This is a genomic window from Arthrobacter sp. SLBN-53, from assembly GCF_006715585.1.
GTDB lineage: Bacteria > Actinomycetota > Actinomycetes > Mycobacteriales > Mycobacteriaceae > Mycobacterium > Mycobacterium neoaurum_A.
Window position 1 is genome coordinate 4,466,205 of sequence record NZ_VFNN01000001.1, and the last position, 228,661, is coordinate 4,694,865.

Sequence of the window (228,661 nt, forward strand, 5' to 3'; positions counted from 1 at the left end):
CGCCCAAGCCGCTGGAGCGCGCGAAACTGCTCAACGTGCCGCCGCCCGTCCAAGCGCCGCCGCCTGCGCCCGTCCCGGCGCCTGCTCCACGGATCCGGGACAACCCGGTGCTCGACCGCGTCCCGTTCATCGACCGCATCCGCTAGCGCGGACGCCTCCGCGCACATGCCGCTACGTTGTAACGCGTGAGTGTCACGCCCACCGATCTGACCGGGACCGAACGTGCCGTGCTGCTCGTCCTGATGGCCCAGGCACGCCCGGTGCCCAACGCCGACCTGCTGGCTTACGGTCCCAAGCTGGACAAACGCAGCCGGGACAAGCTCAACGAGCTGGGCCTCATCGAGTCCGAGCGTAGCGACGGCCGCTACGTCCACGAGCTCACCGACCGCGGCTGGCGGCTTTGCCGCGACATCATCACCGCGGGCGCCCCACCTCGCTCCACCGGGCCCGCCAAGACCCTCTACACCGTGCTGGCCGGGCTCGACCGCTACCTGGACGCCGCCGACCTGAGCCTGGCCGAGCTGTTCTGGCCCAAGCAGGCCCCGAGCGCCGCCGACCGCATCACGCAGGCCTACACCGAGCTGGCCGACAGAACCGGCGCCTGGGTCGCCCTGAGAACCCTGCGCAAACAACTCACCGACGTTGCCGACCTGGACGACACCCTGAGCGAGCTGTACCGCACCGGCGCCATCAGCCTGATCCCGGAAGAAAACCAGAAGGTCCTCACCGACGAGGACCGTGCCGCCGCCATCACCATCGGTGGACAGGCCAAACACCTGATCGCAATTGAGGTTTGATGCAGGACGCACACCGCGAAGCACTCGCCGCCCTCCGGCTCACCTGGGCGCCCACCAGCGATGACCTGTGGCGCCCGCAGGCACCCACCCACGTCAGCGGACTCAACGAACGCGCCGTCGACGATGTCATGGGGGCCTTCGCCGACGCCCAGCGCGACCCCGAATCCGCGCCGCTCGGTGTCACCATCCGCGGCCAGGCCGGCTCCGGCAAAACCCACCTGCTCGGCCAGATCCGCGAACGCGTCCAGGCCGGTGGCGGTTACTTCTTCGTCGTCGAACTGCTCGACGCCGCCAGCTTCTGGGAATCGGTGCGCGCCGGGGTGCTGGAAAGTTTCGGTCGCCGGGGCGCTAATCGCGAGACCCAGCTCAAAGACCTGCTGTGGGAACTGTCCTCCATCGCGCACGTCTCGCGCGCCGACCGGCGCGCCATCATCGGCGACGAGGACCTGGACCGCGAAACCCTGGACGCCTTCGTCAACGATCTGGCCAAGGCCCGCCGCGACGTCCGCGACTGCCACCAGACCCTGCGCGCACTGGTTCTGTTGTCCGCCAACGATCTTGTCGCCCGCGATATCGGCGACTCCTACCTGCAGGGCAGCGATGAGGTCGGCTCCGACGACCGGTTGCACTGGCGACTGCGCGGCACCGCGCCCTCGGCCCAGCACTGCGTGCGCGATATCGCCCGGCTGACCGCCCTGGCCGGACCGTCGGTGCTGGCGCTGGACCAGATCGACACCCTGCTCGCACAGTCCTCCACGCGCACCGATGAGGCCAGGGGAGCGGGCGACGGTGTGCTGGAACAGGTTGCGCACGGCCTGATGTCGGTGCGCCAGACCATGCGGCGCACCGTGCCCGTGGTGGCCTGCCTGCCCTCGGCGTGGGAGAGCATCCGTGACCGCGCGACCGCCAGCGTGTCCGACCGGTTCCGCGTCACCGCACCGCTGTCCCCGCTGCCGAGCGCCGATATCGGCCGCGCCATCCTGGAACGGCGCTTCGAGGCCGCCTACCTGACCGTCGGCTTCACCCCGCCCTACCCGAGCTGGCCCATCAAACCCTCGGCCTTCGACGACGCCGCCGGCTACACGCCGCGCCAGCTGCTGATCCGCGCCGACGCGCACGTGCGGGACTGCCTGCGCCGCAAAGAAGTCATCGAGCTGGCCCACCTGTCCGACGAGCTGGCCCCAGAAGAGCAGCCCGCCAACGACACTGCCGACACCTCGCCCATCGACCGGCTGTTCGCCCAATACCGGTCCCGGGCCGTCCCGGCTGCCGCGCTCGACGCCGACGGGGAGGACACCGCCGTGCCGGCGCTGCTCGGTGCGGCGCTGACCGCGTGGATCGTCGAACACGGCGACGACCGGGCCTATGTCTGCGACCCGCCGCCCGGTTCGCACGTCGTGCTGCACGCGCGGCTGCGCCAGACCCTGGACGCGGCCACCGATGACGAACGGCACTGGGCTTTCCGCGCGATCGGCGCCACCAACGCCGTCGCCGCCCAGAACCGCATCAAGAAGACGCTCAGCGCAACGGGTTTGAACGCACACACCGACCGGCGCAACCTGTTCTTCCTGCGCAACACGCCGTGGCCGTCCGGGCCGAAGACCGAGGCCCTGATCAAGGACTTCGAAAAGCAGGGCGGCCGCACCCTGACGCTGTCCGACGACGATATCCGCACCATGACCGCGCTACGCGACCTCATCGATGACGACGTCGCCGGTCTGACCACCTGGCTACGCGCCCGCCGTCCCGCACACGGCATCACCGTGCTGCGCGAGGCGCTCGGTTTCGACGGCGACGCCCCTGCCCCTGTCGCCGTCATCGAAGAACCGGCCGAAACCACCGACGAGGGGCCGGAATTCGTCGCCGCCGAGTCGAAGATGCCGCTGGGTATCGACGTGCGCACCGATACCACCGTCGTCATCGACCTGGCCGCACTGCGCAAACACGTCGCCATCTTCGCCGGCTCCGGATCGGGCAAGACCGTGCTGATCCGGCGCCTCGTCGAAGAGGCCGCGCTGCGCGGGGTGTCCTCGATCGTGTTGGACCCCAACAACGATCTGTCGCGCCTGGGCACGGCCTGGCCGCAGACACCGAGCGGCTGGCAGCGTGCCGACGACGCCCGCGCCACGGACTACCTGGCCAACACCGAGGTCGTCATCTGGACCCCGCGCCGCAGCAGCGGCCGTCCGCTGGCCTTCCAGCCGCTACCCGATTTCGCCAGCGTGCTCGACGACCACGACGAATTCACCGAGGCCGTCGAATCCGCTGTTGCCGCGTTGGAACCGCGCGCCCAGATCAGCGGACAGACCGCCAAGGCCGCCCGCTCACGCGCCGTGCTGCGAGAAGCGTTGCAGCACTATGGCCGTCAACCCGACCCGACGCTGCCCGGATTCATCGGCATGCTGGCCGACCTGCCCGAGGATGTCAGCGAACTCGCCGACGCCCCCAAGATGGCCGCCGAGATGGCGCAGAACCTGCGCGCCGCCACCGTCAACGACCCGCTGTTCGGCGGCGCCGGAACGGCTTTGGACCCCGGTGAGCTGCTGACCCCCACCGAGGGTAAACGGGCCAGGGTCTCGGTGATCAGCATGATCGGCCTGCCCAGCGATGAACAGCGCCAGAGCTTCGTCAGTCAGCTGCAGATGGCGTTGTTCGCCTGGATCAAGCGCAACCCGGCCGCCGACAAGCCGCTGAGCGGCCTGCTGGTGATGGACGAGGCACAGACCCTGGCGCCGGCCCGCGGTCTGACCGCCAGCACCCGCAGCACGTTGGCACTTGCGTCACAGGCCCGCAAGTACGGACTCGGGCTGATCTTCGCCACCCAGGCGCCCAAGGGCCTGCACAACCACATCCCCGGCAACGCGGCCACCCAGTTCTACGGCCTGCTCAACTCGCCGGTGCAGATCGCCACCGCCGAGGAGATGGCTCGCGCCAAGGGCGGTTTGATCACCGATATCAGCCGACTGCGGGCGGGCAACTTCTACGTCGCCACCGAGGGCAAGTCCTTTCACCGCGTCACCGCGCCCTGGTGCCTGTCCTACCACCCGGCCAGCCCACCATCGGCCGACGAGGTGCTGGCCCTGTCACAGGCATAGTCACGGGCATAGTGGTCCCATGCCGACCATCACCGCCGTGCACGGAGATATCACCCAGCAGAGCGTGGACGCCATCGTCAACGCCGCCAACAACGCCATGCGCGGCGGCGGGGGTGTCGACGGTGCCATCCACCGGGCCGGCGGCCCCGAGGTACTCCAGGACTGCATCAATCGTTTTCCGGATGGTCTGGCCACCGGTGACGCCGGTTGGACCACCGCGGGCCGGTTGCCGGCCCGCTGGGTGATCCACACCGTCGGACCCAACCACACCGCAGGTCAGCGCGACCGTTCACTACTGGTGTCCTGTTACGCGCGCTCCCTGCAGGTCGCCGACGAACTCGACGCCCGCACAATCGCTTTCCCGCTGATCAGCGCCGGAATCTCCGGCTGGCCCAAGGGGGATGCCATCAAGGCGGCCATCGAAACCATCGCCGGCGCCGAGACGAATGTCACCGAAGCGCGCATCGTCGCCTTTGACGAGCGGACATTCGACGCCGTGACCGCAGAACTTGATTGACCCCCAGCCCCTCTGGGTACGGTCGAAACCATGGATGTGGTCAACCTTGCCTTCGAATGGACGGATACCAACAAGCACTGGCTGATCGAAGTTCCCATCCGCGTCGTGGTGTACATGCTGGTCGCGTTGATCGCACGTTTTGTGTTGCATCGCATGATCGACCGCGCCACCACCGGCCGTAACCCCAAGATCATCGACGATGCCGAACCCAAGCGGGCCGGACGCCTGCGCGGTCTGCGTGAGCGCGGCAACACGGCCAGCGCCGTCAAGGCCGCCGCCCGCCGTCAGCAGCGCGCCCAGACCATCGGTTCGGTGTTGAAGTCGACGGTGTCGATCGTGCTGCTCGTCTGGGTGGTACTCAGCGTGCTCAACGTATTCGGGGTCAACATCGCACCGTTCATCGCCTCGGCCGGTGTGGTCGGCCTGGCCATCGGTTTCGGCGCGCAGAACCTGGTTCGCGATTTCGTGACCGGGGTCTTCATGCTCCTGGAAGACCAGTACGGCGTCGGAGACACCGTCGACCTGGGTGAGGCCAGCGGCGAGGTCGAAAGCGTGGGCCTGCGCATCACCACCGTCCGCGATATCGACGGCACCCTCTGGTACGTGCGCAACGGCGAGATTGCCCGGGTGGGGAACATGAGTCAGGATTACGCCGTCGCACGCATCGAGGTGCCGGTGGCGCTCAACGCCGACCTGCAGCTCGCCGAGCGGGTGGCACTCGATGCCGCCCGCGAGGCCGTCAAGGACGACGCCATCGCGGCGAAGGTGCTCGGCGAACCGGAAATGCTGGGCGTGCAGACGATGTCATCGGACCAGGTGACCCTGCGACTCACCATCAAGACGAAGCCCAACGCGCAGTGGTCTGTTCAGCGCCGGCTTCGCCGTGAGATCCTGCGCGCCTACGACGAGAACGGGATCGACCTGCCCTACCCGCATCTGCGGACGCCGGTTTCGGTCAACGGCGAGGCCGAATAGTCAAGCGCACCCGGCGGCGTCGACGGGCCGAAACTCACCCGTCGGCCGCGGCCACCAGCGAGCGCAGCGTGATCGTCGGGTTGTCCCGCAGAAAGCCCTCGAGGCGCCACGGTGTGGAGAACAGGACCAGCATGACGCCGTCGGAACGGGTCAGCACCTCGGCGGAGACCTGCTTGTTCATGAACTCGGCATCCTCGGGATCCACGATGCGTGCCACCTGGTAGGGCAGCGACTCCAAGGTGATGGCGGCGCCGATCTCGGTTTCCATGCGGTGCGCGGCCACCTCGAACTGCATGGGGCCGACGGCGGCGAACACCGGCGCCTGCTCACCGCGGCGGTCCGAGCGCAGCACCTGCACCACGCCCTCTTGATCGAGCTGCTCGATACCCTTGCGGAACTGCTTGTGCTTGCTGGGATCCTTGCCGCGCACCACCGAGAAGTACTCGGGGGAGAAGCTCGGGATCGGCGGGAAGGCCACCGGCAGATCGCGATACAGCGTGTCGCCCGGCCGGAGTGCCGCCGCATTGGCCAGCCCGATCACATCGCCGGGCCAGGCGTCATCCAGCGTGGAACGCTCCCGGCCGAACACCGACTGCGCGTACTTGGTGACGAACGGTTTGCCGGTACCGGCGTGGGTCAGCACATCACCGCGCTCGAAGGTGCCCGAGCACACCCGGGCGTAGGCGATGCGGTCACGGTGGGAGGAATCCATCCCGGCCTGCACCTTGAACACGAACGCGCTGAACGGTGCGTCCACCGGCCGCGGGTTCCCCTCGACATCGACGATCGGGCCCGGCGGTGGCGCGAGGTCGACCAGCACGTCCAGCAGCTGGTTGACACCGAAGTTCAGCGCGGCCGAGGTGAACAGCACCGGGGAGGACTCGCCGGACAGGAACGTGTCACGGTCGTAATCCGAGCCGTCCATCGACAGCAGCTCGGATTCCTCGACCGCGGTGTCCCAGTCGCCCTCGGCCGCGGCATACGCCTGATCGGCAGGGATGTGCTCCTCCGGTGCGGCGGTCGCGCCACCGGCGGTACGGGTGAAGCGGATGTAGTGGCCCTTGCGGCGGTCCATCACACCCTTGAAGTCACCGGCGATACCCACCGGCCAGGTCAGTGGGGTGGTGCGCAGCCCGATGCGTTCGTGGATCTCGTCCATCAGCTCCAGCGCGTGCCGGCCCGGGCGGTCCCACTTGTTGATCACCGTGATGATCGGGATACCGCGGTGCTTACACACCTGGAATAGTTTCAGGGTCTGCGGCTCAAGGCCTTTAGCGGCGTCGATCAGCATGACCGCGGCGTCGACGGCGGTGAGCACCCGGTAGGTGTCCTCGGAGAAATCGGCGTGCCCGGGGGTGTCGAGCAGGTTGATGACGCAGTCGCGGTAGGGGAACTGCAGCGCGGTCGAGGTGATCGAGATACCGCGGGCCTTCTCCATCTCCATCCAGTCGGAGACGGTGGACTTGCGACCGGCCTTGCCGTGGATGGCGCCCGCCTCGTTGATCACCCTGGCGTGCAGGGCCAGCGCCTCGGTCAGCGTCGACTTACCGGCGTCGGGGTGGCTGATCACCGCGAAGGTGCGCCGACGGGCGGCCTCCTGGCTGATCCGGGCGGCGGATTTGGTGTCGGCGGTGGTCACGGCGTTCTCGGTCATCTCGGTCTCGATGATATTTGCCCAGGTCGATAAACCGATAATCGTAAGCATGCACATCTGCGTGTTCCTGTCGGCTGCCGACCTCGACGCCCGCTACACCACCCCGGCCCGCGAGTTCGCCACCGCGCTCGGGACGGCCGGGCACACCCTGGTGTGGGGTGGTTCGAACACCGGGCTGATGAAGGTGATCGCCGACGGCGTCCAGCAGGCAGGCGGCCGGCTGTGTGGCATCTCGGTGGAGTTCCTGCGGGCCAAGGCCCGCGCCGACGCCGATGAGATGGTGTTCGCCCGCGACCTCGCCGACCGCAAGGCCCAGCTGCTGGCCCGCGCCGACGCCCTGGTGATCCTGGCCGGCGGTCTGGGCACGCTCGACGAGGCCACCGAGATCCTGGAACTGCGCAAGCACGGGCACCACACCAAACCGGTGGTGTTGCTGAACACCGCCGGGTTCTACGACGGGCTGGTGATGCAGCTGCGCCGGATGGAGAGCGACGGCTTCCTGCCGCTGCCGCTCGACGAGTTGGTCTACGTCACCGCCGACGGCGCCGACGTCCTCGACTACTTGAGACGGTGTGAATTAGATCAAGATCGCCCCGCGGGCTCGCCGCCTTTGTCACCATGACCCGGTGAAGAAAAGGGTCGCGGCGGTCGTCGCGGGAGTGCTGGTGGTCTTGCTTGTCGCGGTGGTCGCAGCCACGCCGTGGGCCTACAAGAACTACGTCCAGGGCCCGCCCGAGCCGGAGTTGGCCTTCGCCGCTGCGGCCCAGCCCGGTGGCGGCGCGCTGGACGGCACATGGACCGTGCAGCCCGGATCCCAGGTCGGCTACCGGGTGCAGCAGCAATTGCTCTGGGAGACAATTGATGTCGCCGGACGTGGCGACACAGTCACCGGTAGCGCCGAGATCGAGGACTCGCACGTGCGATCGTTGAAGTTCACCGTCGACGTGGCAGGCCTGGAAACGGGAAGCTCGGGGCGCGATGAGAAGTTCCGCAGTGCCGACGCGCTGGAGACCGACACATTCCCGACCGCCGAGCTGGTAGGCAACGTCCCCACCGATGTGTCCGCGATACCGGCCGATGGCAGCTCGACCCGAGTGGAGGTTCCGGTTCAGCTGACCATCAAGGGGGTCACCCGCCCGGAGACCGCGCAGGTCGATGTGCGGCGCAACGGCGACCGGGTGGAGGCGGTGGGCACGGTCCCGGTGCGGCTGCCCGACTTCAACGTCACGCCGCCGAAACCGTTCGCCTCGCTGCTGGAGGTGCAGCCGGCGGCCGTCATCGAGTTCCTGGTGTACCTGGCCAAAGCGTAGGTGTACCGACCACGTAGGTCAGCCGAGCAGCCGCGCCCACCAGCGTTTCGGCTCCTGCGTGCCGCGCCGCCGGACATAGGGCCACGGATTGTTGCGTTCGGGCACCGCTTCGGCGCGCACCTGCTTGAGCCGGGTGCGCAGTGCCGCGCGCACCCCGTCGAGCGACGGGTCGTCCCAGCGATTGACGGCCTCACCCGGGTCGCCGGTCAGGTCGTAGAGCTCCCACTGATCGTCGAGGACGTCACTGCGGTAGCGCTGTGCTCCCCGTCCGGTGTACGCGAGCTGACGGACACCGGGCTCGGTCCAGGTTCCCGGGTCGTCGAAGGTGCGCACCAGCTTCCACAACCGGCCGTCGACCCGGGCCACCAGGCCTTCGAAGTTGCCTGCCACGTCGACGGGCACCCGGATGCGCAGCGGTGCAGGCGGATTGACATCGCGACCCAACTGGCGGGCAAGGCCCGACGCGCCCGAATCACCTTCCAGCACATTGTCGCGGGTCAGCAGGTACACCGCGCGGTCCTCGTCGGCGGGCGCCCCGTCCACGACCGGCATCAGATCCCGGCCGGGCAGCGGATGCACCTCGCTGAAGGTCCGGGCGAGCTCGGCGGCCACCGATGCGACGTCCACCCCGGCGGCGCCGAGCAGCGTGGGCACCAGATCCACGTGTGAGGTGGGCGCCGCGACGGTGCGCGCCGCGGTGGCACCGGCACCGGTGCGGGCGATCACGAACGGCACCCGGGTCGCCTCGTCGTAGAGGTTGAACCACTTCTGATGCAATCCGCCATGCGCGCCCAGCAACTCGCCATGATCGGAGGTGCGCACCAGCACGGCCTCGGCCGAGCCCTCGGTGACGGCTCGGCGAACCCGGTCCAGCGGACCGTCCACCTCGGCGTGCAGCCGGTAGTACAGGTCGCGGTACTGCTGGGCCTTGGTGCGGTAGGTGCGCCGGACGGCACGTGACGGTCCGTACCCGGAGAAGTAGGCGTCGCGGAACGCGGCCTGGGCGGCGGGTTTGGCCGACAGGTCCTCCGAAGCGGTGGGGGCCGCCGGTACATGCGGCGGGTCCGTCTGCGACGCGGCCAGCGGGTTGCGCCGTGACCAGGCCGGAAACAGCACGATGTCATGCGGATTGACGAAGCTGGCCACCAACAGGAAGGGTGTCAACGCCGCGGGATCACCGGCCCGCCGACGGGCGTAGCGATCTTCGAGCCACGCGACGATCCGGTCGGCGACCAGCGGATCGCGCCGAAAACCGCTGTTGGCCATGGCCGCTCCGTGCGGTTCGGGACCCACCCAGCCCGAGAAACCGTACGGGTTCAGCGGGTCGGCGTCCAGGTAGGCCCGCACCGCGGTCTCGTCGACCGCACCGTCGTCATCGTTGGTCGCCAGGATCCTCCCGGTGGCCGGGTCGGTCAGATCGGCATGGGAGATATGCCATTTGCCGACGTAGTGGGTGTCATAGCCGGCCGCCCGAAACCAGTTGCCCAGCGTCGGGACCTCGCCACGGCGCAGCCAGCGCAACCGTGAGTCGTCGTAACGCTTGCCCAACCCGTCGGTCTGGGTGACACCGTGCAGGTCGGGGTAGTGCCCGGTGAACAGCGTCGGACGACTCGGCACGCAGGCCAGCGAACCGGTGTAGTGCCTGGTGAAGCTGACGCCGTTCTCGTCGAACCAGCGCCGACCGGTCAGCACCCGCTGCCGCCAGTCCCGGACGTCGTCCGCCTCATACGGCGGGATCGCGCGTTCCTCGTCGGTCATCAGGATGACGATGTCGGGCCGGTTCATGACGATATCCAACACCCGAATTCTTGGGATCGGTAGCGAAAACGCATCGATGTACTTGTGCCACGACGACGCCGGACGAGGCGGCGCCCCACGAAAGGACGAACCGATGAACGTGATCCCCGCCCAGCTCCAGGACCTCACCAAGCGCGTCGAGCGCACCCCCGCCCTGGTCATTGCCGTCTTTTCCGGCCTGAGCGTGCTGTGGTCGGTGTACCGGTTGCTGTGGCTGGTGTACGCCGGGTTCGCGCTGTCCAGCTTCGGGCTGTCCCCGATCTCACTGATCATCTCGGCCGTGGTGTGGATCGCGGTGGGGGTGGCCTCGGCGCTGGTGGCCTTCGCCTTCTGGACCAGGTACACCACCGCAGAGCAGAACCCGGCCGAGTAGGCCGTCGGCCAACGCCGGCGGGGAACCCAGGTTTCCCGCTGGCGGTGTTTTGGCAGAGTGTCCTGGCAGAATCGTCAGATGCCGCCAGGACAGCTGCCGCCCGACCAGCCGCGCGACCCGGTGACGCGGCGTATCCCCAGGCCGGTGCGCCCGGGTGACCCGCACAGCCCCACTCAGCGCATCCCCAGGCCGGAGCCGCCCACGCAGCGGATACCGAGGCCCGAGCCGCCCACGCAGCAGCACCGGATACCCGAACCCGCGACACGCAAGATCCCAGTCCCGCCACCGCCGCCGATCCCGCCACCACCCATCCAGAAGCTGCCGCCGGGACCGCAGCCACCCGAGCCGAAGCCGGCCCGTAACCGTCAGACCATCGTGCTCACCGCGGTGATCGTGATCGCCGCCTTGGTGGCCGTCCTGGCCGGTGCGGAGCTCTTCGCCAGGTACCGCGCGGGCACCGTGCTGTCCGGTATCACCGACTGCCTGGTCGAGGACACCGCCGACGTCTCCTACTCGGTGACACCGCCCTTCCTGTGGCAGTACCTGACCGATCACTACACCGACATCTCGGTGGTCACCACCGGTGACCGCGTCCAGGCCGCCAAGGGCATGACCGCCGACGTGACGCTCAGCGATATCGAGCTTGCGGATTCGGCCAACTCCAAGGGCACCATCGGCAAGGTGACTGCTCAGCTCTCCTGGACCGCCGAGGGCATCAAGCAGACCGTGCAGGAGAGCCTGCCGGTGGTCGGCAATCTGGTGACCGCGGTGCGGACCGACGCCAACGCGGGCACCCTGATCATGGAGGCCGCCGGGGGAACGACGATCACCGCCAAACCCGAAGTGCGCGAAGGTAATCTGGAACTCACCGTGCAGGATGTCGCCGGCGCGTTCGACAAGGCCACGGTGCAGACCGCGCTGAGCGAGCTGACCACCAAGCTCAACGAGAACTATCCGCTGGGTATCAAGGCCGATTCGGTGAAGGTCACCAAGACCGGTGTCGACGGCACCTTCTCCAGTACCGACGCGACCATCCCGTCTGGCGAAAGCGACGCCTGCTTCGCCGACCTCTGACCTCAGCGCCAGACCGGCAGGTGCCGTCTCCTGGCCCGCATCGCCCGGCGGACCCGGGAGCTCACCGAGGTGTGGTTCTCGCCGGGTGCGATCGTCAGGTAGATCCAGCCCAGGCTCTGCAGGAAGTCGGACCTGTCGCGGGGGTCGGCTCGTTCGCAGTCGATGCCGATCCGCAGTGTGCGCCATCCCAGGTCCAGCACGGCATCATCGCAACCATCGGTGACGTGAATCCTGCTGTGCGGCGGCCGAAGCCCCACATCCGAGAGCATCAGCCGGACCCGTGTCTCTTCCGGTGTCAGGGCGCCGGGATCGATCTCGGCGGCGGTCAAAAGTGCGGTTCTGATACCGCGCGCGCCTCGGTAGCGGTCCGCCAGCTGTGAGATGTCCTCCGAGCTGGTGTCGGATGCCGCGCAGAACCGATCCAACAGCATGACCGCGGCATCCCGGGGATGGTGGCGTGCCACATCCAGCGCCGTGCGCGCCGGATTGGTGCACGGGAGTCCGTTCCAGATCCCGATCTCGTCGATCGCGATGCGCTCATTGCGGATGATCAGCCCGTCGGGATGCTCGGTGCGACGGGCGATGAGGTCGATGGGGTCGGTCGTGACCGCCCACGGCGTGCTGTACATGACGGCGGCGGTGCGGCCGGCGATGATGCCGGTTCGGCCGCTCCACAACCAGGCCGCCCGTGCGCGGACCTCCAGCGTCAGCTCGGTGCCTTTGGCGACATAGATGTTGGGCAGGATTGCGGTGTAGCGGGCCCGCAGGACGCCGCGCGTCATCACCCCACCGGCCAACGCCTCGCTGCCAACAAACGGTTCCATGACGGGATGGTGCGCGCCGCCACCGACAAGCCGACGCACTCGCGCTTCACGGTGTGGATAACCATGGGCCCGGGCGGGGACCGTATGAAACTGCTCGGGCGAGATCGGCGTGAGGGTTGCGGTTTTGCGGTCGCCTCGGCGCATCCACGACCCTCCAGCCGATCTCGCCCGAGCAGCGTGACGCATACCTGTCCCGACACCGGGGAGTGAACACTTTCTCAAATCTGCCTGGTCCGCGCGACGAGCGGTGCTACACACGACGCAGAGGACCGAAGGAGTGAGCTGTGTTCGATCTGTTGATCACCGGCGGAACAGTTGTCGACGGCACCGGCGCGGACCGGTTCACCGCCGACGTGGCAGTCAAGGACGGACGCATCGTCGAGGTGCGCCGCCGTGGCCCGGGCGACCCGCCACTGGCCGCCGAAGCCGCCGAGACCATCGAGGCGACCGGCAAGATCGTCGCGCCCGGCTTCGTCGACATCCACACCCACTATGACGGACAGGTCAGCTGGGACGATGTGCTCGAACCGTCCAGCAGCCACGGTGTGACGACCGTCGTCGCGGGCAACTGCGGGGTGGGTTTCGCCCCGGTGCGGCCCGGTCAGGAACAGTGGCTGATCGAGCTCATGGAGGGCGTCGAGGACATTCCCGGCACCGCGCTCACCGAGGGCATCACCTGGGGCTGGGAGACCTACGCCGAGTATCTCGATGTCATCGGACGACGTGAGCTCGCCGTGGACATGGGCAGCCAGATCGCGCACGGGACGGTGCGGGCCTACGCGATGGGCGAGCGCGGAGCCCGCAACGAACCGGCCACAGCCGAGGACATCGCCGCGATGAGCCGCATCGTCCGGGAGGCCATCGAGGCCGGGGCGCTGGGCTTTTCGTCGTCGCGGACGCTGGCGCACCGGGCCATGGACGGTGAACCGGTGCCGGGAACCTTCGCCGCCGAGGACGAACTGTTCGCCCTCGGCCGGGCCACCGCGGCCGGCGGCGGTGCGGTCTTCGAACTGGCCCCGCAGGGGGCCGCCGGTGAGGACATCGTCGCCCCGCGCAGGGAGCTGGAGTGGATGCGCAGGCTGGGCGAGGAGATCGACTGTGCGCTGAGCTTCGCGCTCATCCAGGTCGACGCCGACCCCCAGCTGTGGCGCGAGCAGCTCGACCTGTCGGCCGCCGCGCATCAGGCGGGCAGCCGGTTGTATCCGCAGGTGGCGGCCCGCCCGTTCGGCATGCTGCTGGGCTTTCCCGGTCACCACGCCTTCACCCACCGCCCCACCTACCGCGCGTTGAAGGCATCGTGCAGCCGCGAGGAACTGGCGGCCCGGCTGGCCGAACCGGCTGTGCGGCAGGCCATCCTGTCCGAAGAGGATCTGCCGATCGACCCGAACGTGCTGTTCGACGGGATGTTCGCGCTGGCGCAGTACTCCGGGGACCGGTTGTATTCGCTGGGTGAACCGCCCGACTACGAGCCCACCCGCGACAAGACGGTGGCCGCCATCGCCGCCGACCGCGGCCAAGATGTGCTGGCGGCCATGTACGACCTGATGCTGGAGGCCGATGCGTCCAACATGCTGATGCTGCCGATGTTCAACTACGCCGACGGTAATCACGATGCCATCCGGGAGATGATGACCCATCCCGCCGGGGTGCTGGGACTCTCCGACGGTGGCGCGCACTGCAGCATGATCTGCGATGCGTCCTATCCGACCTTCCTGCTGACGCATTGGGCGCGCGATCGACACCGCGGCGAGAAGCTGCCGCTGGAGTACGTTGTTCGCAAACAGTCCCATGACACCGCGCAGCTGTTCGGGCTCACCGACCGCGGCGTGATCCAGACCGGAAAGAAGGCCGATATCAACGTGATCGACCTCGACGCACTGACGCTGCACGCACCGCGGATGGCCTTCGACCTGCCCGCCGGCGGGCATCGGCTGGTCCAGGGCGCGTCGGGCTACACCGCGACGATCGTCAACGGGGTGGTCACCCGACGCGACGGGGTGGACACCGGCAAGCGGCCCGGCCGGCTGCTGCGCGGGACCCGCTGATGCGCACGCCGCTGATCGTCGCCGCGCTGGCGTTCGCGACGGTCGTCCCGGCCGCCGGTGCCGATGTGCCGAGCCCGCTGCTACCGCTGGTGGACGCCGCCGCGCAGCGGCTGCAGACCGCCGACCCCGTCGCTGCGTCCAAATACCTGACCGGCGGTGCAATCTCGGACCCACCGCGCGAACAGCAGGTCCTCGACGGTGTCGCCGCCGCCGCGCAGGGGCAGGGGATCGATCCCGGCTATGTGCGCGAGGTCTTCCGCGACCAGATCGACGCCTCGGTCTCGTTGCAGCACAGCCTGTTCGCATACTGGAAGATCGACCCAGCGGCCGCGCCCGTCACCGCCCCCGACCTCGCGGACACCCGCGCGACGATCGACACGCTGAACCAGACCATGGTCGCCGAGATCGGGCACCGGTGGCAGGAACTGCACACCCCGTCGTGTCCGGTCGAAGTGGCGGCCGCGGTCGACGAGGCCGCACGCAACCGCGGGCTGGACCCGGTGTTCCGGCGCGCATTGGAGTACGCGACACATGACTACTGCCGCTGAATTCAGCGTGCGCTGTTGATGTCGTTCTTCAGCGCCTCGGCCTCGGTCCCGAACACGGCCTGCACGTTGTTGCCGACCTCGATGACACCGGCCGCGCCGAGACTCTTCAACCGAGCCTGATCCACCTTCGAAGGATCGGCGACCTCCATCCGCAGGCGCGTGATGCAGGCGTCGACGTTGACCAGGTTGTCCCGGCCGCCGAATGCGGCGATGACCTGCTCGGTACGCGATGCCGCAGCGCCGGGAGCGGAATCCGAACCGGTGCCGGCGACCACCGCGGTGGAAGACCCGGTGCCCGCACCGACATTGGCGGCCTCCTCGGCCACGAACTCCTCCTCGGGCTCGCGACCCGGCGTGCGCAGATTCCACCGGGTGATGGCGAACCGGAACAACAGGTAGTACACGACGAAAAACACCAGGCCCATACCCACCAACAGCGGGATGTTCTTGGCCGCCGGGGCACCGCCGTAGAGCAGCAGATCGATCAGGCCCGCCGAGAACGAGAAGCCGAGATGGATGTCCAGGGCGTAGGCGATCGCCAGCGACAGACCGGTCAGCACCGCGTGGATGACGTACAGCGGGAACGCGACGAACATGAACGCGAACTCGAGCGGTTCGGTGACGCCGGTGAGAAACGCCGTCAGCGCCGCCGCGGACAGGATGCCGACGGCGACCTTGCGCTGCTTCTTGTCGGCGACATGGATCATCGCCAGTGCCGCGGCGGGCAGACCGAACATCAGGATCGGGTAGAAACCTGCCGTCAGGTGCCCGCCGGTGGGATCGCCCGCGGCGAAGCGGGTGAGTTCGCCGGTGACGACACCGTTGGGGGTGTCGTAATCGCCGTAGAGGAACCAGATGTAGGAGTTCGGGATGTGGTGCAGGCCCACCGGAATGAGCATCCGGTTGGCGAACCCGTACACGAACGCACCGATCGCACCGGAGCCGCCGATGAACTGGCCCAGACTGGTCAGCCCGGAGTCGAAGAGCGGATAGAAGTAGCTCATCGCGAACGCCACGAAGAGGCTGGCCAGCGACACCACGATCGGGACGAAGCGGCGGCCGCCGAAGAAGCCGAGATACGAGGGCAATTCGATGGTGTGGTACTTGTCGAACAGCCAGGCGGTCAACAGGCCGATGACGATGCCGCCGAACACGCTGTAGTTGATCTGGGCCTGTTCGCCGGCCTTGTCGAGCACACCGGCGAGGACGAACGGCGACATGGTCTCGAAGACTTTGTCCATCACCAGATAGCCCACCACGGCGGCCAACGCCGTCGATCCGTCGGCCTTCTTGGCGAAACCGATCGCGACACCGACGGCGAACAACAACGCCAGATTGTCGAACAATGCGCCGCCGGCCGCACTCATGGCCTGGAAGAACGGCCCGATGACCGGCGCGTCGATGCGGCCCAGCAGATCCGGCTGGCCCAGCCGCAACAGGATGCCCGCCGCGGGGAGCACGGCGATCGGCAGCATCAGGCTCTTGCCGAGCCGCTGAAGTTGTGCGAACCCCGGGACGCGGGGACTGTTCTGCGGTTTGGTCGACCCACCCATTCGCGGCAGCTTAGCCCCAGAGACCGCAATCCACGGCCGTGTTCGGCAACGCCCGAGGTGTGCCGCTCGTAGTGTTGCAGCCATGACGACAAACGTGCTGGCGCCGGTGACGGGACGCGCCGTCGCCCTGGCCGATGTGCCCGATCCGGTGTTCTCCCAAGGCATGGTCGGTGTCGGTGCCGCGATCGACCCGCCGCACGAGGTCGTCGACGCCGTCGCGCCGGTGTCGGGCAAGCTGCTCAAGCTCATGCCGCACGCCTTCATCGTGTTGACCCCGGACAACGTCGGCGTGCTGGTGCATCTGGGCCTGGACACCGTGGCGCTCAACGGCGAGGGTTTCACCGCCGTGCTGCAGGAGGGTGTGCAGGTCACCGCCGGTGAGGTCGTCATCACATACGACATCCCGGCGGTGGTGGCCAAGGGGCTCAACCCGATCGTGCCCGTGGTGATCATGGACGAGCGCGAACCGGGCAATATCGCGGTGACCCCGCCGCTGGGGGCCCACCTGACAGCCGGGGCCGGACTGTTCGTGGCGAACAGCTGATGGAGGTCGTCATCCTGCCCGACGCCGCCGCGATAGGCAGCGTCGCCGCCGACGCCATCGGTGCGCTGCTGGATCGCAAGCCTGATGCCGTGCTCGGGTTGGCCACCGGGTCCTCACCGCTGTCCATCTATGACGAACTGGTCACCCGCCATGCCGCGGGTGGGCTGTCGTTCGGGCAGGTCCGCGGGTTCACCCTCGACGAATACGTCGGTCTGCCCGTCGACCACCCCGAGCGCTACCGCAACGTCATCGACACCGTCTTCGTCGACCGGGTGGACTTCGCCGACGGTGCCGTGCAGGGACCCGACGGACTGGCCGAGAACATCCCGGCGGCCTGCGCGGCATACGAGGCGGCCATTGCCGGCGCGGGGGGAGTGGACCTGCAGATCCTCGGGATCGGCACCGACGGGCACATCGGGTTCAACGAACCCGGTTCCTCGCTGGCCTCGCGCACCCGGATCAAGACGCTGACCGAACAGACCCGCCGTGACAACGCCCGCTTCTTCGGCGACGATATCGATGCCGTGCCCACCCACTGCCTGACCCAGGGGCTGGGCACCATTCTCGAGGCGCGGCACATCGTGCTGGTGGCCATCGGGCGGAGCAAGGCAGAGGCCGTGCACCACCTGGTGGAGGGTGCGGTCAGCGCTATGTGGCCGGCCACCGTCCTGCAGCATCATCCGCACGTGACGGTGCTGCTCGACGATGGTGCCGCCCGCCGGCTGCAGCTCGCCGAGTATTACCGCGAGACCTACCGGTCCAAGCCCGACTGGCAGGGCATCTGAGTGCTGCTGGTCGCCGACACCCTGCTGACCGGTGCGCAACTTCTGCGCCCGGGGTGGATCGACATCGCCGGGGAGACGGTGCGCGCCACCGGTTCCGGCGAACCGCCCGGCCATCCCGACCGGGTGTTGGGCGCGGTCACCGTGGTGCCCGGGTTTGTCGACACCCACGTCCATGGCGGGGCCGGCGCCAACTTCACCGCAGGCAGTACCGAGCAGACGGCCGCGGCGGTCGGCCTGCACCGCAGGCACGGAAGCACCACGATCGTCGCCTCGCTGGTCACCGCGGCGCCCGATGAACTGCTGCGCCAGGTCGGCGCGCTGGCCGCCGATGTGCGGGCCGGACTGCTCGACGGTATCCACCTGGAAGGGCCGTGGCTTTCCGAGTTGCGTTGCGGTGCACACGAACCCTTATTGATGCGCGATCCGGACGCCAACGAGGTGGCGCGCGTGCTCGACGCCGGGGCGGGCTGCATCCGGATGGTGACGCTGGCCCCGGAACGCCACGGCGCGCTCGCCGCGATCACCCAACTCCGGTCGGCGGGTGTCGTGGTGGCCGTCGGGCACACCGAGGCGACCTATGCGCAGACCCGCGCGGCCATCGACGCAGGCGCGGGAGTCGGAACCCATCTGTTCAACGCGATGCGGCCCATCGACCGCCGCGAGCCCGGCCCGATCATCGCACTGCTGGAGGATGACCGGGTCACCGTCGAGGTCATCACCGACGGGGTGCACGTCGACCCGGCGATTTACCGGCACATCACCAAAAGCGCAGGTCTGCAACGGGTATCGCTGATCACCGATGCGATGGCGGCCACCGGGATGGCCGACGGTTGGTACGAACTGGGTCCGCTGGGGGTGCAGGTGCGCGATGGTGTGGCCCGGGTCGCGGGCACCGAGACCATCGCGGGCAGCACCGCCACGATGGACCGGGTGTTCCGGTTCGCGGTGGCCCACAGCGGGTTGGCGCGCGATGCGGCATTGTGCGCGGCGGTGGCCCAGGCATCGGTGAATCCGGCGTGCGCGTTGGGGCTGCCCGACGCGCGGCTGGTGGCCGGGGCGGCCGCCGATCTGGTGGTGCTCGACGCCGACCTCGCGGTGACCGGTGTGCTGCGGCGCGGCGGTTGGGTACTCGACCCGGCGGGCGGGGATGCATGATGGGGGCATGCCCGAACACCCCGAACTGAATGTGCTGGGCGGCCCGCTGGAACCGTGCGGCAGCGATCCGGTGACCGGTTTCTACCGCGACGGCTGCTGTTCCTCCGGTCCGGAAGACGCAGGGATGCACACCATCTGCGCCGTGGTGACCGCCGAATTCCTGGAACATCAGCGGTCCATCGGCAACGATCTGAGCACCCCCATGCCGCAGTACCGGTTTCCCGGTCTGGTGCCAGGGGATCGCTGGTGCGTGACGGCGGTCAACTGGTTGCGCGCCTACCAGGACGGATTCGCCGCACCGGTGGTGATGGCGTGCACCCATGAGCGCACACTCAGCATCGTGCCGATCGAGGTGCTCGCCGAGCATGCCGTCGATGTGCCCGACGACGCCAGCGATCTCTAGGTGAGGTAGCGGTCGCGCCAACGTTCGAGCCGGTTGCGCGGACGCTGGGCCTCCGACAGCACGGTGCTCATCGGCGTCGCGGTGTCCTTGGCGGCGCGTGAGCCCTCCGGCGCGGGCACGTTCTCCCACCAGATCGGCTGCAGCAGTGCCGAAGTGATGGGGATGGCCTTGTCCACCCGCTTGTGTCCCCACCCGCACGCCCGGTCGATCGAGGCGGTCGACGGCGCCAGGTTCAGCGGCGACAGGGTCGGGGCGAATCGGACGATGTGATCGGAGTAGGGCAGGTTGCGCACCATCTGCAGCTGGATCGCCTGCGCGATCGGGGCGAGCCACAGATGCCGCGGATCCCACTGCGGATGGAAACTGTCGAAGGCCAGATAACAGGCATTGCGGGTGCCGAGGCGGCCGTCGCGGATGCGCTTCCATGCCAGTTCCACCGGCACATTGCTCGCGGTGCCGCCGTCGACGATCGCGCCAACGTCATGGGCGGCCAGCATCTCGTCGAGGATCGGCACCATCGTCGGGTCGCGCGTTTCATGATGCAGCACACCGGGGATGGCCGAGGAGAACGATGCGGCATCGACGACGTTGAGCTCACGGGTCAACGTGTCACCGCCGACGACGATCGCCTTGACCACCCGGGAGTCGATGAACGCGGCCGCCTGCCACATCCGGGCCGCGACCTCCGGGCCCATGCCGATGGGCAGGAACGGCAGTGTGCGCATCCGCAGCACCGCCAGCTCCTGGTGACGGAACTTGGCGGGCAGCGCCGCGAACGGCTGCCTGCGCACGCCGGCCACCACCGCCTCATAGGGGATGCCGAGATCGGACATCCGCATCTGCTCGCCGTCCTCGCGGGTGAACAACCCATGCGCGAACTCGTCGAACCGCAGGGCGAACATGCCGGTGAGTCCGTGCCGTCTGCGCAGCTCCTCGGAGCCGAGGATGGCGCGGTAGGACACCGTCTTGGCCCAGGCCACGTACTCCTCGATGGGCACGGGCAGCGACCGCGACATCACCGCACCGATGATCGACCCGATCGACGAACCGATCATGTAGTCGGGGACCTGGCCGGCCTCCAACAGCCGCTGCATCCCGCCGATGTAGACGAAACCCGCGCCGCCACCGCCGCCGAGGACCGTCACGAACTTCTTGTGTCCGATCTCGGCGTCGAGTTCGCGCTGGGAGAACCGGGCGCCGTGGCGTTCGGTGAGCTCGCTGCGCTGCTCGTCCTGGTCGTCGGACAGGGCGTCGAGGATGTGGCGGGCATCGGTCAGCGCGCGGGTGGCATCGCGGTCCTCGCGCAGCGGGCCGTGCAGGGTGTTGGCCACCCTGGCGCGCCAGTTCGCCAGTTCGGCGCCCACCGAGACGTCGCCCCGGCCCCGCGTGCCGCCGGGGCCTGCGGCACCGGGCTCGAAATCGGACAACTTCGCGAAGTTCAGCAGATAGCGCAACCGGCGCAGCTGCTCGTCGTTGAGAACTCCGGGCGTGGCCAGGTGCAGCCGCACCAGCCGGTTCTCCATCTTCTGCAACACCAGTGACGGGTCATCGGTGGGCAGATCCGCGTCCTGGGCCTCGACGTTCTCCCGCTCCTCGGCCGAGTCGGCGATGGCCTCGGCAACGGGCGCCGGTTCGGGGCCACGCCGGTCGAGGAACGGTATCTGCACGACGTGACTCTAGGCCGAACTGTCGCGTGAACCGACGTAGGCGAACAGTGCCGCGTCGGCGGAGGTGAACCGGTCGGCCTCCTCGCCGCCGTCACAGCGCAGCAGGGCGATGGTCAACCGGTCGCCGGAGCGGGCCACCACCTGCCAGTGCGCGCCGGAATCCTCCCACCTGCGCAGCTCTTCGACATGGTCACGGAACATGTCTCCACCATCGCACCACGGGCGCGGGGATCCGCGTCCAGGTATGTAGCCGACCCCGGATCGGCGCTGTTGGGTAGGCTCGTGCGTCAAATGATCGAGACTGACGAGCCGCTGCCGATCCTGCCGCGCGAGCTGACCGACATCCCCGAAGACGTGCGCGTGGTCGGGCCGCCGCTGACGCCCACCGTCGCGCCGCCATACGGCGTGCGTCTTGTCGATCCCGACGCCGACGCCGAGCTGATCTCGCAGTGGATGAACCTGCCGCACCTTGCCGAGGCCTGGGAGTATGCGTGGCCGCCGGAGCGCTGGCGGGGGTACCTGAAGGCCCAGTTGGCCGGCACGTTCTCCCGTCCGTTTCTGGCCAGCCGCAAGGGCGAGGACATCGGTTACGTCGAGATATACCGGGCAGCAAAGGATTCCATCGCGACGCGATATGCCGCCGACCCGTATGACCTCGGGGTGCACGCGGCGATCGCCGACACCCGACTGGTCAACCGCGGTATCGCGCCGCTGATCTTGCCCAAGCTGATGGCCGATATCTTCGCCCAGGAACCGCAATGCCGGCGGGTGATGTTCGACCCCGACCACCGCAATGCCGGGGCCCGCCGACTGGTGGAGTACGTGGGCTCCACGTTCCTCGGCGAGCACCAGATGTCGAACCGCAGAATGGCCCTGTACGCGTTTCCCCGCACGCCGGAAGATATCCCGGATCTGCGCTGACAGCTCTGCCTTTCGGCTAGTCGGAGGCGGCCATCATCTCGGCGTAGCCGTCGTGGTCGGGTTTCATCGCGGCGGCCACCAGTTCCCAGAGCACCTCATCGGTCCCGCCGCCGACACGGGCGAGCTTCATATCGCGCCACCACCGACCCAACGGTGTCTCGTCGACCAGGTATCCGGTACCCCCGAAGATGTGCATGCACTCGGAGACCACCTCTTCGCCGAGGCGGGCCGCACACACCTTCATCGCGGCGGCGGTGCGCAGATCCAGCTTGCCGCCGGCGGCGATCCCGTTCAACGCGTGCCGCAGCATGTCGACCCGGGCCTGCAGGTCGGCGACCCGCATCCGCAGCGCCTGGTGCTCGTATAGGGTGTGCCCGAACTGGCGGCGACTCATCATGCGTGCCAATGTGATTCCCAGCAGGCGTTGACAGCTACCGGCGATCTGTCCGGCCACCGACATCCGTTCATGTGCCAGACCCCAGGAGATGGCGGCGAGTCCGGTGCCCGCGCGCGCGATCAGCGCATCGGCGGGCACCCAGGTGTCGATGTGCACGGCGGCGGTGTCCAGCGGTCCGGCGCCGACCTTCTTGTACGGCCGTTGAATCTGCACCCCGGGATCGCGCAGTGGGACCGCGACCACCACGACATTGCCGTGCCTGCTGTCGGGATCGCCGTCGATGTTGCGGGCGACCGTCATGACGTAATCAGCGATGGGGGACAGCGAGACGAACTTCTTGATACCGGTCACCTGGAAGCCGTCGCCCACCGACCGTACGGTCGTGCCGACGATCTGAAGGTCGGAGCCGCCCGATTCCTCGGAGGCGCCGACACACAGCACCACCTCACCGCGAATCGCCCGCTCGCAGATGGACTTCAGGTGCGGTGTGCGGCCGAACCGCCGCAGCAATGCGATGGCCGAATCGTGCAGGCTCACCCCGACCGCGATGCCTGCGGACCCCAGCCTGCCGAGTTGCAGTGCCAGCGCGATCACCTTGGCCACATCGGGTTGCGGGTTGTTTCCCCACTTGGCCTCGAAAACACCTTCGCGCCCGAGGTATTCGATGAGCTCTCGGGGGAACGCGTCGGTGCGTTCGGCCTCGGCAGTCCAACGTCGCACCCGGTCGTCGAAGACCCTGTCCAACAGGTGTTCGAACTCGTCGAGTGTCGCGGCCGGTGATTCGTCGATCACGGTCACTGTCCGGCACCTTCCAGATTGCGTTTGACTTCCAGTCGCCGTAGCTTGCCCGAGGACGTTCGCGGCAACGATCCGGGCGCCAGGAAGACGATATCGGCGGGAACCACACCGCATTCGGACGCGATCAGCGACACCATGGCGGTGCGGGCCGCCGGTTCGTCGGCACCCTTGAACTCCGCGGCGATCACCAGACCCGATCTGCTTGCCGGGCCGTCGGTGCCGACGGCGACCACCGCGCCGGCCCGCACACCGTCAACCCGCGCGGCGACATTCTCGATCTCGGTGGGGAAGATGTTGCGTCCGGCGACGGTGATGATCTCCTTGGCGCGTCCGCAGATCACCAGGTCGTCGTCGAGCAGATAGCCGATATCACCTGTCGGGAACCAGCTTTGATCATCCAGAGGCGATTCGCCGAGGTAGCCGTGCATCATCGAGGTGCCACGGATCTGCACCTCGCCGACCTCGCGGTCCGCGACTCCGCCGGAGTACTGCTCGCCGGCCACGATCCGAATTTCCATGCCAGGGATGGCGGGTCCCAGCACGGCGTGGGTGCGCCGGTATCCGCCGTCGTCGGTGACGACCTGGATCTCGTCGACCCGCAGCCCGCGACCAGGGGCGGGAACGGCCACCGCACAGTTGGATTCGGCAAGACCATAGGACGGTGCCAGCACACCGGGGCCGAGTCCGAACCGGGCCATCTCCTCGGCGAAACGCCGGCTGCCCGCACAGTCGACGGCCTCACCGCCGTTGAGCGCGAACCGCAACGCCGAGAAGTCTGCGTCGCTGACCAGGCCGGAGTACTTGCCGATGATGTTGTAGGCCATGTTCGGCGCGGCGGTCAGGGTGGCACCGGATTCGGTGAGCCATTTCAGCCAGCCGAACGGTTGGGCGGAGAACGCCGTGGTGGGGGCCTGCCACAGCTCGGCACCCGCCAGCGCCGTGGTCAGAACGAAGGACAGCCCCATATCGTGATAGAGCGGCAACCAGGAGTGGCCACAGTCGGTTTCGGTGACCCCGACCCTGGCGACCAGCGCCCGCAGGTTGGCCAGCACCGCGGCGGGGGACAGCGCGGCGGTCCGCGGTGTCCCGGTCGAACCGGCCGTGCCCTGCAGCACCGCGATACGGGCATCGCCGACGGCGCCGTGATGGGTGTGGGAGCGCTGCGCGTGCGCGACGGCGCCAATGTCATGCACGGCGATGTGGCTGTCGGCCGCGCTCAGCTCGCGCAGCGGGGCGCCGTGGCTGAAGACGGTGCGCACTCCGATACCGGCGAATCGGTCCAAAGTGGCTCGCGCCCAACGTTTCGGGTCGGCGCCGCGGACCGGGCCCGGCAGGATCGACACCGCGGCCCCGGCCAGGAATGCTCCCGGGATGGCCGAGATGAACTCGACGGTGGGATCGCCGACCAGTCCGACCGCGGGTACCTCGTCGTCACAGATCCGGGCGGCCACGTTCTCGGCGCGCGCGTGGATCTCACCCCAGGGGTGGCGGTTCCAGGTGCCTGCGGCGGTGTCCAGGACGGCAAGCGCGCGGTCGGTCGAGGTCATCGACTCGCGTAACGCCTGCGCCAGGACCGATGGCACTGCGCTCACGGGTTGGCCTGCGCCGAAGGGATTTTCGTCAGGACGACCTTCTCCAGGTCGCCGAGGGTCTCGCAGTTGAGCAGGTCCTCTTCGTCGAGTACCGCGCCGAGACGGTCCTCGATCGCGACCATGCCGACGGCGAACGCGACCGAGTCCATGCCCGCGTCGTCGACCAGCCGCGAGTCCCGGCTGAGCCGGCTGACGTCGATGTTGAGGTCTTCCCGCAGGATTGCCAGGAGCTGGGGATTCACTGCGTCGGACTGTGAGATTTCCATGTCGGGCGACCCTACACCTGAGATTTTACTCAGGGTAGGCTTACCTGATGTGCTGTCCGTCGCGGTGTCATCGTCATCTCGTCACAGCGCGGCCACGGCCATTCCTGCCGCTGCCGCGGCGACGGTGATCAGTAGCGTGCCGAGGGCGTTGAGGGCACCCGCCCAGTATTTGCCGCGCTGCATGAGGCGGATCGTCTCGACGCTGGCGGTGCTGAAGGTGGTGTAGCCGCCGCAGAATCCCACGCCGACAATCAGCTGGAGTTCCCGGGGAACCCCGTGGAACAACACCATGCCGACGATGAACCCGAGCAAGAGCGATCCCGTGACATTGATGAGCACCGTGGCCCAAGGGAATTCCGTGCTGCGCCGATGCCGGACGGCTCCGTCGACGACGAACCGCGACACCGCCCCGAGGCTGCCCGCACACGCCACCCAGAACACCATCATCGGCCCGCCCCCTCGGTCCGGCGGGGCACTCGCGCGCCCACCGCAATCCCGATCACCGTGACCAGTGCACCGACGAGCACGGTGCCCACCGCATAAGACCCGGCAGCCCACCAATCGTTGTGACGCAGCAGCTCATCGGTGTCCACGGCCAGGGTGCTGTACGTGGTGAACGATCCCAGCACACCGGTGCCCACGCACAGCCGCAGCTGTTGGCGCCAACCGGTGTCCGGACCCAGCCGTGTGAGACCTTCCAGCAACACACCGAGCAGGAACGCCCCCGTCACGTTGATGGCGAATGTCGTGACCGGCCATTGGCCGCCAACCTGGGGAAACGCCACCCCGAGGCCGTAGCGTGCCGGGGCACCCAGCAAGCCGCCCAGGGCCACCGCGGCGATCGCCGACGGACGCACGTGCAAGGGACTCTGGGAGGGCTCGACGGCATCGGGGTCGACCGATGAAGCGGCAGTCGGATCGTTGTGATCGGCCATGGGTGTACTCCTTCCTAGGGGAAAGGAGCCATCAGCCTCCAGACGAGGCGGTTCAGACACCTGTCACCGGGCGCCTCGGCGGAGATCCATCGCCGTCGACGAGAATATCGGAGTCGTCCCCGGACTGCGAGTGGCGACGAGCACCGGTCAGTGCCCGTCGATCGGTGAGCGCCACCGACAGAGTATGAAGCCTTATCGCCCGCCCGATAAAGTCGGCACACCATGACAGCGCAGGTTCCTTATCCGGTGCGGGTCTGTGTCATGGGGCCATTGCGGGCATGGGTCGACGGCGCACCGGTGGATCTGGGCGGCCCGAAACAACGGTCGGTACTGCTGCGGCTGGTGCTCGCCCACGGTGAGGTGGTCTCGGTCGACCGGCTCATCGAGGATCTCTGGGCGGGAGAGCCACCGCCGAAGGCGTTGGCCGCGCTGCAGGCCTACATCTCTCATCTGCGCCGGGTGCTCGAACCCGGCCGTGAACGCCGGGCGCCCGCGCAGGTGATCGTCAGTGCCGCGCCCGGCTATTGCCTGCGGCTGCCCGACGGCGCGGTGGATGTGTGGGCGGCCGAGGCCGGTTACGGGGCCGCTGAACGGTCGCCTGCGCTGCCCCACGAGCAGGCCGAGCGTCTACAGGATCTGGTGCTGGCCTGGACCGGCGATCCCTACGCCGAAGTGCGCGATGCCCTGTGGGCCGCTCCCGAGGTGGCCCGACTGGCCGAGCTGCGGTTGGCGATGCTTGAGGCGCACGCCGCCGCCCAAGCCGCACTGGACAATCACGCCGCCGTGGTGCGCGCGCTCGAACCCGTCGTGCGCGAGCACCCGGCCCGGGAGGCGGCGGCCTGCCTGCTGGCCTCGGCGCACTATCGCAGCGGCCGTCAGGTGGCCGCCCTGGATGTCTTGCGCCGCACCACCGGCTACCTCGTCGACGAACTCGGCCTGGAGCCGGGCCGGGCGGTGCGGGATCTGGAACGCGACATCCTGCGTCAGGCCGACCATCTAGACCCGATCGAGCTGGAACCGGTCGCGGTGGCGCCGCAGCACGAGGTGCCGACGACCATCGCACTGCGGGGTCGCTCCGCGGAACTGGCCGAGCTCGCCGGCGCCGCGGCCGCCGCGGCCCGTGGTCTGAAGGTGGTGTGGATCGGCGGGGAAGCCGGGGCGGGCAAGACGACGTTGGTCGACGCGGCCGCGAACCGGCTCCGCGAGGCCGGGTGGGTGGTGGCGGCCGGGCGCAGCCCCGAAGTCGACGGTGCCCCGCCGGGCTGGGCGTGGACCGAGGTGCTGCGGGTGTTCGCGGCGTCATTGTCCACCGAGCAGGCCGACGCGCTGGCGCCATTGCTGCACACCGGTGGGCCGGTGGGGGAGATCGGCGCATTCTGGACCGCGCACGCGCTGGCCGATGTGCTGGAGCAGGCGGCCGGACGAGCGCCGCTGCTGGTCGTGCTCGACGACTTGCACCGCACCGACGGCCTGACCCTGGAATTACTGCGGCTGACCGCCGACCGGCTGGCCACCCAGCCGGTACTGGTCATCGGCACCTACCGACCATCCGAGGCCGGTGCCGAGCTGGGGCAGGCCAGGGCGGCCCTGGCCAACCACACCGCGGCGCACATGCTGCTCGACGGTCTCGATGACGCGGCGCTGACCCAGCTGGCCACCGACTCCGGCCTGGTGGCGGTGACACCCGAGACGCTGCGGCTGCTGCGCGAACGCACCGGCGGTAACCCGTTGTTCGCACGGGAACTCGTCCGGCTGATGGTCGCCGAGGGTATCGACGCCGCGCACGGCGGGGTGCCTGCCGGCGTCGGTGATGTGGTGCGCCGCAGGCTGGCCCGGCTGCCACCGCAGACCGCCACCGCGTTGCGTCAGGCCGCGGTGTTGGGACGTGAGGTCGACATCACCCTGCTCGGCGAACTCGCACGTAGCGATGACGATGCCCTGCTCGATGCGCTGGAACCCGCCGTCCTCGCCGGCCTGGTGGAGGAACCGGCTCCGGACCGTATCCGGTTTGCGCACAACCTCATTCGCGACACCCTGTACGACGATATGTCGGTGCTGCGACGGTCCCGGCTGCACGCGGCGGCCCTGCAGATGTTGCGCGGGCGCAGCGCCGATACCGCGTCGCTGGCATATCATGCCGTCGCCGCGGCCACCGCCGAAACCGCGATGGAGGCTGCGAATTTCGCGATGAGCGCGGCGGCCGAGGCCGATGCCGTCGGCGCCCCTGGCGAGGCCGCCAGGCAATGGCGCAGCGCGGTGCAGATGTTCGAACTCGCCGGTGCCGAGGAGGCGACCGCGATAACGGCGCGCTGCGGACTGATCGCCGCACTGGCCCAGGCCGGTGATGCGCTCGGCTCCCGCGAGGAACTGCACCGCACGATGGCGGCTATCGGGCACGATGACGCGCTGGCGGTGCGGGCGCTGACCGCATCGACCAGCCCACTGGTCTGGCGGGTGCGGGTCGGGGACAAGATCGACCCGGCCATCGTCGATCCGCTGCGCCGGGTGCTCGGACGCGAGCGGCACACCCACACCCGAATCCGCTTGCTGCTGACCATGTTCACCGAACTTGAGGGTGTCGAGCACGACGCGGCGCTGGCCGCTGCCACCGAGGCGCTACAGCTGGCGCGTGGCCTTGATGACCGGCGGTTGCTGTTGGCGGTACTCAACGTCCGGGCCTTCGCCTGCCTGGGACCCGACCTCGCCCATGAACGGGAAAGTGTTCTCGCCGAGATGCTCTCGGTCGCCGAGGAGCTCGACGCCGTGGACTACCAGGCGGTCGCACACTGGTTCGCCTTCCTGGACGCCTCCGGGCGATCGGATTTGGCGCGCGCCGCCGCGCACGTCGACCAGGCCGTCGCGCGGGCAGGTACCGGGCAACTCGGCTTCTTGCTCGGCGTCCTCGACGCCTTCGGCGCCCAGCTGGCGGTGCTGGCCGGCCACCCCGATGAGGGGGAACGCGGTTATGTCGCGGTCTCGGCGAAGCTGGCCGAGTACGGCGTCGCCAACGGGGCCCATATCGGGATCGTCGGGCGGGTCAGCGCGAACCTGGTCCGGGGCAGCCTCGCGCCGACGGCCGACGAACTGGTCGCGGTGCATCGCCACGTGTCCAGGATGATCGCCGACGGCGCCGTGATCGCGCTGCACCAGGCCGGCCGACCGGAGGAGGCCGCACAGATCTGGGCCGAGCGCATCCCCATCGAGCGATCGTTCTACTTCGTGGCGATGGCCACCCTGCGTGCGCACGCCGCGGTCGCGGTCGGTGACCTCGAGGTGGCGGTGCGCACCGCCGAGGAACTGCGGCCCTACTCGGGCCGGTTCGCCGGGCTGGACAACGGCACGCTGCTGACCGGCCCGGTCGACGATGCGCTGGCCGCCGTAGCCGAGGCCATCGGTGACCACCGGCGCGCAGCGGAGCACCGGCGGGCTGCCGCCGAACTGACCGGCCGGCTCCGGTCGGCGGCCCAGGCCCTGCGCGACTGACGCCCTTGTCCCCGCCGAGAGTGACGTAAAGGCACAGAACCGTCTGAGTGGAGCCGCCATTGCGTCACTCTCGGCGTGCGGATCAGCCGAAGACGGTGCGCTCGAAGCGGTTGTGCCGCCAGGTCAGAAAACGCAGGAGCAGCATCAGCGGGGCGGGCAACCCGTCGGCGATGGCGGCGCGTTCGGTATCGGTGGCGACCGCCAACACCCGCGGCCCCTCGAAGGACAGCCGGCCGGTCTTGCGGGCCGCGGTCTCCACTGCCTGCCAGTCCGCCACCGAGACGTGCCTGCGGATCACCGGGAACAGCTCGCGTTCCTCGTCGGCGATATGGGCGTGCAGCAACCGGTGCAGATCGGCCAGCCCGGCGGCCAGCGGACGGGCCAGCTCGGCATCCCCGGAGCGGGCGAAGGCCGTCGCGACCGTACGCAGCCGGTCCAGTCGGGGATCGAGGGTGGCGTGATCATCGGTGAGCTCGGTCAGGTCGACCAGACCGGCAGCCGAGGACTCGATGATCGGCCACAGCACATCGTCTTCCATCGTGTGGTGGTGATGGATCGACTCGCACATCAACGCGACATAGCGGGTGATGGCGCGGGCCCGGGTGACACTGCACGGGGTGCGGCGCTGGGCGATGGCGGTGGTCAGCTCGGCGAGCCGGCCGATATCGGTGACCATGGCGCGATGGGCGAGCAGGATCCCGCTGAGGTCGGGCTCGACGGTGCTGAGTTGGGCTTTTTGTTCTGAGCTGTTCATGGCGATCACCTTGTCGGTGTCCACTTGCGGAGAACTTGCGACGGGCTTGCGAGTACGGGGAGACACACGCCCCGTGGGTAGGCAAGGATGGACCCATGGTGGCCAATCCGCGAGCCGGGCAGCCGGCACAGCCAGAAGATCTCGTCGACCTGCCGCATCTGGTCACCGCGTATTACACCGTGGCACCCGATCCCGATGATGTCGCCCAGCAGGTGGTGTTCGGCACCTCGGGGCATCGCGGTTCGGCGCTCGACGGTGCGTTCAACGAGCCGCATATCCTGGCGACCACACAGGCCATCGTCGAGTATCGCGCCGCGCAGGGCACCACCGGACCGTTGTTCATCGGCCGTGACACCCACGCGCTCAGCGAGCCGGCCTGGGTGTCGGCGCTGGAGGTGCTGGCCGGCAACGAGGTGGTCGCCATGATCGACGCCGCCGATCGCTACACCCCGACCCCGGCGGTCAGCCACGCCATCCTGACGTTCAACCGTGGCCGCGATGCCGATCTGGCCGACGGGATCGTCGTCACCCCGTCACACAACCCGCCCCGCGACGGCGGTTTCAAGTACAACCCGCCCAACGGCGGGCCCGCCGACAGCGATGCCACCTCGGTGATCGCCAAGCGCGCCAACGAGATCCTGCGCGGCGGCCTCAAGGATGTACGGCGTGTACCGCTGGCGCGGGCCCTGCAGACAGCACAGCGCCACGACTACCTGAACGCCTACGTCGCGGATCTGCCCAATGTGGTGAACCTGCATGCGATCCGCGCCGAGGGTGTGCGCATCGGGGCCGACCCGCTGGGCGGGGCCAGCGTCGACTATTGGGCGGCGATCGCCGAGACCCACAAGCTGGACCTGACGGTGGTCAACCCGCTTGTCGACGCGACGTGGCGGTTCATGACGCTGGACACCGACGGCAAGATCCGGATGGACTGCAGCTCGCCGAACGCCATGGCCTCGCTGATAGCCAACCGGGACAGCTATCAGATCGCCACGGGTAACGATGCCGACTCCGACCGGCACGGCATCGTCACCCCCGACGGTGGTCTGCTCAACCCCAACCACTATCTGGCCGTGGCCATCGACTACCTCTACACCCACCGGACCGGTTGGTCGCCGGACACCGCTGTCGGCAAAACCGCGGTGAGCAGTTCGATCATCGACCGGGTGGTCGGCGGGCTGGGCCGCACGCTGGTGGAGGTGCCGGTGGGCTTCAAATGGTTCGTCGACGGATTGGTCACCGGCACAATCGGTTTCGGTGGCGAGGAGAGCGCCGGAGCGTCCTTCCTGCGCACCGATGGGTCGACCTGGACCACCGACAAGGACGGCATCATCCTGGCGTTGCTGGCCTCGGAGATCCTGGCGGTCACCGGGTCGACGCCGTCGCAGCGCTACGCCGAACTCGCCGAGCGTTACGGTGCGCCGACCTACGCCCGCATCGACGCCCCCGCCGACCGGGAGCAGAAGGCACGGCTGGCCAAACTGTCGGCCGACCAGGTCACCGCGACCGAGCTCGCCGGTGAGCCGATCACCGCCAAACTCACCGCGGCGCCGGGCAACGGGTCGGCCCTGGGCGGGTTGAAGGTGACCACCGAGAACGCGTGGTTCGCCGCGCGGCCGTCGGGCACCGAGGACGTCTACAAGATCTACGCCGAGTCGTTCAAAGGCCCCGAGCACCTGGCGGAGGTGCAGGAGGCGGCCAAGTCGGTGGTCAATACAGTCATCGGGTGAGCTCTCGAACGGAGGACGACTGTCAGGCCGGACCCAAGCCGCGGTTGCCGCGGGAGGTCTGGGTACTGGCCGCCGCGAACTTCGTGGTCGCCCTCGGCTACGGGGTGGTGGCCCCGGTCCTGCCGCAGTACGCCCGGCACTTCGGTGTCAGCATCGCCGCGGCCACCTTCGTCATCACCGCGTTCGCGATCATGCGGCTGGCCGGCGCGCCGCCCGCGGGATTCCTGGTGCAGCGGCTGGGGGAGCGGCGCGTCTACATCGGCGGGCTGATCATCGTCGCGCTGTCGACCGGTGCCTGCGCGCTGGCCGACACCTACTGGCAGTTGCTGCTGTTCCGGTCCCTGGGCGGGGTCGGGTCGGCGATGTTCACGGTGTCCTCGCTGGGGCTGATGATCAGGATCTCACCCCCCGACGCCCGCGGACGGGTCTCCGGGCTCTTCTCATCGGGGTTCATGATCGGTTCGGTGGGCGGCCCGATCCTCGGCGCGCTGACCGCCGGCCTGGGCCTGTCGGCGCCGTTCTTGATCTACGGTGCCGCCCTGCTGGTGGCCGCCGCCGTGGTGTTCGTCAGCCTGCGCAATTCGGCGGTGATCGCCTCTTCCGATGGCGACGACGGCCCGCCGGTGCCGTTCCGCACGGTGTTCGCCCATCGGGCCTACAAGGCGGCGCTGCTGTCCAATTTCGCGACCGGCTGGGCCTCGTTCGGATTGCGGGTGGCCCTGGTCCCGCTGTTCGTCGTGGAGGTGTTGGGCGGCAGCCCGGGGGTGGCCGGGCTGGCACTCACCGCGTTCGCGGTCGGCAACATCTCCGTCGTCATCCCCAGCGGGTATCTGTCCGACCGGCTGGGCCGGCGCACGCTGCTGATCGTCGGGCTGACACTGGCGGCGTTGTCCACCGGGGCGGTCGGGTTCACCACCTCGCTGCCGGTATTCCTGGTGGCCGCCTATATCGCGGGTGCGGCGACGGGCATCTTCGTCTCACCACAGCAGGCCGCCGTCGCCGACGTGGTGGGCAGCCGGTCGCGGGGCGGGACCGCGGTGGCGACGTTCCAGATGATGGCCGATGTCGGGTCGATCGGTGGCTCGCTGCTGGTCGGGTTGATCGCCCAGTACCTGTCGTTTTCCTGGGCTTTCGTCATCAGCGGGGCGATCATGCTGCTGGCCGCGCTGGCCTGGGTTTTCGCCCCCGAAACCCACCGACGGCCGCCCGCCGGGCACACGCCGGCCCGTCCATTGGGCCCAGAAGCCGGCGGAGAGGTGCCCTGACCAGGCGTTTTGAACCTCTGCGGGGCTGTGGTGTACGTTTCTACAGCACAACAAACGGGGCTATGGCGCAGTTGGTAGCGCACCACACTGGCAGTGTGGGGGTCAGGGGTTCGAATCCCCTTAGCTCCACTCGGAGGAAACCCGCTTCGACCATCGGTCGGGGCGGGTTTCATGTTTTCCGGTGGTCTGATCCATCCGCGTCGGGTTGGCGTCGCGACATCCGCGCGCCGCGCGACATCCGCGAGATCGAGCCGTGCTTTCCTATCTGGCATGGCGATCGTGGAGGTCCGTCCCGTCAGCCCCGAGCGTTACGTCGATGCCACGCATGCACTCACTGGTGGAGGAGAGGGCGGGAGCTGCCGATGCCAATGGTGGATGCTCACGAGTACGCAGTGGAGGGGAACCACTGCTGCCGACCGAGAACAGCTGCTCCATGACGAGATCGAGCAAGGTCCGCCCCCGGCATTGATCGCCTATGTGGATGACGAACCCGCGGGTTGGGTGCGTGTGGGGCGGCGAGTCGGCCAGTCGCGCATTGTGCGGACTCGGGCCTATGCGGCGTTGTCCGGCGAAGCCATGGACGATCCATCTGTGTGGTCGATCTCGTGCTTTGTCGTGCGTCGCGAGTACCGGGGGATGGGGCTGGCGGCTCAGTTGCTGGACGCGGCAGTGGCGCATGCCCGAGAGAATGGAGCGCGCGTCATCGAGGCATACCCCATGGATCCGGCCGCCAAGAAGCTCTACGCCAACAACCTCTTCACGGGCACGCTCTCGATGTTCGTCAACGCGGGATTCTCCGAGGTTGCTCGCCCCAGGCCGTACCAGGCGATCGTGGTGCTGCCGACCGAATGAGCGCGGCCGACGCCAGGTTCGGCGATCGTCTGATCAGCGATCAGCTCGCCGGATCCCATCCGTGCATCGCCTCGTGCATCTGTTCCTCGTTGAGCGGGTCGACGCCGAGCGGTTTGATATCGGGCCGGTTGCGCATGCCCTCGAGCAGCAGGGCCAGATAGCGCCGCCACAGTTCGGGATCGACATCGCCCGCCCACTCGCTCACGGTGCCGGCCAGCAGGCCCATGATCGGCATGTCTGGGTGCTGGATATCGGGTCGCAGGTAGCCGTCTCGGCGGGCCCGTTCCACGAGCTGGTAGACCCGCGGCACCAGTTCCTCGCGGGCACAGTCGACCCGGTCACCGCCGTAGGCGCGGCTGTAGATCATCTGCCGCAGGCCGCGGTCAGTGGCGGCGAGCTCACATTGCCGTTCGATGAACCAGACGAACCCCTCCCACGAATTCTCGTGCTGCAGAGCCTTTTCGGCCAACTCGACGACCTCGGCGATACCGTCCTCGAAGATCGCCTCGACCAGATCCTCTTTGGTCGGGAAGCGGCGGTAGACCGTGCCGACACCGACGCCCGCGTGGTGGGCGACATCGTTGAGGGTGGCCTCCATGCCCTTGATGGCGAACAGTTCGCGCGCGGCCGTCAGCACCCGCTGTCTGTTGCGCTCGGCGTCCTTGCGCAGGCCGCGGCATGGTTTGTCAATCACGGGGCCCACTTTAGTGATGAGCCTTACCGTTGGCTAGAAGCGGATTGACTCTATCCACTTTAGAAGCTTAGATTCTCTCAGGATCGCTCGCCGCCCATCGTTGCGCGGTGTCACCCGATGGAAAGGCTTGATCAGTCGTGGGGAATTCAGGATGTGTGAACGCGTTGCGTAGCAGCCGTTCCGGCGCGCATCGAGTCGAGCGGTGAACGTCGTCAAACGGGTCTGGCTACCCGTCCTGGTCATCGGCGCCATCGTGGTCGGTGGTCTGACCGTCTCCCAGCTGCGTTCGGTGTTCGGTTCCGACGGCGCCATCGTCACCCCGATCGACGCCGACACCGCCGAGAACTTCAACCCGAAGGTCGTGAAATACGAGATCTTCGGCACCGGCTCCTACGCCAAGATCAACTACGCCGATCTGGAGGGAAAGCCCCAGCGCACAGGCGAAGTCAGCCTGCCGTGGACCTTGACCCTTGAGACGACGCTGCCGTCGGTGATGCCCAACATCATGGCCCAGGGTGACGGTTCCTCCATCAGCTGCCGCGTCACCGTCGACGACGAGGTCAAAGACGAAAGGACGGCTGAAGGTATGAACGCCGCCACCTACTGCCTGGTGAAGGCAGCATGACGACTTTCACCGAGGATGCGCCGACCGGCCCCATCCCGCCGGCCCGCCACGCCGCCGCCGGCCGGCCCAAGCTGCCGCGCTTCATCCGCGCCTTCGCCGTGCCGATCGTGCTCATCTGGATCGCCATCGTCGCGATCCTGAACACCGTCGTCCCGCAGCTCGAAGAGGTCGGCAAGCTCCGCGCGGTCTCGATGAGCCCGAACGACGCGCCGGCGCTGATCGCCACCAAGCATGTCGGCGAGAAGTTCCAGGAGTACGACACCTCCAGCTCGGTGATGATCGTGCTCGAAGGCGACCAACCCCTCGGCGCCGATGCGCACACGTTCTACGACGAAATCGTCCGAAAGCTCAACGCCGACACCAAGCACGTCCAGCACGTTCAGGACTTCTGGGGGGACAGCCTGACCGCGGCCGGTGCGCAGAGCATCGACGGCAAGGCCGCCTACGTGCAGGTGTACATCGCCGGTGACCAGGGCGAGGCGCTGGCCAACGAGTCGGTGCAGACGGTGCGTGACCTCGTAGAAAGTACGCCAGCACCTTCCGGTGTCGCGGCCTATGTCACCGGTCCCGCCGCGCTGACCACCGATCAGAACATCGTCGGTGACGCCAGCATGAAGACCATCGAGGGCGTGACGATCGGCATCATCATCGTGATGCTGTTGATCATCTACCGGTCCGTCGTCACGACGGCGGTGGTCATGTCGATGGTGTTCGTCGGTCTGCTGTCCGCGCGCGGAATCGTCTCATTCCTCGGCTTTTACGAGGTGTTCGGCCTGACGACGTTCGCCACCAGCATGGTGGTGACGCTGGCCATCGCCGCGGCCACCGACTACGCGATCTTCCTGATAGGTCGATATCAGGAGGCACGCCGGTCGGGACTGGACCGCGAAGACGCCTACTACGACATGTTCCACGGCACGGCACACGTGGTGCTCGCCTCGGGTATGACGATCGCCGGCGCCACCCTGTGCCTGCACTTCACCCGGCTGCCCTACTTCCAGAGCATGGGCTTCCCGCTGGCCGTCGGTATGACGATCGTGGTGGCCGCCGCGCTGACGATGGGGCCGGCGCTGATCTCGATCGTGACGCGGTTCGGCAAGGTGCTGGAGCCCAAGGGCACTGCGCGGGCGCGTGGTTGGCGCAAGCTCGGCACCGCCACGGTGCGCTGGCCCGGCGCCATCCTGGTCGGTGCGATGGTCCTGTGCCTGGTAGGCCTGCTGACCCTGCCCGGCTACCACACCACCTACAACGACCGGATCTATCTGCCCGACACCGTGCCCGCCAACGTCGGCTACGCCGCCGCGGACCGGCACTTCTCGGACGCCAAGATGAATCCCGATCTGGTGATGGTCGAGGCCGACCACGATCTGCGTAATCCGGCGGACTTCCTGGTGATCGACAAGATCGCCAAGGCGTTGATCAAGGTGCACGGTATCGCCTCGGTCACCACCATCACCCGGCCCGACGGCAAGCCGATCAAGCATTCGACGCTGGCCTACACCGTGTCCCAGAGCGGCAACGGCCAGATCATGAACAACGATTTCCAGCAGACGGTGCTGGACAACACGTTGCAGCAGGCCAACGACCTACAGGTGAGCATCGACTCGATGGAAACCATGTACAGCGTCACGCTGCAACTCGCCGAGGTGACCCGGCGGATGGCGGACAAGATGTCCGACACCTCGGACAATCTCAACGAGGTGCGTGATCACCTGGCCGACTTCGATGATCAGTTCCGGCCGCTGCGCAACTACTTCTACTGGGAACCGCACTGCTTCGACATCCCGCTGTGCTGGTCGATGCGGTCGGTGTTCGACAGCCTGGACGGCATCAGCACCATGAGTGACGATTTCACCGAAATCGTCCCCGATCTGCAGGAGATGGCTCGGCTCACGCCACAGATGGCTGCGGTACTGCCGGCACAGATCCAGACGATGAAGAACCAGAAGCAGATCATGCTGAACCAGTACCAGGCGCAGCGCATGCAGCAGGACCAGAACATGGCCAACCTGGACGACAACACCGCGATGGGGGAGGCCTTCGACGCCGCCCGCAACGACGACACGTTCTACCTGCCGCCCGAGGCCTTCCAGACCGCGGACTTCCAGCGCGGCATGAAGCTGATGATGTCGCCGGACGGAAAGGCCGTGCGGTTCACGGTCTTCCATCAGGGTGATCCGCTGACCGAGGACGGTACCGAGCGCATCGATCCGATGCGGGTAGCGGTGGCCGACGCCATCAAGGGAACCCCGCTGGAAGGGTCCACGGTCTACGTCGGTGGCAGCGCCGCGATGTACAAGGACATGCAGCAGGGTGCCGACTACGACCTGCTGATCGCCGCGGTCGCCTCGCTGATCCTGATCTTCCTGATCATGGTGATCCTGACCCGGGCCGTGGCGGCGGCCGCCGTCATCGTCGGCACCGTCGTGCTCAGTCTCGGTTCGGCGTTCGGACTCTCGGTCCTGGTGTGGCAGCACATCGTCGGTATCCCGTTGGGCTGGATGGTGCTACCGATGTCGGTGATCGTGCTGCTGGCCGTCGGTGCTGACTACAACCTGCTGTTGGTCTCGCGCATGAAGGAAGAGGTGCACGCCGGTATCCACACCGGGATCATCCGGTCCATGGCCGGTACGGGCTCGGTGGTCACCGCTGCTGGCTTCGTGTTCGCCTTCACCATGATCGGCATGCTGGTGTCCGACATGATCGTGATCGGTCAGGTGGGCAGCACCATCGGGTTGGGCCTGCTCTTCGACACCCTGATCGTGCGGTCGCTGATGACACCGTCGATCGCGGCGCTGATGGGCCGGTGGTTCTGGTGGCCACTGCAGGTGCGGCCACGCCCGAAGCCGCAGCCGTGGCCGAAACCGTTGCAGCGCAGTCCGGAAGAGGTGCTCTCATGAGACGATTTGTGATCGCGGCGGCCGCGGCGTTGACGATGGTGTTGCCGATCGGAACCGCCACCGCGGTCGCCGATCGGGACACCGACTTCGCCAACGAACTGCACGGCTTCGGGATCTACGGCCAGCGAGACTTCAACGCGTGGATGGCCAAGATCACCTGTAAGCGAATCGACACCGGAGTCGACGCCACCGCAACGGATTCCGCGCATTTCCTGGCGCAGAACCTGGCGCGGACCAACAGCACCGCGCAGGTCTATCAGTTCCTCGGGACCGCACTGCGCATGTACTGCCCGGTGCACCTGGACAAGTTGACGGCCAATCAGGAGCAGCCATGAACGCCCACACCCACAACCGGTCCGTCCGGGCCACACTCATGCTGGCCGTCGCCGCGTTGTCGGCGGCGCTGCTCGGCTCGCCGTCGGCGCAGGCCGATGCCACCGACGAGTACCCCATCCCCAGCAAGCAGATCGAAACCCAGTGCGACGCAGAGCAGTATCTGGCTGCGGCACGCGACACCAGCCCGATCTACTTCGAGCGGTACATGCTGGACAAGAGCAACCGGCCCCTCGATGTGCAGCAGATGGCCGTCGACCGCATCCATTGGTTCTATTCGCTCGATGCCGCGGGACGCCGCCAGTACTCCGAGGACACGGCCACCAACATCTACTACGAGCAGGTGGCCACCCGCTGGGGCAACTGGGCCAAGGTGTTCTTCAACAACAAGGGTGTGGTGGCCAAGGCCGCCGCGGTGTGCATGAACTACCCGCGCGGTGACATGTCCGTGTGGGCCTGGCCCGTCGCCCGCTGACCCGACGATTTCGGCGCGCTCGCGCTCGCGCAGCGATCGTCAGCGCGCCGAAATCACTGGGTAGGGGAGTGCGCGAGCCCGCGAAACAACGCCACACACATCTCGGCGGCCACGGCGGCCAGCTCAGCCGGGGCCAATTGCGGATCGGACAACCAGTCCTCGATGAGTTGGTTGACCCCGCCCACGATGAACAGCGCGCCGCGGCGCAATTCGGCCGGTCCCGGCACCTCGCCGTCGAGGACGTCGGGGGCGCGGAGGGTCACCTCGTCGGTGATGAGATCCAGGATCTTGCCGCGGTGTTCGGTCAGGCCGGGCACAGTGCTGACGTCCCCGGTGGAGATCCGATGCACGTGCGGGTCGGCGGCGATGATCTCCAGGAACGCCGTCAGGGCCGAGCGCAGTTTGTCGGCCAGCGTGCCGGGATCGCCCACGCCGGCCGCAACCATCGCGGCCAACAGCTGATCGCGCACATCATCGGCCACCGCAAAGATCAGTGCCTCGCGGTTGTCGAACTGCTCATAGAAGTACCGGGTGATCAGCCCGGCCTGGGCGCAGACGCCGCGAACGGTGACTTCCGCCACGCCGGATTCGCCCCAGAGCCGGCGGCCCGCTGCGAGCAGGCGGTGTCGGCGGTCGGCGCGGCGGTCGGCTGCGCTGATCCCGCCGTAATCCCGCTCCACCTTCGCGCGGTTCATTGACAGCACCCTACCCGCGCCCTAAATTCGGACGACGCATGTAATCCAAAGTGGGGTGAAGGGGAACGAGATGAGCGTGCCGACGCGTCACCCGCAACGTCCGGGTCCGGTGCCCGGCGCCATCCGGCTACTTGCCGCCCTACTCGGCGTCGGTGAACCCGATCACGACCAGTGGTGCAGGTTGGGCGAGCGGCTGACCGTCGGTGACGATGCCGCCGACCGGCTGGTGGAGTGGATGTTGCAGGCCGGCATGGCGGAAACCCGTCGGCTGTTCGAGCGTGCGCTGACCCAGGGGATCGCCGGGGTCCCGGATGCGCCGGCGCCGCTGCGCGAGTTTTTCGACATCGTGGAGGCGGTACCCGACTGGGTCGACTGGGAGCTGATCCGGCGCGGTGAACGGGCCATGCGCCGCAGCGGTGCCGACGGGATGTACATCGCGCGTGACGTGTCTCTGCTCGGTGGATACCAGTTCTCCGGGTTCAACAAAACTCTGGTGCGCACGGGTGCACTCGAGAAAGGCTCGAACAAGCGATTCGCCGAGACGATGCAGTGGGCGATGGACGTCATCTCCGAGAACGGCATGGATCCCTGCGGTGTCGGCTACCGATCGACCCTACGGGTTCGTCTGATCCACGCGATGGTGCGTCGCCACGTGGCGGCGCTGCCGGACTGGCGCGGCGCGGAATGGGGTCTGCCGATCAATCAGACCGATATGGCGGCCACGTTGGTCGGCGCCCTGATCGCGCCGTCCGCGGGTGGTATCGGCATGGGTCTTCTGTTGTCTCCCGGTGACTATGCGGGCATTGCGCACCTGACCCGCTACGTCGGGTGGCTCATCGGGGTCGACGACGAATGGTTGCCGCGCGATTACCGCGACGGCGTCCGGGTGCTGTTCCATACGTTGACGGCGCTGGCGCAACCCGACGAGTCCACCAGGGCGCTGGCGGTGCCGATGGCCCAGGATCCGATGGGGTGGCACTTCGAGAATCTCAGCGGCATCCGCCGCAGGGTGGCCCGGGCGCAGCACCTGTCGGTGACGAGCGCCTTCCTGGGGCCGCGGGCCATGCGCGCACTGGGCCTGCCGGCGCATGTCCTGCCGTGGTATCCGGTGTTGCGTCTACCGGTCAATATGCTGCGCAGCCTGCGGGTGCTGGTGCGGCCCGAACTGGCCGATGCCGATGCCGCCCGCGGTGATCGAGAGCAGAAGGCGTTGCTTCACACGATGATCGGAGATGCTCCAGCTCGGATCGGCGATTCCGCCGCGCACGTGGTGCAGGTCGCCTGAGTTCGAGCCGTTACTGACGCGGGCGAATATTCGCCGAAGCGCTGGTGAGGGCGCATGAGCAGGTGGTACCGAAAGGTACCGGTGGCCGGCGGTGGCGAGGCCGTCGGTATGCCAGGTGGGATGTAGCGTTGTGGCCGATATAAGGGTAGGTTAACCTACGCTTGAACGCGGATCCCCAGGTCTGCGGGGAGTCGAACTCAATAAGTGATGGAGGGACTTGTGTTCCGAACCATGTTGGGGGGCAAGGTGCATCGCGCCACTGTTACCCAAGCTGACCTGCACTACGTCGGTTCGATCACCATCGACCAGGATCTCATGCGGGCGGCGGACATCCTGGACGGCGAGCAGGTCGACGTCGTAGATATCACCAACGGAGCACGCCTGACCACCTATGCGATAACCGGCGCAGCCGGCTCGGGTGTCATCGGAATCAACGGTGCGGCAGCGCATCTGGTACACCCGGGGGACCTCGTGATCATCCTCACCTATCGCACCGTTGAGGAAAGCGAGCTCGGCGAACACATTCCGCGGGTTGTCCACGTCGACGGCGACAACCGGATCGTCGCACTGGGCAGCGATCCGTCCGAGCCGGTGCCCGGGGCTGTCGACCAGCTCACGGGAGCCTGATGTCCAGCACCTCCGTGAACGGCGCCCGCGCCAACGGTGGCCGGCGGGTCCTCGATGTCGTCGGCGTAGGCTTCGGTCCGTCCAACCTGGGCCTGGCCATCGCGATCGAGGAGTTCAACGAACAGCAGCCCGCAGCCGGCCGGATCACCGCCGAGTTCGTCGAGGCGAAGCCCCGATTCGGTTGGCACACCGGGATGCTCATCCCCGGCACGACCATGCAGATCTCCTTCCTCAAGGATCTCGCCAGTCAACGCAACGTGCAGAGCCGGTACACGTTCCTGAGCTATGTGACCGATCGTGGTCGTCTCAACGACTTCATCAACCACCAGACCTTCTTCCCGACGAGGCTGGAGTTCCACGACTACCTGGAGTGGGCCGCCGAACGGGTGGCGGCCACGGTGCGCTATGGCACCAGGGCGGTTACCGTGCGCGATGAGGGACACTGTCTGGCAATCGATGTCGAGCACGTCGAGACGTCGCGTCGGGAGACCCTGCTGGCCAGGACGGTTGTTTTGGCGGGCGGCCTGAACCCGCATTTGCCGCGCGGTGTCACCGAAACCGCGCGCCAGTTCCACAACCACGAATTGCTCACCAAGATCAAGGACGTCCCGTCGACCGTGCACCGTCGATTCATCGTGGTGGGTGCGGGTCAGAGCGCCGCGGAAGTCACCGACTACCTGCACTCCACATATCCCGACGCGGAGGTTCACGGGGTCTTCGCCAAGTACGGATACAGTCCGGCCGACGACAGTCCCTACGCCAACCGGATCTTCGATCCGGCCGCCGTCGACGATTTCTACTCTGCGGAAACATCTGTGCGGCAACGCCTGATCGACTACCACCGGTCGACCAACTACTCCTGCGTCGATCTGCCGCTGATCGAGGACCTGTACACCAAGGAGTACGCCGAGCGCGTCGCCGGTCGACGACGACTGTTCTTCCGCGGCGCGTCTGAGGTGCGACAGGCCGCCGAAAGTGACACCGGTGTGCAGGTGACGATCGAACATCTGCCGACCCGCACGGTCGATGTGTTGGACTGCGATGCCGTGGTCTACGCCACCGGCTTCATTCCGATGCCGCTTCCCGATATGCTCGGTGAGCTATACGATCTCGCGCGATTCGGGCCTGATCGACCCGAGCTGACCCGTGATTACCGGCTCGAGGTCGGTAGGCAGATATCCGGCGCCATCTACCTACAGGGCGGTACCGAACATACGCACGGGCTCAGTTCGTCGCTGCTGTCCAACATCGCGGTACGCAGCGGTGAGATCGTGAACTCCATCGCCGAACACGTCGGATTGTCCGAGCGGACCCCCGAACTGGCGGTTGGCCACTGAGGTGAACTGCGCCGATCGGTCGGATATGTGGGTTGCGTTGCTGCTGTGCAGCTTTGCTAGTGTCGGGACGTTCGACCGGGCCCGCGGCAGGCGCTCCGGAAACCATGCAGGCGCATAGGAGTTTCATTGTCGGGCAATCCTTCGGACGACTCGAGCTCCGATGTCACCCCCGAAGACGGTGACGGACGGACCCGGATCGGGGCCGCCATCCTGTGGCGCACCGTCACCCGTAACGCGCGCCGGCTGACCAGCGGGTCGTTGCTGATATGCGGCCACCAGCTCTGCGAGGCAATGGTTCCGGTGCTCATCGGTGTGCTCGTCGATCGCGCCGTCAAACCCGGCGACGCCACGCAATTGGTTATCTGGATCGGTGTCCTGGCGGCGCTGTTCGCCGCGCTGACCTCGTGCTACCGCTTCGGTGCTCGACATCTGATGCGCGCGATCGCCACCGAGGGGCACCAGCTGCGCATCGACCTGGCGGCCAGGATCCTGGACCCACGGCGCCTGCGGACCTCGCAGCGCTCCGGTGAACTTCTGTCGATCGCCAGTACCGATGCCGACAACGTGTCCTACCTGCTGGACTACATCCCGCGGATCGCTGGTGCCGTCACCGCCATCGTGGTGTGCGCCGCGGTGCTGCTGACCATCGACGTGCCGCTCGGTCTCGCGGTGTTGATCGGTACACCGGTGATCCTGTTCGCGTTGCAGTTCGGCGGACCGGTGATCACCCGGCGGGTCGCCGAACAACAGGAGGCCGCCGGTGAGGCCACCGCGATGTCGGCCGATCTGGTTGCCGGACTGCGGCCGTTGCGCGGTATCGGCGCCGAACATGCCGCTGCCGCGCGCTACCGCACCGTCAGTCGGGATGCCCTGCGTGCCAGCATCAGAGCGGCGCGCGCCCAGGGTGTGTATCTGGGCTTCTCCAGTGTGCTGAGTTCAGTGTTGGCGGTCGGGATCGCGGTGCTGGCCGGCTGGTTGGCGCTGCGCGGGAGCATCACCGTCGGACAGCTCATCACCGTGATCGGCCTTGCCCAATTCCTGCTCGAGCCGTTCGGCACGTTGGCCGAGGCCCCGAGCTGGATTGCCGAGGCCCGCGCCTCTGCCGAACGTGTCGGCTGGATCGAGGACGCCACGTTCGCGCTGACACCCGGTGCGGCGACCCTCGATGGGGCTGCACCGCACGGCATCGCGCTCGATCGGGTCGGGTACGGCGGACTCGGTGATATCAGTTTGACGGTGGCACCGGGACAGTTCGTCGGGGTGGTCACGACCAGATCGAGTGACGCGGAGGCTCTGGTCGGCGTGCTGTCCGGCCGTGTCGCACGCGAGGAGTACACCGGTGAGATCCGGCTCTCTGGTGTGCCACTGGAAGATCTCGACCTCGACGAGGCGCGCCGCGCCCTGCTGGTCGAACCACACCGGGCCGACCTGTTCACCGGTTCGGTGCGCAGTAATCTCGGTGGTGAGCGAGATCCGGAAGCCCTGGCCGGTGCGTTACATGCGTCGAATGCCGTCGATGTCATCGACGCCCACCCCGACGGCCTCGACCACATCGTGACCGAACGCGGCTCCAGTCTTTCCGGTGGTCAGCGCCAGCGGTTGACACTGGCGCGCGCGTTGTTGCGGGCAGCGCCGGTGCTCGTGCTGCATGAACCCACGACGGCGGTCGACGCGGTCACCGAAGATGCGGTGGCACAAGGGATCGCGAGCCTGCGCCACGGACCGGACGCGGAAGGCTTCGCCACCGTCATCGTGACCTGCAGTCCGGCCCTGTTGGCGGTGTCCGACCGCGTCGTGCTCATCGATGACGGCCGGGTGATGCTCGAGGGCCCCCACGAGGATCTGATGCTTCGCCCGGAGTATCGATCGGCGGTGTTGCGATGAACGCCGACATCCTGCCCGTCGCAAGCGGTCGCGAGACATGGCGATGGCTACGCCATGAACTCCGCGGTCGCCCAGGGGCACTCGTGGGCACGGTGCTGGTCGGTATCCTCGCCGCCGGCGCCGCGGTCGTGCCGGTGTACGTGCTCGGCGCTCTCGTCGACCGGATCATCGACGGATCGCCGTCCTCGGTCATCGTGACCATCGCGGCCGTGCTGGTCGCCGCGGCGCTGGTGGGCGGCGCGGCCACGGGTGCGTCGAATTATCTGATCGCCCGGCTCGGTTCGGTGATGCTGGCCGATCTGCGTGAGGCGGGTGTGGACCGCGCCCTCGCCCTGCCGACGACCACGGTGGAGCGGGTAGGACGCGGAGATCTGCTGTCCAGGGTCAGCACCGACGTCGCGACCATCGCCAAAGCTGTCAACGAGGTCATCCCGACGATGTTCTCGGCGCTGATGCTGACCGCGTTGACGCTGGCGTCGATGCTCGGCGTGGATTGGCGACTGGCTATCGCCGGAGCCGTCTCGATTCCGTTCTACCTGTTGGCATTGCGGTGGTACCTGCCGCGGTCGGCGCCGCGGTACGCCGAGGAACGGCGCGTCATCGCCGAGCGGTCGCAGGTGCTGATGGAAAGCATGCTGGGCGCGCCCACCGTGCACGCCTACCATGCGCATGCGTCGCACCAGCGCGATATCGAGGATGCCTCGGCGCGGGTGCGAGATATCTCCATCGGAGTGTTCACGTTCTTCACCCGGTTCGTCGGGCGGGTCAACGGCTCCGAATTCATCGGGCTGTCGGTCATTTTGGTGACCGGCTTCTGGTTGGTTGCCGACGGCGCCGTCACCGTCGGCCAGACAACCGCCGCGGCGCTGTTGTTCCATCGACTCTTCAACCCGATCAGCATGCTGCTGTTCACCGCCGACGAGGCGCAGTCCGCCGGTGCCAGCCTGGCCAGGTTGGTCGGCCTGGTGAGCATTCCGCAACCGCCGGCCGTCAGCGGTACCGAGGTGCCACCACACGACACCTCGCTGGAGCTGACCAACCTCGAATTCAGCTATGACGGAGATCATCCCGTCCTACGCGATGTCAGCATCCGGCTGGACCCCGGGCAACGGGTGGCACTTGTCGGTTCGACCGGGGCCGGCAAATCGACCGTGGCCGGTATCGCGGCCGGGGTGCTGCACCCGCAGCGCGGCGAGGTCCGGATCGGCGGTGTGTCGCTGGACGACATGACCGCCGAGCAGCGTCGTCGGCACGTCGCCATCATCAGCCAGGACGTCCACGTGTTCGCCGGTGCGCTCGCCGACGATCTGCGGCTCGCGAAACCGGATGCCTCCGATGACGAGATCGCGGCGGCGCTGCGCACCGTCGGAGCCGGACAATGGGTCGCTACGCTCACAGACGGTGTACACACCATCGTCGGTGAGGGCGGGCACGAACTCACCGCCGCCCAGGCCCAGCAGGTTGCCCTGGCGCGGCTGCTGTTGCTCGATCCGGCCGTGGCGGTCCTCGACGAGGCGACCGCCGAGGCGGGCAGCCTCGGCGCACGCGATCTGGAACGGGCCGCGGCCGCCGTCACTGCCGAGCGCACCACCCTCATCGTGGCGCACCGGTTGACCCAGGCGGCCACCGCCGACCGGATCGTGGTGATGGCGCACGGAGCGATCATCGAGGAGGGCACGCACGACGAACTCGTGGCGGCTCAGGGCAGTTACGCTGCGCTGTGGCGGGCCTGGACCGCCCACCACACGGCATCCGACGGAACCTGAGTCGAACACGCCGGTGCTGACCGGCGTGTTGACGCCATAGGCGTCCTCGTACGCTGGGGGTACGAGGATGCGCGCCGAGATGGCGGGCCGGCGCCGGGAGGATGCGATGCGGATCGATTTCGCGCTGCGGTCGTGCGGTCTGCACGGGCACGCGACCTTCGCCCCCGACGAGCCCGAGTTGCGCGACCGGCTGCGGGTGGATACCCCGGTCGGGGAGGCGTGGCGCTGCCTGCGGTGCGAAACGTTCGTCGTGGGTCCGCCGCGCGGGAGCGGTCCTGCCGATACCGCGCCCGAGGTACCGCGTGGCCGGTTGCTGCGCGACCGCACCCTGATGCGGGTACTGGCCGTCGAACGGGTCGTCCGGGCGCTGATCGTCCTGTTGTGTGCGGTGGCGGTGTTCAAGCTGCGCGGCGCGCGCGCCGAGTACCAGCAGAAGTTCGAGGCCGAGTTGCCGTTGATCAAGCCGCTCAGCGATCAGATCGGTTGGAACATCGATGACTCGAAGATCGTGCAGCACATCGGGGAGGCATTCACGCTGTCGGAGACCACCCTGCTGTGGGTCGGCGTCGGCCTGATCGGCTATGCCCTCATCGAATTGATCGAGGCCGTCGGGCTGTGGTCGATGAAACGGTGGGGCGAGTATTTCGCCGTCATCGCCACCAGTGCCTTTCTACCGCTGGAGATCTACGAGCTGACCGAGAAGGTCACCGCACTCCGGGTGCTTGCGGTGGTGATCAACATCGTGGCGGTGGTGTGGTTGTTGTGGAGCAAGCGGCTGTTCGGACTCAACGGCGGCGGCGCGGCCTACCGCGGTGAGCATCACACCGAGAGTCTGCTCAGCGTCGAGCGCGCCGGCCTGAACCGCGCCTGATCACACCGCCGCGCGGGCCTGATGGCGCACCGCCTCCTTGGCCACCTTGCCGTTACTGGTCAATGGCAGCCGGTCGACGAAGAGCACATGCCTCGGGCGTTTGAACGCAGCGAGCCGGGCGCGCACATGGGTGATCAGCTCGTCGGCGCGTACCGGTGCCACCGCCACGACGACGGCGCAGATCGCCTCGCCCCAGTAGGGATCCGGGACGCCGACGACCGCGACCTGTCCCACGCATGGATGCAGTGACAGCACATCCTCGACCTCTCGGGAGGAGACGTTCTCACCACCGGTGATGATGACGTCCTTGAGCCGGTCGGTGACCACCAGCCTGCCGTGCTCGTCGAGGACGCCGATATCACCGGTGTGCAACCAGCCGTCGACGGTCACCGGGCTGTCCGGCCAGTACCGGGCGGCGACCTGTGCCCCACGGACCAGGATTTCACCGTTCACCGCGATCCGGACCTCGACCTCGGCGTGTGGCCGGCCGGCACTGCGCAGGATTGCCGGGTCTGCGCTGCGATGGTCGTCCGGTCCCAGAAAGGTGACGTTGCCGCCGGTTTCGGTCATGCCGTAGCCCTGGTGGAATCCCACTCCCAACATGTCCACGGCGCGGCGCAGCAGATCGGCCGGGATGGCCGCCGAGCCATAGCCGATATCGCGCAGGGTCGGCAGAGTCTGTCCGGTCTCCTCGAGATGGGCCAACAGGCTGTGCAACATGGTCGGGGCCAACGAACACGACGTGACACCGTGCGCGTGCACCGTGGAGACGAAGGTATCGGGCCGAAAAGCCGCCACCGGCAGCACCGTCGAGGCGCGGGAATGGTGGACCAGCATGTTGTAGCCGGCGATGTGACACATCGGGAACGGCAGCAGATAGACCCCACCGGAGGGCACCGCCCGGCCCGCCACCGTGCCGCGCACCGCTGTGGTGATCGACCGGTGGGTGTGCAGCACCCCCTTGGGAGTGCCGGTCGAACCGCTGGTGAACAGCAGCCAGGCCGGATCGTCGGGCGCTGGGATGTCGGCGGACTCATCGGCGGGAAACCGTTCCCAGTCGACATCGTCGAACCGCACCGAGGAATGGGGGAGCGTATCCAGGTAACCGCGGTCGCCGAGCACCAGCGTGGGCTCGGCCGAACCGAGTGCGGTGAGCTGCTCTGTGGCGCTGAGGCGTTGGTTGATCAAGGTGAGGACGCGGCCGCTGCGCGGGACGGCGTAGTAGAGCCGGGCATAGTCGGGACTGTTGTCAGCGACCACCGCGATGCGATCCCCGGGCGCGCTGTGTGCAGCCACCCAGGATGCGAGCCGACGAACCTGAGAGTCGAACCGCGCGAAGCTGATCGATTCACCGTCGGCTCCGATGACGGCGGCGCGGTCCGGAGCTTCCGCGGCCGCGGCCGACACCAGCTCATGGATCAGATCGATGCTCATCGCCGGTGACGTTACGCGGTGCTCAATCGATATCTGGCAAGACCAGTGCGAGCATGGTGTCCAGCCGGTCGGCCATGTCGCGGTAGCTCATGACCCCGGCGCGTACCTGCAATAGGGCACCCCAGAACAGCGTCTCCACGGTTTCGAGAACTTCCGGCCATGCTCCCTCCCCGAGCGCGGCAGCGCTGCGGCGGTGCACCTCGGCGGCCACCCGTGCGCGCACCCCGGCGACCGAATCGTCGTCCTCGCACAGCAGCGCCCTGGCGCACGCCGCCGCGAGCAACGGCTCATCGGCCATCACCAGTGTGATCGCGCGCAGTTGGTCGCCGACCCTGGCGCGCATCGGCGCGGTCGGATCGATGACCAGGGCCAGATCGTGCAGGCGGGTCAGGTACAGCTCGGCGAAGACGGTGTCGACGGTCGGGAAGTGGGCCGAGACGGCGGCCGGCGTGATCCGTGCCCGTGCGGCGAGTTCGGCCAGCGACAGTTCGGCACGGGCGTCCAGGATCGCCGTCGCGGCGCCGAACACCTGACGGTGGGTGCGCTTGCGCCGGGACGCCTGGTCCCACAGGTAGGTGACATCAGCCGCCGCTGCGCTGGACATGTGTCCAAGATAGAGCTGCGCCGGTCGAATCGCAATGCGCGGCTTCGACAAGGGATTATCGGTGCTGAACACGTCCGGTGCGCACAGTCGGGTCCGACATTGCGGGCATGACCAGACAACTGTCCAGCAGTGGTGGGATCAGCCGTGCGTAGCCGCGGATACCTCGCAGGGCCGCCGGCCGGGCCGCCCGAGCGCGAACCGATAGAGCGTCACTCCGGGCATCATGAGCGGCCAGAGTCCGCCGAACACCGCGCTCACCAAGACCAACGCGAGGTTGACCCGGTGTCCGCTGAGTCGGATGACGCGCCAGAACCAGGCGCCACTCACCACGCCGACCACCAGGTAGGCAGCAACGGTGAGCGCTGAGATCTCCATGACAAGATCAGCGTACCCATCGTCAAGCGGCGATGGCAGCAAAGATTTGAGGAGAAGGTCTCAGGGGCGCGTGAGCTCCGCGTATCGCATGGTGTGGCTGTCGGTGGAACCGAACTCGTATTGCATGGCCGTCAACCGCTTGAAGTAATGGCCGATGGCCAACTCCTCGGTCATCCCCATCCCACCGTGCAGTTGCACCGCGTTCTGGCCGACAAACCGGGCTGCCCGGCCGACGGTCGCCTTCGCCGCCGATACCGCTCTTGCCCGCTGGTCGGCGTCGGCGTCGAGGTTGAGTACGGCGAGGTACACCGCGGCCACCGACTGCTCCACCTCCATGTGCATGTCCACCATCCGGTGCTGCAACACCTGGAAGCTGCCGATCGGCGTGCCGAACTGGTGACGTTGTTTGCAGTACTCGACGGTGTCGGCCAACACCTTCCGCATGCAACCCACGGTCTCTGCGGCCACCGCCGCGGCGCCTTCTTCGCGCGCGCGTGCCAGCGAGTCCCAGGCCTGACCGTCGGTGCCGAGCATGATCGCCGGGACGCCGACGAGTTCGATATCAGCCGCGCGGCGGTCGTCGATGGTGCGATAACCGTGCATGCTCAGGCCGGCGGGCTGGCCGGCCAGGTCGACGAGGAACAGTGACAGCCCCGCTGACGTGGTGGCAGTCACCAGCAGGTGTGTGGCCAGCGGAGCGTTGGGCACCGCGATCTTGGCGCCGTCGAGCACCCAGCCCGCATCGTCGGCGACGGCGGTGGTGGAGGCGTCCTGCCAGCGATCCCCGGATGACGTTTCGGCGGCGGCCAGCGACACGATGGCCTCGCCGCCCGCGATCCGCTCCAGTAGCGCATCGGCGATATCGCCTCCGGCACGCTGCAGCAGGCCGGAGGCGACCACCACGGTGTCGACGTAGGGCTCGATGACCAGCGCCCGGCCCAGCTCTTCGGCGATCACCATCACCTCGACCGGCCCGCCTCCGATCCCGCCGACCCGCTCGGGCAGCGCCGCCCCGAGGATGCCCAGTTCGTCGGCGAACGCCCGCCAGATGGCGGGCTGCCAACCCGGCCCGAGTTTTGCTGCCGCGCGGCTGGATTCGAGACTGTAACGCGATGAGAGAAACTTGTTCAGCCCGTTGCGCAGCAGGTCCTGTTCGTCGGTCAGGGTGAAGTCCATCTAGAGTCCCAACTCTGCTTTGGCGAGGATGTTTCGCTGAATCTCGTTGCTGCCCGCGTAGATCGAGCCGGCTCGGTCGTTGAAGTAACGAAGCGGTGCAACGGCCTGCCACGGTTCACCTGACACATAGCCGTCGGCCGGAGGTTCGAAATCGGCGATCGGCCCGCCCGGGCACGTCGCGTGCGGTTGGTAGACCCGCCCGCGCGGTCCGGCCGCCTCCAATGCGAGTTCGGTCAGCGTTTGGCTCAGTTCGGTGGAGATCACCTTCAGCATCGAGGAGGCCGCACCGGGATTCCCTCCGCCGGCAAGTGCTGCCAGGACGCGGTATTCGAGAATCTCCAGCACCTCGGTGCGGATGCGCGCGTCGGCGAGTTTCCTGGCAAAGGCGGGGTCGTCGATGAGGACACCGCCGCCGGGGCCTGGTTGCCTCGCCGCGACCTGTGCGATGTCCTCGGCCATCACCTGGAGCGCCGGCGCCGTGGCGCCGCCGCCGCGCTCGAATTCGAGCAGGTACTTGGCCACGGTCCAACCCTCGTCGATGTTGCCGAGGATGTTGGCCTTCGGAATGCGGACCGCGTCGAAGAAAACCTGGCTCTGGACTTCTTCGCCGGAGGTCATGACCAGCGGGCGCACCTGGATACCAGGGGTGGTCATATCGACAAGGACGAAGGTGATGCCGTGCTGTTTCTTGCCCGTGCGAGAGGTTCTCACCAGCGCGAACATCCAATTCGCCTCGGTGGCGTGGGTGGTCCAGATCTTGCTGCCGGTGCAGACCAGGTGATCGCCATCATCGGTGGCGGCCATGCTCAAAGAGGCGAGGTCGGAACCGGACTCGGGCTCGGAGTAGCCCTGACAGAAGAAGACCTCGGCGGTGAGGATGCGCGGTAGGAAGAACTCTTTCTGTTCGGGTGTGCCGAATTTCACGATCGCGTGGGCGACCATCCGGATGCCCATCGGTGAGAGCGAGGGCGCTCCGGCGAGTTGGGATTCGCGGCTGAAGATGTAGTGCTGGGTCAGGCTCCAGTCACAGCCGCCGTACTCCAGCGGCCATGCCGGCGCCGCCCAGCCACGTTCGTGCAGGATGGCCTGCCACGCCAGGCTGGCCTCGTGATCGCTGTAGACGCTGGTCATCAGCCGGCCGGCCCGGGAGATCTCCGGCGTCATCTTCTCCGCCATGAACTGGCGGACCTCATCGCGGAACGCGGCGTCCGCCTCTGACCAGCTCAGGTCCACGGGCTCTCCTTGTCTTCGGCTATCTAACCTAGCTATATAACTAGCAGCCCGACATGGTGTTGGGAAACCCCGGCCATGGTTGTTCTGCGGCCACGGCGACATAGGGTGGCTCGTGCGAATGATCTGTCTGCAGCCCCCGATGACGACGGAGGCAACCGGCCGGCGACGGGGCCGAGGTGTCGAATTCTATCGTCAGGACGTTGCCGCAGCCCATGCTGGCAAAGGCGACCGTCCCCCCGCGCGGAACGCGGCGCAGCCGTTTCCACGTCATATGGCGGGGCGTAGCGGCCACGTAGCTGTGGTTGGAGAGGCATGACCGGCCGCGAGTCGCACGGCAATGGTGCCGACTCCCATGACGAGTTCAGCTATGGCAACGGTGACAGCCATGATTGGGATTACGAGGCTGACGTCGTCGCTGTCGGTGCCGGACCGGCAGGTCTGGCATGCGCCATCGCCGCGGCCGCCGGCGACCTCGAGATCGTGGTGGCCAGACCCGCCTCGGCGGTCCACGGTGGCCATGACGACGGTATCCACGGCTGGCTGCCTCGACTCGACGACCCGGCGACCGCGGATTACTTCGACGCGCTGAGCGCCGAACTGCCGACCGCCGATGCACCCGACTTGGCGACGAGCGAGGTGTACCGCGTCGAGCGTGCCGAGCCGAACCGTCGTCGCCCGCTCGACACGTTCGTGGGTTCCCGGTTGTGGGATTGGGCGGCAACCTGTCTGGGGTCGCCCTTCGGCGTGCTGTTCACCAGAGTGGACTACTGGCCGACCGTGCCGATGTGCAGTACCGACGGAACGGCCGTCGATGTCGCCGTACTGGGTGAGGTGGCCACGCCGGGGCGGACTCTCGGCGATTTTCTCGACGAGATGGCCGACGACCGGGGGATCGAGATCTCCGAGGAGTGCACGCTGCAACGCCTGGTGTTCGGTGAGGATGGTTGGGTCGACGGTGTCGTTCTCGATACCCCGGAGGGCCCCTGGGCAGTGCGTGCCCGGATCGGCGTGGCGATCACGGGCACCCAGGTCGTGCCGGTCGAGCAGCGCCTCGACGCCGGCGACCGGATCGGTCTCGTCGGTAGGCGAGCGGGCCGCTTCGGCCGGCTGGAGGTGCTGCGCGAGGTCGAGCCACCGCCCGCGACATGAGCGGGTGGCGGCCCGTCAGGGTCGAAGTCCCGGTGTGAAATCCACCGGGACGTGGCCCCTGCGCAGCAGCGACTCCATGTCCTCACCGGAGATGGGGCGAGAGAGCAGAAAGCCTTGAGCGCGATGGCAACCATGGCGTAACAGCGTCACGGCGGCGGCCTCGGTTTCCACACCCTCGGCGACCAGTTGCAGTCCGAACGCCTCGGCCAGCGCAACGATCGCGCGCACGATGGCGAGATCCCCCGGGCTGGATCCCAGGTCACGAACGAAGCTCTTGTCGATCTTCAATGCCTCCACCGGAAGGGATTTCAGCAGCGACAGCACGCTGTATCCGGTGCCGAAATCATCGATGGCGACCTGCACGCCCACCTTGTGGAGACCGGCGAGGGTGATGCGTGTGGTGTCGATGTCCTGGACCACGACGCTCTCGGTGATCTCCAGGCAGATCGATGCGGGGTCGATGGTGTACTCGTCGAGTATCGCCGCGACCGACTCGACGAAACCGTCGGCCACCAGTTGCACCGGTGACACGTTGACCCGCAGGACGATATCGTGTCCGACGCCGGCAGCCTGCCAGCGGGCGAACTCCGCACAAGCGGTGCGCATGACCCACCGTCCCAGTTCGCCGGCCAGATTGATGGACTCGGCAACCCCGATGAAGGCGTCGGGCGACAGCAGGCCACGGGTGGGATGCTGCCAGCGGACCAGGGCCTCGGTGGCGAGCACTTTGCCGGTGCGCATGTCGATCTCGGGTAGGAAGCGCAGGAACAGGGCGCCGGTCTCGATGACGTTCTGCAGGTGCAATTCGATATCGTTGCGTAACTCGCTCTCCGCTGCGATCGCATCCGAGTACACCGTTACCTCGTTGCCGCCGGCCTTCTTTGCGGTCAGCATCGCCTGATCTGCCCGGCGCATCAGGTCGGAGGTTGAGTGTCGGCCCGGAACACCCACTGCGACACCGATACTCACCGACCGGGTCACCATCTCGCCGTCGATGGGTACCCGCTGGGAAAGCAGGTCCTGGATCTGGTGGGCCAGGGCTTCGCCCTTGTCGATGGTGGTGGGGGAGTCCGGCACCACCACGAACTCGTCACCGCCCAGGCGGGCGATCATGCCGATGCCCACGGCTTCGGTGAGACGATCGGCGATCACGCGGAGGAAGGAATCGCCAGCGGTGTGGCCGAGGTAGTCGTTGATCGCCTTGAGCCGGTCGATGTCGACGTAGAGGGCCGCGACGGGTCCCGGCTCGCCTTCGGTGAGCCGGGAATCCAACTGGGCCACCAGTGCGCGTCGGTTGTGCAGTCCGGTGAGGTCGTCGTGCTCGGCCAGGAACCGCAGGCGGTCCTCGGCTTCCACCCGTGCCTGCACATGGGCGAACAGGGTGGCGATCGCCACCAGGGCGTTGAGTTCCTCCGAGCTCCACTCCCTGACGCCGACCTTGACGAAGCCCAGCACCCCGGTGGTCACGTCGCCGGACAACAGCGGCACGCAGGCCATCGAGGTGGTCGGTATCTGCCGTCCCGCCTCGATGGTGTGCTGATAGTCGTCGGTGGCCTCGGGCCGGAACACTGTCGGTTCCTTGAGGTGCTCGGCCATGGCGAACACCGGGTCGGCATCGGCGAAATAGATCAGTTCGAGTGGATCGGGATCGAGATCTGCCGGACGCGGCGGCCAGTCGGCGATCAAGCGGGTTGCATGGATCGCATGGTCGTTGTGGCGCAGGAAGCTGAAATCGACATTGAAGTAGGTGACCAGTTCGGCAAGTACCTGCTGGCTCACGCTCGCTGCGGTCGCGGCGTCGACGGCGCTGAGTCGCGTCGCGGCCGCCGTGACGACAAGTTCGAGGCTGCGGGGCACCTAGACCTCTCGATGTGGTGTCGCGGGGCGCGACGTTGTGTGGAGCAGTGGGCTCCGGCGACTCCGCAGGGACGGGCGCGGTGCACTGGTGATCTTCATGACCAATGCCTGCGCTTCCTCCGGCGGTGTTCCGGTGAGCCTGCGGAGAGTGTATTGCAGGCGCCCGAGTTGTTCGGGATATGCCGGGGCCAACTCTGCCAATTCGTGATCTGTGTGGGCGTAGAGGAAGGCGGGCGACACCGGCTGCGTGGCCAAACCCGCTGTCTGGGCAGTGATCCACACCGCTTCGACCGCAGCCCCCGCCCGCGCGTAGTCGGCGAGGTCATGGCCGTCGGTGGTGATGACGGCCACGGCCGAGGCTCCGCCAACCCGGTCACGTGTATTGTTGCCCAGCGCCGAACCCGCGTCCCACCGGGCCAATTCGCCCATCACGTCCGAACGGCGCAAGACGTCGAGTACCGCCAGATCGGATGGCGCCAACTCCAGCGTGCGCACGTCGATGCCGTACTCGGGCGCCGGATCGCCGGGTGACCAGATCTCAGCAAACATCTCCGAATGGAGTCGATTGGTCAGATAGCGAATTCGATCGGCGGCGGCGAGAACCTCGGCACATTCCCGAATTTCGTCGCGCTCGGTGATCAGCCGCAACCGGCCACCGTGGGCGAGCGCCGCCGCGTGCAGTGCCTCCCGCAGCTCGGCGCTGAAGGCCACCGGTACCCCGAGGTGGCGGTTCGTGCTGCGTTCGAGCATCGGCTCGTACATCTCGGCGAGTGCGGGATCCGCTGCTCCCGCCAGTTCCACCGAAATCGTCAGCGGTGTGTGCTCCCCGTCTCCGGTGTGCAGTCGCGTTCCGTGCCCGTGCGCCGCCGCCGCGATTCGGGCGTTCAGCGCCGCAGCGCCGAGTGCGACTGCGCTACCGCGGAACTCGACATCCATCTGGCTGGTGCGCCGCGGGTCGATGTGTAGATCGAGGCTGTCCTCGCGGACCGCGATCGACCACGGCTGGGAGTTGCCGCCCGACGGTGCCCGATGCGCGGCGTAGGCCATGGCGTCCAGAACAGAATCGAATTCGGTTTGTTCGCCGTCGAGTTCGACTCCGGCGTCGTGCGGGGACCGCGGTGTGTGGAGCGGATCGGTCACACTGTCAAGGGCGGCTGCGACATCCAACCGGGTCCGTCCGGATGCCAACGGCTCGCCGAGGCCGATCCGGCGAACGGACTCGGCGATGAGTGCGGCACCGAGAACCACCTCACCGGCCAATTGCGGCCAGGTCGATAGTGTTTCGCCGACTTCGCACAATGAAGCCGCCATGCGCGGGGACAGCGACTTGGCGTCCAGCAGGCCGAGCACGTAGGGCACCTTGTCGGTGCTGCTCAGCCCGGCCAGATCCGTGGTGTTCACCGTGCCCAGCATTCCGTGCAAGATCGGGCGATCGGGCTCGATGTCGAAACGCTCGACGTCGACCAGTCCGCGGTCGCTGGTGGTCATCAACACCGGGATCCGCCTGTGCCTGGCCGCTTCGCGGACCAGTGCCTTGGTGTCCAGCGAGTCACATTCCTCGACGATGATGTCCAGTCCGTCGAGGAAGGCATCGATGGTGTCGGCGGTGACAGCCTCGGGGTGTACCTGTACCCGCACGTACGGATCCAGTTCGGCGATGCGACGGCCCGCGATGATGGCCTTGTTGACCCCTTCGTCGAAGACGGTGGCAGGCACCCGATTGAGGTTTGCGGCCTCGAGCTCGTCGAAGTCCGCGAGGTGTAGCTCACCGCAGATCCCCTGTGCGGCAAGGGTATGGGCGATCACGTGTCCGACACTGAGACCGATCACGCCGATCCGCAGCGCTGCCAGGGTGTGCTGCTCGGAGTCGGTGATCAGGTTTCGGTTGCGATCCAGCCGCAACCGTCGGTAGGCGCGCGGACCCAACATGCCCACCACGGACCGTCGCCATGGGTAGTAGACCCATCGATGCGGTTCGGCGAGCATGTCGGCGTCGACCGGCGGTGTCAGGGATGCCAGCGCGTTGTGTTGCCTGCCGATGTTGTCGACGAATTCGATATCGGCCCGGGCGCGCAACTGCCATAACAGTTTTGCGTCTTCGGGATGATCTTCGGTGAGAACGACGGCGGCGTGTGTATCGGTCACAGGCCGGTCAACATCGCCGGGACTGCGTCGGCGCCCTCGAGCATCGGGGCGAGTGCCCGCGCCTCGGCGCGGATCGCGAGGATCTGGTCCGGGTCGGCGGTGCGGGTGAATTCCGCGTAGTCCCACCACATCATCTTCGTCTCATATCTCTCGTCGGGGTACGGCGTGGCTGGGATGCGGGTGGCAACGACACCTCCCGAGGATTCCCAGCGCGCCAGGACATGCGCCGCCGCGGTGGCCATCGCGAACTTAGCGCCAAGCACCAGCGTCGAGTGCAGCGGCATGCGTGCCAGCGCCGGGGTGAGCAGGCGAGTGCGCTCGCGGTCACCCCGACGGTCGTCGGCCGTCCATGCGGTCTTGATCTCGACGACGCCGAACGGGATGCGGTCGGCGATCATCTTGCGGACTCTCGGCAAAGCGTTCTGGCCGGCCCATTCCACGAGGGCATGCGATTCGTCGGCCTGACGGTAGGGCCCTTGGGCGCGCACGCCGCCGATCACCCGACCCGCATCGTCGATCGCGGTCAGGAACAGCGAGGTGGTGGCGGGGTCGGCCACCGCACTCGGCTCGATTGCCTTTTCGACCCCGTGTTTGCGATAACTGCGCAGGGCGCCGTCGAGGAAGTCGTCCCATAGTTCGGGTTCGGCCGCCGGCGTCGCGAGCACCAGGGTGCACTCGGTGTCGCGATCCCACCACTGAACCGACGCATTGTCCGGGAGTGCGCTAACGCTGGCCTCGGCGATTGACACGCTCATAAACTTGACCCACCGATCAGTACAGGGAGGTTGCCACGCGGGCGTATGGTCCCTGGATAATTTCAAATAGTCGGGTTAAGTATCGCTATATCCTGCGCAAATGCCAGATTTAAATAAGTGTCATGGACTGACAGTAGTTGCCAGAATCGCTATTCAAGGATCGCAGCAATTCACCGACCGATAATTGAAATGCGTCTGACTCTGGCAAAATTATCGCCAGCGTCAGTTGCGGCAAATTCTGTCATCGTCCCGCCGAGTTTTCTACGACGCGGGTGAAAGTTGGGGCGTTCGGTCAATTCGCTGCTCTTGCACGTGAACGTCAGGTGTCGCGTGGGCCCACCCGGTGCCGATGCGGCGCGAACGGGAGGCTATGCATGACGGGGCAACCGTTGTCGACTGGAGGAGTGCGCATGAAGGTTTTCGAGAGTCTGGACGAACTGGTGGGCGCGGCAGGCACCGAGCTCGGGCCGACCGACTGGCTGGAGATCGACCAGGCGCGCGTGAACCAATTTGCCGAAGCCACCGAGGATCGGCAGTGGATCCACGTCGAACCCGAACGTGCGGCGAGCGGACCATTCGGTGGAACCATCGCCCACGGGCTGCTGACGTTGTCACTGCTGCCCTACTTCTCGCACCACCTCTACGGTGTGAAGGGCATCTCGCTGGCGGTGAACTACGGCTACAACAAGGTGCGGTTCATCACCCCGGTCAAGGTCGGTGCGCGCATCCGGGCGCGCGCGGTCATCACCGATGTGGCCGAGCTGGCGGGTGCCGCTCAGTCGACGGTCACCATCACCGTGGAGATCGAAGGATCCGAGAAGCCGGCCGCCGTCGCAGAGTCCATCATCCGCTATATCGCCTAGCGGACGGCTCAGCTCGTCATCTGGCGCTGGGCATTCTTGACCAGCCCACCGCCGATGATGAGCCGCTGGATCTCGCTGGTGCCCTCGTAGAGGCGCAGTAACCGAACCTCGCGGTAGATGCGCTCCACGGGAACCTCGCGCATGTAGCCGCTACCGCCGTGGATCTGGACGGCGAGATCGGCGACCTTGCCTGCCATCTCGGTGCAGAAGAGCTTCGCCGACGACGGTGCGATGCGGCGGTCCTCGCCGGTGACCCAGAGGCGAGCGGCCTCACGGACCATTGCCCGGCCGGCCATGACCCCGGTCTGCTGGTCGGCGAGCATCGCCTGTACCAGTTGGAAGCTGCCGATCGGCGTCCCGCCCTGGGTGGCGGTCGCGGCGTAGGAGACCGACTCGTCGAGTGCGCGCTGCGCACTGCCGACGGCCAGCGCGGCGATGTGTACCCGCCCCCGTGCCAGCGACGTCATCGCCGCCCGGTAGCCGATGTCTTCGCTTCCCCGATGAGGGTGTCGTTGCCGACGCGCACCTCGTCGAAGTTCACATCGGCGGTCCAGGCGCCCTCCTGGCCCATCTTGGCGTCCTTGGCGCCGACGGTGACGCCCGCTGCGTCCGCGGGCACCAGGAAGACCGCGATACCGGGACCATCGGCATCCGCGGGTCGGGTGCGGGCGAAGACGATGAACAGATCGGCGTCCGGAGCGTTGGTGATGTACTGTTTCTGGCCGGTGATCACCCATCCGTCACCATCGCGAACGGCCTTGGTGCGCAACCCGGCCGGGTTCGAACCGGCCCCTGGCTCGGTGAGCGCGAAGGACGCGACCACCGCGCCCGAGGCTATTCCCTCCAACCATCGGGTCTTCTGCTCGTCGGTGCCGAAGCCGACCAGGACCTGACCGGCGATGCCGTTGTTGGTGCCGAACATGGAACGTAGCGCCAGGCTGGTGTAGCCGAACTCGAAAGCCAGCTCGACGTCCTGGACGAGGTTCAGTCCCAGCCCGCCCCATTCCTGGGGAATGGCATACCCGAACAGGCCCATCTTCTTGGCTTGGTCCCGCAGGTCGTCGGGCACCCGGTCGGTGGACATGATCTCGTGTTCCCTCGGCACCACCTGGGTGCGGATGAACTGCTTGGTGGCCGCGAGGATATCGGCAAAGTCGGCATCCGAGACGGTCTCTGGTGACGGTGGTGCGGTGACGCTCTCGGCCATCTGGGGCCCTCCTGTACGTCCGGATGTGGTTTGATCCACAAATATCATATTTTATGTTTTTGAAGGCTCGTGCCTGAGGAGGGTGGATTCATGGCTTTGTTGGACGGCCGGACAGCGGTGATCACCGGTGGTGCCCAGGGAATCGGATTCGCCATCGCCGAGCGGTTCGTGTCCGAAGGCGCCCGGGTGGTGCTCGGCGACCTGAACCCGGAGGCCACCGAGGCAGCGGTGCAGCGTCTTGGTGGTAGCTCGGTGGCCAAGGCGGTGCGGTGCGATGTCACCGACGCCGGCGAGGTCGGCGCACTCGTCGGCGCGGCCGTCGACACCTTCGGCAGCCTGGACGTCATGGTCAACAACGCAGGTATCACCCGCGACGCCACCATGCGCAAGATGACCGAGGAGCAGTTCGATCAGGTCATCTCGGTACATCTGAAGGGGTCGTGGAACGGCACCCGGTTGGCCGCAAACATCATGCGGGAAGCGAAAAGCGGTGCCATCGTCAATATCTCGTCGATCTCCGGCAAGGTCGGGCTGGTGGGGCAGACCAACTACTCGGCGGCAAAGGCCGGCATCGTCGGTTTGACCAAGGCGGCCGCCAAGGAAGTGGCCCATCTCGGTGTGCGGGTCAACGCCATCCAGCCCGGACTCATCCGGTCGGCGATGACCGAGGCCATGCCGCAACGGATCTGGGACCAGAAGCTTGCCGAGATCCCGATGGGCCGCGCCGCCGAACCCAGTGAGGTCGCCTCGGTGGCACTGTTCCTGGCCTCGGATCTGTCGTCCTATATGACCGGCACGGTGCTCGAAGTGACCGGCGGGCGGCACATCTAGTGCGCGACACCGTCATCTGCGAACCGGTGCGCACACCGATCGGCCGCTACGGCGGGATGTTCGCGGCGCTGACCGCGGTTGATCTCGGTGTCGCCGCACTGCAGGGTCTGCTGGAGCGCACCGGGATCGATCCCGGCGATATCGACGATGTCGTGTTGGGACACTGCTATCCGTCCAGCGAGGCACCGGCAATCGGCCGCGTGGTGGCCCTCGATGCCGGTCTGCCCACCACCGTGCCGGGTATGCAGATCGACCGTCGTTGCGGATCGGGGCTGCAGGCAGTCATCCAGGCGGCACTGCAAGTCGGCAGTGGCGGAAGCGATCTGGTGATCGCCGGCGGCGCCGAGTCGATGAGCAACGTGGCCTTCTATTCCACCGATATGCGCTGGGGCGGGTCCCGGGGCGGTATCGCCGTTCACGACGGCCTGGCTCGCGGCCGGACCACCGCAGGCGGCAGGTTTCATCCCGTGCCCGGCGGCATGCTCGAGACCGCCGAGAATCTGCGCCGCCGCTACGGCATCTCGCGGACCGAGCAGGACGAACTGGCGGTCCGCTCGCACCAGAACGCGGTCGCGGCCCAGAACGACGGGGTCTTGGCCGACGAGATCATCCCGGTGACGGTTACCGACCGGTCCGGCGAAAAAGTGATCTCCGTCGACGAACACCCCCGCGCCGATACCTCACTGGAGAAACTGAGCAGGCTGCGCCCCGTGCTCGGCAAGAACGACCCGGATGCCACCGTCACCGCGGGCAACTCCAGCGGACAGAACGACGCAGCGTCCATGTGCATCGTCACCACACCCGAACGCGCCGCCGACCTCGGACTCAAACCCCTTGTGCGATTGGTGTCCTGGGCGGTGGCAGGCGTCGGGCCGGACATCATGGGGATAGGGCCCGTACCGGCGACGGCCCGCGCCCTTGCCGGCGCAGGCCTGTCGCTTGCCCAGATTGACGTCATCGAACTCAACGAGGCATTCGCTGCGCAGGCCCTGGCCTGCACCCGAGAGTGGGGGTTCGGCCTTGCCGACTTCGAGCGCACCAACGTTCGCGGGTCCGGGATCTCGCTGGGACATCCGGTGGGGGCGACCGGCGGCCGGATGCTGGCAACGCTGGCTCGCGAACTCGAGCGACGAGACGCCCGCTATGGGCTGGAGACCATGTGTATCGGTGGCGGTCAGGGCCTGGCCGCCGTATTCGAACGGACTCCTCTGATGACCAGCGAGAAGCGAAGCGAGATCGCCCATGACTAAGCTCGCTCAGACCGCCGGACTGACCGACGTCCAGGCCGAGATCATCGCCACCGTACGCCAATTCGTGGACAGGGAGATCATCCCGAACGCGCAGGAACTCGAGCACGCGGACGCCTATCCGCAGCACATCGTCGACCAGATGCGGGAGATGGGTCTGTTCGGCCTGATGATCCCCGAAGAGTACGGCGGGCTGGGGGAGTCGCTGCTGACCTACGCGCTGTGCGTGGAAGAACTGGCCCGCGGCTGGATGAGTGTGTCCGGAGTCATCAACACACACTTCATCGTCGCCTACATGATCCGCCAGCACGGTACCGAAGCCCAGAAACAGCGGTATCTCCCGCGGATGGCGACCGGGGAGGTCCGCGGGGCATTCTCGATGTCCGAGCCCGAGTTGGGTTCGGATGTGGCCGCCATCCGCACCAGGGGTGTGCGCGACGGGAACGACTACGTGATCACCGGGCAGAAGATGTGGTTGACCAACGGCGGGAGCTCGACGCTGGTGGCCGCATTGGTGAAAACCGATGAGGGAGCCGATAAGCCGCACCGCAACCTGACGGCCTTCCTCATCGAGAAGCCGGCCGGCTTCGGGGAGGTGGTCCCCGGACTGACCATCCCTGGCAAGATCGACAAACTCGGCTACAAGGGCATCGACACCACCGAACTGATCTTCGACGGCTACCGGGCTTCGGCCGATGATGTGTTGGGTGCGGCGCCGGGTCGGGGTTTCATCCAGATGATGGATGGTATCGAAGTCGGCCGAGTGAACGTGTCGGCGCGGGCCTGCGGTGTCGGGATCCGGGCCTTCGAGCTGGCGATACGCTATGCCCAGCAACGAGAGACGTTCGGTACGCCGATCGCGGGGCACCAAGCCATCGCCTTCCAGCTCGCCGAGATGGCGACGAAGGTCGAGGCGGCGCATCTGATGATGGTCAACGCCGCCCGGCTCAAGGACTCGGGCGAGCGAAACGATGTGGCCGCCGGGATGGCCAAGTATCTGGCCAGCGAGTTCTGCGCCGAAGTGACCCAGCAGAGCTTCCGGATCCACGGCGGCTACGGCTATTCCAAGGAGTACGAGATCGAACGGCTGATGCGCGACGCTCCGTTCCTGCTGATCGGCGAGGGCACCAGCGAAATCCAGAAGACCATCATCAGTAAGAACCTGCTCGATGAGTATCGGCTCTGAAACCCCCGGGCGAGCGAAGCGACGGGACCTGGGGTTCGTCGCCCGGCCGCAGCTGTCCGACGACGTTGCGCGGGTGGTACGGCGACGGATCTTCGAGGGCATCTACCCGGCCGGTGAGTACCTGCGTCTGGACCAGCTGGCCGTCGACCTCGGCATCAGCGTCACCCCGGTGCGGGAGGCGCTGCTGAACCTGCGGGCCGAGGGGCTGCTGGTCCAGCATCCGCGACGCGGGTTCATGGTGGTGGAGTTCACTGCCCGTGATCTCGCCGATGTCGCCGATGTGCAGGCCTACGTCGGGGGTGAGTTGGCGGCACGGGCGGCCGAAAACATCAGCGCCGAACAGCTTTCGGAACTGAAGGCCATTCAGGATGACCTGGAGCGTGCTTACCAGGACGCCGACCCGGACCGCGCTGTGCGCCTCAATCACGAGTATCACCGCCTGATCAACATTGCCGCCGACTCGTCGAAGCTGACCCAGTTCATGTCCGGGATCACCCGGTATCAGCCCGAATCGGTGTTCCCGACCTTGGAGGGTTGGCCGGCCCAGTCGATCAGGGACCACCGCCGGCTGATCGACGCGCTGGAGCGTCGTGACCCGGATGCCGCGCGGCGGGCGATCGTGGAGCACTTCACCGTGGGTGTGGCGCCCTTGACCGAGCACCTGATCGCACGTGGTGTCATCGCCAAGGAGGCAGCGGGCGACTGAGTGTCTTCGGCGTTGTCGGCCGACCGATCACCGAGGTGTGGGATTGTGCTTACCAACAAGGAGGTTGGGTGTGACGCGGTTGGAAGTGACGTGGTTGGGTGTGGCTGAATATGCCTAGGTCATTGGACGAGCTCGGCTACTACCTACTGGCCGGTGCCGGCGGCGAAGGCCCTGCCACCCTGGTCGACGAGGCCCGGCGCGGTGAGGAACTGGGGTTCGGTACCGGCTTCATATCCGAGCGCTGGAACGTCAAGGAAGCGTCGTCGCTGACCGGCGCGGCATTGGCGGTGACGAGCCGGATGCAGATCGCGACCGCCGCCACCAATCACAACACCAGGCATCCGCTGATCACCGGATCGTGGGCCACGACCATGCACCGGTTGTCCGGCGGCCGGTTCACCCTGGGCCTGGGCAGAGGAATCGCCGCGCTGTACGGCGCGTTCGGGGTGCCGGCGGTGACCACCGCGCAGATGGAAGACTTCGCCGAGGTGATGCGCCGACTCTGGCGCGGCGAGCTGATCTTCGACCATGACGGGCCGATCGGACGGTATCCGTTGCTGTTCCTCGACTCGGACTTCCGCGAAGACATCAGGCTGGCCATCGTCGCCTTCGGGCCGCAGACCCTTGCGCTGGGCGGGCGCGCCTTCGACGACGTCATCCTGCACACGTACTTCACGCCGGAGACGCTGCAGCGCGCCGTCAAGACGGTCAAGGATGCCGCCGAGCGGGCGGGTCGAGACCCGGCGAGCGTACGGGTGTGGTCGTGTTTCGCGACCGTCAGCGATCACCTGCCCGAAGAGCTTCGGCTCAAGAAGACCGTGGCGCGATTGGCCACCTATCTGCAGGGCTACGGAGACCTGCTGGTCAGCACCAACGGCTGGGATCCCGCTGTGCTGCGACGCTTTCGCGAGGACACCGTGGTGCAATCCATCGGGGGCGGCATCGATCACAAGGCGACGGCCGAGCAGATCGAACACATCGCCACCTTGATTCCGGACGAGTGGCTGGAGCCCTCGGCGACCGGAACGGCCCGACAGTGCGTCGATCGGGTCCGCAAGGAGTTCGACTACGGTGCCGATGCGGTGATCATGCACGGCGCGACACCCGATGAGCTGGCCCCGATCGTGCAGGCCTACCGAGCCGCCTCGTCGTGATCTGAGGAGTCTGCGCCGCACTCATCGCGGCCGGGACTCCTCAGATCGCAGAGCTCAGCAGCAGCGCGACTGCGGATTGGACTCGGTGGCCGCATGCCGCATCCGCCAGTACTGCCGCTCGGTCGGCACCGGTGCTCCCGGATGCCGACGGGCGAGGTGCTCGACGTAGCGGCGGTAGTGATTATCGCCCATCAATGACGCCCAGTACCAACCGATCTGGCGTGCGACGGTCCGAGCTCGTCCCATTCTTTCTGCACCTCCTTCTCGGCATCGGTGGTGAGGAGTCCGGATGGCGCGAAGATGTGCGAGGGCACCGGGTCGTCCTCGGCCAGCGGACGACCCGTGCCGCGGATCGACCTGAGCGCCATGACGACGCCTGCGGCGACCACGATGATCACCAGGACCGCGAACACGATCGAGAGCGTGCCCTGGATGAACGTGTTGCGGATGACGGCATCGATCTGACCGGTGTCCTTCGCGGCACCGAACGCCGTCTTACCGGCGTCCTTGGCGTCGCGGTACTGCAGATGCTGGGTCCAGTAGCCGACCTTCGGGTCGCCGGAGAAGATCTTCTGCCAGGACGCCGTCATGGTCACCACGAGATCCCAGGCCAGCGGAATACCGGGTATCCACGCCCATTTGAGCAGTCCGCGCTTGATGATCACCACCGTGACGACGGTCAGCGCGATGGCTGCCAACAACTGGTTGGCGATGCCGAACAGTGGGAAGAGCGTGTTGATGCCGCCGAGTGGGTCGGTGACACCCATCAGCAGGATGCTGCCCCAGGCGAGCACCACGACCAGACTGCAGATCCAGGCGCCCACCCGCCAACTCGGGTTCTGCAGCTTCTTGAGCGGCCCGCCGAGATTGCCCAGCGCATCCGACAGCATGAAGCGGGCCACCCGGGTCCCGGCGTCGACGGTGGTGAGGATGAACAGTGCCTCGAACATGATCGCGAAGTGGTACCAGAACGCCTTGAGGCTCGCGCCGCCGAAGACCTGGTGCAGTACCTCGGACATACCGAAGGCCAGCGTCGGGGCACCACCGGTGCGCGACACGATCGACTCCTCGCCGACGCTCTGGGCGGCGCCGGTGATCTCCTCGGCGGTGATATCGGCCCCGGACAAGCCGAGTCCGTTGACGTAATCGGCCGCAGTCTGGGCGGTGGCACCGGTGGACGCGGCCGGTGCGTTCATCACGAAGTACAGGTGCTGATTGAGGATTGCAGCGGTGATCAGCGCCATGATCGCGACGAAAGACTCGGTGAGCATGCCGCCGTAGCCGATCAGGCGCATCTGGCTTTCCTTCTCCAGCAGCTTCGGCGTGGTACCCGAGGAGATCAGCGCGTGGAAGCCCGACAGTGCACCGCAGGCGATGGTGATGAACAGGAATGGGAACAGGGAACCGGCGAACACGGGTCCGGTACCGCTGGTGGCGAAGGACGATATCGCCGGTGCCTCCATGATCGGGCGGGCTACCAGGATGCCCACTGCGAGCAGGGCGATGGTGCCGACCTTCATGAATGTCGACAGGTAGTCGCGCGGGGCCAACAGCAACCACACCGGGAGCACCGAGGCGGCCAGGCCGTAGATGATGATGCACCACGACAGCGTCACCTTGGACAGCGTGAACCAGTCTGTGCCCCATTGAGTTTCGGCCACCCAACCGCCGGACACGACGGCGAGCAGCAGCAGCGCCACACCGATCAGCGATACCTCGGACACCCGGCCGGGCCGCAGGAAGCGCAGGTACAGGCCCATGAAGATCGCAATCGGGATGGTCATGGCGATGGAGAAGACGCCCCACGGACTCTCGGCGAGCGCGTTCACCACGACCAGCGCCAGGACCGCCAGCAGGATCACCATGATGACCAGCACGCCGACGATCGCCGCGGCGCCGCCCACCACGCCGAGTTCGTCCTTGGCCATCTGTCCGAGTGACCTGCCCCGCCTGCGCACCGAGATCGACAGCACCAGGTAGTCCTGCACGCACCCGGCGACCAACGCGCCGATGATGATCCAGATGGTGCCCGGCAGATAACCCATCTGCATGGCCAGCACCGGACCGACCAGCGGACCGGCGCCCGCAATGGCGGCGAAGTGGTGACCGAACAGCACCCGCCGGTCGGTGGGCATGTAGTCGGTGCCGTTCTCGAACACCTCGGCGGGGGTGGCGTGATCGTCGCGCGGTATGACGATCTTCATCTCGATGAGACGGGCGTAGAAGCGGTAACCGATGACATAGGTGCACACCGCTGCGATGACGAACCAGACCGCGTTCACCGTTTCGCCGCGGAAGAAGGCGATGATCGCCCACGCGAGCGCGCCCAGCACCGCCACCGCCGCGAAGATGATCTTGTGCTTGGTGGTGATCGGGGAGCGATCGACGATCGCCACCGGCGGCAGGTTCGTGTCGGTTCGGACGTAGGTGATGTCGCCGCGGGTGTCCTCGGTCAGATCGGGGGCAGTCGGTGATCCCATGGCGTCGATCCTCGCATCGCGTCAGGACGACGTTGGGACTTTGCCTCAACCACTGCGTTCGAACAGCTCACGCACGGTGTGGACCGTGTCGGCCTGCGTGGCGGGCTTGTCATCTCGGTAGCGCACGACGCGCGCGAAACGCAGGGCCATCCCTGCCGGATAGCGCGACGACGCCTGGACACCGTCGATCGCGATCTCGACGACCTGTTCGGGCCGCACCCGCACCACGCCGCCGGCGGAGCCGGCAATCGGACCGCCGCCGGCGGAGCCGGCAATCGCACCGGAGCCGGCGGTGCCATCGACCGCCAGCTCGGTGAAGCGCTTCGTCTGCCACGCCAACATCTCGTCGGTCATCCCCTTGAAGGTCTTGCCCAACATCACGAACTCGCCGGTGTCCGGGTCGCGGGCACCGAGATGAATATTGGACAACGTGCCGGTGCGCCGCCCGGACCCCCATTCGACCGCCAGCACCACCAGATCCAGGGTGTGCACCGGCTTGACCTTCAACCAGCCGGACCCGCGGCGGCCCGCCTCATACGGTGCGCGCGGCGCCTTGGCCATCACACCCTCATGGCCCGCGGCCAGCGTCGTCTCCAGGAACGCGCGCGCGGCGGCCGGGTCGGTGGTGACCAGCCGCTGCATCCGTTGGGCCGCCGGCACCACCTCATCCAGCACGGCCATCCGGTCGGTCAGTGGCAAATCCAACAGGTCGACACCATCGCGGTGCAACAGATCGAAGAAGAACACCGACAGCGGCTCGGAACGCGCAGCGGCCGAGCGGCTGCCGAAGCGGGAGGCGGTCACCTGGAAGCGGTGCGGACGCCCGTCTGGCCGAAGCGCGATCGCCTCGGCGTCGGCGATCAGGTCGGTGACCGGCAGCGCGAGCGCGGCGTCGACCACCTCGGGCAACCGCGCGGTGACATCGTCGAGCGTCCGGGTGTAGATCGTGACCCGGTCCCCGGCGCGGTGGATCTGCACCCGCGCACCGTCCAGCTTCGACTCCAAGGCGGCCTCGCCGCCAAGTTTGTCCAGGGCCTCGGCGACACCTGTCGCCGTTTGGGCCAGCATGGGGGAGACCGGCCGTCCGACGCGCAGGGTGAAGCGGCCGATATCGCCATCGGCGATCGCCGAGACCGCGACCGCGGAAAGATCCCCGGCCAGCATGGCGGCGCGGCGGACCGCAGCGGCGGGTAGGCCGGCGGCCTTGGCGACCGCATCGGTCATCACCCCGGCGAGCGCACCCTGGCGCAGCTCCCCGGACAACAACCGCCGCAGGAACTGCTGTTCGTCCTCGGTGGCGGCGGCGAACAGGTCCAGCACCCGCTGGGCCCGCCGCCCCGTGGACCCCTTGCCTGCGATGTCCTTGATCTCGGTCAGCATGGCGTGCACCGTGGCGACGGTCAGCGTGGCACCGCCGGCCGGTGGGGGCAGATCGCGCAGCCCCGCCCACCCGACGCCGATCTGGCGCTGGGGCAGTTCGCCGGACAACCAGGCCACCACGACGGCAATCTCATCTCGGTCCGCGAGGCCCAGTACGGCCGCGATCCGCTCCACCTTTGCCAATCGTGACGATGTCGCGCCGATATCGGCCGACGCGGCGACGATCTCTGCCAGCTGCACGACTCCAGGCTGCCATCAGGGACCGACATCTCACCGAGCCGATCGTCATCGGTGTTCGAACCGATGACATAAGGCCCTGTTCGCGGGCAGTGCCGTCGCGCAACAATGATCCGGCAGCCGGGTGGCTGCCACGAGGAGGTGGCCACGATGTCGCACAGTCAGTCTCACGCCCAGCAACTCGACGTTCTCAACCGCAGGCAGTGCCTGGACCGGTTACAACAGGTCCGCGTCGGCCGGTTGGTGTTCACCGAAGACGGCCTTCCGGCGATCCACCCGGTCAACTTCCGGCTGTGGCAGGAGGATGTCGTCTTCCGGGTCGCCGGCGGGGCGAAGCTGGCTGCCGCCGCCACCCATCAGGCGGTGGCATTCGAGGCTGATGAACTCGATCCGGATCTGCGCAGCGGGTGGAGCGTCACCGTGGTCGGCACCGCGGATCCGATCACCGCGATCGACGACCTGGTAGAGGTCGCGGGCACATTCGTCGAACCATGGGTGCAGGGCCGGCGCGATCATTTCATCCGGATCAGGACCGAGCGGATCACCGGCAGACAGATCCTCGACGACGCCGGCCCGCATTACCGGCCATGATGGGGTCATGCCCGTGGTGAAGGTATTTCTGGTCGACGACCATGAGGTCGTCCGGCGTGGACTGATCGACCTGCTCAGCTCCGATCCCGACCTCGATGTAGTGGGGGAGGCGGGCACGGTCGCCGAGGCGCTCGCCAGGATTCCTGTGGTGCGGCCCGAGGTCGCCGTGCTCGATGTCCGGTTGCCCGATGGCAACGGCATCGAGCTGTGCCGCGATCTGCTCTCCGAGCTTCCCGATCTGCGCTGTCTGATGCTCACCTCGTTCACCTCCGACGAAGCCATGCTCGATGCCATCCTGGCCGGCGCCAGTGGATACGTCGTCAAGGACATCAAGGGCCTGGAACTGGCCAACGCCATCAAGGAGGTCGGGGCAGGGCGCTCGCTGCTCGACAACCGGGCCGCCGCGGCGCTGATGGCCAATCTGCGCGGTGCTGCCGAGCGGGATGACCCGCTGACCGGGCTGACCGAGCAGGAGCGCACCCTGCTGCACCTGTTGTCCGAGGGCCTGACCAACCGCCAGATCGCGGCCAGGATGTTCCTCGCCGAGAAGACGGTGAAGAACTACGTGTCCAGGTTGCTTGCCAAGCTCGGGATGGAACGCCGCACGCAGGCAGCGGTTTTCGCGTCAAAGTTGGAATGGGGAGAGAGCGGGCGCAGCCGTTCAGCACTGCCACTCGACGACCGTTGACGTCGGCATCCGCCCAGTGGCGGGCAAGGGGTCGGCGTTGACCGGTGCCCAGCCGATGCGCAACAGCATCTGCGGATGGCCGTGGTCGCCGAAGACATCATCGCGCACCGCACTCCTGGTGGCGTCGATCTCGAGCGGCTCGGTCACCGGGCAGCTGGCCAGCCCGAGCGTGGTCGCGGTCAACAGGACGAGGCTGGTGGCCTCCCCGGCCCGCAACCGTGACAGCGGGTTGTCTGCCTTGGTGCCCAGGGCGAGGATGGCGGCGCCGTCCTCGCCCGGCCCGGTGTCGGGCTGCGCGAGCATCGGCCCGGCGAATATCCGCCCGGGAAGTGTCGCCCGTGGATCCGAGCGTGGGGTGTTGCGGGCGGGCACGCCCGCCAATGATGCGTAACGCCCGCTCCAGGTGGACAATTCGGTCAGGTATGCATGGTCGGTGGCGTGCCGTCGGACGGCGCGCGCGACGATCTCCTGAAGCTCGGGCAGGCGCTGCACCTGACGGAGCATCACCCCGGCCCGTGCGGCCCTGGCGCCCATCACGGCGATATCGGCGTCCGGCACGGTCCAGGGGCTGAACATGCGCCTATCGGTGCGTCGGCACGGGATGGCCGCGGCCAGTGGCACATCCGATCCGGCGGCGATGCCGGGCCTCATCTGCACGGCCGCCAGCAGATCGGGCCGATCGGGTTCGGGAAAGCGGTGTACCTCGGCCCGCCACCCCAGTGAGGCCAGCCCGACGACCGCGTGGTGCAGCGCCGCTCCGCAGCTGAGCAAGAGGTCGCGGGAGTCCGGATCAGCCTGGGGTAGCGCGCGATCGGTATCGGCGAACAGCAACAACCGGTCCGGCTGGACCCGCCAGCGCCACGGCTGCGAATTGTGGATCGACGGAGCCCTCGTTGCCAGGGACAACACCGTTTCGACGGTTCGGCGGTCCGGAGTGTTCGGGTCCATGTACAGAGACTGCGCGCGTGAAGCGGGTGGTAGTAGTGCCGAAAGTCCTCATCGACCGGTCGTCAGGTCACCGCGAATTCGACGCTGGGCCAACCGGTCGCGCCGTCGGGTACGACGCCGGCGATGTCCTCGGTCTGCACCGCCCCGGTGTTGTCGGTGGCGCGTACGGTGATGCGGTGCAGGCCGGGCTTTTCGGCCTTCCATTCGAAGCTCCACAGCCGCCAGGTGTCGTTCGAGTACGCCGCACCGAGGGTTGCCTGCTGCCAGGGCCCGTCGTCGACCCGGACCTCGACGCCGCGCACACCGCGGTGCTGGGCCCACGCCACGCCGCCGAAGCGGACCGGCCCCGGTGCGACATCCTGGCCGATGCGGGGAACGTCGATCCGCGACTGTGTCTTGATCGGACCCCGCTCGGACCATCCCAGCGGTGTCCAATAGCCCTGCGCCCGATCGAATCTTGTCAACTCCAGATCGACGACCCATTTGGTGGCCGAGACGTACCCGTAGAGGCCGGGGACGACGAGGCGGGCCGGGTAGCCGTGTTCGATGGGCAGCGGTTGGCCGTTCATCGTGATGGCCAGCAGGGAATCGCGATCATCGGTCATCGCCTCGGTGGGCGTGCCCGCGGTGAAACCGTCGCTAGAGGTCGACAGCACCATATCGGCGTCGGGATGTACTCCCGCCGCCGCCAGCAGGTCACGCACTCGGTAACCGGTCCAGACCGCGTTGCCGATCAGGTCACCGCCCACCGGGTTCGACACGCAGGCCAGGGTGACGACCTTTTCGATGAGCTCGAACTTCTCCAGGTCGGCGAAGGTGTAGGTCACCTCGCGGTCGACCATGCCGTGGATGCGCAACGCCCAGGCATCGCGGTTGAGCTGGGGGACCGACAGCGCGGTGTCGATTCGATAGAAGTCGTCGTTGTCGGTGACGAATGTGGTGACGTCGACGCCGGCCGGCTGCACCTCCGGCGGGATGGGTGGCGCCGGTTCGGCCACCGGCGGGGGTGTGTAGGCCTGTCGGTCGCCGGCGGCCGAGTGCACCCGCCGAGCCCACGCCGATCCGACGGCACTGCCCAGCACCCCGAGGCCCAGCAGTCCGAGCGCGGCCAGCGAGAGTCGGCGTCCGGGATCGGCGGCGGCCGATTCGTGTGCCGACCCGTCTTGCAGTCTGCCGGAGGTCAGGAACCGCAGCGCGATGATGCCGGCGAGCCCGCCGACCACCGTCGGCACCATGTCCAGCGGCCGGGCGCCCGCCCGCGACAGGATGGCGACACAGCCGGCAACCGTGGCCGCGGTGAACATGATGCTGCCGATCGGTATCCGCCGGCGCTCCAGCACACCGGCCAGGGCCGCCAATATGGCGATCGCCACGAGCACCGCGACCGTCAGGAACAGCTTGTCAGCGGTCCCGAATGTCTGGATCGCCCATTCCTTCACCGCGCCCGGGGTGCGGTCGATGATCGTCGATCCGACCGCAGCGCGGGGATCGGCGGACGCCCCGAGCGGTACCGCGACGAGGGCGCTGACGCCAAGGGTCACCGCGGCCGCGGCGACACCACACAGGACACGCGTTCCGACTGGGATGGATGCCACCAGACCACGCTAGCCGAGCCGGCGTACTACGCGGCTCCGGCGAAGATCGGCACCGCTCCGAGTTTCACCGGTAGGTGTCGTAGCCCAGTTTGACGGCCAATGCGATACCGGCGATCGCGATGCCCAGTCGCAGGGGGGTCGCCGGTGCCCGCCGCACCACCACGGGTCCCAGCCGCGCGCCGATCAGGCAGCCGAGGCCCATGGCGCCCACTGCGGGCCAGTACACCGGTGCGAAGATCACGAACCCCACGGCGGCAACGGCATTGGCGACCCCCAGCACGACGTTCTTGATGGCGTTGGCCTCGGCAAGGCTCTCCGCGCCGGTCCGCAGGAACAGCGCCAGCAGCAGCACCCCTGCTGCGGCGCCGAAGAACCCGCCGTAGACGCAGATCAAGGCGACGGCCACCGCCTGGGCCGCGCCGCGTGCTCGGGTCGGTTCGGCCACCGGTCCCTTGCCGCGGGGCAGCGCGATCGCGACCGAGGCGACCATCAGCAGCAGCGGAACGGCGTTCTCGAAACCCTCCGCGGGTATCGAGAGCAGCAGCCATGCGCCGGCCGCCCCGCCGAGCACCGCCATCGGCATGAGCCGCAGCAGGCGGCTGCGCTGCCCGGCGAGTTCGGGCAACGAGCCGGCCACCGAACCGACCCCGTTGAAGACCAGGCTCACGGTGTTGGTGACATTGGCCGCGACCGGTGGCAGGCCGATCAGCAACAGGGCGGGGTAGGTGGACAGGGACGCCAGCCCGGCGATACTGCCGATCAATCCGCCGCCGATGCCGGCGACGAACAGCAGCACCATCTCCCACCACGTCACCGGGCCATCGTCGACCAGAGCGGGTGGGTTGCCCAAACCGGGTTGCGCCCACCCGGTCGGCGGGTCTAACCTCGCTGTCGTGCATCGCATTCTCGTAGTAGCCAGTACCCGCAGCGGGGTCTGATCCAGACCGACCCCCCGCTGTGGGTCGGACGCTACTACCCGTCGGTCGCTCCCTAACGAGTGCGAAGGCCGACACACATGAACTCCACCACCCTCATCGCGAGCCCCCGTTTCGCCGACTTCTTCGACGCCCCGTTGCCGCGCGGACTTCGCGACCTGGCGGCCGAGATGAGCTGGGATGACGTGGCGGCGACCTTCGGGTCCAGCGCCGGACCGGTCCGGTTGTTGACCTGGGACCGGGCTGAGCGGGCATACGGCAGGCACACCCACACCTATGCGGCCACCATCGCCGTCGGCGAGCGGATCACCGCGTGCACGGCCACCGCCGCAGGCCCCCTCGGTGCGCTGACCGCGATGCTGCACGACTGCGGGATCAGGATCGAGATGCTGAACTTCCACCAGATGCAGGCCGGCGGTCAGACCGCCACCTTCATCCGCAGCACCGCCGGGTTGGATGCGCAGTGGGCGATCGCCTGGTCGGAATGTCCGCACCAGTCGGCGCTGCGGGCGGTGGTCGCATCGGCCAACCGGCTTGCCGCCTGACGCGAACGGCCACCTGTCGCACGCGAATTGGCTTGTTGCGTGCGACAAGTGGCCGCTGGGACGACTACTCGATCAGAGCGGACGCAGGATGACGGGCATACCGTCCATCGGCACGGGCATGCCCGCATAGTCCAGCTTGGACTTGTACCCCTGGTAGGGCGGCTCCAGGCGGTACTTGCGCAGCAGTCGATGCATGACGGTCTTGATCTCCAGCTGTCCGAAGACCATGCCGATGCACTTGTGCGCACCGCCGCCGAACGGGGCGAACGCGTAACGGTGCCGCTTGTGTTCGTTGCGCGGCTCGGCGAACCGGCTCGGGTCGAACTTCTCCGGATCGGTCCACAGTTCGGGCAGGTGGTGGTTGATCGACGGCCAGGTCACGATGCTCGTGCCTGCCGGGATGAAGTGGCCGAGCAGATCCGTGTCGCGCACCGCGGAGCGCACGTTGAACGGCAGCGGGGTCACCAGCCGCAGTGATTCGTTGATCACCAGGTCGTAGGTCTCGAGCTTGTCCAGCGCCTCGATGTCCAGCGGACCGTCACCGATCCGCTCCGACTCCTCGCGGCAGCGTTCCTGCCACTCGGGGTTGGCGGCCAGGTAGTAGGCCATCGTCGTCAGCGTCGATGTCGAGGTGTCGTGGGCGGCCATCATCAGGAAGATCATGTGGTTGACGATGTCCTGGTCGCTGAAGGTGTTGCCGTCTTCGTCGGCGGTGTGACACAACACGGTCAGCATGTCGGTGCCCTGCGAGTCGCGCTTCTCTTTGACCCGGGCCTCGAAGTAGTCGTCGAGCACCTTGCGGGCCTGCAGGCCGCGCCACCACTTGAACGGCGGCACACCGGTGCGGATGATGGCGCCACCCGCACGCGTGGTCATGGTGAACGCGTCGTTGACCTTGGTGACCAGTTCCTTGTCCGAGCCCGGCTCGTGACCCATGAACACCACCGATGCGATGTCCAGGGTCAGTTCCTTGACCGCGGGATAGAACAGGAAGCGCGGGTCGTTCTCGACCCAGTCGTTGGCGATGACGGCCGAGGCGACCTTGTCGATGTGCTCCACATAACCGGTCAGCCGGGACCGGGTGAAGGCCTCCTGCATGATGCGGCGGTGGAACATGTGCTCCTCGAAATCGAGCATCATGAGCCCGCGGTTGAAGAACGGGCCGATGACCGGATCCCAGCCCTTCTGCGAGAAGTCCTTGTTGCGGTTGGAGAACACCGCCTGGGTCGCGTCCGGACCCAGTGCCGCGACGCTGGAGAGTGCGGGGGAGTAGGCGTAGTGGACCGGCCCGTACTTCTTGTAGACCTCGAGCAGGTATTCGGGGCCGGAGCGGAACGTCTCGATCATGTGGCCGAGGATCGGCACGCCCGAGTCGCCGAGGACCGGCTTGAGCCCGCTACCGGCCGGTGGCTCGGCGAGCACGAACTGCTTGAAATCGTGCTTGCGCAGCCGCTGCTCCACCGTGCCGAGACCGGGCATGTTGTTCAGCGTGGGGGTGAACCGGCGCTTGGCCTGGTCCAGCAGATAAGCCGGCGTGCTGATGGTTGTCGCCATGGACGGAACTCCTTCGTGCGGACAGACCTGTGGTCGACGTCACTTCGTCGACCATCTTCATGTTCGACTTGACGGCTGTCAAGTTTGTGTCCGGCGCGGTCGCCGGACGACTCGACCGGTCCACCGCCACACTTCGGCGTGGCGGATACCACGCCGCAGGTCGGGGGGTGTGTCAAACTTGACGGATGTCAAGTTTTGTTCTGGCGTGGCACGGTGCAAAGGTTTAAGGCCATGAGCGCCACCCCTGAAGCGCAACCCGAGACCCGGCGCAGCCGCGGAGACCGCCAACGCGACGCGATCGTCGCCGCGGTGCGCGAGTTGCTGGGCGTCAAACCCTTCGCCGATCTGTCGGTGAGCATGATCAGCGAACGCGCGGGTGTGGCGCGATCGGGCTTCTATTTCTACTTCGACTCCAAGTACGACGTGCTGGCCCTGATCGTCCGGGAGGCCCTCGCCGAGCTCGATGTGCTGACCCACAACTTCGCCCCGCGCGACCCCGGCGAGTCGCCCGCGGCATTCGCCAAGCGGATGGTCGGCAGTGCCGCGGCGGTGTTCGCGACCAACGATCCGATCATGGCGGCCTGCACGTCGGCCCAAACCACCGACAAGCAGATCGCCGCCATCATGAACGACTTCGAGGACATGGTGATCGACAAGATCGTCGGGGTCGTCGAGGACGAGGTCCGAAAGGGCACCCGGCCGATCTCCGACGACATCCCGGCGCTGGTCCGGATGCTCACCGCCACCACCGCGATGACGCTGTCCAACGACGCCGCCTTCGTCGGCCGCGGCACCGATCCGGCCCGGGCGGTCGACGTGCTGGAACGCCTCTGGCTCAACGCACTATGGGGAACCGCGGCGTCCTGGGACGAGTGAGTCATCCGCGCTGGGTAGTGTCGGACAGATGGGTCAGCCTGAGGGTTTTGCCGGGAAACGGATTCTGTTGACCGGTGCGGCCAGCGGTATCGGCCGCGCGACCGCGCTCAAGCTCGCCGAACTCGGCGCCGAGCTGTACCTGACCGACCGCGATGCCGACGGGCTGGCCACGGTCGTCGCCGACGCCGAATCCCGCGGCGCCGCCGTGGCGGCCCACCGGGCACTGGACGTCTCCGATTTCGAGGCAGTCAGCGCCTTCGCCGACGATGTGCATGCCGCCCACGGTGCGCTCGACATCGTCATGAACATCGCAGGTATCTCCGCATGGGGCACGGTGTCGACGCTCTCCCATCAGCACTGGAAGTCCATGGTCGACGTCAACCTGATGGGCCCGATCCACGTGATCGAGACGTTCGTGCCGCCGATGGTGGCCGCGGGCCGGGGTGGTCATCTGGTGAACGTGTCCTCGGCGGCAGGCATCGTGGCGTTGCCGTGGCATGCCGCCTACAGCGCCAGCAAGTACGGCCTGCGCGGGCTGTCCGAGGTGTTGCGCTTCGACCTGGCCCGGCACCGCATCGGGGTGTCGGTCGTCGTGCCCGGCGCGGTGAAGACCGGACTGGTCCAGACGGTGCAGATCGCCGGGGTCGATCGCGAGGACCCGCGGGTGGCCAAGTGGGTCGACCGATTCGCCGGGCATGCCGTGTCCCCCGAGCGCGCGGCCGACAAGATCCTGGCCGGAGTGCGGCGCAATCGGTTCCTGATCTACACCTCCGCCGATATCCGGGCCCTTTATGCCTTCAAGCGGGTGGCGTGGTGGCCCTACAGCGTGGCGATGCGACAGGTCAACGTTCTGTTCACCCGAGCGCTGCGGCCCAAACCGCGCGAATGACGGTTTCTGCCGTTGGAAATATCACACCCCTTGAAACGGCGCTACCTGGGGTTTTAGGTTAGGCTAAGTCATTTGCGCGCGCCGGAGCCTGCGGTAATCGAAGGCCTCGTGCGGGACGGCTCAACGTCGAGAGGCCCACGCGGTGCGCTGGGTCGTTTGCGTCGCCAGAGGAGATCGCCGGTTGTCGGGACTTTTTGATCCGAATCAGGAAAAGAGCAGTTGTGGCGTCGGGTTCCTGACGCGCAAGGATGGCCGTCAGACCCATGAGGTCATCCAGAAGCTGCACGAGGCGCTGTGCGCGGTCCCGCACCGCGGCGGCATGTCCTCAGAAGGCGTGGGCGACGGCGCGGGGGTCAATCTGGACCTCTCCCTGCGGTTCTTCCGCGAGGTCACCGGCCGGCCGGATCTGGAACCGGGTCAGTTCGGGGTCGGAAACTTCTTCCTGCCCAACGACACGGCATCCCACGGCGACGCCGAAGCGGTCATCGAGCGCACGCTGCGCGAACACGGGTTCGACATCATCGCCAAACGGGATGTGCCGGTGGACAACACGGCCATTCGGCCGGCAGCGGTCACGTATCAGCTGCCGATACGGCAGTGGGTGTTCACCGCCGACACGAGCGCACGCTTCGACCGCAGAATCCACGACGCCCTGATGGATATCGAGGCCGTCGCCTACACCGAACCCGCGCTGCTCGGGCTGTACCCGCTCTCGATCAGTGCCCGCACCCAGGTGCTCAAGGGCCGACTGAACTCCAATGAGGTCGTCCCGTACTTCAGCGACCTTTCGGACCCGCGGATGGAAGTGCATTCGATGTTCTTCCACACCCGTTTCTCCACCAACACGGTCCCCAACGCCACGATGGCCCAACCGTTCCGGCTGATGGCCCACAACGGCGAGCTCAACACCGACAAGAAGAACCGGCTCTCCGACAACGCCGTCGCACGCGCCCGCAACCGCGCGATCGTGCGGCCGGTCGGGCAGTCCGACAGCTGCCGGCTGGACCAGACCCTGCAGAACCGGGTTCTCGAAGACGAGCTGGACCTGATCACCGCGGTGGTGGCGATGATGCCGCCGGCCTGGGAAAACGACGAGACGCTGTCCCCGCAGGTGCGGGCGATGCTGGAGTTCTTCAGCCTCTACGAAGAGAAGAACGACGGGCCGGCCGCCCTCATCTTCGGCGATGGCACCTACATCGGTGCGCGCCTGGACCGGCTGGGCCTGCGCCCGTTGCGCTCGGTGGAGACCGCCGAGTACCTCGGGGTCATGTCCGAGGCCGGTCAGGTCTACTTCCCGCCCGAGGAGGTGACCAAGCGCGGGCGCATCGAGGCCGGCGGCATGCTGTACTACGACCACCGTGAACAACGGTCCTACGGCACCGTCGAAGCACTGGAAAAGCTTGCCCAGCAGCATGATTACCAAAGCATGCTGGACGAGGCGCGAGTGAATCTGGCCGATCTTCCAGCGGTTGCGCCGGAGGGGCAACTCTCCCCGGCCCGGTACAACGGTGATCTGTCCAGACATCAGCGCTATGTGGCGTACTCGTTGAATCAGGAGAGCTTCAAATTCCTGATGGATCCCATGCTGGCCACCGGCCAGGAGAAGATCTCGGCAATGGGGTACGGCGCAGCCATCAACGCGCTGTCCAATCACGAGGGTGGTATCGCCCGCTACTTCACCCAGCGGTTCGCCCAGGTGACCAACCCGCCGCTGGACAGCATTCGCGAAGCCGACGGCATGACGTTGCGGGTGGCACTCGGCGCCAAGCCCAACAGCGGGGGGAAGGCCGCGCCACAGATCGTGGTGCCGACGCCGATCCTGACGCATCTGGAGATGCTCAAGATCCGGGACCAGAAGCACACGCCCGTCGAGCGATTCGGCATGTTCTACCGGATCGACCTGGAGGATTCGGAAGCCAACGCCCAGGCTCTGGTCCGCGGTATCGACAAGCTGTGTGACGAGGTCGAGGAGTTCGCACGGGAGACCGGCGGTATCGCCGTCATCTCCGACCGGCACGTCGAAAGCGGTATGGCCGCAATACCGTTGATCATCGCGGTGTCGGCGATCAACCAGCGGCTCATCGAAGAAGGTGTGCGACTGCGGGTTTCGGTGATCGCCGAGAGCGGGCAGATCTGCTCATCGCATCACGTCGCCACCGCGCTGGGCTTCGGTGCCTCCGCGGTGTATCCACTGGGTGTGCAGATGCGCGCCGAGGAGAAGTTCGGGCCTGACGAGACCCAGGTTGCCGCGGCGTTCAAGCGGTTCGCCAAGGCCGCCGAGAAGTCACTGATGAAGACCATGGGCCGGGTCGGCCTGTGTACCGCCGAAAGTTATATCGGCGGCGAGTTCTTCGAGCCCAGCTATCTGGATACCGGCGAGCCGGTGCTGCGCAAGTACTTCCCCAATGTGGTGTCCCCGGTCGGCGGTGTCGGGTTCTCCACGCTGGCCGAGACCTCGGCCGAATGGCATGCCCGCGCGCTGGCCGTCACGGGGGAGAAGGACGTCCCGCTGCTCGGATTGTTCAAGGAACGTGCCGAGGGTGCGGGACATTCCTATGGGACGACCGCGGTGCGCGGGTTCGTGGACATGACCGAGGAGGAGATCTCCTTCAGCGACGACGCCCGCCCCGAGAACCCGGACATGGCCGATCCGCTGTACCTGCGTCGACTGCCACTGCATCAGCTCGAGGGTGCCTTCGGCCTTGACGACGAGGCATACCGCAACAACAGCTTTGAGGAGATGTCGCCGCGCGCGATCAACAACTTCGACATCACGCCGGGTTACCGGAACTTCGTGATGGCGATGAACACCGAACGTGCCCGGCGCCCGGCGGCGCTGCGCGATGTGCTGGCCTTCCCCGCCGATGTCAACTTCCTGCACACCGCCGACGAATTCCGATCCGAGATGGGACAATTCGCGCTGTGGGGTAACAACGGTTACCTGGTGCGGGGTCTGATCATCTCGGGAACCGGCGACGAGTTCACCCTGAAACTGGCCCATTCCGCGGGCCGGCTCACCGAGCTGGCGCAATCGTTGCGGCAACGGTTCGGCACGCAGATCGTCGACTACGACATCGTCGGCGACCGGTTGTGGCTGCGGGCATCCGGTGATGCCCTGCACTACCTGTCCCACGTGCGCACCGCACCGGACTCGATCCCGCTGTCCGCGGTGCAGCCCGCCGATGAGATCGCGGCCACGCTGGCCTCCGGGGCGATGAGCCACGGCGCGCTGGTGGCCGCCGCGCACGAAGCGGTCGCGCACGGCACCAACATGGTCGGTGGTCTGTCCAACTGCGGTGAGGGTGGTGAGCACATCACCCGCTACGGCACCATTCGCGGATCGCGGATCAAGCAGTTCGCCTCCGGCCGGTTCGGTGTGTGGGCCGGCTATCTCGCCGACCCGATGCTGCGTGAGTTGGAGATCAAGATCGGCCAGGGGGCCAAACCCGGTGAGGGTGGCCAGCTTCCTGCGCCGAAGGTGACCGTCCAGATTGCCGCGGCACGCGGCGGAACACCGGGGGTCGAGCTGGTCTCCCCGCCGCCGCACCACGACACCTACTCCATCGAGGATCTCGCGCAGCTGATCCACGATTGCAAGGCCGCGCGCGTCCGGGTGATCGTGAAGCTGGTCAGCTCCGAGGGAATCGGCATCATCGCCGCCGGTGTCGCCAAGGCCGGTGCCGACGTCATCAACGTCGCGGGTAACACCGGGGGCACCGGTGCCGCGGCCGTCACCAGCCTGAAGTACGCCGGGCGATCGGCCGAGATCGGCGTTGCCGAAGTCCATCAGGCCCTGGTGGCCAACGGTATTCGGCAGAAGGTCGTGTTGCGTGCGTCCGGCGCTCACCAGACCGCCAGCGACGTGGTCAAATCAGCACTGCTGGGCGCCGACAGCTACGAGTTCGGCACCACCGCCCTGATGATGCTCAAGTGTGTGATGGCCAAGAATTGCAATATCAAGTGTCCTGCTGGCCTGACCACCAATTCCGAAGCGTTCGAGGGCGATCCACGCGCCTTGGCGCAATACCTGCTCAACATCTCCCACGAGGTGCGCGAGATACTGGCGATGCTCGGCCTGCAGTCGCTGCGCCACGCGCGGGGGCGAAGTGATCTTCTGCACCTGCTGGATCATCCCTCCAGCATCGGCAAGCTGGATCTGCGGGCCATGCTGTCCGTCGCCGAGGGGTTCGTGCCCGATGACCCGATCTACATGGAGAAGGACTACGCCGTCGACGATGCGTTTTTGGCGCAGCTCGACCTCGACGGTGTGGCGATGGCACCGGTGACGCTGACCAACGGCAACAAGAGTGTGGGCGGTCAGCTCGCCATCGACATCGAGCGGATGCTGAATCACCCAGGACCAACCGGGCCGCTGGAGGGTCGGGCGGTGGCGGTCGATGCACGCGGGCGCAGGTTCCTCACCCCCGACAGCGTGCTGATCACCACTGACGGTTCGGCGGGTCAGAGTTACGGTGCCTTCTGCAATGACGGTATGACGATGTCGCACACCGGAACCTGCAATGACGGGGTCGGCAAGAGCCAGTGCGGCGGCACGATCACCGTCCATTCGCCCGGTGGTGGATCGGAACTGCCGGGCGGCAATGTGTTGATCGGCAACTTCGCACTGTTCGGCGCCTCCGGTGGACGGCTTTTCGTCGCAGGCGAGGCCGGTGACCGATTCGCCGTCCGCAACTCCGGCGCCACCGCTGTCGTCGAGGGTGTCGGTGAGTTCCTGTGTGAGTACATGACCAACGGCGCGGTGTTCAACATCGGGGGCTTCGGTAAGGGCGTTGCCAACGGCATGAGTGGCGGATTCCTCTATCAGTACGATCCGAGCGGTGTGCTGGCGGCCAAGGTGAGTGCCGATTCGGTCCTGATCGCCCCGCTGACCGAGGCGCCCTTCCACGAAGTCGCCGCCAAGACGATGCTGCAGTGGCACGTCGAGGCGACGGGATCGACAAAGGCCGCTGCGCTTCTCGACGATTGGGTCACCACCCGGAAACACGTGAAGTATGCGATGCCGCGGGCGCTGCTGCAGTACCAGGATGCCGACGCGATACTTGCGGCCAAGACGCGCAAGGAACTGCTCGACGAACTGGCCTCGGCGCTCGCCGGTCATCAGGTCGCCAAGTTCAAGCGGTCCTATCGGGACGGTGAGATGGTGCTCGGCGGTGCGGTACCCGGCTACGGGGACACCGACACCGAAGAAATGTATGCGCTGTTGAACACCTACACCGTGCTCAATCTCGCTCAGCAGCTGGCGCTGACCCGGCTGCCAGGGGTGACCGACGTTACCGACCCTGCGGTCGGCCGTACCGTGCGCAATCTGGTGCTGACGGAGGATTTCTTCCTGATCCAGAAGTTGCAGCGGTATGCGCGTGAGGCCATCGACGGATTCAGTGACGAGGACCTGGCCGTGTTGATCGCCAACAAGCGGATCACCGACTACAAGGACGCGCTGTCGCAGCGCAACGTGCTGTCGATGGACAGCCCCGGCACGTACGGCTGGATCCTGTTCCAGAGCGCCAAGAACGTCGAGCGCATCGGACGGCTGCCCTCCTTCGAGGAATTGTTTGCCGCCCAATCGGTTCCGGACGTCGTGGCCTCACTGACCACCTTGGAGAGCGCTTCGTGAAGATTGCCTACATTCCCCAGGATGCCCCGTTCAACGAGGACCAGCGGGCATGGCTGTCGGGATTCCTGGCAGGCCTGCACTCGCGGTTGGCCATGAACATGGTCCCGCCGCCGGCCGCGGTGGCCGACGCGCCTGCCGCGCGTCCGGCGCTGCGGATCCTCTACGGCACGCAGACCGGTAACGCCGAGGGCGTGGCCAATGATGCTGCCGCCGCGGCCAAGCTGCAGGGTTTCGACGTCAAGGTCAGTGGTCTCGACGAGATCGAGCTCGACGAGTTCGCCGGGCTGAAGTACGTACTGATCGTGACGTCGACCTACGGCGAGGGCGAGATGCCCGACAACGCCGAACTCTTCTGGGACGCGCTGTCGGCCACGACCGCCCCCCGCCTTGAGGGTGTGTCCTACGGCGTGCTCGCGCTCGGCGACACCAGCTATGACGAGTTCTGCCAGGCGGGCAAGCTCTTCGACATCCGGTTGGAACAGCTCGGTGCCACTCGCGTGGTGACCCGCACCGATTGCGATGTCGAGTACGAGGCGCACGCCGCCGAATGGATCCAGGGCGCCCTCACCGCGCTGGTGCCGACATCCGGGGCCAGTGGAACGCCGAGCACTCCGCCGCCGAGCGCGGTGGCCCGTTCGGGGTGGACGCGCAAGAACCCGTTCATGGCCGACATCGCGGTCAACCGGTTGCTGTCCGGACCGGGGTCGGACAAGGAGATCCGGCATATCGAGTTCGCGCTTGCCGACAGCGGTATCGAGTACGAGGCCGGCGATGCGTTGGCGGTCATCCCGGAGAACGACCCGGCACTGGTGGAGGCGATCGCCGAGCACTTCCGGGTGTCCCCGGACACCTTGGTCGACGACCGCCCGCTCGGTGAACTGCTCGGGCGTCGTTACGAGATCAGTGCACCATCGAAGGATCTGCTCGGTGAGGTCGAGAAGCGCGCCGACAACGAGGAGCTGTCCCATGTGCTGCGCGGTGGGGTCAAGGAGACCCTGGAGCGCTGGCTGTACGGCAAGGACATCTTGGACGTCCTGCGGATCGCCGGTGACGACCTGAGCCTGGAGGAGTTCATCGGGTTACTCAAACCCCTTGCGCATCGTGCTTATTCGATATCGTCGAGCGCGCTGGCGCATCCCGATCGGATTCATCTGACCGTCGCCGCGGTGCGCTATCAGGGCAACGGGCGCGCCCGTGGCGGCGTGTGCTCGACGTATCTTGCCGACCGGGCCGGTACGGCGAAGATCTTCCTGCAGCCCAACAAGTCCTTCCGGGTCCCCGGCGATGGTGACGTGCCGATGATCATGGTCGGACCGGGCACCGGGGTGGCGCCGTTCCGGGCCTTCCTGCAGGAGCGCGAACACAGCGGAGCGGCCGGACGAAACTGGCTGTTCTTTGGCGATCAGCACCGCGCCCACGATTTCGCCTACGAGAGCGAACTGCTCGGCTGGCAGTCCAGCGGCCTGCTGACCCGCCTGGATCTCGCCTTCTCGCGCGATCAATCCGAGAAGATCTACGTGCAGAACCGGATGGTCGAGCACGGTGCCGAGGTCTACGCCTGGCTCGAAGAGGGCGGCCATTTCTACGTCTGCGGTGACGCCACCCGGATGGCCAAGGATGTCGACAAGGCGCTGCACGACATCGTCGCCACCCACGGTGCGATGAGCGCCGACGCCGCCACCGATTACGTGAATTCGCTCAAGCGCGAGAAGCGCTACGTCCGCGACGTGTACTGACCCCGAGGCGATGGGTCCCACCCACCCGGTAGCAGGTCAGGGCGGGGACAGTTCGCCGCCGGGCGGCGGCGCGAAATCGGTCACGGTCTGCGTTTCGGTCCGGGTTTCGGTGACCGTGCTCGGCGGGACCGTCGTCGTGGTGGTGGTCGTGCTCGGCGTGGTCGTCGTGGTGGTGGTCGTCGTCGTCGTGGTCGTGGTGGTGGTCGTCGTCGGGTCGGTCGTCGAGGTGGTGGTGGCCGTCGTGGGCGGCACCGTCTCGGTGATCGTGCCGGGCGCGACCGGAGCGCCGGCCGTGGTCGTGGTCGTGCTGGTGGTGGTGGTCGCCGGGCCGGAATCGGAGTCTTCGGAGGACATTGCACTGAAGATCCCGTAGCCGGCCAGCGCCAGGATCGCGGCGGTGACCGCTCCGAGGCCGACAAGGGCCGCCGGCTTCTGGTACCAGGGCTGTGCCGGTTCGGCGGCGGCATACGGGTCGGCCAGCTCGCTGTAGTCGGCGTACAGGGTGGGGTCGTCGTGCGGGTAGTCGTTCGGGTCGCCCGGGCGCTCGTTCATGAGTGTCGATGGTAGGTGGTCGATGGTGGACGGTGGTGTCGATGGCAGCTCAGCGTTTACCCCAGTCCCATGGCGGAGCGGTCAGCATGGTCTGGCCCTCGATGAGGGTTTCACCCCACTCCTTGACCAGTTCCACGGTCAGCGCACCGGCCGCATCGAGCCGGTCACGCATGACGGTCGAATGGGTGACGACGATGACCTGGGTTGCCGCCGCGGCGTTTCCGATCATGCCGGCCAGAGCGGGGATCAGGTCCGGGTGCAGCGAGGTTTCGGGCTCGTTGAGCACCATCAGCGACGGCGGTCGGGGACTGAGCAGCGCGGCGGCCCACAACAGGAAACGCAATGTGCCGTCCGAGAGCTCCGCGGCCCGTAGTGGGCGCAGCATTCCGCGCTGGCTCAGCTGCAACTCGAAAAGTCCGTCGTTGGCGACCACCGATACGCCTGCGCCGTCGAAGGCATCGGCTATGGCGCCCTGCAGCTCGCCGTCGCCGAGCTCGATGATGGTCTGTAGCGCGGCGGCCAGGTCGGCGCCGTCGTCGGCGAGGACCGGCGTGCGGGTGCCCACCCTGGGCTGGCGGGCCGGCGCACCGGCGTCGGAGCGGAATCCGTCGTAGAAGCGCCAGTCGCGCAGACGGTTGCGGACGGCGTTGATCTCGGGGAGCGCCCCCGCGTACTCGGCGAGGACGCTGCGGTACAACGGTAATGCGCGGGACAGATCGGTGAACCCGCGCCCGGTCTCGTCGGCAACGTCGGCGTGCGGGCCGTTGCGGCGGACCAGCGCCGAGGACGGCCGCAGTCGCGGTCCGGCGAAGATGGCCTCGCGTTTGATCTCCGGATCGCGGCCGAACAGCGAGGCCGGCCCGGCGTGCTGGGGCATCCCGAGATCGACCAGATAGCCGAATTCATCCGAGGCGAAGCCGAGTTCCAGTGATACCGGGCGGGTGCGCACGGTGCCCTGGGTGCTTCCGGTCCGACGGGCTCCCGAGGTCTGCTCGGGTCCGGCCCACAGTGCCGATTGCAGGCCTCCTTCGCGGGCCAACGAGGCGATGACCTCCCCGCGGCCGCAATCAGCGAGCAGCATGAGGGCGCGGTACAGCGAGGACTTGCCGGTGCCGTTGGCGCCGGTGATGACGGTCAGCTGTTCCAGCGGCAACAGGACTTCGCGCAGCGATCGGTAGCCCCGGACCGCGATCGTGTTCAGCATGGCATCTCCAGTTCCAATCGGACACCGAGCAGTCGGATGGGACGGTCCAATTCGAATTCGTCGAGCAGCGCCAACGCCACACGCTGGATCTCCGCAGTGTCGTTGCCCGGTGCGGGCAGCTTGCGGACTTTGGTGCGGGTGAAAAAGGTGGCGGTGCGTACGGTGACCGCGACCCGGGTGACGGTGCGGCCGTCCGCGCTGACCTCCGTCAGCGTCGTGGACGCCAGATCGACGACGGCCGAGTCCATATAGGCTCGATCGGTCAGATCGTGGGCGAACGTGACGACGTGGCTGCGGGATCGTGGCACCCATGCCTGGGCGCTGATGTCGGTATCACCACCGCCCTTGGCCAGCAGGAGAAGTTGCAGGCCGGTGCTGGGGCCGAACGCCGAGGTGAGGGTCGTGGCGTCGGTTTCAGCGAGATCCGCGACGGTCGATATCCCCATGGCGGCAAGCTTTTTGGTGGTCTTGGGTCCGACGCCCCACAGCGCGTTGACGGGTCGGTCACCCATCTGTGCCGTCCAGTTCGACGCGGTGAGTGCAAATACGCCATCGGGTTTGGCGAAACCGGTGGCGACTTTCGCCCGCTGTTTGTTGTCGCTGATCCCCACCGAACACCTCAGCCCGGTCTCGGCGGCGATGACGGTCCGGATGCGTTCGGCGAGCTCGAACGGATCGGCCACATCGGCGCCGAGGTAGGCCTCGTCCCAACCCCAGACCTCTAATGGATGGCCGAGATCGCGCAGCAAGCCCATCACCTGCTCGGAGGCGGCATCGTAGGTCTGCGGATCCGAGGGCAGGAACGTCGCGTCGGGGCACTTGCGGGCCGCCGCGCGCAACGGCATGCCGGCGTGTACGCCGAACTCCCGCGCCTCATAGGAGGCGCAGGTCACCACCTTGCGGGGTTCATGCGGGTCACCGCTTCCACCGACGATCACCGGTGTCCCGACGAGTTCGGGGTGGCGACGCAATTCCACCGAGGCCAGGAACTGGTCGAGGTCTATATGGAGGATCCAGCGCAGGTCCGTCGTCACGTGCCGCAGAGTTTGCGGGCCACGTCGTCCCAGCCGGCCGCGAGTTGTTCGAGTGTCTTGCCGCGGTCTGTCATCTCGTGGCCCACTCGGTCGGCATCGAGCAAATCGAACAGTGCATCGGTCTGGGCGTCGAGATCGCCTGTCGTCCCTGCGGATTCAAGCAGCATCCGGATGTGGCTGCGGTGCAGGGTTGCCGGCGAGCTGTATCGGGTATGCGGGTCGCGGGCGGCATCGGAAAGCAGCGCCCGGTGGGTGTGGACGAACTGCAGCCGGCTGCGTCCGTACGCCTGGAGTCGTTCCAGCGGCGCGGCACCTGGCCCGAGCGGGGGAGGGCCGAACATGAAAGCCTGCTGCTCGGCGATCTCGTCCTCGTCGAGCAGCACGATCATCAGACCGGACCTGCTGCCGAATCGGCGGAACAGGGTGCCTTTGCCGACACCGGCGGCGGCGGCGACATCGTCCATCGAGACGGCGTCGGCCCCGCGTTCGGCGATCAGGCGGCGCGCGGCGTCCAGGAGCAGGGCGCGATTGCGCGCCGCATCGCCGCGCTCGGCCGGCGCGGCGGACGAGAGCGGCAACACGCTGAGAGGTTCGGGTGCGCCCACACCTGCACTTTAACTCAGCCGGAATTATTCGGACCGTGGTCCGGTTATCCTGTGCAAGCATCACCCGACGACGGAAGGAATCTCGAACATGACCAATGTGCTGGTACTCATCGGAAGCCTGCGGAAGGCGTCGATCAATCGGCAGCTCGCCGAGCTGGCTGTCGAATCCGCGCCGGACGGAGTGACGCTCCAGGTGTTCGATCGCCTCGGCGAACTGCCCTTCTACGACGAGGACATCGACAACGACGAGGTGGCCGAGCCGGTGCGGGCGCTCCGCGAAGCCGCCGCTGCCTCCGATGCCGCGCTGGTGGTCACCCCGGAGTACAACGGATCGATCCCCGGTGTGCTCAAGAACGCCATCGACTGGTTGTCGCGTCCCTATGGCAGTGGCGCTCTGCAGGGCAAGCCGTTCGCCGTGATCGGCACCGCACTGGGTCAGTACGGCGGCGTCTGGGCCCACGACGAGACCCGCAAGTCTTTGGCGATCGCCGGGCCCCGGGCGGTCGAGGACCTCAAGCTGTCGATCCCGTCGGCAACCCTCGACGGTAAGCATCCGCGCGAGCATGCCGAGGTCGCCGGTCAGGTGCGCGAGGTGGTCGGCAAACTGGTCGCCGAGGTCGGCTGAACCGATTTGACAAGAACCGCCCGGGAGCGTTGCTCCCGGGCGGTTCTGTCGTTCCGGCGACCGGGCGGCGGGGGCGTGGTTGTCGGACCCCGCCGATAGAGTGCGACACACCCCCGGATGTGATCTGCGACACGCCGGTCGGTGACACGCCATGGGGCTTACTACCTGGGAATTTCATGAATGTGGTTCAGAACATCTTGTATCTCTTCGGTTTGTCGGACACTAGGTGTAGTGTTTGACGGACCGCGAGGCCCCAACGCCACAGGGGCCCGGCGGAGCGAGATCCACCCGGTACCGGTCACGCCGGACACCGCGGATCCAACTCCGGGGGAACCGGAATTTACGGGCCCTCCGGACCGCTGAATTGAAGTGAATTACATAACCAGAGCAGTTGCCCGTCCCATGTCATGCACGAGCGTAGGAGCCGCTAGATGAACGTCACCGTGTACACCAAGCCCGCTTGCGTGCAGTGCAATGCCACCTACAAGGCGTTGGACAAAGCGGGCGTCGCGTATGACGTCATCGACATCACCCTCGACGACGAGGCCCGCGACTACGTGATGGCGCTGGGCTACCTGCAGGCCCCCGTCGTCGTCGCGGGCGACGAGCACTGGTCCGGATTCCGTCCCGACCGCATCAAGGCGCTGGTCGGAGCATCCGCCGTCACCGCCTAGACCACCCAGTCGACCGAGAGGAGTGCAGACGTGAGCAACCTCGTCTACTTCTCCAGCGTCTCGGAGAACACCCATCGTTTCGTGCAGAAGCTCGAACTGCCTGCCATCCGGATTCCACTCAAGGAACGGATCCAGGTCGACGAGCCCTACGTACTGGTCCTGCCCACCTACGGCGGCGGACACGCCAACGGCCCGGATCCTGACCGCGGGGGCTATGTCCCCAAGCAGGTGATCGCCTTCCTCAACAATGAACACAACCGATCGTTGATCCGCGGCGTCATCGCCGCGGGCAACACCAACTTCGGCGCCGAATTCGGCTACGCGGGGGTCGTCGTGTCTCGTAAGTGCGGCGTTCCATTTCTCTATCGCTTCGAACTCATGGGCACGACGGACGACGTCTTCGCCGTCCGCGCCGGCCTCACAGATTTTTGGGCTCAAACCCGGAAGGACCAGACGTGCCACCAACCGTCACAGCTGCAGAACCTGTAACCACCGGCGCTCACGCGCTCCCGGGGGAGACGGACTACCACGCGCTCAACGCGATGCTGAATCTGTACGACGCCGACGGCAAGATTCAGTTCGACAAGGATGTCCAGGCCGCGCGGGAGTATTTCCTGCAGCACGTCAACCAGAACACGGTGTTCTTCCACAGCCAGGACGAGAAGCTCGATTACCTGATCGAGAAGGAGTACTACGAGCGCGAGGTGCTCGACCAGTACAGCCGCAATTTCGTCAAGAGTCTGCTGGATCGGGCATACGCCAAGAAGTTCCGCTTCCCGACGTTCCTGGGCGCGTTCAAGTACTACACCTCCTACACCCTGAAGACGTTCGACGGTAAGCGTTACCTGGAGCGCTTCGAGGACCGCGTGGTGATGGTGGCGCTGACGCTGGCCGCCGGTGACACCACGCTGGCCGAGAAACTGGTCGACGAGATCATCGACGGCCGCTTCCAGCCGGCCACCCCGACATTTCTGAACTCGGGCAAGAAGCAGCGCGGCGAGCCGGTCTCCTGCTTCCTGCTGCGCATCGAGGACAACATGGAGTCCATCGGGCGCTCGATCAACTCGGCGTTGCAGTTGTCCAAGCGTGGCGGCGGAGTCGCGCTGCTGCTGAGCAACATTCGCGAGCACGGTGCGCCGATCAAGAACATCGAAAACCAGTCCTCGGGCGTCATCCCGATCATGAAGCTGCTGGAGGACTCGTTCTCCTACGCCAATCAGCTCGGCGCGCGGCAGGGTGCCGGCGCGGTGTACCTGCACGCGCACCACCCCGACATCTACCGGTTCCTCGACACGAAACGAGAGAACGCCGACGAGAAGATCCGGATCAAGACGCTGTCGCTGGGCGTGGTGATCCCGGACATCACCTTCGAGTTGGCGAAGAAGAACGAGGACATGTACCTGTTCTCGCCGTACGACGTCGAGAAGGTGTATGGCGTTGCCTTCGCCGACATCTCGGTGACCGAGAAGTACCACGAAATGGTCAATGACGGTCGGATCCGCAAGACCAAGATCAAGGCGCGCGAGTTCTTCCAGACACTGGCCGAACTGCAATTCGAATCCGGCTACCCGTACATCATGTACGAGGACACGGTCAATCGTGCCAACCCGGTGGAAGGCAAGATCACCCACTCCAACCTGTGCTCGGAAATCCTGCAGGTTTCGACGCCGTCGCTGTTCAACGAGGACCTGTCCTACGCCAAGGTGGGCAAGGACATCTCGTGCAACCTCGGTTCGCTCAACATCGCCAAGGCGATGGACTCACCGGATTTCGCCCAGACCATCGAGGTGTCCATCCGGGCGCTGACCGCGGTGAGCGACCAGACCCACATCTGGTCGGTGCCCTCGATCGAGCAGGGCAACAACGAGTCGCATGCCATCGGCCTCGGCCAGATGAACCTGCACGGATACCTGGCGCGCGAGCGGATCATGTACGGCTCCGAAGAAGGTGTGGATTTCACCAACATCTACTTCTACACCGTGCTCTACCACGCGATTCGTGCCTCCAACCGGCTCGCGATCGAACGCGGCCGGGCATTCGGTGGATTCGAGAAATCCAAGTACAAGTCGGGGGAGTTCTTCGACAAGTACACCGATCAGGTTTGGGAGCCCGCCACCGACAAGGTGCGCACGCTCTTCGCCGATGCCGGTATCCGCATCCCGACCCAGGACGACTGGAAGCGGCTGAAGGAGTCGGTGCAGACCCACGGCATCTACAACCAGAATCTGCAGGCGGTCCCGCCGACGGGTTCGATCAGCTACATCAACCATTCGACATCGTCGATCCACCCGGTCGCGTCGAAGATCGAGATCCGCAAGGAAGGCAAGATCGGTCGCGTCTACTACCCGGCGCCATACCTGACCAATGACAACCTGGAGTACTACCAGGATGCCTACGAGATCGGGTACGAGAAGATCATCGACACCTACGCCGCAGCGACTCAGCATGTGGATCAAGGGCTTTCGCTGACGCTGTTCTTCAAGGACACCGCGACCACCCGCGATGTCAACAAGGCGCAGATCTACGCATGGCGCAAGGGGATCAAGACGCTGTACTACATCCGACTTCGCCAGATGGCACTGGAGGGCACCGAGGTGGAGGGCTGCGTGTCCTGCATGCTGTGAGTTGAGTCGACTGATCGGCGGGCCGGGGAGCTATCCCCCGGCCCGCCTTTCGTTTTCGGGCAACTCGTCGGCGGCCGCGAAAAATTGCCGACATCGGCGGTGTGATGCGGCGGTTAGGCTGACACCACGTGCGGCGCCACATCAGCCGCGCCGGTGAGGGGGACACCGTGACTACCGACTTGGTGATGGTGCTGGCAGATGATTCCGATCCTGCACGTGTGATCGGCCTGGTCATCGGCAGGTTGCTGATCCTGGGCCTGATCATCTGGGGCATCGTGCATTTGATCCGCAAGCGTCGCCGCCGTGGGCAGCTCGCTCGATCCCCGCAGCCGTACTGGGATGGGAGCGCATGGAGTCATCCCCAGCAGGGCCAGCAGCCGCAACCGTACTGGGACGGAACGGCCTGGCGGTATCCGCAGGAGCAGTACCCGCCGCCGCCCGGTCCGCAGTGGCCGCCGGCCCAGCCGTCGTATCCGCCGGCCCAGCCACCGTATCCGCCCGCCGGTCCGGGATCGGCGCACTAGGTATCGCTGAGTCGGTCCAGTCGCAGGTCACGGGGGTCAGCTCCGGCTCCGGCGCGACCCTGACGTTAAACGATTGACAGGTCAGTCACCTATATGTCAGGCTGATCTTGTAGGCGGTGCAGACGGTCGAAGGTCGGATGCGCCGGGGTTGGGGTTCGTGTCAGGGGGGCGCGATGGTCGAGATGTGTGCAGGCTGGTCATCGCGGTGGCGGCCGTGCTGCGGTGCGACCACATGATGACCGTGGGCGTTGTTGTGCTGTGCGCCTGCGTCGTCGTCGTGGTCGGCACCTTGGGGGGTGTGGCACGGCCGTCACGCACGCGTACGGATGCGGTCTCTCACGACTGCGCGTGCCGTGAACAACGCCCGGAACACTGCCTGAACCGCCACGCCCTCTGAGTCATTCGACGGTGGCGGCGAACCGGTCCCGTGTGCAGCTCCGGGATTGCCGCCAGGGATCTCTTCGTTCGCTTCGCCTGGAAAGGACGGCCACGTGCCCTCATCGACACTCACGCAACACGACATCATCTGTCCTGTAACGCCTGTAGGTGAATCATGGTAACGCCGGGTCGGAAAGAAGATCGTGCGCCACGTTCGGTGATCTCGTTGCCGGTGCGTCGGGTTGCCGACCCCGCTGTGGCACCGGCCGGGGAGCGGCATCACGCCTCGGTCGCGCGACTCGACTCCTTTCACTGGGTGTCTTCATGCACCTGCGGATGGAACGGGCGACCGGTGATGTTGCCTTCGGTGGCCGTGGTCCACGCACTCGAACACTGCGCGCGGGGGACCTGTCTGCCCGCTCAGCCGCTCCGTGCGCGGCGCAAGGTGTGCTCGGTTGTCCCGCTGCCTCTTTCGTCCGGCGGCGGGCGTCAAGCCGACGCGATCGAACGATGGCGACGGCAGCAGTCAAGGTCGATCGTCAAGGGAACGGGAATCTGGTGAGTGCGCGCAACGGGAACGTCATTCGTTCGTCGAAATGGAAAAGGCCGACACCCGAGGGAGCGGCCGGCCCGCGCGATGACTTCGCCGACCGGCTGAACCGCCTATTCGAGGTTGTGTACCCGCTTTGGCGAGGGCCATACACGAGCCGAGAAATGCTGCAGGAGTTGTCAATACGGGGCCATTTGCTCTCGGCGCCGTACCTGTCACAGCTTCGGCTGGGCCGCCGGATCAATCCGTCGCGCGCGACCATCGATGCCATCGCCGAATTCTTCGGCGTACGTGCCGACTACTTTCTGGCGCCCGGCGGCGGGTATCAACGGCAGGTGGACGAGGATCTCTACTGGCTCAGCGTGGCGCGCGACCCACTCGTGCGCCGCGTCGTATCCGGGCTGCTCGATCTGCCTGCGGAGTTGAGCGACGAGCTTCTGGCCGCGGCCGAGGCCCGCTCGGCGATAGTTCTCGGCGAGGGTACTGCGGATCGGGCTGAAGCGGGATAGTCGACCGGCCGCAGTATGTGCAGTCGTCCTCAGCCTCGGTACCCGAGCGTGTACTCTTTGCCGGTGCGTCGGTCAAGCGGATCCGCGGGAGAGGGGCGGCGCGTCCGCGGTCGCCCGCCGAATCCGCAGCTCCAGGAGGAGCGACGCAACGCCATCATCGAGTCCGCGTATGCGGTGCTGACCGAAAAAGGTTACGAGCGCACGTTGATGTCCGACGTGGCTCGGCACGCGCAGGTGTCCAACGGAACTCTCTACCGGTACTTCGACAGCAAGCGTGAACTGGTCGACCGCATCTTCGACTACGCGGTGACCAAGGCGATCGCAGCGCTCAACGTCGACTCCGTTGTCGACGAGATTGAAGCCACGGACCGCGAGCCGTTGGAGCTGATCACCGCTTTTGGCTCGCGGTTGTTCGCGCTGGTGGATGAAGATCCGGCCATCATTCGTGTGCTGACCGTCGAAAGCAGCGCGATCGACGCCGAATTGCGCTGGCGGGTAATCGGTCTACTCGGCCTGATCGATTCCGGCGTAGCGCAATTGTTCGAGCGGTTCGCGCCGGAGAGCAGCGCAGACCGCGACGTGTGGAAGATGTTGAGCCGGATGATCGTGGGAATGGCCGGACCGGGTCTGGCGATGTCGCTGGCCGGTGACGGCACCGCGACCATGCGGGCCGAGTTCCTCTCGATGATGAAATCGGTTGCCACGGACGGGCTCCTCGGGCGGGTCGACGAGGACACCGGGGGAAACGACAATGCCTGATCGCGCGCGGCAACTGTACGAGGCGGCGGTGGCACTGTTCTTGGAGCGTGGTTACCGCGATGTCGACGTCGACGATATCGTCGCCGAGTGCGGGGTGAGTCGAGGCACGTTCTACGGGTCCTTCCGAAACAAGCGTGACCTGCTGGATGCGATCATGATTCGTTCCCTGGATGACCTTGGGGCCGCTGTCTTCGTCGATCGCGACTGGTCGGCGGTGGCCGATCGGGACGCCTTCGTCGACGAATTTCACGCGCTGGTACGCAGAGCGTTACAGCATGCCGTCGACCATGCCGAGTTGTTGTCCTTCGTCATTCTCGCCGCACCCGGCGTCGATGCCGACGCGCTCAAGGCCATGCTCGGCGGCTATCGTCAGCTCAGTGCTCAGGTGACCGATATCCTCTCGATCGCTGCCGAGCGGGAGTGGCTACGGTCTGATGTACCGATCAACATGGTGTGGGCCGGTCAGCTCGTGGTATCGACGCTCACCCAGGCCGCTTCGCCGGTTCTGCTGGGTTCCGGCGAGCCGTTCGATGTCGACGAGATCAGCACTTTCGTCGCGAACTATCTGCTGGGCGGACTCCCCGCAGTCTTGCCCGCAGGCTAAGGCCGGCCTCGACGCGCTGCGTCCTCGTACTCGGCTATCGCCCGGCCCATCTCGGTAGCCGGCGGATGGCCGAATGCCCACTCGGAGGCGATGTCATGCCAGTTGTTGGCCGATTGAAGTGTTCCCAACAGCGCGCAGACACTCATCTCCGTGCGCCGGGCGAACGCATGCGGTCCGAGCATCCGTTGGGAGAAGATGCCGTCCCGGAAATCGGACCGTGGCAGCATTGCCTGCGACAGGGCCTTGTACGCCACCTTCTCGGTGATCTGGGCGACGCCGGGTAACAGGTACCACCCGGCGACCGCATGCATGTAATCCATCGTCATCTCGGGCGGCATCGCCTCGGCGTCGGCGAGGAACCCCGCCAGGCGCGTCAGGTCATGCACGGTGGCGGCGTCACCCTTCATTGCGGCGGCCAGGATCGAGCGCTGGCAGTCCAGATCGCCGGGGGACATGCGAACGTAGAGGCCGAAGTCGAGAAAGGCCAGACGGCCGTCCTCGAGGACCAAGATGTTGCCCGGATGCGGGTCTGCGCAGAACCGACCGGTGGTGTAGATGTTGCCTGCGTAGAAGCGATAGATCGCCTCACCGAGACGATCGCGATCGGCCTGGTCGGTCGGTGAGAACGTGTGCAGCGCCCGCCCTTCGACGTATTCGGTCACCAGAATGCGCGCCGAACACAGCTCGTCTATCGGCTCCGGTATGGCGAACACCGGATGCTCGCGGTTGCTCTCGTAGACCGAGCGATGATTGTCCAGTTCCAACCGGTAGTCGAGCTCGGATTCGATCTGTTGGCGTACCTCCTGCATCACCTCATCGAGACCGGGTACCGGATAGAAGGGTCGGCGCAACCGAACAAGCATGGCCATGTTCTTCAGATCGGCCCGCACCGCGTCCCGCGCGAACGGGTACTGAATCTTGACCGCCACAGCGCGTCCGTCGCTCAGGGTGCCTCGGTAGACCTGTCCGAGCGATGCGGTGGCCACCGGCACCTCGTCGATGTGCGCGAGCAACCGCCGGCTGGACGGGCTGATCTCCTTGTCGATGAGCTTGAACATGGTGGCGTTGGGGACCGGAGGTGCGGCGTTGAACAGCGGCTCCAGGCGGCGGCTGAATTCGGCGCGCGATTCTTGGGAACTGAGTCCGAAGTTGAGTACCGAAATGATCTGCCCCAGCTTCATCGCCGCCCCGCGCATACTGCCCAAGGTCTCCACCAAATCGTCGGCGAGCCGCAGCATCTGCTCGTCACGCGCGCGAGCTTGCTCCTCCTCGGATTGAAATGGTCGACGCGCGGCATCGACGGCATGGCGGGCCGCCTGCCGGGCGGCGACCTTGCCCAACTGTGTTGTGCGGCTCACCCGGGACGCGCTCTTCGGGGAGCCCTTCACGCGGGTGCCCCGTGCAATCGGCGAATCTCAGTTAACGACCTCGTCGACCCGGCGGAGACGCAGAGATTGTTGCTGAACGTGCCGGCCGCTTCGTTCTTCGGACGGCCCGTCTCGGTCCTTCTGGGCTCCACGTGCACAACAATCACCATCTGCGCAATACCCCCCAACGGTGCACTGTTGCCACGAAGTCCCGTTGCCGTACGTTCTCCGCGTGGTCGGCAACCGTTGGCGCAATGCTACCCGCACTTGATCAGTGCGCCCGCAGGCTTTTCCGCCTCGCGCCGGGCGGTGCGCCGCCAATAGCCTCGTGGGGCAGCGGCGACTGCCGCCACGCAATTCGTGTCGGCGGGGAGAGACCGGTGGGTGTGGAAGAAGACGGGGCGGTGGCGCGGGGTGACTGGGAACCCTGGACTCCTGCCGAGGTGGCTCAACGGCTCGTATTCGTCGATGCGCCATGGGCGGTGGCAGCAGGCTGGGCACTGGACCTTTTTGTCGGTGAGGTCACCCGCACGCATGAAGACCTTGAGATCGCCGTTCCGGCAGCCCGCTTCGACGAGATCGTGGCTGCCCTTCCGGGATTTCAGTGGAAGGTGGCCGGGGACGGGCGGATCTGGCCGTACCCGCGTCATCTCGACCGGCACTTCCAGACGTGGCTGTGGGACGTCGAGCAAGACTGCTTCCGGCTCGATGTCTTTCGCGAGCCGCATACCGAGGGTCGTTGGGTGTGCCGACGCGATCCGAACATCACCCTCGACTACGTGGAGCTCATTCTGCGAACCCCCGCCGGGGTGCCCTATCTCATTCCCGAGGTCGCGCTGCTGTTCAAGGCCAAGCATGTACGCGACAAGGACGAAGCCGACTTCGCGCGGGTGCTTCCGGAATTGAGTTCATCGCGACGAGACCGGTTGCGCGGCTGGCTGACTCAGGTACATCCCGGTCACCACTGGATCGATGCGCTCTGAGGGCTGCCACATCCACCATTGGTAGGTTGGTAGTCGAGTCGGTGAAGGAAAGGTGGAGTCAGCGTGGCGGGCAAGTTGTGGAAGGACCTGCATCCGGCGGGCAAGGCGCTGATCGTTGTTCTGGCGGTGCTCGATGCGGGGCTGCGGGCCGCGGCGCTGCGCGATCTCTCTGCCCGTGACGCTCAACAGGTCAACGGGCCGCGCTGGCTCTGGCGTGCCGCGCTCGGGTTGGTGACATCCTCGGGCGTTCTGCCGCTGGCGTACTTCGTGAAGGGACGCAAGCGGGCTGTCGTCACACCGATCAGGTAGGCCGTCGGCCCGCTAGCGTTGGGTGGCGCGCTGCGCTTTGATTCGACGCTCCTCGGTCAACACATTCTGGAAACTCTCGCGCTCGGCGATCAACCAGTCCGGCTTGTCCTCCAGGAGTGCGTTGATCTGCTCGGTGGTCAAGGCTTCGGTGACACCGCCGCGCGCCAAGCCCGCGATGGATACACCCAACTTGGCGGCGACCAGATTCTTCGGGTGCGGCCCGTTCTTGCGAAGGTCCTTCAGCCACTGCGGCGGGTCCTCCTGCAGAGCGGCGAGCTCGGCACGGGTGATGGTGTTCTCCTGGAACTCCGCCGGGGTGGCAGGCAGGTAGACATCCAACTTCTTGGCCGCGGTGGCGGACTTCATGGACTGCGTGTTCTGCCTACTCATGAATCCAGCGTATCGGTAGCCTGACCAGGTGACCCAGCCCAGCCTTGCCGTCGGGTACATCCCCGGCGCGACCCCGGCGAAGTGGGCACGGGTGTGGACCGAGCGTCATCCCGATATCGCCTTGCGGCTGAGCGCCGTGGAGGCGGCGGATGCGGCCGACGCCGTGCGAACGCGGGCCGTCGACGTCGCATTGTTGCGACCGCCCGCCGACCCCGGTGGGTTGGCGGTCATCCCGCTCTATGCCGAGACCACGGTGGTGGTGCTACCGGCCGACCACCTGCTGACAGCCCTCGACGAGGTCTCTGCCGCCGATCTGGCCGATGAACCCGTCGTCATACCGCTCGACGATGTCGTCGGCTGGTCGGCCGGCCTTCCCGTGGAGCACCGGCCGGAAACCACCAAGGACGCAACGGAACTCGTCGCCGCCGGGATGGGGTTGTTGGTTGTGCCGCAATCGCTGGCGCGGCTGCACCACCGCAAGGACCTCAGCTATCGGCCGATATCGGACGCGCCCGCCTGCCCGGTGGCGCTCGCTTTTCCCGACGGTGAACAGACCCCGCTGGTCGAGGAATTCATCGGCATCGTGCGTGGGCGTAAATCGAGCTCGTCGAGAGGTCGCGCCGAACCGGCACCCAAGCGCACCGCGCGTGAGAAGACACTGGCCAAGCAAGCCGCGCGCGCGGCGGCAGGCAAAACCGCGCGTAAACCCGTCAAGCGTGGGCGCCGGTGAGCACCGAACCGCTGGGCACGGGTCAGGCCGAGTAGTAGTCGTTGCCTCGGGAGAATTCGACGAAGACACAATCGTGCTCGCCGACGGTCCACGCGTCGTGGCCGGGCGGTAACAGCATCACATCCCCGGCGGAGAAGATGTCCTCCGTGCCGTCGGTCATGCGGACCGCAAGCTTGCCGGCCAGCACCAAGGCGACGTGCGGTAGTTCGCACAATTCGGTGCCCGCATAATCCTTCAGGTCATTCGACCACCGCGCGCCCCGCGCGAAGGTCACTTCGGTGACCGAGACGCCGTCCAGCTCGGCGGTGCGCTTGGAGATCAAACCGTGGACATCGCTCGGGATGTCGGCAAGGCGAGCCTTCTGCATCCTCGGGTTGGCACGCACCACTGCATTTCTCCATTCACCGCGGAAATGGTCCTGAGACCAGCTGATCTACTGCGTCGATGAGTGTACGTGGCGGCACTGTCGCAACACGTGCCCGGCGAATCTCGCGACCCTGGGGTAGGGACAGCTCAAATCGTCAGCGTGCCATCGTCATTGATGGTCCAGTCCGGGTTGAGCGCGACCTCCCAGACGTGGCCGTCCAGATCGGCGAAGTAGCCGGAGTAACCACCCCAGAACACCTTTTCGGCAGGTTTGAGGATGGTGCCGCCGGCGGCGGCAGCCTGCTCCAGCACGGCATCGACATCGGCCTCGGAGCGCTGATTGATGGCGATGGTGATGCCGGAGAACCGGCCGTCGACCTGATGCTGGGCGTCCGCGGCCAGTTCCGCGCGCCCGAACAGCCCCAGCGCGATGCCGGGAAGCTGGTAGAAGACCACCCCGCCGGGCGCGGAGGCGGGCTTCCAACCAAGCCCCTGCTCGTAGAACCCGCGGGCCCTGTCCAGATCGTCTACACCGAGGGTGATCAGGCTGATGCGCTGTTCCATCTGCCGAAGGCTACGCACGTACGCCGACACATCCGGTGTCACGGTTCGTCCGATCGCCCGTGGCCTCGGTCCACCCGAGGCCACCGACGTCTACTTGATCGAGTGCTGCGGACCCTGGGCCTTCTTGTACAGCGCCTTGAGCATCCGATCCCGGAACGCGGCATTGTCGATGAGCTTGATGCCGGCATCGGCGAGCTTCGGGTAGCCGATCAGCTTGTGCATGTACCGGCCACGGCGATACTCCTTGCCCCACGCCGCTTCCATGCGCTGGGCGTAGTTGGTGAAATCGTCGGGCCCGCCGTTGTTCAGCGCGGCGAGCGCACACTCTCCGGCGGCCAGCCCCGATTCCAGGGCCTTGGAGATGCCCGCACCCGAAGCGGGCTTGCCCGCGCCCAGTGAATCGCCGGTGAACAGCACACCGGGACGCCACGGCGGCCAGGCGGTGAAGCCCATCGGCAGGCGCCACGCGCGCACGCTCTTGTTCTTCTTGAGCTCTTCGATGGGCGGCGCTTCCCACTCCGCAGGCAGGCTGCGCAGGAACTCGCCGAGGAACTGGGTGGCGTTGATGGCCTGCCAGTTCTTGTAGCTGTTCACATATCCCAAACCGATGTTGAAGACGTTGTTGCCCATCGGGAACACCCACCCGTACCCGGGCAGCTGGTCGCCCTGGAACAACAGCTTGAGATAGATGTCGAGGCTGTCGTTGTCGGGCCGGTTGAGGTGCATCTCGGACCGGATCGCGATCGCGGAGTAGCCGTTGTAGTCCGAATCGATCTTCAGCGCACGCTTGATGGGGGAGTAGGCACCGTCAGCGGCGATCACCGCGTCGCCGAGCACCTTCTCGCCGCTTTTCAGAACGACGCCGACGACCCGGCCACTGGCGTCCATCTCGGGTCCGGCCACCTCGGCGCCCTGGCGGATCTCGGCACCGGCGGACTCGGCGTGCTTGAGCAGCACGGTGTCCAGGTGCTCGCGAGCCACGGTGTGTCCGTGGTCGGGCATCCCCGGTCGGCGGGGGAACGACAGTTCCCAGGCGCTCGGGCTGTAGACGGTGACCTTGTTGACCCGGTGATAGGTCGCGACCTCGTCTGCCAGGCCCATCTTCTGCAGGTAACTGACGGCGCGGGCCGTCAACCCGTCACCGCAGGGTTTGGACCGCGGGAACTCGGCCTTGTCCAGCACCACCACGCGGGCACCGGTCTGGGCGGCCTGCCACGCGGCGGCCGAGCCGGAAGGGCCGCCACCTGCGATCACTACGTCATATCGGGCTGTCATTCGCTCGTCTCGGTGAGTGTGGGCATGACATGGCGATGCTACTCGCAAGGTTCGCCGACTGTCGCGCGAGCAAAGCCTCGGTGGGTACTGTCGGCCGGGCGATGCGGGGCTGTCCGAGCAGGTCAGCGAACCCTCCCGGTACAGTGGACGGGTGCGTAGACCATCCATTCCGCTCACCGGGCAGCCTGGGGTGAAGGTTGACGCGCGCAGCGAGCGATGGCGCGAGCACCGCAAGAAGGTCCGCGCGGAGATCGTCGAGGCGGCATTCCGCGCCATCGACCGGCTCGGGCCCAACGTCAGCGTGCGGGAGATCGCCGAAGAGGCGGGGACCGCGAAGCCGAAGATCTACCGGCACTTCACCGACAAGTCCGATATGTTCGCCCAGATCGGCGAGCGTATGCGCGACATGTTGTACGCGGCCGTCATCCCCTCGATCGATATCGAATCCGACTCCGCACGTCAGGTGATCGGTCGTGCCGTCGAGCACTACGTCGAGCTGGTCGACCAGCATCCGAACGTGGTCCGTTTCCTGCTGCAGGGCCGGTTCGCCGACCATTCGGCGGCCGCCATGTCCACCGTCAACCGCGGTCGGGACATCACGCTGGCGATCGCCGAGATGGTCAGCGGTGAACTCAAGGACATGAACCTCAAGCCCGAGGTGTTCGAACTGGCGGCGTTCGCGCTGTTCGGCACCGCGGCCTCGGCCACCGACTGGTGGCTTGCGGGCAACGATGACAACAGCCGCCGGATGCCCGCCGAGGACTTCGTGGCGCATATGACGACGATCATGATGGGCGCGGTCAACGGGACCGCCGAGCTGATGGGCGTCGAGATCGACCCTGACCAGCCGATCCACGATGCGGTGCGGCGCCAGGACGTCAGTCAACCCGGCAGCCAGCCCGTCGCGTGAGTTGAAGTTTCTGGATGGATCAGATTTTCGCCGGCGGCGCGGCTGCACCGGTACTCGTTGTGGGCGCCAAGAGGATTCGGTCGGGGTGTTCCCGATCAGCACAGTTGCGCTGACGGGACTGCCCGACGGTGGCTTGGTCTTTTAGAGGAGCATCCCGCACGTCGCGACACGCAATCACTAGATGTGCGGATTGACTGCGAACCCGGCTACCAGGGGTAGTGTTTAGATCGCTATAGCGGCCCTATAGTGCAGTCATATACGACCAGGTAAAAGGGGTTTCCGGTGTCCGATGGAATCAAGCTGATCGACCGTGTCTCGGCCATCAACTGGAACCGCCTGCAAGACGACAAGGACGCCGAGGTCTGGGAGCGACTCACCGGAAATTTCTGGCTTCCCGAGAAGGTGCCGGTGTCCAACGACATCCCGTCCTGGGGCACGCTCAACGACCACGAGAAGCAGCTCACCATGCGGGTATTCACCGGGCTGACGCTGCTGGACACCATCCAGGGCACCGTCGGCGCGGTCAGCCTGATTCCCGATGCGCTCACGCCGCACGAAGAGGCCGTCTACACCAACATCGCGTTCATGGAGTCGGTGCACGCGAAGAGCTACAGCAACATCTTCTCGACGCTGTGCTCGACGGCCGAGATCGACGAGGCGTTCCGATGGTCGGAGGAGAATCCGAACCTGCAGCGCAAGGCGCAGATCGTGATGGACTTCTACAAGGGTGACGACCCGCTCAAGCGCAAGGTCGCCTCCACGCTGCTGGAGAGCTTCCTGTTCTACTCCGGCTTCTACCTGCCGATGTACTGGTCCAGCCGGGCCAAGCTGACCAACACCGCCGACATGATCCGGCTGATCATCCGCGACGAGGCCGTGCACGGCTACTACATCGGCTACAAGTACCAGAAGGGTCTGGCGGCCGAGACCGAGACGCGTAAGCAGGAACTCAAGGATTACACCTACGAGTTGCTCTTCGAGCTCTACGACAACGAGACCGAATACACCCAGGATCTCTACGACGGTGTCGGGCTCACCGAGGACGTCAAGAAGTTCCTGCGCTACAACGCCAACAAGGCGCTGATGAATCTCGGCTACGAGGCGCTGTTCCCCAAGGACGAGACCGACGTCAACCCGGCCATCCTTTCGGCGTTGAGCCCCAATGCCGACGAGAACCACGACTTCTTCTCCGGCTCGGGTTCGAGCTACGTGATCGGCAAGGCCGTCGTCACCGAGGACGAGGACTGGGACTTCTGATCTTGTTGCCACAGCAAAGACTGTGGCAAACCTGGGCATCGCGGTCTTTCGCCCGGTGAAGTGGACTTCTGTGTGCTAGACACGCAAGCAGTGTCAGCAGTCCGCTAACGGATTCGAGGATCGGGGGATCGGCGATGACCGATATCGAGGACGCGTCGCCCGCCGAGGAGTCCGAGACCTCGCCTTCAGGCTGGCGCAATCTGGTGAAGGCTCTGAGCCCGAGAACCGTGTGGCAGATGGCCGACGGTCAACCGGTGGTGCTCAAGCAGTTCGTCCAGTTCTGCCTGATCATCGTCTATCCAGGGTGGGTGGCCGGGATCCTGCTGTGCTTGGCGGTCTACGGATTGTTCTACGTCACCGTGTATCCCGTCCTGTGGGTGGTGTTCTGGCCGGTGCGGGCGTGGATGAAGAAGAACCGCCCCGATGAGTACGCGGAGAGCCAACGCAAGAAATAAGCGTTTGTGCGTCTTCTCACGTGGGCATTCTCACGAAGTTCACGGCTTTCGTTGAGGTCCCTCATCGGTTCGCAGCGGAATGTGGACGGTGACGGTCGGACACCGGCGCAAGGAGAACATCATGGCTGCGTCCAGCATCAGCGATAGCAACGTCGTCGAGCTTTCCCCCCGGCGCGCCCAGCGCAACCTGCGGGCATTGCGCGAAGCCCAACGTCGTCATCCGTCCTACCTGGGACAACTCGCCCGGGAGCGGACTGCCACGCCGCCCTGTCGGGTACTGCCGTTCAGCCGCTGACCGGCGCGGGGACCACCGCAGTCACGGTGGTGCCGCCGCCAGGTGGGCTGTCGATGTCCAACTGACCCGACAGCGCCTCCACGCGGTCGCGCAACCCACCGAGCCCCGAGCCCGCGCCGGCGACAGCACCCCCGACACCGTCGTCACTGACCGAGAGCGTCAGTACTCCCTCGGCGGCGGCAACACGAACGGTGACGACCTCTGCCTCGGCGTACTTGGCGGCGTTGGTCAGCGACTCGGCGACCACGTAATACGCCGCGACCTCCACGGATTCCGGTAACCGGGTGTCGACGTCGATATCCAGCTCGACAGGAATGGTGCACCGGCGCGCCAGGGCCCGCAGCGCCGGGCGCAACCCCCCGCGCGACAACACCGCCGGATGCATACCGCGAGAAAGCTCCTGCAGATCGGTGTGCAGTTCGGCGAGCCCGTCGACAACTCGTGCCAACTCGGCACGCAGGGATGCGTCCGTGGTCGCCGCCTCGATGGCGCGCAGTTCCAGACTCAACGACACGATCCGCTGCTGGGCGCCGTCGTGCAGATCGCGCTCGAAACCGCGCCTGGCCTCGTCGGCGGCCGCGACCAACCGGGCCCGGGAGGCGGTCAAGGCGGCGCGCGTCTCGGTGTTGGCGATCGCGGTGGACACCAGGTCGGCGAAATCTCCGAGATGATCCTCGCAACTGCGGGAGATCGATGCGGGTCGACGAGCCCCGACCAGCAGCGCGCCGCGCACCGCGCCCCCGACCATCAGCGGCGCACCGGCACCGCACCGGACTCCCAGCTCGTGCAATCGCTGGGCGATGGGCCCGGCGGCACCGGCATAGTCGTCGATGCGTGTCGGCGTTCCCGTTGCGTAGATCTGACCACTCATATTGTCACCGGACAACGAAAACTCTTCACCCACACCGAATCCCGGCATCTCGGGAAGATCGTGCGCGGCCATGACCAAGCAGTGGCCGTCCGGGCGGAAACGCACCAGGGTGACATGATCGACGGCGAGACTGTGCGCCAGTTCGCGCACCGCGACCTGGTAGATCTCGGACAGGTCTGCCGCCCGGGCCACCAAGGTCGCCAGCCGACGCAACGCGGCCTGTTGGCGAGCCAGACCCAGGGCCTCCTTCCGACGCTCTTCGGCCTCGGCCGCACGCAGCCGGGCCTGTCCCACCAACACGTTGGTCAGCAGCGCCAACGTCAGGAACACCGCCAGCGCCGGAGCCAGCGAATCGCGCCCCTCCAGATGCAGGTATGCGTACACCGCCGCACTGGCCAGTGATGTCGCGATGGCCAGCGGGAAATCCCAGCCGGCCGAGACCACGAGCACACCCAGCAACAACAGTGCCCCGAAGGCATTCTCCGGGGCGACGATCCGAAGTGCCGCAACCAGGCCGACCTCGGCCGCCAGGAATCCCAGCGCGACGAGGATGCCGACCCACAACGGTCGCGCGGTCGGGCGCACGACCTGCGCCAACGCCCGGCTGGAAAGGGTTCGCCAGTTCACGCCGATGATCGTAGGAGTTGGCAACCGTACTGGGGGTGGCGGAACCAGAAGATTCCCGTTAACAGGAATGCCGGCGCGGCGACGGCCTGCCACCCTGGAGTCATGGATGCCGCACGCTGTTTGATCGTCGACGATAGTGCCGCATTCTGTGCTGCCGCGCGCAGCATGTTGGAACGCGGGGGCTTCGAGGTCGTCGGGACCGCCGGGGACGCGGACGAGGCAGTCCGCATGACCGCCCAGTTGCGTCCCGATATCGCGTTGGTGGATGTCGACCTGGGAACCGACAGCGGGTTCGACGTCGCCAGACAACTCGACGGGGTGACGGTGATCCTCACCTCGACCCACGACGAACAAGACTTCGCGGACCTGATCGTGGCCAGTCCCGCGCTCGGGTTCCTGCCCAAGTTGACCTTGTCACCGGACCGCATCCGGGAACTGATCGGTCGCTAACGCGATTCCAGGAACATGATCACGGCCCGCACGCGGCGATGGTCGTCACCGGTTTCGGGCAGATCGAGCTTGGTGAGGATGCTGCGGACGTGCTTCTCGACGGTTCCCTCGGTGACCCACAGCCGGCGGCCGATGCCCGCATTGGACAACCCTTCGGCCATCAGTGTCAGCACCTCGCGCTCGCGGGCACTCAGCGCGGCCAGCGGATCATCGCGGCGGCGCGCGGACACCAGTTCGGCGACCAGCGCCGGGTCGACAACGGATGCGCCATTGGCGATGCGGCGCACGGTGTCCACGAAATCGGACACGTCGGTCACCCGGCTCTTCAACAGGTATCCGATGCTGCGACCACCGGCGAGTAGTTCCATCGCATGGTCGACGTCGACATGAGCGGACAACACCAGGATCGCGGTGTCGGGTGAGCGTTCCCGGATGGTGCGGGCCGCGTCCAGGCCCTCGGCGTCGTGGTTCGGCGGCATCCGGATGTCCACCAGGACGAGATGCGGTTGTTCCTTGTCGACCAGCGTCAGCAGCTCGGTGGCGTCCCCGGCCTGGCCGGCGACCTCGAAACCCTCGCGTTGCAGCAGGCTGGCAAGCCCCTCCCGCAGTAGTACATCGTCGTCGGCGATGACTACTCGCAATGTGCTCATGCCGTCCTCTCAGCCTCGCCCGTTTCGGCGCGGCGATATTGTCGCACCCGGCGGCCCGCTGCACCGGCCGGACGACCGAACATGGGGGCTAGCCGGTATGTCCGTGTCGGGAAATCCGTTGCCGCCAATGCAGGTCAACTTCGTCGACCGGGCGGCCGGCGAGGAGCATGCTGACATTCATGACCACCGCACCGTGCCGCAACACACACCGCATCTCGCTGGTCGACAGCGATGACGTCGAACGCAGTGAGCTCGGATCGATCCAGCGCGTGACCGCCGACAGCTTTCCGATCCTGAAGAATCTGTCCATCAAGCGGCTGGTGCTCAACCCCGGCGTCATGCGCACACCGCACTGGCACGCCAACGCCAACGAACTGACCTACTGTGTTGCCGGTACCGCGCTGGTCTCCGTGCTGGACAATGGCAGCCGATTCGCCAGCTTTGTCGTCACGGCCGGGCAGATGTTCCACATCGATTCCGGCGCACTGCATCACATCGAGAACATCGGCACCGAGCCGTGCGAGTTCATCATCGCCTTCCGCAACGAGCGACCGGAGGATTTCGGGTTCGGGGCCACCATGGGTGCCTTCAGCGATGCCGTGTTGGGCAACACCTACGATCTGCCGGCCGCCGATATCGCCAAGATCCATCGCGACACCCGGGACCGCACCCTCGCCGCAGTGGCAGGGGAGCCCGATGTTCCGCCGAGTGCCTATTTCAAGGATCCGCACCGATTCGACATCGAGGCTCAGCCACCCGGGCTCACCTACGCCTACGGCAACGCGCGGTTCGCCAGAGACCAGTTCTGGCCCGCGCTCAAGGACATCTCGATGTATTCGCTCCGCGTCGGCGAGGATGGCATGCGTGAGCCGCACTGGCATCCAGTGACCGCCGAGATGGGCTATGTGCAGAGTGGCGAGGCCCGGATGACCGTCATGAATCCCGATGGGACACTGGATACCTGGAACCTGGCGGCCGGTGACGTGTACTTCATCCCGCGTGCGTACCCGCACCACATCGAGAACATCGGTGCCGACGAGTGGCACTTCCTGATCTTCTTCGATCAGCCGTTCCCCGCCGATATCGGGTACAAGGCGTCGGTGAGCGCGTATTCGCGTTCGGTGCTGGCCGCCGCGTTCGACACCCACATCGACGACCTGCCGGACTTTCCACCGACGACCGCCGACCCGCTGATCGTGCCGCGCAGCAATCCGCTGGACCGGTGACCGCGCAGATCGGCCGCCCCGTCGACCGGGTCGAGGGGCGCGAAAAGGTCACCGGGGCAGCGCGTTACACCGCAGATCACCCGGTTTCCGATCTGGCGTACGCGGTACTGATGCAATCGGAGGTGGCGCACGCGACCGTGACGGCCGAATCGGTGGCGGCCGCGACGGCCCGCGCGGCTGCGGCGCCTGGCGTGTTGCACGTCCTGACACCGCTGAACTGTCCGCCACTGCACGTGCTGCCCGAGGACCTCACCTGGGATCTGCCGCTGGAGCGGCGTCCGCCGCTGTCGGATCTCACCGTTCAACACGTGGGTCAGCATCTTGCGGTCGTGGTGGCCGAGACCATGCAAGACGCCGTCGCGGCCGCCGAGCTGATGGAGTTCACCTATCGCGAGACCCCGGCCCAGCTCAGCGCCGCCGCGGTGATGGCGCAGCCGGTGCCCCCCGACCAGAAGGACGGCCAGATCCGGCACGGCACATATCGTCCCGACCACTTCGTCAAACTCGACGAGGAGAAGCTGCAGGATCACCGCGGGCCGGCCGTGGAACCTTCCGGCGTGCGGGTGGCGGGAAGGTTCACCACGCCGGTCAACACCCACTATCCGATAGAGCTCGCCGCCACCATCGCGTCGTGGGACGGCGAGGATCTGACCGTGTACGACGCCACCCGGTGGATCACCGGTGAGCGGCGGGCGCTGGCGGCCTATCTGGGCATCGACGAAGACCGGGTCCGCATCCTCTCACCGCTGGTCGGCGGAGCGTTCGGTTCGAAGAGCTTTCTGTGGATGCATGTCGTGTTGTGCGCCGTGGCCGCCAAGGAGGTGGGCCGCCCGGTGAAGCTGGTTCTGACCCGCGGCCAGATGTTCACCTCCACCGGTCATCGCCCGCGCACCGAACAGCACGTGGCGCTGGTGGCCGATGATGACGGCACGCTGCTGAGCACCGAACAGCACACGGTCACCGAGACATCCACGGTGGCCCACTTCTGTGAGCCCGTCGGTCTGTCGGCGCGTTTCCTCTACCATTCACCGCGTATGGCGGTCTCCCATACCGTGGCCAGGATCAACGCTCCGACACCGTGTTTCATGCGCGGACCGGGGGAGGCGCCCGGCCTGTTCGCGCTGGAAGTCGCAATGGACGAACTGGCTGACACGCTCGGCGTCGATCCGGTGGCGTTGCGGATGTCCAACGACCCGGACACCGATCAGCCGACCGGTCGCCAGTGGTCGGGCAAGCATCTCCGCGACTGCTATCTGCAGGGCGCGGAACGTTTCGGCTGGGCGGACAGACCACCGGTCCCAAGGGCGATGCGGCGCAACGGTGTTCAGGTCGGCTGGGGAATGGCTACGGCAAGCTATCCGGGACGGCGGATGCCTGCCGGTTGCCGGGTCACGACCACCGACGATGGTCGGGTCCGGTTCGCGGTCGCCACTCATGAGATCGGTACCGGGGTGCGTACGGTGATGACGCAGATTGCTGCCGATGCGACCGGGTTGCCGCTGGATGCGCTGAGTTTCGAGTCAGGGGATTCGGCCTTCGCCGATGCCCCCTACAGCGGAGCATCGCAGACGACCGCGACCGTCGGCTCCGCGGTCGATCTCGCCGGGCGGCAGTGGCGGCAGCGACTCGGGTGTCCGGTCACGTCCGCCGCCGAGTTACGTGATGTTCTCGCGGCCACGCCGGGACTGGTCGACCGACTGAGCTTCACGGCCGTCAGCGATGGACCGGCCGACACTGGCCCGCTATCCCAGTCGTTCGGTGCGCATTTCTGCGAGGTCGAGGTCGACGAGGAGATCGGGCGAGCGAGCGTCACCCGATGGACCGCCGTGATGGACTGTGGGCGGGTGCTCAATCCGAAGCTGGCGACCAATCAGGTGATGGGCGGCATCATCTTCGGCCTGGGCATGGCACTGCTGGAGCAGGTGCCCTTCGATGAGAATTCGGGTGTCCCGCTCGGTGAGTACTACGTGCCGACCCACGCCGACATCCCGGACTTCGACATCACCTTCATCGACACCCCGGACTACGGCCTCGATCCGGTCGGGGTGCGTGGGATCGGCGAGATCGGGACCTGCGGGGTGCCCGCCGCGATTGCCAACGCCATCCATCACGCCACCGGTAAACGGATACACGACTTGCCGATCACGGTGGAATCGCTCCTGGAGGGACAGCCATGACCGAGCTCGAACTGACGATCAACGGCACGCCGCTACAGCTGTGTGTCGATGTCCGCAGCACACTGTTGGATCTGTTGCGGGAGCAGTTGGGTTTGACCGGGACCAAGAAGGGGTGTGACCACGGACTGTGCGGTGCCTGCACGGTGACCGTCGAGGGCGAGCGGGTGTTGAGCTGCCTGACCCTGGCGGTGTCCATCGACGGATCAACCGTCGAGACCATCGAATCCGGCGATGAACTGGATGGTGTGCAGCGGGCTTTCATCGCACATGACGGCTTCCAGTGCGGCTACTGCACGCCGGGCCAGATCACCTCGGCGCGGGCGTTGCTCCGTGAGTATGTGCGCGGGGATCTGTCCGCGGCCAGTTTCGCCGGCGCCCGATGCCACCTCCCCGAGGGGCCGAAAGAACTGTCCGACGAGGAGATCCGGGAACGGATGGCAGGCAACATCTGTCGCTGTGGCGCCTACGCCAACATTCTCGCCGCCATCAAGGAGGCTGCCCGGTGAAGACCTTCGATTTTGCCCACGCCGACACCGTCGATGACGCGGTGCGCCGGGGTGCCGACGGTGGCCGGTACTACGCCGGTGGCACCAACCTGCTCGATCTGATGAAACTCGGTGTGGAGTCACCGCCGCTGCTGATCGACATCGGCCGGCTGGATCTGCGTTCGATCACCTCCACGGCGGCCGGTGGCGTGCTGATCGGTGCCGGGGCGACCAACAGTGCGGTGGCCAACCATCAGCTCATCCGGCGTGCGTATCCGATGCTCGCGCAGGCCATCCTCTCCGGCGCCACCACCCAGATCCGCAATATGGCCACCGTCGGTGGCAATCTGATGCAACGCACGCGCTGCCCCTACTTCATGGACGCGACATTCACCCAGTGCAACAAGCGGATTGCCGGCAGCGGGTGCGCGGCGCGGGCGGGTTTCAACCGCGAGCATGCACTCTTCGGGGCCAGCGCGTCGTGCGTGGCCGTGCACCCCTCCGATATGGCGGTCGCGCTCGCGGCGCTCGATGCGCAGGTGCACGTGCAGGGAGCCGGCGGTCGGCGAACCATCGCGATCGGCGACTTCTTCCTGCTGCCAGGCGAAACCCCCGAACGCGACAATGCCGTGCGCGCAGGCGAATTGATCACCGGTGTGGAGCTCCCGCCGTCGGGGTATGCCGGGCACAGTTGGTATCTGAAGGTGCGCGACCGGCACAGCTACGCGTTTGCCCTGGTGTCGGTGGCCACCGGAGTGCACCTCGTCGACGGGAAGATCGCCGCGGCCGCCGTGGCACTCGGCGGGGTGGCCGCGACGCCGTGGCGTGTGGCCGGCGCGGAGCAACAGCTGATCGGCGCATCGCCGTCGGATACCGTTTTCGGTGCGGCGGCCGATGCGCTGATTGCCGGTGCTGAGCCGCTGGCGCAGAACGGATTCAAGATCAGACTTGCCCGCAACAGCGTGGTGCGGGCGTTGCGGCAGGCCACCGATACACTCGGTCGATGAGCGTCTCATCGTTGATGGCCTCGGTGCTGAACTGGTTGCGCGCCGGTTATCCCGACGGCGTTCCCGGCCCCGATCGGGTGCCGCTACTCGCATTGCTGCGCAGCACACCACTGACCGATGACGAGATCAAAGAGGTGGTATGCGACATCGCCGAGGTTGCCGCGCCCGCCGATAACGACGACCCGATCACCCGTGAGGAGATCGAGACGTTCATCGCCGAGAAGACCCATCACGACCCCGGGCCGGAGAACGTCGCGCGGGTCGCGGCGCGGCTGGCAGCGGCCGGCTGGCCGCTGGCGGATTTCAGCCAGGCAGCTTCGACGCCCTGACATACTCCGGAACGCCGTGGCGTGGCCGGCTGTTCTCGCCGTAGTCAAATCTGCACTGCACCTTCGCAACAGGAGCCTTGGGAGTGGGGGTGTCACGGTAGCTCGTCGGCCTCTACGCGCTGCTGTTCCTCGGTCTGTTCCGCGGTCCAGAAGTCCTCGAACTTCCTGCCGGGCTCCTCCAACTGTCGCAACGGCCAGGTGCGCAGCTGGGTCGGATCCACCAGGAACCCACCGTCATGAAGGCGAACACGGACAGGCAGCCGAGGCCGACGCTGACCAAAGGGCGGCTCGGCGGGACTGGCCATCGGCGCGGAGAGAGAGCTGTCGACCGCGGGCGAACAGTTTCGGCGAAGTGTCTACACATGTGTCAAAAAGGGCTAGCTTGACGGGTGTCCATCTAGTCATTCTTGGAGGCAATATGTCGCACATCTCGGCGTGGATGGGTGCTGGTGTGGTCGCAGCGGGGGTATCTGCCGCAATGATCGCCGGAGCAGACGTGGCCGGCGCAGACACCGGAAGCGACGCCTCGTCGGGCTCGTCTGCGAGTTCCTCCGATGGTGACCGGACACCTGCAGGTGGTACGCGAGAGGCATCCGGCAACGACGTGTCCGGGAAGGCGTCAGATGGCGACGCCGATCCCGATCGCGGCGCCGACGCCGATCCCGATCACGGCGCCGACGGCGATGTCGACCTCGACGCGGGGCTGGAAAACGATGATGAGCCGGAGAACGACGCAGACCTGGAAGACGATGGCGAGCTGGACAACGGCGCAGCCGTCGACGCCGAGGACGAGGCAGTGGTGGATGACGGCGTCGTCGTGAACGACAACGTGAACGACAACATGAACAACAAGGAGAGCGGGTACGAGCCGTCAGGGGCGGACAGCGCAGTCATCGATTCCCCGGAGCCCGCGGACGTCGACCTGAATGCGGAAAGCCCGGCCGCTTCCGAGGTCGGGCAGGACTCGTCCGCGGTCACCGAAGTCTCCGGTACCGGAGAATCGGTGGCGGTGGAATCCGCGGTCGTGAGAACCGATGGTGGCGACACCGACCCCGCAGCGAAGGTGTGGACCCCGAACGTGATGCCGGCGGCGGCATCGATGGCGGCTGCCATCACCTCCGCGACGGTCAGTTCGACAGCGGCGCTACCGCAGCGGTCCCTACTCGACATCATCGCGTCGTTCGTCTTCGACTTCGTCGGAGTGGCCGTGACATTCATCGCCGGACCGCCGGTCGTACCGCGCGGCAGCACGGTCACGGTGAAGACGTCGACGTTGGCGATCGACGGCCAGCACACCGTGCCCGCCCACTGGTACTACCCCGCCGGTGACGTGCCGCCGGAACGGATCATCTACCTGCAGCATGGCTTTCTCGGTGTCGGCGCGATGTACAGCTACACGGCGGCGAACTTGGCCGAGAGCACCAACAGCATCGTCGTGGTGCCGACGTTGACCTCGAACCGCTACGTCGAGGACGGATTCTGGTTGGGCAGCGACGAGGCGCTGCGGGCCACGGCGGCACTGTTTCTCGGTGACTGGGAAGCCTTGACCGCCAGCGCAATTGCGGCCGGGTTTACCGAGCGATATGGCGCCGGGGCGGAGCTGCCGGACCGGTTCGCCTTGGTGGGGCACTCGCTCGGCGGCAATCTGGTGGCGGGCGCCGCGGGCTACTACGCCGACGCCGTCACTGCCGGCGGCCACACCAGTAACCTGGCCGGGGTTATCCTGCTCGACGCGGCACCGCAGGGCAGTGTGCTCTCCGATGCGCTGGTCAAACTGGACGGGATCGGCAGCTATGTCCCCGTCTTGGAACTCGGTGCCCCCAAGGAGCCCCGCCGGGTGGACGAGGCCCTGAACGCGAACCGGCCCGGAAAGTTCAACGGCATCGTGCTGGAGAACGGCAAGCACCTGGATTCGATGGATGGCGGCACCTGGCTGATCCAGTTCATCTCGCATCTCTATCAGGGCTTCCCGACGGCCCAGAACCAGGCGGCGGCGCAGGTGATCATCGACGGCTGGGCGAAGGACATCCTCGACGGCCGGATCGACCCGCTCACCGGCCGATGCAGCGGTGCGGAGTGTGCCGGTATCTACGGCGACCCGGGCCAGATCCTGGATCTGGCGACCCCGGCCGGGCCGACACGCGGGTCGGTGATCGGATCCGCCGTGCCGGTGCGGACGGCGGAGTTCCAGCCGGTCCCCGTGACGGCGACCGTCGCGACACGCTGGCCGGCGGGCCGGAACCTGATGTTGAGTATGTGATTTCGCGCGGCCGGACCGAGCTGTAGACAGCGAGCGCCCCGCCGATGACGACATCGGCGGGGCGGCTCGGGGGAGTGCTAGATCGTGGCGGTGTCGATCACGAACCGGTACCGCACATCGCTGGAGAGCACGCGGTCCCAGGCCTCGTTGACGTAGGACGCCTCGATGACCTCGATCTCCGGGGTGACGCCGTGTTCGGCGCAGAAATCGAGCATCTCCTGAGTCTCCGGGATACCGCCGATCATCGAGCCGGAGATGCTGCGTCGGCCACCGGCCAGCGGGAAGAAGGGCACCTCGAGCGGACGCTCGGGCGCTCCCAGCTCGACCAGCGTGCCATCGATCTTGAGCAGCGAGAGGTACTGACCGAGGTCGAGATTGGCCGATACGGTGTTCAGGATCAGATCGAACTTGCCGGCCAGCTTGCTGAAGGTGTCGGGATCGCTGGTCGCGTAGTACTCGTCGGCGCCGAGTCGCAGGCCGTCTTCCATCTTCTTGAGCGACTGGCTGAGAACGGTCACCTTGGCGCCCATCGCGTGGGCCAGCTTGACGCCCATGTGGCCGAGGCCGCCGAGTCCGACGATTGCGACCTCCTTGCCGGGGCCGGCGTTCCAGTGCTTCAGCGGGGAGAACAGTGTGATGCCCGCGCACAGCAGGGGAGCGGCCTTGTCCAGCGGAATGCTGTCCGGGATGCGCAGGACGAACTTTTCGTCGACGACGATGGCCTGGCTGTACCCACCCTGGGTGATGGTGCCGTCCCGGTCGGTGGCGCCGTAGGTGCCGATCATGCCGGTGCCCAGGCAGTACTGCTCCAGGCCCGCCGCGCAGTTCTCGCAGTTCTGGCAGGAGTTCACCATGCAACCCACGCCGACGTGGTCGCCGACCTTGTAATTGGTGACCTCCGAGCCGACCTCGGTGACGACGCCGGCGATCTCGTGACCGACGACGAGCGGGTAGCTTGGGGTGCCCCACTCGGCCTTGGCGGTGTGGATGTCGCTGTGACAGATGCCGGCGAACTTGATGTCGAACGCCACATCGTGCGGGCCGACCTCGCGGCGCTCGATGGTGGTCTTGGTCAGCGGGTCTGTCGCGGAGGTGGCGGCGTAGGCGGAAACAGTTGTGGTCATCGAATCATCCTCTTCACATGCGTCTTTTCGTATGGTCACGTGCGAATTCGTGCATCTTCACCCGACAGTAGTGAACTCAGCACAAGCGGGCACCGAGAAGCGCCCTCGCAGGATGACAACGAATCAGGTGCCGGGTCTAGTCCCGCCGCCGGCTGTGAATTCGGTCAAAGAATCCGGTCAGAGACCGGGTGCCCGGAATCCGGCGTTGAAACTGACCCGGTCGTAGCGGGCCACGCCGGCCAGGGTGTAGGGGTCGGCGGCGGCGATGGCATCGGCGTCTGCGGCCGACATGTCCGCGGCGATGAGCACCGCGCCGTCCTGCGATTCCAGCCTGCCGGCCAGCAGGATCCGGCCGGCCTCGACCTCACCTTTCAACCACTCCAGATGTGCCGGGCGGCTCTGATCGATGACGTCGAGGGGTTGCAGATAGGTGATGTTGAGGACATGGAACACGCCGCACAGACTAGTTGATGGGGGCTTCAGTTGATCGGGGCATCTTCAGTTGATCGGAGCATTGAGCCAGCGCAGGTCGTCGATGATGCCGCGCGCGGCGACGACACCCTGTCCGCTCTGCCACACCTCGTTGTTGACCGCGAACACCCGGTCGTCCCGGTTGGCGGACAACTTGCGCCACGCGGCGCTGTCGAGCACCCGCGGCGCCGCGTCCTTGGCGGCCGTGGAGTCGAAGGACAGGTAGACGATATCGCCGTCCGCGGCGGACAGATCGGTGTCGTCGGAGAGGTCGGTGATGTCGATCTCGACGTACGGGCGGTCGGTGAATCGTTGTGCGGCGGGGCGGTCAACACCCACGGCGGCCAGCACCGAGGCGGGGAAGTTGGCTGCGCCGTAGACGCGCACGGTGTTCTCGGTGAACTGCACGATCGAGGCCTGGAAGTGGCCGGCGTCGATGCGTTGGCCCGCCTCCTCTGCCATGCGCTGGAATTCGCCGAGGATCGCATCGGCGGCCCCGGAACGTCCGGATGCTGCGGCAACCGTCCGCAAGGTTTCCTGCCAGTCCGGTGCGGCGCCGGTGAACACCGTCGGCGCGATCGTGCTGAGCGCACCGAACCCTTCCAGGCTGTGGCCGGCAGAGGCGAGAATCAGATCCGGATTGGCGCCGCGGGCGGCCTGCATGTCGGAGATGACCGGTGCGTTGTGCAGGACGGTGCCCAGATACGACGGCTGGGGCGCCGCGGTGCCGACCACGCGGGCCTGCAGCCCGAGCGCGCACAACGCGTCGAGCTGACCCGGGGCGAGCGCGATGAGTCGTTGGGGGTCCCCGCGTACCTCGGTGGCCGCAGGTACGGCAGGGGCCGTCGCGTCCTGCGCCGGAACGTTGCGCACCGGGCGGACCGCCTCGATGGCGCCCGGTCCGGGCGCGGCAGGCTCCGGGGCGCACGATTCGTCCGGCTTGCGCTGGTTACCCAGTACACCGGCACTGGCGATGCGAGTCGTGCTCGTGATGGGGGCGTCCGGGCCGGGGGCGGGGGCGGACTCGGAGCCTCCGCAGCCGGTCAGCAAGACCAATGTGGCGGCGACACCCGCGGCGAGCAGGCCTGTGCGCGCAGAGGGGAACAGCACGCCGCCGACGTTATCAATGTCGACGGCGGGCCCGGCGCAACCCGCGCTCGGAGGGTCTCGACGAGCGAATACGACACTTTGTAGGACACCCATGTCGCAGCCGACCGGGATGGGGATAAGATCACGGACATACCAGTGCCGGGATATGACCCGTCGACTTTTTTGGAGGATCTGTTGGTAGCCGAAGCGCCCCCAATCGGAGAACTCGAGGCACGGCGTCCGTTCCCGGAGCGCATGGGGCCCAAGGGCAACCTGATCTACAAGCTGATCACGACGACCGATCACAAGCTGATCGGCATGATGTACTGCGTCGTCTGCTTCATGTTCTTCTTCGTCGGCGGCCTGATGGCGCTGCTGATGCGTACCGAACTGGCCATGCCGGGACTGCAGTTCCTGTCGAATGAGCAGTTCAACCAGCTGTTCACCATGCATGGCACGGTGATGCTGCTGTTCTACGCAACCCCGATCGTGTTCGGCTTCGCGAACCTGGTGCTCCCGCTGCAGATCGGCGCGCCCGACGTTGCCTTCCCGCGTCTGAACGCCTTCTCGTTCTGGTTGTTCCTGTTCGGTGCGCTGATCGCGATGGGTGGTTTCATCACCCCCGGAGGCGCCGCGGACTTCGGGTGGACCGCATACTCCCCGCTGACCGATGCCATCCACTCTCCGGGCGCCGGCGGCGACCTGTGGATCATGGGCCTCGCGGTCGGTGGTCTGGGCACCATTCTCGGTGGCGTCAACATGATCACCACCGTGGTCTGCATGCGTGCCCCCGGTATGACCATGTTCCGGATGCCGATCTTCACCTGGAACATCCTGGTGACCTCGGTCCTGGTGCTGCTGGCCTTCCCGCTGCTGACCGCGGCCCTGTTCGGCCTGGCCGCCGACCGGCATCTCGGCGCGCACATCTACGACCCGGCCAACGGCGGTGTGCTGCTGTGGCAGCACCTGTTCTGGTTCTTCGGCCACCCCGAGGTGTACATCATCGCGCTGCCGTTCTTCGGCATCGTCTCGGAGATCTTCCCGGTCTTCAGCCGCAAGCCGATCTTCGGTTACACCACCCTGATCTACGCCACGCTGGGTATCGCGGCGCTGTCGATCGCGGTGTGGGCGCACCACATGTACGCCACGGGCGCGGTGCTGCTTCCCTTCTTCTCCTTCATGACGTTCCTGATCGCCGTCCCGACGGGCATCAAGTTCTTCAACTGGATCGGCACGATGTGGAAGGGGCAGCTGACCTTCGAGACGCCGATGCTGTTCTCGGTGGGCTTCCTGATCACCTTCCTGCTCGGTGGTCTGTCGGGTGTGCTGCTGGCCAGCCCGCCGCTGGACTTCCACGTGACCGACAGCTATTTCGTCATCGCGCACTTCCATTACGTGCTCTTCGGCACCATCGTGTTCGCCACCTACGCGGGCATCTACTTCTGGTTCCCGAAGATGACGGGCCGGCTGCTCGACGAGCGACTCGGCAAGTTGCACTTCTGGCTGACCTTCATCGGCTTCCACCTGACCTTCCTGGTGCAGCACTGGGTCGGTGACGAGGGCATGCCGCGTCGCTACGCGGACTACCTGCCCAGCGACGGCTTCACGACGCTGAACGTCATCTCCACCATCGGCGCCTTCGTGCTCGGCATCTCGACGCTCCCGTTCGTCTGGAACGTCTTCAAGAGCTGGCGCTACGGCGAGCCCGTCGTGGTCGATGACCCGTGGGGTTACGGCAACTCGCTGGAGTGGGCCACCTCGTGCCCGCCGCCGCGGCACAACTTCACCGAGCTGCCGCGCATCCGGTCGGAGCGTCCCGCTTTCGAGCTGCACTACCCGCACATGGTCGAGCGGATGCGCGCCGAGGCGCACATCGGCCGGGCGCACGGACCCGAGGACGGCGATGTCACCCGGATCGACGACGTAGAAGTTCGCAGCTGACCCGATAGCCGATCCGAGGCATTTCAACGGAGGTAACTGTGCCGACGGCCTCGCAGTCAGTCGATGCTGCGCGCGGACGTTCCTCGCTGCTGATCACCGTCACCGGTGTCGATCAGCCGGGTGTGACGTCAGCATTGTTCGAGGTGCTCTCCCGGCACCGGGTCGAGCTGCTGAATGTCGAGCAGGTCGTCATCCGTAACCGGCTCACGCTGGGCGTCCTGGTCTCGGTGGACACCCCGGTAGCCGACGAGGTGCGGTTCTCCGACGAGATCCGCGCCGCGATCCACGGCGTGGGACTCGATGTCACCATCGAGCGCAGTGACGACAAGCCGGTGATGGTGGAGCCCTCCACGCACACCATCGTGGTGCTCGGTCGGCCGATCACCGCCGAGGCGTTCGGGGTGGTGGCCCGGGAGGTCGCCGACCTCGGGGTCAACATCGATTTCATCCGCGGCGTCTCGGACTATCCGGTGACCGGTCTGGAACTGCGTGTCTCGGTCCCACCGGGCGCGGTGTATTCCGAACTGCAGAATGCGATGGCGCGCACCGCTGTCGACCTGGGTGTGGACATCGCGTTGGAGGACTACAGCCTGTCCCGGCGCACCAAGCGCCTCATCGTTTTCGATGTGGATTCCACCCTGATCCAGGGCGAGGTCATCGAGATGCTGGCCTCGCATGCGGGCGCGGAGGCGGCGGTGGCCGAGGTGACCGAGGCGGCCATGCGCGGCGAGTTGGATTTCGCCGAGTCGTTGCACAAGCGGGTGGCGACGCTGGCCGGGTTGCCGGCCGAGGTGCTCGACGATGTCGCCGAACAGATCGAGCTGACGCCGGGGGCGCGCACCACCATCCGCACCCTGCGCAGGCTCGGGTATCACTGCGGCATCGTCTCCGGCGGCTTCCGGCAGGTCATCGATCCGCTGGCGCACGAGCTCAAACTGGATTTCGTGGCCGCCAACGAGCTCGAGATCGTCGACGGCAAGCTCACCGGCCGCGTCGTCGGCACCGTGATCGACCGGCCTGGCAAGGCCAAGGCACTGCGTGACTTCGCCGAGCAGGCCGGCGTCCCGATGGCCCAGACGGTGGCCGTCGGCGATGGCGCCAATGACATCGACATGCTGTCCGCGGCCGGACTCGGTGTGGCGTTCAACGCCAAACCAGCATTGCGCGAGGTCGCCGACGCGTCGCTGAGCCATCCCTACCTGGACACCGTGCTGTTCCTGCTGGGCGTCACCCGTGGTGAGATCGAGGCCGCCGACGCCGTCGACGGGACGGTCCGGCGCGTGGACATCCCCGGATAGCTCAGACCACCACCGCGTGGGTTTCCGGGGTCACCGAGGCGCCCGTGATAGAACGCCACGCTCGAGCCATCAGGTCGACGGCCGCTTCCAACTGAGGTTCGGGCAGCGCATAGGGCACCCTGATGAAGCGTTCCAGGGTGCCGTCGACGCCGAAGCGCGGGCCCGCGGGCAGATCGAGACCGAGCCGGGATGCCGATGCCGAGAGTGCGGTGCTCATCGGCGACGGCAGCTGCACCCATAGCGACATTCCGCCGCGGCCCGGGCCGGGACGCCAATCAGGAAGCTCGCGTGCCAACAGGTCGATCAAGAACCGTCTTCTGTTGCAGAGTATTTCGCGTCGCTCCGGCAGGATTTGCTCGCGGATCCGCAGCAGCCGCGCCGCCGCCAGTTGCTCGAGGATGGGAGTGCCCAGGTCGACTGCCGCGCGGGTGGCCGCGACGGCGGCCAGGGTGGCCGGTTCGGCACGGATCCAGCCCACTCGTAGGCCGCCCCAGAAGGATTTCGACATCGACCCGATGGTCAGCACCAACTCGCGGCGCTGGGTCATCGCGGCGGCCAGGGGAGCCGGCGGTGCGGCGTCGAGCCACATGTCCATGATGGACTCGTCGATGATGGTCCGGGTACGAGTCTCGGAAATGATGTGGCCCAGTCGTTTTCGTTGGTCCTCGGGCATGGTGAAGCCGGTCGGGTTGTGGCTGTCGGGGACGAAGTAGGCCAGTACCGGAGCCAGTTGGCGGATCGCGGCGTGCACTGCGTCCAGTTCCCAGCCGCCGTCGTTGAGTGCCACCGGCACTGCTCGTGATCCGGCAGCCGAGATGGCGGCAAGTGCGCCGTGGTAGGTGGGCTGCTCGACCAGCACCCGGTCACCGGGCTGAGTGAACGCGGCCAGTATCAGTCCGATGGCATGTTGGGCGCCGGTGGTGATCATGATCTGCGTCGGATCGGTGGGAAGTCCACGGGCGGTGTAACTTTCGGCCACCGCTTCGCGCAGTGCGCACACCCCGGACAGTTCGTGACCGACCTCGGCCAGGTAGGGGGTGATATCGCGGGCGGCCTCGGAGAAGGCCTCGCGCACCGCTGTGGTGGGCGCCGAGAGTGCCGCGGCGGCCAGGCTCACCGTCGGTGTGCCCGGATCGGTGGGCAGTGCGGGGCGGGGCGGCAGAACGGCCGTGCTGCGCGCGCCGCGCCGCGCCTGCAGATACCCGTCCTCGCGGAGCGCGGCGAAGGCGGCGGTGACGGTGGTGCGCGACACCCGTAGCGCGTCGGCGAGCGCGCGTTCGCTCGGTAGCCGGGACCCGACAGGCAGGCGCCCGTCGACGATGAGCAACCGGACCGCATCGGCCAGGCCGAGGTAGGCGGGACCGGTCGAACTGGATGTGCGCCAGTTGCCGAGTTCGCGGGACAAAAGGTCCACATCGAGCACTCTGGACCCCATATCTATGGACACAGGAGCCAGTATCCGCCAACTGGCTATTGATCGGCAAGCCATTGGCGCCGGAGGATCGAACCATGAGAGAGAACTGGATGTCTCGGATGGCGGGGAAGTACCTGCGCTCGGGCGTTCGCAACCCGCGGCGGTTCGGCGACGCGGACAACGCGGATGCCCGGCGGGTGAACAGCGAACTCGACGCAATCCGCGCACGATTCCCCGACCACGGATGAGCACCCGCGTCGGAAAAGCTCCTCGGAAAGCGGCGCTCCTCCCCGCCGGTCTGCTGCTGCTGGGCCTTATCGGTTACGGCTTCTCGATGGCCGTCATGGTGCAGGCCGGATTGGGACTCGACCCGTGGGACGTCTTCCACCAGGGTCTCAGCCGACGCACCGGGATGAGCATCGGAACGGTCACGGCGCTGGTCGGCATCGTCGTGCTGCTCGCCTGGATCCCGCTGCGCAACCGCCCAGGTGTGGGCACCGTCGCCAACGTCATCGTCATCGCCGTGACCGTCGACGTCGGCATCGCGCTGCTGCCGGCGCCCACCGATCTTCGGGTGCGCGTGGCCATGATGCTCGCGGCGGTGGTGCTCAACGCGGTGAGCACGGTGCTCTACATCGGCGCCGGACTCGGACCGGGCCCGCGCGACGGGCTGATGACCGGCTTGGTGGCGCGTACCGGACGGTCGGTGCGGCTGGTCCGCACGGCCATCGAGTTGACGGTGTTGACTCTCGGCTTCCTGCTGGGTGGCACCGTCGGTGTCGGCACGGTGATCTATGCCTTCGGTATCGGCCCGCTGGTCCAGCTGATGCTGAGATTCATGCCGAGGCGTCTGCTGTTCCATGATTTCGGCGCACCAGCCGTCGAGCGAATCGATGCGAAAACAACTCTCGGTGGCGCGGGGCGTACCCCGGCGGTCGATCCCGGCGACACTACGATGAGCGGGTGCCAGCAGACGAGCCCACCGCAGCCGATGTCCCCGGGGAAGACCTGCTGATCGAATTCGCCAAGGTCACCCTCCGCCGCGGCGGTAAGACCCTCGTCGGGCCCATCGACTGGGCCGTCGAACTCGACGAGCGGTGGGTGGTGATCGGGCCCAACGGCGCGGGTAAGACTTCGCTGTTGCGCATCGCCGCGGCCATCGACCATCCCTCCTCTGGGGCGGCGTTCGTGCTCGGTGAGCGGCTGGGTCGCACCGACATGGCGGAGCTGCGGTCCCGGGTGGGATTGAGCAGTTCGGCTCTGAGCCAACGGATTCCCGATGACGAGACCGTGCGGGATCTGGTGGTCTCGGCAGGTTACGCGGTGCTGGGGCGCTGGCGGGAGAAGTACGACGACGTGGACTACGAGCAGGCCGTCGACATGTTGGAGAGCCTGGGCGCCGAGCATCTGGCCGACCGCACCTACGGCACCCTGAGCGAGGGGGAGCGCAAGCGGGTGCTGATCGCCCGCTCGCTGATGACCGACCCGGAATTGCTGCTGCTCGACGAGCCCGCCGCGGGTCTGGACCTCGGTGGCCGTGAGGAACTGGTGGCCCGGCTGGCCGACCTGGCCGCCGACCCCGACGCCCCGGCCATCGTGCTGGTAACCCACCATGTCGAGGAGATCCCGCCCGGTTTCTCGCACTGTCTGCTGCTCTCGGAGGGCAGCGTGGTGGGGTCCGGTCTGCTCTCCGATGTGCTGACATCGGAGAATCTGTCCGCGGCGTTCGGGCAGTCCATCACCTTGGACTACATCGACGGCCGGTACTTCGCGCGGCGCACCCGCAGCCGCGCCGCACACAGGAGGCGCGCCACATGAGCGATAAGTCGGACCCGCTGGTTCCCCGGCCCGCGTCCACGGTGATGCTGCTGCGCGATCAAGGGTCGGCCGAATCGCTGGAGGTCTTCCTGATGCGCCGGCATTCGGCGATGGATTTCGTCGCCGGGGTGATGGTCTTTCCCGGCGGGGGTGTCGACGAACGTGATCGCGGGACGGGTATCGCCTGGTACGGACCCGAGCCGTCCTGGTGGGCCGAGCGGATGAACGTCGATGTCGACCTGGCCGAAGCGCTGGTCTGCGCGGCGGCGCGCGAGACGTTCGAGGAGTCCGGGGTGCTGTTCGCCGGAGCGGCCGACGATTCCGATGTACTCGTCGACGATGCGTCGATCTACCGCGAGCAGCGCGCCGCACTGGCCAACAACTCACTGTCGTTCGCCGACTTCCTGCGCGATGAGCAGCTGGTGCTGCGGGCCGATCTGTTGCGGCCGTGGGCCAACTGGGTCACGCCGGTGGAGGAGCGCACCCGCCGCTATGACACCTATTTCTTCGCGGGCGCGCTCCCTGCGGGCCAGCGGGCCGACGGGGAGAACACCGAGAGTGACCGCGCGTTCTGGTCCAGCCCGCAGGCCGCCCTCGACGAGTTCGCCGAGGGCCAGTCGTTCCTGCTGCCGCCGACGTGGTCGCAGCTCGACTCGCTCAACGGGCGCACGGTGGCCGAGGTCCTGGCCACCGAACGCACGATCACGCCGATGATGCCGACCCTGTCCGCCGATGCGGCAGGCGGTGATTGGAACATCGACTTCTTCGACGGTGTGCGCTACAACGAGGCGCGCAACCGGCGTGCCCCGGGCGGCCAGCAGGGCGCGCCGAGTACATGAGCGAGTTTGTTTCCGCGGCGGGCCGCGAGTTTGTGTCCGCGGCGGTCAGTGACGGCGTCGGCACGCTGGTGATGTCTCGGCCGCCGACCAATGCGCTGACCCGTCAGATGTACCGCGAGCTCGCCGACGTCGCCGCTGAGCTCGGCCGTCATCCGCAGGTGCGCGCGGTCATCCTCTTCGGTGGTCATGAGGTGTTCAGCGCCGGTGACGATGTTTCGGAACTGCGCCGCCTGGCACCCGCCGATGCGCGCAGCGTGACCACGGCCTGTCGGACGGCATTGGACGCGGTGTCCGCCATCCCGCAGCCGACGGTCGCCGCGGTCACCGGCTACGCGCTGGGATCAGGGCTGTCGTTGGCGTTGGCCGCGGACCGGCGGGTGGCCGGCGACAACGTGAAGGTCGGCGTCACCGAGGTCCTGGCCGAGCTGCTTCCCGCCGCGGGGACCGATCGGCTGGTCGCGGCGATCGGTTCGGCGCGGGCCAAGGACCTGGTGTTCAGCGGCCGGTTCGTGGGTGCCGAGGAGAGCCTGGCGCTCGGGCTGGTCGATGAGCTGGTCGCTCCCGACGGTGTCTACGACGCCGCGCTGAGCTGGGCCCGCCGCTACCTGGAGGCGCCGGCGCATGTGCTGGCAGGCGCCAAGGCGATGATCGATGGCGCCGGTGATGGCGTCGAGCGCTACGTCGAGGTCTTCGGGGCGGGCACCGGCAGTTAGGCTGCCCATATGACGAGCACGGACCACACTCCCGCTGAGGCACCTGCCGCTGCCGACGGAGAACTCACGCCCGATGTCGCCGCCGGAGCGGCTCCGCAGCCCAACCCGCACGCCACCGCCGCGCAGGTCGAGGCGGCCCTCAAGGACACCAAGCTGGCCCAGATCCTGTACCACGACTGGGAGGCCGAGACCTACGACGACAAGTGGTCGATCTCCTATGACCAGCGCTGCATCGACTATGCGCGCGGTCGCTTCGACGCCATCGTGCCCGAGCACGTTCAGCGGGAGCTGCCCTATGACCGCGCCCTCGAGCTGGGCTGCGGCACCGGATTCTTTCTGCTCAACCTCATTCAGGCCGGGGTGGCACGCCGCGGTTCGGTGACCGACCTTTCGCCGGGCATGGTCAAGGTCGCCACCCGCAACGGGCAGGGACTCGGCCTGGACATCGATGGTCGCGTCGCCGATGCCGAGGGCATCCCGTACGAGGACAACACCTTCGACCTCGTGGTCGGGCACGCCGTGCTGCACCACATCCCGGACGTGGAGAAGTCACTGCGCGAGGTGGTCCGCATCCTCAAGCCCGGCGGGCGGTTCGTCTTCGCCGGTGAGCCGACCAGCGCGGGCAACGTCTACGCGCGCAACCTCTCGACACTGACCTGGCACCTGTCGACGAGCATCACCAAACTGCCCGGGTTGGAGAACTGGCGCCGTCCGCAGGAGGAACTGGACGAGTCGTCACGGGCCGCTGCGCTGGAGGCCGTGGTGGATCTGCACACCTTCGATCCGCAGGATCTGGAACGGATGGCCACCAATGCCGGTGCCGTCGAGGTGGCCACCGCCAGCGAGGAGTTCACCGCGGCGATGCTGGGCTGGCCCATCAGAACCTTCGAGGCGTCGGTGCCGCCGGGCCGGCTGGGTTGGGGATGGGCGAAGTTCGCTTTCAACAGTTGGACGACGCTGAGCTGGGTGGACGCCAACGTCTGGCGAAAGGTCGTGCCCAAGGGCTGGTTCTACAACGTGATGGTCACGGGCACCAAGCCGCTGTGATGTGGCGGTAGTTTTCACTCTCGACGACGTCGCCTACCTCGTCGGTGACGACGGGCGTCGAGCACTTGCCCAGATCGCCGAACTGTCGTTGGACGATGCCGCCCGGGTGGCCGATATCGCCTCGGTGCGTGCACGTTTCGGTGATCGCACCGCGGTGCTGGTGGAGACCACGCTGCTGCGGCGGCGGGCACAGACCAAATTCGCCGACGCGTCGTCGTGGTTGTTCACCGATGACGCCATGCAGCAGGCGACCGCCGAGCCGGTGGCGCTGCACCGGGCCGAGCGGCTGGCAGGCATGCGTGTCCACGATGTGACCTGCTCGATAGGTGCGGAGCTGGCCGCGCTCCTACCGCGAGTCGAATCCGTCCTCGGCAGCGATCTGGATCGGGTGCGGCTTGCCATGGCGCACAACAACGTTCCCGATGCGGCTTTGGTACTCGCCGATGCGCTCGTTCCGGTGAGTCGCGACACCGTGGTGCTCGCCGATCCCGGCAGACGTGCCGGCGGGCGCCGACGGTTCGATCCGCGGGCCTACACACCGCCATTGGACGCCTTGCTGGAGGTGTACCGCGATCGGCACATCGTCGTGAAGTGCGCTCCGGGAATCGATTTCGGCCAGCTCGATGAACTGGGGTTCACCGGTGAGATTGTGGTGACGTCATGGGGTGGCAGTGTGCGGGAGGCCTGCCTGTGGTCCGCGGGTCTGGCCGCGAGCGGGGTGCATCGGCGGGCGGTCGTCCTGGATCGGTCCGAGGAGTTGACCGATGCCGATCCCGACGATTGCGCAGCCGGACCGGCCGGCCGGTGGATCATCGATCCGGACGGGGCGGTGGTGCGCGCCGGTCTGGTGCGCCAGTACGCCACGCGGCACGGGTTGTGGCAACTCGATCCAGATATCGCCTATCTGTCCGGGGATGCGCTGCCGGCGGGGGTTCGCGGATTCGAGGTGCTCGCCGAGATCGGATTCGACGAGAAGCGGCTGCGCCGCGAACTGGTGTCACGTGACTGCGGTGCGGTGGAGATCCTGGTCCGCGGCGTCGATATCGACCCGGACGTCCTGCGGCGGCGGCTGAAACTGCGGGGCGGGGCTGCGCTGTCGGTGGTGCTCACCCGCATCGGTAGCGGGGCCGCCAGTCGCGCGGTGGCATTCATTTGTCGTCCGTCGCGATAGTGCCACAGGTAATCTTGGTGTCGGCGGCGACTGTGCCGCTCCAGTTCCCCGGAGGATCTCCCAGATGCGTGTACCCCCGCTGGCCGTCACCGTGTTGGCAGCAACCACCACGGCCCTGCTGGGCATCGCGGGTGCGCCGGTCGCCGCGGCTGCGCCGCCGGGATGCAGCGACGTCGACGGCGTCCTGGGACCCGACTCGATCTGCACCATCGCCCAGACCGATCCGGCCTACACGCTCAACATCTCATTTCCCGCGAACTTTCCCGATCCCAAACCGGTGATCGAGTACGTCAAGCAGACCCGTGACGGCTTCCTCAACGTCGCGAAGTCCCCGGACTTCCGCGGGATGCCCTACGAACTGGACACCACCACCGTCCAGTACAGCTCCGCGGTCCCGCCGCGGGGAACCCAGTCGGTGGTGTTCACCACCTACCAGAACGTCGGTGGTGCCCATCCGCAGACGTTCTACAAGTCGTTCAGCTGGGATCAGGCGTATCGCAAGCCGATCACCTTCGAGAAGCTGTTCCGTGAGGGCGTCGACCCCCTGCCGGTGATCTTCCCGGTGGTGCAGGCCGATCTGGCGCGGCAGTCCGGCATGCCCGATCCGGTGTTACCGGATGCGGGTCTGGACCCGGCCAACTACCAGAACTTCGCCATCACCGACGATGCGGTGATCTTCTTCTTCAGCCAGGGCGAGTTGCTACCCGAATCGGCGGGCGCCGTTCAGGTTTCGGTGCCGCGCGCGACGGTGGCCCCGCTGCTGGCCTGAGCGCGAGCCTAGGCCGGAGCGAAGCCGTAGACCTGGCCTGCGCTGGTGGTGACGACCACCCGGCCGTCGTGGCCCACCGACACGCCCAGCGGCGCACCGTTGGCCTCCGGCAGCGGGTACTGGTTGAGCGTGCGTCCGTCGGCGGTATCGAACACCAGCAGCGCCTGCCCGGCGTCACCGTCGCGGACCACCGTGTAGCCGGTACCGCCGCCGCTCTGCGTCGATGTCGTCAGCGGTTCGACATCGGCACGGCTCCAGGCGATCTCGCCGCTGTCGGTGACCGACACCAGACGCGAACCGGGTCCTCCGCCGGCGATGATGTGTCCGTCGGGGGTCACCGACGGCGGAGTCCGCGGGGTGGAGTCCAGTGCCACCGACCATTTCGCGCTGCCGTCGGCCGTGTCGATCGCCCACAGCCGGTGGTCGCGGCCGGTCACATAGGCGACGGTGCCGTCCGCCGAGAGCACCGGACTGGCGATCGGCCCGCCACCGACGGCGGTGCTGGTCCACGCGGGGCTGACCGTCGCGGTGGCATCCGGGCGATATTTCAGCCCGGTGAGGACCGGGGCGGGGGCCCCGGGTTGCCAGAGCCCGGCGACCAGGATGCCGGTGTCGGCGCTGAACGCCGGCGCCGCCGCCACCGGGCACCCGCTGCGCGCGGTGACACAGTCGTCGAGTCCGCGTTGCGAATCGGTGGGATTGACACCGGCGACCAGATCCAGCGGCGTGCCGATGACGGTTCCTCGGTGAGCGTCGAACACCAGCACCTGGCCCAGATGGGTGAACACCAGCAGATGTCCGGGATCGAGGAACCGCGGTGTCATCGGCATGCCGATCACCGGCTGCCGCCAGCGGATCCACTGGGTCGGGGGGAACGACATGATCGCCCCGGGCTGGCCGATGTAGAGATTGTCGAACCCGTCGAACAGAGGGCTGGACAAGCCGCCGCCCTGCCACAGCCGGGTGCACCACCGCTGCCGGCCGTTGTTGTCGTTCTCCCACACCATCAACGAGCAGCCGTCCGAGGTCTGGCCGTTCACCGCGAGATAGGCACCCGAACCCAGGGCGGCCTGCGCGCCCAGCTCACCCTTGACCGAGCGCTCCCAATCCAGGCTCAGGTCCCTGGCGCCGTCGACGGGGCTGTAGCTGCTGTTGGCGGCGTCGGCGTACTGCGCCGACCATCCGGTCGCGGGATGGGCCTCGACCCAGGAGTCGGTATTCGCGCACGCCGTGACCAGCAGCGTGGTCATCGACAGGACGGCAGCAAGCCGGCGCGCAGATTTTCGGAGTGCAGGCATCGAGTCCCGAGACTAGCCCGTGGCGGCCTCGCGTAGGCTGACCGGCCATGACGACGATGTGGGGCGCGCCGTTGCACAAGAGGTGGCGAGGTTCGCGGCTGAGCGATCCGCGCCAGGCTCGGTTCCTGACCCGCGATTCACTGCGCTGGGTGCTTGCCAACAAGGCGTACACGCCGTGGTACCTCGTGCGGTACTGGCGCCTGCTCAAGTTCAAGCTGCGCAACCCCCACATCATCACCCGCGGCATGGTCTTCCTCGGCAAAGGCGTGGAGATCGAAGCCACGCCGGAGCTGTCCACCATGGAGATCGGCCGCTGGGTACACATCGGCGACAAGAACACCATCCGCTGTCACGAAGGCTCACTGCGCATCGGCGACAAGGTGGTCCTCGGCCGCGACAACGTCATCAACACCTACCTCGACATCGAACTGGGCGATTCCGTGCTGATGGCCGACTGGTGCTATGTGTGCGATTTCGACCACAAGATGGACAGCCTCGAACTGCCGATCAAGGACCAGGGCATCATCAAGAGCCCGGTGCGCATCGGCCCGGACACCTGGGTGGCGGCCAAGGTGAGTGTGCTGCGCGGGACGTCGGTGGGCCGCGGTTGCGTGCTCGGCGCGCACGCGGTGGTCAAGGGGGAGATCCCGGACTACTCGATCGCTGTCGGGTCGCCCGCCAAGGTGGTCAAGAACCGCAAGGTCGCCTGGGACGCGTCGGCCGCCGAGCGTGCCGAGCTGGCCGCCAATCTGGCAGATATCGAACGCAAGAAGGCCGCCCGCTGACGGCACGGCCCGATCAGCCGAAGACGGATTCCAACAGCCGCTGCCATGCGGTCCGGGTGACCTCGGCATCGTGGTGCGCGTCCTCGCCGTAGAAGAAAGCGTCGAGGCTCGCCACCGCTTTCCCGTCCGGTGTGTACATGCCGAACAGCACGAGGCCGGGGAGCGGTTCGGCCAGACGCACCAGCACATGGCGGTGCTGATCGTCCTGCTGAACCCATTCCACCTGCCCGTTGATGTTGTCGATCGTGATGCCGACCGTGCGCAGATCGCCGACGTCGACACCGTGCAGGTGCATGGCCTCGGTGAACCGCTTCCAGGTCTCGTACGGGAAGTCCCGGGATGTCGAGGAGAGGTGATAGCCCACCGCGCGACGGCCGGCGAAATGCCGCAGGTAGTTCCGCAGCACCGCGAAATGCCCGGCCCAGCCCGCCTCGAAGCCCTCGAGTTCGGCGTCCCAGTCGGGACGGTCGGTCACCAGCGAGTGCACCATCGCGACGTCGCAGCGTCCGTCCAGCCGGTCGTTCACGGTGATCTGTGTGGTCAGCGGCGGAGCGTCACCGGACCAATCGCGTTCGATGTAGCCGAAGTGGCGCGGCGGATCCCACCGGGTGACCTCACCCGCCGAATCACCGGCGGGCCCGAAGTCGAATCGGATCACCCCACCGACCTTTTCTTCGATCTCGGAGCGGGTGAACCAGGCCGAGTTTCCCGCGCCGGTGGCCAGTGCGTGCCACACCTGCTCGGGACCGGCATCGACGGTCAACCCCAGCTCGATCCAGCGCTTCTCGTCGTCGTGGCGCACCGGCATACCACCAAGCCTACGACCGGAACGGGACATCGCGCCGTGTCTTTCACCCCTGGGATCGAGGTGCCCGCTGGTGCGATCGCCGATGCGAACTAGCCGTAGTCGGGCAGCGGACGCTCGACGATCAGCCGGCGTGGCTGCGGCTGGCGTTCGCCGCGCTTGGCGGCCAGGTACACCTGCGCAGTGTGGTCGGCGACGGTCGGCCAGGAGAAGTCGCCGAGTCGGTCCCTGGCCGCCAACGCGCGCTGCTGTGCGGCGGTGGGATCGTCGAGCACCCGGCGCACCGCATCGGCGAGTGCGGCGACGTCGCGCGGCGGGCACGACACCCCGGTGACACCGTCGATGACAGCCTCGCCGAGACCGCCGATATTCGAGGTGACCAGTGGTGTGCCGGTGGCCGCGGCCTCCAGGGCGACGATGCCGAATGGCTCGTAATGCGATGGCAGCACGGCGACATCGGCCTTGTGCAGCAACCGAACCAAGCCCTCGTGGTCGACGCGTCCGATGAACTTGGTCGCCTTGAGCACCTTGTGCTTGCGGGCCTGGGCGCTCAGGAAGTCCAGCTGGGTGCCGTCGCCGGCAATGGTCAGCGTGGTGCCCGGGTGGGTTCGGCGGATGCGGGGTAGTGCCGCGATGGCGTCGTGAACGCCCTTCTCGTATTCCAGCCGGCCGAAGAACAGCAGCTCGGGCGCTCCGTCGTGCGGCCGCCGCGCGGCGAACGGCCAACCGTCGGTGTCGATTCCGTTGGGGATGACCGTCGTCTCGGCCAGGCCCGGTCCGAACAGTTCGGTGATCTCCTCGCGCATGGACGCCGAACAGGTGATCAGCGAATCGGATTCGTGCACGAGCCACGATTCCAGGGCGTGCACCTGTCGGCTGACCGCGCCGGAGACCCACCCCGAGTGTCTACCGGCCTCGGTGGCATGGATCGTGGAAACCAAAGGCACGTCGAAGAATTCGGCCAGCGCGATCGCCGGGTGCGCGACCAGCCAGTCGTGGGCATGCACCAGATCAGGCTGCCAGTCACGCAGGGTCAGCCCCGACCGGATCATCGAATGTCCCATGGCCAGCGTCCAGGCCATCATGTCGGTGCCGAAGGCGAATTCGTGTGGATCCTGGGCGGCGGCGATGACGCGCACGCCCTCGGACATCTCGTCGGTGGACGGGTGGGTGCTGGGGTCGGTACCGGTCGGCCGGCGCGACAGCACCACGACCTCGTGGCCGGCGTCGACGAGTTCGGTGGCCAGGTGGTGTACATGCCGGCCGAGCCCGCCGATGATCACCGGCGGGTACTCCCAGGAGACCATCAAGATCTTCATCGGTGGGCACCTCTGACGGCATGCGAGCGTGCCTCGACTCTGGGCCGAACATGGCGTGTCGGGCTGCCGACACGCACGCTCGCCGGGAACGGGGCGGTCATCGCGGCAGCCTCCGGGCGTCCAGTGCCCCGAACAGTCCGTCGGCTCGATTCCAGTCCTCGGCCAGCCGCTGGGCCTGGGGACGGCGCCCGGAGGCCAGCGCGGCGCTGATCTCGCGAGTGGCGTGGGCATGCAGATGCGCCCGATAGCGGGCGTATTCGGCGGCCGAATCCTTGCTGACCATGAACGGCCAGTCACTGGAGACCGTGAGCAGCGTTTCCCGCAGGATCTGGTCGGCGACCATATCGCGCCCGCCCGCGTCGGGGTGCATCATCGCCTTGTCGACCGCGGCCAGTGCGGTGTCGACGACCTCGGCGTTGAGCTGGACCAGATCGGTGACCTTGGGGCCGTTCCAGACCTGCCAGTCCTTACCGGAACCCCATGAGCTGGGCGGCAATTCGACCGGCCCGCCGACGAAGCCGTCGGCGATGGCATCGGCGAGGGTGCCGACGCGGATACCTGCGGCGGGCAGCGCCCGCAGCAGCCGCTCCAGCCATTGCGGGCCCTCGTACCACCAATGCCCGAACAGCTCGGTGTCGAACGCGGCCACCACGTGTGCCGGACGACCGATCCGGTCGGACTCGTCGATCAGCCTGCGCCGCACCACTTCGACGAAATCGGCGACGTGCACGTCGATGGCGCGGTCGGCGCGCTCGGGGTCATACGGCGCCTTGTCCTCCGATGCCACGTTGCGCCCGGTCACCCTGGCCGGCTTGAGGCCGGTGAGGTGGTCGTAGGTGTGGAAGTCGCGGTAGGCGGCGTGACCGGGATAGCCGGATTTGGGGGACCAGACCCGATAGCTGACCTGGAGGTCGCGGCCGAAGGCCACCACGTCGCTGTCGCCGACGGTGCGGCCCAGCGCGGTGTCACCGTGCAGCGACGGGCCGTCGACCATGAAATGGCCGACACCGGCTGCGGCATAACCGATTTCCATTCCCGGTGCGTAGGCGCACTCGGGGGCCCAGATGCCGGTCGGGGTGTGGCCGATGCGGTGCCGGGCATCGGCGAGACCCTCGCGCAGCGCGAACTCGCGCAGCCGCGGGTTGAGCAACGGCTGGAACGGGTGGGCCAGCGGACCGCCGAGCAACTCGATGGTGCCGGCCTCGACGAGTGGGCGCAGCAGGGGGCTGCCGCCGTGCCGCCACAGCGTGGTGAAGTCGGCCATCGCCGCTGTGGCGGCGTCGTACTCGCGGATCCCGAACTGCCGCATCGCTTCCGGCGATGCGTAGCCGGTGTCGGGTCCGCTGCTGACCGTGGTTGCCTCCTGGGCGCGCAGCTGCCAGTTGGCCAGCCAGTGGTGCATGCCGGTCAGGCAGTAGGGGTCGTCGAGTTGGGCGGTGACCACCGGTGTCATGCCGAGCGACAGCAGGTTGCCGCGGCCCTCGTCGGCCAGGGTGCGCAGAACCCGCACCAGCGGCAGATAGCAGGCGGCCCAGGACTGGTAGAGCCACTCTTCGCCCACCGGCCAGCGGCCGTGATGGGCCAGCCACGGCAGGTGCGTGTGCAGCACCAGCGTGAACATCCCCGGGGTGGGGTTGTGCTCAGTCACCGCGCACCGCGATCGCCACCAGGTCCAGGCTGTCATCGATGGCACGGTTGTCCTGGCCGTCCTCGACCAGGTCGAAGTCCTCGGTACGCACCGCGGCGACATCGGCGAGCAGCTCCGCCGACCACGGGGCATCGGCCACCGCACGCTGGATCTGCGCCTCGATGATCGAACCGCCGTGGCGCGCGTCGAGCTCGGCAAGACCGGGGCCATGGAACACCCCGAGCATGGACTCGACGCGGAAGCCGCCCTCGACGAGGAGTTCGGTGAGTTCGGCGGCATTGAGCTCACGGGTGTGGAAGGGGTTCAGCGGGGTGTCGCGGCCCGGGGAGAAGGTGATGCGGTTCGGCGTCGACATCAGCAACAGCCCGCCGGGCCGCAACACGCGTGCGCATTCGCCGACGAACTGCCCCTGATCCCAGAGGTGCTCGATGACCTGGAAGTTGACCACCACGTCCACCGACCCGTCCGCCAGCGGCAACTCGGCGAGGTTGCCGAGGGTCATCTGTACCCGCGGGTACTTGGCCCGGATGTGTGCGACGGCCTGTTCGTCGTAGTCGACGCCCACCACGGAGCGGGCCACCTGCGCGATCAGGTCGGCGCCGTAACCCTCGCCGGGTCCGGCTTCCAACACGTCACGGCCGGCGCAGCGGTCGGCCAGACGCTGGTAGACGACCTCGTGGCGGCGGAACCAGTAGTTCTCCTCGGCAAGGCCCGGAATGGTCCGTTCACCGGTCAGGGGCAGACAAGGGTCGACGTCGGTGCCCGCCTTGGCGGGACCACCGGAGTTCTCGACCGAACCGAATGTGCTCATTGGAAGGCAGGCTAACCCGTGACGGCCGGTTCGCGAACGGACGCCCGACCGACCGTGCGGTCGGTAGATGGCGATTGACCAGTTATGGTGTCCGTACGTGCCGCTCAAGTTACCGGCGAGTAACCTGGAGGCCGTTGCGTGAAACGTGATATTGCCAGGCCGGCAGACGGCCTCATCGAGGAGGACGAACCACACTCATGACGAACATCGTGGTCCTGATCAAGCAGGTCCCTGATACCTGGTCGGAACGCAAGCTCTCCGACGGTGACTACACGCTCGATCGCGAGGCGGCTGATGCCGTGCTCGACGAGATCAACGAGCGCGCCGTCGAAGAAGCGCTGCTCATCAAGGAACGTGAAGGTGGCGACAGCACGGTGACCGTGCTGACCGCAGGCCCCGAGCGCGCCACCGAGGCCATCCGCAAGGCACTGTCCATGGGCGCCGACAAGGCCGTCCACCTCAAGGACGACGGCCTGCACGGCTCGGACCTCATCCAGACGGGTTGGGCGCTGGCCCGCGCGCTGGGCACCATCGAGGGCACCGAACTGGTGATCGCCGGTAACGAGGCCACCGACGGTGTTGGCGGCGCCGTGCCTGCCGTCATCGCCGAGTACCTCGGTCTGCCGCAGCTCACCCACGTGCGCAAGCTCAATGTCGAGGGCGGCAAGGTCACCGCCGAGCGCGAGACCGACGACGGTGTCTTCGGCCTGGAGGCCACCCTGCCCGCCGTGGTCAGCGTCAACGAGAAGATCAACGAGCCGCGCTTCCCGTCCTTCAAGGGCATCATGGCCGCGAAGAAGAAGGAAGTCACCGTCCTGACCTTGGCCGAGATCGGTGTCGAGCCCGACGAGGTCGGCGTGGCCAACGCAGGCACCAAGGTGCTCTCGTCCACCCCGAAGCCCCCGAAGACCGCCGGCGAGAAGATCACCGACGAGGGCGAAGGCGGCACCAAGGTCGCCGAGTACCTGGTCGCCCAGAAGTTGATCTAGTAGCTGACCCTCAGACACACACTCAAAGGACAGATTCATGGCTGAAGTACTCGTGCTCGTCGAGCACGCCGAAGGTGCACTGAAGAAGGTCAGCACCGAACTCATCACCGCTGCCCGCGTGCTGGGTGAGCCGTCCGCCGTCGTGGTGGGCGCTCCCGGCACCGCCGCCGGCCTGACCGACGGTCTCAAGGCCGCCGGCGCGGCCAAGATCTACGTCGCCGAGTCCGCCGACGTGGACAACTTCCTGGTCACCCCGAAGGTCGACGTGCTGGCCTCGCTCGTCGAGTCCGCATCGCCTGCCGGTGTGGTCATCGCCGCCAGCGCCGAGGGCAAAGAGGTTGCCGGCCGGCTGGCCGCGCGGCTGGGCTCCGGCCTGCTGGTCGACGTCGTCGGCCTGAAGGACGGCGGCATCGGGGTCTACAGCATCTTCGGTGGCGCGTTCACCGTCGAGGCGCAGGCCACCGGCGAACTGCCCGTCATCACCATCCGCCCGGGTGCCGTCGACGCCGAGCCCGCCGACGGTGCCGGTGAGGTCGTCGAGGTCGAGGTTCCGGCCCAGGCCGAGAATGCGACGAAGATCACGTCGCGCGAGCCGGTCGTCGCCGGTGACCGTCCCGAGCTCACCGAGGCCAGCGTCGTGGTCGCCGGTGGTCGTGGTGTCGGCAGCGAGGAGAACTTCAAGGTCGTCGAGGAGCTCGCCGATTCGCTCGGCGGCGCCGTCGGCGCCTCGCGCGCCGCGGTGGACTCCGGTTACTACGCCGGTCAGTTCCAGGTCGGCCAGACCGGTAAGACCGTGTCGCCGCAGCTGTACATCGCGCTCGGCATCTCCGGTGCGATCCAGCACCGCGCCGGCATGCAGACGTCCAAGACGATCATCGCGGTCAACAAGGACGAAGAGGCGCCGATCTTCGAGATCGCCGACCTCGGCATCGTGGGCGACCTGTTCAAGGTCACCCCGCAGCTGACCGAGGCGGTCAAGGCCCGCAAGGGTTAAGCAGCTCGACAACCAACAGAGGCGCCCCGGGACACCAGTTCCCGGGGCGCTTTTGTGTGTGTGGTCACTTCGAGATCGACGTTTCTGCGCTCATACAGGCCTGCAGACCGCAGAAACGTTCATCTCGGCGCGCTGTGGCCGCGGTGTTCATGTTTCGTGCACGGACACGTCACGCTGGCGATGCCGTCTGGAGATCCGCAGGCGCGACCGTGCTGCATATGAGCGACGCTTGCGGAGCGAACCAACAGGTGGCATGCGGGACCCGAGCCTGCGAGGGAATCGCATGAGCGACGCTTGCGGAGCGAACCAACAGGTGGCATGCGGGACCCGAGCCTGCGAGGGGACCGCATGAGCACCGCATCAGTACTCATACCGGCCGATGACACCGAGCAGGTGATCTCGGGCGTCCCGGCGCCGCGCTACACCCTGCTGTTGTCCGCCGAGCCCGAGCACATCGAGGCGGCCCAGCGGCTGCGTCACGAGGTGTTCACCTCCGAGCCCGGTTTCGCCTTGACCGTGAGCCCCGACGGCCTGGACGCCGACCGCTTCGACCAGTACTGCGATCACCTGCTGGTCCGCGAGGATGGTTCCGGAGAGTTGGTCGGCTGCTACCGGATGCTGCCGCCGCCGGGTGCCATCGCAGCCGGAAGTCTCTACACCGCAACCGAATTCGACGTCCGCTCGCTGGACGCCCTGCGGCCGTCACTGGTCGAGATGGGGCGTGCCGTGGTGCGCTCGGACCACCGCAACGGCGGTGTGGTGCTGCTGATGTGGGCGGGCATCCTGGCCTACCTGGACCGCTGTGGCTACGACTACGTCACCGGGTGTGTGTCGGTGCCGACGCATCCCGCCGGTGAGGTACCCGGCAGCGAGCTGCGCGGGGTGCGCGATTTCGTGATGCGTCGCCACCGCGCGCCCGCCGCGTACACGGTGCGGCCCTACCGCCCGGTGATCATCGACGGCCGCGGGCTTGACGACATCGCGCCACCGGCCCGGGTCAGCGTGCCCGCGCTGATGCGCGGCTACCTGCGCCTCGGCGCCCAGGTGTGCGGCGAACCGGCCCACGATCCCGAGTTCGGCGTCGGTGACTTCCCGGCCCTGCTGGGCAAGCGCAACGCCGACATCCGCTATCTGAAACGCCTGCGCTCGGTGTCGCAGGCCACCGAGGGGGAGGCACGCTCGTGACCGTCACCGGAAATCCCTGGTTGCCCAAGGCAACCTGCGACGAAGGCTGCATGCACGCCGGTGCCGCGGCGCTGGGCTCACGACCGGCCGTCTGGACCCGTACCACGCTGCGGGTGACCGGTGCGGTGCTGCTCTTCCTCGCCGTGCCGCTGCTGGCCGTGCCGTTGCCAGGCCGCTCACACCTGCAACGCGCCTACTGCCGGCTGATGCTGCGCTGCGTCGGCGTGCGGATCACCGTGTCCGGCGGCCCGATCCGCAACCTGCGCGGTGTCCTGGTGGTCAGCGGGCATGTGTCCTGGCTGGACATCTTCAGCATCGGTGCGGTGCTGCCGGGATCGTTCGTCGCCCGCGCCGATCTGATCGACTGGCCGGCCCTGGGCGTCGTCGCCAGGATCATGAAGGTGATCCCGATCGAGCGGGAGAACCTGCGCCGGCTGCCCGCGGTCGTCGGTGCGGTCGCGGCCCGGTTACGCGGCGGGCACACCGTGGTCGCCTTTCCCGAGGGAACCACCTGGTGTGGCCTCGGCTACGGCCCGTTCCGCCCGGCGATGTTCCAGGCCGCCGTCGACGCGGGGCGCCCCGTGCAACCGCTGCGGCTGACCTACCACCACCGCGACGGCAGCCCGTCGACGGTGCCCGCCTATATCGGTGAGGACACCCTGCTGGCCTCCATCCGCCGCCTGGTCACCGCCCGGCGCACCGTCGTGCACGTGCAGGTGCAGTCCCTGGAGCTGCCGGGTGCCGATCGCCGGGATCTGGCCGCTCGTTGCGAGGCCGCCGTGCGTGGTCCCGGGGCTGTCGCGGGCCACCGGCGCGCGGCCAGGACCGCCGATACGGGCGCCGCGGCCGGTGAGGTATTGGTGGCCTGACCGCGCTGGATCGGGCGAGCGCTCGCGGCGGCTATCCTGGATGGGCCATGAGCGCCGCTTACCTGGACCACGCCGCCACCACCCCGATGCACCCCGCTGCCATCGAGGCGATGACGTCGGTGCTGAGCACGGTGGGCAATGCCTCCTCGCTGCACACCTCCGGTCGGGCCGCCCGGCGCCGCATGGAGGAGGCCCGCGAGACGCTGGCGCAGCTGCTGGGCGCGCGCCCGTCGGAAGTGATCTTCACCGCGGGCGGCACCGAATCGGACAACTTGGCCATCAAGGGCATCTTCTGGGCGCGCCGCGACGCCGATCCGCGCCGCCGCCGCATCGTCAGCGCGCCGGTGGAACACCACGCCGTGCTCGATGCCGTCGAGTGGCTCGTCGAGCACGAGGGTGCCGACGTCACCTGGTTGCCGGTGGACGCCGAGGGTGCGGTGTCGGCGGAGGATCTGCGCACGGTGCTCGCCGCCCACGACGATGTGGCGTTGGTGTCGTTGATGTGGGCCAACAACGAGGTGGGCACCATCTCGCCGATCGCCGAGCTGGCTGCCGTCGCCGCCGAGTTCGATGTGCCCATCCACAGCGATGCCATCCAGGCGGTCGGGCACATCCCCGTCGACTTCGCCGCCAGCGGCCTGTCGGCGATGAGCCTGGCCGCTCACAAGTTCGGCGGCCCGGCCGGTGTCGGCGCGTTGCTGCTGCGCCGCGACACGGCGTGCGTACCCGTGCTGCACGGCGGTGGTCAGGAACGCGATGTGCGCTCCGGGACACCGGATGTCGCCGGCGCGGTCGGCATGGCCGCCGCGGCGAGGGCCGCTGTCGACGAGCTGGCCGACAACGGCGCCCGCGTCGCGGCGCTGCGCGACCGGCTGATCGCCGGTGTGCATGCCGGCATCGAGGACGTCGACGTCAACGGTGCCGGTCGCGATCGCAGGCTACCGGGCAACGCGCACTTCACCTTTCGCGGTTGCGAGGGCGATGCCCTGCTGATGCTGCTGGACGCCAAGGGTATCGAGTGCTCGACCGGTTCGGCATGTACCGCCGGGGTCGCCCAGCCCTCCCACGTCTTGATCGCGATGGGCGCCGATCCGGCGGCCGCGCGGGGATCGTTGCGATTGTCGCTGGGTCACACCAGCACCGAAGCCGATGTGGATGCCGCGCTGGCCGTGCTGCCCGCGGCGGTGCAGCGCGCCAGGGAGGCCGCGCTGGCCAGTGCGGGGACCCGCGCATGAGGGTATTGGTCGCGATGAGCGGCGGGGTCGATTCCTCGGTGGCCGCCGCGCGCATGGTCGACGCCGGACACGATGTCGTCGGCGTGCACCTCGCGTTGTCGTCCGCGCCGGGCACGCTGCGCACCGGGTCGCGGGGGTGTTGCTCCAAGGAGGATGCCGGCGACGCGCGGCGCGTCGCCGATGTTCTCGACATCCCTTTCTATGTGTGGGATTTCGCGGATCGCTTCAAGGAAGAGGTGATCGACGATTTCGTCGACTCCTACGCCCGCGGCGAGACGCCCAACCCGTGCGTGAAATGCAATGAGACGATCAAGTTCTCCGCGCTGTCCGCGCGGGCCCTGGCGCTCGGATTCGACGCGGTGGCCACCGGCCACTACGCCCGGCTGTCCGAAGGCCGGCTGCGCCGCGCCGTCGATGCCGACAAGGACCAGTCCTACGTGCTCGCGGTGCTGACCGCAGACCAGTTGCGCCACGCCGTCTTCCCGATCGGCGATACTCCGAAGTCGGAGATCCGTGCCGAGGCGGCCCGCCGTGGGCTCGCGGTCGCCGAGAAACCGGACAGCCACGACATCTGCTTCATCCCCTCCGGTGACACCCGCGCCTTCCTCGGCGCCAAGATCGGCATCCGCCCCGGCGCGGTGATCGACGCCGGGGGGACCGTGCTGGCCGAACACGAGGGTGTGCACGGCTTCACCATCGGCCAGCGCAAGGGCCTGGGCATCGCCGGTCCCGGCCCCGACGGTCAGCCGCGCTATGTCACGGGCATCGATGCCGCCACCGGCACGGTGCGCGTCGGCCCCGCCGAAGATCTCGACGTCCGTGAACTCGTCGGCGACAAGCCGGTTTTCACCGCAGGCGTCGCGCCCGAGGGGCCGGTCGAGGGTGTCATCCAGGTGCGCGCGCACGGCGGACTGGCCGCGTCCGTCGTCGACGTCGCGGACGGCCGATTGATGGCCGACCTGCGTGAACCGCTGCGCGGGGTGGCACCGGGCCAGACGATGGTGCTCTACCGGCCGGACCCCGACGGTGACGAGGTCATCGCCAGCGCAACCGTCGCGCGCGCGTGAACACTTTCGCCGCCGCCACCGGCATCGGCTCCTGGCCGGGTGTCTCGGCGCATCAGGCCGCCGAGATCGTCGTCGGGGAGTTGCACTCGCTGGCGCATGTGGTGGAACTTCCGGGCCGCGGTGTCGGTGCCGACATGATCGGTCGCACCGGCGCGTTGCTCGTCGACATCGGCATCGATACCGCGCCGCGGGCCTACCGCATCGCCGGTGGCCGCAGCGCGGTGCTCCGGCGCGCGATCAGCCTGCTCAACGAGGACCTCGATGCGCTCGAGGAGGCATGGGAGAAGGCCGGGCTGCGTGGGCAGGGCCGCACCGTCAAGGTGCAGGCCGCGGGGCCCGTCACCTTGGCCGCCGAACTCGAGCTACCCAACGGCCACCGCGCGATCACCGACGCCGGAGCGTTGCGTGATCTGGCCGGATCGCTGTCCGAGGGCCTGGCTGCCCACCGCGCCGAGGTCGCCCGGCGACTGGACGCCGACGTCGTCGTGCAGCTCGACGAGCCAACCCTGCCCGCCGCGCTGGCCGGCCGGTTGACCGGTGTCACCAGTCTGTCGCCGGTGCACCCGGTCGACGAGCAGCTGGCCGCGGCGCTGCTCGACGAGGTGATCGGCGCCGTCGGCGGACCGGTCGCCCTGCACAGCTGCGCCGCCGATCTGCCGTGGATGTTGTTGCAGCGCAGTGCATTGGCCGCGATCTCGGTTGATGCCTCGACACTGGGGGCAGGCGATCTGGACGGGGTGGGGGAGTTCATCGAGTCGGGCCGCACCGTGTTGCTCGGGGTGGTTCCCGGCACCGCCCCCGCGCAGCGGTGGGTGCCCGAACACGCCGCCGCTGCGGCCGCGGCGGTGACCGACCGGCTCGGATTCGCCCGCACGATCCTGCGGGATCGCGTCGGAATCACCCCGGCCTGTGGTCTGGGTGGCGCGACCGAGGGCTGGGCACGTGCCGCCCTGTCACTGGCGCAGAAGGCGGCCGACGGACTGGCGGCCGATCCCGATGCGATCTGACCGCCGGCCCACCTCAGCTGCCGCGTAGGTCCTTGCGCAGGATCTTCCCGGACGCCGATTTCGGGATGGCGTCGATGAACGCGACCTGCCGCACCTTCTTGTACGCCGCGACCTCGCCGGCGACGTAATCCATCACGGCGTCGGCGGTGAGCTCGGTATCGGGCTGGCGCACCACGAACGCCTTGGGCACTTCCTCGCCGGACTCGGTGTCGACGACACCGATGACCGCGGCGTCCGCGATCGAAGGATGGCCGAGCAGGACGGCTTCCAGCTCGGCGGGGGGCACCTGGTAGCCCTTGTACTTGATCAGCTCCTTGAGTCGATCGACGATGAACACGCAGCCGGTGGCGTCGACCCGGGCCAGATCGCCGGTGTGCAGGAAGCCGTCGGCGTCGATGGTCTGCCGGGTGGCCTCCTCGTTGTTCAGATAACCGGCCATCACATTGGGCCCCTTGAACCACAGTTCGCCGGTGTCGGACAAGCCCGACTCCGGGAGCCCGATCTCGGCGCCGGTCTCCGGGTCGATCAGCTTGCTCGACGAGTTGGGCACCGTCCAACCGCACGAACTCATCGGTGCGCTCGTGCCGAGCGACTCCTGGCCGCCGTCGAACGGGGTCAGGTGGCTCACCGGGCTGAGCTCGCTCATGCCGTACCCCTGCACCAGCGGTGTGCCCAGCCGGGCGGTGACGGCCTTGCCCAGTTCCTCGTCCAGCGGTGCGGCGCCGGACATGATGCCGTGCAGCGAGGACAGGTCGTACTCGTCGACCAGCGGATGCTTGGCCAATGCCACCGCGACCGGCGGGGCGATGAAGGCGTGCGTGCACTTCTGCTCGGCGATGTTGGACAGGAACTCGGTCAGATCGAAGCTGGGCATGATGACCAGTTGCGCCCGTGCGTGCAGGGCGGCGTTGAGCAGCACCGTCATGCCGTAGATGTGGAAGAACGGCAGCACCGCCAGCACCCGGTCACCGGCGGTCATCTTCTGCAGCGGGCGGATCTGGGCGACATTGGCCACCAGGTTGCGATGGGTCAGCATCACGCCCTTGGGATTTCCGGTGGTTCCCGAGCTGTAGGGGAGCACCGCCAGATGTGTGGCCGGATCGAATTCGACGGTCGGTGCGGCGTGGCCGGCACCGAGCAGGTCCGCGGCGTTGGGATGCCCGTCGGCATCGGCCCCGGGACCGTCGAGCACGACGACCGCCGATGGGTCGAGACCAGCGCCCTGTGCGCCCTGCACGGCCTGTGGCTTGAGAGCCGAGATCGTCACCAGCAGTGCGGCTTTGGAGTCCTTGAGCTGCTTGGTGATGTCATTGGCGGTGAACAGTGCATTGATGGTGGTCGCGGTGGCGCCCGCCCGCAGGATCCCGTGGAACGCGACGGCGAAGGCCGCGCTGTTGGGGGCGAGCAGGCCGATGACATCCCCCGGCCCGAGACCGCGGTGGGCCAGCGCGCCGGCGAAGGCGTCGATGCGCCCGATCATCTCGCGGTAGGTGGTCGGAGTGTTCGATTTGGTGTCCAACAACGCGACCTCGTCGAGCACCGCCGGATCGATATCGGCGAAGAGGTAGTCGTAGACGCTTGACGTGGGAATCTGCACCTGGGGGAAGGGGCTGTCGATACTCATGGTGTCGCCTATCTCATCATGACTCGCCCGCTCGTGTGGGCGGCTCGCGCGGATGGTCGCCAATCGCTGTGATACCGGCGGTACCGGATAACGTACAGTGTCGTGATGCCCGTCGTCACAGACAGCCCGCCCGATCTTCCCGGCGTCGAACACCGCTATGTCGACCTCGGTTCGGGCGTGCGGATCCATGTCGCCGATGCCGGTCCCGCCGACGGTCAGCCGGTGATGTTCATCCACGGGTTCCCGCAGAACTGGTGGGAGTGGCGCGAACTCATCGCTCCACTGGCGGCCGACGGCTATCGAGTGCTGTGTCCGGACCTTCGCGGGGCGGGGTGGAGTTCGGCACCGCGAGATCGCTATCTGAAGAACGATATGGCAGATGATCTTGCCGCGGTCTGCGATCGTCTCGGCGTGGGCCCGGTGAAGCTCGTCGCCCACGACTGGGGCGGACCGGTGGCCACCATCTTCATGTTGCGCCACCCGGCGAAGGTGGCGGCGTTCATGGGGATGAACACCGCCGTGCCGTGGCTCAAGCACGACCGGGAGGCGATCCTGAACTTCTGGCGCATGTGGTACCAGGTCCCGATGATGTTGCCGGTGATCGGGCCACGGGTCATCGCCGATCGCAAGGCGCGCTATTTCAACCTGCTCGGACCGTGGGTGGGTGGGCAGTTCCAGACACCGCCCGCCGATATCGCGTTCTACGTCGACTGCATGCGTCGTCCCGGCTACGCCGAGGCGGGCTCGCGCTGGTATCGCACGTTTCAGCGGCGGGAGGCAATCCGTTGGCTGCGCGGCGAATTCGACCACCACAAGGTGAACGTTCCGGTGCGATGGCTGCACGGCACCGACGACAAGGTGCTGACACCGGAACTGCTGCGGGTATTGCCCGAACACTGTTCGGACTTCGAGCTCGAGCTGGTGCCCGGTGTGGGGCACTGGATCGTCGAACAGTGTCCCGAGCTCGTCCTCGACCGGCTACGGACGTTTCTGAAGACCACTTAGGATCGGGCGGATGAAGTTGTCCGCGCTGGATTTGGCGACGCGCAAGTTCTGGCGCGCGACCGGCCGGGAGGTCGACCCGCACGGCGACGAGTCCTGGCTGGCCGCCCCGATGGGCGTCGAGGGCTGGATGCCGGCCGAAGCGGCCCGGCGCGGTGGAACACTTGTCGACGACGACCCCGACGCCGGCCTGCAGCCGTCGCTGTCGGTGCTGGCGGGGCCCGGCTTCGATCCCGCCGTGGTGCACCCGGTGATCCACGATTTCTACACCCGCACGGCCCGATGGCGGATGGAGGTGTGGAGCAGTTGGTCCCCGCTGTTCTGGCCGGCCGGGGAAGCGGTGTCACGGCTTTTCGGCAGGCGGGTGCAGCAACTGGCGTTGCCGATGCGTCCGCTGGACGTGGCTTACGGCATGGACGGCAGGGTGTCGGTGATCAGCGATGCCGCCGGTGACCAGGCCGCCGCGGCGTGGGTGCGCACCCTGCGCCGCAGCGGTGACACGGTGTTCAGTGGGTGTTATTCGCGCGCAACGCTTCCCGGTGCCCAACGGCCGAGTGTGCACGTCGCCTTCCCGCTGGAGGACGGCAATCTGCAGGTCTTCCTGCAGCCGCAACACCGGCCCGGTGGAGGTCTGCGCCTGGTCTCACCGAACGGATCGTGGGGCACCGACGGCGCCTACATCCTGGTCCGTGACCGCGGCAGGCATTTCGCCCGCCGGGTGCCCTTGCACGAGACGTTCGATCTCTATCTCGACGACGAGGCGGTGTTGCGCACCGATCATGTGCTGCGGATCTGGAACATGCCCGCGGTCCGGTTGCACTACAAGTTGGAACGCCACGGGACGTAACCGGTCCGACCGTTCCAGTACCCGTGCTCGGACAGCGGGCGGAACCGGTAGGTTGCGAACTCCCGGTGGAAGTCGCGGCGGCGACGTTCGGTCATCGCGTCGGCATGGCGGCTCGGATGGTCGATCCCGGCCGATGCCCGCCCGTGGACCATATCGGTCATCGACTGCACCGACCGCCAGATCGAGAAGGTCGATACCGATCGCGGCGGGCGCATCGCGGCCAGCGCCAGCGTGGCATCGGGATGATCGCGCACCAGCCGCTCCACCGGGCGGCCCCACGACAGGAAGCGCGGCAGTTCCGGCAACCGCATCCGGGCCAGCGTGACGGCGACGACGGGCTCGTCATCCTCCCAGCGGGTGGTCTGCGGGGGCAGATCGGACAGCTCGCTCACCGTGGACCAGCGGCGCAGGAAGGTCATCCGGACATGCCATCCCGCGGCGAACCAGCCACCCTGAGTGCCGTTCAGGAAGGTCTCGAGGGCGGCCTCGTCGTCCCATCGGGCGAACATCGCCATCCGGCGCAGCTGCATCCGCTCGGGGGACAATGCCGGCGCGCCCAACCGCATCAGGGCCAGGCACTCGGCGTGCCGCAGACCGTCCGCCGCGGGCGGCCGCCGCAGCAGCGGCATGCTCACGTGCGCGGGCATCTGGGCGAGGTGAAACGTGAAGATGCCGGTCATCGCGTGTCGAGCTCGCGGATCAGTCTCTTGGCCGCCACCAGCCGGAACGATGCGTCGACCAACTCCCGCACCTCGTCCCAATCCACCTCTGCCGCGGTGAGATCCATGCCCAGCCAGCCGAACGGGCCCATATAGGCGGGGAAGAAGAATCGGTCGTCTTGTTCCAGCGAGCGCCGGTCGGACTCGTCGACCTTGACCAGCAGGGAGTAGGGGTAGGAGATCATCGCGCCATCGGATTTCGCGGTGCCGCCGTACATGGCGAACATCTTCGGTGCGCAGAACACCGGTCGGCCCCAGGACACCTTCTCGAACGTCTCCGGGAAGCCGAGGGTCACGATGCGCAGTTCGGCCAACCCGAAATCATCGTCGGAGAACATCACCGGATGTGGCACAGATGATGAGTTTAATCGCTCGCCGCCCCGCCTTCGGCGCCCTTTTTGCTGGTGGGCCGGATAACGTCGAGGCGTCGGTGCCCTGGACTAACCTGACCAGAGTGAGCTCACCGGATGCAGAGGCGCGTGGTCGCTGGCAGGAACTTGCCGAGGAGGTGCGGGGGCACCAGTTCCGGTACTACGTCAGGGACGCCCCGGTCATCTCCGACGCGGATTTCGACGTACTGCTGCGCCGGCTGGAGGCGCTCGAGGAGCAATACCCCGAACTGCGCACCCCGGATTCGCCCACGCAGCTGGTCGGGGGTGCCGGCTTCGCCACCGATTTCGCCGCGGCCGATCACCTGGAGCGGATGCTCTCGCTGGACAACGCCTTCGACACCGACGAACTGTCGGCGTGGGCGGCGCGGTTGGGTGCCGAGATAGGTACCGAGATCGACTACCTGTGCGAGCTCAAGATCGACGGTGTCGCGTTGGCGCTGGTGTACCGCGACGGTGTGTTGGTGCGCGCGGCCACCCGCGGCGACGGCCGCAGCGGTGAAGATGTCACCTTGAATGCCCGCACCATCGAGGATATCCCCGAACGGCTCACCGGCACAGACGAATTCCCCGTTCCTGCGGTGCTCGAGGTGCGCGGCGAGGTGTTCTTCCGGGTCGCCGATTTCGAGGAACTCAACGCCGGTCTGGTGGCCGAGGGAAAGCCGCCGTTCGCCAATCCGCGCAACAGCGCCGCCGGATCGTTGCGCCAGAAGAATCCTGCGGTGACCGCGCGGCGGCGGCTGCGGATGATCTGTCACGGTCTCGGCAAGGCCGAGGGGTTCAGTCCGACCTCGTTGCACGATGCCTACCGGGCGCTGGGTGCCTGGGGGCTGTCGGTGTCCACCCACACCACCCGGGTCCGCGGCATCGCGGCGGTCGCCGAACGCATCGCCTACTGGGGTGAGCACCGTCACGACGTCGAACACGAGATCGACGGCCTGGTGGTCAAGGTCGACGACGTGTCCCTGCAACGTCGCCTCGGCGCCACCTCGCGCGCACCGCGCTGGGCGATCGCCTACAAGTACCCGCCCGAGGAGGTCACCACCAAACTCCTCGATATCCGGGTCAACGTCGGACGCACCGGACGGGTCACCCCGTTCGCCTACATGGAGCCGGTCAAGGTCGCCGGGTCGACAGTCGGGCTGGCCACCCTGCACAACGCGTCCGAAGTCAAGCGCAAGGGTGTGCTGATCGGTGACACGGTGGTCATCCGCAAGGCCGGCGATGTCATCCCCGAGGTGCTCGCGCCCGTGGTGGATCTGCGCGATGGCAGTGAACGCGAATTCGTCATGCCGACCCACTGCCCGGAATGCGGGACAACGCTGGCGCCTGCCAAGGAGGGCGATGCCGACATCCGTTGCCCGAACACCCGAACGTGCCCGGCACAGTTGCGCGAGCGCGTTTTTCACGTCGCGGGTCGGGGTGCGTTCGATATCGAGGGACTCGGCTACGAGGCGGCCAGTGCGCTGCTGCAGGCGGGGGCCATCACCGACGAGGGCGATCTCTTCACGCTGACCGCAGAGCAACTACTGCAGACCGACCTGTTCACCACCAAGGCCGGTGCACTCTCGGCCAACGGTAAACGGTTGCTGGCCAACCTGGACAAAGCGAAGTCCCAACCGCTGTGGCGGGTGCTGGTCGCGCTGTCCATCCGGCATGTCGGCCCCACCGCGGCCCGTGCACTGGCCGGCGAGTTCGGCAGCCTCGATGCCATCCGGGCGGCCTCGGAGGCGGAGTTGGCCGCCGTCGAGGGTGTCGGGCCGACCATCGCCGCCGCCGTCATCGAATGGTTCGACGTCGACTGGCATCGCACGATCGTCGACAAATGGCAGGACGCCGGCGTGCGCATGGTCGACGAGCGGGACGCCGGTATCGAGCGCACGCTGGAGGGCTTGTCCATCGTCGTCACCGGCTCGCTGACCGGCTTCTCACGCGACGAGGCCAAGGAGGCGATTCTGGCCCGCGGCGGCAAGGCTGCCGGATCGGTGTCGAAGAAGACCTCCTACGTCGTCGCCGGTGATGCGCCGGGTTCCAAGTACGACAAGGCGATAGAGCTGGGTGTGCCTGTGCTCGACGAGGACGGGTTCGTGAAGCTGCTGAGCGACGGGCCGGAGCCGACGGATCAGTCCTAGCGGTACCCCTGTCGCATGTCCTCGACGATGCGCGGGTTCTCCAACGTCGAGGGCGGCAGCACCCGCGGCGCGTTGTCCGGCGGGAAGACCGTCGCCGCGCGCAACACATCCGATGTCATGAAGCGCAATACCGGTGCATCGGCGGGCAGCGTGGGCTGCGGTGCCGATGCGCCGTACCGCGCCAGCGCGAAACCCCAGTCGCCGAAGGTCGGGACGTGAACGTGATAGGGCGTCACCGCGAAGCCGGCCGCACCCAGTGTGGACACCGTCCGCCAGAATGCGTTCGGCGTCGAGAACGGGCTGCCCGACTGCACCACGACAAGCGCATCGGGCGCGAGCACCCTGGTGAGCATCGCGTAGAACTCGACCGAATACAGCCGGCCCAGGACCGGATTGTCGGGATCGGGCAGATCGATGATGACCGAGTCGAAGCCACCCGCCGGCCGCACGGTGGGATCGCGTAGCCAGGTCATCGCGTCGTCGATGATCACCTGCACGCGAGGATCATCAAGCGCACCGCCGTTGGTATCGCGCAGCGGGCCGCGGGCCAGCTCGATGACCGCCGGGTCCAGTTCCACCTGCACGATGGTCTCGACGCGGGGCATCCGCAGCAGTTCGCGAGCGGCCAGGCCGTCGCCGCCGCCGAGGATCAGTACCGCCCGCGCGCCCTCGCCCACGGCGGGATAGACCAGGCTTTCGGTGTAGCGGTATTCGTCACGCGTCGAGAACTGCAGCCCGCCATCGAGATACAGCCGGGTGTCGGTGCCGCGGCGGGTGACGACGATCTCCTGATAGGCCGATTGTCGGTAGGCGATGATGGGGTCGGCGTAGAGCCGCTGCCTGGTGGTGGTCTGGATACCGTCGGACGCGACGATCAGCGCGGTCAACGTCACCGCGGCGGTGATCAGCACGGCCAGCGCCGCGCCGAGCTGGCGACGACCGATGATGCTGCGCAGCAGGAACACCGAGACCACCGCGGCGGCAGCCAGATTGATCATCCCGGTGACCGCGGCGCCACGGATCATCCCGAGCTGCGGCAGCACCAAGAAGGGCCAGGCGAGTCCGCCGATCAGCGCGCCCAGATAATCCGCGGCGTTCAGGTTGGCCAGCACCCGACCGGTGTCGGCGGCACCCGCGGTTCGGCCGCGCTGTAACAGCGTCATCAACAGCGGGACCTCGGCGCCCACAAGGGTGCCGATCAATGCCGTGCCCAGCACCAGGATCCACAATCCGTCCCCGATGAACGAGAAGGCCACATACATTGCGGCAGCCGATAATCCGCCGATGAGGCCGAGTAGGGTCTCCACCGCGATGAAGGTGATGGCGGCGTGGCCGAGGAGTGGTTTGACCGCCAGCGCGCCGGCGCCGAGGGCGGCCACGAAGCCCGCCACGATCAGCGAGGTCGCGACGATACCGCCGCCGTGCAGGCTGGTGGACAGCGTGAGCAGGGCCAGCTCGTAGATCAGCCCGCAGGCCGCGCAGGCTGCCACCGCGGCCAGCAGCAACGCCCGCCATCGGGTGGTGCTCATGACAGCGCGGCGGCGTTCACCCCTCCCACCGCCAGCAGGATCACCGCGGTGGCGATGGCACCGGGGTGCAGCTTCTCGTCGGTGATCAGGTCGCGGAACCGCCCGGGCACCAACGCCTCCAGGACGAGCAGCGCGGCGGCCTGCAGCACCACGGCGACAAGCCCGTAGACAAGGGCGTCGATCAGGCCCTGCCCGAGCTGGGCCGAACTGCTCATGATGGCCACGGCTGTCACCAGTGACAACGCCCCGTACATTCCGCATGCGACGGCGACCGCGTTGGGGCGGTGTTGGACGAAGATGTGCTCGCGCAGGCTTCCCGGCGTCAGCAGATCGGTCAGCAGGAACCCCGCAGCGAACACGATGATGCCGACGACGAAGTACAGCACCGCAGCCACCACGTTCTGCGTCAGGCTGGTCGCGTCGACAGAGCCGAACTCCACGGCGAGGATCGACGGCGCCGCCGTCGAAAGGTCGGTCGTACCCATCGGTCCCATCGGTTCTCCTACTTCGTTCCGCCGGGTCCGCCGGAGCTACCGCCCGCGCCGCCCGCTGGTGAGCCGGGGGTGAATCCCGGGCCAAGGAAAATGAATCCGCCGCCGCTGTATCGGGCGTTGGTGTCTTCGACCCGGATGCTGCACGGGTACCGGCCCTCGGGGCCGACGGTGACGATGTCGTCGTTGTAGCGCAGATACTCGGTGCCGCGATCCGACGCCCGCGCCTCGGGTGGGTGGTAGTCGGCGATATCGTCGGCCACGGTCTTGGGTGACCCGCTGCATTCGTAGCGTCCGTTGCCGCCGTCGGCGGAATACTGTCGGTATGTTTCCCGAATGTGGTTGCGAACATCCTTGTTCTGCAACGCGATTCCGCTGATGAGCAGCAGCACTCCGAGTGTGCCCAGTAGTGCGGAGAAGCCGAACAGGGCGTTGCGCGTCATGGCCGCCAACGGCTTTCGGTGTGCACGATCATGCCGCCGGCGCCACCATCGGGATAGAGATGCCAGGTCTGCCACCGCCACCCGGGACCGTCGGGTTCGGCGCAGAGCGCCGTCAGGGCGGCGTCGTCGCCGGGGAAGCTGCCGCCCAGCCAACCGTTCTCGAACTCACAGCGGGAACGCAGATCGGCGGCGATGCGTCGGAAGGACTCCTCATCGTGGACGACCGTGTCAGACATCATCCGGTAGCCCGGGCGCTCCGCGGCGGCAGGCAGCTGCGTGCTGTCGTCGAAATGGTGGCAGGAGACCTGCTCGCAGAACGGTCCGACCGTGACGACATGGGATGCGCCGAGCACTCCCAGCACCAGATCGGCGCCCGCGGGGTGGGCCAGCGTGGCGCTTGCCAGGACACCCGGCGCCGGCCTGTTCAGCGCCAGCCGCAGGTTCGCGCCGCTGACATCGGCGGGGGGCACGTGGAGTCGGTGCAACGGCAATGCAGTGCCTACGTTCCGGCCGCGGGAGCCGGGTAGACGGTCAGTTCGCCGGCGCGCACCCTGGTGCCGTAGGACACTTCCCACGGCATCTCCGGGGCCCATCGCTCATAGCCGAGCTTGGCGCCATCGGCTCCGGTGTAATCGACGTAATCCATGTCCCCGCCGGCGGGCAGCCCGGTGGTGCCCTCGGTGGTGTATGAGGCTCGGCCGTTCTCGTCGACGGTGAACGTCACGCCGTCGACGGTCACGGTGCTGCCTGGCTCGGCGGGCAGCCCCACCCGCTTGTGCCACCACATCAGTTCCAGCCGGCCCTCGTCCTCTTCGACGCTGAACCAGACCGGCGGTTCATCGGCCTTGCCCTCCAACAGATGTTCCCACCAGACGAACGGGCCTTCGCGCAGCGTCACCGAACCGCGCACCACGTAGTCGGTGCCGCCGTGGCTGATGATGGCTCCGGGGCCGAGCTGGCGCGGGCCGAACGTCTCGGTCTGTGAGGCGAAGCGCATCGGATCCTCGCGTGCGACCGGCTTCTTCGGCGTCTTGGGTCGGCTGCGCGCGACGAGGAAGACGATGACGGCAGCGAGGATGAGGACGATGGCCAGGACGATCAGCAGTTCTCCCACGCAAGACCTTTCGTCGGCTCACCGGCAGTCGGGACGTTTTCCACCGTAACAGCCAGGCGCACAGCCGACTCTCAGCTTTGTGTCGGTCCGGGTCAGCGCAGGATGGTCGCGACGATGCCGGCCAGATAGCCCAGCCGAGCCACCTCCGACGGACGGAAATCAGGGCCACCGGCGCGACCGAGCAGCACCGCGGTGTTCGGGTCACCCAGGGGCGCGGCCGCCAGCGCCATGTCGATATCACGCCAGACCTGCGGCACCCAGTCCGCGGTCCCATCGAGTGCCTCGGCGTGCTGCAGCGGCAACCACGGCGCACTGGCGGCCTGCGTCTCGGGCGCACCGGAGCTTCCGACGACGCGCTCCACACCCTCTTCCGAGCCGTCGGAGCGGACCACGGTGCACCAACCGACGCGTAGCACCTTGGGGGCCTCGTCGGCGAGAACCTGCAGTCTCTCGTGACGGCTGGCCGCGGCGGCAATGTGGTCGACGAGTTCGAGTTCGCGGTGTGCTTCCAGCAGCCCGGTGTGTGGGCGCACGCTGTCGACGTACACGCCCTTGATGTGCTCGGCGGCGGTGATCAGAGCGTCGGGCATGGCGCCGGGCGGCAGCTCGACGACCAGATCGTCGATCGCGTAACCGGCCCCGCGCTCGACCACGTCGAGGGACAGGATGTCGGCGCCGACCGAACCGAGGGCCACGGCGAGAGACCCGAGGCTGCCCGGTCGGTCCTCCAGCTGGACCCGCAGCAGATAAGACGGCACGGCGAACACCCTGTCACAGGCATCGGGCCGCGGCGATTCGGCCCGAGGGCCACGACTAGGCTTGAGCGCCGTGTCCCAGATTTCCCGAGACGAGGTCGCCCACCTGGCGCGCCTGGCCCGGCTCGCCCTGACCGACGGTGAACTCGACAGTTTCGCCGGCCAACTCGATGCGATCCTGGCCCATGTCGGCCAGATCCAATCCGTCGACGTCACCGGAGTCCAGGCCACGGACAACCCGCTGACGAGCGTCAACGTGACCCGCCCGGACGCCGTGGTGGCCGGTCTGAGTCAGGACGAGGCGCTGGCTGCGGCGCCGCGGACCGAGGACGGCCGGTTCGCCGTGCCGCGGATTTTGGGAGAGGCCGAATAATGGGTACCGACTCAGTTCGCGAAGACCTCATTCGCCAAGACGCCGCCACCCTGGCCACCCGGATCGCCGCCAAGGAAGTGTCCTCGACCGAGGTGACCCAGGCGCATCTGGACCAGATCGCCGCCACCGACGAGCGCTACCACGCATTCCTGCACGTCGGCGCCGAGCAGGCCCTGGCCGCGGCCGCCGAGGTGGACGCCAAGGTGGCCGCCGGCGAGCAACTGCCGTCCGCACTGGCCGGGGTCCCGCTGGCGCTCAAGGACGTGTTCACCACGACCGATATGCCGACCACCTGCGGCTCGAAGATCTTGGAGGGTTGGAACTCGCCCTACGACGCGACGGTCACCGCGCGGTTGCGCGCGGCGGGCATCCCGATCCTGGGCAAGACCAACATGGACGAGTTCGCGATGGGCAGCTCGACGGAGAATTCCGCCTTCGGCCCGACCCGCAACCCGTGGGACACCGATCGGGTGCCCGGTGGGTCCGGGGGCGGCAGTGCGGCCGCGCTCGCCGCGTTCCAGGCACCGCTGGCCATCGGGACCGACACCGGTGGCTCAATCCGGCAGCCGGCCGCACTCACCTCGACCGTCGGGGTCAAGCCGACCTACGGCACGGTGAGCCGCTTCGGCCTGATCGCATGCGCGTCATCGCTGGATCAGGGCGGGCCGTGTGCGCGCACCGTCCTGGACACCGCGCTGCTGCACCAGGTGATCGCCGGGCACGACCCGCGCGACTCCACCTCGGTGGACGTCCCGGTGCCCGATGTGGTGGCCGCCGCCCGTGCCGGCGCGTCCGGTGACCTCACCGGTGTGCGCGTCGGCGTGGTCAAACAACTGCGCGGGGACGGCTATCAGCCCGGCGTGCTGGAGTCGTTCAACACCGCCGTCGACCAGCTGAGGTCGCTGGGCGCCGAGGTGATCGAGGTGGACTGCCCGCACTTCGACCACGCGATGGCCGCCTACTACCTGATCCTGCCCTCGGAGGTGTCCTCCAACCTGGCCCGCTTCGATGCCATGCGGTTCGGTTTGCGGGTCGGTGATGACGGCACGCACAGCGCCGAGGAGGTCATGGCGCTGACCCGGGCCGCCGGATTCGGCCCAGAAGTCAAGCGGCGCATCATGATCGGCACCTACGCACTGTCGGCGGGTTATTACGACGCCTATTACAACCAGGCCCAGAAGGTCCGCACGCTGATCGCCCGTGACCTGGAGCAGGCCTACGAGAAGGTCGATGTGCTGGCCACCCCGACGACCCCGTCGACGGCCTTCCGGTTGGGGGAGAAGGTCGACGACCCGCTGGCCATGTACCTGTTCGACCTGTGCACGCTGCCGCTGAACCTGGCCGGGCACTGCGGTATGTCGGTGCCCTCGGGGCTGGCGGCCGAGGACGATCTGCCGGTCGGCCTGCAGATCATGGCACCTGCGCACGCCGATGATCGGCTCTATCGCGTCGGCGCGGCCTACGAGCAGGCGCGCGGGGTGCTGCCCACCGCCCTCTAGCGGATCAGTCCAGGATCCGGCGCGCCACATTCGTGCTGACGAGGTCGAGCAACTCGTCGGAGCGGCCGGCCATGATGGTGCGGATCGCGTAGAGCGAAAAGCCCTTGGCCTGCTCGACGGTGATCGCAGGCGGGATGGACAGTTCCTGGCGTGCGGTCACCACATCGATGAGTGCGGGCCCGTCGTGGGCGAAGGCATCGGCGAGTGCGGACTCCAGGTCGCCGGGCTGCTCGACACGGCGACCGAACAGCCCGAGCGATCGGGCGACGGCGGCGAAGCCGGGGTTGTGCAGGTCGGTGCCGAAGGTGACGATCCCGGCCGCTTTCATCTCCAACTCCACGAAGTTCAACGAGGAGTTGTTGAAGACGATGACCTTGACCGGAAGCCGGTTCTGCGACAACGTGATGAGCTCGCCGAAGAGCATGGTCAGGCCACCGTCGCCGGCGAAGGCCACCACCTGCCGGTGGCGATCCACGGTCTGGGCGCCGATGGCCAGTGGCAGCGCGCACGCCATGGTGCCGTGGTTGAACGATCCCAGCAGCCGCCGACGCCCGTTCATGGTGAGATAGCGCGCCGCCCAGACCACCGGTGACCCCACGTCCACGGTGAACACCGCGTCCTCGGCGGCGAGCCGGTTGGCAACCGCGGCAAGGTGTTCGGGGCGGATCGGGGTGCGATCACGATCGTTGGCCGCCAGCTCGTCGAGCCGGCGCCTGGTCTTGGCGTAATGGCGCAGCGAACGGTCCAGATGGGTGCGGTCGGTCTTGACCGTCAGCAGGGGCGCCAACGCGGGCAGGGTGTCGGCGACGGAACCGACAAGGGGCAGGTCGACGTGCGTGCGCCGACCGATGTTGCGGCCGCGGATGTCCAGCTGGATCACCACCGCGTTCTCGGGATAGAACTGCCGGTATGGGAAGTCGGTGCCCAGCATCAGCAGGACCTCGGCCTCCTTGATGGCCTTGTAGCCGGATGCGAAGCCGAGCAGGCCCGTCATGCCGACGTCGTAGGGGTTGTCGTACTCGACGAATTCCTTGCCGCGCAAGGCGTGCACGACGGGAGCCTGCAGGGTGGCGGCCAATCGGACGAGATCGTCGTGGGCCCCTTCGGCGCCCGCACCCGCCAACACGGTGATCTTGTCGGATCCGTTGAGAATTGTTGCCGCGCGCTGCAATTCGTCATCTGTCGGACGGGTGATCGAATGGGTCGCCAGCACCGGGGCGACCCGGGCGTCGGCCTTGTGCAGGAACACCTCTCCGGGGACCACGACAACGGCGACCCCGTTTTCGGCGATCGCCGCACGCATCGCCATCGCAAGCACCCTGGGCGCCGATTCGGCCGTGGTGACCAGTTCGCAGTACACACTGCACTCGCGGAACAGCTCCTGGGGGTGGGTTTCCTGGAAGTACTCCGAACCGATCTCGGATTGCGGGATGTGCGCGGCGATGGCCAGCACCGGAACCCGGGAGCGCTGGGCGTCGAACAACCCGTTGATCAAGTGCAGGTTGCCCGGTCCGCAACTGCCGGCGCACACCGCGAGCCGGCCCGTCAGCGCCGCGTCGGCGGCCGCGGCGAATCCGGCTGTCTCTTCGTGGCGTACGTGTTCCCAGCTGAATCCCTCGGCGCGCCGGATGGCGTCGGTGAGTCCGTTCAGGCTGTCTCCGGGAAGGCCGTAGATCCGCGAGACACCGCTGGCGTACAGGGTGGAGATGACGTGGTCCGCGACAGTCGTCATGACGTCACCCTATGGCGCGATTCGGCTTGCCGCCGAGAAGTCATCGGTTCGACATGTCGATCAGCAGGAAGACCGCAGGTGCCGGAATCTCACACGTTGCCCGGTGGCCGCGCCGCCGTGCGCCGAAGCTGGCAAGATCATGTGCATGCGGATCGGAGTGCTGACCGGAGGCGGCGACTGCCCAGGCTTGAACGCGGTGATCAGGGCGGTGGTGCGGACCAGTGATGCGCGCTACGGCTCGTCGGTCGTCGGGTTTCTCGACGGCTGGCGTGGCCTGTTGGAGGATCGCCGCGTCCAACTCAAGAACGATGACCGCAACGATCGCCTGCTGGCCAAGGGCGGCACCATGCTCGGCACCGCGCGCACCAATCCGGACACGCTGCGCGCCGGATTGCCGCAGATCAAGCAGACCTTGGAAGACAACGGCATCGATGTGTTGATCCCGATCGGTGGCGAGGGCACGCTCACCGCGGCGAGTTGGCTGTCCGAGGAAGGGGTGCCCGTCGTCGGCGTGCCCAAGACGATCGACAACGATATCGATTGCACCGACGTGACTTTCGGGCATGACACGGCGCTCACCATTGCCACCGAGGCCATCGACCGGCTGCACAGCACCGCCGAATCACACCAGCGGGTGATGCTGGTGGAGGTGATGGGCCGCCATGCGGGTTGGATCGCCCTGAACGCGGGGCTGGCCTCCGGTGCGCACATGACCTTGATCCCCGAGCAGCCATTCGACATCGAAGAGGTGTGCAGGCTGGTCAAACAGCGCTTCCAGCGCGGGGATTCGCATTTCATCTGCGTCGTGGCCGAAGGTGCCAAGCCCGCCGAGGGCACGATGCAGCTCCGCCAGGGCGGGATGGACGAATTCGGGCACGAGAAGTTCACCGGGGTCGCCCAGCAGCTCGCCCTTGAGGTGGAGAAGCGCATCAAGAAGGATGTCCGCGTCACGGTGCTCGGCCACGTCCAGCGTGGCGGCACCCCGACCGCCTACGACCGGGTGCTGGCCACCCGCTTCGGGGTCAACGCCGCCGACGCCGCGCACGCGGGGGAGTACGGGATGATGGTGTCCCTGCGTGGTCAGGACATCGGTCGGGTGTCGCTGGCCGATGCCACCCGCCAGCTCAAGTTGGTGCCGCAGAGTCGCTACGACGACGCGGCCGAATTCTTCGGCTAGGTCCCGGGCCTGGCCTCGCGGCAGGCCGATGCCGGGCTGACACTAAAATCAGCTGTCATGACCACTTCTGTTGCCGAACTCGCCGACTACGACGACGTCATCGCCGAGTTCGACCCCGTGATGGGCATGGAAGTGCACGTCGAACTGTCCACGGCGACCAAGATGTTCTGCCCCTGCGCCAACAGGTTCGGTGCCGACCCCAACACCCAGGTCTGCCCGGTGTGCCTCGGCCTGCCCGGCGCGCTGCCGGTGCTCAACCAGGCCGCCGTCGAATCGGCCATCCGGATCGGGCTGGCGCTCAACTGTGACATCGCGCCGTGGGGCCGGTTCGCCAGGAAGAACTACTTCTACCCCGACCAGCCCAAGAACTACCAGATCAGCCAGTACGACGAGCCGATCGCCGTCGACGGCTACCTCGACGTCCCGTTGGAGGACGGCAGCACCTGGCGCATCGAGATCGAGCGGGCGCACATGGAGGAGGACACCGGCAAGCTGACCCACCTGGGCAGTGACACCGGCCGCATCGCGGGCGCGACCACCTCGCTGGCCGATTTCAACCGGGCGGGCGTACCGCTGATCGAGATCGTCACCAGGCCCATCGAGGGCACCGGGGAACGTGCCCCGGAGATCGCCCGTGCCTATGTCACCGCATTGCGCGACCTGCTGCGCGGGCTCGACGTATCCGATGTGCGGATGGACCAGGGCTCGATGCGCTGCGATTCGAATGTGTCGCTGAAACCCAAGGGCAGCAGCGAATTCGGCACGCGCACCGAGACCAAGAATGTCAACTCGCTCAAGAGCGTCGAGGTTGCCGTCCGTTACGAGATGCGCAGGCAGGCCGCGGTACTGAAATCCGGCGGGACGGTCACCCAGGAGACCCGTCACTTCCACGAGGACGGGTACACCACCGCGGGCCGCAGCAAGGAGACCGCGCAGGACTACCGGTACTTCCCCGAGCCCGATCTGGAGCCGGTGGCCCCGCCCGCCGATCTGGTGGAGCGGCTGCGCGGCACCATTCCCGAACTGCCGTGGTTGTCGCGCAAGCGTGTTCAGCAGGAGTGGGGCATCTCCGACGAGGTGATGCGCGACCTGGTGAACAACGGCGCGATCGATCTGGTGGCGGCCACGGTGGCCAAGGGCGCGTCCAGTGAGGCCGCGCGCGCCTGGTGGGGCAACTTCCTGGTGCAGAAGGCCAATGAAAGATCAGTGGCCGTGTCCGATTTGCCGATCACCCCGGCTCAGGTCGCCGCGGTGGTGAAGCTCGTCGACGACGGAAAGCTCTCCAACAAGCTGGCCCGCCAGGTCGTCGAGGGTGTGCTGGCCGGTGAGGGCGAGCCCGAGCAGGTGATGAACGATCGCGGACTGGTCGTGGTCCGCGACGACTCACTGATCCAGTCGGCCATCGACGACGCGCTCGCCGCCCAACCCGATATCGCCGAGAAGATCCGCGGCGGCAAGGTGGCTGCCGCCGGCGCGATCGTGGGCGCGGTCATGAAGGCCACCAAGGGTCAGGCCGACGCCGCCCGGGTGCGCGAACTGGTGCTCGCCGCCTGCTCCTAGCGAGATTTCGGTGAGGTTGCGTGCGGCCGCCGCACGCAACCTCACCGAAATCGCTAGGTCTTGTCCGCGTTCTGGCGCGGGAATCCGCCGCCGGACGGGAACAACGGGAAGACGACATCGTCGAGTTTCTCGGCGTCGCCGGATGTCTTGTTGACCGTCGCGCCCCAGATGTTGCCGTCGGGGGAGACCGCCAGCGCCCAGGCGTGACCGTGCTGGTCCTGCCGGACCACCTCCGGCTCGCCGGTGACCGCGCCGGTTTCGGGCGCCAGCCGCAGGGCCACGGTCTGCTTGGTGTTGACCAGATTGACCAGCACCGTGCCGTCCAGCGCGGCGCACCCGGCGACGCCCGGCCGGTCCGGCCAGGTCCAGACCGTCGACACCACCGAATCCTTGGTGATCTTCTGCATACGGTCCGCCGACGGGGTGCGATCGGTGATGTAGAGCGCACCGTCGGACGGGTCGACACACATGCCGCCGCCGGAACCCATCCCCGACAGCGCGGTCGTCGTCGGGGCCTGGTTGACCGTCGTCGGCTGCTCGATGCGCAGGACCTTGCCGGCCAGCGATGCCGGATCTGCAGCTTGGGCGGGGTTGCCGGCGTCACCGGTGAGCACCAGCAGCGTGGTCGGGCTGGTGAACTTGAGTGCACCGGCATTGCCGACCGCGCCCTTGGGGATGCCGGTCAGGATCGGTTTGGGGATGTCGCCGTCGGCGATGCGGATCACCCGGTTGTCGGTCGGGGTGCTGACATAGGCGTACATCAGGCGATCCTGGGCATAGGTGGGCGACTTGATGATGTCGAGCAGCCCGCCGTCACCCGACGGATCGACCGGGATGGTCATCTTGACCACCGGTTCGGCCTTCGTCGAGACCTCCTTGACCACCCCGGTGGTGCGCTCGGCGACCAGTGCCGACTGGCTGTCGCCGCCCATGATCAGGCCGCTGGTGCTCTCCAGGCAGCCCTGCATCACACCCGGTGCCGGGCAGGCCTTCGGGAACGGTGTGCCCGGCAGCGGCGGCGGTGGCTCCGGCTTGGTCTGGGGCGGCGGCGCCATCTGAGGTTCGGTGGTGAACGGCTGGGACTGTGCGTTGTCGAACCGCGCGCATCCAGAACCCGCCAGCAGCACCGCGCACAGCACCGCGGCAATCCGCGTCGGTCCGCCCAATGTCATGCTGGCCAGGTTACGGATCGCCGCGCGGTGCGCGCCACGAAGGTCGGTCCAAGGCCTGGCGTGTCCGTCCTCCGCCGCGCAGGCGCGACGCGAGTGTCACAACTCGGCAACAGTGCAGATAAGGTACGCGACGGACCGCGCCAATCCGTGGTTCTGCAGCAACTTGCCCCTACGCTTGTTTTCGTGACCGCTGAACCGCAGAACATGACCGACTGGCAACGGCCCGCGTCGGCGCAGTTGGTCGACCCCGAAGACGATCTTCCCTCGTCGACGTACGGGGGCGATTTCGAGACCACCGCCATTCCGCGGTATGACACCGATGGCGGGGCCAAGGCGGATCAGTCCGGCTTTGCGCTGCTCAACGATCCCGAGCCGCTTCCCTATGTGTCGCCGGCCGCTCCGAACCCGTATGCCTCCGCCGCGCCCGCGGTTCCGACCGAGATCGGGCCGCACGACGCCGAACAGCAGATCCGCATCGCGGGCCGCCGCGGCACCCTCGACCTTGGGCTGCTGGTGCTGCGGTTGGGGCTCGGCGTCCTGATGATCGTGCACGGCCTGCAGAAGGCTTTCGGGTGGTGGGGCGGTTCGGGCCTCGGTGGTTTCGAGGGATCCCTGTCGGAGCTCGGCTACCAGCATGCCGGGGTACTCACCTATGTCGGCGCCGGCGCGCAGATCGGTGCCGGCCTGCTGCTGGTGCTGGGACTGTTCACTCCGCTGGCCGCCGCGGCTGCGCTGGCCTACCTGGTCAACGCCCTACTGGCATCGATCGCCGCGCAGCAGAACATCGGCTTCGCCGACTTCGTGACCGCCACCGGTCTCGAACATCAGGTGGTGCTGGTGCTGCTCGCGGCGGCACTGACGCTGACCGGCCCGGGCCGCTACGGTTTCGACGCCGGCCGAGGCTGGGCCCGACGCCCGTTCGTCGGCTCGTTCCTGGCGCTGTTGCTGGGCGTGGGGCTCGGCATCGGCATGTGGGTGCTGCTCAACGGCGCCAACCCGCTGGCCTGATCAACCTTGCCGCGAACAGACGCGTGTACCCCCGAAAGTTCATCTTTTCGGGGGTACACGCGTCTGTTCGCGAGGAAGCAGAGTCTTACTGGTAGGGGTTGGGCACCCGGCCGCCGCTGGCCGCGGTCAGCAGCGGCAGCGTCGCGAATGTGACAGCGGGCAAGGTGATTTCGTTGCCATCGGTCAGTCGCGCCTTGGCCCAGGACGAGCGGGTGAACCGCAGACCGTCTATATCGGTCCACGGCACGGTGGTGCTGCTCAGCATGGTCCTGGCGGTCACCTGCTCGCGATCGGCCACCGTGCGGTAGCGCGCGATCACCGCCGAGGCCAGCACCGGAACCGCGATCAGCACCCAGCTCCAGCTGGGCAGGGCGTAGATCAGCGCGAAGATCCCCAGGGTCATGAAACCGACGGCGATATGGGCCATCGGAGAGATACGGACGACGAGCGGGGCGGGCTGACTCACGCCGCACATTCTCGCATCGACCGCGGCGCCCCCCGCGGGGCGCGGGGGCAATTTGACCTTTGAGCAGTGCGGGGACTACCGTCGCAGCTTATGTACAACCCGGACGAGCTCGTAGTAATTGGTTGGCGCGTTGATGCCGCGCTAGCTCTCTGCCGGGCTTAGCCAACAGCATCGACGCGCCAACCCTCGTACAGCGGACTCCGCTGACGGGGGTTTTTTGCTGTCACAGGACAAAACAATTTCCCACCACCAGCAGTATCAACCAGAACCACAGAGGAAAAAGTGAGCGCACCCACCACGCGACCGCCGGAGCAGACGCAGCGCACCAATGGCGTCAAGGCCTCGACCAAGGCGGAGCAGAATGCCAATGTTGTTGCCCCCGAGCAGATGACCGGTGCGCAGTCGGTCGTGCGGTCGCTCGAGGAGATCGGCGTCGAGGTGATCTTCGGTATCCCCGGTGGGGCGGTGCTCCCGGTCTACGACCCGCTCTACGACTCGGTGAAGCTGCGCCATGTGCTGGTGCGCCACGAACAGGGCGCCGGGCATGCCGCCAGCGGCTACGCCCACGCCACCGGCAAGGTCGGCGTCATGATGGCCACCTCGGGCCCCGGCGCGACCAACCTGGTCACCCCGCTGGCCGACGCGCAGATGGACTCCATCCCGGTGGTGGCGATCACCGGTCAGGTCGGTCGCAGCCTGATCGGTACCGACGCCTTCCAGGAAGCCGATATCACCGGCATGACCATGCCGATCACCAAGCACAACTTCCTGGTTCGTGACGGTGACGAGATCCCGCGCGTCATCGCCGAGGCCTTCCACATCGCGCAGTCCGGCCGTCCCGGCGCGGTGCTGGTGGACGTGCCCAAGGACATCCTGCAGGGGCAGTGCACCTTTGCCTGGCCGCCGGTGATGGATCTGCCCGGGTACAAGCCGAACACCAAGCCGCACAGCCGCCAGGTGCGCGAGGCCGCCAAACTGATCGCCGAGGCCCGCAAGCCGGTGCTCTATGTCGGCGGCGGCGTGATCCGCGGCGAGGCGACCGACGAACTGCTGGAACTGGCCGAGTTGACCGGAATACCGGTGGTCACCACGCTGATGGCGCGCGGGGCGTTCCCGGACAGCCATCCGCAGCACATGGGCATGCCCGGCATGCACGGCTCGGTGTCCGCGGTGGCGGCGCTGCAGAAGAGCGATCTGCTCATCGCGCTGGGGACCCGCTTCGATGACCGGGTGACCGGCAAGCTGGACTCGTTCGCGCCCGACGCCAAGGTGATCCACGCCGATATCGACCCGGCCGAGATCGGCAAGAACCGGCATGCCGATGTGCCGATCGTCGGCGATGTGCGTCACGTGATCAACGATCTGCTCGACGTGCTGCGCCGCGAGGGCACCAACGCCGCATCGCTGAAGCTGGACAACTGGTGGGAGTACCTGTCGAGCATCAAGTCGACCTACCCGCTGAGTTACGGTCCGCAGAGCGACGGCAGCCTGAGCCCGGAGTACGTCATCGAGAAGCTGGGCCAGCTGGCCGGGCCCGAGGCCGTCTACGTTGCCGGCGTCGGCCAGCACCAGATGTGGGCGGCGCAGTTCGTCAAGTACGAGAACCCGAAGACGTGGCTGAACTCCGGCGGGCTGGGCACCATGGGCTACTCGGTGCCCGCGGCGATGGGCGCCAAGTTCGGCCGTCCCGAGGCCGAGGTGTGGGCCATCGACGGCGACGGCTGCTTCCAGATGACCAACCAGGAGCTGGCGACGTGTGCCATCGAGGGCGCACCCATCAAGGTGGCGCTGATCAACAACGGCAACCTGGGCATGGTGCGGCAGTGGCAGACGCTGTTCTACGAAGAGCGGTACAGCCAGACCGATCTGGCGACGCACTCGCGCCGCATCCCGGATTTCGTCAAGCTCGCCGAGGCGCTCGGATGCGTCGGATTGCGTTGTGAGCGAGCTGAAGACGTCGAATCGGTGATCCAGCAGGCTCGTGAGATCAACGACCGGCCGGTGGTCATCGATTTCGTCGTCGGTGCCGACGCCCAGGTGTGGCCGATGGTCGCCGCGGGCACCAGCAATGACGAGATCCAGGCCGCGCGCGGCATCCGTCCGCTGTTCGATTCCGAGGAAGGGCACGCCTGATGAGCGCTTGCGCGAAGAGGAGACAAGACTGATGACGACCTCCACCCACACCCTGTCGGTGCTCGTCGAGGACAAGCCCGGTGTGCTGGCTCGCGTCGCCTCGCTGTTCTCCCGGCGTGGCTTCAACATCCAGAGCCTGGCCGTCGGCGCGACCGAGCAGAAGCACCTGTCCCGGATGACGATCGTCGTGCAGGTCGAGGACTTTCCGCTCGAGCAGGTGACCAAGCAGCTCAACAAGCTGATCAACGTGATCAAGATCGTCGAGCAGGACGAGGAGCAGTCCGTCTCTCGCGAGCTGGCCCTGATCAAGGTGCGCACCGACGCGGCCACCCGCAGCCAGGTTATCGAAGCGGTTAATCTATTCCGGGCCAAAGTGGTGGACGTGTCCACCGAGTCACTGACCATCGAGGCCACCGGTACCCCGGAGAAGCTCGAAGCGTTCCTGCGAGTGCTCGAACCGTACGGGATCCGGGAGATCGTGCAGTCCGGGATCGTGTCGCTGGCGCGTGGGCCGCGCGGCATCGGTACTGCCAAATAGCTTTCATACGAGAAACAAACAGAAGGAAAATCCAACGTGGCAATCGAACTGTTCTACGACGACGACGCGGATCTGTCGATCATCCAGGGCCGCAAGGTCGCGGTGATCGGCTACGGCAGCCAGGGCCATGCCCACTCGCTGTCGCTGCGCGACTCGGGCGTGCAGGTCAAGGTCGGCCTGAAGGAGGGGTCGAAGTCCCGCGCCAAGGTCGAAGAGCAGGGCCTGGAGGTCGACACTCCGGCCGAGGTCGCCAAGTGGGCCGACGTGATCATGGTGCTCGCGCCCGACACCGCGCAGGCCGAGATCTTCACCAATGACATCGAGCCCAACCTCGAAGACGGCAACGCGCTGTTCTTCGGGCACGGCCTGAACATCCACTTCGGGCTGATCAAGCCCGCCGAGAACATCACCGTCGGCATGGTCGCCCCCAAGGGCCCCGGCCACCTGGTGCGTCGGCAGTTCGTGGACGGCAAGGGTGTGCCCGCGCTGATCGCCATCGCCCAGGATCCCAAGGGTGAGGGTCAGGCGCTGGCGCTGTCGTATGCCGCCGCCATCGGTGGCGCGCGCGCCGGTGTCATCAAGACCACGTTCAAGGAAGAGACCGAGACCGACCTGTTCGGTGAGCAGGCCGTGCTGTGCGGTGGCACCGAAGAACTGATCAAGGCCGGGTTCGAGGTCATGGTCGAGGCCGGCTACGCCCCGGAGATGGCCTACTTCGAGGTGCTGCACGAGCTCAAGCTGATCGTCGACCTGATCTACGAGGGTGGCATCGCCCGGATGAACTACTCGGTGTCCGACACCGCCGAGTTCGGTGGCTACATCTCCGGCCCGCGCGTCATCGACGCCGACACCAAGGACCGGATGCGCGCCATCCTCAAGGACATCCAGGACGGTTCGTTCGTCAAGCGTCTGGTGGCCAATGTCGAGAACGGCAACACCGAGCTCGAGGGCCTGCGCAAGGCGAACGCCGAGCACCCCATCGAGGTCACCGGCAAGAAGCTGCGCGACCTGATGAGCTGGGTCGACCGGCCGATCACCGAAACCGCCTGACCCCTCTTCGCGATTTGTGGAGTCTCACCCGTGACCATCACGGGTGAGACTCCACAAGTCTTTTCAGGGGGTTGCCTCGTGGCCGTCGCGTCCCTTGGTCCGCCGGTCCTGTTTCATCTCCGCCTCGAAGACGTGTCGGCGGCCTTCCATCAGTTCGTCGCGGACCCGCTTCTCGTGCGAGCGCAGCGGCGACCAGTAGTCGTCGTCGAACTCCTCGATGATCTGGAAGGTCCAACGCCCCTGCAGGACGTTGCGGCCGACCATGTCCTCGGTGAGGCGGTCGGCGATCTCGGTGTGCCCGGCATCGCGCAGGGCGTCGGCGGCCTCGCCGAGCAACAGATCGGCATGGCCCATCAGTTGGTGGAACGAGTAGAGGTGCCCGCGCGCCCGCTCCACGTATTCCAGTGCCTCGGAAACCTTGCCGACGGCCTCGACGGTGTCATCGGAGGCGCCGTCGGGGCGGGAGTGCGCCGCATCGACCGATTTCACGACGACCGCTTCTTCAGCGATTCCGGTTTGTGCACGGCGTCCTTACCGGTCTTGTCGCTGCGCACCTTGTATTGCGGTTCGTCCTTGCTGGCACGCACCGTGCGACCAGCGGTCTCGGTGTCCGAGGTGATCTTCTTCTCTACGGTGCCCGGCACGGTGTTGCCGTGGCTCTGCCAGGACACCTTCTCGCCCTTTTTCAACTCTTTGCTCATGCAGGGCGGTGTACCCGGGCGCGTCACCTCTCACTCACGGCGACAGCGGCGGCAGCTCCCGGATCCCGAACTCGCGCTTGAGCACCGTGCGCGCCGCGTAGTACCCGGCCATACCGTGCACGCCGCCGCCAGGTGGAGCGGCCGACGAACACAGGTATGCCTTCGGAATCGGGGTGGACCACGGATTCCAGCGCGGGGTGGGGCCGGCGATCGCGCTGCGCATGTTGTTGCCGCCGACACCGATGTCACCGCCGACGAGGTTCGCGTTGTGATCGGCCAGGCGGGAAGCCGGCACGCTGCGTACTGCCACGACGATGTCGCGGAATCCCGGGGCGAATCGCTCGAAGATGTCGGTGACGGCCTCGGCCATGTCGACCGTCGAACCCGACGGCACATGCGCATAGGCCCACAGCGGTCGGCGTCCCTGTGCGTCGATGCGGCCCGGATCGGCCAGGTGTGGCAGGGCGGCGAGGACCATCGGCCACTGGGCATGCCGCCCGGCGGCGATATCCCGCTCGGCCAGCGCCATCTGGGCGCGGCCACCGCCCAGGTGCAGCGTGGGTGCCTGCGCCAGTCGCGGATCGCGCCATGGGATCTCGCCGGAGAGGACGAAGTCCACCTTGGCCACACCGGGGCCATAGGTGTAGTGCCGTAACGCCTTTGCATAGCGCGGCGGCATAGACGTGCCGTAGATCGACAACAATGCCGTCGGCGCGGTGTCGTAGAGGACCACGCCGCCCGGGGGCGTGGTGACCTTCTCGCCGAGGATCAATTCCCCGCCGTGATCCAGCAGATCGGCGATCAGCGCGTCGGGGATGGCCTGCGATCCGCCGACCGGGATCGGCCAGCCCACCGAGTGCCCGAGGGTGGCCAGCATCAGCCCGGCGCCCGCGGCGACCAGTGAGGGCATCTGCGAAATCGTGTGCGCCGCAACGCCGGTGAACAATGCCCTGGCGTCTTCGCCCCGCAGGGTGTTCCACAGCGGGCCGCCCTGCAGTAGCAGTCGCGGCGCCACCTTCAGCGCGGCGGGAATCGAGGGCGGAAGGGAACGCTTGTCGCCGAGGATAAGCCCGACGACATCACCGCTGTCGGCGGCCAGCGGACCGAGCAGCCGTTTCCACGAAGCACCGTCGGACAGTTCGGCGGCGGTGCGGTCGATGTCGTGGTAGCCGATTGCGGCGGGTCCGTCCGGGAGCGGATTGGCATACGCGATCTCGGGTACCGCCAACCGCACTCCGCGCGCCGGCAGGTCGTAGGCGGCGAAGAACGGCGAGGCCAGCGCCAGCGGATGCACGGCCGAGCAGATGTCGTGTGTGACGCCGGAATACTCGGGGTCGGGCAGGGTGCGGGCGCCGCCGCCCGCGGTCGGCTGCGCCTCGATGACCCGCACGGACAGGCCCGCCCGGGCCAGGATGACAGCTGCGCTCAGCCCGTTGGGGCCGCTTCCGACGACGGTGACGTCCACACCACCAGTAGACAACATCGCCCGGTGTGTCTGCTCGTTTCGGTGCCGGCCATCCGGGACTGTGTCAGCGCCGGGCCACCGTGGCGTCTTCGGCGCAGAGGGCACGCACTAGGCTGTAGCGCCGTGAGTCTTCCCGTTGTACTGATCGCCGACAAGCTTGCCGAGTCGACCGTCGCCGCCCTGGGTGACCAGGTCGAGGTTCGATGGGTGGACGGTCCGGACCGGCCGAAGCTGCTGGCCGCCATCGCCGATGCCGACGCACTGCTGGTGCGCTCGGCCACCACCGTCGACGCCGAGGTCATCGCCGCCGCCCCCAAGCTCAAGATCGTCGCCCGGGCCGGCGTCGGCCTGGACAACGTCGACGTCGAGGCCGCCACCGCCCGCGGTGTGCTGGTGGTCAACGCCCCGACCTCCAATATCCACAGCGCCGCCGAGCACGCGCTGGCGCTGCTGCTCTCGGCGGCCCGCCAGATCCCGGCCGCCGACGCCACCCTGCGCGAGCACACCTGGAAGCGCTCCTCGTTCTCGGGGACCGAGATCTTCGGCAAGACCGTCGGCGTGGTGGGGCTCGGCCGCATCGGCCAGCTCGTCGCTGCCCGGCTGGCTGCCTTCGGCACCCACGTCATCGCCTATGACCCCTACGTCTCGACCGCTCGCGCCGCCCAGATCGGTATCGAACTGGTCGGACTCGACGAGCTGCTGGGCCGCGCCGACTTCATCTCGGTGCACCTGCCCAAGACCAAGGAGACCGCGGGCCTGCTCGGCAAGGAGAACCTGGCCAAGACCAAGCCCGGCGTCATCATCGTCAACGCCGCCCGCGGTGGCCTGATCGACGAGCAGGCGCTGGCCGACGCCATCACCAGTGGGCATGTGCGCGCTGCCGGCCTGGACGTGTTCGCCACCGAGCCGTGCACCGACAGCCCGCTGTTCGAGCTGCCGCAGGTCGTGGTCACCCCGCACCTGGGTGCCTCCACCGCCGAGGCCCAGGACCGTGCCGGTACCGACGTCGCCGCCAGCGTGAAGTTGGCGCTGGCCGGTGAGTTCGTGCCGGATGCCGTCAACGTCGGTGGGGGAGCCGTCGGTGAAGAGGTCGCGCCCTGGCTGGACCTGGTGCGCAAGCTCGGCCTCCTGGTGGGGTCGCTGTCCGACGCAGCGCCGGTGTCGCTGTCAGTGCAGGTGCGCGGCGAACTGGCCGCGGGAGGCACGGAGGATGTCGCGATCCTGCGGCTGTCGGCGCTGCGCGGACTGTTCTCCGCCGTCGTCGACGAGCAGGTCACCTTCGTCAACGCGCCCGCACTGGCCAAGGACCGTGGCGTCACCGCCGAGATCAGTACGGCCAGCGAGAGTCCCAACCACCGCAGCGTGGTCGACGTGCGCGCGGTCTACGCCGACGGCGCATCGCTCAACGTGGCGGGCACCCTGTCGGGCCCGCAGCTGGTCGAGAAGATCGTCCAGATCAACGGTCGCAACCTCGATCTGCGTGCCGAGGGTTACAACCTGATCGTCAACTACACCGATCAGCCCGGCGCACTCGGCAAGATCGGCACCCTGCTCGGCGGCGCCGAGGTCAACATCCTCGCCGCGCAGATGAGCCAGGATGCCGGCGGCGACAGCGCCACCGTCATGCTGCGCGTGGACACCGATGTGCCCGAAGATGTGCGCGCCGCGATCGCTTCGGCGGTCGGCGCCACCACACTGGAAGTGGTCGACCTGACATGAGTTCGCTGAAGAATCTTGCGGTCATCGCCGGTGACGGCATCGGTCCCGAGGTCATCGACCAGGCGCTGCGGGTCATGGACGCGGTGCTGCCCGGGGTGCAGCGCACCGAGTACGACCTCGGCGCGCGCCGTTACCACGCGACCGGTGAACTGCTCACCGAGGCGACCATCGAGGAGCTGCGCGGGTACGACGCGATCCTGCTCGGGGCGATCGGCGATCCGTCGGTGCCCAGCGGTGTCCTGGAACGCGGTCTGCTGCTGAAGCTGCGCTTCGCCCTCGACCACCACGTGAACCTGCGTCCGGGTCGGCTCTATCCCGGTGTGTCCAGCCCACTCTCGGGTGTCACCGGCATCGACTTCGTGGTGGTCCGTGAGGGCACCGAGGGTCCTTACACCGGTAACGGTGGCGCACTGCGTGTCGGCACCCCGCACGAGGTGGCCACCGAGGTCAGCGTCAACACCGCGTTCGGGGTTGAGCGGGTGGTGCGCGATGCGTTCGCCCGTGCGCAGACCCGTCGCAAACATCTGACCCTGGTGCACAAGACCAATGTGCTGACCTTCGCGGGCAGCCTGTGGTCGCGGGTGGTCGCCGAGGTGGGCGCCGAGTACCCCGATGTCGAGGTGGCCTACCAGCACATCGACGCCGCGACCATCCACATGGTCACCGATCCGGGTCGCTTCGACGTCATCGTCACCGACAATCTCTTCGGCGACATCATCACCGACCTGTCGGCGGCGGTGTGCGGTGGTATCGGCCTGGCCGCCAGCGGCAACATCGATGCGACGCGCACCAATCCGTCCATGTTCGAACCGGTGCACGGCAGCGCCCCCGATATCGCCGGGCAGGGCATCGCCGATCCGACGGCCGCCGTGATGAGCGTGGCGCTGCTGCTGGCCCATGTCGGTGAGGACGACGCCGCGGCGCGCGTCGACAAGGCCGTCGCCGAGCATCTGGCCACCCGCGGTGCGGCGACATTGTCGACCGCCGAGGTGGGCGACCGCATCCTTTCGCTGCTGTAACCGCGCCGAAAGGCAGTTCGGGTGGCCGGTTTTGTGACACTGAGCCGACAGTGCCGGCTGTTCGCGATCGGTTCGACGTTCTTCGCCGTCGCCACCGTGCCCGGTTTCGCGACGATGGCGGGTGCCGGCGCATCGAATGTGCTGTGTTTCGTCGGATCCTGGTTCTTCACGACGGCGGCCTGGATGCAGCTGCGCCTGTCCGACCGCAGCATCGGGTGGTGGTCGGCGGCCATCCAGTTCATCGGGACCGTGCTGTTCAACCTCAGCACCGGCGCTGCGGTCTCGGTACACACCATCCACGCCGAACGACACGATGTCTGGGTTCCGGATGCCGCCGGGTCGGCGGCCTTCCTGATCAGTGGGATCCTGGCGGTCCTCACGGTCGGCTGGTGGGCCCCGAAATCCGTGGACTGGCAGGTGGGTTGGATCAATCTGGTCGGCTGCGTCGCGTTCGGTGTATCGGCCGCGGGGGCATTCGTGACGACGGCCGGGGTGACCGCCGACGCCTGGCTTGCCAACCTGGGCACCTTCGTCGGCGCGCTGTGCTTCCTCACCGCGGCGTTGTTGCCGCCCCAAGCCCGGCGTGCCGGGGGTGCCTCCCGCTCGCGGGGGAGCGCAAACTCCCCCTTCTCTGGCTGAAAAGGGGGAGTTGGCGTCTGTTGGGAAAAACTGCTTACGAAACGCCGGCCAGTGTGTCGACCGTCGAGAGTGCCTGGGCGACACCGGAGACGATCGAGGCCAACCGGATGGCTTCGAAGATGGCGGTGCGCTCGACACCTGCGTCGCGCAGCACGGTCTCATGCGCCGACAGGCAGTGGCCACAACCGTTGATCGCCGATACCGCCAGCGACCACAGCTCGAAATCTTCCTTGGCCACACCGGGGTTGGCGATGATGTTCATCCGCAGGCCGGCGCGGAGATCATCGTAGCGACCGTCGAGTTGGCCCTTGGTGCGGTAGAAGACGTTGTTCATCCCCATCACCGCGGCCGCACCGAGCGCGGCGTTGTAGGCCTCACCGGACAGGATGTCGAGGGCGTCCTCGGCTATCTCGCGGAGCAGACGCTGCGACTTGGTTGCCGCCGCGGTGGCAACGAACGCACCCCAGAGCTGCTGCTCGGTGAGCTCGGTGGTGCGGGCGATACTGCCCAGGTTGAGCTTGAGATCCTTGGCGTATTCGGGGAGTGCTTCCTTGATGTTCTCCAGGCTCATGCTCAGACCGCCTCTGCCAGCAGTTCGCCGGCATCGATCGTCGGGTCACCCTTGCGCCAGTTGCATGCGCACAGCTCGTCGGACTGCAGGGCATCGAGCACCCGCAGTACCTCGTCGACGTTGCGCCCCACCGAACCCGCGGTCACCGACACGAACTGGATCTCGTTGTTGGGATCGACGATGAACGTGGCACGGTCGGCAACCCCGTCGGCGTTGAGCACGCCGGTGGCCGTGGCCAGTTCACGCTTGAGGTCCGAAACCATCGGGAACGGAAGCTTCTTGAGCTCGTCGTGCTGAGCGCGCCACTGGAAATGCACGAACTCGTTGTCGACCGAGACGCCGAGCACCTTGGCATCGCGGTCCTCGAACTCGTCGTTGAGCTTGCCGAAGGCGGCAATCTCGGTCGGGCAGACGAAGGTGAAGTCCTTGGGCCAGAAGAACACGATTCGCCACTTACCCTCGTGGTCGGCGCTGGTGACACGGGTGAAGTAGTCGTCGGGCTGCTTGGCATCCACCTTGCTCAGGTCGCCGCCGATGACCGCGGTCAGGTCGTATGCGGGGAATTGGTCGCCGATTGTCAGCAAGGGCATCGAACACTCCTTTATCTGGAATAATTCCAATGTGCATGACCATTGTGTCCCGCGGCGACGCGGCACGACAAGTCCGGCGCGGGTGATGGTCGACACAGCCCATCGGGCCGAGGCAGCGCCCAAAGTTCTTTGAATTTGTGCTATTTCGCAGCGGCGGGATCGTCGGTGGCGGTGGGCACCAGTGGGTAGGCGGCCACGGGGAACAACGCGCAGACGGCGAACGCCAGCGGAAACCCCGCCACCGAGATCAACGCGCCGAACAGTGGGGATGCCACTGCAGTGGCCAGGTGCTGGCTGGTGTTCTGGGTGCCCAGGGCGCGTCCACTCCAGAACGGGCCGGCGATCTCGGCGATCGCCGTGAACGCCAGGCCGTTGTCGGAGACCGTCACCAGTGAGGCGAACACCATCAGCGCAACACTCAGTGGCGAACCCAGCGCGTCGGTGAGCGCCAGCAGTGCCATGGTGGCCGACGCGGCGGCGGCGATGTAGCGGATCGGCCGGAGCCGGGACCCGATGACGTCCGACCACCTGCCCGCAGCGATGCGCCCGCCTGCGCCGAGCACCTGGGCCACGGTCACCAGGGCGCCCGCCGACCCGGCCGACCAGTCGCGGTCGGTCATCAGCCAGACGAGCATGAACGTCCACACGAAACCCTGTGGAATGACCAGCAATACCGATACCGCGTGGATCCGCACCAGCACCGACGACTTTCGGTAGGGATTGGCCAGATGCTCCGGCGGGGCATCCGACCGGGGCGGTCGGGGTGGGTCGAGTACGCCGACCGCGCAGATCAGCGCGGACACGACGCACACCACGGCGGGGAACAACAGTGCCGTCGACACCCCGTGGCTCTCGGCGACGCGCGGAATGACCAGCGCCCCCAGGCCGACGCCCAATGGTGTGGCCGTCTGCCGGATACCCATCGCCAACCCGCGTTGTTCGGGCGGGAACCACCCGACCACCACACGGCCGCTTGCGGAATTGCTGCTCGCGGCGGCCATTCCGCCGAGCAGGAGGAAAGCCCCCACGGCCCACAGGGAATCTGCCGTGGCCGCGCAGAAGGCGAAAACCGCCGTCAGTGCCGACCCGATCGTCAGCACTATTCGCTCGCCGATCCTGTCCACCAACCAGCCCCAGGCGATCAGGGTCAGCATCAGGCCGAAGCTGGGCATCGCAGACAGCAGGCCGGCGGAGGCTAGATCCAGGCCGCGTTGGTCGTGCAGGGTGGGAATCAGGAAGGCCACGCCGTTGATGAACACATTGGCGAAGGTGGTGGCCAGCAGCGCGATCACCAGCATCGACCATCGGCGGGCGGTGCTGATCGTCGTGGCCATGGCGCCCATGCTGCCACGCAAATCCCATTATATTGAACTTTCTTCTCATTATTTGAGACGTGGGATATGGGCCGTCCCCACTGGATGGGCATCGTGGCCGCTCATTAGGCTGGACGTATGCGTCTAGGTCGAATTGCCAGTCCGGATGGGGTCGCCTTCGTGGTCATCGAGGGCGACTCGACACACAGTGCGGTGTGCCGAGAGGTCGCCGAGCAGTACCTATCCCGCAATCCGACCTTCACCGGGCGCAGCTGGCCATTGGCCGATGTCCGCCTGCTGGCGCCGATCCTGGCCTCGAAGGTGGTCTGCATGGGCAAGAACTACGCGGCCCATGCCCGCGAGATGGGTGGCGAGGCCCCCGAGGACCCGGTGATCTTCCTCAAGCCCAACACGGCCATCATCGGCCCCAACGTCGCGATCCAGCTGCCCGCCGACGCGCATCCGGTCCACCATGAGGGAGAACTGGTCATCGTCATCGAACGGCCGTGCAAGGACGTCCCGGCCGCGAAGGCTGCCGATTACATCCTCGGCTACACCATCGCCAACGATGTGTCCGCGCGTGATCAGCAGAAGAAGGACGGCCAGTGGATGCGGGCCAAGGGGCACGACACCTTCTGTCCGGTCGGGCCGTGGATCGAAACCGATGTCGACCCCTCTGGCCTGGACATCCGCACCGAGGTCAACGGCACTGTGCGGCAGGACAGCAACACCGCGCTGCTGCTGCATGATGTCGGCGCCATCGTCGAGTGGGTCTCCGCGGTGATGACGCTGCTGCCCGGTGACCTGATCCTGACCGGCACACCCGAGGGGGTCGGGCCGATCGAAGACGGTGACACCGTCAGCATCACCGTCGAGGGCATCGGCACCTTGACCAATCCCGTTGTGCGAAAAGGAAAGTAGCTAATGAACCATCCCGTCCGGGTGCGTTTCTGTCCGTCACCGACCGGTACCCCGCACGTCGGGTTGGTCCGGACCGCGCTGTTCAACTGGGCCTACGCCCGTCACACCGGCGGCACATTCGTCTTCCGCATCGAGGACACCGACGCCGCGCGCGACAGCCAGGAAAGCTACGAGGCCATCCTGGATGCGCTGCGCTGGCTCGGCATGGACTGGGACGAAGGTCCCGAGGTGGGCGGACCGTACGGGCCGTATCGCCAGTCGGAGCGGTCGGAGATCTACCGCGAGGTGATCACCAAACTGCTCGACGCCGGCGAGGTGTACCCGGCCTACTCGACTCCCGAGGAGGTGGAGGCCCGCCATCTGGCTGCCGGCCGTAATCCCAAGCTCGGCTACGACAATCATGATCGCGACCTCACCGACGCCCAGCGAGCCGAGTTCGAGGCGCAGGGCCGCAAGCCGGTGCTTCGCCTGCGGATGCCCGACGCCGATCTGTCCTGGACCGACCTGGTGCGCGGCGAGACCACCTTCGCAGCCGGCGTGATTCCCGATTTCGCGATCACGCGCGCCAGTGGGGATCCGTTGTACACGTTGGTCAACCCGGTCGACGACGCCCTGATGAAGGTCACCCATGTGCTGCGGGGGGAGGACCTGCTGCCGTCCACGCCTCGCCAGTTGGCGCTCTACCAGGCGCTGATCCGGATCGGGGTGACCGATTTCATACCTGAGTTCGCGCACCTGCCAAGCGTTCTGGGCGAGGGCAACAAGAAGCTGTCCAAGCGCGACCCGCAGTCCAACCTGTTCCTGCACCGCGATCGCGGGTTCATCCCCGAGGGGCTGCTGAACTATCTTGCGCTGTTGGGTTGGGGCATTGCCGACGACCACGATCTGTTCAGTCTCGACGAGATGGTCGCCGCGTTCGACGTGGCGAACGTCAACTCCAATCCGGCGAGGTTCGACCAGAAGAAGGCCGATGCGATCAACGCCGAGCACATCCGGCTGTTGGCGCCGGAGGATTTCACCGCTCGGCTGCGGGCGTATCTCGGTGCCCACGGCCACGACACCGGTCTGGCCGACGCCGCCTTCGCCGAGGCCGCAGCGTTGGTGCAAACCCGGATCGTGGTGCTCGGCGATGCCTGGGAGCTGTTGAAGTTCTTCGATGACGCGAGCTACGGCATCGACGAGAAGGCGGCGGCCAAGGAGCTCAAGCCCGAGGCGGCCGCTGTGCTGGACGCTGCGCTGGCGGCTCTGGAGCCGCTGCCCGAATGGACGACTGCGGCCATCGAGCAGGCGCTCAAGGCATCGCTGCTGGAGGAATTGGAGCTCAAACCGCGGAAGGCCTTCGGTCCGCTGCGGGTGGCGATCACCGGAGCCACCATCAGCCCGCCGCTGTTCGAGTCCATGGAACTGCTGGGTCGCGAGCGCAGCCTGGCGCGGTTGACTGCCGCGCGGGGTGGGGTGTGAAAGCGCTCCGAAATGTTTGGTAGTCTTCTCGTCGGTCCGATAACCGCTCTGGAGTGATCCTCACGAGTGGGAAACGGTCCGAAAGATGCCTTGACCTGCAGGGATGGGCATCAAATGGGGTATGGTGTAATTGGCAACACTAGGGATTCTGATTCCCTCATTCTAGGTTCGAGTCCTGGTACCCCAGCTGTCCGGGCGATTAGGTTGGTACAAGCTCCTGAGCTATGCTGACCGTCCGGAAGTTGTTCTAGCCCCCGTCGTCTAGCGGCCTAGGACGCCGCCCTCTCACGGCGGTAGCGTGGGTTCGAATCCCATCGGGGGTACAGATGAAGTCCCAGGAGAAATCCTGGGACTTCGTTGTTTCTCGGGTTTGTGGGCCCGCCGTGCGTGACAGCGGTCGTGCCCTCAGAGGAAGCCGATGCCCTTACGCCCCGGACCCACGGAGGGTTCGGGATCCGCGCCCAGCGTCTTGTCGAGCAGTTCGTGATACACATCTCGAAAATCGGTGGTGGTCTTGAGGTCGCCGTCCTGGAGATCGGTCAGACTCGGCGCGTCACCGTAGAACCCACCCCGCACCGGCTCACCGACGATCAGAACCGGTCCCGAGGTGCCGTGGTCGGTGCCCTGGGTGGCGTTCGCGGCGACGCGGCGGCCGAACTCCGAATAGATCATCGTCACCACCCGCCGGCCGTAGGCGCTGTTGCGCATCTGTTTGAGAAACGGCACCAGGGCATCGTTGAGGGCGGCCAGGAGGCGCTGCTGGTCGTTTCTCTCGTTGGCGTGCGTGTCGAATCCGCTGAGAGACACCATGTAGACCTTGGTGGGCACACCGGCGCGCACGCACTGGGCAACCAGCTCGAGATCGTCGGCGAGCTGCTTGCCGAGATCGGTGGTGGCCGTGGCGGGCAGCGGACTGTCGGTGAAGCCGCGGAACGTCTCATCGGTGATCTGATAGGCCCGGTAGTCGGCGCGCACCGCGGCCATGGCCGCGGTGTCTTCGGCATCGGACGCGCTCATCGCCTGCAGGACGCCGGATATGTCGGTCGGCATCTTCGGGATGGTGGGGGAAAGCCCTGCGGCAGTTCGGTTCTGTCCGATCGCCATGGGTGGTAACACGGTGCCGATGTTGACCGCGCGCAGCGGATCGTCACCGGTGGTGTCCAGCCATCGCCCGATCCAGCCGGTTGCGGTCGGGTCATCCGGCGACGCGGTCTGCCAGATGTCCATCGAACGGAAGTGGCTGCGGTCCTGTTTCGGGTATCCGACGCCCCGGACGATGGCGAGGTTGTTGGCGTTCCATGACTCCGCGAGGCCGCCGAGCGCGGGGTTGAGCCCGACCGCACCGTCGAGATCGATCGCGGTGCTCGGTGCGAACGCCAGATCCGGTCGCGCGTCGTAGTACGCGCCGTCGGTGTAGGGGATCACCGTGTTCAGTCCGTCGTTACCGCCGTAGAGGGTCAGGATCACCAAGATCCCGGTGTCGGCGGGCAACGGCGCAACCTGTGCGCGCTCGAACATCTGCGGAAGCGTGACAGCCGCACCCGCGGCCGCGGCCAGTCCTGCCGCGCCGGCACTGGCCAGGAGGAACTTACGCCTGTTGATATCGCCCACGGGTGATCCTTCCCAACTCCGCTAGACCGTCAGGTATTCGGGCGAGTTGACGGCCGCGACCACCAGTCGTTGCGGGTTGCCGGCCAGTGGCCTCAGCGCAGCGGCGGTGGTGTCGGACCACGCGCCGATGCCGAGCAGGTACCCGACGGCGTCGATGCGGTCGCCGGTGGGGGCATCCTGCACGGGGGAGTAGTCGCCCAGCGGGACGAAACGATCGGCCGCCCAGACCCGTGCGGCCGCACTCGTATTCGACAACCACACCCGGCCCTGCGGCCACCCATCGACATCCGGTGGTGCGAACGGTCGTTGGCCCATCACCTTCAGAACGACATCGCAGGCGGTCAAGGTTTGCGGGCCGTCCAGCGGTACCGACAGCGAGCGCAGCATCCCGATCAACCATTCGACGGGGGTGACCACGGCGGTGCCTGCCGCAGCGTAGAACTCGGGGTCCGAGAAGATGGCCTTGGTCAGCGCCTTGAGATTCCGGCCGGGGCCGTAGGCGGCCATCAGTCGGTCGGATGCCGCGCGGCTCGGGTTGTCATCGGAGGCCAGCAGGCGCCACAGCTTCGATGTGACGAACCTGGCCGAGGCGGGATGGCGCAGCACGATATCGCAGAATTCGGTGTCACCGAGGGCCCCGGTGGTTCCCAGGACGGTCTTGGCTCCGAAGTCGTGGTGTTCGCTGACGAGCACCGTGCCGTTCCCCGGCGTGTCGAAGCGACCCGTGAGCGCCCGGGATCCCTCGCGCACATCGCGTTCGGTGTAGCCGCTGTCGTGGCCGAGGGTGAACAGCTCCATGAATTCGCGGGACAGGTTCTCGTTCGGGGCCTCTTTGGTGTTCCCCAGACCGTCCAGCCACCGCAACATTGCCGAGTCGGTCAGCATGGAGTAGGCGAGATCGCGGAAGTCACCGAGCGCATGGGTGCGCAGCGTCTGGTTCTGGGCAGCCATGAACTCGGCGGCGACCACCTTCTCCGCCGATGTCGCGAAGTGGTTGTGCCAGACGAAGGTCAGTTTTTCGTGCACCGGCTCGCGCACAGCGACCATCCGGCGGATCCACCAGCCGGACAGGTCCTGCATCTGGGCCAGCATGTTGCTGGCAAAGGCGGCGGTTGCGGCTTCGCTGGCCGGTAGCGGCGGTGTGGAGTAGGAACCCATCGGCGTCGCCATCGCTCCCGGGTCGGCGGCCGGATCCAAGCCGAGTATCTCGTCGAGATGCCGTGCCCGATCCTTGCCGACCACGGCGTCGACCGCGCGCCCGGTGGTGCCGAAACCCGACCGCCGCAGCATCCGCGCGGCAGCCTGCCATTGCACTGATTGTGAACCCGTGGTCCAGACCTCCCCCGGCGCGGACTGCGCCAATGGATAAACGATAAACGGACGGCGATGAGTTTGCTAGAGCCGGCGGGTGAGTGCCTCGGAGGCGGCAAGCAGGTCGGCCGCCCAGCGGGCGCCCGGTCGGCGGCCCATCCGGTCGATCGGCCCCGAGACGGAGATGGCGGCAATGACGGCGCCGCGGCCGTCGCGCACCGGAGCAGACACGCTGGCGACGCCGGATTCGCGCTCGGCCGCGCTCTGCGCCCAACCGCGTTTGCGGACCTCGGCCAGGGTTCGCTCACTGAACTTGGCGGTGGGCAGGATCGCCTGTTGTGACGCCGGATCGCTGTAGGCCAGCAAGACTTTGGCGCCGGAGCCGGCGGTCATCGGTAGCCGGGTTCCGACGGGGACCGTGTCGCGTAAGCCGACCGGCGGCTCAAGGGAAGCGACGCAGACCCGCGAATTACCTTCTCTGCGGTACAGCTGCACGCTCTCTCCGGTCAGTTCGCGCAGCCGGGGTAGCACCGCGGCGCCGGCCGCCAGCAGTGGATCATTGACCTGCCCGGCCAGTTCGGTCAGCGCCGGACCCAGCCGCCAGCGTCCCTCGTTGTCCCGGGCCAGCAGCCGGTGCACTTCCAGGCCTGCGGCCAGTCGGTGTGCGGTGGCTCGCGGCAGTCCGGTCCGTTCACACAGTTCGGCCAGCCCGCAGGGGGACTCGGCCACGGTATGCAGCACTCCCACCGCTTTGTCGAGCACGCCGATACCGCTATCCTGTCTCACAGGGAGATACTAGCGTTCCGCATCGTGAGATTGCCAGCCCGTCACGGCGGTACGCCCGAGCCGAATAGAGATACCCATGGAGCAGACGCAGTCGAATTCGCGGCCTCGTACCCTGGCCGAGAAAGTGTGGGAGGACCACATCGTGGTCCGCGGTGCCGGTGAGGGTGCGGCGCAAGAGCCGGACCTGATCTATATCGACCTGCACCTCGTGCACGAGGTGACCAGTCCGCAGGCCTTCGACGGTCTGCGGCTGGCCGGTCGGCCGGTGCGCAGGCCCGATCTGACCATTGCCACCGAGGACCACAACGTCCCGACGATGGATATCGACAAGCCGATCGCCGATCCGATTTCGCGGACCCAGGTGGAAACCCTGCGCCGCAACTGTGCGGAGTTCGGAATACGGTTGCACCCGATGGGCGATGCCGAGCAGGGCATCGTGCACATCATCGGCCCGCAGTTGGGCCTCACTCAGCCGGGCATGACGATCGTCTGCGGTGACAGTCACACCTCCACCCACGGCGCGTTCGGTTCCATCGCCATGGGTATCGGCACCTCCGAGGTCGAACATGTCATGGCGACGCAGACTTTGGCACTCAAACCGTTCAAGACGATGGCGGTCAACGTCGACGGCGAACTGCCCGCCGGCGTCAGTGCCAAGGACATCATCTTGGCGGTGATCGCCAAGATCGGCACCGGTGGCGGTCAGGGACACGTCATCGAATACCGGGGTAGCGCCATCGAATCGCTGTCCATGGAGGGCCGGATGACGATCTGCAACATGAGTATCGAAGCGGGGGCGCGCGCCGGGATGGTGGCCCCCGACGACACCACCTTCGAGTTTCTCAAGGGACGGCCCCACGCCCCTACCGGTGCGGACTGGGATGCCGCGGTGGCGTCCTGGCGGCAGTTGCGCACCGACGAGGGAGCCGAATTCGACACCGAGGTGTACCTGGATGCGAGTTCGTTGAGCCCGTTCGTCACCTGGGGCACCAACCCCGGGCAGGGCGTCCCGCTGTCCGCCGACGTCCCGGATCCCGAAATGATGCTCAGTGACGACGAGCGTCAGGCTGCAGAGAAAGCCTTGACCTATATGGACCTTCGGGCGGGTACCCCGATGCGGGACATCCCCGTCGACGCGGTGTTCGTCGGTTCGTGCACCAACGGCCGGATCGAAGACCTGCGGGTGGTCGCCGAAATCCTGGACGGCCGCACATTGGCCGACGGGGTGCGCATGCTCGTCGTCCCCGGTTCGATGCGCGTGCGGGAGCAGGCCGAATCCGAGGGCCTGGGTGAGATCTTCGTGGCAGCCGGCGCCGAATGGCGTCAGGCCGGCTGCTCGATGTGCCTGGGGATGAACCCGGACACACTCGCTCCGGGGGAGCGGTGTGCATCGACATCCAACCGCAATTTCGAGGGCAGGCAAGGCAAGGGGGGGCGCACCCATCTGGTCTCGCCCGCGGTGGCCGCCGCCACCGCGGTGCGTGGAACCCTGTCGTCGCCGGCCGATCTGGCCCCGATTTCCGCCAAGCGCTAGGAGTATCAGGACATGCAGGCATTCCAGACCCACACCGGCATCGGCGTCCCGTTGCGCCGTTCCAACGTGGACACCGACCAGATCATCCCGGCGGTCTATTTGAAGCGCGTCACCCGAACGGGTTTCGAGGACGGTTTGTTCGCCGCCTGGCGCAATGATCCGTCCTTCGTCCTCAATCTGGCCCCATTCGACAGGGGTTCGGTCTTGGTCGCGGGCCCGGATTTCGGCACCGGGTCCTCCCGGGAGCATGCCGTCTGGGCATTGATGGACTATGGGTTCCGGGTCGTCATCTCGCCCCGGTTTGCCGACATCTTCCGGGGCAACGCCGGAAAAGCGGGACTGTTGGCGGCTCAGGTCTCTCAGGATGACGTCGAACTTCTGTGGAAGTTGATCGAGCAGAATCCGGGCCTGGAAATCACTGTGAATCTTCAAGATCGAACCATCGCCGCCGGAACGGTCATGGTGCCGTTCACTATTGATGACTACACCGCCTGGCGGCTGCTCGAAGGTCTCGACGATATAGGCCTCACGCTGCGGAAACAGGATGAAATCACGGAGTTCGAGCAGCGCCGGCCGAGCTTCAAACCCCGCACTCTGCCGGCCTGAATTCGAGGTTGCCGGGCCCTCAAATATGGCCCGGCAACCGCTTTCTCGGACGCCGGTACCACTACCCAAGTGGGCCAATCGGATTGCCGAATTTCTCTCAGCTACCGCTGAAACTGTGCGTGGCTCTTGGAAATATGCAGCAAATGGGTTTACCGTGTCCTCTAGTCGGTTCAAAGTGGACCACTGGACTTCGGAGGGTTTGCATGAACAAAGCAGAGCTCATCGACGCACTCACAACCAAGTTGGGCACCGATCGTCGACAGGCTACTGCCGCGGTTGAGAACATCGTCGACACCATCGTGCGTGCCGTGCACAAGGGCGAGAGCGTCACCATCACCGGTTTCGGTGTTTTCGAGCAGCGTCGTCGCGCTGCCCGTGTCGCTCGTAACCCGCGCACGGGTGAGACGGTGAAGGTCAAGCCGACGTCGGTTCCGGCCTTCCGTCCGGGCGCCCAGTTCAAGGCGGTTGTCTCTGGCGCGCAGCGTCTCCCGGCCGACGGCCCCGCCGTCAAGCGTGGTGTCGCGGCCGCTCCGGCCAAGCGTGGTGCCGCCAAGAAGGCCGCCCCGGCCAAGCGTGCCGCGGTCAAGAAGGCTGCACCGGCTGCCAAGAAGGCCGCTCCGGCCAAGAAGGCGGCTCCGGCCAAGAAGGCCACCGCCGTGAAGAAGGCGGCACCGGCCAAGAAGGCCACCGTCGCGAAGAAGGCGGCTCCGGCCAAGAAGGCCACCGTCGCGAAGAAGGCTGCACCGGCTGCCAAGAAGGCCGCTCCGGCCAAGAAGGCGGCTCCGGCCAAGAAGGCCACCGCCGCCAAGGCTCCGGCCAAGAAGGCTCCGGCCAAGAAGGCTCCCGCGAAGCGCGGTCGCCGCTAAGTCGCACGCAGTACTGCAAAAGCACCCCAAACCAGGCGGTTTGGGGTGCTTTTGCGGTGCGCGGTGAATCTCAGTCGAGGATGCCCAGCGGACTCCCCAGATGGTCGGCTGCCACAGGCTTGCCTGCGACCGAGGACAACACCCACGTGCTGCCTTTTCGGTTTCGCGACTTGTCCGGACGCACGTCCCCACGATGACACCACCAGCTGATCAGATCGGGTATCACCGCTCCCTGGGTGCAGATCACGGGAACCCCACCGGCGCCCGCGATATCGAGCAGACGCTGCCGAGCTGCCTTGCGATCGTCTGCGTAGGCCTCTTCGGTGAAGGCGGATTCCAGCTCGATCTCGACGCCCAACTCCTGAGCCAACGGCTCGACCGTCTGGCTGCAGCGCACCCTCGGCGCGGCGTGCACCGCGGTGGCGCCGAACGCAAGCAGTTGCGCCACCAACGATTCCGCCTGCGCCCTGCCGTACTTGTCCAGGGGGCGCTTGCGGTCGTCACCCTTGAACTTCGACCGTGACCCCGCACGGCCATGCCGCACGATCAGCACCGTCTCGGTGTCGTGCTCAGCCTTGGTGAACCGGCGCAGTACTTTGCGATCGGCCGGGTACTGCAACCGTTCGAGAGCCGTCTTGGGAGGTAACCAGAGCAGCTCGTCGACTTCGTCGGCGGCGCGGAACTCGCCGTCGACGGCCTCGGCTGCCCAGTAGACGACCCGTTTGGTGGTGTCCCCGACCGGATAGGTGATCACCGACAGGCGTCGTCCGAGCCGTGCGGCGTAACCGGTTTCCTCGCCTAGCTCGCGTACCGCGGTGACGGGGTGAGTCTCGCCGGGGTCGACCTTCCCCTTGGGCAGCGACCAATCGTCATAGCGCGGTCGATGTACCACCGCCACCTCGGTGCGCCCGGCTCGATCCCGCCACAACACCGCGCCCGCCGCGTGGACTGTCATCTTCGTCCGGCGAGTCGGGGTGTCCGACACATCAACTCCTGTACGTGGTCGTCATCGGGGTTGTCTCGTCACGGCGCACGGTGTCTGGCCATGAGCTCCACCTGATGGTCGCGCACCTTCTGCCCGGGCAGCGGCAACGCGATCCAGCGCCCGTCGGCTTGTAGCTCCCAGCACCGGGTTGCCGGATCCATGGTGGACTCGAGCATGTCGTCCAACTGGGCGGTCAACCTCGGATCCTTCACCTGTGCCATCACTTCCACACGACGGTCGAGATTACGATGCATCATGTCGGCACTGCCGATCCAGAACTCGTTGATGGCGCGGAAGTGAATAATTCGCGAGTGCTCCAGGAACCGGCCCAGAATCGACCGCACCACGATGTTCTCCGAAAGGCCGGGCTGGCCGGGCCGCAGTGCGCAGATTCCGCGCACCACCACCTCAACCCTGACGCCGGCCTGTGAGGCGCGGTACAGGGCATCGATCACCTGCTCGTCGACCAGCGCGTTGGCCTTCAACCGGATTTGGCCCTGGCCGTTCTCCTGATGTGCTGCTGTTTCCTGCTCGATGCGCCCGATGATCCCCTTGCGCACACTGTGCGGTGCCACCAGAAGATTGCGGTAGGCAACCTTGCGGGAGTATCCGGTGAGCGAGTTGAACAGATCGGTCAGGTCCGCACCGATATCGGGGGAGGCCGTCAGCAACCCCACATCCTCGTACAACCGCGCGGTTTTCGGGTTGTAGTTGCCGGTACCGATATGGCAGTAGCGGCGAATGGTCGAACCCTCCCGCCGCACCACAAGAGCTGTCTTGCAGTGGGTTTTCAGTCCGATCAAGCCGTAGACGACATGGACCCCCGCCTGTTCCAATGCGCGGGCCCATTTGATGTTGGCCTGTTCGTCGAAGCGAGCCTTGATCTCCACCAGTGCGACGACCTGCTTGCCGGCCTCGGCCGCATCGATGAGCGCGTTGACGATCGGTGAGTCGCCGGAGGTTCGGTAGAGCGTCTGTTTGATGGCCAACACGTTCGGATCGGCCGCAGCCTGTTCGATGAATCGTTGGACCGTGGTGGAGAACGAGTCGTAGGGATGGTGCACCATCACATCACCGTCGCGCAGCGTCGAGAAGATGCTCTTGGGAGTCTCGCGCTCGCCGAAGGCCGCGGGGGTGGCGGGGACGAACGGGCGGTCCTTGAGGTCGGGACGGTCGACGCCGTAGATCTGCCACAGTGACGAAAGGTCCAGCAGTCCCGGTACCTCGATCACGTCACCGGGATGCACGTCGAGCTCGCGCAGCAACAGCTCGAGCATGTTCTCGGTCATATCGTCGGCGACCTCAAGGCGCACCGGCGAACCGAAGCGCCTGCGCGCCAATTCACGTTCCAATGCCTGCAAGAGGTCCTCGTCCCGATCTTCGGCGACTTCGAAATCGGCGTTGCGGGTGATTCGGAACGCGTGCTGTTCGACGATCTCCAAACCCGGGAACAGCACGGAGAGAAAGGCGCCGATCAATTCCTCGAGGGGCAGGAATCGGATGGGCCCCTGTGCCCCGTCGGCATCGACGGTCCTTGGCAGCTCGACGAAGCGGTCGACGTTGTCGGGCACCTTGATTCGGGCGAAGTGCTGGGTACGGTCGTCGGGCTGGCGCACGGTGATCGCGAGATTGAGGCTGAGGCCACTGACGAAGGGGAACGGATGTGCCGGATCGACGGCGAGCGGGGTGAGGACCGGGAACACCTGCTCATGGAAGTAGGTGGACAGTGCGGCGTGCTCGTCCTCGCTCAGGTCTGCCCAGCTGACGATCACGATTCCCTTCTCGGCCAGTGCCGGTCGCACCGCCTCCAGAAAGACCTGGGCGTGCCTGCTGGAAATCTGCTGGGTGCGTTCCCCGATCCGGCGCAACTGTTCGCGCGGGGACAGGCCGTCGGCGGAGCGCACCGAGAGGCCCATCTCGTCACGACGTTTCAAGCCGGCGACCCGCACCATGTAGAACTCGTCGAGGTTCGACGAGAAGATGGCAAGGAATTTGGCACGTTCCAGCAGCGGCAGCGAATTGTCGGCGGCCAACGCCAGCACGCGGGCGTTGAAATCCAGCCAGCTCAGCTCGCGGTTGAGGTAACGGTCTTCGGGCAGGCTGTCGTCGATCGCCGCGGCCGACGCCGCCGGCGGGGCGTCGGGCGCCGAGTCGGGAGTTTCCGCGATCGTCCGATCGGCTGCTGATGTCTCGACTTCGGTCATTGTTCGATCATCGCCTATCGCCATCGCTCATTCCAGTAGTGCGCTCAGCTCTTACAGCCGGTGGGGCAGAACTGCCCGACGATCCGGCGGGTGGCCGGGCCGACGCCGAGCGTCAGCGCCGCCGTCAGATCGTCGGGGGTGTCGATATCGCACCGCAAACCCGGCCAGTCGCCGTGCAGTTCGTGGGCGCCGGAATCGGCGTGGTGGCGCGTGGATTCGGCCCCGAAGCGAGGTTCGAGCGGGACGCCGAAGGCGAACAGTGCGGCGGTGCCGGTGCCGTGCCGATCACCGACGAAGCTCCGGCGGTGATGCTGCGCCAGCATCACCGCCTCGGCCAGTTCGGAGGATCGCAGAGCGGGAAGATCGCCCTGGAGGACAACGATATTGGACATCCCGATGGCGGCTTCGGCCGCGGCGAGCGCATTGTTCAGCGGATCGGGATGGTCGGCCGGCGTCGGGTCGGCCACCGCGGTGGCACCCAGTTCACGCGCGGCGGCGGCTGCGCCGGCGTCCGGGGTGACCACGGTGACGAAACTCACCGCGGGCACCGCGGCGGCGGCATGCACGGTGTCGGTGAGCATCGCGAGCACCAACTGCTCGCGCGCATCGGCTGGCAGTACCGGGGCCAGGCGGCTCTTGGCCGCGGTCAATCGCTTCACCGCGATCACCACGGCGACCTGCGACCCTGCGCCGGCGACACTCATACCGCCATCCTGCCAGCTTCGGTTCAACGACTAGGGTTGAGTCGTGGTCGAAGCCGCTGTGATGGGTGCCGGTGCATGGGGAACAGCGCTGGCCAAGGTGCTGGCCGACGCGGGTAACGGGGTTCGGTTGTGGACCAGGCGTCCCGAATTGGCCGCACAGATCAATGCGACGCATCGCAATCCGGACTATCTCGGTGAGGTGGCCCTGCCCAGTTCGATCAGGGCCACCGGCGATGCGGGTGAAGCCCTCGACGGCGCGTGCACGGTGCTGCTCGGGGTCCCGTCGCAGACATTGCGCACCAATCTGACCGGCTGGAAGCAGCTGATCGGTGACGATGTGACCCTGGTGAGCCTGGCCAAAGGGATCGAATTGGATTCCCTGATGCGGATGAGCCAGGTGATCGTCGCGGTGACCGGTGCGGATCCGTCCAGGGTGGCGGTGGTGACCGGGCCGAACCTGGCCAAGGAGGTCGCCGACGAGCAACCGGCGGCGACGGTGGTGGCGTGTGCTGATTCCGGTCGCGCCGTCGCCCTGCAGCGGGCCATGTCCACGGCGTACTTCCGCCCGTACACCAACTCCGATGTGGTCGGTGCCGAGATCGGCGGCGCGTGCAAGAACGTCATCGCGCTGGCCTGCGGGATGGCTGCCGGAGCCGGACTGGGTGAGAACACCTCCGCGGCGATCATCACCAGGGGATTGGCCGAGATCATGCGCTTGGGAATCGCCTTGGGCGCCAAAGGCGCAACGTTGGCCGGCCTGGCCGGTGTCGGCGATCTGGTGGCCACCTGTACCTCACCGCAGTCACGGAACCGCAGTTTCGGTGAACGGTTGGGGCGGGGCGGTTCGATGGAATCGGCGTTGCAGGCAGTACAAGGTCATGTCGCAGAAGGGGCGACCTCGTGCCAGTCGGTGCTCGCCCTCGCCTCCAGCTACGACGTGGAGATGCCCTTGACCGATGCGGTCTACCGCGTGTGCCATCAGGGCCTGTCGGTGGAACAGGCCGTGATGTTGTTGTTGGGCCGCAGCACCAAACCCGAGTAGGACGCCCATGGACTACGGAGACTCCACCCGCAGCGTCAAAGCCGTTGGGCACGAAGCTATTCCAGGTGCGCCAGTGGCCCCGGTGCCGGTGCCCGCTTCGGCGTATCACCTGTCTGCGGACGAGGCGGCGCCCCTGGATACCTACGGGCGGGCGTCGAATCCGACGTGGCGTGGCCTGGAATCGGGGCTTGCCGAGCTCGAGGGCGCGACCTGGGCGCTGACCTTCGGGTCCGGTATGGGCGCGATCAGTGCGGTGCTGCGGGTGTTGGCCATGCCGCAGACCACCCTGGTGGTGCCCGCCGACGGCTATTACCAGGTGCGTCGCTATGCCGCGGAATACCTTGCCCCCCGTGGGGTCACGGTCGTCGAGGCCACCGCCGAGCAGATGTGCGAGGCGGCGGGCCGCGCTGATGTCGTGCTGGCGGAGACGCCGGTCAATCCCACCCTCGACGTCGTCGATCTGCATCGACTGGCGGCAATCTGCCGCTCCCGCGGCGCCACCCTCGTCGTCGACAACACCGCCGCCACCCCCTTCGGTGTACAGCCGTTGTCTCTCGGCGCCGACCTCGTCGTCGCCAGCGCCACCAAGGCACTGTCCGGACACAGCGATCTGTTGGCCGGCTACGTCGCGGGCTGTCATCCCGAGCTGATGGCGAAGATCGAGCGCGATCGGTTGCTCGCCGGACCGGTGCTCGGGGCCTTCGAGGCCTGGCTGGCATTGCGCAGCCTGGGCAGCGCGGGACTGCGCATCGATCGGCAGTGCCGCAACGCCCAGGCCGTTGCGCTGATGCTGCGCGATCATCCTGCGGTGCGATCTGTGCGCTATCCCGGCCTGCCCGACGATCCGTCGCACGCCGTCGCCGTCGAGCAGATGCGGCGATTCGGTGGTCTGGTCGCCGTCGAATTGGCCGATGCGGCCGCCGTCCACGCGCTGGTCCAGCGCAGCGAGCTGCTGGTGGCCGCGACGAGTTTCGGGGGACTGCACACCTGCGTGGATCGACGGGCGCGCTGGGGCGATCCGGTGGGGGACGGGTTCGCACGCATCGCGCTGGGCATCGAGGACACCGACGATATCGTCGCCGACATCGAGCGCGCGCTCACCTGAGACGCCGGCCCCGACGGGGAGCCGGTAGCCTCTGCAGGTTGTGAGTGCCCGTACCCGAGTCGCCGTCGTCTATGGCGGACGCAGCTCCGAGCACGGGATTTCCTGTGTTTCCGCAGGCAGCATCCTGCGCAATCTCGATCCGGAACGCTTCGAGGTGGTCGCCGTCGGTATCACCGGCGACGGATCGTGGGTGCTCACCGACGGCAGACCCGAGACGTTGGCCATCACCGACGGCCGCTTGCCTGCCGTCGCCGACGGCACCGCGCTCGCGTTGACCGCCGACCCGGTGCGCCGCGGTGAGCTGTTGTCCCTGGGCGAGGGCGCCGGCGCCGTGTTGGCCGCCGTCGATGTCGTCTTTCCGGTGCTGCACGGTCCCTACGGTGAGGATGGCACCATCCAGGGCCTGTTGGAGCTGGCCGGGGTGCCCTATGTCGGGGCAGGTGTGCTGGCCAGCGCCACCGGGATGGACAAGGAATTCACCAAGAAGCTCCTCGTCGCCGACGGCCTGCCGATCGGGGACCACGTCGTGTTGCGATCGCATCAGGCCACCGTGAGCCTCGATGACCGTGAGCGGCTTGGCCTTCCGGTCTTCGTGAAGCCTGCGCGCGGCGGTTCGTCGATCGGGGTGAGCCGGGTGACGGCATGGGATCAGTTGCCCGAGGCGATCGCCGAGGCGCGCCGCCATGACCCCAAGGTGATCGTCGAGGCAGCCATCATCGGCCGTGAGGTCGAGTGCGGTGTGCTCGAGTTCCCCGACGGCCGCATCGAGGCCAGCGAGATCGGTGAGATCCGGGTCGCCGGCGTGCGTGACCGTGAGGACACCTTCTACGACTTCGCCACCAAGTATCTGGAGGATGCGGCCGAGCTGGACGTGCCGGCCAAGGTCGATGACGATGTGGCCGACGCCCTGCGCGCCCTGGCGATCCGGGCGTTCCGGGCCATCGACTGTCAGGGTTTGGCGCGGGTCGACTTCTTCCTCACCGAAAACGGTCCGGTGATCAACGAGATCAACACGATGCCGGGATTCACCACCATTTCGATGTATCCGCGGATGTGGGCGGCCAGCGGGCTGGACTACCCGACACTGCTGGCGACGATGGTCGAGACCGCGGTCGCCCGCGGCACCGGCCTGCGCTGATCAGCGCGCCGGTCCCGGATCGGGTTGCTGGGCCGGCATGGTCCGCGCTATCACCTTGGAGATGAGCTGGATCGGCGTCGGACCGGAGCCCGACGGCAGGGTCAACGCGACATAGGTGGCGCGATCGACGGCGAACCAGGTGCTCACACCGTCCTGGCTGACCTCGAACCACTGCACCTCGTCGACCACCTGCACCGGCGTGCCCACCCGGAAGTCGACCGGTCGTTCCAGCCCGCAGCGCATGATGACCGGGTCCTGCTCCGGCTCGGCCCGCCATGCCGCTGCTCCGGCAGGCACGGGGTCGACGGCCTGGGCGCGGCGGTAGTCGCCGAGCTGCTCGGGTAACGCCTCCATCAGCGCGGTGCACTCGGCCGACTCGGCTTGCGGTGCCGGCGCCGCGGCGATCGCCACCGGCTTCTCCTCCGGGGCCGCCTGTCTGGTGGCCGCGAAGGTCAGCAGCACGATCACGGCGGCGACGGCGACGCCCACGGCGGCGATGATCAGCGAGCGGGGCGGGCCGTCGTGGTCGTCGTGGTCACTCACAGCGGTAACTCTATGGCTGTCCGACCGCGGCGATCGGACAGGTCAGGGTTCGGGTGATCCCGGCCACTTGCTGGACCCGGCCGACCACGTTGCGCTGCAGCTCGTCCTGACTGTCGGCACCGATGCGTGCCACCACGTCATATGGACCGGTGACGTACTCGGCCGAGACGACACCGGGCAGACCGATCAGCTGCTTGGCGACGACCTCGGCGCGACCCACCTCGGTCTGTATCAGCATGAACGCCTCCACCACGGCCGCGGCCCTCCGTTCCCCTGCATAGACTCAAGCAGGGGATAAACGTACCGCAGGTCGCGCCGTAGAACAGGGCGCCGAACTCCAGGCAGGACGGTGAGATGACCGACAACGGGCCGACTCTGGCACAGGTCGGCGAGTTCGGGGTGATCGATCGGCTGGTCGCCGACCGCCGCCAGCCAGCGGCGGTGACGCTGGGTCCCGGCGATGATGCCGCCGTGCTGCACGGTGCCACCGCGGTGAGCACCGACATGCTGGTGCAGGATCGGCATTTCCGCTTGGACTGGTCGCGGCCGCACGACATCGGCCGCAAGGCGATCGCGCAGAACGCCGCCGATATCGAGGCGATGGGCGCGGTGCCGACGGCGTTCGTCGTCGCCTTCGCCGCTCCGTCGGACACGCCGGCCGCTGCCGCGCAGGAACTCTCCGACGGCATGTGGGTGGAGGCGCTGCGGTGTGGCGGTGGTATCGCCGGCGGTGATCTGGTCAGCGCGCCGTTGTGGGTGATCTCGGTCACCGCGCTCGGCGATCTCGACGGCCGCGAGCCGGTGCGCCGCGATACCGCGGGCCCGGGACAAACGGTGGCCGTGATCGGTGATCTCGGTACCTCGGCGGCGGGATATTCGTTGTGGCACAGCGGGATCGATAAACACCATGAGCTGCGGGACGCGCACCTGGTGCCGCGGCCACCGTACGGACAGGGGCGGGTGGCCGCCGAGGCGGGCGCCACCGCCATGACCGATATCTCCGATGGACTGTTGGCCGATCTGGGCCATATCGCCGCCGCGTCCGGTGTGGGCATCGCGCTGTCGCGAGACGCGCTGCGCGCCGATCACGACCTGCTGGCCGCCGCCGCCGCGTCGGTCGGTCGGGACGGTTGGGAGTGGGTGCTCGGCGGGGGTGAGGAACATGCCCTGGCCGCGGTCTTCGCCGGACCCGTGCCCGCGGGGTGGCGTGTCATCGGTGAGACGACCGATGGGCCATCGGCAGTATTGGTCGACGGCCGGCCCTGGCATGCAAGTGCGGGCTGGCAGTCCTACTGACGGGCCGACACGCTAGTTTTGGGCCTCGTGACACCTCGCCCGCTGACAGATCTGATCGAACCCGGTTGGGCGCGTGCGCTCGAGCCGGTGGTCCCGAAGGTGACCGAGCTGGGAGAGTTCCTGCGCGGCGAACTGGCCGCCGGGTACCAGTATCTTCCGTCGGGGGAGAACGTGCTGCGGGCGTTCACCTTTCCGTTCGACGCGGTCCGGGTGCTCATCGTGGGCCAGGATCCGTACCCGACACCGGGCCACGCCGTGGGCCTGAGTTTCTCGGTGGCACCCGATGTCCGGCCGGTGCCGCGCAGCCTGGTGAACATCTTCACCGAGTACGGGTCGGACCTCGGCTATCCGGTGCCGGCCACCGGGGATCTGAGCCCGTGGGCTGAACAGGGCGTGATGCTGCTGAACAGGGTGCTGACCGTGCGTCCCGGTGCACCGGCCTCCCATCGCGGGAAGGGGTGGGAGGCGGTCACCGAATGCGCCATCCGGGCGTTGGTGGCGCGCCCCCAGCCGTTGGTCGCGATCCTGTGGGGCCGTGATGCGGGCACCCTGAAGCCACTTCTGGTCGAGGGTGGTTGCGGGGTCATCGAGTCCGTGCACCCGTCACCACTGTCGGCGTCACGCGGGTTCTTCGGTTCGAAACCGTTCAGCCGCACCAACGAGCTGTTGACCCAGCTGGGTGCCGAGCCGGTGGACTGGCGACTGCCCTGACGGCGGTGGTGGTGCGCAGACACGACATCGTCCCACCGCGTCGGGGACGCGATGGGACGATGAATCGAGTGTGGGGTGCGGACCTAACCGCGGGTGACCTTGCCGGCCTTCAGGCAGGAGGTGCAGACGTTGACGCGCTGCTTGTTGCCACCCGGGCGCGCCACTGCGCGCACCGACTGGATGTTCGGGTTCCACCGACGACTGGTCCGGCGATGGGAGTGTGAAACCGACTTACCGAAGCCGGGGCCCTTTCCGCAGACATCGCACACGGCAGCCATGTGTAGAACTCCTCGTAATCAGTACTTGATGGGTCAACAACCGGGAGGGTGACCCGACAACCTGACCAGGATACCGGCCGTGGGAACGGATCTCCAAAACGCTGTCCACAACCTGTGCAGATCAGCGGCGCTGTCAGCGGCGATGACTATTCTGGCCGGCACGGTCGGTGGGAGTTTCGGGAGGTGTAGATGGCGGCTGCGCGGGTCGACGCATCGGCGTTGCGGCGTTGGGCCCATACCGCCGTCGCACATCTGATCACCCATACCGACGAGATCAACCGCCTCAATGTCTTCCCGGTCGCCGATTCCGATACCGGCACCAACATGCTGTTCACCATGCGGGCGGCGGTCGCAGGAACGGAGGGCCGCGAGGACCTGGACCTGGTCGGGTTGACCGGCCTGCTCGCCGATGGCGCGCTACGCGGCGCACGCGGGAATTCCGGGGTGATCCTGTCGCAGATCCTGCGTGGTCTCGCCGATGTGACGGCCGAGGGTGCTCTCACCGAAATCGACGGACCCGCCTTCGCGATGGCGCTGCGTCGTGCCGAGGCGCTGGTCGTGGCGTCGATGGGGCAGGCGGTGCCCGGCACCATCGTCTCGGTGCTTTCCGCCGCGGCGGAAGCCGCAGAACAGTGCACCGCGGCGGAAGCCGCAGAACAGTGCACCGCGGCCGATATCGCCGACGTGGTCGCCGCCAGCGCGGGTGCCGCGAGCGTGGCGCTGGATCGCACCACCGGTCAACTCGACGTGCTGGCCGAGGCGGGCGTGGTGGACGCAGGTGGTCGGGGGTTGCTGGTACTTCTGGACGCGATGACCGCCATCCTCGTCGGGACCGCTCCCGCCCGTGACACCTACCGACCCGCCGCCATGGCAGAGCCGGTGCACACCGATCCGGCACCGCCGCGATTCGAGGTGATGTATCTGCTGACCGGCTCGACGGCCGAGGCGATCGACACGCTGCGCGCGGCGCTGGACGCGTTGGGGGATTCGGTGGCCATCACCGCCGGGCGCACCGGTGCGCACTCGGTGCACGTGCACACCGATGACGCGGGTGCGGCGGTGGAGGCCGGTCTGGCGGCCGGGATGCCCAGCGGTATCCAGGTGACGCTGCTGACCGGCGCGCGTCCGGTCGCCGCGGGAAGTCAGGACCGTGCGGTGCTCGCCGTCGTCGACGGCGACGGCGCGGCAACGTTGTTCGGCGGCGAAGGGGCCCGGGTGCTCAGGCCCGAGGACGGGCATCCGATCAGCGCCCAACAGTTGTTGCGCGCCCTCGTGGAAGCCGATGCTGCGCAGATCATGTTGCTGCCCAACGGATTCATCGCCGCCGAAGAACTGGTGGCGGGCTGCACCGCGGCAACGGGTTGGGGTATCGATGTCGTCCCCGTCCCGACCGCGTCCATGGTGCAGGGGTTGGCGGCGCTGGCGGTACACGACACAACCCGCCACGGTGTCGACGATGCCTACACCATGGCTCGCGCGGCCGCCGGTGCGCGGCACGGGTCGGTGCGGATCGCCACCGAGGACGCGTTGACGTGGGCCGGTTCCTGCAAGACCGGCGACGGCCTGGGGATCACCGGTGACGAGGTGCTGATCGTCGGTCGCGATGTGGTGGCCGCCGCCGCTGGGCTGATCGATCTGCTGTTGGCCTCCGGTGGAGAGCTGGTGACCATTTTGATCGGCGCCGGTGTCGACGACGGGGTGGGCGACCGGTTGCGCGAACACGTCCGCCGTCAGCACCTGGGCGCCGAGCTGGTCAGCTACCGCACCGATCACGACGGTGACGCGCTGTTGATCGGGGTGGAGTAGCGGTGGTCGCTCTGTCAGATCTGTTGTCCCACGTTCTCGGGACCAAGGCCGCCACCTCGCTGGAAGAGGCGTTCGGGTTACGCACCGTCAACGATCTGCTGCGGCACTATCCCCGCAAATACAGCGACGGCATCAACGTCCGCGAGGAGGGTGAGCAGATCGAGCTCGAGGAGGGCACCCATGTGACCTTCGTCGACACCATCACCAAAACCGATGTCCGGCCGATGAAATCGCAACACGGCAAGCGGCAGCGCAAGCTGCTGCGGGTCACCCTCGGTGAGCGGAATCCGCCGATCACCGCGACCTTCTTCAACGCCGACTATCTGATCAACAATCTGGTCGAGGGCACCCGGGTGATGCTCTCCGGGGAGATCGGCTATTTCCGCAACACCGTGCAGTTGTCGCATCCGGCGTTTCTGGTCATCGACTCGCCCACCGGGCGGACAATCGGCACCCGATCGTTCGCCAAGATCGCCGAGGCATCGGGAGAGTCCGGCGATGACGTGCTGGCGGCGTTCGAGAAGGACTTCTTCCCGATCTATCCGGCCACCAAGAAGCTGCAGAGCTGGGATATCTACGCCTGTATCAAACAGGTTCTGGCCGTCCTGGATCCGGTGCCAGAGCTGTTACCCGAATCGATCTTGGACCGGTGGGATCTGATCTCCGAGGATGCCGCGCTTCGTGCCGTGCACCTCGCCGAGAACGCGGCTGAACGTGCCGCCGCCCACGAGCGGCTGACCTACGATGAGGCGGTCGGCCTGCAATGGGCTCTGGTGGCCCGGCGCTACGGCGAACTCGGTGAGACCGGACCCTCGGCTCCGGTCCGCGCAGACGGACTGTTGGCCGCCCTGCGGAAGCAGTTGCCCTTCGAGCTCACCGGTGGACAGCGCGAGGTGCTCGGCGTCATCTCCGACGAGCTTGCCGGGACCCGGCCGATGAACCGGATGCTGCAGGGCGAGGTCGGATCGGGTAAGACCATCGTCTCGGTTCTGGCGATGCTGCAAATGGTCGATGCGGGAATGCAGTGTGCACTGCTGGCGCCCACCGAAGTTCTTGCCGCGCAGCACTATCGATCCATCCGTGATGTTCTGGGCCCGTTGGCCATGGCCGGTGAACTGGGCGCCGCCGAGGAGGCGACCGGGATCGCGCTGCTCACCGGCTCGATGTCCGCGCAGCAGAAGCGGCAGGCCCGCGACCAGATCGCATCGGGGACGGCCGGGATCGTGATCGGCACCCACGCCCTGATACAGGAGTCGGTCGAGTTCGCCCGGCTCGGCATGGTGGTTGTCGACGAACAGCACCGCTTCGGTGTCGAGCAGCGAGACAGGTTGCGCGCCAAGGCTACCGGCGGTATCACTCCCCATCTGCTGGTGATGACGGCCACCCCGATCCCACGCACCATCGCCCTCACCGTGTTCGGTGATCTGGAGACCTCGACACTTCGTGAACTGCCGCGCGGCCGGCAACCGATCACCAGCAATGTCATCTTCACCAAGGACAAACCGGCCTGGTTGGACCGGGCTTGGGCGCGGATCACCGAAGAGGTCGCGGCCGGGCGCCAGGCCTACGTGGTCGCCTCGCGCATCGACGAGGAGCCCGACAAGAAGAATGCCTACGAGCATGGCCCGCCGCCGATCACGGTGTTGCAGATGCTGGACCGGTTACGCAGCGGCCCGCTGGCAGGGCTGCGGCTGGGACTCATGCACGGCCGACTGTCCGGTGAGGAAAAGGACGCGGTGATGTCGGCGTTCCGCGCCGGCGAAATCGATGTGCTGGTGTGCACCACGGTGATCGAGGTCGGCGTCGACGTGCCCAACTCGACCATGATGGTGGTGATGGATGCCGACCGGTTCGGCATCAGCCAGTTGCATCAGCTGCGCGGTCGTATCGGGCGCGGTCAGCACCCGAGCCTGTGTCTGCTGGTGACGCGGATGCCGGAAAGCTCCAAGGCCGGCGAGCGGCTGCGCGCGGTCGCCGGAACCCTCGACGGTTTCGCGTTGGCCGATCTGGATCTGCAGGAGCGTCAGGAAGGTGACGTGCTGGGTTACAACCAGTCCGGCCGGCTGACCACGCTGCGTTTCCTCTCGCTGGCCGAGCATCTCGACATCATCCAGGAGGCCCGTAGCTTCTGCGAGCAGGCGTATCTGGACAATCCCGACCAGCGCGGCCTTACGGTGCTGGCGGCCCCGTTTTCCGACACCGATCGCGTTCAATATCTGGACAAGTCGTGAAGCGGGTCGCGTTGCTCGCGGCGGGCGTCGCGCTCACCGTGCTCGTCGCCGTGCAGGTCAGCACCGAACCGGGCACGGGATCCTCCCGATTCGTCGCCGAGGCCGATACGCCGACGGTGGCCGTCGGCGCCGATATCCTGGCGGGCGTCCCCGAGATTCCGTCCCGGGTGCGCGGACACGATTACCGACGCGCCGCCTTCGGCGAATCCTGGGATGACGACAACGACGCACCGGGCGGGCGCAACGGCTGCGACACCCGCAACGACATCCTCGATCGCGATCTGATCGAGAAGTCCTATGTCTCGATCAAGCGCTGTCCGACCGCGGTGGCCACCGGCACGCTCGTCGATCCGTACACCAACGAGACCATCGCGTTCGTCCGTGGCAACCAGATCGGCGCCTCGGTGCAGATCGACCACATCGTGCCGTTGGCGCTTGCCTGGGATCTCGGTGCGAAGAACTGGCCGGATGATCTGCGACTGCGGTTCGCCAACGACCCCGCCAATCTGATCGCGGTGGCCGGAGGCGCCAACCAGGACAAGGGTGACAGTGAACCGGCGGCGTGGATGCCGCCCAACCGCGCGTTCTGGTGCCAGTATGCGGTGCAGTTCGCCGAGGTCCTGCGCGGTTACCGGTTGCCCGTCGATACGTCCTCGGCGCGCGTGTTGCGCGAGGCGGCGGGGACCTGTCCGACCGGCTGAGCCCGCGCCGTTTTCGGGTGCCCGAAATACGCCATCAGGCATCACCACAAACATTGTCGCGAACCGCGCGACCGACGTTCGGTCGGCCGAATTCGATCTGCGTGGGCATCCAAAGTTGTTGTTGTAGAACGCCTTTGAAAAGCGCCGGGTTGCGTATCGCAGAGGCCTGGACTAATCTCATCTGCAGCGAAGGGGAGTAGCCCCCAATCGGGTGATCGACATACTGGACCTGCCGGCAGTTGGCCGGACGTCCCGGTCATCTGGACCGACGACAGTCGGTGGACGAGACCTTCGGCCGTATCAAGCCATTTGTGGCTGCCGGCCGGAGTGCACTTTTCTCCACGGCAGCCTGTGATCTGGGAGGTTCGCGTGCTGTCCGCCTTGGTGCTCAGCTTTGCCGTCATCTTCATCGCCGAGCTCGGTGACAAAACCCAACTGGTCGCGATGACGTTCGCGTTGCGATACCGGTGGTGGGTCGTGCTTGCTGCGATCACTGCGGCGACCACCGTGGTGCATGTCCTTTCGGTGGCGATCGGGCATTATCTCGGTGCCGCACTCCCCGGGCATCTGCTCGGGCTGATCGCGGGTGTGATGTTCATCTTCTTCGGTGCCTGGACGCTGCGCGGTGACAAGCTCAGTGACGAGGAGGCCAGCGTCGCGCAGCGGGCGACCGCACCCGCGTTCTTCGTGGTGACGTCCGCATTCTTCCTCGCCGAACTCGGTGACAAGACGATGCTGGCGACGATCACCCTGGCCGCGGACAACAACTGGGCGGGCGTGTGGATCGGGTCGACGCTGGGAATGGTGGTCGCCGACGGGTTGGCGATCATCGTCGGCGCGGTGTTGGGTAAGCACCTGCCGGAGCGGATCATCCAGATCGGCGCCGCAGCCCTGTTCCTGGTGTTCGGTTCCTACATGGTGTTGGAGAACGCCTTCCCGGCGGCGTCGGTGGTTCTCGTCGCCGGCGGCACTGCAGCGATCCTGGTCGCCACCGTTCTCGCGCTGCGCGCCTTGCCGGATCGGCTGCGGCCCGCGGTGCTGCGTCGTCCGGTCGAACCCGTCCGCGACCAGGACGAGACGGCCGCCAGTCCGCGCTGACGCTCGGATAGCGCATCCATCCACCATCCGAGGCGGTCGCACATCGACGGGTGCCGGTGGCCACCGCAGGTGAATCCGCCCGCACACCCGGATAGATTGGACCGAAGCGGCCATCTGGGTGAGTCGGGATGAGGTGAGTATGCAGCAGCGCGGTCTGGGTGATCTCGAAGCGACGGTCATGGACCGCGTCTGGGCGTCCGCTGACGGCGCCACCGTCCGCGACATCTTCGAACAGCTCGCCGATGCTCGCCAGATCGCCTACACGACGGTGCTGTCCACGATGGACAACCTCTACCGCAAGGGGTGGGTCCGGCGGGACCGCGAGGGCAAGGCGTACCGATACTGGCCGACCATGACGCGTGAGGAGCGGTCGGCACAACTGATGCGCGCGGCCTTCGACTCGGGCGGCGATGCCGAGGCGGTGCTGGCATTCTTCGTCGACCAGATGTCGGCTGAGGAATCGGCGAAACTCCGGGCCGCGCTGCGACACGCACCGAAGCGGCAGCGATGACGATCGCGGCGTATCTGCTGGCCTACGGCGCGGTGATGATCTGGGCGGCGCCCGCGCTGCTGCACAAGCTGACGGGCGCGGGACTCAATCCGCGTCTGGGTGTGGCCGCCTGGCTCACCGCCATCGCGGTGGTGGTGCTGGCGTGGTCGGTCTCGGTGCTGGTGATCGTGAGCGCCGCCGTCAGCGGACTGCCCGGGTCGGCGACGATCGTGTTGTGCCTGGAGATGATCGGTGTCCCGGAGCGGTCGCTGACGCCCGGGGCGGCGAGTCTGGCCGTGCTGATCGGTGCCGGCGTCGTGATCTCGACGATGGTGGGGATCCAAGTCGGTCGCGCGGTGGCAGGCTTTCGGGCACGCAGCGCCGAACATGCCCGGGCCGCCCGCATCATCGGCGTGCCGACCGATCGGCAGGACGTGTTCGTCATCGACGCCGATCGCGCCGCGGCGTACTGTGTCGCCGGCCGTCCGCACGCCATCGTGCTCACCAGCGCCGCGGTGCGCACCCTGGACGAGGCGCAGCTCGGTGCTGTGCTCGCCCACGAGCAGGCGCATCTCGCGGGACGTCACCACCACCTACTGATGGTCTTACGGGCGCTGGCGCACAGTCTTTCTCGGCTCCCACTGTTCACCCGTGCCGTGGGCGCGGTTGCCGCACTGTTGGAGATGTGCGCCGATGACACCGCGGCGCGCAGGCACGGTCGCGGGGCGGTGATCGCCGGGATGGTCAAACTCGCCGGCCCCGCACCGGTCGGCGGGTTGTCCGTCGGCGCCCGCGCGGTACACACCAGGGTGGCCCGGTTGCGCGATCCGGCCGGACCGCTGGCCACCGGTTGCCACCAGATCCTGACGAGTGTGGTCATCGGGGCGACCGTGTGTGTGCCGGTGCTGATCAATCTGCTGTGTCAGCACTGATCACAGATTGGCGTTGCCTGCCTTCCACTTCGACCAGGGGATGTTCCAGTCACCGAGTCCGTCGGTGCCCGACAGCGTCGGCCCCACCGTGTTGACCACCTCGACGATATCGCCGCGTTTGGTGTTGTCGTAGAACCACTTTGCGTTCTCCGTGCTGGCATTGAGGCACCCGTGGCTCACATTGGCATAGCCCTGGCTGCCCACCGACCATGGCGCGGCATGGACGAAGATCCCGCTGTAGGACATCCGCGTGGCCCAGTTGACCTCCGTGCGGTACCCGTCCGGTGAGTTCACCGGGACGCCGTAGGTCGAGGAATCCATCACCATGAACGGCAGCCGTTCGGCGACGATGTACACCCCGTTGTCGGTGGGGGTGGCGTTCTTGCCCATGGAGATCGGGATCGTCTTGGCCACCGCGCCGTTGACCCGCACGGTCAGCGTTTTGGTGCTGTCGTCGGCGATGGCGATGACCTCGTCGCCGATGGTGAATCGGCTGGTGACATTGTCCTGTCCGAACAGCCCGTCACCGAGGTCCACACCATAGGTGCGCACCTGAACCTCGACCTCGGTACCGGGCCGCCAGTATTCGGCGGGGCGCCAGCGCACCTCTCGGGAGTTGAGCCAGTAGAACGCGCCCTCCACAGGCGGGTTCGTGGTAACGGTGATGGCTTTCTGGGCGGCCAACCGATCGGGGATCGGTTCGTCGAAGCTGACCGCGACCGGCTGTCCGACCCCGACCACCTCACCGTTGCCGGGGATCACATAGGGCATGGTGAGGTTCTGCGGGGAATGGGTTTCGAACTTCGCCGTGGTGCCGGTGCGCCCGCCGAGGCCGAGTGCCTCGGCATGCAGGGTGTATTGCCGGTTGTAGCCGAGCGGCTCTGCCGAACGCCAGCTGACCCCGTCGGGGCTCAGCTCACTCTTGACGACCCGGCCCTGTTCGTTGACCAGGGTCACGTTGTCCAGCACGCCGGCCTCCGCGCGCACCGTCACCGGTGTCTCGACCGGAACGCCGATGGCGCCGTCGGTGACCGACATGCGTAGTTCGGGCACCAGCAGATCGCCGTAGGGCGTGCCCTTTTCGGCGATTGTCTCGGGTTGTGCCACCGGTGCCGGCCGGCTGCCGCATCCGGTCATGCCGATGAACACGGCGCAGAGCGTGAGCAGGCAGACAACCGTGCTCACGACGCCGCGTCGCCGCCCGGTGGCCTGGACTCGTCCCATGGCTCTAGTTCCCGTCCGCTCGTCTGGGTTTGCGTTACCATCCTACGGACTTACTACGTAGATGCAGGTCCGGCGGGTGCGCCGGTGCCGGCGGGGGAGGCGCGGTGCTGAAGACCCCGATAGGCCGGACGTTGTCGACCGCTGCTGTGGTCATCATCGTCGCCGCGATCGGCATCGTCGTGTTGGTGCTGCGCACCGGCGGCGGGCCGGAACAGTTGCCGACCGCCACCGGTGGGGTGGAGGTGGTCCGCCCCGACAGTCACCGCCTCGACGATCCACCCGATGCCACGGTGACGTTCGTCGAGTTCCTGGATTTCGAATGCGAGGGATGCCGGGCCGCCTACCCGATCGTCGAGCAGTTGCGCACCGAGTACGGCGATCGCGTCGAATTCGTGTTGCGGTACTTCCCGCTGCCGGGCCACGTCAACGCCGAACGCGCCGCGCGTGCGGTCGAGGCCGCCGCACGGCAGGGCCGACTGGAGGCCATGTATCGCATGATGTACGAGACCCAGTCGCAGTGGGGTGAGCGTCGTACGCCTGCCGATGCCGTCTTCCGCGGCTTCGCCGAGGAGGTGGGCCTGGACATGGCCCGATTCGACAGTGACTACGCCGACCCCGAGACCGCCGCACGGGTCCGTCGGGATGTCGAGGACGGTGTTGCGCTGGGTGTGCAAGGCACGCCGACGTTCTTCATCGACGGGCAGCAGATTCCGGTGTACCGGACCGAAGATCTCCGCGAAGCGCTGGAGCGTGCACTTGACTAGGGCGCCACGCACCGTCTCCGCGTTGCGTCGTGTCGTGATCGTGACGCTGTTGCTGCTGGTGATGGCGTCGACCGAACGAGCCGTGGCGGCGGCGGACTGCCCGGCCGGGGATGCGCAGTGTGCCCTGCGTGAGCGTCTGGTCGCCGCCGAAAACTATCTGGCCAACCGGCCCGGCACGGTGGGATTCGTGCTGCGAGACAGGGCCACCGGGGCCAAGTACCGCAACGCGAACGCCGCCACGCCCATCTGGACGGCATCGACGATCAAGCTGGCGATCGTGGCCGACCTGCTATCGCGAGAACAATCGGGAACAGTGCGACTGACGGCCGACGATCGTGAGCAGATGGTCGCGATGTTGCGAAGCTCCGACAATGCTGCCGCCGATGCGCTGTGGTCCGAGTACGGCGGAACGGCAAACGTGTTCAACGCCAACTTCCCCCGTTACGGCATGACCGGTGTGCGGCCGCAGCCGGGGTTCGGCGACGTCTACCCGTACTGGGGATTCCAGAAGGGGACGGCCGACGATTTCGACGCGCTGATGAACTACGTCCTCGACAGGCTCAGCGCTGCCAATTCCGCTGCGGTCGTGGCCGAGATGCAGCGTGTGGAGGACGACCAGCGGTGGGGGGTGTGGGGCGCCGGTCCGGCGATGGCACCCGGAGCGAAGAACGGTTGGTCCCAGGAGCAGGGCGGCTGGGTGGTCAACAGTGTCGGCTTCGCCGGGCCGCAGCAGCGGTACACGCTGTCGATCATGAACGCCCTCGGCGGCGAGGGTGGCTACGACGACGGCGTCGACACCACCACGAATCTGGCGCGAATACTGCTGTCGCCGTAGCTGTTATGGCGGGTAGACCTGCTTGATACTGCCGTCCGGGTTCAGCTTCAGGAAGCCGGTGCCCGGCTCGGTCGAGTGGATGATCAGATCCAGGCCGCCGCCTTCGGTGCCTTCGATGATCAGGTAACTGTCCGAGCCGACCGGCGCACCGGTGTGCTGCGGAGCGTTGCCGAGGACACCCGCGACGGCGGCCGTGTTGACCTGGCCGAGGTCGACCAGGATGTCGAAGGCACTGGTCGACATCGTCGGGCCCCATTCCTTCCAGCCGTCGCCGCGGTAGGTGTAGCTGTCCTTGGCGTTTGCGTTCGTCGGGGTGGGCCGGTCGTAGACCGCGTGGCCGGGGTACACCACCAGCGAGAAGCCCATGGTGTCACCGAACTTGTCTCGAATCGTCTGGAGCAGTCCGTCCAGCCCCTTGGCATTCTGGAGTTCCGGGGCACTTACCGCGGTCGAGGTCGCCGTGGGTGGAACAGTCCGTGGGGCAGCGGTATTCGCCGGCGTGGTGCGGCGATCGGTTGCGGCGGAGGAACCCACCTGCTGGTCCGCGTTCGACATGGTGTCACCCCGGGATGCCAGCAGGACTGTCGTCGCTGCGATGACGACGGCGGCGACCAGCGCGACCGGGACCAGGACGGCCGGTCCGCGCCACCATGGTCGCGCGGCAGCGACCGGTTGCCACGCCGGTGCGGCCGGCCACGACTGCTGCGGCGCGGGATGTGGTGGTGGCCAGTGGGCGGCCACGGTCGGTCGATAGGCGGCGGGCGGCGCGGCGATCGCGGCGCGGGCAGCGGCGGCAAGGTCGCCCGTCGTCGCATAGCGGTGTTCGGGATTCTTGGCCATCCCGGTCGCGATGACCTGATCCATCAGCACCGGAACCCCGGGTTGCATCATCGACGGTCGGGGTGGTGGCAGCGTGAGATGACCCGTGATCTGACGTTCGACGCTGTCACCGGGAAATGGTTGCCGTCCGGTAAGGCATTCGTGCAGCACGCATGTCAGTGCGTAGATGTCGGCACGCGCGTCCGAGCTGTCGGTCGACAGTCGCTCCGGTGCCATGTATGCCAGGGTGCCGATCGTCGAACCGGTACTGGTCAATTTTGTGCCATCGGAGGCCCTGGCGATCCCGAAGTCGATGAGGTACGCGAAATCGACGGGTGTCACCAGGATGTTCGACGGCTTGACGTCGCGGTGCACCAGCCCGACGGTATGTGCGGCGTGCAGTGCCGCGGCGATTTGTTCGGTGATGCCGACCGCCCGATGCGGCGGCAGCGGTCCGCTCTCGAGCAGTTGCTGTACGGTCCTGCCCTCGATCAGGCGCATGGTGACGTACAGCCGTCCGTCGATCTCGCCGAAATCATGGATCGGGACGATGTGCGGTTCGTCCAGCCCCGCGGCCACCTGGGCCTCGCGGCGGAACCGTCGTTGGTAGGTGTCGTCGTCGGCGAGGCTGGGCGGTAGCACCTTCAGCGCCACCCATCTGTTCATGGCGGTGTCAAAGGCGCGCCACACCTCGCCCATGCCGCCACGGCCCAGCATGGTCGCCAGGCGGTACCGACCGAACGGGGTCCCTTCGTGCACGGGATAACCCTAGAGGACGGCGGTGTGGATCAGCGCGGGCTCTGCGACTGTTGGGCGGCGACCGCACCGCCGAGCCAGCGGCGCAAGAACTTTCGAAGTTCCTGTGGTGTTCTGTCGGTGTTGGGCGCGACGAAGAACGACAGCATGGTGCGCAGGGTGAACTCGACGAGCTCACCCAAGCTGGTTTCGTCGTAACCGTGTGCGGACCAGTCGACATCGAAACGATCGATCATCCGCATGCCGATGGCCCGTGCCTCGGCGGAGGTGAGCGCGCCGCTGTGGTCATGCGGATAGGACTCCGACAGCAGGATACCCAGATGCGGTGTGCGGGTTACCTCGTCGAGGGTGAACACGGTGCCCTCGGTGATGGCCTCGGCCGGATCGTGGATACCTTCGACGGCCGTGGAGAGCCGATCGAGGAAGGCGTCCACCGAGGCCATGGCCACCGCATGCATCAGCGCGTCGGAGGTGGGGAAGTAGCGATAGACGGTCTGCCGGATGACACCCAGTGAGTTCGCGACATCGGCCAACGAGATTGCTGCGCCGGTGGAGCTGACCAGTTCGACGGCGGTCGTGACAATCCGCGCAGTGGCCTCCTCGTCACTGTGCGGGGGATCGCCGCCCCAGCCGCGCCTGCGCGCCATCGGCACCTTCCTCTCGGCACGGCGACGCTAGCACGGACAAGTCAACATACATTTAGACTAATAGACGTATGATCGTGTGATAGCTTGCGCTGATGACCGATCTTCAGGTGCGCAAGATGCGCTTCGCCTTCGCCGATTACGACGTGCCGTTTCTCTGGAACGAGACAAATCCCGCGTTCTCGGCCATGGCCAATGCCGTCTCCTTTTTGGCGATCGCCTTCGAGAAGATGATCGTGAGCACGATGGCCGAGGCGAAGCCGCTGCTTGCCAACTCGCCGATCGCCGACGAGGCCGACGCGTTCGTGCGCCAAGAGGGCCAGCACTCGATGGCGCACCGCCAGCATGCGCGCGGTCTGATCAAGGCGTATCCGGCGCTCAAGGAAACCCTCGACCAGGTCATCGCTGCCTTCGACGATCTCGTCGAGAACAAGCCGTTGAAGTACCGGTTGGCCTACACCGCCGATCTGGAGGCCACGTTCACCCCGGTGTTCAAGTTGATGCTCGACAATGACGACACCCTGTTCGCGCCCGGCGACGACCGGGTGGCCTCCCTGTTCCTGTGGCATTTCGTCGAAGAGGTCGAGCACCGCAGTTCGGCGCTGATCATCTACAACGATCTGGTTGGCGACCCGTGGTACCGCGCACGCATGGCACCGTCGATCTTCAAACACGTGATGGACGTGGTGCGGATGGCGTGCGACGGGTTCAACCGGCATCTGCCGCTGGAGGTGCGCAAGGTCGATGCGGTATCGACCTTCGCCCTGGAACGGCGAAAGAACGCGCTGCTCAGTCGCATCGGTCGCCGACCGGACTACGGGCCGTTGCAAGCACCGTTCCCGCATCTGGGTTTCCGCGAACAGCTGGCTGCCCTGGTGGGTATCGTCCGCAGTCAGATTCCCGGCCATGATCCCACCCACGAGAAGTTGCCGGTGCTGGCCGACGAATGGTTCAGACGCTACGACGAGGGATACGACGTGACACAGTGGTACACGAACCAGCAGGTGTCCGCCGATGTCTGAGCTGTGTCGGCCGACCTTCGAGCAGCTTGCCGAGCGGCTGGGGTTCAGCTGCACCGAGGCCGGCGGGCTGGTCGCGGTGCGTAACCCGCTGGCGCTGGAGAACTGGACGCTGCCGGTTCTGGAGCTGACGATCATCATCGGGGCCGTGCTGGCGTTGGTGTATGCGGTGATCCGGCTGCGCCGCCACGGTGACGCCACCAACCTCGTGCTGTGGTTCGGCGCCATCGCCTACCTGCTGATCATCGAACCGCCGCTGTACTTCCCGGCCGCGTTCGGCATCGAGGAACACATCGACACGATGTTCGCGCACAACGTCTTCACGGTCGAATTCCTCTGGGGCAGGCTGCCCCTCTACATCGTGGCGATCTACCCGCTGATGGCCACCATCGCCTTCGAGATCGTGCGCAACCTCGGTGTCTTCCGCCGCTACGGCACGCTGGTCGGTGCGGTATGCGTCGGCTTTGTCCACCATGCCTTCTACGAGATCTTCGACCATCTGGGCCCGCAGCTGCGGTGGTGGGAATGGACGCTGGAGCACCCGATGAACCAACCGTTCTTCGCCTCGGTGCCGCTGCCCAGTGTGGTGGTCTTCGCCGCGCTCTGGCCGATGTCGCTGGCATTCTGTGTCCAGTTCTTCGTCGGCAGATACGTCGACCGCGGACGGCGCTTCAGCGCCGGCCAGATCCTCTGGCGCACCGTGGTGGTGGGCCTGCTCGCCTCGGTCGGCACGGTGCTGCTGCCTGCGCCTGCGACGGTCATCGGCTCGTTCACGAACGTCACCGTGATGGGTGTCGTGTACGCGTTGGAGTTGCTGGTGATCACCGTCGTCGCGGTCCCGGTGCTCTACAAGCAGTGGCAGCGATTGCGCAACACGGCGGCCTCTGCCACCGAAGCGCGCTACGTGAATCCCCCGATGATTCGTTACGGTGTCCTGTATCTGGCGGTGATGGCGGTGTTGTGGGCAACCGCCCTGCCCGCGTACTTCTCGGCTGTCGACGGCGTCACCGGCAATGGTGATCCGGTGGGCAGCCTCGCCTACACCGTGTTGTGCTTCGCCATCGCCGGCCTCAGTGCCGCTGCCGCGCTGACGGTTTCGACCGCCAGGCCGGTGAAGCGGCCCGCGGCTGTCGCCTAAGCGATTTCGGTGAGGAAACGTGCGCACAGCGCACGTTTCCTCACCGAAATCGCAAGAGACTAGGTCCCGGTGTAGGTGGCCGGATCCGGGCGGTACCGGGTGCCGTCATCGAGTCCGGTCAGCGCCGCGAGATGCTCCTCGGCCAACTCGAAGTCCAGTACGTCGAAGTTCTCCGCGATGCGCTCGGGCTTGGCCGAGCGCGGGATCACCACGTTGCCCAACTGCAGGTTCCACCGGATCAACACCTGCGCCGGGGTCTTGTCGTACTGCGCGGCCACCGCGGTGACGGTCGGGTTGTCCAGCAGTTTGCCGACCCCCAGCGGGCTGTAGGCCTCGGTCACGATGTTGTGCTCGGCATGCGCGGCACGCTGTTCGGTCTGCACCAGCTGGGGGTGCAGTTCGATCTGATTGACCGCGGGTGCCACATAGGACAGGTCGATGATGTTGGTCAGATCCTCCGGTGTGAAGTTGGCGACACCGATGGACGTGGCCAACTTGTCCTCGCGTACCCGCAGCAACCCGCCCCAGCTGTCCACATACTTGCCGGAGTCCCCACCCGGCCAATGGATCAGATACAGGTCCAGGTAATCGACGCCGAGCCGGTCCAGGCTGGCCTTGGCGGCGTCCTGAGAGGCCTGGAAGCCCTGATCCTGGGTCGCCAGCTTGGTGGTGAGGAAGATCTCGGCACGCGGGATGCCCGATGCGGCGATGGCACGACCCACGCCGGCCTCGTTACCGTAGGCGGCGGCGGTATCGATAAGCCGGACACCGATTTCCAGCGCCGCGGACACCGCGCGCTCGGCCTCATCGTCAGTCAGCTCGCCCACCCCGATTCCGAGAACCGGAATTGTGTTCTCGTCGTTCAAGCCGATACTGGGCACAGCTGCTGCCGATGTCATGTCCTACCTATCCCGTGAAGTTGAAGGTGCGTGGGTCGGGACCCAATCGGGTGCCGTCATCGAGCGATCCGATGGACGCGATGTCCTTTTCGGTCAACTCGAAGTCGAACACGTCGAAGTTACTCGCTATCCGATCAGGGTTCACCGACTTCGGGATGACGATATTACCCAGCTGTAGATGCCATCTGATCAGCACCTGGGCTGGTGTTTTGCTGTGTGCCTCGGCAATCGCGGTGACCGTCGGTTCGCTGAGCAGACCACCCTGGCCCAGCGGGCTCCACGCCTCCGTGGCGATCCCCAACTCGGCGTGAAGCTCGCGCAGCTCCTGCTGCGGGAGCCGGGGGTGCAGTTCGATCTGATTGACCGCGGGCACGATCCCGGTGGCATCGATGAGCGTGCGCAGATGCTCGGGCTGGAAGTTACTGACGCCGATGGAGCGGGCCCGCCCGTCGTCACGCAGCGTGGACAACGCCTTGAAGCTCTCCACATACAGGTTGACCTCGGGCAGCGGCCAGTGGATCAGGTAGAGATCGACATAGTCCACGCCGAGTCGTCGGGCGCTGGCATCGAATGCCCGCAACGCCTTGTCATAGCCCTGTTCGGAGTTCCACAACTTGGTGACCAGGTAGATGTCGTCACGGGGCACCCCCGAGGACACCAGCCCTTCGCCGACCTCGGTTTCGTTCTGATAGACCGCGGCGGTATCGATGTGGCGATAACCCGTTCGCAGTGCACTCTCGACCGCGAGTCTGGTGTCCTCGGGCGGGGTCTGCCAGACTCCCAACCCGACCGCGGGGATGGAATGTCCGTCGTTGAGCAACCGTGTGGGATATGAGGGGGCAGTCATGGAAACGAGTCTGCCAGCGCGGCCGAACCCGAGCCCGCTGCGATTGAAGGCCGCAACCGTGGCGAGCCGGGTGTCGGTACCGCTACTGGCGCGCATCCCGGACCCCGTCAAGAGACTGCTGATGGGACGGCGCAGCGTCGTCATCGACGGCAACACCCTGGACACCAGCCTCCAGCTGCTCTTGAACGCGCAACGCGCGTCAGGCATCGGCGGCCTCGTGGCCTGCGACGACGTGACCGTCGCACGCGCCCAGCTCGACGCGGCGTCCGCTGCGTTCAAGGCCGACATCGTGGTGCCGACCGACGACTTCTCGATCGCCGGACCCGCGGGCCCGCTGACGCTGCGGCACTACCGCGGTGAGGCGGGCGCGCCGCTGCTGGTTTTCCTTCACGGTGGCGGTTTTGTCGTCGGCAGCCTGGCCACCCACGACGGGTTCTGCCGCCGCATCTGCCGCGATGCCGGCGTGCACGTGCTTGCCGTGGACTATCGGCTGGCGCCCGAACACAAGGCGCCCGCCGCGGCCGAGGACTGTTACGCCGCCTACAAATGGGCGCTGGAACACGCCGCGGAACTCGGCGCGGACCCCGAACGGATCGCCGTCGGTGGCGACAGCGCCGGTGGCAACCTGGCCGCCGTGGTCACCCAGACCGCGCGCGCGACCGGCACCAGGATGCCCGCGCTGCAACTGCTGATCTATCCGATGGTCGATCCGGTGGGGGAGACGGTCTCGCGCTCCCTGTTCGCCGACGGTTTCTTCCTCACCAAGGCCGATATCGACTGGTTCGACCACCATTACGTCGCCGGTTCCGGCGTGGCTCACGACGACCCCCGGGTGGCGCCACTGCACGCCGCCGACCTGACCGGCCTGTCACCCGCGCTGGTGGTGACGGCCGGTTTCGACCCGCTGCGTGACGAGGGCAGGGCCTATGCCCGCGCGCTCACCGCCGCGGGGGTGCCGGTCGATCACCGCGAGTACGGCTCGCTGGTGCACGCGTTCATCAATATCTTTCCCCTCGGCGGGGACAGTGAACTCGCCGTCGTCGACCTCACCTCGGCGCTGCGGGCGCATCTGAGCCGGTAGGCTGCATCCCGTGGCGAACAAACCGAAGAAGCAGGCCAGTTACGACTTGAAGGCCGCTGACCGCAAGCGCAACCTTCTCGTCCAGATCGGGCTGACCTCGGTGGTCGTCCTGTTCGCGGTGGCACTGGTGCTGTGGATCGTGCTGAACGGGGAGACGAACCCCGAGGCCGGTGAAGCACGGGCCGTCCGCGTCGAATCCAGCCAGGTCGTCCGCAACGACGACGGCGTCGACCCCAAGGTCGTGCTGTCGGTCTACGAGGATCCGCTCTGCCCGCACTGCGGAGCATTCGAGAAGGCCTTCGGCTCGACGATCAACCAGCTCATCGACAAGGGCGTGATCGCCGTCGACTACTACATGGTCGGCATCCTCGACAGCGCCGGAAACCAGAACTACTCCTCCCGTGCCAGCGGCGCTGCCTACTGCGTCGCCGACGAATCCGTCGAGGCGTTCCGCCGCTTCCACGGCGCCCTCTACGCCCAGCAGCCCTCGGAGGTCGGCGGCTCGTACCCGACCAACGCACAGCTGATCGAAACCGCCCGGCAGGCCGGCGCCGCCGGCAAGGTGCCCGAGTGCATCGACAAGGAGCGCTACGTCAAGATGGCAGGCGGCATGGCCGCCGCCACCAAGATCAACGCCACACCCACCGTGCGGATCAATGGTGAGGACTACCAATACAGCACCCCCGAAGCGCTGGTCGGCAAGATCAAGGAGATCGTCGGCGACGTCCCGGGTCTGGCCGCGGCATCGTGACCGCCACCGCCGACCTCGACGCGGCCGAGACTCCGGTCGAACCGAGCGGCGTGCGTCGATCCAGCGCCATCGGGGTTCTGATCACCGGTGTACTCGGCCTGGCGGCCGCCGCCACGCTGACCATCGAGAAGATCGAGATCCTGATCGACCCCAGCTACGTCCCGTCGTGCAGCCTGAACCCGGTGCTGTCCTGCGGGTCGGTGATGGTCACCCCACAGGCGTCGGTCTTCGGCTTCCCCAACTCGTTGATCGGCATCATCGCGTTCACCGTCGTGCTCGTCACCGGCGTGCTGGCGGTGGCCAGGGTGTCGCTGCCGCGTTGGTACTGGGTCGGCCTCACGATCGGCAGCGCACTCGGTGTCGTATTCGTGCACTGGCTGATCTTCCAGAGCCTGTACCGGATCGGGGCACTGTGCCCCTACTGCATGGTCGTCTGGGCGGTCACCATCCCGTTGCTGGTGATGGTCGCGTCCATCGCGCTGCGCGCCGAGACCGCCACCGGTGCCGGCCGCATCCTCTACGACTGGCGATGGTCGCTGGTGGCGCTGTGGTTCACCGCCGTCGTGCTGCTGATCCTGGTCCGCTTCTGGAACTACTGGTCGACGCTTCTGTAACCGACCACTCACAGTCCGGGGATATCCCGCGGTGAGCTATCCGCAGGTCAGTATCCTCATACCTGCGCATCAGCCGGTCTGTGGTGTCGCCAAGCGCGCCGTATCCGACGCCCCACCGACTCGTGCGGTCCGGGGCCGCCGGGATCCGAAGACGAAGGAGTGAGAGTTCGATGATTTCGAAACTCTTGGTGGCCAATCGCGGCGAGATCGCCATCCGCGCGTTCCGTGCAGCAACCGAGATGAACATCGCCACCGTTGCGGTGTACCCGTTCGAGGATCGCAATTCGTTGCATCGGCTGAAGGCTGATGAGTCGTATCAGATCGGGGATGAGGGGCATCCGGTCCGGGCGTATCTGTCGGTGCCGGAGATCATCCGGGTGGCCAAGCATGCCGGTGCGGATGCGGTGTATCCGGGGTATGGGTTCATGTCGGAGAACCCGGAGTTGGCGCGGGCGTGTGTGGAGGCCGGGATCACGTTCGTGGGCCCGTCGGCCGAGGTGTTGGAGTTGACGGGCAACAAGGCGCGGGCGATCGCGGCGGCGCGGGAGGCCGGTCTGCCCGTGTTGGCGTCCTCGGAGCCTTCGGATTCGGTGGAGGATCTGTTGGCTGCAGCGGCCTCGATGACGTTTCCGCTGTTCGTCAAGGCGGTCTCCGGTGGTGGTGGTCGCGGGATGCGCCGCGTCGAGGAGTCGTCGGGGTTGCGTGAGGCGATCGAGGCGGCGTCGCGGGAGGCGGAGTCGGCGTTCGGGGACGGTCGGGTCTATCTGGAGCAGGCGGTGATCAACCCGCGCCATATCGAGGTGCAGATCCTCGCCGATGGTGATGGCAATGTGATCCATCTGTTCGAGCGGGACTGCAGTTTGCAGCGTCGCCATCAGAAGGTCATCGAGTTGGCCCCGGCCCCGAATCTGGATCCGGCGGTGCGGGAGAAGATCTGTGCCGATGCGGTGGCATTGGCACGGCACATCGATTACTTCTGTGCGGGGACCATCGAGTTTCTGCTCGACGAGCGCGGTCATCATGTGTTCATCGAGTGCAATCCGCGGATTCAGGTGGAGCACACGGTGACCGAGGAGATCACCGATGTGGATTTGGTGTCCTCGCAGTTGCGGATCGCTGCGGGGGAGACCCTGGCCGATCTGGGGTTGAGTCAGGACAAGATTCTGGATGCGGGTGCGCGCGGCTTCTCGTTGCAGTGCCGCATCACCACTGAGGATCCGGCCAACGGGTTTCGTCCCGATACCGGGCGTATCACGGCCTACCGCTCTCCGGGTGGTGCGGGTATCCGGTTGGATGGTGGCACGCACACCGGTGCGGAGATCAGCGCGCATTTCGATTCGATGTTGGTGAAGTTGACCTGTCGCGGTCGGGATTTCGGTATGGCCGCCGCGCGGGCGCGTCGTGCGTTGGCGGAGTTCCGGATCCGCGGTGTGACCACCAACATCCCGTTCCTGCTCGCGGTGATCGATGATCCGGATTTCCGGGCGGGCCGGGTGACGACATCGTTCATCGATGAGCGCCCGCAGCTGTTGACCTCGCACACCCCGGCCGATCGTGGCACCAAGATCCTGAACTATCTGGCCGATGTGACGGTGAACAAGCCCAACGGGGCGCGCCCGTCACCGGTGTATGCCGCCGACAAGCTGCCCCCGTGCGACCTGTCGGTGGCCCCGCCTGCGGGGTCCAAGCAGAAGTTGGTGGAGCTCGGGCCGCAGGGATTTGCGCAGTGGCTCAAGGATTCCCCGGCCCTCGGGGTGACCGATACGACGTTCCGCGATGCGCATCAGTCGTTGTTGGCGACCCGGGTGCGCTCCAACGGGTTGTTGTTGGTGGCGCCGTATGTGGCCCGGTTGACCCCGCAGTTGTTGTCGGTGGAGTGTTGGGGTGGCGCGACTTATGATGTGGCGCTGCGCTTTCTGAAGGAAGACCCGTGGGAGCGCCTTGCCGCGTTGCGGGAGGCGATGCCCAACATCTGTTTGCAGATGCTGCTGCGCGGGCGTAACACCGTGGGCTACACCCCGTATCCGGAGCTGGTCACCGAGGCCTTTGTCGATGAGGCGACCGCGACCGGTGTCGATATTTTCCGGATTTTCGATGCGTTGAACAATGTGGACTCGATGCGCCCGGCCATCGATGCGGTGCGCGCGACCGGGTCGGCGGTGGCCGAGGTGGCGATGTCCTACACCGGGGACCTCAGCAACCCTGCCGAGGACCTCTACACCCTGGATTACTACTTGCGCTTGGCCGAGCAGATCGTGGCGGCCGGGGCGCATGTGTTGGCGATCAAGGACATGGCCGGGTTGTTGCGCCCGCAGGCCGCCACGAAGCTCGTGGGTGCGCTGACCGAGCGGTTCGATCTGCCGGTGCATGTGCACACCCATGACACTCCCGGTGGGCAGTTGGCGACCTATCTGGCGGCCTGGACCGCGGGCGCTTCGGCGGTGGATGGGGCCTCGGCGCCGTTGGCGGGCACCACGAGCCAGCCCGCACTGTCGGCGATCGTGGCCGCCACCGCGCATACCGACCGCGATACGGGTCTGGACCTCACGGCGGTGTGTGATCTGGAGCCGTACTGGGAGGCGTTGCGCAAGGTCTACAGCCCGTTTGAGGCCGGTCTGCCGGCGCCGACGGGGCGGGTGTACACCCATGAGATCCCCGGTGGGCAGCTGAGCAATCTGCGGACCCAGGCCGTCGCGTTGGGGTTGGGAGATCGGTTCGAGGAGATCGAGGACGCCTACGCCGGGGCGGATCGGGTGTTGGGCCGGTTGGTCAAGGTGACTCCGTCGAGCAAGGTGGTGGGGGATCTGGCGTTGGCGTTGGTGGGTGCCGGTGCTGATGCCGATGAGTTCGCCGCCGATCCGGATCGCTATGACATTCCCGACAGTGTGATCGGGTTCCTGCGTGGTGAGCTCGGTGATCCGGCCGGTGGTTGGCCGGAACCGTTGCGCAGCAAGGCATTACAGGGCCGCGCCGACGCCAAACCCGAAACCCCGCTCTCCGCCGAGGACGAGGCGGCGCTGTCGGTCGGTGGGCGTTCCCGTCAGGAGACGCTGAATCGGTTGCTGTTCCCCGGCCCCACCAAGGAATTCCAGGCCCACCGCGACCAGTACGGCGACACCTCGATGCTCTCGGCCAACCAGTTCTTCTACGGGCTGCGCCAGGGCGAGGAACACCGTGTGCAACTCGAACCGGGGGTGGAACTGCTGATCGGCCTGGAGGCTGTCTCCGAGGCCGACGAGCGCGGGATGCGCACCGTGCTGGCCATCCTCAACGGCCAGCTGCGCCCCACCCTGGTCCGGGACCGCAGCATCGCCAGCGAGGTCGCCGCGGCCGAAAAGGCCGACAAGACCAACCCCGACCACATCGCCGCCCCGTTCGCCGGGGTCGTCACCATCGGCGTGGACGCCGGTGACACCGTGCAGGCCGGACAGACCATCGCCACCATCGAAGCCATGAAGATGGAAGCTGCCATCACCGCACCCAAGGCCGGCACCGTGACCCGCATCGCCGTCACCGGCACCGCCCAAGTCGAGGGCGGCGACCTCCTGGTCGTGGTGGGTTCGACGGGTAAGGGTGAAGCGACCGGGGGCTCGCACTGACCCGGATCATCGCCGGAGCCTACGGCGGACGCCGAATCTCGGTGCCCGCCAGTGGAACTCGGCCGACCACCGACCGGGTGCGCGAATCGTTGTTCAGCGTGCTCACAGCTCGGCTGGATTTCGACGGTATCGGGGTGCTGGACCTCTACGCCGGTTCCGGAGCCCTGGGCCTGGAGGCGCTGTCCCGCGGTGCGTCCTCGGCGCTGTTCGTCGAGTCGGATCGGCGGGCCGCCGCGGTGATCGAAGCGAACATCGACGCGCTCGGCGCCCACGGGGCCGTGGTGCGTCGCGCCCCGGTGGACAAGGTCGTCCAATCCAGCGGCCGGCCTGTCGATCTGGTGTTCGCCGACCCGCCCTACGAGGTGAGCACCGCCGCCGTCGAGAAGGTGCTGCGCGCCCTGCGCGCCAACGGCTGGGTGCGTGCAGGTGCCGTCGCGGTGATCGAACGGCCCTCCGGTGCGGCGGCACTGACCTGGCCGAGCGATTGGGAAGCCGATGACGAGCGTCGCTACGGAGACACCCGATTGGAGTTCGGCGTCATCGCGTAGCGTCTCGGGTCATGAGTGGCGCCGTATGTCCTGGATCCTTCGACCCCGTCACCCTCGGCCACGTCGACATCTTCGAACGGGCGGCCGCCCAGTTCGACGAGGTCGTGGTGGCGGTGCTGGTGAACCCGAACAAGAAGGGGATGTTCACCGCCGCCGAACGCATCGAGCTGATCGAAGCGTCCACGACGCACCTGCCCAACCTGCGTGTCGAATCCGGGTCCGGATTGGTGGTCGATTTCGTCAAGGAGCGTGGGCTGACGGCCATCGTCAAGGGACTGCGCTCGAGCACCGACTTCGAATACGAGTTGCAGATGGCGCAGATGAACAAGCACGTCGCCGGGGTCGACACGTTCTTCGTCGCGACCACTCCCGCGTATGCCTTCGTGTCGTCCTCGCTGGCCAAGGAGGTCGCCGCGCTCGGTGGTGACGTCAGCGACCTGTTGCCCGAACCGGTCAACGTACGGCTGCGGGACAAGCTGAAGAAGTAGCGTTCCGCGACACACCGGCCGCAAAGCCGAGTCACACGAGTAACACCAGGCACACTGGTCACTAACAACGACGCCTGGAGGGTGCTGCCGTGTACCGAGTTTTTGAGGCCCTTGACGAGCTGAGCGCGATCGTCGAAGAAGCGCGTGGTGTGCCGATGACGGCCGGGTGCATGGTGCCGCGCGGCGACGTGCTGGAACTGCTCGACGACATCAAGGACGCGATCCCCGGCGAGCTCGATGACGCCCAGGATGTGCTCGACGCCCGCGACGGGATGCTCAACGAGGCCCGCGAGCACTCCCAGTCGATGGTCGCCACCGCGACGGCCGAGGCAGACTCGCTGGTCAACCACGCCCGCGGTGAGGCCGACCGACTGCTGGCCGACGCCAAGGCCCAGGCCGACCGGATGGTCGCCGAGGCACGTGCGCACAGCGAGCGGATGGTCGGCGAGGCGCGCGAGGAGGCCGTGCGCATCGCCGCGACCGCCAAACGCGAATACGAGGCCACCACCGGCCGCGCCAAGTCCGAGGCCGACCGCCTGATCGAGAACGGCAACCTGTCTTACGAGAAGGCCGTGCAAGAGGGCATCAAGGAGCAGCAGCGCCTGGTGTCGCAGACCGAGATCGTGCAGACCGCGACCGCCGAGGCGACCCGACTTGTCGACACCGCACACGCCGAGGCCGACCGGCTGCGCGGCGAATGCGATATATACGTCGACAGCAAGCTTGCCGAGTTCGAGGACTACCTCAACGGCACCCTGCGCTCGGTGAGCCGCGGCCGCCATCAGCTGCGTACCGCCGCCGGCACCCACGACTACGCGACGCGGTAGCCGCCCGCCGACGGGTGCGTCAGAGCTGCCCGTGCCGGGGTGGCTTGGTGCCCGACAGGGTGTAGCGGCCGATGTGCTGGACCTTCCAACGGGTCGCATCGTGCAGGGTATGGGTACGCGCATCGCGCCAGTATCGGGCCAGGTTGGCCGTACCGGACGCGCTGCGGGTCCCGCCGAGTTCGAACAGCGTGCTCGACGCGTCGAGTGAGGCCCGGGTCGCTGCCACCTTCGCGATCGCGACCGCTACCGAGGCCGCCGCGCAGCTGTCCTCGTCGAGAGCGGTAGCCGTCGCATCCACCGCACGAGCGGCCTCGACCAGCAGCGCCTGAGCGCCACGCACCGTCACCGCCAATTCACCGGCGATCTGTACAACCGTCGGATCATCGGCGGCGCTGTCGACGCCGGCCTCGAAATGCGGTCGGGCCTTGGCGGCTTGCCGAACGCCCTCGGCGAGGGCTGCGGTGGCGATGCCGACATCGAGCGCGGCGTGCAGCAACTGCGCGCGCGCACCATAGGTGGTGGGCCGGGAGAAAATCGGGGTGAACGCCACCACCTGCGATGCCGGGACCCGCACCTCGTCGAGGGTGACGGTGCCCGATGCGGTGGTGCGCTGGCCCATCCCATCCCAGTCGTCGACGACCTGCAAACCATCGGTGTCGGCGGCGATGAAGGCCAACGCCTTCGGTGTGGACGAGGTGGGCGTCTGGCCGGGACCGTCGGGCAGTGATGCCCGCACGATCACCCAATCGGCGAACAAGGCGCCGGTCGAGTAGTACTTACGGCCACGGAGCACATAGTCGTCGCCATCGCGGATCAGGGTGGTCGCGTCCACGTCGATCGGATGTGGACCCTTTTCGGACTGGGCATTGGCGAAAAGGGCTCCACCGAGCACCTTCTCGTAGAAGAACGCACGCTGGGCGTCGCTGCCCTGCAAGCGCAACGCCTCGAGGAAGGTGAAGTGCGAGTGCGGGATCTGGGCCAACGACGGGTCGCCGTGGGCCAGCAGCCGGAACACCTCGGCGAGCACCGTGGCCGAGGCGGCGATCCCGCCGTACTCGGCGGGTACCGACAACGACAACAAGCCGGAGTCCTTGAGGGCCTGCACCTGAGCGTGCGGCAGCTCCCGGTGAGCGTCCCGGGCCGCGGCACCCTCGGCGAACGACGCGGACAGTTCGGCGGCCACGGTCAGCGCATCGGCCGGGTCGGTGATGCGGGTGGCCGGTGCGCCGATGATCGAGTGAAGACGTGGAGTCACCTCAGGATCGTGCCCGCCGCAGCGTTCCGGCGCACCCGTTCGGCTCAGCCGGATTTCAGCGTTGCAGGAAGCGAGCGGGGCTTTCGTCGACCTCCCGAGAGCGTTCGATCATGCTGTCCGGCAACGTGATCAGGGTGCGAAAGACCGGTAGCCGACGTAGAAGGCCAGGGCGCGATCCGGGGTGGAGAACAGTATCCGCGAGCCCTTGGGAAAGAAGATGGCGTCCTTGGGTCCGGCGGTCTGCACCTGCCCGGTATCCGGGTTCTCCAGTCGGAATTCACCCTCCAGGACAACCTTCATCTCGTCGTAGGCGTAGTAATAGTCCAGTGGCGCATCGGTATTGCGTAGCTCGAAGTATCCCGAACACATCGGCACGCCATCGGGATTGGCGTAGACGTCGTCGATGAATCCTTCGGTCCCGGGGTACTGCTCGTCCGGCATCTGCGGAAGTGTCTGCCAGAAACCGGACGTCACCTGGAAGATGGGTGGGGCGGTGCTCGTCACTGGACCTCCATCGTGATTTCTCTCATGAAACTCGGTCTGATGAGAGGAAACCATCGGAGGATTTCGGCGAGATTACGCCGGCGTTAGGGCTTGCCGAACCGTGTCTTTCAGCGTGCGTGGCCGTCTTTCAGCGCGCGCCGACAAACGGAATCGCCACACTGGGCGCCTCGTCGGAGCCGGAATTGAACAAACCCCGCCGACGCAGGATCGGCACTACTCCCTCACCGAACCAGAACAGCTCCTCCAGATGCGGGTAACCGGAGAAGATGAATTCGTCGATGCCGATGGCGGCGTACTCGGCGATGCGCTCGGCCACCTCGGTGTGGCTGCCCACCAGTGCCGTTCCGGCCCCGCCGCGGACCAGGCCCACACCCGACCACAGGTTCGGTGCGATCTCCAGACTCCTTGCATCACTCCAGGTTCCGTTGACCCGATTGCTTTCGTGCAAGGCCAGCATCCGCTTCTGGCCCTCGGACTGGCTGCGGGCCAAACCGGCCTGCGCGGCCGCCACCGTCTCCTCGTCGAGCGCGGCGATCAGTTTGTCGGCCTGGGCCCACGCCTCTGCGGAGGTGTCACGGGAGATGGTGTGCAACCGGATTCCGAAGCGGAGCTTCCGGCCCTCCTTCTCGGCTTCGGCGCGAATCCAGGCGATCTTCTCGGCCACCGCCGCCGGTGGCTCACCCCAGGTGAGGTACACATCGGCGTGACGCGCGGCGACCGGCCCGGCGGCTCGGGAGCTGCCGCCGAAGTACAACGGGGGGATCGGGTTCGGCGGCAGCGCCAGCGCCGCCTCCTCGACATCGATATGGGTGCCCTTGCGGGTGACGGTCTCGCCGGCCCACAGCCGGCGCACCACGTCGAGGAACTCGTCGGCCCGGTGGTAGCGCGCATCCTTGTCCAGATGGTCGCCGAAGGAACGCTGCTCGTGCGCCTCGCCGCCCACCACGACATTGAGCAGAATCCGTCCCGGGGCATGCCGGGCGAAGGTGGCCGCCATCTGAGCCGACAAGGTCGGGCTGACCAACCCGGGCCGGAACGCGACCAGGAAGGCCAGTGATGTCGTCTCACGGGCCAGCAAGGCGGCGGTGATGAACGCGTCCTCGCACCATGCCCCGGTCGGGATGAGTGCGCCGGTGAAGTCGAAGCGCTCGGCTGCCCGCACGATCGAGGCCAGGTAGTCGATCGAGGCATCCCGATCACCGCTCGCGGACCCGGCCGGGGTGCCATGACCACCCCCGACGATCAGTCGGCTGTCGCCGTAGGTGGGCAGAAACCAGTGCAACTTCACGGTCACAAAATCAGTCCTTACGCAGCCGAGGATCTCGTGTCGTCGAGTATCGACGCCGGATCGGGGAACCGTGGGCACTCAAGCGCTGGTGCGTGGCCGCGCGACCTGTCTCACCGGGCACGGCGCGGCCCGAGACATAAAAATCTGGGTGATCCGGGATCGGCCCCCGGGTCAGCGGTATGGGCCCCACGTAGAATCTAGAGCCATGTCCGCCAAGAGTCCGCTTGCGATCGACATCTCGCGCCTGGGTCGTCGACCGGGCTCGCTCATGGAGGTCCACGAGACGGTGCCCGCACCGTCCCGTATCGGTTTGGACCTGATCCGGATCGAGCAGGGTGCCCCGCTGGAACTCGATCTGCGCATCGAGTCGGTATCCGAAGGTGCCCTGGTGACCGGAACGGTCTCCGCGCCCACCGAGGGTGAATGCGTCCGCTGCCTGGAGCCCGTCACCGGCGATGTGAGCATCGACCTGACCGAACTGTTCGCCTACCCGGGCAGCGCGACCGAGGAGACCACCGAGGAAGACGAGGTGGGGCGCGTCGTCGATGACCGGGTGGACATCGAGCAGGCGGTCGTCGACGCCGTCGGACTGGTCCTGCCGTTCACCCCGCTGTGCCGTGAGGACTGCGCGGGGCTGTGCCCGGACTGCGGCATCGTGCTCGCCTCGGCCGAGCCCGGACACCAGCACGACAAGATCGATCCGCGCTGGGCAAAACTCGCCGCACTGCGCGACGAGGCCGGAGACAGCAGTGACAGCTGAGCACGAGGCGCTGAGCGAGGCGCTGGGCGTGCGGCTGCCTGCCGATCTGCTCACCATCGCGCTCACCCATCGCAGCTACTCCTACGAGAACGGCGGGCTGCCCACCAATGAGCGCCTGGAGTTTCTCGGCGACGCGGTACTCGGCCTGACCATCACCGAAGAGCTCTACCATCGCCATCCCGACCGGCCCGAGGGTGACCTGGCCAAGCTGCGCGCCAGCATCGTCAACACCCAGGCGCTGGCCGATGTGGGACGCAAGCTCGGTCTGGGCCGGCATCTGCTGCTTGGCAAGGGTGAAGAGAGCTCGGGCGGTGCCGACAAGTCGAGCATTCTGGCCGACGGCGTCGAATCGCTTTTGGGCGCAATCTATCTCGAATTCGGCACCGTCACCGCGCGCGAGGTGATCCTGCGGTTGTTCAACGAATTGCTCGACACCGCACCCACGCTGGGCGCGGGCCTGGACTGGAAGTCCAGCCTGCAGGAACTCACGGTGGCGCGCGGTCTCGGACCGCCCACCTACACCGTCACGGCGCAGGGACCCGACCACGACAAGGAATTCACCGCGGTGGTGACCGTGGCCGAGCGCGAGTACGGCCGGGGCATCGGCCGGACGAAGAAGGAAGCCGAGCTCAAAGCGGCGGCGGCGGCATGGAGCACGCTGGACGCCGCGGGAAGCGACGAGACCGACGGTGCCGGAACTTCCTGAGGTCGAGGTGGTGCGGCGCGGACTCGACGCGCACGTGCTGGGCCGGACCATCGCCGACGTGCAGGTGCTGCACCCGCGTGCCGCCCGACGGCATCTTGCCGGGTCTCTCGACCTGACCGCGCGGCTGCGCGGCACGCAGATCACCGGCACCGGACGCCGGGGCAAGTACCTGTGGTTGACCGTGAGCAGCGGTGAGGCCATCGTCGTGCACCTGGGGATGAGCGGGCAGATGCTCATCGGCGAGGTGCCCAATCCCTCCCACCTGCGCATCGCCACCACGTTCGCCGACGGCAGCTCGATGAACTTCGTCGACCAACGCACCTTCGGTGGCTGGATGCTGGCCGACCTGGTGACCATCGACGGCACCGAGATCCCCGAACCGGTCGCGCACATCGCCAGGGATCCGCTGGACCCGGCCTTCGACCGCGACGGCGTCGTCACGTTGTTGCGGCGCAAGCATTCCGAGATCAAGCGCCAGCTGCTCGACCAGACGGTGGTGTCCGGGATCGGCAACATCTACGCCGACGAGGCGCTGTGGCGGGCCAAGGTCAACGGTGCCCGGTTGGCCTCGGCGCTGACGCGCCGGCAGCTCGCCGAGATCCTGGATGCGGCCACCGAGGTGATGACCGGAGCCCTCGGCCAGGGCGGCACGTCGTTCGATTCGTTGTATGTCAACGTCAACGGTGAATCCGGGTACTTCGACCGATCGTTGGAGGCCTACGGTCGGTTGGACGAACCGTGCCGGCGCTGCGGTGCGCCGATGCAGCGGGACAAGTTCATGAACCGCTCGTCGTTCTATTGCCCGAAATGCCAACCGCGGCCGCGGGTCCGGCATACCGCTAGCGCTGGTTGAACTCCACCGCCGCGGACATGCACACCTTCCACTGGCCGTTCTCCTTGCGGAAGTAGGCGGTCTCGAACGAGCCGCCGGGCTCCACTGTCGCCGATGCGACGTCACCCTTGACCTTGATGTCGGTTGCCTTCATATCGGTGGTCGGCGCGGTCTGCGGGATCTCGATTCCCTCCAGAATCTGACCGAGCTCGCCGAGTGCGCCGAACATCGCCGCTTCGTTGGCGCAGAAGTACTGTCCCAACTCCGAGAACTTCCCGGTGTTGCCCGCCGCGCTGAAATCCTCGACCAGCTGCGTGATCTCGGCTTCGTCGCTGGAGACCAGGATGTCACCACCGCCGCGCACCAGGTACACCCCGCCGATCACCAATGCGGCAATCAGCACGACGCTCAGGACACCGCCGGCGATCCACCACGCGGTCTTGTTCTTCGCGCGCGGCGGTGGGGGAGGCGGGGGATAGGGAGACGGGTAGCCCTGCGGCGGAATGCCATACCCGTAGGGCTGCCCGCCGTAGCCCGGATATTCCGGATATTCGAAGGTCGGCGGCTGGGTGTTCGGCGGCCCCGGCGGGCCCCACGGGCCGGGCGGCCCCGGCTGCGGCGGGGGGTATTGCGTCACTGCGATGGCTCCTCAGCTGGTGTCTTTCAACACTAACTCCCGTGGCAACCATGTCGGCGTCCGTACACTCGCCGGCGGATACCAGTCGGATACGAGGAGATCAGGTAGACGATGACGGAATTGTGGGTTGAGCGGACCGGCGTTCGCCGTTACACGGGACGGAGCAGCCGCGGGGCCGAGGTGCTGGTGGGTTCCGAGGACGTCGAGGGTGTGTTCACCCCTGGCGAGCTGCTCAAGATCGCGCTGGCCGCCTGCAGCGGTATGAGCAGTGACCATCCGCTGCGTACCCGCCTCGGTGACGACTACCAGGCCACCATCAAGGTCTCCGGTGCCGCCGACCGCGAGCGTGAGGTCTACCCGCACCTGGAGGAACGTATCGAAGTCGACCTCTCCAGCCTGACCGAGGACGAACGCGCTCGACTGCTGACGATCGTGCGGCGCTCCATCGACAAGGTGTGCACCGTCGGGAACACCCTGAAGGCGGGCACCGAGGTGACGCTGGCGGTGACCGATGTCGGCCGGTCCTGACGTCCGGCTCAACGCCTGGGTGCACGGTCACGTGCAGGGCGTCGGCTTCCGGTGGTGGACCCGCGCGCGGGCACTCGAACTGGGGCTGACCGGGTACGCGTCCAACCGCCCCGACGGGCGGGTGCACGTGGTCGCCCAGGGCGCCAGGGAGGACTGTCAGCGCCTGCTGGACCTGTTGCAGTCCGGCGGCACGCCGGGAACCGTCGACAATGTGGTGGCCGACTGGGCCGAGGTGGGCGACCCGATCACGGGCTTCAGCGAACGCTGATCGCCCCGCCGGTAGGGTAACTCGGCATGCATCTCAAGAGTCTGACGCTGAAGGGCTTCAAGTCCTTCGCTGCGTCGACGACTCTTCGCTTCGAACCGGGCATCACCTGCGTGGTCGGCCCCAACGGCTCGGGTAAATCAAATGTCGTCGACGCCCTGACCTGGGTTATGGGCGAGCAGGGCGCCAAAACGCTGCGCGGCGGCAAGATGGAGGACGTCATCTTCGCCGGGACGTCCTCGCGGGCGCCGCTGGGCCGCGCCGAGGTGACGCTGACCATCGACAACGCCGATAACGCGCTGCCCATCGAGTACTCCGAGGTCTCGATCACCCGTCGGATGTTCCGCGACGGCGCCGGCGAGTATGAGATCAACGGCAGTCGCTGCCGGCTCGCCGATGTGCAGGAATTGCTCTCCGACTCCGGTATCGGCCGCGAGATGCACGTCATCGTCGGCCAGGGCAAGCTCTCGGAGATCCTGGAATCGCGGCCGGAGGATCGGCGCGCGTTCATCGAGGAAGCCGCCGGGGTGCTCAAGCACCGCAAACGCAAAGAGAAGGCCGTCCGCAAGCTCGACTCGATGCAGGCCAACCTGGCCCGATTGACCGACCTGACCACCGAGCTCCGCCGCCAGCTGAAGCCGCTGGGGCGCCAGGCCGAGATGGCGCGCCGGGCCCAGACCATCCAGGCCGATCTGCGCGACGCCCGGCTGCGACTGGCCGCCGATGACCTGCTGCGCCGCCAGACCGAGTTCAACGACACCAACCAAGCCGAGACCACGCTGCGTCGCGAGCACAACGAGGTGACGTCGCGTCTTGAGGTCGCGACCGTCGAACTGGCTGCCCACGAGAGTGCCGTGGCCGAGCTGACCGAGCGGGCCGAGGCTGCCCAGCAGACCTGGTTCCGGTTGTCGGCGCTGGCCGAGCGGGTCAGCGCCACGGTGCGTATCGCCACCGAGCGCACCCAGTTGCTCGACGCCGAGCCGGAGGTCGACTCCGGCCGGGACCCCGACGCGCTGGAGGCCGAGGCCGATCAGATCGCCGAGATGGAGCAGGAGCTGCTGGCCGAGCTGGAAGCGGCGCGGGAGACCCTGGAGTACGCCCGCGCCGAACTCTCCGAGCGGGAGAACCTGGCCGCCGAGGCCGAACGTGCACATCGGGCGGCGGCGCGCGCCGAGGCCGACCGCCGCGAGGGGCTGGCCCGGCTGGCCGGACAGGTCGACACACTGCGTGCCCGGGTCGAGTCGACCGATGAGACGATCGCGACGTTGGTCGCCCGCATCGAGGAAGCCGCGGCACGCGTGCAGAAGGCGCAGGCCGAGTTCGAGACGGTCCAGGCCCGCGTCGGTGAGCTCGACGAGGGTGAGGTGGGGCTCGACGATCAGCATGATCGGTCGGTCTCCGCATTGCGTGTTGCCGACGAACGGGTGGCCGAATTGCAGGCTGCCGAACGCAGTGCCGAGCGTTCCGCAGTGTCGCTGAAGGCCCGCATCGACGCGCTGTCGGTGGGCTTGGAGCGTAAGGACGGCGCGGCCTGGCTGCTCGAAAACCACTCGGACGCAGGCCTCTTCGGTTCGGTCGCGAAGTTGCTTCGGGTACGTGCGGGCTACGAGGTTGCGGTGGCCACGGTGTTGGGGCCTGCCGCGGATGCACTGGCCGCCGACAACGTCGGCACCGCGCGCGCAGCGGTCGCCGCGCTGAAGGAGGCCGACGGCGGGCGCGCGGCAATCCTGTTGGGAGACTGGCAGGCACACGGCAGTCGTGATGACGAGGTTTTGCCGGACGGTGCGCAGTGGGCGGTCGATCTGGTCGAGGCGCCGGAACGGTTGCGGGGCGCCACCGCAGCGCTGCTGTCCGGCGTGGTCGTGGTCGACGAGCTTTCCGCGGCACTGGATCTGGTGGCGGCACGGCCGCACCTGCAGGCGGTCACCCGCGAGGGAGACCTGGTCGGCGCCGGCTGGGTCAGCGGCGGTTCCGATCGCAAGGTGTCCACACTGGAGATCGCCTCCGAGATCGAAAAGGCACGCACCGAACTGGAAGCGGCCGAGCGCCAGGCCGGCGAGCTCGCGGCCGCGCTGGCCGGTGCCAAGGAAGAACAGGCGGCTCGCCAGGATGCCGCCGAACAGGCACTGGCCGCGCTCAACGAGTCGGATGCGGCGATCTCGTCGGTCTATGAACAGCTGGGCCGCCTGGGGCAGGAGTCGCGCAACGCCGACGCCGAGTGGCAGCGGCTGCTCAAGCAGCGCGATGAGTTGGAGACCGGTCGCGCCGCCACCGTGCAGGAGCTCACCGAGCTGGAATCCCGCCTGCACAACGCGCAGCAGACGCCGATGTTCGAGGTCGACGACTCCGACGAGCGCCAGGAGTTCACCATGGCGGCCGAGGCCGCCCGCGCGACCGAGGTGGAGGCGCGGCTTGCCGTGCGCACCGCCGAGGAACGCGCCAATGCCGTCCGGGGCCGGGCGGATTCGTTGCGTCGATCTGCTGCCGCCGAGCGCGAGTCCCGGTTGCGCGCGGCGCGGGCCCGGGAGGCGCGCGAGCATGCGGCGACGGTGGCCGCGGCTGTCGCCGATGCCGGTCGTACGGTCGCCGCTCGGCTGGCGTCTGCGGTGGCGTTGGCGTCGCGGACTCGCGACCAGTTTGCCGTCGAACGGAGTGCGCAGGCCGAGGCGTTGAGCCGGGTGCGCACCGAGGTCACCGAACTGGGCGCGCGGCTGACCGCGCTGACCGATTCGTTGCACCGCGATGAGGTCGCCAAGGCCCAAGCGGCGCTGCGCATCGAGCAGCTCGAACAGCAGGCGCTGGAGCAGTTCGGTTTGGCCGCAGCGGATTTGATCGCCGAGTACGGGCCGGATGTGCCGCTGCCGCCGACCGAGTTGGAGATGGCCGAGTACGAGCAGGCACGCGAGCGCGGGGAACAGGTCACCGCGCCGGCACCTATGCCGTTCGACCGGCCCACCCAGGAGCGCCGGGCGAAGAAAGCCGAGCGGGAGCTCTCGGAGCTGGGCAGGGTGAATCCGCTTGCACTGGAGGAGTTCGCGGCGTTGGAAGAGCGCTACAATTTCCTGTCCACGCAGCTGGAGGACGTCAAGGCTGCCCGCAAGGATCTGATGGACGTCATCGCCGATGTCGATGAGCGCATCTTGACGGTGTTCGCCGATGCCTATGCCGATGTGGAGCGTGAGTTCACCCAGGTGTTCGCCTCGCTGTTCCCCGGTGGTGAGGGACGGCTGCTGCTGACCAACCCCGACGACATGCTGACCACCGGTATCGAGGTGGAGGCTCGTCCGCCCGGCAAGAAGGTCAAGCGGTTGTCGCTGTTGTCCGGTGGCGAGAAGTCGCTGACCGCTGTGGCGATGCTGGTCGCGATCTTCCGGGCCAGGCCGTCGCCGTTCTACATCATGGACGAGGTCGAGGCTGCCCTCGACGATGTCAACCTGCGGCGGTTGCTCGGCCTGTTCGAGCAATTGCGGGAGAAGTCGCAGCTGATCGTGATCACGCATCAGAAGCCGACGATGGAGATCGCCGATGCGCTCTACGGGGTCACCATGCAGGGCGACGGCATCACCCAGGTGATCTCGCAGCGGATGCGTGGTCAGGACCTGGTGGGGACCGGCTGATTTTGGTGTGCGCCCGGGGTCAGGGGCTCCGGTAGGGTTTTTGGGGTTGGAGGTGGCCCGATGGATCTGAAAGTTGACGCCGAACTGCTGAACGCTGCGGGTGAGCGGCTGCTCGCCGCGGCGCAGAGTTTGCCGGATGCGCCCGAGCCGTTCACCCCGTCGTTCGGGTCCGATGCGCTTTCCCAGGCGTTGGCCGCCGATATCCCGAAGGCCGAAGGGCCCATCATCGAGGGATTGCCCCCGCTGAAGACGGCGGCGACCGGCACGGCCGAGTCGGTGATCGAGGCGGCCCGCCGGTACGGCCAAGGCGATGCGCACCTCAAGAGCAAGATCGAAGAGGCGA

The 228,661-nt window shown here is 67.0% G+C and carries 220 protein-coding genes and 3 tRNA genes (2 of these 223 only partly in view); 135 read left to right on the plus strand and 88 right to left on the minus strand.

Features of this window, described 5'->3' with window-relative positions; genetic code table 11:
* The 5 genes in view from FBY28_RS21440 to FBY28_RS21460 are tightly spaced (at most 39 nt apart) and all read left to right on the plus strand, a layout consistent with a single transcriptional unit that may run on beyond the window.
* Positions 1-146, plus strand: the final stretch of a protein-coding gene (locus FBY28_RS21440; protein WP_141869278.1) for a DUF7159 family protein. 811 nt of this gene lie to the left of the window's left edge; the window shows 146 of its 957 coding nt (coding positions 812-957); the start codon falls outside the window, past its left edge; its stop codon occupies positions 144-146.
* A gap of 39 nt (positions 147-185) precedes the next feature.
* Positions 186-797: a hypothetical protein gene (locus FBY28_RS21445; RefSeq protein ID WP_141869279.1), complete on the plus strand. Its 612-nt coding sequence runs from the start codon at positions 186-188 to the stop codon at positions 795-797.
* Positions 797-3,892 (plus strand): helicase HerA domain-containing protein, encoded by a 3,096-nt coding sequence (locus FBY28_RS21450; protein WP_141869280.1) that lies wholly within the window; start codon positions 797-799, stop codon positions 3,890-3,892. The genes FBY28_RS21445 and FBY28_RS21450 overlap by 1 nt, the downstream gene beginning before the upstream one ends.
* A 19-nt stretch (positions 3,893-3,911) precedes the next feature.
* Complete coding sequence (locus FBY28_RS21455; RefSeq protein ID WP_141869281.1) at positions 3,912-4,409, plus strand: O-acetyl-ADP-ribose deacetylase; 498 nt, start codon at positions 3,912-3,914, stop codon at positions 4,407-4,409.
* Positions 4,410-4,439: 30 nt separating this feature from the next.
* The gene (locus FBY28_RS21460; protein WP_141869282.1) at positions 4,440-5,384 is read left to right on the plus strand and encodes a mechanosensitive ion channel family protein; all 945 of its coding nucleotides are present in this window, start codon (positions 4,440-4,442) and stop codon (positions 5,382-5,384) included.
* Between the two features lie 34 nt (positions 5,385-5,418).
* Here FBY28_RS21460 and FBY28_RS21465 read toward each other — a convergent pair whose 3' ends face one another.
* Complete coding sequence (locus FBY28_RS21465) at positions 5,419-7,038, minus strand: peptide chain release factor 3 (protein ID WP_023985517.1); 1,620 nt, start codon at positions 7,036-7,038, stop codon at positions 5,419-5,421.
* A gap of 49 nt (positions 7,039-7,087) precedes the next feature.
* Between FBY28_RS21465 and FBY28_RS21470 the strand changes: the two genes are divergently transcribed.
* Together FBY28_RS21470 and FBY28_RS21475 are read left to right on the plus strand one after the other, a co-directional pair.
* Entirely contained in the window at positions 7,088-7,660 is a 573-nt protein-coding gene (locus tag FBY28_RS21470) for an LOG family protein (RefSeq protein ID WP_141869283.1), read from the plus strand.
* A gap of 4 nt (positions 7,661-7,664) precedes the next feature.
* Complete coding sequence (locus FBY28_RS21475) at positions 7,665-8,348, plus strand: YceI family protein (protein WP_160145518.1); 684 nt, start codon at positions 7,665-7,667, stop codon at positions 8,346-8,348.
* 18 nt (positions 8,349-8,366) lie between these two features.
* Here FBY28_RS21475 and FBY28_RS21480 read toward each other — a convergent pair whose 3' ends face one another.
* Entirely contained in the window at positions 8,367-10,133 is a 1,767-nt protein-coding gene (locus FBY28_RS21480) for a sulfatase-like hydrolase/transferase (protein WP_141869285.1), read from the minus strand.
* A gap of 106 nt (positions 10,134-10,239) precedes the next feature.
* Between FBY28_RS21480 and FBY28_RS21485 the strand changes: the two genes are divergently transcribed.
* Both FBY28_RS21485 and FBY28_RS21490 read left to right on the plus strand, forming a co-directional pair.
* A complete protein-coding gene (locus tag FBY28_RS21485; RefSeq protein WP_141869286.1) occupies positions 10,240-10,518 on the plus strand; it encodes a hypothetical protein in 279 nt (92 codons plus the stop codon).
* A gap of 78 nt (positions 10,519-10,596) precedes the next feature.
* Positions 10,597-11,592, plus strand: a complete 996-nt coding sequence (locus FBY28_RS21490) for an LmeA family phospholipid-binding protein (RefSeq protein ID WP_141869287.1) — start codon at positions 10,597-10,599, stop codon at positions 11,590-11,592.
* 2 nt (positions 11,593-11,594) lie between these two features.
* Here FBY28_RS21490 and FBY28_RS21495 read toward each other — a convergent pair whose 3' ends face one another.
* A complete protein-coding gene (locus FBY28_RS21495) occupies positions 11,595-12,416 on the minus strand; it encodes a hypothetical protein (RefSeq protein ID WP_141869288.1) in 822 nt (273 codons plus the stop codon).
* Positions 12,417-12,700: 284 nt separating this feature from the next.
* Between FBY28_RS21495 and FBY28_RS21500 the strand changes: the two genes are divergently transcribed.
* Complete coding sequence (locus tag FBY28_RS21500) at positions 12,701-14,461, plus strand: N-acyl-D-amino-acid deacylase family protein (protein ID WP_141869289.1); 1,761 nt, start codon at positions 12,701-12,703, stop codon at positions 14,459-14,461.
* Complete coding sequence (locus tag FBY28_RS21505; protein WP_141869290.1) at positions 14,461-15,009, plus strand: chorismate mutase; 549 nt, start codon at positions 14,461-14,463, stop codon at positions 15,007-15,009. Before FBY28_RS21500 ends, FBY28_RS21505 begins: the two co-directional genes overlap by 1 nt.
* Before the next feature lie 2 nt (positions 15,010-15,011).
* On the opposite strand, the gene FBY28_RS21510 is transcribed toward FBY28_RS21505, so the two are convergent.
* Positions 15,012-16,562, minus strand: a complete 1,551-nt coding sequence (locus tag FBY28_RS21510) for a PTS transporter subunit EIIC (protein ID WP_141869291.1) — start codon at positions 16,560-16,562, stop codon at positions 15,012-15,014.
* 82 nt (positions 16,563-16,644) lie between these two features.
* Between FBY28_RS21510 and FBY28_RS21515 the strand changes: the two genes are divergently transcribed.
* Genes FBY28_RS21515 through FBY28_RS21530 form a run of 4 tightly spaced genes read left to right on the plus strand, consistent with a single transcriptional unit; the run spans position 16,645 to position 19,449 of the window.
* A complete protein-coding gene (locus tag FBY28_RS21515; protein WP_141869292.1) occupies positions 16,645-17,106 on the plus strand; it encodes a PTS sugar transporter subunit IIA in 462 nt (153 codons plus the stop codon).
* The gene (nagB, locus tag FBY28_RS21520) at positions 17,106-17,891 is read left to right on the plus strand and encodes a glucosamine-6-phosphate deaminase (RefSeq protein ID WP_141869293.1); all 786 of its coding nucleotides are present in this window, start codon (positions 17,106-17,108) and stop codon (positions 17,889-17,891) included. The genes FBY28_RS21515 and nagB overlap by 1 nt, the downstream gene beginning before the upstream one ends.
* Entirely contained in the window at positions 17,892-19,046 is a 1,155-nt protein-coding gene (gene nagA, locus FBY28_RS21525) for an N-acetylglucosamine-6-phosphate deacetylase (protein ID WP_141869294.1), read from the plus strand.
* 7 nt (positions 19,047-19,053) lie between these two features.
* On the plus strand, positions 19,054-19,449 hold the full coding sequence (locus FBY28_RS21530) for a DUF2237 family protein (RefSeq protein WP_019514492.1): 396 nt from the start codon (positions 19,054-19,056) through the stop codon (positions 19,447-19,449).
* Here FBY28_RS21530 and FBY28_RS21535 read toward each other — a convergent pair.
* Together FBY28_RS21535 and FBY28_RS21540 are read right to left on the minus strand one after the other, a co-directional pair.
* Complete coding sequence (locus FBY28_RS21535) at positions 19,446-21,116, minus strand: patatin-like phospholipase family protein (RefSeq protein ID WP_141869295.1); 1,671 nt, start codon at positions 21,114-21,116, stop codon at positions 19,446-19,448. The two genes, FBY28_RS21530 and FBY28_RS21535, sit on opposite strands and share 4 nt — an antisense overlap.
* 9 nt (positions 21,117-21,125) lie before the next feature.
* Positions 21,126-21,317, minus strand: a complete 192-nt coding sequence (locus tag FBY28_RS21540) for a hypothetical protein (RefSeq protein ID WP_141869296.1) — start codon at positions 21,315-21,317, stop codon at positions 21,126-21,128.
* A gap of 90 nt (positions 21,318-21,407) precedes the next feature.
* On the opposite strand from FBY28_RS21540, the gene FBY28_RS21545 reads away from it, so the two are divergent.
* Positions 21,408-22,037 carry a GNAT family N-acetyltransferase gene (locus FBY28_RS21545; RefSeq protein ID WP_141869297.1) on the plus strand — a complete coding sequence of 210 codons (630 nt, stop codon included), beginning with the start codon at positions 21,408-21,410 and terminating at the stop codon, positions 22,035-22,037.
* Positions 22,038-22,053: 16 nt separating this feature from the next.
* On the opposite strand, the gene mbtN is transcribed toward FBY28_RS21545, so the two are convergent.
* The 5 genes from mbtN to FBY28_RS21570 form a co-directional block, all read right to left on the minus strand.
* On the minus strand, positions 22,054-23,232 hold the full coding sequence (gene mbtN, locus FBY28_RS21550) for a mycobactin biosynthesis acyl-ACP dehydrogenase MbtN (protein ID WP_141869298.1): 1,179 nt from the start codon (positions 23,230-23,232) through the stop codon (positions 22,054-22,056).
* Positions 23,229-24,824 carry a long-chain-fatty acid--ACP ligase MbtM gene (gene mbtM, locus FBY28_RS21555; protein WP_216847883.1) on the minus strand — a complete coding sequence of 532 codons (1,596 nt, stop codon included), beginning with the start codon at positions 24,822-24,824 and terminating at the stop codon, positions 23,229-23,231. Before mbtM ends, mbtN begins: the two co-directional genes overlap by 4 nt.
* Entirely contained in the window at positions 24,821-25,090 is a 270-nt protein-coding gene (locus FBY28_RS21560) for an acyl carrier protein (protein ID WP_141869299.1), read from the minus strand. The genes mbtM and FBY28_RS21560 overlap by 4 nt, the downstream gene beginning before the upstream one ends.
* A gap of 81 nt (positions 25,091-25,171) precedes the next feature.
* Positions 25,172-25,537 (minus strand): fluoride efflux transporter CrcB, encoded by a 366-nt coding sequence (gene crcB / locus FBY28_RS21565; protein ID WP_141869300.1) that lies wholly within the window; start codon positions 25,535-25,537, stop codon positions 25,172-25,174.
* On the minus strand, positions 25,534-26,025 hold the full coding sequence (locus FBY28_RS21570) for a fluoride efflux transporter FluC (protein ID WP_141869301.1): 492 nt from the start codon (positions 26,023-26,025) through the stop codon (positions 25,534-25,536). Before FBY28_RS21570 ends, crcB begins: the two co-directional genes overlap by 4 nt.
* Before the next feature lie 222 nt (positions 26,026-26,247).
* Between FBY28_RS21570 and FBY28_RS21575 the strand changes: the two genes are divergently transcribed.
* Complete coding sequence (locus FBY28_RS21575; RefSeq protein WP_141869302.1) at positions 26,248-29,508, plus strand: ATP-binding protein; 3,261 nt, start codon at positions 26,248-26,250, stop codon at positions 29,506-29,508.
* Between the two features lie 82 nt (positions 29,509-29,590).
* Here FBY28_RS21575 and FBY28_RS21580 read toward each other — a convergent pair whose 3' ends face one another.
* On the minus strand, positions 29,591-30,262 hold the full coding sequence (locus tag FBY28_RS21580) for a hemerythrin domain-containing protein (RefSeq protein WP_216847884.1): 672 nt from the start codon (positions 30,260-30,262) through the stop codon (positions 29,591-29,593).
* Positions 30,263-30,357: 95 nt separating this feature from the next.
* Between FBY28_RS21580 and pgm the strand changes: the two genes are divergently transcribed.
* The 4 genes from pgm (at position 30,358) to FBY28_RS21600 (ending at position 34,109) form a co-directional block, all read left to right on the plus strand.
* Positions 30,358-31,992, plus strand: coding sequence for a phosphoglucomutase (alpha-D-glucose-1,6-bisphosphate-dependent) (pgm, locus tag FBY28_RS21585; protein ID WP_141869304.1), 1,635 nt, complete (start codon positions 30,358-30,360; stop codon positions 31,990-31,992).
* Positions 31,989-33,257, plus strand: a complete 1,269-nt coding sequence (locus FBY28_RS21590) for an MFS transporter (protein WP_141869305.1) — start codon at positions 31,989-31,991, stop codon at positions 33,255-33,257. The genes pgm and FBY28_RS21590 overlap by 4 nt, the downstream gene beginning before the upstream one ends.
* A 56-nt stretch (positions 33,258-33,313) precedes the next feature.
* A tRNA-Ala gene (locus tag FBY28_RS21595) sits at positions 33,314-33,386 on the plus strand.
* Between the two features lie 141 nt (positions 33,387-33,527).
* On the plus strand, positions 33,528-34,109 hold the full coding sequence (locus tag FBY28_RS21600; protein WP_141869306.1) for a GNAT family N-acetyltransferase: 582 nt from the start codon (positions 33,528-33,530) through the stop codon (positions 34,107-34,109).
* 40 nt (positions 34,110-34,149) lie between these two features.
* Here the strand turns inward: FBY28_RS21600 and FBY28_RS21605 are convergent, their stop codons facing one another.
* Positions 34,150-34,803 carry a TetR/AcrR family transcriptional regulator gene (locus FBY28_RS21605; RefSeq protein ID WP_174241700.1) on the minus strand — a complete coding sequence of 218 codons (654 nt, stop codon included), beginning with the start codon at positions 34,801-34,803 and terminating at the stop codon, positions 34,150-34,152.
* Positions 34,804-35,005: 202 nt separating this feature from the next.
* On the opposite strand from FBY28_RS21605, the gene FBY28_RS21610 reads away from it, so the two are divergent.
* From FBY28_RS21610 to FBY28_RS21625, 4 genes are read left to right on the plus strand one after another with little or no spacing between them, the layout of a single operon-like run.
* Positions 35,006-35,428 (plus strand): MmpS family transport accessory protein, encoded by a 423-nt coding sequence (locus FBY28_RS21610; protein WP_141869308.1) that lies wholly within the window; start codon positions 35,006-35,008, stop codon positions 35,426-35,428.
* On the plus strand, positions 35,425-38,328 hold the full coding sequence (locus FBY28_RS21615; RefSeq protein WP_141869309.1) for an MMPL/RND family transporter: 2,904 nt from the start codon (positions 35,425-35,427) through the stop codon (positions 38,326-38,328). The genes FBY28_RS21610 and FBY28_RS21615 overlap by 4 nt, the downstream gene beginning before the upstream one ends.
* The gene (locus FBY28_RS21620) at positions 38,325-38,663 is read left to right on the plus strand and encodes a DUF732 domain-containing protein (RefSeq protein ID WP_174241701.1); all 339 of its coding nucleotides are present in this window, start codon (positions 38,325-38,327) and stop codon (positions 38,661-38,663) included. Before FBY28_RS21615 ends, FBY28_RS21620 begins: the two co-directional genes overlap by 4 nt.
* The gene (locus tag FBY28_RS21625) at positions 38,660-39,136 is read left to right on the plus strand and encodes a DUF5078 domain-containing protein (RefSeq protein ID WP_141869310.1); all 477 of its coding nucleotides are present in this window, start codon (positions 38,660-38,662) and stop codon (positions 39,134-39,136) included. The genes FBY28_RS21620 and FBY28_RS21625 overlap by 4 nt, the downstream gene beginning before the upstream one ends.
* 53 nt (positions 39,137-39,189) lie before the next feature.
* Here the strand turns inward: FBY28_RS21625 and FBY28_RS21630 are convergent, their stop codons facing one another.
* Positions 39,190-39,831, minus strand: a complete 642-nt coding sequence (locus FBY28_RS21630; RefSeq protein WP_141869311.1) for a TetR/AcrR family transcriptional regulator — start codon at positions 39,829-39,831, stop codon at positions 39,190-39,192.
* A 70-nt stretch (positions 39,832-39,901) separates the two neighbouring features.
* Between FBY28_RS21630 and FBY28_RS21635 the strand changes: the two genes are divergently transcribed.
* The 6 genes from FBY28_RS21635 (at position 39,902) to FBY28_RS21660 (ending at position 47,601) form a co-directional block, all read left to right on the plus strand.
* Positions 39,902-41,116: an oxygenase MpaB family protein gene (locus tag FBY28_RS21635; protein ID WP_141869312.1), complete on the plus strand. Its 1,215-nt coding sequence runs from the start codon at positions 39,902-39,904 to the stop codon at positions 41,114-41,116.
* Positions 41,117-41,335: 219 nt separating this feature from the next.
* Entirely contained in the window at positions 41,336-41,743 is a 408-nt protein-coding gene (gene panD / locus FBY28_RS21640; RefSeq protein ID WP_023985525.1) for an aspartate 1-decarboxylase, read from the plus strand.
* Positions 41,743-43,080, plus strand: a complete 1,338-nt coding sequence (locus tag FBY28_RS21645) for a lysine N(6)-hydroxylase/L-ornithine N(5)-oxygenase family protein (protein ID WP_141869313.1) — start codon at positions 41,743-41,745, stop codon at positions 43,078-43,080. The genes panD and FBY28_RS21645 overlap by 1 nt, the downstream gene beginning before the upstream one ends.
* 126 nt (positions 43,081-43,206) lie before the next feature.
* Positions 43,207-44,964, plus strand: a complete 1,758-nt coding sequence (locus tag FBY28_RS21650; RefSeq protein ID WP_216847885.1) for an ABC transporter ATP-binding protein — start codon at positions 43,207-43,209, stop codon at positions 44,962-44,964.
* Complete coding sequence (locus FBY28_RS21655) at positions 44,961-46,730, plus strand: ABC transporter ATP-binding protein (RefSeq protein WP_141869314.1); 1,770 nt, start codon at positions 44,961-44,963, stop codon at positions 46,728-46,730. The genes FBY28_RS21650 and FBY28_RS21655 overlap by 4 nt, the downstream gene beginning before the upstream one ends.
* A gap of 67 nt (positions 46,731-46,797) precedes the next feature.
* Positions 46,798-47,601, plus strand: a complete 804-nt coding sequence (locus FBY28_RS21660; RefSeq protein WP_216847886.1) for a DUF2127 domain-containing protein — start codon at positions 46,798-46,800, stop codon at positions 47,599-47,601.
* Here FBY28_RS21660 and FBY28_RS21665 read toward each other — a convergent pair whose 3' ends face one another.
* The 5 genes from FBY28_RS21665 to FBY28_RS21685 form a co-directional block, all read right to left on the minus strand.
* A complete protein-coding gene (locus FBY28_RS21665; protein ID WP_141869315.1) occupies positions 47,602-49,035 on the minus strand; it encodes an AMP-binding protein in 1,434 nt (477 codons plus the stop codon).
* Positions 49,036-49,057: 22 nt separating this feature from the next.
* Positions 49,058-49,639: a hypothetical protein gene (locus FBY28_RS21670; RefSeq protein ID WP_216847887.1), complete on the minus strand. Its 582-nt coding sequence runs from the start codon at positions 49,637-49,639 to the stop codon at positions 49,058-49,060.
* 138 nt (positions 49,640-49,777) lie between these two features.
* The gene (locus tag FBY28_RS21675; protein ID WP_141869317.1) at positions 49,778-50,014 is read right to left on the minus strand and encodes a hypothetical protein; all 237 of its coding nucleotides are present in this window, start codon (positions 50,012-50,014) and stop codon (positions 49,778-49,780) included.
* Between the two features lie 60 nt (positions 50,015-50,074).
* Positions 50,075-51,190: an acyl-CoA dehydrogenase family protein gene (locus tag FBY28_RS21680; RefSeq protein WP_141869318.1), complete on the minus strand. Its 1,116-nt coding sequence runs from the start codon at positions 51,188-51,190 to the stop codon at positions 50,075-50,077.
* Complete coding sequence (locus FBY28_RS21685; protein ID WP_141869319.1) at positions 51,191-52,423, minus strand: acyl-CoA dehydrogenase family protein; 1,233 nt, start codon at positions 52,421-52,423, stop codon at positions 51,191-51,193.
* A gap of 312 nt (positions 52,424-52,735) precedes the next feature.
* On the opposite strand from FBY28_RS21685, the gene FBY28_RS21690 reads away from it, so the two are divergent.
* Positions 52,736-53,572 (plus strand): FAD-binding protein, encoded by an 837-nt coding sequence (locus tag FBY28_RS21690; protein WP_141869320.1) that lies wholly within the window; start codon positions 52,736-52,738, stop codon positions 53,570-53,572.
* Positions 53,573-53,587: 15 nt separating this feature from the next.
* Here the strand turns inward: FBY28_RS21690 and FBY28_RS21695 are convergent, their stop codons facing one another.
* The 3 genes from FBY28_RS21695 to FBY28_RS21705 are packed head-to-tail and all read right to left on the minus strand — an operon-like array spanning position 53,588 to position 58,329.
* The gene (locus FBY28_RS21695; RefSeq protein WP_141869321.1) at positions 53,588-55,429 is read right to left on the minus strand and encodes a putative bifunctional diguanylate cyclase/phosphodiesterase; all 1,842 of its coding nucleotides are present in this window, start codon (positions 55,427-55,429) and stop codon (positions 53,588-53,590) included.
* Positions 55,430-57,574 (minus strand): Rv1355c family protein, encoded by a 2,145-nt coding sequence (locus tag FBY28_RS21700; protein ID WP_141869322.1) that lies wholly within the window; start codon positions 57,572-57,574, stop codon positions 55,430-55,432.
* The gene (locus FBY28_RS21705; RefSeq protein WP_141869323.1) at positions 57,571-58,329 is read right to left on the minus strand and encodes a hypothetical protein; all 759 of its coding nucleotides are present in this window, start codon (positions 58,327-58,329) and stop codon (positions 57,571-57,573) included. The genes FBY28_RS21700 and FBY28_RS21705 overlap by 4 nt, the downstream gene beginning before the upstream one ends.
* A gap of 410 nt (positions 58,330-58,739) precedes the next feature.
* Here FBY28_RS21705 and FBY28_RS21710 point away from each other — a divergent pair, with 410 nt between their 5' ends.
* Positions 58,740-59,192 (plus strand): MaoC family dehydratase, encoded by a 453-nt coding sequence (locus FBY28_RS21710; RefSeq protein ID WP_019514528.1) that lies wholly within the window; start codon positions 58,740-58,742, stop codon positions 59,190-59,192.
* Between the two features lie 8 nt (positions 59,193-59,200).
* Here FBY28_RS21710 and FBY28_RS26270 read toward each other — a convergent pair whose 3' ends face one another.
* A complete protein-coding gene (locus tag FBY28_RS26270) occupies positions 59,201-59,659 on the minus strand; it encodes an acyl-CoA dehydrogenase family protein (protein ID WP_286178353.1) in 459 nt (152 codons plus the stop codon).
* The gene (locus tag FBY28_RS26275; RefSeq protein ID WP_286178354.1) at positions 59,656-60,399 is read right to left on the minus strand and encodes an acyl-CoA dehydrogenase family protein; all 744 of its coding nucleotides are present in this window, start codon (positions 60,397-60,399) and stop codon (positions 59,656-59,658) included. The genes FBY28_RS26270 and FBY28_RS26275 overlap by 4 nt, the downstream gene beginning before the upstream one ends.
* A 90-nt stretch (positions 60,400-60,489) precedes the next feature.
* On the opposite strand from FBY28_RS26275, the gene fabG reads away from it, so the two are divergent.
* From fabG to FBY28_RS21740, 5 genes are all read left to right on the plus strand, one after another.
* On the plus strand, positions 60,490-61,230 hold the full coding sequence (gene fabG, locus FBY28_RS21720) for a 3-oxoacyl-ACP reductase FabG (RefSeq protein WP_019514530.1): 741 nt from the start codon (positions 60,490-60,492) through the stop codon (positions 61,228-61,230).
* On the plus strand, positions 61,230-62,480 hold the full coding sequence (locus FBY28_RS21725; protein WP_141869324.1) for an acetyl-CoA C-acetyltransferase: 1,251 nt from the start codon (positions 61,230-61,232) through the stop codon (positions 62,478-62,480). The genes fabG and FBY28_RS21725 overlap by 1 nt, the downstream gene beginning before the upstream one ends.
* Positions 62,473-63,663: an acyl-CoA dehydrogenase family protein gene (locus FBY28_RS21730; RefSeq protein WP_141869325.1), complete on the plus strand. Its 1,191-nt coding sequence runs from the start codon at positions 62,473-62,475 to the stop codon at positions 63,661-63,663. The genes FBY28_RS21725 and FBY28_RS21730 overlap by 8 nt, the downstream gene beginning before the upstream one ends.
* On the plus strand, positions 63,647-64,369 hold the full coding sequence (locus FBY28_RS21735) for a GntR family transcriptional regulator (RefSeq protein ID WP_141869326.1): 723 nt from the start codon (positions 63,647-63,649) through the stop codon (positions 64,367-64,369). The genes FBY28_RS21730 and FBY28_RS21735 overlap by 17 nt, the downstream gene beginning before the upstream one ends.
* A 110-nt stretch (positions 64,370-64,479) precedes the next feature.
* Complete coding sequence (locus FBY28_RS21740) at positions 64,480-65,523, plus strand: TIGR03857 family LLM class F420-dependent oxidoreductase (RefSeq protein WP_141869327.1); 1,044 nt, start codon at positions 64,480-64,482, stop codon at positions 65,521-65,523.
* A 54-nt stretch (positions 65,524-65,577) separates the two neighbouring features.
* Here the strand turns inward: FBY28_RS21740 and FBY28_RS21745 are convergent, their stop codons facing one another.
* Genes FBY28_RS21745 through FBY28_RS21755 form a run of 3 tightly spaced genes read right to left on the minus strand, consistent with a single transcriptional unit; the run spans position 65,578 to position 69,623 of the window.
* Positions 65,578-65,715, minus strand: a complete 138-nt coding sequence (locus FBY28_RS21745; protein WP_286178356.1) for a CstA-like transporter-associated (seleno)protein — start codon at positions 65,713-65,715, stop codon at positions 65,578-65,580.
* Positions 65,715-68,003 (minus strand): carbon starvation CstA family protein, encoded by a 2,289-nt coding sequence (locus FBY28_RS21750; protein ID WP_141869329.1) that lies wholly within the window; start codon positions 68,001-68,003, stop codon positions 65,715-65,717. Before FBY28_RS21750 ends, FBY28_RS21745 begins: the two co-directional genes overlap by 1 nt.
* A gap of 45 nt (positions 68,004-68,048) precedes the next feature.
* Complete coding sequence (locus tag FBY28_RS21755) at positions 68,049-69,623, minus strand: ATP-dependent DNA ligase (protein WP_141869330.1); 1,575 nt, start codon at positions 69,621-69,623, stop codon at positions 68,049-68,051.
* A gap of 147 nt (positions 69,624-69,770) precedes the next feature.
* On the opposite strand from FBY28_RS21755, the gene FBY28_RS21760 reads away from it, so the two are divergent.
* Positions 69,771-70,211: a pyridoxamine 5'-phosphate oxidase family protein gene (locus tag FBY28_RS21760; protein ID WP_141869331.1), complete on the plus strand. Its 441-nt coding sequence runs from the start codon at positions 69,771-69,773 to the stop codon at positions 70,209-70,211.
* A 13-nt stretch (positions 70,212-70,224) separates the two neighbouring features.
* Complete coding sequence (gene dosR / locus FBY28_RS21765) at positions 70,225-70,899, plus strand: hypoxia response regulator transcription factor DosR/DevR (RefSeq protein WP_141870390.1); 675 nt, start codon at positions 70,225-70,227, stop codon at positions 70,897-70,899.
* On the opposite strand, the gene FBY28_RS21770 is transcribed toward dosR, so the two are convergent.
* The 3 genes from FBY28_RS21770 to FBY28_RS21780 form a co-directional block, all read right to left on the minus strand.
* Positions 70,873-71,847 (minus strand): Acg family FMN-binding oxidoreductase, encoded by a 975-nt coding sequence (locus FBY28_RS21770; protein ID WP_141869332.1) that lies wholly within the window; start codon positions 71,845-71,847, stop codon positions 70,873-70,875. The two genes, dosR and FBY28_RS21770, sit on opposite strands and share 27 nt — an antisense overlap.
* Before the next feature lie 62 nt (positions 71,848-71,909).
* Positions 71,910-73,442 (minus strand): molybdopterin-dependent oxidoreductase, encoded by a 1,533-nt coding sequence (locus FBY28_RS21775; RefSeq protein ID WP_141869333.1) that lies wholly within the window; start codon positions 73,440-73,442, stop codon positions 71,910-71,912.
* 64 nt (positions 73,443-73,506) lie between these two features.
* Positions 73,507-74,256: a sulfite exporter TauE/SafE family protein gene (locus tag FBY28_RS21780; RefSeq protein WP_216847888.1), complete on the minus strand. Its 750-nt coding sequence runs from the start codon at positions 74,254-74,256 to the stop codon at positions 73,507-73,509.
* Positions 74,257-74,457: 201 nt separating this feature from the next.
* Here FBY28_RS21780 and FBY28_RS21785 point away from each other — a divergent pair, with 201 nt between their 5' ends.
* A complete protein-coding gene (locus tag FBY28_RS21785) occupies positions 74,458-74,922 on the plus strand; it encodes a 2-isopropylmalate synthase (protein ID WP_141869334.1) in 465 nt (154 codons plus the stop codon).
* A 72-nt stretch (positions 74,923-74,994) separates the two neighbouring features.
* On the opposite strand, the gene FBY28_RS21790 is transcribed toward FBY28_RS21785, so the two are convergent.
* Positions 74,995-76,476: a cytochrome P450 gene (locus tag FBY28_RS21790; protein ID WP_141869335.1), complete on the minus strand. Its 1,482-nt coding sequence runs from the start codon at positions 76,474-76,476 to the stop codon at positions 74,995-74,997.
* 231 nt (positions 76,477-76,707) lie between these two features.
* Here FBY28_RS21790 and FBY28_RS21795 point away from each other — a divergent pair, with 231 nt between their 5' ends.
* From FBY28_RS21795 to FBY28_RS21810, 4 genes are all read left to right on the plus strand, one after another.
* Positions 76,708-77,352, plus strand: coding sequence for a TetR/AcrR family transcriptional regulator (locus tag FBY28_RS21795; RefSeq protein ID WP_019514545.1), 645 nt, complete (start codon positions 76,708-76,710; stop codon positions 77,350-77,352).
* Between the two features lie 28 nt (positions 77,353-77,380).
* Positions 77,381-78,241, plus strand: a complete 861-nt coding sequence (locus FBY28_RS21800; protein WP_141869336.1) for an SDR family oxidoreductase — start codon at positions 77,381-77,383, stop codon at positions 78,239-78,241.
* A 181-nt stretch (positions 78,242-78,422) separates the two neighbouring features.
* Positions 78,423-83,876, plus strand: a complete 5,454-nt coding sequence (locus FBY28_RS21805; protein WP_174241702.1) for a glutamate synthase-related protein — start codon at positions 78,423-78,425, stop codon at positions 83,874-83,876.
* Complete coding sequence (locus FBY28_RS21810) at positions 83,873-85,612, plus strand: sulfite reductase subunit alpha (RefSeq protein ID WP_141869338.1); 1,740 nt, start codon at positions 83,873-83,875, stop codon at positions 85,610-85,612. The genes FBY28_RS21805 and FBY28_RS21810 overlap by 4 nt, the downstream gene beginning before the upstream one ends.
* A gap of 36 nt (positions 85,613-85,648) precedes the next feature.
* Here FBY28_RS21810 and FBY28_RS25810 read toward each other — a convergent pair whose 3' ends face one another.
* Genes FBY28_RS25810 through FBY28_RS21830 form a run of 4 tightly spaced genes read right to left on the minus strand, consistent with a single transcriptional unit; the run spans position 85,649 to position 89,007 of the window.
* Positions 85,649-86,164 carry a hypothetical protein gene (locus FBY28_RS25810; protein WP_160145519.1) on the minus strand — a complete coding sequence of 172 codons (516 nt, stop codon included), beginning with the start codon at positions 86,162-86,164 and terminating at the stop codon, positions 85,649-85,651.
* A gap of 49 nt (positions 86,165-86,213) precedes the next feature.
* Positions 86,214-87,368 carry an AAA family ATPase gene (locus FBY28_RS21820; RefSeq protein ID WP_141869339.1) on the minus strand — a complete coding sequence of 385 codons (1,155 nt, stop codon included), beginning with the start codon at positions 87,366-87,368 and terminating at the stop codon, positions 86,214-86,216.
* Positions 87,362-88,402, minus strand: a complete 1,041-nt coding sequence (locus FBY28_RS21825) for a DNA polymerase IV (protein ID WP_174241703.1) — start codon at positions 88,400-88,402, stop codon at positions 87,362-87,364. Before FBY28_RS21825 ends, FBY28_RS21820 begins: the two co-directional genes overlap by 7 nt.
* On the minus strand, positions 88,399-89,007 hold the full coding sequence (locus tag FBY28_RS21830) for a TetR/AcrR family transcriptional regulator (protein ID WP_141869340.1): 609 nt from the start codon (positions 89,005-89,007) through the stop codon (positions 88,399-88,401). Before FBY28_RS21830 ends, FBY28_RS21825 begins: the two co-directional genes overlap by 4 nt.
* An 88-nt stretch (positions 89,008-89,095) precedes the next feature.
* Between FBY28_RS21830 and FBY28_RS21835 the strand changes: the two genes are divergently transcribed.
* From FBY28_RS21835 to FBY28_RS21870, 8 genes are all read left to right on the plus strand, one after another.
* On the plus strand, positions 89,096-89,632 hold the full coding sequence (locus FBY28_RS21835) for an NADPH-dependent FMN reductase (protein WP_141869341.1): 537 nt from the start codon (positions 89,096-89,098) through the stop codon (positions 89,630-89,632).
* Positions 89,633-90,063: 431 nt separating this feature from the next.
* Positions 90,064-90,306, plus strand: a complete 243-nt coding sequence (nrdH, locus tag FBY28_RS21840; RefSeq protein WP_141869342.1) for a glutaredoxin-like protein NrdH — start codon at positions 90,064-90,066, stop codon at positions 90,304-90,306.
* Positions 90,307-90,336: 30 nt separating this feature from the next.
* Positions 90,337-90,795 carry a class Ib ribonucleoside-diphosphate reductase assembly flavoprotein NrdI gene (gene nrdI, locus FBY28_RS21845; RefSeq protein ID WP_030135821.1) on the plus strand — a complete coding sequence of 153 codons (459 nt, stop codon included), beginning with the start codon at positions 90,337-90,339 and terminating at the stop codon, positions 90,793-90,795.
* Positions 90,762-92,930, plus strand: a complete 2,169-nt coding sequence (nrdE, locus tag FBY28_RS21850) for a class 1b ribonucleoside-diphosphate reductase subunit alpha (RefSeq protein ID WP_141869343.1) — start codon at positions 90,762-90,764, stop codon at positions 92,928-92,930. The genes nrdI and nrdE overlap by 34 nt, the downstream gene beginning before the upstream one ends.
* A 167-nt stretch (positions 92,931-93,097) precedes the next feature.
* A complete protein-coding gene (locus tag FBY28_RS21855; RefSeq protein WP_141869344.1) occupies positions 93,098-93,454 on the plus strand; it encodes a hypothetical protein in 357 nt (118 codons plus the stop codon).
* 888 nt (positions 93,455-94,342) lie between these two features.
* Positions 94,343-94,891 (plus strand): helix-turn-helix domain-containing protein, encoded by a 549-nt coding sequence (locus FBY28_RS25815; protein WP_160145520.1) that lies wholly within the window; start codon positions 94,343-94,345, stop codon positions 94,889-94,891.
* 63 nt (positions 94,892-94,954) lie between these two features.
* The gene (locus FBY28_RS21865) at positions 94,955-95,650 is read left to right on the plus strand and encodes a TetR/AcrR family transcriptional regulator (RefSeq protein WP_216847889.1); all 696 of its coding nucleotides are present in this window, start codon (positions 94,955-94,957) and stop codon (positions 95,648-95,650) included.
* The gene (locus tag FBY28_RS21870) at positions 95,643-96,254 is read left to right on the plus strand and encodes a TetR/AcrR family transcriptional regulator (RefSeq protein WP_019514560.1); all 612 of its coding nucleotides are present in this window, start codon (positions 95,643-95,645) and stop codon (positions 96,252-96,254) included. The genes FBY28_RS21865 and FBY28_RS21870 overlap by 8 nt, the downstream gene beginning before the upstream one ends.
* On the opposite strand, the gene FBY28_RS21875 is transcribed toward FBY28_RS21870, so the two are convergent.
* The gene (locus FBY28_RS21875) at positions 96,251-97,612 is read right to left on the minus strand and encodes an ABC1 kinase family protein (protein ID WP_216847890.1); all 1,362 of its coding nucleotides are present in this window, start codon (positions 97,610-97,612) and stop codon (positions 96,251-96,253) included. The genes FBY28_RS21870 and FBY28_RS21875 overlap by 4 nt on opposite strands.
* A 389-nt stretch (positions 97,613-98,001) precedes the next feature.
* Here FBY28_RS21875 and FBY28_RS21880 point away from each other — a divergent pair, with 389 nt between their 5' ends.
* Positions 98,002-98,604, plus strand: coding sequence for a nucleotidyltransferase domain-containing protein (locus FBY28_RS21880; RefSeq protein ID WP_141869346.1), 603 nt, complete (start codon positions 98,002-98,004; stop codon positions 98,602-98,604).
* 63 nt (positions 98,605-98,667) lie between these two features.
* Positions 98,668-98,913, plus strand: coding sequence for a hypothetical protein (locus FBY28_RS21885; RefSeq protein WP_141869347.1), 246 nt, complete (start codon positions 98,668-98,670; stop codon positions 98,911-98,913).
* 12 nt (positions 98,914-98,925) lie between these two features.
* Here FBY28_RS21885 and FBY28_RS21890 read toward each other — a convergent pair whose 3' ends face one another.
* A complete protein-coding gene (locus FBY28_RS21890) occupies positions 98,926-99,303 on the minus strand; it encodes a DUF5997 family protein (protein WP_141869348.1) in 378 nt (125 codons plus the stop codon).
* 28 nt (positions 99,304-99,331) lie between these two features.
* Here FBY28_RS21890 and FBY28_RS21895 point away from each other — a divergent pair, with 28 nt between their 5' ends.
* Complete coding sequence (locus FBY28_RS21895; RefSeq protein WP_141869349.1) at positions 99,332-100,033, plus strand: LysR family substrate-binding domain-containing protein; 702 nt, start codon at positions 99,332-99,334, stop codon at positions 100,031-100,033.
* A 22-nt stretch (positions 100,034-100,055) separates the two neighbouring features.
* Here FBY28_RS21895 and FBY28_RS21900 read toward each other — a convergent pair whose 3' ends face one another.
* From FBY28_RS21900 to FBY28_RS21910, 3 genes are all read right to left on the minus strand, one after another.
* Positions 100,056-100,421, minus strand: coding sequence for a cupin domain-containing protein (locus tag FBY28_RS21900; protein ID WP_141869350.1), 366 nt, complete (start codon positions 100,419-100,421; stop codon positions 100,056-100,058).
* Between the two features lie 125 nt (positions 100,422-100,546).
* Positions 100,547-100,963, minus strand: a complete 417-nt coding sequence (locus FBY28_RS21905; RefSeq protein ID WP_141869351.1) for a VOC family protein — start codon at positions 100,961-100,963, stop codon at positions 100,547-100,549.
* A 90-nt stretch (positions 100,964-101,053) separates the two neighbouring features.
* Positions 101,054-102,238: a geranylgeranyl reductase family protein gene (locus FBY28_RS21910; protein ID WP_141869352.1), complete on the minus strand. Its 1,185-nt coding sequence runs from the start codon at positions 102,236-102,238 to the stop codon at positions 101,054-101,056.
* 151 nt (positions 102,239-102,389) lie between these two features.
* Between FBY28_RS21910 and FBY28_RS21915 the strand changes: the two genes are divergently transcribed.
* The 4 genes from FBY28_RS21915 (at position 102,390) to FBY28_RS25820 (ending at position 105,155) form a co-directional block, all read left to right on the plus strand.
* Complete coding sequence (locus tag FBY28_RS21915) at positions 102,390-103,148, plus strand: TetR/AcrR family transcriptional regulator (RefSeq protein ID WP_141869353.1); 759 nt, start codon at positions 102,390-102,392, stop codon at positions 103,146-103,148.
* 282 nt (positions 103,149-103,430) lie between these two features.
* Positions 103,431-104,405, plus strand: a complete 975-nt coding sequence (nrdF, locus tag FBY28_RS21920) for a class 1b ribonucleoside-diphosphate reductase subunit beta (RefSeq protein WP_023985543.1) — start codon at positions 103,431-103,433, stop codon at positions 104,403-104,405.
* Positions 104,406-104,539: 134 nt separating this feature from the next.
* Positions 104,540-104,860 carry a hypothetical protein gene (locus FBY28_RS21925; protein ID WP_141869354.1) on the plus strand — a complete coding sequence of 107 codons (321 nt, stop codon included), beginning with the start codon at positions 104,540-104,542 and terminating at the stop codon, positions 104,858-104,860.
* A 121-nt stretch (positions 104,861-104,981) separates the two neighbouring features.
* Positions 104,982-105,155, plus strand: a complete 174-nt coding sequence (locus FBY28_RS25820; RefSeq protein ID WP_155944853.1) for a hypothetical protein — start codon at positions 104,982-104,984, stop codon at positions 105,153-105,155.
* Here the strand turns inward: FBY28_RS25820 and FBY28_RS21930 are convergent.
* On the minus strand, positions 105,145-106,653 hold the full coding sequence (locus FBY28_RS21930) for a GAF domain-containing sensor histidine kinase (protein WP_216847891.1): 1,509 nt from the start codon (positions 106,651-106,653) through the stop codon (positions 105,145-105,147). The two genes, FBY28_RS25820 and FBY28_RS21930, sit on opposite strands and share 11 nt — an antisense overlap.
* A 102-nt stretch (positions 106,654-106,755) precedes the next feature.
* Here FBY28_RS21930 and FBY28_RS21935 point away from each other — a divergent pair, with 102 nt between their 5' ends.
* On the plus strand, positions 106,756-107,103 hold the full coding sequence (locus FBY28_RS21935; protein WP_141869355.1) for a response regulator: 348 nt from the start codon (positions 106,756-106,758) through the stop codon (positions 107,101-107,103).
* Here the strand turns inward: FBY28_RS21935 and FBY28_RS21940 are convergent.
* Positions 107,100-107,753 carry a response regulator gene (locus tag FBY28_RS21940; RefSeq protein ID WP_141869356.1) on the minus strand — a complete coding sequence of 218 codons (654 nt, stop codon included), beginning with the start codon at positions 107,751-107,753 and terminating at the stop codon, positions 107,100-107,102. The two genes, FBY28_RS21935 and FBY28_RS21940, sit on opposite strands and share 4 nt — an antisense overlap.
* A 179-nt stretch (positions 107,754-107,932) precedes the next feature.
* Between FBY28_RS21940 and FBY28_RS21945 the strand changes: the two genes are divergently transcribed.
* From FBY28_RS21945 to FBY28_RS21965, 5 genes are read left to right on the plus strand one after another with little or no spacing between them, the layout of a single operon-like run.
* On the plus strand, positions 107,933-108,979 hold the full coding sequence (locus tag FBY28_RS21945; RefSeq protein ID WP_141869357.1) for a cupin domain-containing protein: 1,047 nt from the start codon (positions 107,933-107,935) through the stop codon (positions 108,977-108,979).
* Entirely contained in the window at positions 108,976-111,156 is a 2,181-nt protein-coding gene (locus FBY28_RS21950) for a xanthine dehydrogenase family protein molybdopterin-binding subunit (RefSeq protein WP_141869358.1), read from the plus strand. The genes FBY28_RS21945 and FBY28_RS21950 overlap by 4 nt, the downstream gene beginning before the upstream one ends.
* Positions 111,153-111,662, plus strand: coding sequence for a (2Fe-2S)-binding protein (locus FBY28_RS21955; protein WP_141869359.1), 510 nt, complete (start codon positions 111,153-111,155; stop codon positions 111,660-111,662). Before FBY28_RS21950 ends, FBY28_RS21955 begins: the two co-directional genes overlap by 4 nt.
* Positions 111,659-112,648, plus strand: a complete 990-nt coding sequence (locus FBY28_RS21960) for an FAD binding domain-containing protein (RefSeq protein WP_141869360.1) — start codon at positions 111,659-111,661, stop codon at positions 112,646-112,648. The genes FBY28_RS21955 and FBY28_RS21960 overlap by 4 nt, the downstream gene beginning before the upstream one ends.
* Entirely contained in the window at positions 112,645-112,977 is a 333-nt protein-coding gene (locus FBY28_RS21965; protein ID WP_141869361.1) for a DUF3349 domain-containing protein, read from the plus strand. The genes FBY28_RS21960 and FBY28_RS21965 overlap by 4 nt, the downstream gene beginning before the upstream one ends.
* A 92-nt stretch (positions 112,978-113,069) precedes the next feature.
* On the opposite strand, the gene FBY28_RS26280 is transcribed toward FBY28_RS21965, so the two are convergent.
* Positions 113,070-113,198 carry a hypothetical protein gene (locus FBY28_RS26280; RefSeq protein ID WP_286178361.1) on the minus strand — a complete coding sequence of 43 codons (129 nt, stop codon included), beginning with the start codon at positions 113,196-113,198 and terminating at the stop codon, positions 113,070-113,072.
* 383 nt (positions 113,199-113,581) lie between these two features.
* On the opposite strand from FBY28_RS26280, the gene FBY28_RS21970 reads away from it, so the two are divergent.
* Positions 113,582-115,237 carry a hypothetical protein gene (locus FBY28_RS21970; protein WP_216847892.1) on the plus strand — a complete coding sequence of 552 codons (1,656 nt, stop codon included), beginning with the start codon at positions 113,582-113,584 and terminating at the stop codon, positions 115,235-115,237.
* 77 nt (positions 115,238-115,314) lie between these two features.
* On the opposite strand, the gene FBY28_RS21975 is transcribed toward FBY28_RS21970, so the two are convergent.
* From FBY28_RS21975 to FBY28_RS21985, 3 genes are all read right to left on the minus strand, one after another.
* On the minus strand, positions 115,315-116,361 hold the full coding sequence (locus FBY28_RS21975) for an NAD(P)-dependent alcohol dehydrogenase (protein WP_141869363.1): 1,047 nt from the start codon (positions 116,359-116,361) through the stop codon (positions 115,315-115,317).
* 177 nt (positions 116,362-116,538) lie between these two features.
* Positions 116,539-116,814 (minus strand): YciI family protein, encoded by a 276-nt coding sequence (locus FBY28_RS21980; RefSeq protein WP_141869364.1) that lies wholly within the window; start codon positions 116,812-116,814, stop codon positions 116,539-116,541.
* A 45-nt stretch (positions 116,815-116,859) separates the two neighbouring features.
* Positions 116,860-117,942 carry an ABC transporter substrate-binding protein gene (locus FBY28_RS21985; protein WP_141869365.1) on the minus strand — a complete coding sequence of 361 codons (1,083 nt, stop codon included), beginning with the start codon at positions 117,940-117,942 and terminating at the stop codon, positions 116,860-116,862.
* 234 nt (positions 117,943-118,176) lie between these two features.
* Here FBY28_RS21985 and ctaD point away from each other — a divergent pair, with 234 nt between their 5' ends.
* Entirely contained in the window at positions 118,177-119,862 is a 1,686-nt protein-coding gene (ctaD, locus tag FBY28_RS21990; RefSeq protein ID WP_216848202.1) for an aa3-type cytochrome oxidase subunit I, read from the plus strand.
* A 38-nt stretch (positions 119,863-119,900) separates the two neighbouring features.
* Positions 119,901-121,160: a phosphoserine phosphatase SerB gene (serB, locus tag FBY28_RS21995; protein WP_141869366.1), complete on the plus strand. Its 1,260-nt coding sequence runs from the start codon at positions 119,901-119,903 to the stop codon at positions 121,158-121,160.
* A 1-nt stretch (position 121,161) separates the two neighbouring features.
* Here serB and yczR read toward each other — a convergent pair whose 3' ends face one another.
* Entirely contained in the window at positions 121,162-122,574 is a 1,413-nt protein-coding gene (gene yczR, locus FBY28_RS22000; protein WP_216847893.1) for a MocR-like transcription factor YczR, read from the minus strand.
* A gap of 95 nt (positions 122,575-122,669) precedes the next feature.
* Here yczR and FBY28_RS25825 point away from each other — a divergent pair, with 95 nt between their 5' ends.
* The 8 genes from FBY28_RS25825 to FBY28_RS22035 all read left to right on the plus strand — a co-directional run bounded on the left by FBY28_RS25825 (position 122,670) and on the right by FBY28_RS22035 (position 128,931).
* Positions 122,670-122,822 carry a hypothetical protein gene (locus FBY28_RS25825; RefSeq protein WP_160145521.1) on the plus strand — a complete coding sequence of 51 codons (153 nt, stop codon included), beginning with the start codon at positions 122,670-122,672 and terminating at the stop codon, positions 122,820-122,822.
* Positions 122,819-123,589 carry a membrane protein YczE gene (gene yczE, locus FBY28_RS22005; RefSeq protein ID WP_141869368.1) on the plus strand — a complete coding sequence of 257 codons (771 nt, stop codon included), beginning with the start codon at positions 122,819-122,821 and terminating at the stop codon, positions 123,587-123,589. The genes FBY28_RS25825 and yczE overlap by 4 nt, the downstream gene beginning before the upstream one ends.
* Entirely contained in the window at positions 123,538-124,392 is an 855-nt protein-coding gene (locus FBY28_RS22010; protein ID WP_141869369.1) for an ABC transporter ATP-binding protein, read from the plus strand. Before yczE ends, FBY28_RS22010 begins: the two co-directional genes overlap by 52 nt.
* On the plus strand, positions 124,389-125,231 hold the full coding sequence (locus FBY28_RS22015; RefSeq protein WP_141869370.1) for an NUDIX hydrolase: 843 nt from the start codon (positions 124,389-124,391) through the stop codon (positions 125,229-125,231). The genes FBY28_RS22010 and FBY28_RS22015 overlap by 4 nt, the downstream gene beginning before the upstream one ends.
* Complete coding sequence (locus FBY28_RS22020) at positions 125,228-125,944, plus strand: enoyl-CoA hydratase-related protein (protein ID WP_141869371.1); 717 nt, start codon at positions 125,228-125,230, stop codon at positions 125,942-125,944. The genes FBY28_RS22015 and FBY28_RS22020 overlap by 4 nt, the downstream gene beginning before the upstream one ends.
* A 9-nt stretch (positions 125,945-125,953) precedes the next feature.
* Complete coding sequence (locus FBY28_RS22025; RefSeq protein WP_141869372.1) at positions 125,954-126,991, plus strand: class I SAM-dependent methyltransferase; 1,038 nt, start codon at positions 125,954-125,956, stop codon at positions 126,989-126,991.
* A 1-nt stretch (position 126,992) separates the two neighbouring features.
* Entirely contained in the window at positions 126,993-128,162 is a 1,170-nt protein-coding gene (locus FBY28_RS22030) for a THUMP-like domain-containing protein (protein WP_141869373.1), read from the plus strand.
* A gap of 64 nt (positions 128,163-128,226) precedes the next feature.
* Positions 128,227-128,931 (plus strand): esterase, encoded by a 705-nt coding sequence (locus tag FBY28_RS22035; RefSeq protein ID WP_141869374.1) that lies wholly within the window; start codon positions 128,227-128,229, stop codon positions 128,929-128,931.
* An 8-nt stretch (positions 128,932-128,939) separates the two neighbouring features.
* Here FBY28_RS22035 and FBY28_RS22040 read toward each other — a convergent pair whose 3' ends face one another.
* On the minus strand, positions 128,940-130,181 hold the full coding sequence (locus FBY28_RS22040) for an outer membrane protein assembly factor BamB (RefSeq protein WP_141869375.1): 1,242 nt from the start codon (positions 130,179-130,181) through the stop codon (positions 128,940-128,942).
* 95 nt (positions 130,182-130,276) lie between these two features.
* Between FBY28_RS22040 and FBY28_RS22045 the strand changes: the two genes are divergently transcribed.
* Positions 130,277-131,014, plus strand: a complete 738-nt coding sequence (locus FBY28_RS22045; protein ID WP_023985551.1) for an acyltransferase — start codon at positions 130,277-130,279, stop codon at positions 131,012-131,014.
* A gap of 13 nt (positions 131,015-131,027) precedes the next feature.
* Here the strand turns inward: FBY28_RS22045 and FBY28_RS22050 are convergent, their stop codons facing one another.
* The 4 genes from FBY28_RS22050 to FBY28_RS22065 form a co-directional block, all read right to left on the minus strand.
* Entirely contained in the window at positions 131,028-131,822 is a 795-nt protein-coding gene (locus FBY28_RS22050) for an SRPBCC family protein (RefSeq protein ID WP_160145522.1), read from the minus strand.
* A gap of 89 nt (positions 131,823-131,911) precedes the next feature.
* A complete protein-coding gene (locus FBY28_RS22055; protein WP_141869377.1) occupies positions 131,912-133,138 on the minus strand; it encodes a glycosyltransferase family 4 protein in 1,227 nt (408 codons plus the stop codon).
* Between the two features lie 97 nt (positions 133,139-133,235).
* Positions 133,236-134,786, minus strand: coding sequence for a 1,4-alpha-glucan branching protein domain-containing protein (locus tag FBY28_RS22060; RefSeq protein ID WP_141869378.1), 1,551 nt, complete (start codon positions 134,784-134,786; stop codon positions 133,236-133,238).
* The gene (locus tag FBY28_RS22065) at positions 134,779-135,597 is read right to left on the minus strand and encodes a class I SAM-dependent methyltransferase (RefSeq protein ID WP_216847894.1); all 819 of its coding nucleotides are present in this window, start codon (positions 135,595-135,597) and stop codon (positions 134,779-134,781) included. Before FBY28_RS22065 ends, FBY28_RS22060 begins: the two co-directional genes overlap by 8 nt.
* Before the next feature lie 197 nt (positions 135,598-135,794).
* Between FBY28_RS22065 and FBY28_RS22070 the strand changes: the two genes are divergently transcribed.
* The 7 genes from FBY28_RS22070 (at position 135,795) to FBY28_RS22100 (ending at position 142,943) form a co-directional block, all read left to right on the plus strand.
* Positions 135,795-136,586: an electron transfer flavoprotein subunit beta/FixA family protein gene (locus FBY28_RS22070; protein WP_019513601.1), complete on the plus strand. Its 792-nt coding sequence runs from the start codon at positions 135,795-135,797 to the stop codon at positions 136,584-136,586.
* Positions 136,587-136,623: 37 nt separating this feature from the next.
* Positions 136,624-137,580 carry an electron transfer flavoprotein subunit alpha/FixB family protein gene (locus tag FBY28_RS22075; protein WP_141869379.1) on the plus strand — a complete coding sequence of 319 codons (957 nt, stop codon included), beginning with the start codon at positions 136,624-136,626 and terminating at the stop codon, positions 137,578-137,580.
* Positions 137,581-137,928: 348 nt separating this feature from the next.
* Complete coding sequence (locus FBY28_RS22080) at positions 137,929-138,765, plus strand: GNAT family N-acetyltransferase (RefSeq protein WP_141869380.1); 837 nt, start codon at positions 137,929-137,931, stop codon at positions 138,763-138,765.
* Entirely contained in the window at positions 138,762-139,634 is an 873-nt protein-coding gene (locus FBY28_RS22085) for a lysophospholipid acyltransferase family protein (protein WP_141869381.1), read from the plus strand. The genes FBY28_RS22080 and FBY28_RS22085 overlap by 4 nt, the downstream gene beginning before the upstream one ends.
* Before the next feature lie 47 nt (positions 139,635-139,681).
* A complete protein-coding gene (locus tag FBY28_RS22090) occupies positions 139,682-140,869 on the plus strand; it encodes a cysteine desulfurase family protein (RefSeq protein ID WP_141869382.1) in 1,188 nt (395 codons plus the stop codon).
* Positions 140,866-141,936: a tRNA 2-thiouridine(34) synthase MnmA gene (gene mnmA / locus FBY28_RS22095; protein WP_141869383.1), complete on the plus strand. Its 1,071-nt coding sequence runs from the start codon at positions 140,866-140,868 to the stop codon at positions 141,934-141,936. Before FBY28_RS22090 ends, mnmA begins: the two co-directional genes overlap by 4 nt.
* Positions 141,933-142,943, plus strand: a complete 1,011-nt coding sequence (locus FBY28_RS22100; protein ID WP_141869384.1) for a uroporphyrinogen decarboxylase/cobalamine-independent methonine synthase family protein — start codon at positions 141,933-141,935, stop codon at positions 142,941-142,943. Before mnmA ends, FBY28_RS22100 begins: the two co-directional genes overlap by 4 nt.
* Positions 142,944-142,956: 13 nt before the next feature.
* Here the strand turns inward: FBY28_RS22100 and FBY28_RS22105 are convergent, their stop codons facing one another.
* The gene (locus tag FBY28_RS22105) at positions 142,957-144,567 is read right to left on the minus strand and encodes a 4-coumarate--CoA ligase family protein (RefSeq protein WP_141869385.1); all 1,611 of its coding nucleotides are present in this window, start codon (positions 144,565-144,567) and stop codon (positions 142,957-142,959) included.
* Between the two features lie 105 nt (positions 144,568-144,672).
* On the opposite strand from FBY28_RS22105, the gene FBY28_RS22110 reads away from it, so the two are divergent.
* Both FBY28_RS22110 and FBY28_RS22115 read left to right on the plus strand, forming a co-directional pair.
* Positions 144,673-145,572 carry an alpha/beta fold hydrolase gene (locus FBY28_RS22110; protein WP_019513593.1) on the plus strand — a complete coding sequence of 300 codons (900 nt, stop codon included), beginning with the start codon at positions 144,673-144,675 and terminating at the stop codon, positions 145,570-145,572.
* Positions 145,573-145,582: 10 nt separating this feature from the next.
* The gene (locus FBY28_RS22115) at positions 145,583-146,416 is read left to right on the plus strand and encodes a hypothetical protein (RefSeq protein ID WP_141869386.1); all 834 of its coding nucleotides are present in this window, start codon (positions 145,583-145,585) and stop codon (positions 146,414-146,416) included.
* On the opposite strand, the gene FBY28_RS22120 is transcribed toward FBY28_RS22115, so the two are convergent.
* Positions 146,389-147,096, minus strand: a complete 708-nt coding sequence (locus FBY28_RS22120; protein WP_141869387.1) for a hypothetical protein — start codon at positions 147,094-147,096, stop codon at positions 146,389-146,391. The two genes, FBY28_RS22115 and FBY28_RS22120, sit on opposite strands and share 28 nt — an antisense overlap.
* Complete coding sequence (locus tag FBY28_RS22125) at positions 147,093-147,488, minus strand: MmcQ/YjbR family DNA-binding protein (RefSeq protein ID WP_141869388.1); 396 nt, start codon at positions 147,486-147,488, stop codon at positions 147,093-147,095. Before FBY28_RS22125 ends, FBY28_RS22120 begins: the two co-directional genes overlap by 4 nt.
* Positions 147,489-147,493: 5 nt before the next feature.
* On the opposite strand from FBY28_RS22125, the gene ligA reads away from it, so the two are divergent.
* A complete protein-coding gene (gene ligA, locus FBY28_RS22130; RefSeq protein WP_216847895.1) occupies positions 147,494-149,656 on the plus strand; it encodes an NAD-dependent DNA ligase LigA in 2,163 nt (720 codons plus the stop codon).
* Here the strand turns inward: ligA and FBY28_RS22135 are convergent.
* The 6 genes from FBY28_RS22135 to FBY28_RS22160 form a co-directional block, all read right to left on the minus strand.
* Positions 149,653-151,185 carry a polyamine aminopropyltransferase gene (locus FBY28_RS22135; RefSeq protein WP_141869390.1) on the minus strand — a complete coding sequence of 511 codons (1,533 nt, stop codon included), beginning with the start codon at positions 151,183-151,185 and terminating at the stop codon, positions 149,653-149,655. The genes ligA and FBY28_RS22135 overlap by 4 nt on opposite strands.
* Positions 151,182-151,670 (minus strand): DUF350 domain-containing protein, encoded by a 489-nt coding sequence (locus tag FBY28_RS22140; protein WP_141869391.1) that lies wholly within the window; start codon positions 151,668-151,670, stop codon positions 151,182-151,184. Before FBY28_RS22140 ends, FBY28_RS22135 begins: the two co-directional genes overlap by 4 nt.
* Before the next feature lie 17 nt (positions 151,671-151,687).
* Positions 151,688-152,119: a DUF4247 domain-containing protein gene (locus FBY28_RS22145; protein WP_141869392.1), complete on the minus strand. Its 432-nt coding sequence runs from the start codon at positions 152,117-152,119 to the stop codon at positions 151,688-151,690.
* Complete coding sequence (locus FBY28_RS22150) at positions 152,116-152,589, minus strand: DUF2617 family protein (RefSeq protein ID WP_286178367.1); 474 nt, start codon at positions 152,587-152,589, stop codon at positions 152,116-152,118. Before FBY28_RS22150 ends, FBY28_RS22145 begins: the two co-directional genes overlap by 4 nt.
* Before the next feature lie 29 nt (positions 152,590-152,618).
* On the minus strand, positions 152,619-153,233 hold the full coding sequence (locus FBY28_RS22155) for a DUF4178 domain-containing protein (RefSeq protein ID WP_141869394.1): 615 nt from the start codon (positions 153,231-153,233) through the stop codon (positions 152,619-152,621).
* A 92-nt stretch (positions 153,234-153,325) separates the two neighbouring features.
* Positions 153,326-153,991 carry an ACT domain-containing protein gene (locus tag FBY28_RS22160; protein WP_141869395.1) on the minus strand — a complete coding sequence of 222 codons (666 nt, stop codon included), beginning with the start codon at positions 153,989-153,991 and terminating at the stop codon, positions 153,326-153,328.
* A 70-nt stretch (positions 153,992-154,061) separates the two neighbouring features.
* Here FBY28_RS22160 and gatC point away from each other — a divergent pair, with 70 nt between their 5' ends.
* Together gatC and gatA are read left to right on the plus strand one after the other, a co-directional pair.
* Positions 154,062-154,361, plus strand: a complete 300-nt coding sequence (gene gatC, locus FBY28_RS22165; RefSeq protein ID WP_141869396.1) for an Asp-tRNA(Asn)/Glu-tRNA(Gln) amidotransferase subunit GatC — start codon at positions 154,062-154,064, stop codon at positions 154,359-154,361.
* Positions 154,361-155,860, plus strand: coding sequence for an Asp-tRNA(Asn)/Glu-tRNA(Gln) amidotransferase subunit GatA (gene gatA, locus FBY28_RS22170; protein WP_141869397.1), 1,500 nt, complete (start codon positions 154,361-154,363; stop codon positions 155,858-155,860). The genes gatC and gatA overlap by 1 nt, the downstream gene beginning before the upstream one ends.
* A 4-nt stretch (positions 155,861-155,864) precedes the next feature.
* Here gatA and poxB read toward each other — a convergent pair whose 3' ends face one another.
* A complete protein-coding gene (poxB, locus tag FBY28_RS22175; protein WP_141869398.1) occupies positions 155,865-157,592 on the minus strand; it encodes a ubiquinone-dependent pyruvate dehydrogenase in 1,728 nt (575 codons plus the stop codon).
* Positions 157,593-157,737: 145 nt separating this feature from the next.
* On the opposite strand from poxB, the gene FBY28_RS22180 reads away from it, so the two are divergent.
* Complete coding sequence (locus FBY28_RS22180) at positions 157,738-158,769, plus strand: ATP-dependent 6-phosphofructokinase (protein WP_141869399.1); 1,032 nt, start codon at positions 157,738-157,740, stop codon at positions 158,767-158,769.
* Between the two features lie 57 nt (positions 158,770-158,826).
* Positions 158,827-160,329 (plus strand): Asp-tRNA(Asn)/Glu-tRNA(Gln) amidotransferase subunit GatB, encoded by a 1,503-nt coding sequence (gene gatB / locus FBY28_RS22185; protein ID WP_141869400.1) that lies wholly within the window; start codon positions 158,827-158,829, stop codon positions 160,327-160,329.
* Positions 160,330-160,382: 53 nt separating this feature from the next.
* On the opposite strand, the gene FBY28_RS22190 is transcribed toward gatB, so the two are convergent.
* Entirely contained in the window at positions 160,383-161,501 is a 1,119-nt protein-coding gene (locus FBY28_RS22190) for a PQQ-dependent sugar dehydrogenase (RefSeq protein ID WP_174241705.1), read from the minus strand.
* Positions 161,502-161,684: 183 nt separating this feature from the next.
* On the opposite strand from FBY28_RS22190, the gene FBY28_RS22195 reads away from it, so the two are divergent.
* A complete protein-coding gene (locus tag FBY28_RS22195; RefSeq protein ID WP_141869401.1) occupies positions 161,685-162,509 on the plus strand; it encodes a DoxX family membrane protein in 825 nt (274 codons plus the stop codon).
* Between the two features lie 85 nt (positions 162,510-162,594).
* Here the strand turns inward: FBY28_RS22195 and FBY28_RS22200 are convergent, their stop codons facing one another.
* On the minus strand, positions 162,595-162,975 hold the full coding sequence (locus FBY28_RS22200; protein ID WP_216847896.1) for a PH domain-containing protein: 381 nt from the start codon (positions 162,973-162,975) through the stop codon (positions 162,595-162,597).
* 282 nt (positions 162,976-163,257) lie between these two features.
* On the opposite strand from FBY28_RS22200, the gene FBY28_RS22205 reads away from it, so the two are divergent.
* Genes FBY28_RS22205 through ilvC form a run of 3 tightly spaced genes read left to right on the plus strand, consistent with a single transcriptional unit; the run spans position 163,258 to position 166,696 of the window.
* Complete coding sequence (locus FBY28_RS22205) at positions 163,258-165,108, plus strand: acetolactate synthase large subunit (protein WP_141869403.1); 1,851 nt, start codon at positions 163,258-163,260, stop codon at positions 165,106-165,108.
* Between the two features lie 31 nt (positions 165,109-165,139).
* On the plus strand, positions 165,140-165,646 hold the full coding sequence (gene ilvN, locus FBY28_RS22210; protein ID WP_030135747.1) for an acetolactate synthase small subunit: 507 nt from the start codon (positions 165,140-165,142) through the stop codon (positions 165,644-165,646).
* Positions 165,647-165,682: 36 nt separating this feature from the next.
* Positions 165,683-166,696, plus strand: coding sequence for a ketol-acid reductoisomerase (ilvC, locus tag FBY28_RS22215; RefSeq protein WP_141869404.1), 1,014 nt, complete (start codon positions 165,683-165,685; stop codon positions 166,694-166,696).
* Between the two features lie 63 nt (positions 166,697-166,759).
* Here the strand turns inward: ilvC and FBY28_RS22220 are convergent, their stop codons facing one another.
* The 3 genes from FBY28_RS22220 to FBY28_RS22230 are packed head-to-tail and all read right to left on the minus strand — an operon-like array spanning position 166,760 to position 168,880.
* Complete coding sequence (locus FBY28_RS22220) at positions 166,760-167,185, minus strand: hypothetical protein (RefSeq protein ID WP_141869405.1); 426 nt, start codon at positions 167,183-167,185, stop codon at positions 166,760-166,762.
* Positions 167,182-167,397, minus strand: a complete 216-nt coding sequence (locus FBY28_RS22225) for a hypervirulence associated TUDOR domain-containing protein (RefSeq protein WP_141869406.1) — start codon at positions 167,395-167,397, stop codon at positions 167,182-167,184. Before FBY28_RS22225 ends, FBY28_RS22220 begins: the two co-directional genes overlap by 4 nt.
* A 34-nt stretch (positions 167,398-167,431) precedes the next feature.
* The gene (locus FBY28_RS22230) at positions 167,432-168,880 is read right to left on the minus strand and encodes a phytoene desaturase family protein (protein WP_141869407.1); all 1,449 of its coding nucleotides are present in this window, start codon (positions 168,878-168,880) and stop codon (positions 167,432-167,434) included.
* Between the two features lie 105 nt (positions 168,881-168,985).
* Between FBY28_RS22230 and serA the strand changes: the two genes are divergently transcribed.
* Genes serA through FBY28_RS22245 form a run of 3 tightly spaced genes read left to right on the plus strand, consistent with a single transcriptional unit; the run spans position 168,986 to position 172,239 of the window.
* Positions 168,986-170,581 (plus strand): phosphoglycerate dehydrogenase, encoded by a 1,596-nt coding sequence (gene serA / locus FBY28_RS22235; RefSeq protein ID WP_141869408.1) that lies wholly within the window; start codon positions 168,986-168,988, stop codon positions 170,579-170,581.
* Entirely contained in the window at positions 170,578-171,600 is a 1,023-nt protein-coding gene (locus FBY28_RS22240; protein ID WP_141869409.1) for a 3-isopropylmalate dehydrogenase, read from the plus strand. The genes serA and FBY28_RS22240 overlap by 4 nt, the downstream gene beginning before the upstream one ends.
* 21 nt (positions 171,601-171,621) lie before the next feature.
* Entirely contained in the window at positions 171,622-172,239 is a 618-nt protein-coding gene (locus tag FBY28_RS22245) for a hypothetical protein (RefSeq protein WP_174241706.1), read from the plus strand.
* A 34-nt stretch (positions 172,240-172,273) separates the two neighbouring features.
* Here the strand turns inward: FBY28_RS22245 and ahpD are convergent, their stop codons facing one another.
* From ahpD to FBY28_RS22260, 3 genes are all read right to left on the minus strand, one after another.
* On the minus strand, positions 172,274-172,810 hold the full coding sequence (ahpD, locus tag FBY28_RS22250; RefSeq protein WP_141869410.1) for an alkyl hydroperoxide reductase AhpD: 537 nt from the start codon (positions 172,808-172,810) through the stop codon (positions 172,274-172,276).
* 2 nt (positions 172,811-172,812) lie between these two features.
* Entirely contained in the window at positions 172,813-173,400 is a 588-nt protein-coding gene (locus FBY28_RS22255) for a peroxiredoxin (RefSeq protein WP_019513564.1), read from the minus strand.
* A gap of 140 nt (positions 173,401-173,540) precedes the next feature.
* Entirely contained in the window at positions 173,541-174,734 is a 1,194-nt protein-coding gene (locus FBY28_RS22260; protein ID WP_141869411.1) for an MFS transporter, read from the minus strand.
* Between the two features lie 117 nt (positions 174,735-174,851).
* Here FBY28_RS22260 and FBY28_RS22265 point away from each other — a divergent pair, with 117 nt between their 5' ends.
* The 4 genes from FBY28_RS22265 (at position 174,852) to FBY28_RS22280 (ending at position 177,418) form a co-directional block, all read left to right on the plus strand.
* A complete protein-coding gene (locus FBY28_RS22265) occupies positions 174,852-175,634 on the plus strand; it encodes a fumarylacetoacetate hydrolase family protein (RefSeq protein ID WP_141869412.1) in 783 nt (260 codons plus the stop codon).
* A gap of 3 nt (positions 175,635-175,637) precedes the next feature.
* Positions 175,638-177,095, plus strand: a complete 1,458-nt coding sequence (gene gltX / locus FBY28_RS22270; protein ID WP_141869413.1) for a glutamate--tRNA ligase — start codon at positions 175,638-175,640, stop codon at positions 177,093-177,095.
* A gap of 115 nt (positions 177,096-177,210) precedes the next feature.
* A tRNA-Gln gene (locus tag FBY28_RS22275) sits at positions 177,211-177,282 on the plus strand.
* Between the two features lie 63 nt (positions 177,283-177,345).
* Positions 177,346-177,418 (plus strand) — tRNA-Glu (locus FBY28_RS22280).
* A gap of 82 nt (positions 177,419-177,500) precedes the next feature.
* Here the strand turns inward: FBY28_RS22280 and FBY28_RS22285 are convergent.
* From FBY28_RS22285 to FBY28_RS22295, 3 genes are all read right to left on the minus strand, one after another.
* Positions 177,501-178,706, minus strand: coding sequence for a DUF1501 domain-containing protein (locus FBY28_RS22285; protein ID WP_141869414.1), 1,206 nt, complete (start codon positions 178,704-178,706; stop codon positions 177,501-177,503).
* A 21-nt stretch (positions 178,707-178,727) separates the two neighbouring features.
* A complete protein-coding gene (locus FBY28_RS22290; protein WP_216847897.1) occupies positions 178,728-180,020 on the minus strand; it encodes a DUF1800 domain-containing protein in 1,293 nt (430 codons plus the stop codon).
* Positions 180,021-180,101: 81 nt separating this feature from the next.
* Positions 180,102-180,803, minus strand: coding sequence for an IclR family transcriptional regulator (locus FBY28_RS22295; RefSeq protein ID WP_023985563.1), 702 nt, complete (start codon positions 180,801-180,803; stop codon positions 180,102-180,104).
* Positions 180,804-180,879: 76 nt separating this feature from the next.
* Between FBY28_RS22295 and leuC the strand changes: the two genes are divergently transcribed.
* The 3 genes from leuC to FBY28_RS22310 all read left to right on the plus strand — a co-directional run bounded on the left by leuC (position 180,880) and on the right by FBY28_RS22310 (position 183,809).
* On the plus strand, positions 180,880-182,337 hold the full coding sequence (leuC, locus tag FBY28_RS22300) for a 3-isopropylmalate dehydratase large subunit (RefSeq protein WP_141869415.1): 1,458 nt from the start codon (positions 180,880-180,882) through the stop codon (positions 182,335-182,337).
* A 12-nt stretch (positions 182,338-182,349) separates the two neighbouring features.
* A complete protein-coding gene (leuD, locus tag FBY28_RS22305) occupies positions 182,350-182,943 on the plus strand; it encodes a 3-isopropylmalate dehydratase small subunit (RefSeq protein WP_141869416.1) in 594 nt (197 codons plus the stop codon).
* A gap of 203 nt (positions 182,944-183,146) precedes the next feature.
* A complete protein-coding gene (locus FBY28_RS22310) occupies positions 183,147-183,809 on the plus strand; it encodes an HU family DNA-binding protein (protein ID WP_141869417.1) in 663 nt (220 codons plus the stop codon).
* A gap of 70 nt (positions 183,810-183,879) precedes the next feature.
* On the opposite strand, the gene mutT1 is transcribed toward FBY28_RS22310, so the two are convergent.
* Genes mutT1 through cofC form a run of 3 tightly spaced genes read right to left on the minus strand, consistent with a single transcriptional unit; the run spans position 183,880 to position 187,702 of the window.
* Positions 183,880-184,794, minus strand: a complete 915-nt coding sequence (gene mutT1 / locus FBY28_RS22315) for an 8-oxo-(d)GTP phosphatase MutT1 (RefSeq protein ID WP_286178371.1) — start codon at positions 184,792-184,794, stop codon at positions 183,880-183,882.
* A gap of 38 nt (positions 184,795-184,832) precedes the next feature.
* Positions 184,833-186,998: an RNA degradosome polyphosphate kinase gene (locus FBY28_RS22320; protein WP_174241707.1), complete on the minus strand. Its 2,166-nt coding sequence runs from the start codon at positions 186,996-186,998 to the stop codon at positions 184,833-184,835.
* Between the two features lie 44 nt (positions 186,999-187,042).
* Complete coding sequence (cofC, locus tag FBY28_RS22325; protein WP_141869419.1) at positions 187,043-187,702, minus strand: 2-phospho-L-lactate guanylyltransferase; 660 nt, start codon at positions 187,700-187,702, stop codon at positions 187,043-187,045.
* Positions 187,703-187,745: 43 nt separating this feature from the next.
* Between cofC and FBY28_RS22330 the strand changes: the two genes are divergently transcribed.
* The 3 genes from FBY28_RS22330 to FBY28_RS22340 are packed head-to-tail and all read left to right on the plus strand — an operon-like array spanning position 187,746 to position 190,987.
* The gene (locus tag FBY28_RS22330; RefSeq protein ID WP_019513551.1) at positions 187,746-188,744 is read left to right on the plus strand and encodes an NAD(P)H-dependent glycerol-3-phosphate dehydrogenase; all 999 of its coding nucleotides are present in this window, start codon (positions 187,746-187,748) and stop codon (positions 188,742-188,744) included.
* A 7-nt stretch (positions 188,745-188,751) separates the two neighbouring features.
* Complete coding sequence (locus FBY28_RS22335; protein ID WP_141869420.1) at positions 188,752-189,849, plus strand: cystathionine gamma-lyase; 1,098 nt, start codon at positions 188,752-188,754, stop codon at positions 189,847-189,849.
* A 40-nt stretch (positions 189,850-189,889) separates the two neighbouring features.
* Entirely contained in the window at positions 189,890-190,987 is a 1,098-nt protein-coding gene (locus FBY28_RS22340; RefSeq protein ID WP_141869421.1) for a D-alanine--D-alanine ligase family protein, read from the plus strand.
* Here the strand turns inward: FBY28_RS22340 and FBY28_RS22345 are convergent, their stop codons facing one another.
* Both FBY28_RS22345 and FBY28_RS22350 read right to left on the minus strand, forming a co-directional pair.
* Complete coding sequence (locus FBY28_RS22345) at positions 190,988-191,530, minus strand: DUF3515 domain-containing protein (RefSeq protein WP_141869422.1); 543 nt, start codon at positions 191,528-191,530, stop codon at positions 190,988-190,990.
* A 10-nt stretch (positions 191,531-191,540) separates the two neighbouring features.
* Positions 191,541-191,768, minus strand: coding sequence for an Lrp/AsnC ligand binding domain-containing protein (locus tag FBY28_RS22350; RefSeq protein WP_286178372.1), 228 nt, complete (start codon positions 191,766-191,768; stop codon positions 191,541-191,543).
* Between the two features lie 116 nt (positions 191,769-191,884).
* On the opposite strand from FBY28_RS22350, the gene FBY28_RS22355 reads away from it, so the two are divergent.
* Together FBY28_RS22355 and FBY28_RS22360 are read left to right on the plus strand one after the other, a co-directional pair.
* Positions 191,885-192,826 carry a thiamine-phosphate kinase gene (locus FBY28_RS22355; protein ID WP_141869424.1) on the plus strand — a complete coding sequence of 314 codons (942 nt, stop codon included), beginning with the start codon at positions 191,885-191,887 and terminating at the stop codon, positions 192,824-192,826.
* A gap of 27 nt (positions 192,827-192,853) precedes the next feature.
* The gene (locus FBY28_RS22360) at positions 192,854-193,537 is read left to right on the plus strand and encodes a uracil-DNA glycosylase (RefSeq protein WP_141869425.1); all 684 of its coding nucleotides are present in this window, start codon (positions 192,854-192,856) and stop codon (positions 193,535-193,537) included.
* 83 nt (positions 193,538-193,620) lie between these two features.
* Here the strand turns inward: FBY28_RS22360 and rpmB are convergent, their stop codons facing one another.
* The gene (rpmB, locus tag FBY28_RS22365; RefSeq protein WP_030135717.1) at positions 193,621-193,815 is read right to left on the minus strand and encodes a 50S ribosomal protein L28; all 195 of its coding nucleotides are present in this window, start codon (positions 193,813-193,815) and stop codon (positions 193,621-193,623) included.
* A 189-nt stretch (positions 193,816-194,004) separates the two neighbouring features.
* Between rpmB and fakA the strand changes: the two genes are divergently transcribed.
* The 6 genes from fakA (at position 194,005) to FBY28_RS22395 (ending at position 201,073) form a co-directional block, all read left to right on the plus strand.
* Positions 194,005-195,621 carry a fatty acid kinase ATP-binding subunit FakA gene (fakA, locus tag FBY28_RS22370; protein WP_141869426.1) on the plus strand — a complete coding sequence of 539 codons (1,617 nt, stop codon included), beginning with the start codon at positions 194,005-194,007 and terminating at the stop codon, positions 195,619-195,621.
* A 2-nt stretch (positions 195,622-195,623) separates the two neighbouring features.
* Positions 195,624-197,852 (plus strand): ATP-dependent DNA helicase RecG, encoded by a 2,229-nt coding sequence (recG, locus tag FBY28_RS22375; RefSeq protein ID WP_141869427.1) that lies wholly within the window; start codon positions 195,624-195,626, stop codon positions 197,850-197,852.
* Positions 197,849-198,553: an HNH endonuclease family protein gene (locus tag FBY28_RS22380; RefSeq protein ID WP_141869428.1), complete on the plus strand. Its 705-nt coding sequence runs from the start codon at positions 197,849-197,851 to the stop codon at positions 198,551-198,553. The genes recG and FBY28_RS22380 overlap by 4 nt, the downstream gene beginning before the upstream one ends.
* A gap of 369 nt (positions 198,554-198,922) precedes the next feature.
* Positions 198,923-199,651: a TMEM165/GDT1 family protein gene (locus FBY28_RS22385; protein ID WP_141869429.1), complete on the plus strand. Its 729-nt coding sequence runs from the start codon at positions 198,923-198,925 to the stop codon at positions 199,649-199,651.
* A 139-nt stretch (positions 199,652-199,790) separates the two neighbouring features.
* Positions 199,791-200,162, plus strand: coding sequence for a BlaI/MecI/CopY family transcriptional regulator (locus tag FBY28_RS22390; protein ID WP_019513535.1), 372 nt, complete (start codon positions 199,791-199,793; stop codon positions 200,160-200,162).
* Positions 200,159-201,073, plus strand: coding sequence for a M56 family metallopeptidase (locus FBY28_RS22395; protein ID WP_141869430.1), 915 nt, complete (start codon positions 200,159-200,161; stop codon positions 201,071-201,073). The genes FBY28_RS22390 and FBY28_RS22395 overlap by 4 nt, the downstream gene beginning before the upstream one ends.
* Here FBY28_RS22395 and FBY28_RS22400 read toward each other — a convergent pair whose 3' ends face one another.
* Entirely contained in the window at positions 201,074-202,258 is a 1,185-nt protein-coding gene (locus FBY28_RS22400) for a L,D-transpeptidase (RefSeq protein WP_286178374.1), read from the minus strand. It lies immediately after the preceding gene.
* A gap of 143 nt (positions 202,259-202,401) precedes the next feature.
* On the opposite strand from FBY28_RS22400, the gene FBY28_RS22405 reads away from it, so the two are divergent.
* Entirely contained in the window at positions 202,402-203,061 is a 660-nt protein-coding gene (locus FBY28_RS22405) for a DsbA family protein (protein WP_141869432.1), read from the plus strand.
* Complete coding sequence (locus FBY28_RS22410) at positions 203,054-203,896, plus strand: serine hydrolase (protein ID WP_216847898.1); 843 nt, start codon at positions 203,054-203,056, stop codon at positions 203,894-203,896. The genes FBY28_RS22405 and FBY28_RS22410 overlap by 8 nt, the downstream gene beginning before the upstream one ends.
* A 3-nt stretch (positions 203,897-203,899) precedes the next feature.
* Here FBY28_RS22410 and FBY28_RS22415 read toward each other — a convergent pair whose 3' ends face one another.
* Positions 203,900-205,474, minus strand: coding sequence for a serine/threonine-protein kinase (locus tag FBY28_RS22415; RefSeq protein WP_141869433.1), 1,575 nt, complete (start codon positions 205,472-205,474; stop codon positions 203,900-203,902).
* Positions 205,475-205,503: 29 nt separating this feature from the next.
* Positions 205,504-206,118, minus strand: a complete 615-nt coding sequence (locus tag FBY28_RS22420; RefSeq protein ID WP_141869434.1) for a TetR/AcrR family transcriptional regulator — start codon at positions 206,116-206,118, stop codon at positions 205,504-205,506.
* 92 nt (positions 206,119-206,210) lie between these two features.
* Between FBY28_RS22420 and FBY28_RS22425 the strand changes: the two genes are divergently transcribed.
* Both FBY28_RS22425 and FBY28_RS22430 read left to right on the plus strand, forming a co-directional pair.
* Positions 206,211-207,137, plus strand: coding sequence for a metal-dependent hydrolase (locus tag FBY28_RS22425; RefSeq protein WP_141869435.1), 927 nt, complete (start codon positions 206,211-206,213; stop codon positions 207,135-207,137).
* On the plus strand, positions 207,130-208,272 hold the full coding sequence (locus tag FBY28_RS22430) for a hypothetical protein (RefSeq protein ID WP_141869436.1): 1,143 nt from the start codon (positions 207,130-207,132) through the stop codon (positions 208,270-208,272). The genes FBY28_RS22425 and FBY28_RS22430 overlap by 8 nt, the downstream gene beginning before the upstream one ends.
* A 59-nt stretch (positions 208,273-208,331) precedes the next feature.
* On the opposite strand, the gene FBY28_RS22435 is transcribed toward FBY28_RS22430, so the two are convergent.
* Together FBY28_RS22435 and FBY28_RS22440 are read right to left on the minus strand one after the other, a co-directional pair.
* Complete coding sequence (locus FBY28_RS22435) at positions 208,332-209,099, minus strand: aldo/keto reductase (RefSeq protein WP_353618545.1); 768 nt, start codon at positions 209,097-209,099, stop codon at positions 208,332-208,334.
* A gap of 79 nt (positions 209,100-209,178) precedes the next feature.
* A complete protein-coding gene (locus FBY28_RS22440) occupies positions 209,179-210,018 on the minus strand; it encodes an aldo/keto reductase (protein WP_141869438.1) in 840 nt (279 codons plus the stop codon).
* On the opposite strand from FBY28_RS22440, the gene FBY28_RS22445 reads away from it, so the two are divergent.
* The 7 genes from FBY28_RS22445 to sepIVA all read left to right on the plus strand — a co-directional run bounded on the left by FBY28_RS22445 (position 210,017) and on the right by sepIVA (position 217,926).
* A complete protein-coding gene (locus tag FBY28_RS22445) occupies positions 210,017-211,099 on the plus strand; it encodes an alpha/beta hydrolase (RefSeq protein ID WP_141869439.1) in 1,083 nt (360 codons plus the stop codon). The genes FBY28_RS22440 and FBY28_RS22445 overlap by 2 nt on opposite strands.
* A gap of 10 nt (positions 211,100-211,109) precedes the next feature.
* On the plus strand, positions 211,110-211,850 hold the full coding sequence (locus FBY28_RS22450; RefSeq protein WP_030135695.1) for a DsbA family protein: 741 nt from the start codon (positions 211,110-211,112) through the stop codon (positions 211,848-211,850).
* On the plus strand, positions 211,847-212,464 hold the full coding sequence (locus tag FBY28_RS22455) for a vitamin K epoxide reductase family protein (RefSeq protein WP_141869440.1): 618 nt from the start codon (positions 211,847-211,849) through the stop codon (positions 212,462-212,464). Before FBY28_RS22450 ends, FBY28_RS22455 begins: the two co-directional genes overlap by 4 nt.
* Before the next feature lie 170 nt (positions 212,465-212,634).
* The gene (locus tag FBY28_RS22460; protein WP_141869441.1) at positions 212,635-216,063 is read left to right on the plus strand and encodes a pyruvate carboxylase; all 3,429 of its coding nucleotides are present in this window, start codon (positions 212,635-212,637) and stop codon (positions 216,061-216,063) included.
* Positions 216,064-216,071: 8 nt separating this feature from the next.
* Positions 216,072-216,611 carry a 16S rRNA (guanine(966)-N(2))-methyltransferase RsmD gene (gene rsmD, locus FBY28_RS22465; protein WP_353618559.1) on the plus strand — a complete coding sequence of 180 codons (540 nt, stop codon included), beginning with the start codon at positions 216,072-216,074 and terminating at the stop codon, positions 216,609-216,611.
* 11 nt (positions 216,612-216,622) lie between these two features.
* Positions 216,623-217,099, plus strand: coding sequence for a pantetheine-phosphate adenylyltransferase (coaD, locus tag FBY28_RS22470; protein ID WP_141869443.1), 477 nt, complete (start codon positions 216,623-216,625; stop codon positions 217,097-217,099).
* Positions 217,100-217,188: 89 nt separating this feature from the next.
* Entirely contained in the window at positions 217,189-217,926 is a 738-nt protein-coding gene (gene sepIVA, locus FBY28_RS22475; RefSeq protein WP_023985576.1) for a cell division protein SepIVA, read from the plus strand.
* A gap of 19 nt (positions 217,927-217,945) precedes the next feature.
* On the opposite strand, the gene FBY28_RS22480 is transcribed toward sepIVA, so the two are convergent.
* The 3 genes from FBY28_RS22480 to FBY28_RS22490 all read right to left on the minus strand — a co-directional run bounded on the left by FBY28_RS22480 (position 217,946) and on the right by FBY28_RS22490 (position 220,979).
* Positions 217,946-219,181, minus strand: a complete 1,236-nt coding sequence (locus FBY28_RS22480) for an SfnB family sulfur acquisition oxidoreductase (protein ID WP_216847899.1) — start codon at positions 219,179-219,181, stop codon at positions 217,946-217,948.
* 129 nt (positions 219,182-219,310) lie between these two features.
* Complete coding sequence (locus FBY28_RS22485) at positions 219,311-219,685, minus strand: cupin domain-containing protein (RefSeq protein WP_141869444.1); 375 nt, start codon at positions 219,683-219,685, stop codon at positions 219,311-219,313.
* Between the two features lie 127 nt (positions 219,686-219,812).
* Positions 219,813-220,979, minus strand: coding sequence for an LLM class flavin-dependent oxidoreductase (locus FBY28_RS22490; RefSeq protein ID WP_174241709.1), 1,167 nt, complete (start codon positions 220,977-220,979; stop codon positions 219,813-219,815).
* Positions 220,980-221,178: 199 nt separating this feature from the next.
* Here FBY28_RS22490 and FBY28_RS22495 point away from each other — a divergent pair, with 199 nt between their 5' ends.
* The 3 genes from FBY28_RS22495 to mutM are packed head-to-tail and all read left to right on the plus strand — an operon-like array spanning position 221,179 to position 223,292.
* Positions 221,179-221,733 (plus strand): YceD family protein, encoded by a 555-nt coding sequence (locus FBY28_RS22495; protein ID WP_141869445.1) that lies wholly within the window; start codon positions 221,179-221,181, stop codon positions 221,731-221,733.
* Positions 221,723-222,439, plus strand: a complete 717-nt coding sequence (gene rnc / locus FBY28_RS22500; protein ID WP_141869446.1) for a ribonuclease III — start codon at positions 221,723-221,725, stop codon at positions 222,437-222,439. The genes FBY28_RS22495 and rnc overlap by 11 nt, the downstream gene beginning before the upstream one ends.
* Positions 222,423-223,292: a bifunctional DNA-formamidopyrimidine glycosylase/DNA-(apurinic or apyrimidinic site) lyase gene (mutM, locus tag FBY28_RS22505; RefSeq protein ID WP_141869447.1), complete on the plus strand. Its 870-nt coding sequence runs from the start codon at positions 222,423-222,425 to the stop codon at positions 223,290-223,292. The genes rnc and mutM overlap by 17 nt, the downstream gene beginning before the upstream one ends.
* Here the strand turns inward: mutM and FBY28_RS22510 are convergent.
* Positions 223,279-223,908, minus strand: coding sequence for an Rv0361 family membrane protein (locus FBY28_RS22510; RefSeq protein WP_141869448.1), 630 nt, complete (start codon positions 223,906-223,908; stop codon positions 223,279-223,281). The two genes, mutM and FBY28_RS22510, sit on opposite strands and share 14 nt — an antisense overlap.
* 111 nt (positions 223,909-224,019) lie before the next feature.
* On the opposite strand from FBY28_RS22510, the gene FBY28_RS22515 reads away from it, so the two are divergent.
* The 4 genes in view from FBY28_RS22515 to FBY28_RS22530 are tightly spaced (at most 60 nt apart) and all read left to right on the plus strand, a layout consistent with a single transcriptional unit that may run on beyond the window.
* Complete coding sequence (locus tag FBY28_RS22515) at positions 224,020-224,436, plus strand: OsmC family protein (RefSeq protein ID WP_141869449.1); 417 nt, start codon at positions 224,020-224,022, stop codon at positions 224,434-224,436.
* Positions 224,420-224,704: an acylphosphatase gene (locus FBY28_RS22520; protein ID WP_141869450.1), complete on the plus strand. Its 285-nt coding sequence runs from the start codon at positions 224,420-224,422 to the stop codon at positions 224,702-224,704. Before FBY28_RS22515 ends, FBY28_RS22520 begins: the two co-directional genes overlap by 17 nt.
* 26 nt (positions 224,705-224,730) lie before the next feature.
* Positions 224,731-228,318 (plus strand): chromosome segregation protein SMC, encoded by a 3,588-nt coding sequence (smc, locus tag FBY28_RS22525; RefSeq protein WP_141869451.1) that lies wholly within the window; start codon positions 224,731-224,733, stop codon positions 228,316-228,318.
* Between the two features lie 60 nt (positions 228,319-228,378).
* Positions 228,379-228,661, plus strand: the beginning of a protein-coding gene (locus tag FBY28_RS22530) for a hypothetical protein (RefSeq protein WP_141869452.1). 428 nt of this gene lie beyond the right edge of the window; only the first 283 of its 711 coding nucleotides appear in the window; the start codon lies at positions 228,379-228,381; its stop codon lies beyond the right edge, outside the window.

What these genes read in the sequence shown, in the direction of transcription:
- FBY28_RS22080 (WP_141869380.1), top strand. Translation starts at nt 137,929, where the DNA reads ATGAGCACCGCATCAGTACTCATACCGGCCGATGACACCGAGCAGGTG.
- FBY28_RS22230 (WP_141869407.1), bottom strand. Translation starts at nt 168,880, where the DNA reads ATGTTGTCTACTGGTGGTGTGGACGTCACCGTCGTCGGAAGCGGCCCC.
- FBY28_RS22070 (WP_019513601.1), top strand. Translation starts at nt 135,795, where the DNA reads ATGACGAACATCGTGGTCCTGATCAAGCAGGTCCCTGATACCTGGTCG.
- ilvN (WP_030135747.1), top strand. Translation starts at nt 165,140, where the DNA reads ATGACGACCTCCACCCACACCCTGTCGGTGCTCGTCGAGGACAAGCCC.
- FBY28_RS21935 (WP_141869355.1), top strand. Translation starts at nt 106,756, where the DNA reads ATGGATGCCGCACGCTGTTTGATCGTCGACGATAGTGCCGCATTCTGT.
- FBY28_RS22020 (WP_141869371.1), top strand. Translation starts at nt 125,228, where the DNA reads ATGAGCGAGTTTGTTTCCGCGGCGGGCCGCGAGTTTGTGTCCGCGGCG.
- FBY28_RS21505 (WP_141869290.1), top strand. Translation starts at nt 14,461, where the DNA reads ATGCGCACGCCGCTGATCGTCGCCGCGCTGGCGTTCGCGACGGTCGTC.
- fabG (WP_019514530.1), top strand. Translation starts at nt 60,490, where the DNA reads ATGGCTTTGTTGGACGGCCGGACAGCGGTGATCACCGGTGGTGCCCAG.
- FBY28_RS22310 (WP_141869417.1), top strand. Translation starts at nt 183,147, where the DNA reads ATGAACAAAGCAGAGCTCATCGACGCACTCACAACCAAGTTGGGCACC.
- FBY28_RS21655 (WP_141869314.1), top strand. Translation starts at nt 44,961, where the DNA reads ATGAACGCCGACATCCTGCCCGTCGCAAGCGGTCGCGAGACATGGCGA.
- FBY28_RS21925 (WP_141869354.1), top strand. Translation starts at nt 104,540, where the DNA reads ATGACCGATATCGAGGACGCGTCGCCCGCCGAGGAGTCCGAGACCTCG.
- pgm (WP_141869304.1), top strand. Translation starts at nt 30,358, where the DNA reads ATGGTGGCCAATCCGCGAGCCGGGCAGCCGGCACAGCCAGAAGATCTC.
- FBY28_RS21740 (WP_141869327.1), top strand. Translation starts at nt 64,480, where the DNA reads ATGCCTAGGTCATTGGACGAGCTCGGCTACTACCTACTGGCCGGTGCC.
- FBY28_RS26270 (WP_286178353.1), bottom strand. Translation starts at nt 59,659, where the DNA reads ATGACGTCGCTGGCACGGGGGCGGGTACACATCGCCGCGCTGGCCGTC.
- FBY28_RS21480 (WP_141869285.1), bottom strand. Translation starts at nt 10,133, where the DNA reads ATGAACCGGCCCGACATCGTCATCCTGATGACCGACGAGGAACGCGCG.
- FBY28_RS21510 (WP_141869291.1), bottom strand. Translation starts at nt 16,562, where the DNA reads ATGGGTGGGTCGACCAAACCGCAGAACAGTCCCCGCGTCCCGGGGTTC.
- FBY28_RS22445 (WP_141869439.1), top strand. Translation starts at nt 210,017, where the DNA reads ATGGAAACGAGTCTGCCAGCGCGGCCGAACCCGAGCCCGCTGCGATTG.
- FBY28_RS21955 (WP_141869359.1), top strand. Translation starts at nt 111,153, where the DNA reads ATGACCGAGCTCGAACTGACGATCAACGGCACGCCGCTACAGCTGTGT.
- FBY28_RS21665 (WP_141869315.1), bottom strand. Translation starts at nt 49,035, where the DNA reads ATGAGCATCGATCTGATCCATGAGCTGGTGTCGGCCGCGGCCGCGGAA.
- FBY28_RS22255 (WP_019513564.1), bottom strand. Translation starts at nt 173,400, where the DNA reads ATGCCCTTGCTGACAATCGGCGACCAATTCCCCGCATACGACCTGACC.
- FBY28_RS21770 (WP_141869332.1), bottom strand. Translation starts at nt 71,847, where the DNA reads ATGGACCCGAACACTCCGGACCGCCGAACCGTCGAAACGGTGTTGTCC.
- FBY28_RS21620 (WP_174241701.1), top strand. Translation starts at nt 38,325, where the DNA reads ATGAGACGATTTGTGATCGCGGCGGCCGCGGCGTTGACGATGGTGTTG.
- FBY28_RS21570 (WP_141869301.1), bottom strand. Translation starts at nt 26,025, where the DNA reads ATGGCCGATCACAACGATCCGACTGCCGCTTCATCGGTCGACCCCGAT.
- FBY28_RS22045 (WP_023985551.1), top strand. Translation starts at nt 130,277, where the DNA reads ATGACGACGATGTGGGGCGCGCCGTTGCACAAGAGGTGGCGAGGTTCG.
- FBY28_RS21680 (WP_141869318.1), bottom strand. Translation starts at nt 51,190, where the DNA reads ATGGACTTCACCCTGACCGACGAACAGGACCTGCTGCGCAACGGGCTG.
- FBY28_RS22135 (WP_141869390.1), bottom strand. Translation starts at nt 151,185, where the DNA reads ATGAGCACCACCCGATGGCGGGCGTTGCTGCTGGCCGCGGTGGCAGCC.
- FBY28_RS22040 (WP_141869375.1), bottom strand. Translation starts at nt 130,181, where the DNA reads ATGACCACGCTGCTGGTCACGGCGTGCGCGAATACCGACTCCTGGGTC.
- FBY28_RS21835 (WP_141869341.1), top strand. Translation starts at nt 89,096, where the DNA reads ATGACCAATGTGCTGGTACTCATCGGAAGCCTGCGGAAGGCGTCGATC.
- yczE (WP_141869368.1), top strand. Translation starts at nt 122,819, where the DNA reads ATGAGCACCCGCGTCGGAAAAGCTCCTCGGAAAGCGGCGCTCCTCCCC.
- FBY28_RS21635 (WP_141869312.1), top strand. Translation starts at nt 39,902, where the DNA reads ATGAGCGTGCCGACGCGTCACCCGCAACGTCCGGGTCCGGTGCCCGGC.
- FBY28_RS22320 (WP_174241707.1), bottom strand. Translation starts at nt 186,998, where the DNA reads ATGACCGAAGTCGAGACATCAGCAGCCGATCGGACGATCGCGGAAACT.
- FBY28_RS22350 (WP_286178372.1), bottom strand. Translation starts at nt 191,768, where the DNA reads ATGCTGATACAGACCGAGGTGGGTCGCGCCGAGGTCGTCGCCAAGCAG.
- FBY28_RS21530 (WP_019514492.1), top strand. Translation starts at nt 19,054, where the DNA reads ATGCCCGAACACCCCGAACTGAATGTGCTGGGCGGCCCGCTGGAACCG.
- FBY28_RS21485 (WP_141869286.1), top strand. Translation starts at nt 10,240, where the DNA reads ATGAACGTGATCCCCGCCCAGCTCCAGGACCTCACCAAGCGCGTCGAG.
- FBY28_RS21495 (WP_141869288.1), bottom strand. Translation starts at nt 12,416, where the DNA reads ATGGAACCGTTTGTTGGCAGCGAGGCGTTGGCCGGTGGGGTGATGACG.
- FBY28_RS22075 (WP_141869379.1), top strand. Translation starts at nt 136,624, where the DNA reads ATGGCTGAAGTACTCGTGCTCGTCGAGCACGCCGAAGGTGCACTGAAG.
- FBY28_RS21545 (WP_141869297.1), top strand. Translation starts at nt 21,408, where the DNA reads ATGATCGAGACTGACGAGCCGCTGCCGATCCTGCCGCGCGAGCTGACC.
- FBY28_RS22055 (WP_141869377.1), bottom strand. Translation starts at nt 133,138, where the DNA reads ATGAAGATCTTGATGGTCTCCTGGGAGTACCCGCCGGTGATCATCGGC.
- FBY28_RS21750 (WP_141869329.1), bottom strand. Translation starts at nt 68,003, where the DNA reads ATGGGATCACCGACTGCCCCCGATCTGACCGAGGACACCCGCGGCGAC.
- FBY28_RS21625 (WP_141869310.1), top strand. Translation starts at nt 38,660, where the DNA reads ATGAACGCCCACACCCACAACCGGTCCGTCCGGGCCACACTCATGCTG.
- FBY28_RS22145 (WP_141869392.1), bottom strand. Translation starts at nt 152,119, where the DNA reads ATGACGCGCAACGCCCTGTTCGGCTTCTCCGCACTACTGGGCACACTC.
- FBY28_RS21735 (WP_141869326.1), top strand. Translation starts at nt 63,647, where the DNA reads ATGAGTATCGGCTCTGAAACCCCCGGGCGAGCGAAGCGACGGGACCTG.
- FBY28_RS21745 (WP_286178356.1), bottom strand. Translation starts at nt 65,715, where the DNA reads ATGGGCGATAATCACTACCGCCGCTACGTCGAGCACCTCGCCCGTCGG.
- FBY28_RS22015 (WP_141869370.1), top strand. Translation starts at nt 124,389, where the DNA reads ATGAGCGATAAGTCGGACCCGCTGGTTCCCCGGCCCGCGTCCACGGTG.
- leuC (WP_141869415.1), top strand. Translation starts at nt 180,880, where the DNA reads ATGGAGCAGACGCAGTCGAATTCGCGGCCTCGTACCCTGGCCGAGAAA.
- FBY28_RS25810 (WP_160145519.1), bottom strand. Translation starts at nt 86,164, where the DNA reads ATGAACGAGCGCCCGGGCGACCCGAACGACTACCCGCACGACGACCCC.
- FBY28_RS22065 (WP_216847894.1), bottom strand. Translation starts at nt 135,597, where the DNA reads ATGAGCACATTCGGTTCGGTCGAGAACTCCGGTGGTCCCGCCAAGGCG.
- FBY28_RS21450 (WP_141869280.1), top strand. Translation starts at nt 797, where the DNA reads ATGCAGGACGCACACCGCGAAGCACTCGCCGCCCTCCGGCTCACCTGG.
- FBY28_RS21890 (WP_141869348.1), bottom strand. Translation starts at nt 99,303, where the DNA reads ATGAGTAGGCAGAACACGCAGTCCATGAAGTCCGCCACCGCGGCCAAG.
- FBY28_RS22140 (WP_141869391.1), bottom strand. Translation starts at nt 151,670, where the DNA reads ATGGGTACGACCGACCTTTCGACGGCGGCGCCGTCGATCCTCGCCGTG.
- FBY28_RS21470 (WP_141869283.1), top strand. Translation starts at nt 7,088, where the DNA reads ATGCACATCTGCGTGTTCCTGTCGGCTGCCGACCTCGACGCCCGCTAC.
- FBY28_RS22495 (WP_141869445.1), top strand. Translation starts at nt 221,179, where the DNA reads ATGTCCGCCAAGAGTCCGCTTGCGATCGACATCTCGCGCCTGGGTCGT.
- FBY28_RS21940 (WP_141869356.1), bottom strand. Translation starts at nt 107,753, where the DNA reads ATGAGCACATTGCGAGTAGTCATCGCCGACGACGATGTACTACTGCGG.
- FBY28_RS22420 (WP_141869434.1), bottom strand. Translation starts at nt 206,118, where the DNA reads ATGGCGCGCAGGCGCGGCTGGGGCGGCGATCCCCCGCACAGTGACGAG.
- nagB (WP_141869293.1), top strand. Translation starts at nt 17,106, where the DNA reads ATGGAGGTCGTCATCCTGCCCGACGCCGCCGCGATAGGCAGCGTCGCC.
- FBY28_RS22520 (WP_141869450.1), top strand. Translation starts at nt 224,420, where the DNA reads ATGTCGGCCGGTCCTGACGTCCGGCTCAACGCCTGGGTGCACGGTCAC.
- poxB (WP_141869398.1), bottom strand. Translation starts at nt 157,592, where the DNA reads ATGACGACTGTCGCGGACCACGTCATCTCCACCCTGTACGCCAGCGGT.
- gatB (WP_141869400.1), top strand. Translation starts at nt 158,827, where the DNA reads ATGACCACTTCTGTTGCCGAACTCGCCGACTACGACGACGTCATCGCC.
- ligA (WP_216847895.1), top strand. Translation starts at nt 147,494, where the DNA reads ATGAGTTTAATCGCTCGCCGCCCCGCCTTCGGCGCCCTTTTTGCTGGT.
- crcB (WP_141869300.1), bottom strand. Translation starts at nt 25,537, where the DNA reads ATGATGGTGTTCTGGGTGGCGTGTGCGGGCAGCCTCGGGGCGGTGTCG.
- FBY28_RS25820 (WP_155944853.1), top strand. Translation starts at nt 104,982, where the DNA reads ATGGCTGCGTCCAGCATCAGCGATAGCAACGTCGTCGAGCTTTCCCCC.
- FBY28_RS22120 (WP_141869387.1), bottom strand. Translation starts at nt 147,096, where the DNA reads ATGACCGGCATCTTCACGTTTCACCTCGCCCAGATGCCCGCGCACGTG.
- FBY28_RS22260 (WP_141869411.1), bottom strand. Translation starts at nt 174,734, where the DNA reads ATGGCCACGACGATCAGCACCGCCCGCCGATGGTCGATGCTGGTGATC.
- FBY28_RS21515 (WP_141869292.1), top strand. Translation starts at nt 16,645, where the DNA reads ATGACGACAAACGTGCTGGCGCCGGTGACGGGACGCGCCGTCGCCCTG.
- FBY28_RS21615 (WP_141869309.1), top strand. Translation starts at nt 35,425, where the DNA reads ATGACGACTTTCACCGAGGATGCGCCGACCGGCCCCATCCCGCCGGCC.
- mnmA (WP_141869383.1), top strand. Translation starts at nt 140,866, where the DNA reads ATGAGGGTATTGGTCGCGATGAGCGGCGGGGTCGATTCCTCGGTGGCC.
- FBY28_RS22225 (WP_141869406.1), bottom strand. Translation starts at nt 167,397, where the DNA reads ATGAGCAAAGAGTTGAAAAAGGGCGAGAAGGTGTCCTGGCAGAGCCAC.
- FBY28_RS22110 (WP_019513593.1), top strand. Translation starts at nt 144,673, where the DNA reads ATGCCCGTCGTCACAGACAGCCCGCCCGATCTTCCCGGCGTCGAACAC.
- FBY28_RS21560 (WP_141869299.1), bottom strand. Translation starts at nt 25,090, where the DNA reads ATGGAAATCTCACAGTCCGACGCAGTGAATCCCCAGCTCCTGGCAATC.
- FBY28_RS21910 (WP_141869352.1), bottom strand. Translation starts at nt 102,238, where the DNA reads ATGACAGCCCGATATGACGTAGTGATCGCAGGTGGCGGCCCTTCCGGC.
- FBY28_RS22090 (WP_141869382.1), top strand. Translation starts at nt 139,682, where the DNA reads ATGAGCGCCGCTTACCTGGACCACGCCGCCACCACCCCGATGCACCCC.
- FBY28_RS21490 (WP_141869287.1), top strand. Translation starts at nt 10,597, where the DNA reads ATGCCGCCAGGACAGCTGCCGCCCGACCAGCCGCGCGACCCGGTGACG.
- FBY28_RS21790 (WP_141869335.1), bottom strand. Translation starts at nt 76,476, where the DNA reads ATGGCGACAACCATCAGCACGCCGGCTTATCTGCTGGACCAGGCCAAG.
- FBY28_RS22050 (WP_160145522.1), bottom strand. Translation starts at nt 131,822, where the DNA reads ATGCCGGTGCGCCACGACGACGAGAAGCGCTGGATCGAGCTGGGGTTG.
- rpmB (WP_030135717.1), bottom strand. Translation starts at nt 193,815, where the DNA reads ATGGCTGCCGTGTGCGATGTCTGCGGAAAGGGCCCCGGCTTCGGTAAG.
- FBY28_RS22335 (WP_141869420.1), top strand. Translation starts at nt 188,752, where the DNA reads ATGGACTACGGAGACTCCACCCGCAGCGTCAAAGCCGTTGGGCACGAA.
- FBY28_RS21465 (WP_023985517.1), bottom strand. Translation starts at nt 7,038, where the DNA reads ATGACCGAGAACGCCGTGACCACCGCCGACACCAAATCCGCCGCCCGG.
- FBY28_RS21455 (WP_141869281.1), top strand. Translation starts at nt 3,912, where the DNA reads ATGCCGACCATCACCGCCGTGCACGGAGATATCACCCAGCAGAGCGTG.
- coaD (WP_141869443.1), top strand. Translation starts at nt 216,623, where the DNA reads ATGAGTGGCGCCGTATGTCCTGGATCCTTCGACCCCGTCACCCTCGGC.
- gltX (WP_141869413.1), top strand. Translation starts at nt 175,638, where the DNA reads ATGAACCATCCCGTCCGGGTGCGTTTCTGTCCGTCACCGACCGGTACC.
- FBY28_RS22430 (WP_141869436.1), top strand. Translation starts at nt 207,130, where the DNA reads ATGTCTGAGCTGTGTCGGCCGACCTTCGAGCAGCTTGCCGAGCGGCTG.
- FBY28_RS21730 (WP_141869325.1), top strand. Translation starts at nt 62,473, where the DNA reads ATGACTAAGCTCGCTCAGACCGCCGGACTGACCGACGTCCAGGCCGAG.
- FBY28_RS22395 (WP_141869430.1), top strand. Translation starts at nt 200,159, where the DNA reads ATGACGATCGCGGCGTATCTGCTGGCCTACGGCGCGGTGATGATCTGG.
- FBY28_RS21540 (WP_141869296.1), bottom strand. Translation starts at nt 21,317, where the DNA reads ATGTTCCGTGACCATGTCGAAGAGCTGCGCAGGTGGGAGGATTCCGGC.
- FBY28_RS21580 (WP_216847884.1), bottom strand. Translation starts at nt 30,262, where the DNA reads ATGAACAGCTCAGAACAAAAAGCCCAACTCAGCACCGTCGAGCCCGAC.
- FBY28_RS22190 (WP_174241705.1), bottom strand. Translation starts at nt 161,501, where the DNA reads ATGACATTGGGCGGACCGACGCGGATTGCCGCGGTGCTGTGCGCGGTG.
- FBY28_RS25825 (WP_160145521.1), top strand. Translation starts at nt 122,670, where the DNA reads ATGAGAGAGAACTGGATGTCTCGGATGGCGGGGAAGTACCTGCGCTCG.
- FBY28_RS21600 (WP_141869306.1), top strand. Translation starts at nt 33,528, where the DNA reads ATGGCGATCGTGGAGGTCCGTCCCGTCAGCCCCGAGCGTTACGTCGAT.
- FBY28_RS21660 (WP_216847886.1), top strand. Translation starts at nt 46,798, where the DNA reads ATGCGCGCCGAGATGGCGGGCCGGCGCCGGGAGGATGCGATGCGGATC.
- FBY28_RS21630 (WP_141869311.1), bottom strand. Translation starts at nt 39,831, where the DNA reads ATGAACCGCGCGAAGGTGGAGCGGGATTACGGCGGGATCAGCGCAGCC.
- FBY28_RS21645 (WP_141869313.1), top strand. Translation starts at nt 41,743, where the DNA reads ATGTCCAGCACCTCCGTGAACGGCGCCCGCGCCAACGGTGGCCGGCGG.
- FBY28_RS22355 (WP_141869424.1), top strand. Translation starts at nt 191,885, where the DNA reads ATGACCGACAACGGGCCGACTCTGGCACAGGTCGGCGAGTTCGGGGTG.
- fakA (WP_141869426.1), top strand. Translation starts at nt 194,005, where the DNA reads ATGGCGGCTGCGCGGGTCGACGCATCGGCGTTGCGGCGTTGGGCCCAT.
- FBY28_RS22240 (WP_141869409.1), top strand. Translation starts at nt 170,578, where the DNA reads ATGAGTTCGCTGAAGAATCTTGCGGTCATCGCCGGTGACGGCATCGGT.
- leuD (WP_141869416.1), top strand. Translation starts at nt 182,350, where the DNA reads ATGCAGGCATTCCAGACCCACACCGGCATCGGCGTCCCGTTGCGCCGT.
- FBY28_RS21705 (WP_141869323.1), bottom strand. Translation starts at nt 58,329, where the DNA reads ATGAGCGTGTCAATCGCCGAGGCCAGCGTTAGCGCACTCCCGGACAAT.
- nrdH (WP_141869342.1), top strand. Translation starts at nt 90,064, where the DNA reads ATGAACGTCACCGTGTACACCAAGCCCGCTTGCGTGCAGTGCAATGCC.
- FBY28_RS21905 (WP_141869351.1), bottom strand. Translation starts at nt 100,963, where the DNA reads ATGGAACAGCGCATCAGCCTGATCACCCTCGGTGTAGACGATCTGGAC.
- FBY28_RS22390 (WP_019513535.1), top strand. Translation starts at nt 199,791, where the DNA reads ATGCAGCAGCGCGGTCTGGGTGATCTCGAAGCGACGGTCATGGACCGC.
- FBY28_RS21670 (WP_216847887.1), bottom strand. Translation starts at nt 49,639, where the DNA reads ATGTCCAGCGCAGCGGCGGCTGATGTCACCTACCTGTGGGACCAGGCG.
- FBY28_RS22440 (WP_141869438.1), bottom strand. Translation starts at nt 210,018, where the DNA reads ATGACTGCCCCCTCATATCCCACACGGTTGCTCAACGACGGACATTCC.
- gatA (WP_141869397.1), top strand. Translation starts at nt 154,361, where the DNA reads ATGGGTACCGACTCAGTTCGCGAAGACCTCATTCGCCAAGACGCCGCC.
- FBY28_RS22265 (WP_141869412.1), top strand. Translation starts at nt 174,852, where the DNA reads ATGCGTCTAGGTCGAATTGCCAGTCCGGATGGGGTCGCCTTCGTGGTC.
- FBY28_RS21820 (WP_141869339.1), bottom strand. Translation starts at nt 87,368, where the DNA reads ATGCTGAACACGATCGCGGTCCGGGGCTACCGATCGCTGCGCGAAGTC.
- FBY28_RS21795 (WP_019514545.1), top strand. Translation starts at nt 76,708, where the DNA reads ATGAGCGCCACCCCTGAAGCGCAACCCGAGACCCGGCGCAGCCGCGGA.
- FBY28_RS21575 (WP_141869302.1), top strand. Translation starts at nt 26,248, where the DNA reads ATGACAGCGCAGGTTCCTTATCCGGTGCGGGTCTGTGTCATGGGGCCA.
- FBY28_RS21870 (WP_019514560.1), top strand. Translation starts at nt 95,643, where the DNA reads ATGCCTGATCGCGCGCGGCAACTGTACGAGGCGGCGGTGGCACTGTTC.
- ctaD (WP_216848202.1), top strand. Translation starts at nt 118,177, where the DNA reads ATGGGGCCCAAGGGCAACCTGATCTACAAGCTGATCACGACGACCGAT.
- ahpD (WP_141869410.1), bottom strand. Translation starts at nt 172,810, where the DNA reads ATGAGCCTGGAGAACATCAAGGAAGCACTCCCCGAATACGCCAAGGAT.
- FBY28_RS21710 (WP_019514528.1), top strand. Translation starts at nt 58,740, where the DNA reads ATGAAGGTTTTCGAGAGTCTGGACGAACTGGTGGGCGCGGCAGGCACC.
- cofC (WP_141869419.1), bottom strand. Translation starts at nt 187,702, where the DNA reads ATGAGTGTCGCCGGCGCAGGGTCGCAGGTCGCCGTGGTGATCGCGGTG.
- FBY28_RS22105 (WP_141869385.1), bottom strand. Translation starts at nt 144,567, where the DNA reads ATGAGTATCGACAGCCCCTTCCCCCAGGTGCAGATTCCCACGTCAAGC.
- FBY28_RS21965 (WP_141869361.1), top strand. Translation starts at nt 112,645, where the DNA reads ATGAGCGTCTCATCGTTGATGGCCTCGGTGCTGAACTGGTTGCGCGCC.
- FBY28_RS22460 (WP_141869441.1), top strand. Translation starts at nt 212,635, where the DNA reads ATGATTTCGAAACTCTTGGTGGCCAATCGCGGCGAGATCGCCATCCGC.
- FBY28_RS21800 (WP_141869336.1), top strand. Translation starts at nt 77,381, where the DNA reads ATGGGTCAGCCTGAGGGTTTTGCCGGGAAACGGATTCTGTTGACCGGT.
- FBY28_RS21760 (WP_141869331.1), top strand. Translation starts at nt 69,771, where the DNA reads ATGTCGCACAGTCAGTCTCACGCCCAGCAACTCGACGTTCTCAACCGC.
- FBY28_RS21690 (WP_141869320.1), top strand. Translation starts at nt 52,736, where the DNA reads ATGACCGGCCGCGAGTCGCACGGCAATGGTGCCGACTCCCATGACGAG.
- FBY28_RS26275 (WP_286178354.1), bottom strand. Translation starts at nt 60,399, where the DNA reads ATGGCCGAGAGCGTCACCGCACCACCGTCACCAGAGACCGTCTCGGAT.
- FBY28_RS21945 (WP_141869357.1), top strand. Translation starts at nt 107,933, where the DNA reads ATGACCACCGCACCGTGCCGCAACACACACCGCATCTCGCTGGTCGAC.
- FBY28_RS21675 (WP_141869317.1), bottom strand. Translation starts at nt 50,014, where the DNA reads ATGGAGATCTCAGCGCTCACCGTTGCTGCCTACCTGGTGGTCGGCGTG.
- FBY28_RS22115 (WP_141869386.1), top strand. Translation starts at nt 145,583, where the DNA reads ATGAAGTTGTCCGCGCTGGATTTGGCGACGCGCAAGTTCTGGCGCGCG.
- smc (WP_141869451.1), top strand. Translation starts at nt 224,731, where the DNA reads ATGCATCTCAAGAGTCTGACGCTGAAGGGCTTCAAGTCCTTCGCTGCG.
- FBY28_RS21785 (WP_141869334.1), top strand. Translation starts at nt 74,458, where the DNA reads ATGAACTCCACCACCCTCATCGCGAGCCCCCGTTTCGCCGACTTCTTC.
- FBY28_RS22035 (WP_141869374.1), top strand. Translation starts at nt 128,227, where the DNA reads ATGCGTGTACCCCCGCTGGCCGTCACCGTGTTGGCAGCAACCACCACG.
- FBY28_RS22425 (WP_141869435.1), top strand. Translation starts at nt 206,211, where the DNA reads ATGACCGATCTTCAGGTGCGCAAGATGCGCTTCGCCTTCGCCGATTAC.
- FBY28_RS21975 (WP_141869363.1), bottom strand. Translation starts at nt 116,361, where the DNA reads ATGACCACAACTGTTTCCGCCTACGCCGCCACCTCCGCGACAGACCCG.
- FBY28_RS25815 (WP_160145520.1), top strand. Translation starts at nt 94,343, where the DNA reads ATGGCGACGGCAGCAGTCAAGGTCGATCGTCAAGGGAACGGGAATCTG.
- FBY28_RS21460 (WP_141869282.1), top strand. Translation starts at nt 4,440, where the DNA reads ATGGATGTGGTCAACCTTGCCTTCGAATGGACGGATACCAACAAGCAC.
- FBY28_RS22180 (WP_141869399.1), top strand. Translation starts at nt 157,738, where the DNA reads ATGCGGATCGGAGTGCTGACCGGAGGCGGCGACTGCCCAGGCTTGAAC.
- FBY28_RS22515 (WP_141869449.1), top strand. Translation starts at nt 224,020, where the DNA reads ATGACGGAATTGTGGGTTGAGCGGACCGGCGTTCGCCGTTACACGGGA.
- FBY28_RS22025 (WP_141869372.1), top strand. Translation starts at nt 125,954, where the DNA reads ATGACGAGCACGGACCACACTCCCGCTGAGGCACCTGCCGCTGCCGAC.